Origin of the sequence: Klebsiella pasteurii, from assembly GCF_018139045.1 — a bacterium.
GTDB lineage: Bacteria > Pseudomonadota > Gammaproteobacteria > Enterobacterales > Enterobacteriaceae > Klebsiella > Klebsiella grimontii.
This window is the reverse complement of sequence record NZ_CP073236.1, coordinates 5051402-5282087: the sequence shown is the minus strand read 5'-3', so window position 1 is coordinate 5282087 and position 230686 is coordinate 5051402. Positions and strand designations below refer to the sequence as shown.

206 protein-coding genes, 3 tRNA genes, 2 rRNA genes and 4 pseudogenes (2 of these 215 cut by a window edge) are annotated in these 230686 nt (G+C 54.9%); 94 read left to right on the top strand and 121 right to left on the bottom strand.

What is annotated here, in order from left to right; all coding sequences use genetic code 11:
- From KCG39_RS24710 to KCG39_RS24680, 7 genes are all read right to left on the bottom strand, one after another.
- On the bottom strand, positions 1-238 hold the 5' portion of the coding sequence (locus KCG39_RS24710; protein WP_004129731.1) for an acyl carrier protein. Its footprint begins 44 nt before the window's first position; only the first 238 of its 282 coding nucleotides appear in the window; its start codon is at positions 236-238; its stop codon lies off the left edge, out of view.
- Between the two features lie 19 nt (positions 239-257).
- Positions 258-806, bottom strand: coding sequence for a hotdog family protein (locus tag KCG39_RS24705; protein ID WP_032742060.1), 549 nt, complete (start codon positions 804-806; stop codon positions 258-260).
- A gap of 3 nt (positions 807-809) precedes the next feature.
- Positions 810-1565, bottom strand: a complete 756-nt coding sequence (locus tag KCG39_RS24700; protein ID WP_211811494.1) for a 3-oxoacyl-ACP reductase family protein — start codon at positions 1563-1565, stop codon at positions 810-812.
- 18 nt (positions 1566-1583) lie between these two features.
- Positions 1584-1952: a holo-ACP synthase gene (gene acpS, locus KCG39_RS24695; RefSeq protein ID WP_004129722.1), complete on the bottom strand. Its 369-nt coding sequence runs from the start codon at positions 1950-1952 to the stop codon at positions 1584-1586.
- An 18-nt stretch (positions 1953-1970) separates the two neighbouring features.
- Positions 1971-3617, bottom strand: a complete 1647-nt coding sequence (locus KCG39_RS24690) for a ShlB/FhaC/HecB family hemolysin secretion/activation protein (protein WP_211811493.1) — start codon at positions 3615-3617, stop codon at positions 1971-1973.
- A gap of 64 nt (positions 3618-3681) precedes the next feature.
- Entirely contained in the window at positions 3682-6339 is a 2658-nt protein-coding gene (locus KCG39_RS24685) for a two-partner secretion domain-containing protein (protein ID WP_211811492.1), read from the bottom strand.
- A 1223-nt stretch (positions 6340-7562) separates the two neighbouring features.
- The gene (locus KCG39_RS24680) at positions 7563-8054 is read right to left on the bottom strand and encodes a YajQ family cyclic di-GMP-binding protein (RefSeq protein WP_004129715.1); all 492 of its coding nucleotides are present in this window, start codon (positions 8052-8054) and stop codon (positions 7563-7565) included.
- A gap of 142 nt (positions 8055-8196) precedes the next feature.
- On the opposite strand from KCG39_RS24680, the gene panE reads away from it, so the two are divergent.
- Both panE and yajL read left to right on the top strand, forming a co-directional pair.
- Positions 8197-9108, top strand: coding sequence for a 2-dehydropantoate 2-reductase (gene panE / locus KCG39_RS24675; protein WP_004129706.1), 912 nt, complete (start codon positions 8197-8199; stop codon positions 9106-9108).
- Positions 9071-9661 (top strand): protein deglycase YajL, encoded by a 591-nt coding sequence (yajL, locus tag KCG39_RS24670; RefSeq protein WP_004129704.1) that lies wholly within the window; start codon positions 9071-9073, stop codon positions 9659-9661. Before panE ends, yajL begins: the two co-directional genes overlap by 38 nt.
- A gap of 58 nt (positions 9662-9719) precedes the next feature.
- Here yajL and thiI read toward each other — a convergent pair whose 3' ends face one another.
- Positions 9720-11168, bottom strand: coding sequence for a tRNA uracil 4-sulfurtransferase ThiI (gene thiI / locus KCG39_RS24665; RefSeq protein ID WP_032742058.1), 1449 nt, complete (start codon positions 11166-11168; stop codon positions 9720-9722).
- Between the two features lie 198 nt (positions 11169-11366).
- Between thiI and xseB the strand changes: the two genes are divergently transcribed.
- Genes xseB through KCG39_RS24645 form a run of 4 tightly spaced genes read left to right on the top strand, consistent with a single transcriptional unit; the run spans position 11367 to position 15425 of the window.
- Entirely contained in the window at positions 11367-11609 is a 243-nt protein-coding gene (xseB, locus tag KCG39_RS24660; RefSeq protein ID WP_004129702.1) for an exodeoxyribonuclease VII small subunit, read from the top strand.
- A complete protein-coding gene (gene ispA, locus KCG39_RS24655; RefSeq protein WP_004129701.1) occupies positions 11610-12509 on the top strand; it encodes a (2E,6E)-farnesyl diphosphate synthase in 900 nt (299 codons plus the stop codon).
- A gap of 18 nt (positions 12510-12527) precedes the next feature.
- A complete protein-coding gene (gene dxs, locus KCG39_RS24650) occupies positions 12528-14390 on the top strand; it encodes a 1-deoxy-D-xylulose-5-phosphate synthase (protein WP_004129698.1) in 1863 nt (620 codons plus the stop codon).
- Between the two features lie 60 nt (positions 14391-14450).
- Entirely contained in the window at positions 14451-15425 is a 975-nt protein-coding gene (locus KCG39_RS24645) for an aldo/keto reductase (protein WP_211811491.1), read from the top strand.
- A 141-nt stretch (positions 15426-15566) separates the two neighbouring features.
- Here the strand turns inward: KCG39_RS24645 and pgpA are convergent, their stop codons facing one another.
- The 6 genes from pgpA to nrdR all read right to left on the bottom strand — a co-directional run bounded on the left by pgpA (position 15567) and on the right by nrdR (position 19673).
- Complete coding sequence (gene pgpA / locus KCG39_RS24640) at positions 15567-16034, bottom strand: phosphatidylglycerophosphatase A (protein ID WP_235894164.1); 468 nt, start codon at positions 16032-16034, stop codon at positions 15567-15569.
- Positions 16035-16059: 25 nt separating this feature from the next.
- Positions 16060-17037 (bottom strand): thiamine-phosphate kinase, encoded by a 978-nt coding sequence (gene thiL / locus KCG39_RS24635; protein WP_049114421.1) that lies wholly within the window; start codon positions 17035-17037, stop codon positions 16060-16062.
- Positions 17038-17112: 75 nt separating this feature from the next.
- Complete coding sequence (gene nusB, locus KCG39_RS24630; protein WP_004099457.1) at positions 17113-17532, bottom strand: transcription antitermination factor NusB; 420 nt, start codon at positions 17530-17532, stop codon at positions 17113-17115.
- 19 nt (positions 17533-17551) lie between these two features.
- Positions 17552-18022 carry a 6,7-dimethyl-8-ribityllumazine synthase gene (gene ribH / locus KCG39_RS24625; RefSeq protein ID WP_004129690.1) on the bottom strand — a complete coding sequence of 157 codons (471 nt, stop codon included), beginning with the start codon at positions 18020-18022 and terminating at the stop codon, positions 17552-17554.
- Positions 18023-18115: 93 nt separating this feature from the next.
- A complete protein-coding gene (ribD, locus tag KCG39_RS24620) occupies positions 18116-19219 on the bottom strand; it encodes a bifunctional diaminohydroxyphosphoribosylaminopyrimidine deaminase/5-amino-6-(5-phosphoribosylamino)uracil reductase RibD (protein ID WP_049114422.1) in 1104 nt (367 codons plus the stop codon).
- A gap of 4 nt (positions 19220-19223) precedes the next feature.
- Positions 19224-19673 (bottom strand): transcriptional regulator NrdR, encoded by a 450-nt coding sequence (nrdR, locus tag KCG39_RS24615; RefSeq protein ID WP_004099449.1) that lies wholly within the window; start codon positions 19671-19673, stop codon positions 19224-19226.
- Positions 19674-19820: 147 nt separating this feature from the next.
- Between nrdR and KCG39_RS24610 the strand changes: the two genes are divergently transcribed.
- Together KCG39_RS24610 and KCG39_RS24605 are read left to right on the top strand one after the other, a co-directional pair.
- Positions 19821-20363: a SadB/YajI family lipoprotein gene (locus tag KCG39_RS24610; RefSeq protein WP_049114423.1), complete on the top strand. Its 543-nt coding sequence runs from the start codon at positions 19821-19823 to the stop codon at positions 20361-20363.
- A gap of 295 nt (positions 20364-20658) precedes the next feature.
- Positions 20659-21543 (top strand): nucleoside-specific channel-forming protein Tsx, encoded by an 885-nt coding sequence (locus KCG39_RS24605; protein ID WP_004129680.1) that lies wholly within the window; start codon positions 20659-20661, stop codon positions 21541-21543.
- A gap of 47 nt (positions 21544-21590) precedes the next feature.
- On the opposite strand, the gene KCG39_RS24600 is transcribed toward KCG39_RS24605, so the two are convergent.
- From KCG39_RS24600 to queA, 8 genes are all read right to left on the bottom strand, one after another.
- Entirely contained in the window at positions 21591-22280 is a 690-nt protein-coding gene (locus KCG39_RS24600; protein ID WP_004129678.1) for a helix-turn-helix transcriptional regulator, read from the bottom strand.
- 14 nt (positions 22281-22294) lie between these two features.
- Positions 22295-22660, bottom strand: coding sequence for a VOC family protein (locus tag KCG39_RS24595; RefSeq protein ID WP_087828316.1), 366 nt, complete (start codon positions 22658-22660; stop codon positions 22295-22297).
- A gap of 64 nt (positions 22661-22724) precedes the next feature.
- On the bottom strand, positions 22725-24116 hold the full coding sequence (locus KCG39_RS24590; protein WP_004129673.1) for a M24 family metallopeptidase: 1392 nt from the start codon (positions 24114-24116) through the stop codon (positions 22725-22727).
- 115 nt (positions 24117-24231) lie between these two features.
- Complete coding sequence (gene secF / locus KCG39_RS24585) at positions 24232-25203, bottom strand: protein translocase subunit SecF (protein WP_004129671.1); 972 nt, start codon at positions 25201-25203, stop codon at positions 24232-24234.
- Positions 25204-25213: 10 nt separating this feature from the next.
- Positions 25214-27061: a protein translocase subunit SecD gene (secD, locus tag KCG39_RS24580; RefSeq protein ID WP_071532289.1), complete on the bottom strand. Its 1848-nt coding sequence runs from the start codon at positions 27059-27061 to the stop codon at positions 25214-25216.
- A 27-nt stretch (positions 27062-27088) separates the two neighbouring features.
- Complete coding sequence (yajC, locus tag KCG39_RS24575) at positions 27089-27421, bottom strand: preprotein translocase subunit YajC (RefSeq protein WP_004099423.1); 333 nt, start codon at positions 27419-27421, stop codon at positions 27089-27091.
- Between the two features lie 22 nt (positions 27422-27443).
- Positions 27444-28571 (bottom strand): tRNA guanosine(34) transglycosylase Tgt, encoded by a 1128-nt coding sequence (tgt, locus tag KCG39_RS24570; protein WP_087828315.1) that lies wholly within the window; start codon positions 28569-28571, stop codon positions 27444-27446.
- Between the two features lie 53 nt (positions 28572-28624).
- Positions 28625-29695: a tRNA preQ1(34) S-adenosylmethionine ribosyltransferase-isomerase QueA gene (gene queA, locus KCG39_RS24565; RefSeq protein WP_087828314.1), complete on the bottom strand. Its 1071-nt coding sequence runs from the start codon at positions 29693-29695 to the stop codon at positions 28625-28627.
- A 91-nt stretch (positions 29696-29786) separates the two neighbouring features.
- Here queA and acpH point away from each other — a divergent pair, with 91 nt between their 5' ends.
- Together acpH and KCG39_RS24555 are read left to right on the top strand one after the other, a co-directional pair.
- Complete coding sequence (gene acpH / locus KCG39_RS24560; RefSeq protein ID WP_004129663.1) at positions 29787-30368, top strand: ACP phosphodiesterase; 582 nt, start codon at positions 29787-29789, stop codon at positions 30366-30368.
- Between the two features lie 170 nt (positions 30369-30538).
- Complete coding sequence (locus KCG39_RS24555; protein ID WP_004099418.1) at positions 30539-31141, top strand: peroxiredoxin; 603 nt, start codon at positions 30539-30541, stop codon at positions 31139-31141.
- A 47-nt stretch (positions 31142-31188) separates the two neighbouring features.
- On the opposite strand, the gene KCG39_RS24550 is transcribed toward KCG39_RS24555, so the two are convergent.
- The 5 genes from KCG39_RS24550 to KCG39_RS24530 all read right to left on the bottom strand — a co-directional run bounded on the left by KCG39_RS24550 (position 31189) and on the right by KCG39_RS24530 (position 39365).
- A complete protein-coding gene (locus tag KCG39_RS24550) occupies positions 31189-32583 on the bottom strand; it encodes a DUF3999 domain-containing protein (protein WP_087828313.1) in 1395 nt (464 codons plus the stop codon).
- Positions 32580-35231, bottom strand: coding sequence for a DUF2339 domain-containing protein (locus tag KCG39_RS24545; protein WP_211811490.1), 2652 nt, complete (start codon positions 35229-35231; stop codon positions 32580-32582). Before KCG39_RS24545 ends, KCG39_RS24550 begins: the two co-directional genes overlap by 4 nt.
- 136 nt (positions 35232-35367) lie before the next feature.
- Positions 35368-37236 (bottom strand): amidohydrolase, encoded by a 1869-nt coding sequence (locus KCG39_RS24540; RefSeq protein ID WP_211811489.1) that lies wholly within the window; start codon positions 37234-37236, stop codon positions 35368-35370.
- A 24-nt stretch (positions 37237-37260) separates the two neighbouring features.
- Positions 37261-37806 carry an antibiotic biosynthesis monooxygenase gene (locus KCG39_RS24535; protein WP_004129650.1) on the bottom strand — a complete coding sequence of 182 codons (546 nt, stop codon included), beginning with the start codon at positions 37804-37806 and terminating at the stop codon, positions 37261-37263.
- A gap of 917 nt (positions 37807-38723) precedes the next feature.
- Entirely contained in the window at positions 38724-39365 is a 642-nt protein-coding gene (locus KCG39_RS24530) for a hydrolase (protein WP_004848179.1), read from the bottom strand.
- A gap of 291 nt (positions 39366-39656) precedes the next feature.
- On the opposite strand from KCG39_RS24530, the gene KCG39_RS24525 reads away from it, so the two are divergent.
- Positions 39657-40559, top strand: coding sequence for a LysR family transcriptional regulator (locus KCG39_RS24525; protein ID WP_004129645.1), 903 nt, complete (start codon positions 39657-39659; stop codon positions 40557-40559).
- Here KCG39_RS24525 and malZ read toward each other — a convergent pair.
- The 5 genes from malZ to phoB all read right to left on the bottom strand — a co-directional run bounded on the left by malZ (position 40556) and on the right by phoB (position 47758).
- Positions 40556-42373, bottom strand: a complete 1818-nt coding sequence (malZ, locus tag KCG39_RS24520; RefSeq protein ID WP_142446278.1) for a maltodextrin glucosidase — start codon at positions 42371-42373, stop codon at positions 40556-40558. The two genes, KCG39_RS24525 and malZ, sit on opposite strands and share 4 nt — an antisense overlap.
- Before the next feature lie 152 nt (positions 42374-42525).
- Positions 42526-43896: a proline-specific permease ProY gene (proY, locus tag KCG39_RS24515; RefSeq protein WP_004129641.1), complete on the bottom strand. Its 1371-nt coding sequence runs from the start codon at positions 43894-43896 to the stop codon at positions 42526-42528.
- Positions 43897-44019: 123 nt separating this feature from the next.
- Positions 44020-45339 (bottom strand): branched-chain amino acid transporter carrier protein BrnQ, encoded by a 1320-nt coding sequence (gene brnQ / locus KCG39_RS24510; RefSeq protein WP_004129638.1) that lies wholly within the window; start codon positions 45337-45339, stop codon positions 44020-44022.
- A 418-nt stretch (positions 45340-45757) separates the two neighbouring features.
- On the bottom strand, positions 45758-47047 hold the full coding sequence (phoR, locus tag KCG39_RS24505) for a phosphate regulon sensor histidine kinase PhoR (RefSeq protein ID WP_004129636.1): 1290 nt from the start codon (positions 47045-47047) through the stop codon (positions 45758-45760).
- A gap of 21 nt (positions 47048-47068) precedes the next feature.
- Positions 47069-47758 carry a phosphate response regulator transcription factor PhoB gene (gene phoB / locus KCG39_RS24500; protein WP_004099401.1) on the bottom strand — a complete coding sequence of 230 codons (690 nt, stop codon included), beginning with the start codon at positions 47756-47758 and terminating at the stop codon, positions 47069-47071.
- 307 nt (positions 47759-48065) lie between these two features.
- On the opposite strand from phoB, the gene sbcD reads away from it, so the two are divergent.
- The 3 genes from sbcD (at position 48066) to KCG39_RS24485 (ending at position 53051) form a co-directional block, all read left to right on the top strand.
- Complete coding sequence (sbcD, locus tag KCG39_RS24495) at positions 48066-49268, top strand: exonuclease subunit SbcD (RefSeq protein WP_049112671.1); 1203 nt, start codon at positions 48066-48068, stop codon at positions 49266-49268.
- Positions 49265-52399: an exonuclease subunit SbcC gene (gene sbcC / locus KCG39_RS24490; RefSeq protein ID WP_112165854.1), complete on the top strand. Its 3135-nt coding sequence runs from the start codon at positions 49265-49267 to the stop codon at positions 52397-52399. Before sbcD ends, sbcC begins: the two co-directional genes overlap by 4 nt.
- Before the next feature lie 289 nt (positions 52400-52688).
- A complete protein-coding gene (locus tag KCG39_RS24485) occupies positions 52689-53051 on the top strand; it encodes a hypothetical protein (protein WP_004129631.1) in 363 nt (120 codons plus the stop codon).
- Between the two features lie 47 nt (positions 53052-53098).
- Here the strand turns inward: KCG39_RS24485 and mak are convergent, their stop codons facing one another.
- Positions 53099-54004, bottom strand: coding sequence for a fructokinase (gene mak, locus KCG39_RS24480; RefSeq protein WP_049113301.1), 906 nt, complete (start codon positions 54002-54004; stop codon positions 53099-53101).
- Positions 54005-54094: 90 nt separating this feature from the next.
- On the opposite strand from mak, the gene rdgC reads away from it, so the two are divergent.
- Positions 54095-55006, top strand: coding sequence for a recombination-associated protein RdgC (gene rdgC / locus KCG39_RS24475; protein ID WP_142467928.1), 912 nt, complete (start codon positions 54095-54097; stop codon positions 55004-55006).
- Between the two features lie 45 nt (positions 55007-55051).
- Here the strand turns inward: rdgC and ppnP are convergent, their stop codons facing one another.
- The 4 genes from ppnP to aroL all read right to left on the bottom strand — a co-directional run bounded on the left by ppnP (position 55052) and on the right by aroL (position 57144).
- Entirely contained in the window at positions 55052-55336 is a 285-nt protein-coding gene (gene ppnP, locus KCG39_RS24470) for a pyrimidine/purine nucleoside phosphorylase (protein WP_004129626.1), read from the bottom strand.
- A gap of 87 nt (positions 55337-55423) precedes the next feature.
- Positions 55424-56104: an AroM family protein gene (locus KCG39_RS24465; RefSeq protein ID WP_185910492.1), complete on the bottom strand. Its 681-nt coding sequence runs from the start codon at positions 56102-56104 to the stop codon at positions 55424-55426.
- A gap of 250 nt (positions 56105-56354) precedes the next feature.
- Positions 56355-56546 (bottom strand): YaiA family protein, encoded by a 192-nt coding sequence (locus KCG39_RS24460; RefSeq protein WP_004129622.1) that lies wholly within the window; start codon positions 56544-56546, stop codon positions 56355-56357.
- 70 nt (positions 56547-56616) lie between these two features.
- Positions 56617-57144 (bottom strand): shikimate kinase AroL, encoded by a 528-nt coding sequence (gene aroL, locus KCG39_RS24455; protein ID WP_004129620.1) that lies wholly within the window; start codon positions 57142-57144, stop codon positions 56617-56619.
- Between the two features lie 334 nt (positions 57145-57478).
- On the opposite strand from aroL, the gene KCG39_RS24450 reads away from it, so the two are divergent.
- Positions 57479-58177, top strand: a complete 699-nt coding sequence (locus KCG39_RS24450) for a DUF2076 domain-containing protein (RefSeq protein WP_049113305.1) — start codon at positions 57479-57481, stop codon at positions 58175-58177.
- On the opposite strand, the gene KCG39_RS24445 is transcribed toward KCG39_RS24450, so the two are convergent.
- The gene (locus tag KCG39_RS24445; protein WP_049113307.1) at positions 58174-58632 is read right to left on the bottom strand and encodes a YaiI/YqxD family protein; all 459 of its coding nucleotides are present in this window, start codon (positions 58630-58632) and stop codon (positions 58174-58176) included. The genes KCG39_RS24450 and KCG39_RS24445 overlap by 4 nt on opposite strands.
- Positions 58633-58748: 116 nt before the next feature.
- Here KCG39_RS24445 and proC point away from each other — a divergent pair, with 116 nt between their 5' ends.
- Positions 58749-59558, top strand: coding sequence for a pyrroline-5-carboxylate reductase (proC, locus tag KCG39_RS24440; RefSeq protein WP_004129614.1), 810 nt, complete (start codon positions 58749-58751; stop codon positions 59556-59558).
- 53 nt (positions 59559-59611) lie between these two features.
- Here proC and psiF read toward each other — a convergent pair whose 3' ends face one another.
- From psiF to KCG39_RS24400, 8 genes are all read right to left on the bottom strand, one after another.
- A complete protein-coding gene (gene psiF / locus KCG39_RS24435) occupies positions 59612-59932 on the bottom strand; it encodes a phosphate starvation-inducible protein PsiF (RefSeq protein ID WP_004129612.1) in 321 nt (106 codons plus the stop codon).
- Between the two features lie 90 nt (positions 59933-60022).
- A complete protein-coding gene (phoA, locus tag KCG39_RS24430) occupies positions 60023-61453 on the bottom strand; it encodes an alkaline phosphatase (RefSeq protein ID WP_032742056.1) in 1431 nt (476 codons plus the stop codon).
- Between the two features lie 88 nt (positions 61454-61541).
- The gene (iraP, locus tag KCG39_RS24425; RefSeq protein WP_004129608.1) at positions 61542-61802 is read right to left on the bottom strand and encodes an anti-adapter protein IraP; all 261 of its coding nucleotides are present in this window, start codon (positions 61800-61802) and stop codon (positions 61542-61544) included.
- 224 nt (positions 61803-62026) lie between these two features.
- Complete coding sequence (gene idnR / locus KCG39_RS24420; protein WP_142467929.1) at positions 62027-63019, bottom strand: DNA-binding transcriptional regulator IdnR; 993 nt, start codon at positions 63017-63019, stop codon at positions 62027-62029.
- 66 nt (positions 63020-63085) lie between these two features.
- Positions 63086-64372 carry an MFS transporter gene (locus tag KCG39_RS24415; RefSeq protein ID WP_004129603.1) on the bottom strand — a complete coding sequence of 429 codons (1287 nt, stop codon included), beginning with the start codon at positions 64370-64372 and terminating at the stop codon, positions 63086-63088.
- A 94-nt stretch (positions 64373-64466) separates the two neighbouring features.
- Positions 64467-65231 carry a gluconate 5-dehydrogenase gene (gene idnO, locus KCG39_RS24410; RefSeq protein ID WP_049113309.1) on the bottom strand — a complete coding sequence of 255 codons (765 nt, stop codon included), beginning with the start codon at positions 65229-65231 and terminating at the stop codon, positions 64467-64469.
- Positions 65232-65409: 178 nt separating this feature from the next.
- Positions 65410-66609, bottom strand: coding sequence for a multidrug efflux MFS transporter (locus tag KCG39_RS24405; protein WP_142467930.1), 1200 nt, complete (start codon positions 66607-66609; stop codon positions 65410-65412).
- Between the two features lie 169 nt (positions 66610-66778).
- Positions 66779-67462, bottom strand: coding sequence for an extensin-like domain-containing protein (locus tag KCG39_RS24400; RefSeq protein WP_004129584.1), 684 nt, complete (start codon positions 67460-67462; stop codon positions 66779-66781).
- A gap of 101 nt (positions 67463-67563) precedes the next feature.
- On the opposite strand from KCG39_RS24400, the gene ddlA reads away from it, so the two are divergent.
- Complete coding sequence (gene ddlA, locus KCG39_RS24395; protein WP_087828328.1) at positions 67564-68661, top strand: D-alanine--D-alanine ligase; 1098 nt, start codon at positions 67564-67566, stop codon at positions 68659-68661.
- Positions 68662-68883: 222 nt separating this feature from the next.
- Here ddlA and KCG39_RS24390 read toward each other — a convergent pair whose 3' ends face one another.
- On the bottom strand, positions 68884-69087 hold the full coding sequence (locus KCG39_RS24390) for a DUF2754 family protein (RefSeq protein ID WP_004129579.1): 204 nt from the start codon (positions 69085-69087) through the stop codon (positions 68884-68886).
- Positions 69088-69342: 255 nt separating this feature from the next.
- On the opposite strand from KCG39_RS24390, the gene KCG39_RS24385 reads away from it, so the two are divergent.
- Complete coding sequence (locus KCG39_RS24385) at positions 69343-69645, top strand: DUF2755 family protein (protein ID WP_004129576.1); 303 nt, start codon at positions 69343-69345, stop codon at positions 69643-69645.
- Here KCG39_RS24385 and KCG39_RS24380 read toward each other — a convergent pair.
- The 3 genes from KCG39_RS24380 to KCG39_RS24370 form a co-directional block, all read right to left on the bottom strand.
- Entirely contained in the window at positions 69642-70748 is a 1107-nt protein-coding gene (locus tag KCG39_RS24380; RefSeq protein WP_142467931.1) for a DUF1615 domain-containing protein, read from the bottom strand. The genes KCG39_RS24385 and KCG39_RS24380 overlap by 4 nt on opposite strands.
- Positions 70749-70766: 18 nt before the next feature.
- On the bottom strand, positions 70767-71987 hold the full coding sequence (gene sbmA / locus KCG39_RS24375) for a peptide antibiotic transporter SbmA (RefSeq protein ID WP_049115907.1): 1221 nt from the start codon (positions 71985-71987) through the stop codon (positions 70767-70769).
- Positions 71988-72104: 117 nt separating this feature from the next.
- Positions 72105-72617: a cysteine hydrolase family protein gene (locus KCG39_RS24370; RefSeq protein WP_185910494.1), complete on the bottom strand. Its 513-nt coding sequence runs from the start codon at positions 72615-72617 to the stop codon at positions 72105-72107.
- A 221-nt stretch (positions 72618-72838) separates the two neighbouring features.
- Between KCG39_RS24370 and ampH the strand changes: the two genes are divergently transcribed.
- A complete protein-coding gene (gene ampH, locus KCG39_RS24365) occupies positions 72839-73999 on the top strand; it encodes a D-alanyl-D-alanine-carboxypeptidase/endopeptidase AmpH (protein WP_032742055.1) in 1161 nt (386 codons plus the stop codon).
- A gap of 106 nt (positions 74000-74105) precedes the next feature.
- Entirely contained in the window at positions 74106-75080 is a 975-nt protein-coding gene (hemB, locus tag KCG39_RS24360) for a porphobilinogen synthase (protein WP_004129564.1), read from the top strand.
- 111 nt (positions 75081-75191) lie between these two features.
- Here the strand turns inward: hemB and KCG39_RS24355 are convergent, their stop codons facing one another.
- Positions 75192-75683: an REP-associated tyrosine transposase gene (locus tag KCG39_RS24355; protein WP_004129560.1), complete on the bottom strand. Its 492-nt coding sequence runs from the start codon at positions 75681-75683 to the stop codon at positions 75192-75194.
- A 243-nt stretch (positions 75684-75926) separates the two neighbouring features.
- On the opposite strand from KCG39_RS24355, the gene olsF reads away from it, so the two are divergent.
- Positions 75927-77645 carry a bifunctional ornithine lipid synthase OlsF gene (olsF, locus tag KCG39_RS24350; RefSeq protein ID WP_049112617.1) on the top strand — a complete coding sequence of 573 codons (1719 nt, stop codon included), beginning with the start codon at positions 75927-75929 and terminating at the stop codon, positions 77643-77645.
- A 163-nt stretch (positions 77646-77808) separates the two neighbouring features.
- Here the strand turns inward: olsF and tauD are convergent, their stop codons facing one another.
- The 4 genes from tauD to tauA are packed head-to-tail and all read right to left on the bottom strand — an operon-like array spanning position 77809 to position 81223.
- Positions 77809-78660 (bottom strand): taurine dioxygenase, encoded by an 852-nt coding sequence (gene tauD / locus KCG39_RS24345; protein WP_112165864.1) that lies wholly within the window; start codon positions 78658-78660, stop codon positions 77809-77811.
- Positions 78657-79484, bottom strand: coding sequence for a taurine ABC transporter permease TauC (gene tauC / locus KCG39_RS24340; protein WP_004129553.1), 828 nt, complete (start codon positions 79482-79484; stop codon positions 78657-78659). The genes tauD and tauC overlap by 4 nt, the downstream gene beginning before the upstream one ends.
- Positions 79481-80248: a taurine ABC transporter ATP-binding subunit gene (gene tauB / locus KCG39_RS24335; RefSeq protein ID WP_142467942.1), complete on the bottom strand. Its 768-nt coding sequence runs from the start codon at positions 80246-80248 to the stop codon at positions 79481-79483. The genes tauC and tauB overlap by 4 nt, the downstream gene beginning before the upstream one ends.
- Positions 80249-80260: 12 nt before the next feature.
- Positions 80261-81223, bottom strand: coding sequence for a taurine ABC transporter substrate-binding protein (gene tauA, locus KCG39_RS24330; protein WP_142467934.1), 963 nt, complete (start codon positions 81221-81223; stop codon positions 80261-80263).
- 341 nt (positions 81224-81564) lie between these two features.
- Here tauA and KCG39_RS24325 point away from each other — a divergent pair, with 341 nt between their 5' ends.
- The 6 genes from KCG39_RS24325 (at position 81565) to fbpC (ending at position 89359) form a co-directional block, all read left to right on the top strand.
- Positions 81565-82194, top strand: coding sequence for a response regulator transcription factor (locus tag KCG39_RS24325; RefSeq protein WP_142446283.1), 630 nt, complete (start codon positions 81565-81567; stop codon positions 82192-82194).
- Positions 82194-83735 (top strand): MASE1 domain-containing sensor histidine kinase, encoded by a 1542-nt coding sequence (locus KCG39_RS24320; protein ID WP_004129537.1) that lies wholly within the window; start codon positions 82194-82196, stop codon positions 83733-83735. The genes KCG39_RS24325 and KCG39_RS24320 overlap by 1 nt, the downstream gene beginning before the upstream one ends.
- Before the next feature lie 84 nt (positions 83736-83819).
- Positions 83820-85121, top strand: a complete 1302-nt coding sequence (gene uhpC / locus KCG39_RS24315; protein ID WP_004129536.1) for an MFS transporter family glucose-6-phosphate receptor UhpC — start codon at positions 83820-83822, stop codon at positions 85119-85121.
- Positions 85121-86152, top strand: a complete 1032-nt coding sequence (locus KCG39_RS24310) for an ABC transporter substrate-binding protein (RefSeq protein WP_004133724.1) — start codon at positions 85121-85123, stop codon at positions 86150-86152. The genes uhpC and KCG39_RS24310 overlap by 1 nt, the downstream gene beginning before the upstream one ends.
- Positions 86153-86222: 70 nt before the next feature.
- On the top strand, positions 86223-88301 hold the full coding sequence (locus tag KCG39_RS24305; RefSeq protein ID WP_139529569.1) for an ABC transporter permease: 2079 nt from the start codon (positions 86223-86225) through the stop codon (positions 88299-88301).
- 11 nt (positions 88302-88312) lie between these two features.
- Positions 88313-89359 (top strand): ferric ABC transporter ATP-binding protein, encoded by a 1047-nt coding sequence (gene fbpC, locus KCG39_RS24300; protein WP_049112661.1) that lies wholly within the window; start codon positions 88313-88315, stop codon positions 89357-89359.
- An 89-nt stretch (positions 89360-89448) separates the two neighbouring features.
- Here the strand turns inward: fbpC and mmuM are convergent, their stop codons facing one another.
- Together mmuM and mmuP are read right to left on the bottom strand one after the other, a co-directional pair.
- Positions 89449-90381 (bottom strand): homocysteine S-methyltransferase, encoded by a 933-nt coding sequence (gene mmuM, locus KCG39_RS24295; RefSeq protein ID WP_004129514.1) that lies wholly within the window; start codon positions 90379-90381, stop codon positions 89449-89451.
- Positions 90368-91774, bottom strand: coding sequence for an S-methylmethionine permease (gene mmuP, locus KCG39_RS24290; RefSeq protein WP_004129511.1), 1407 nt, complete (start codon positions 91772-91774; stop codon positions 90368-90370). The genes mmuM and mmuP overlap by 14 nt, the downstream gene beginning before the upstream one ends.
- A gap of 290 nt (positions 91775-92064) precedes the next feature.
- On the opposite strand from mmuP, the gene eat reads away from it, so the two are divergent.
- Genes eat through eutC form a run of 3 tightly spaced genes read left to right on the top strand, consistent with a single transcriptional unit; the run spans position 92065 to position 95617 of the window.
- Positions 92065-93444 carry an ethanolamine permease gene (eat, locus tag KCG39_RS24285; protein ID WP_004129501.1) on the top strand — a complete coding sequence of 460 codons (1380 nt, stop codon included), beginning with the start codon at positions 92065-92067 and terminating at the stop codon, positions 93442-93444.
- Positions 93445-93455: 11 nt separating this feature from the next.
- The gene (locus tag KCG39_RS24280; protein ID WP_087828302.1) at positions 93456-94844 is read left to right on the top strand and encodes an ethanolamine ammonia-lyase subunit EutB; all 1389 of its coding nucleotides are present in this window, start codon (positions 93456-93458) and stop codon (positions 94842-94844) included.
- Positions 94841-95617, top strand: a complete 777-nt coding sequence (eutC, locus tag KCG39_RS24275) for an ethanolamine ammonia-lyase subunit EutC (RefSeq protein WP_004099335.1) — start codon at positions 94841-94843, stop codon at positions 95615-95617. The genes KCG39_RS24280 and eutC overlap by 4 nt, the downstream gene beginning before the upstream one ends.
- A gap of 308 nt (positions 95618-95925) precedes the next feature.
- Here eutC and KCG39_RS24270 read toward each other — a convergent pair.
- A pseudogene (locus KCG39_RS24270) lies at positions 95926-96021 on the bottom strand (hypothetical protein); the annotation flags it as partial.
- On the opposite strand from KCG39_RS24270, the gene KCG39_RS24265 reads away from it, so the two are divergent.
- The 5 genes from KCG39_RS24265 (at position 96014) to KCG39_RS24245 (ending at position 100679) form a co-directional block, all read left to right on the top strand.
- A complete protein-coding gene (locus KCG39_RS24265) occupies positions 96014-97120 on the top strand; it encodes an ABC transporter substrate-binding protein (protein ID WP_024359092.1) in 1107 nt (368 codons plus the stop codon). The pseudogene KCG39_RS24270 and the gene KCG39_RS24265 sit on opposite strands and share 8 nt — an antisense overlap.
- A gap of 153 nt (positions 97121-97273) precedes the next feature.
- The gene (locus tag KCG39_RS24260) at positions 97274-98173 is read left to right on the top strand and encodes a branched-chain amino acid ABC transporter permease (RefSeq protein WP_004129493.1); all 900 of its coding nucleotides are present in this window, start codon (positions 97274-97276) and stop codon (positions 98171-98173) included.
- Positions 98173-99222: a branched-chain amino acid ABC transporter permease gene (locus KCG39_RS24255; protein ID WP_004129491.1), complete on the top strand. Its 1050-nt coding sequence runs from the start codon at positions 98173-98175 to the stop codon at positions 99220-99222. Before KCG39_RS24260 ends, KCG39_RS24255 begins: the two co-directional genes overlap by 1 nt.
- On the top strand, positions 99209-99991 hold the full coding sequence (locus tag KCG39_RS24250; RefSeq protein ID WP_004129487.1) for an ABC transporter ATP-binding protein: 783 nt from the start codon (positions 99209-99211) through the stop codon (positions 99989-99991). Before KCG39_RS24255 ends, KCG39_RS24250 begins: the two co-directional genes overlap by 14 nt.
- Positions 99984-100679 (top strand): ABC transporter ATP-binding protein, encoded by a 696-nt coding sequence (locus KCG39_RS24245; RefSeq protein ID WP_004129484.1) that lies wholly within the window; start codon positions 99984-99986, stop codon positions 100677-100679. Before KCG39_RS24250 ends, KCG39_RS24245 begins: the two co-directional genes overlap by 8 nt.
- A gap of 107 nt (positions 100680-100786) precedes the next feature.
- Here KCG39_RS24245 and KCG39_RS24240 read toward each other — a convergent pair whose 3' ends face one another.
- Entirely contained in the window at positions 100787-100969 is a 183-nt protein-coding gene (locus KCG39_RS24240) for a hypothetical protein (protein WP_004129481.1), read from the bottom strand.
- 436 nt (positions 100970-101405) lie between these two features.
- On the opposite strand from KCG39_RS24240, the gene KCG39_RS24235 reads away from it, so the two are divergent.
- From KCG39_RS24235 to KCG39_RS24220, 4 genes are read left to right on the top strand one after another with little or no spacing between them, the layout of a single operon-like run.
- On the top strand, positions 101406-102215 hold the full coding sequence (locus tag KCG39_RS24235; RefSeq protein ID WP_004099328.1) for an ABC transporter substrate-binding protein: 810 nt from the start codon (positions 101406-101408) through the stop codon (positions 102213-102215).
- A 14-nt stretch (positions 102216-102229) separates the two neighbouring features.
- Positions 102230-103048 carry an amino acid ABC transporter ATP-binding protein gene (locus KCG39_RS24230; protein WP_211811487.1) on the top strand — a complete coding sequence of 273 codons (819 nt, stop codon included), beginning with the start codon at positions 102230-102232 and terminating at the stop codon, positions 103046-103048.
- Positions 103045-103797 (top strand): amino acid ABC transporter permease, encoded by a 753-nt coding sequence (locus tag KCG39_RS24225; RefSeq protein ID WP_004129476.1) that lies wholly within the window; start codon positions 103045-103047, stop codon positions 103795-103797. Before KCG39_RS24230 ends, KCG39_RS24225 begins: the two co-directional genes overlap by 4 nt.
- Entirely contained in the window at positions 103787-104470 is a 684-nt protein-coding gene (locus KCG39_RS24220) for an amino acid ABC transporter permease (protein ID WP_049112641.1), read from the top strand. The genes KCG39_RS24225 and KCG39_RS24220 overlap by 11 nt, the downstream gene beginning before the upstream one ends.
- Positions 104471-104497: 27 nt before the next feature.
- Here the strand turns inward: KCG39_RS24220 and KCG39_RS24215 are convergent, their stop codons facing one another.
- The 6 genes from KCG39_RS24215 to ecpR form a co-directional block, all read right to left on the bottom strand.
- A complete protein-coding gene (locus KCG39_RS24215) occupies positions 104498-105202 on the bottom strand; it encodes a fimbria/pilus periplasmic chaperone (RefSeq protein WP_004129473.1) in 705 nt (234 codons plus the stop codon).
- Entirely contained in the window at positions 105171-106784 is a 1614-nt protein-coding gene (ecpD, locus tag KCG39_RS24210; RefSeq protein WP_224326426.1) for a fimbrial adhesin EcpD, read from the bottom strand. The genes KCG39_RS24215 and ecpD overlap by 32 nt, the downstream gene beginning before the upstream one ends.
- A 19-nt stretch (positions 106785-106803) precedes the next feature.
- Entirely contained in the window at positions 106804-109329 is a 2526-nt protein-coding gene (locus KCG39_RS24205) for a fimbrial biogenesis outer membrane usher protein (protein ID WP_142467936.1), read from the bottom strand.
- 25 nt (positions 109330-109354) lie between these two features.
- Entirely contained in the window at positions 109355-110023 is a 669-nt protein-coding gene (locus tag KCG39_RS24200; RefSeq protein ID WP_004133761.1) for an EcpB family pilus assembly chaperone, read from the bottom strand.
- 61 nt (positions 110024-110084) lie between these two features.
- Positions 110085-110672: a common pilus major fimbrillin subunit EcpA gene (gene ecpA / locus KCG39_RS24195; RefSeq protein ID WP_004129459.1), complete on the bottom strand. Its 588-nt coding sequence runs from the start codon at positions 110670-110672 to the stop codon at positions 110085-110087.
- Positions 110673-110824: 152 nt separating this feature from the next.
- Positions 110825-111367, bottom strand: a complete 543-nt coding sequence (gene ecpR, locus KCG39_RS24190) for an ECP biosynthesis operon DNA-binding transcriptional regulator EcpR (protein ID WP_004129457.1) — start codon at positions 111365-111367, stop codon at positions 110825-110827.
- A gap of 926 nt (positions 111368-112293) precedes the next feature.
- On the opposite strand from ecpR, the gene phnC reads away from it, so the two are divergent.
- From phnC to phnE (KCG39_RS24170), 4 genes are all read left to right on the top strand, one after another.
- A complete protein-coding gene (gene phnC / locus KCG39_RS24185; protein WP_004129455.1) occupies positions 112294-113136 on the top strand; it encodes a phosphonate ABC transporter ATP-binding protein in 843 nt (280 codons plus the stop codon).
- A 23-nt stretch (positions 113137-113159) separates the two neighbouring features.
- Entirely contained in the window at positions 113160-114101 is a 942-nt protein-coding gene (gene phnD, locus KCG39_RS24180; protein ID WP_029669800.1) for a phosphonate ABC transporter substrate-binding protein, read from the top strand.
- A gap of 69 nt (positions 114102-114170) precedes the next feature.
- Positions 114171-115043 carry a phosphonate ABC transporter, permease protein PhnE gene (phnE, locus tag KCG39_RS24175; RefSeq protein WP_004132516.1) on the top strand — a complete coding sequence of 291 codons (873 nt, stop codon included), beginning with the start codon at positions 114171-114173 and terminating at the stop codon, positions 115041-115043.
- Positions 115040-115921 (top strand): phosphonate ABC transporter, permease protein PhnE, encoded by an 882-nt coding sequence (gene phnE / locus KCG39_RS24170; RefSeq protein ID WP_087828299.1) that lies wholly within the window; start codon positions 115040-115042, stop codon positions 115919-115921. Before phnE (KCG39_RS24175) ends, phnE (KCG39_RS24170) begins: the two co-directional genes overlap by 4 nt.
- 98 nt (positions 115922-116019) lie before the next feature.
- Here phnE (KCG39_RS24170) and KCG39_RS24165 read toward each other — a convergent pair whose 3' ends face one another.
- The 3 genes from KCG39_RS24165 to KCG39_RS24155 form a co-directional block, all read right to left on the bottom strand.
- Positions 116020-116682 carry an HAD family hydrolase gene (locus KCG39_RS24165; RefSeq protein ID WP_087828298.1) on the bottom strand — a complete coding sequence of 221 codons (663 nt, stop codon included), beginning with the start codon at positions 116680-116682 and terminating at the stop codon, positions 116020-116022.
- A 94-nt stretch (positions 116683-116776) separates the two neighbouring features.
- Positions 116777-117646 carry a DMT family transporter gene (locus KCG39_RS24160; protein ID WP_123828424.1) on the bottom strand — a complete coding sequence of 290 codons (870 nt, stop codon included), beginning with the start codon at positions 117644-117646 and terminating at the stop codon, positions 116777-116779.
- Between the two features lie 409 nt (positions 117647-118055).
- A complete protein-coding gene (locus KCG39_RS24155; protein ID WP_211811486.1) occupies positions 118056-118865 on the bottom strand; it encodes a sulfite exporter TauE/SafE family protein in 810 nt (269 codons plus the stop codon).
- Positions 118866-118965: 100 nt separating this feature from the next.
- Here KCG39_RS24155 and KCG39_RS24150 point away from each other — a divergent pair, with 100 nt between their 5' ends.
- The gene (locus KCG39_RS24150) at positions 118966-119763 is read left to right on the top strand and encodes an AraC family transcriptional regulator (protein WP_004129436.1); all 798 of its coding nucleotides are present in this window, start codon (positions 118966-118968) and stop codon (positions 119761-119763) included.
- Between the two features lie 7 nt (positions 119764-119770).
- Here the strand turns inward: KCG39_RS24150 and KCG39_RS24145 are convergent, their stop codons facing one another.
- From KCG39_RS24145 to KCG39_RS24135, 3 genes are read right to left on the bottom strand one after another with little or no spacing between them, the layout of a single operon-like run.
- Complete coding sequence (locus KCG39_RS24145; protein ID WP_142467938.1) at positions 119771-121558, bottom strand: aryl-sulfate sulfotransferase; 1788 nt, start codon at positions 121556-121558, stop codon at positions 119771-119773.
- 23 nt (positions 121559-121581) lie between these two features.
- Positions 121582-122325 carry an ABC transporter ATP-binding protein gene (locus KCG39_RS24140; protein ID WP_004129433.1) on the bottom strand — a complete coding sequence of 248 codons (744 nt, stop codon included), beginning with the start codon at positions 122323-122325 and terminating at the stop codon, positions 121582-121584.
- On the bottom strand, positions 122322-123890 hold the full coding sequence (locus tag KCG39_RS24135) for an ABC transporter permease (protein ID WP_004129431.1): 1569 nt from the start codon (positions 123888-123890) through the stop codon (positions 122322-122324). The genes KCG39_RS24140 and KCG39_RS24135 overlap by 4 nt, the downstream gene beginning before the upstream one ends.
- Before the next feature lie 222 nt (positions 123891-124112).
- On the opposite strand from KCG39_RS24135, the gene KCG39_RS24130 reads away from it, so the two are divergent.
- Positions 124113-125180, top strand: a complete 1068-nt coding sequence (locus KCG39_RS24130) for an ABC transporter substrate-binding protein (protein ID WP_004129429.1) — start codon at positions 124113-124115, stop codon at positions 125178-125180.
- Here KCG39_RS24130 and KCG39_RS24125 read toward each other — a convergent pair.
- A complete protein-coding gene (locus KCG39_RS24125; RefSeq protein WP_004129427.1) occupies positions 125177-126121 on the bottom strand; it encodes a LysR family transcriptional regulator in 945 nt (314 codons plus the stop codon). The two genes, KCG39_RS24130 and KCG39_RS24125, sit on opposite strands and share 4 nt — an antisense overlap.
- A 329-nt stretch (positions 126122-126450) precedes the next feature.
- On the opposite strand from KCG39_RS24125, the gene KCG39_RS24120 reads away from it, so the two are divergent.
- Positions 126451-127014 (top strand): C40 family peptidase, encoded by a 564-nt coding sequence (locus tag KCG39_RS24120; protein ID WP_004129425.1) that lies wholly within the window; start codon positions 126451-126453, stop codon positions 127012-127014.
- A 53-nt stretch (positions 127015-127067) separates the two neighbouring features.
- Here the strand turns inward: KCG39_RS24120 and phoE are convergent, their stop codons facing one another.
- Positions 127068-128120, bottom strand: a complete 1053-nt coding sequence (gene phoE, locus KCG39_RS24115) for a phosphoporin PhoE (protein ID WP_004129421.1) — start codon at positions 128118-128120, stop codon at positions 127068-127070.
- A gap of 290 nt (positions 128121-128410) precedes the next feature.
- Between phoE and proB the strand changes: the two genes are divergently transcribed.
- The 6 genes from proB to KCG39_RS24085 all read left to right on the top strand — a co-directional run bounded on the left by proB (position 128411) and on the right by KCG39_RS24085 (position 135779).
- Positions 128411-129514, top strand: coding sequence for a glutamate 5-kinase (gene proB, locus KCG39_RS24110; RefSeq protein WP_004099297.1), 1104 nt, complete (start codon positions 128411-128413; stop codon positions 129512-129514).
- Positions 129515-129524: 10 nt separating this feature from the next.
- Positions 129525-130778: a glutamate-5-semialdehyde dehydrogenase gene (gene proA / locus KCG39_RS24105; RefSeq protein WP_004129420.1), complete on the top strand. Its 1254-nt coding sequence runs from the start codon at positions 129525-129527 to the stop codon at positions 130776-130778.
- Positions 130779-130890: 112 nt separating this feature from the next.
- Positions 130891-130966, top strand: a tRNA-Thr gene (locus tag KCG39_RS24100).
- A 163-nt stretch (positions 130967-131129) separates the two neighbouring features.
- Positions 131130-132302 (top strand): tyrosine-type recombinase/integrase, encoded by a 1173-nt coding sequence (locus KCG39_RS24095; protein WP_049163773.1) that lies wholly within the window; start codon positions 131130-131132, stop codon positions 132300-132302.
- A 1-nt stretch (position 132303) separates the two neighbouring features.
- Positions 132304-133230, top strand: a complete 927-nt coding sequence (locus tag KCG39_RS24090) for a HamA C-terminal domain-containing protein (protein ID WP_049163771.1) — start codon at positions 132304-132306, stop codon at positions 133228-133230.
- A gap of 2 nt (positions 133231-133232) precedes the next feature.
- Complete coding sequence (locus tag KCG39_RS24085) at positions 133233-135779, top strand: DEAD/DEAH box helicase (protein WP_211811485.1); 2547 nt, start codon at positions 133233-133235, stop codon at positions 135777-135779.
- A gap of 544 nt (positions 135780-136323) precedes the next feature.
- Here KCG39_RS24085 and KCG39_RS24080 read toward each other — a convergent pair.
- From KCG39_RS24080 to KCG39_RS24070, 3 genes are read right to left on the bottom strand one after another with little or no spacing between them, the layout of a single operon-like run.
- Positions 136324-136890 (bottom strand): phage polarity suppression protein, encoded by a 567-nt coding sequence (locus tag KCG39_RS24080; RefSeq protein ID WP_211811484.1) that lies wholly within the window; start codon positions 136888-136890, stop codon positions 136324-136326.
- Positions 136891-136907: 17 nt separating this feature from the next.
- Complete coding sequence (locus tag KCG39_RS24075) at positions 136908-137153, bottom strand: ogr/Delta-like zinc finger family protein (RefSeq protein ID WP_004185270.1); 246 nt, start codon at positions 137151-137153, stop codon at positions 136908-136910.
- A complete protein-coding gene (locus KCG39_RS24070; protein WP_211811483.1) occupies positions 137150-137887 on the bottom strand; it encodes a glycoprotein 3 in 738 nt (245 codons plus the stop codon). Before KCG39_RS24070 ends, KCG39_RS24075 begins: the two co-directional genes overlap by 4 nt.
- A 549-nt stretch (positions 137888-138436) precedes the next feature.
- Here KCG39_RS24070 and KCG39_RS24065 point away from each other — a divergent pair.
- From KCG39_RS24065 to KCG39_RS24045, 6 genes and pseudogenes are all read left to right on the top strand, one after another.
- Positions 138437-138703 carry a helix-turn-helix transcriptional regulator gene (locus tag KCG39_RS24065; RefSeq protein ID WP_064160085.1) on the top strand — a complete coding sequence of 89 codons (267 nt, stop codon included), beginning with the start codon at positions 138437-138439 and terminating at the stop codon, positions 138701-138703.
- Positions 138700-139029: pseudogene (locus KCG39_RS27945) on the top strand (ash family protein); the annotation flags it as partial. The gene KCG39_RS24065 and the pseudogene KCG39_RS27945, both read left to right, overlap by 4 nt.
- Before the next feature lie 24 nt (positions 139030-139053).
- Positions 139054-139248, top strand: coding sequence for a host cell division inhibitor Icd-like protein (locus KCG39_RS27940; protein WP_266098452.1), 195 nt, complete (start codon positions 139054-139056; stop codon positions 139246-139248).
- Complete coding sequence (locus KCG39_RS24055; protein ID WP_004185275.1) at positions 139245-139472, top strand: hypothetical protein; 228 nt, start codon at positions 139245-139247, stop codon at positions 139470-139472. Before KCG39_RS27940 ends, KCG39_RS24055 begins: the two co-directional genes overlap by 4 nt.
- Positions 139469-139789, top strand: a complete 321-nt coding sequence (locus KCG39_RS24050; RefSeq protein WP_004098169.1) for a DUF5375 domain-containing protein — start codon at positions 139469-139471, stop codon at positions 139787-139789. Before KCG39_RS24055 ends, KCG39_RS24050 begins: the two co-directional genes overlap by 4 nt.
- A 13-nt stretch (positions 139790-139802) precedes the next feature.
- Positions 139803-142145: a primase-like DNA-binding domain-containing protein gene (locus KCG39_RS24045; protein WP_064175825.1), complete on the top strand. Its 2343-nt coding sequence runs from the start codon at positions 139803-139805 to the stop codon at positions 142143-142145.
- A gap of 335 nt (positions 142146-142480) precedes the next feature.
- Here KCG39_RS24045 and KCG39_RS24040 read toward each other — a convergent pair whose 3' ends face one another.
- The gene (locus KCG39_RS24040; RefSeq protein ID WP_142245001.1) at positions 142481-142852 is read right to left on the bottom strand and encodes a hypothetical protein; all 372 of its coding nucleotides are present in this window, start codon (positions 142850-142852) and stop codon (positions 142481-142483) included.
- Positions 142853-142860: 8 nt separating this feature from the next.
- Complete coding sequence (locus KCG39_RS24035; protein WP_158662247.1) at positions 142861-143118, bottom strand: DUF1883 domain-containing protein; 258 nt, start codon at positions 143116-143118, stop codon at positions 142861-142863.
- Between the two features lie 940 nt (positions 143119-144058).
- Here KCG39_RS24035 and KCG39_RS24030 point away from each other — a divergent pair.
- The 4 genes from KCG39_RS24030 to KCG39_RS24015 all read left to right on the top strand — a co-directional run bounded on the left by KCG39_RS24030 (position 144059) and on the right by KCG39_RS24015 (position 147534).
- Complete coding sequence (locus KCG39_RS24030; protein ID WP_224326421.1) at positions 144059-144253, top strand: helix-turn-helix domain-containing protein; 195 nt, start codon at positions 144059-144061, stop codon at positions 144251-144253.
- 232 nt (positions 144254-144485) lie between these two features.
- Positions 144486-144863 (top strand): AraC family transcriptional regulator, encoded by a 378-nt coding sequence (locus tag KCG39_RS24025; protein WP_004129346.1) that lies wholly within the window; start codon positions 144486-144488, stop codon positions 144861-144863.
- 258 nt (positions 144864-145121) lie between these two features.
- Complete coding sequence (gene cysI, locus KCG39_RS24020) at positions 145122-146816, top strand: assimilatory sulfite reductase (NADPH) hemoprotein subunit (RefSeq protein WP_142446294.1); 1695 nt, start codon at positions 145122-145124, stop codon at positions 146814-146816.
- 1 nt (position 146817) lies between these two features.
- Positions 146818-147534, top strand: a complete 717-nt coding sequence (locus tag KCG39_RS24015) for a glutamine amidotransferase (protein ID WP_128349302.1) — start codon at positions 146818-146820, stop codon at positions 147532-147534.
- Between the two features lie 853 nt (positions 147535-148387).
- Here KCG39_RS24015 and KCG39_RS24010 read toward each other — a convergent pair.
- The 7 genes and pseudogenes from KCG39_RS24010 to KCG39_RS23980 form a co-directional block, all read right to left on the bottom strand.
- Positions 148388-149221 (bottom strand): PRD domain-containing protein, encoded by an 834-nt coding sequence (locus KCG39_RS24010; protein ID WP_004129338.1) that lies wholly within the window; start codon positions 149219-149221, stop codon positions 148388-148390.
- 24 nt (positions 149222-149245) lie between these two features.
- On the bottom strand, positions 149246-150706 hold the full coding sequence (locus tag KCG39_RS24005; RefSeq protein WP_004129335.1) for a glycoside hydrolase family 1 protein: 1461 nt from the start codon (positions 150704-150706) through the stop codon (positions 149246-149248).
- Positions 150707-150711: 5 nt separating this feature from the next.
- Positions 150712-152580, bottom strand: a complete 1869-nt coding sequence (locus KCG39_RS24000) for a beta-glucoside-specific PTS transporter subunit IIABC (protein ID WP_142446295.1) — start codon at positions 152578-152580, stop codon at positions 150712-150714.
- 344 nt (positions 152581-152924) lie between these two features.
- On the bottom strand, positions 152925-154490 hold the full coding sequence (locus KCG39_RS23995) for a carbohydrate porin (protein WP_142446296.1): 1566 nt from the start codon (positions 154488-154490) through the stop codon (positions 152925-152927).
- A gap of 1096 nt (positions 154491-155586) precedes the next feature.
- Positions 155587-158676 (bottom strand): efflux RND transporter permease subunit, encoded by a 3090-nt coding sequence (locus KCG39_RS23990; RefSeq protein ID WP_142446297.1) that lies wholly within the window; start codon positions 158674-158676, stop codon positions 155587-155589.
- Positions 158673-159782: an efflux RND transporter periplasmic adaptor subunit gene (locus tag KCG39_RS23985; RefSeq protein WP_142446298.1), complete on the bottom strand. Its 1110-nt coding sequence runs from the start codon at positions 159780-159782 to the stop codon at positions 158673-158675. The genes KCG39_RS23990 and KCG39_RS23985 overlap by 4 nt, the downstream gene beginning before the upstream one ends.
- 74 nt (positions 159783-159856) lie before the next feature.
- Positions 159857-160476: pseudogene (locus KCG39_RS23980) on the bottom strand (TetR/AcrR family transcriptional regulator).
- Positions 160477-160823: 347 nt separating this feature from the next.
- Between KCG39_RS23980 and KCG39_RS23975 the strand changes: the two are divergent.
- Positions 160824-161051 carry a Rossmann-fold NAD(P)-binding domain-containing protein gene (locus tag KCG39_RS23975; RefSeq protein ID WP_049115071.1) on the top strand — a complete coding sequence of 76 codons (228 nt, stop codon included), beginning with the start codon at positions 160824-160826 and terminating at the stop codon, positions 161049-161051.
- A 215-nt stretch (positions 161052-161266) separates the two neighbouring features.
- Here KCG39_RS23975 and KCG39_RS23970 read toward each other — a convergent pair whose 3' ends face one another.
- The 4 genes from KCG39_RS23970 to KCG39_RS23955 all read right to left on the bottom strand — a co-directional run bounded on the left by KCG39_RS23970 (position 161267) and on the right by KCG39_RS23955 (position 165873).
- Positions 161267-162556 carry an anaerobic C4-dicarboxylate transporter family protein gene (locus tag KCG39_RS23970; RefSeq protein ID WP_004129313.1) on the bottom strand — a complete coding sequence of 430 codons (1290 nt, stop codon included), beginning with the start codon at positions 162554-162556 and terminating at the stop codon, positions 161267-161269.
- 112 nt (positions 162557-162668) lie between these two features.
- Positions 162669-163517, bottom strand: a complete 849-nt coding sequence (locus tag KCG39_RS23965) for a fumarylacetoacetate hydrolase family protein (protein WP_004129310.1) — start codon at positions 163515-163517, stop codon at positions 162669-162671.
- A 143-nt stretch (positions 163518-163660) separates the two neighbouring features.
- Complete coding sequence (locus tag KCG39_RS23960) at positions 163661-164590, bottom strand: dihydrodipicolinate synthase family protein (RefSeq protein WP_004129307.1); 930 nt, start codon at positions 164588-164590, stop codon at positions 163661-163663.
- A 251-nt stretch (positions 164591-164841) separates the two neighbouring features.
- Positions 164842-165873, bottom strand: a complete 1032-nt coding sequence (locus KCG39_RS23955) for a LacI family DNA-binding transcriptional regulator (protein WP_004129304.1) — start codon at positions 165871-165873, stop codon at positions 164842-164844.
- Between the two features lie 437 nt (positions 165874-166310).
- On the opposite strand from KCG39_RS23955, the gene KCG39_RS23950 reads away from it, so the two are divergent.
- Together KCG39_RS23950 and KCG39_RS23945 are read left to right on the top strand one after the other, a co-directional pair.
- A complete protein-coding gene (locus tag KCG39_RS23950; RefSeq protein ID WP_123828435.1) occupies positions 166311-167708 on the top strand; it encodes an MFS transporter in 1398 nt (465 codons plus the stop codon).
- Between the two features lie 122 nt (positions 167709-167830).
- A complete protein-coding gene (locus KCG39_RS23945) occupies positions 167831-169171 on the top strand; it encodes a carbohydrate porin (RefSeq protein ID WP_139529274.1) in 1341 nt (446 codons plus the stop codon).
- 137 nt (positions 169172-169308) lie between these two features.
- Here KCG39_RS23945 and gcvA read toward each other — a convergent pair whose 3' ends face one another.
- Positions 169309-170217 carry a transcriptional regulator GcvA gene (gcvA, locus tag KCG39_RS23940; RefSeq protein ID WP_087828276.1) on the bottom strand — a complete coding sequence of 303 codons (909 nt, stop codon included), beginning with the start codon at positions 170215-170217 and terminating at the stop codon, positions 169309-169311.
- 119 nt (positions 170218-170336) lie between these two features.
- Between gcvA and KCG39_RS23935 the strand changes: the two genes are divergently transcribed.
- A complete protein-coding gene (locus KCG39_RS23935; protein ID WP_142446299.1) occupies positions 170337-171224 on the top strand; it encodes a DMT family transporter in 888 nt (295 codons plus the stop codon).
- A gap of 217 nt (positions 171225-171441) precedes the next feature.
- Here KCG39_RS23935 and KCG39_RS27825 read toward each other — a convergent pair whose 3' ends face one another.
- The 4 genes and pseudogenes from KCG39_RS27825 to KCG39_RS23920 form a co-directional block, all read right to left on the bottom strand.
- Complete coding sequence (locus KCG39_RS27825) at positions 171442-172188, bottom strand: SAM-dependent methyltransferase (RefSeq protein WP_117085590.1); 747 nt, start codon at positions 172186-172188, stop codon at positions 171442-171444.
- Positions 172189-172596: 408 nt separating this feature from the next.
- Positions 172597-172974: pseudogene (locus tag KCG39_RS27820) on the bottom strand (class I SAM-dependent methyltransferase); the annotation flags it as partial.
- 113 nt (positions 172975-173087) lie between these two features.
- The gene (locus KCG39_RS23925; RefSeq protein ID WP_142446300.1) at positions 173088-173639 is read right to left on the bottom strand and encodes a GNAT family N-acetyltransferase; all 552 of its coding nucleotides are present in this window, start codon (positions 173637-173639) and stop codon (positions 173088-173090) included.
- Positions 173640-173649: 10 nt separating this feature from the next.
- A complete protein-coding gene (locus KCG39_RS23920) occupies positions 173650-173907 on the bottom strand; it encodes a YjhX family toxin (protein ID WP_004129235.1) in 258 nt (85 codons plus the stop codon).
- 583 nt (positions 173908-174490) lie between these two features.
- Here KCG39_RS23920 and uxuA point away from each other — a divergent pair.
- From uxuA to foxA, 5 genes are all read left to right on the top strand, one after another.
- On the top strand, positions 174491-175675 hold the full coding sequence (uxuA, locus tag KCG39_RS23915; RefSeq protein ID WP_004129234.1) for a mannonate dehydratase: 1185 nt from the start codon (positions 174491-174493) through the stop codon (positions 175673-175675).
- Between the two features lie 76 nt (positions 175676-175751).
- Complete coding sequence (locus KCG39_RS23910; RefSeq protein WP_112165899.1) at positions 175752-177227, top strand: fructuronate reductase; 1476 nt, start codon at positions 175752-175754, stop codon at positions 177225-177227.
- Between the two features lie 137 nt (positions 177228-177364).
- Positions 177365-178141: a Uxu operon transcriptional regulator gene (uxuR, locus tag KCG39_RS23905; RefSeq protein WP_004129229.1), complete on the top strand. Its 777-nt coding sequence runs from the start codon at positions 177365-177367 to the stop codon at positions 178139-178141.
- A gap of 154 nt (positions 178142-178295) precedes the next feature.
- Positions 178296-179288: a helix-turn-helix transcriptional regulator gene (locus KCG39_RS23900; RefSeq protein ID WP_087828271.1), complete on the top strand. Its 993-nt coding sequence runs from the start codon at positions 178296-178298 to the stop codon at positions 179286-179288.
- Between the two features lie 121 nt (positions 179289-179409).
- The gene (gene foxA, locus KCG39_RS23895) at positions 179410-181518 is read left to right on the top strand and encodes a ferrioxamine B receptor FoxA (RefSeq protein ID WP_087828270.1); all 2109 of its coding nucleotides are present in this window, start codon (positions 179410-179412) and stop codon (positions 181516-181518) included.
- A gap of 40 nt (positions 181519-181558) precedes the next feature.
- On the opposite strand, the gene KCG39_RS23890 is transcribed toward foxA, so the two are convergent.
- Positions 181559-181768, bottom strand: coding sequence for a hypothetical protein (locus KCG39_RS23890; RefSeq protein ID WP_232391403.1), 210 nt, complete (start codon positions 181766-181768; stop codon positions 181559-181561).
- Positions 181769-182065: 297 nt separating this feature from the next.
- On the opposite strand from KCG39_RS23890, the gene gabD reads away from it, so the two are divergent.
- The 13 genes from gabD (at position 182066) to KCG39_RS23825 (ending at position 197430) form a co-directional block, all read left to right on the top strand.
- Positions 182066-183514 carry an NADP-dependent succinate-semialdehyde dehydrogenase gene (gabD, locus tag KCG39_RS23885; RefSeq protein WP_004129222.1) on the top strand — a complete coding sequence of 483 codons (1449 nt, stop codon included), beginning with the start codon at positions 182066-182068 and terminating at the stop codon, positions 183512-183514.
- 338 nt (positions 183515-183852) lie between these two features.
- Complete coding sequence (locus KCG39_RS23880) at positions 183853-185256, top strand: undecaprenyl-phosphate glucose phosphotransferase (protein ID WP_004129221.1); 1404 nt, start codon at positions 183853-183855, stop codon at positions 185254-185256.
- Positions 185246-186532 (top strand): outer membrane beta-barrel protein, encoded by a 1287-nt coding sequence (locus KCG39_RS23875; RefSeq protein ID WP_049115084.1) that lies wholly within the window; start codon positions 185246-185248, stop codon positions 186530-186532. Before KCG39_RS23880 ends, KCG39_RS23875 begins: the two co-directional genes overlap by 11 nt.
- Positions 186529-187083 (top strand): polysaccharide biosynthesis/export family protein, encoded by a 555-nt coding sequence (locus KCG39_RS23870; protein ID WP_004129216.1) that lies wholly within the window; start codon positions 186529-186531, stop codon positions 187081-187083. The genes KCG39_RS23875 and KCG39_RS23870 overlap by 4 nt, the downstream gene beginning before the upstream one ends.
- 1 nt (position 187084) lies before the next feature.
- Complete coding sequence (locus KCG39_RS23865; RefSeq protein WP_142446301.1) at positions 187085-189172, top strand: GumC family protein; 2088 nt, start codon at positions 187085-187087, stop codon at positions 189170-189172.
- Positions 189173-189177: 5 nt separating this feature from the next.
- Positions 189178-190395, top strand: coding sequence for a polysaccharide biosynthesis protein (locus tag KCG39_RS23860; RefSeq protein ID WP_004129214.1), 1218 nt, complete (start codon positions 189178-189180; stop codon positions 190393-190395).
- Positions 190386-191768, top strand: coding sequence for a capsular biosynthesis protein (locus KCG39_RS23855; RefSeq protein WP_087828268.1), 1383 nt, complete (start codon positions 190386-190388; stop codon positions 191766-191768). Before KCG39_RS23860 ends, KCG39_RS23855 begins: the two co-directional genes overlap by 10 nt.
- The gene (locus KCG39_RS23850) at positions 191761-192786 is read left to right on the top strand and encodes a glycosyltransferase family 2 protein (protein WP_142446302.1); all 1026 of its coding nucleotides are present in this window, start codon (positions 191761-191763) and stop codon (positions 192784-192786) included. The genes KCG39_RS23855 and KCG39_RS23850 overlap by 8 nt, the downstream gene beginning before the upstream one ends.
- A complete protein-coding gene (locus KCG39_RS23845) occupies positions 192767-193981 on the top strand; it encodes a glycosyltransferase family 4 protein (protein WP_142446303.1) in 1215 nt (404 codons plus the stop codon). Before KCG39_RS23850 ends, KCG39_RS23845 begins: the two co-directional genes overlap by 20 nt.
- Complete coding sequence (locus KCG39_RS23840) at positions 193978-195093, top strand: glycosyltransferase family 4 protein (RefSeq protein ID WP_004129209.1); 1116 nt, start codon at positions 193978-193980, stop codon at positions 195091-195093. Before KCG39_RS23845 ends, KCG39_RS23840 begins: the two co-directional genes overlap by 4 nt.
- Entirely contained in the window at positions 195090-195500 is a 411-nt protein-coding gene (locus KCG39_RS23835) for a hypothetical protein (protein WP_004129207.1), read from the top strand. The genes KCG39_RS23840 and KCG39_RS23835 overlap by 4 nt, the downstream gene beginning before the upstream one ends.
- A 2-nt stretch (positions 195501-195502) precedes the next feature.
- Positions 195503-196921 (top strand): DUF4832 domain-containing protein, encoded by a 1419-nt coding sequence (locus KCG39_RS23830; RefSeq protein WP_112165907.1) that lies wholly within the window; start codon positions 195503-195505, stop codon positions 196919-196921.
- A gap of 2 nt (positions 196922-196923) precedes the next feature.
- Positions 196924-197430, top strand: a complete 507-nt coding sequence (locus KCG39_RS23825; RefSeq protein ID WP_049114460.1) for a serine acetyltransferase — start codon at positions 196924-196926, stop codon at positions 197428-197430.
- 77 nt (positions 197431-197507) lie between these two features.
- Here the strand turns inward: KCG39_RS23825 and crl are convergent, their stop codons facing one another.
- From crl to gpt, 3 genes are all read right to left on the bottom strand, one after another.
- Positions 197508-197906, bottom strand: coding sequence for a sigma factor-binding protein Crl (gene crl, locus KCG39_RS23820; RefSeq protein ID WP_004099188.1), 399 nt, complete (start codon positions 197904-197906; stop codon positions 197508-197510).
- Between the two features lie 57 nt (positions 197907-197963).
- Entirely contained in the window at positions 197964-199208 is a 1245-nt protein-coding gene (gene frsA / locus KCG39_RS23815; RefSeq protein ID WP_004129202.1) for an esterase FrsA, read from the bottom strand.
- 106 nt (positions 199209-199314) lie between these two features.
- Positions 199315-199773 (bottom strand): xanthine phosphoribosyltransferase, encoded by a 459-nt coding sequence (gene gpt, locus KCG39_RS23810; protein ID WP_004129200.1) that lies wholly within the window; start codon positions 199771-199773, stop codon positions 199315-199317.
- 258 nt (positions 199774-200031) lie between these two features.
- Here gpt and pepD point away from each other — a divergent pair, with 258 nt between their 5' ends.
- On the top strand, positions 200032-201489 hold the full coding sequence (gene pepD / locus KCG39_RS23805) for a cytosol nonspecific dipeptidase (protein WP_087828263.1): 1458 nt from the start codon (positions 200032-200034) through the stop codon (positions 201487-201489).
- A 56-nt stretch (positions 201490-201545) separates the two neighbouring features.
- Here the strand turns inward: pepD and prfH are convergent, their stop codons facing one another.
- From prfH to dinB, 4 genes are all read right to left on the bottom strand, one after another.
- Positions 201546-202145, bottom strand: coding sequence for a peptide chain release factor H (gene prfH / locus KCG39_RS23800; protein ID WP_123828443.1), 600 nt, complete (start codon positions 202143-202145; stop codon positions 201546-201548).
- Positions 202142-203281, bottom strand: a complete 1140-nt coding sequence (locus KCG39_RS23795; RefSeq protein WP_142467954.1) for an RNA ligase RtcB family protein — start codon at positions 203279-203281, stop codon at positions 202142-202144. Before KCG39_RS23795 ends, prfH begins: the two co-directional genes overlap by 4 nt.
- A 173-nt stretch (positions 203282-203454) precedes the next feature.
- Entirely contained in the window at positions 203455-203907 is a 453-nt protein-coding gene (locus KCG39_RS23790) for a GNAT family N-acetyltransferase (RefSeq protein ID WP_406601391.1), read from the bottom strand.
- A gap of 5 nt (positions 203908-203912) precedes the next feature.
- Positions 203913-204968, bottom strand: a complete 1056-nt coding sequence (gene dinB, locus KCG39_RS23785) for a DNA polymerase IV (protein ID WP_211811481.1) — start codon at positions 204966-204968, stop codon at positions 203913-203915.
- Positions 204969-205127: 159 nt separating this feature from the next.
- On the opposite strand from dinB, the gene KCG39_RS23780 reads away from it, so the two are divergent.
- Positions 205128-205985, top strand: a complete 858-nt coding sequence (locus KCG39_RS23780; RefSeq protein ID WP_142467955.1) for a glycerophosphodiester phosphodiesterase family protein — start codon at positions 205128-205130, stop codon at positions 205983-205985.
- Between the two features lie 33 nt (positions 205986-206018).
- Here the strand turns inward: KCG39_RS23780 and nqrM are convergent, their stop codons facing one another.
- The 7 genes from nqrM to KCG39_RS23745 are packed head-to-tail and all read right to left on the bottom strand — an operon-like array spanning position 206019 to position 212078.
- Positions 206019-206234 carry a (Na+)-NQR maturation NqrM gene (gene nqrM / locus KCG39_RS23775; protein ID WP_049114465.1) on the bottom strand — a complete coding sequence of 72 codons (216 nt, stop codon included), beginning with the start codon at positions 206232-206234 and terminating at the stop codon, positions 206019-206021.
- A gap of 2 nt (positions 206235-206236) precedes the next feature.
- Positions 206237-207460 (bottom strand): NADH:ubiquinone reductase (Na(+)-transporting) subunit F, encoded by a 1224-nt coding sequence (nqrF, locus tag KCG39_RS23770; RefSeq protein WP_004129183.1) that lies wholly within the window; start codon positions 207458-207460, stop codon positions 206237-206239.
- An 11-nt stretch (positions 207461-207471) separates the two neighbouring features.
- Positions 207472-208068, bottom strand: coding sequence for an NADH:ubiquinone reductase (Na(+)-transporting) subunit E (gene nqrE / locus KCG39_RS23765; RefSeq protein ID WP_004129181.1), 597 nt, complete (start codon positions 208066-208068; stop codon positions 207472-207474).
- A gap of 6 nt (positions 208069-208074) precedes the next feature.
- On the bottom strand, positions 208075-208713 hold the full coding sequence (locus KCG39_RS23760; protein WP_004099162.1) for an NADH:ubiquinone reductase (Na(+)-transporting) subunit D: 639 nt from the start codon (positions 208711-208713) through the stop codon (positions 208075-208077).
- The gene (locus KCG39_RS23755; protein ID WP_004129178.1) at positions 208706-209500 is read right to left on the bottom strand and encodes a Na(+)-translocating NADH-quinone reductase subunit C; all 795 of its coding nucleotides are present in this window, start codon (positions 209498-209500) and stop codon (positions 208706-208708) included. Before KCG39_RS23755 ends, KCG39_RS23760 begins: the two co-directional genes overlap by 8 nt.
- Positions 209493-210731 carry an NADH:ubiquinone reductase (Na(+)-transporting) subunit B gene (locus KCG39_RS23750; protein WP_004129175.1) on the bottom strand — a complete coding sequence of 413 codons (1239 nt, stop codon included), beginning with the start codon at positions 210729-210731 and terminating at the stop codon, positions 209493-209495. The genes KCG39_RS23755 and KCG39_RS23750 overlap by 8 nt, the downstream gene beginning before the upstream one ends.
- Before the next feature lie 3 nt (positions 210732-210734).
- Positions 210735-212078 (bottom strand): Na(+)-translocating NADH-quinone reductase subunit A, encoded by a 1344-nt coding sequence (locus KCG39_RS23745; protein ID WP_004129173.1) that lies wholly within the window; start codon positions 212076-212078, stop codon positions 210735-210737.
- 413 nt (positions 212079-212491) lie between these two features.
- On the opposite strand from KCG39_RS23745, the gene dpaA reads away from it, so the two are divergent.
- Positions 212492-213232 carry a peptidoglycan meso-diaminopimelic acid protein amidase gene (gene dpaA / locus KCG39_RS23740; protein WP_004129169.1) on the top strand — a complete coding sequence of 247 codons (741 nt, stop codon included), beginning with the start codon at positions 212492-212494 and terminating at the stop codon, positions 213230-213232.
- Here dpaA and KCG39_RS23735 read toward each other — a convergent pair.
- Complete coding sequence (locus tag KCG39_RS23735; RefSeq protein ID WP_004129167.1) at positions 213203-213970, bottom strand: class II glutamine amidotransferase; 768 nt, start codon at positions 213968-213970, stop codon at positions 213203-213205. The genes dpaA and KCG39_RS23735 overlap by 30 nt on opposite strands.
- A gap of 209 nt (positions 213971-214179) precedes the next feature.
- Positions 214180-214761: a D-sedoheptulose 7-phosphate isomerase gene (lpcA, locus tag KCG39_RS23730; protein WP_004099149.1), complete on the bottom strand. Its 582-nt coding sequence runs from the start codon at positions 214759-214761 to the stop codon at positions 214180-214182.
- Positions 214762-214999: 238 nt separating this feature from the next.
- On the opposite strand from lpcA, the gene fadE reads away from it, so the two are divergent.
- A complete protein-coding gene (gene fadE / locus KCG39_RS23725; RefSeq protein ID WP_004129165.1) occupies positions 215000-217444 on the top strand; it encodes an acyl-CoA dehydrogenase FadE in 2445 nt (814 codons plus the stop codon).
- Between the two features lie 183 nt (positions 217445-217627).
- The gene (locus KCG39_RS23720) at positions 217628-218398 is read left to right on the top strand and encodes an amidohydrolase (RefSeq protein ID WP_087828258.1); all 771 of its coding nucleotides are present in this window, start codon (positions 217628-217630) and stop codon (positions 218396-218398) included.
- A gap of 245 nt (positions 218399-218643) precedes the next feature.
- Here the strand turns inward: KCG39_RS23720 and KCG39_RS23715 are convergent.
- Both KCG39_RS23715 and dnaQ read right to left on the bottom strand, forming a co-directional pair.
- A tRNA-Asp gene (locus tag KCG39_RS23715) sits at positions 218644-218720 on the bottom strand.
- A 132-nt stretch (positions 218721-218852) separates the two neighbouring features.
- Positions 218853-219584 carry a DNA polymerase III subunit epsilon gene (gene dnaQ / locus KCG39_RS23710; protein WP_004133854.1) on the bottom strand — a complete coding sequence of 244 codons (732 nt, stop codon included), beginning with the start codon at positions 219582-219584 and terminating at the stop codon, positions 218853-218855.
- Positions 219585-219649: 65 nt separating this feature from the next.
- Between dnaQ and rnhA the strand changes: the two genes are divergently transcribed.
- A complete protein-coding gene (gene rnhA, locus KCG39_RS23705) occupies positions 219650-220117 on the top strand; it encodes a ribonuclease HI (protein WP_004129160.1) in 468 nt (155 codons plus the stop codon).
- Here the strand turns inward: rnhA and KCG39_RS23700 are convergent.
- Positions 220114-220836 carry a class I SAM-dependent methyltransferase gene (locus KCG39_RS23700; protein ID WP_004129158.1) on the bottom strand — a complete coding sequence of 241 codons (723 nt, stop codon included), beginning with the start codon at positions 220834-220836 and terminating at the stop codon, positions 220114-220116. The genes rnhA and KCG39_RS23700 overlap by 4 nt on opposite strands.
- Before the next feature lie 32 nt (positions 220837-220868).
- On the opposite strand from KCG39_RS23700, the gene gloB reads away from it, so the two are divergent.
- Positions 220869-221624: a hydroxyacylglutathione hydrolase gene (gene gloB, locus KCG39_RS23695; RefSeq protein ID WP_142467956.1), complete on the top strand. Its 756-nt coding sequence runs from the start codon at positions 220869-220871 to the stop codon at positions 221622-221624.
- 71 nt (positions 221625-221695) lie between these two features.
- Entirely contained in the window at positions 221696-223063 is a 1368-nt protein-coding gene (gene mltD / locus KCG39_RS23690; protein ID WP_142467957.1) for a murein transglycosylase D, read from the top strand.
- 57 nt (positions 223064-223120) lie between these two features.
- Here mltD and KCG39_RS23685 read toward each other — a convergent pair whose 3' ends face one another.
- The 3 genes from KCG39_RS23685 to KCG39_RS23675 form a co-directional block, all read right to left on the bottom strand.
- Entirely contained in the window at positions 223121-223891 is a 771-nt protein-coding gene (locus KCG39_RS23685; protein ID WP_004129155.1) for a class I SAM-dependent methyltransferase, read from the bottom strand.
- Positions 223892-223977: 86 nt separating this feature from the next.
- Positions 223978-224775 (bottom strand): endonuclease/exonuclease/phosphatase family protein, encoded by a 798-nt coding sequence (locus KCG39_RS23680; RefSeq protein ID WP_024359141.1) that lies wholly within the window; start codon positions 224773-224775, stop codon positions 223978-223980.
- 103 nt (positions 224776-224878) lie between these two features.
- A complete protein-coding gene (locus KCG39_RS23675) occupies positions 224879-226069 on the bottom strand; it encodes an MFS transporter (RefSeq protein WP_004129154.1) in 1191 nt (396 codons plus the stop codon).
- A 104-nt stretch (positions 226070-226173) separates the two neighbouring features.
- On the opposite strand from KCG39_RS23675, the gene yafC reads away from it, so the two are divergent.
- On the top strand, positions 226174-227076 hold the full coding sequence (gene yafC / locus KCG39_RS23670; RefSeq protein WP_004129153.1) for a DNA-binding transcriptional regulator YafC: 903 nt from the start codon (positions 226174-226176) through the stop codon (positions 227074-227076).
- 30 nt (positions 227077-227106) lie between these two features.
- Here yafC and dkgB read toward each other — a convergent pair whose 3' ends face one another.
- The 4 genes from dkgB to KCG39_RS23650 all read right to left on the bottom strand — a co-directional run.
- Complete coding sequence (dkgB, locus tag KCG39_RS23665) at positions 227107-227910, bottom strand: 2,5-didehydrogluconate reductase DkgB (protein WP_142446309.1); 804 nt, start codon at positions 227908-227910, stop codon at positions 227107-227109.
- Positions 227911-228073: 163 nt separating this feature from the next.
- A tRNA-Asp gene (locus tag KCG39_RS23660) sits at positions 228074-228150 on the bottom strand.
- 55 nt (positions 228151-228205) lie between these two features.
- Positions 228206-228321, bottom strand: a 5S ribosomal RNA gene (rrf, locus tag KCG39_RS23655).
- Positions 228322-228522: 201 nt separating this feature from the next.
- Positions 228523-230686 (bottom strand): 23S ribosomal RNA (locus tag KCG39_RS23650) (it continues 743 nt past the right edge of the window).

The window sequence follows — 230686 nt, the reverse complement described above, 5'->3', positions numbered from 1 at the left end:
TACTTCTCATATATGAAGGATCATCGCCCTCCTGTACTTGAATGTTAAAAGCTTTATCAAGCATGACGATAACCTCCGTCGCATCTACAGAGTCAAGCTTCAATCCATTGCCAAACAGTGGAGTATCGTCATCAATTTGATGCTCCTCACGTTGAATATTAAGCCGATGAATAAGCTCCGCTTTTATAGTCACAAGTATTGATTTTCTTTGGTCGATCTTCTCATTAATGTCAGTCATAATATTCCCTTACGATAAATTATAACACTTCCCGAAAATTGATAATGGTGCCCTGGCTAATAATTTTCTTTCCTACATTGGCAATTACCGAATAATGCTTAAAGCCATTATTATCAGAAAACGCGAGTTTACTTACTACTTCAATAGTATCCCCAGGATAAGCTGAGGCTTTAAACTTCAAATTTTGCGCAGCCAGTACTCCACGTACCTGCGCCCGACGCATATGTATAACTTCAAGTAGATCAGGTTGATCTATCCATGTATGGATATCACGCAGAGTTCGGAATTCTCTCCCAGTGCGTAGCTGATAAATATCGCAAATATCACATAAAAAAGATAAATATTCACTAGCCTGTCCAAATATCTCTGAAATAATAGCACCTGGCATGATAGGATCTTCAGGAAAATGGCCAAGAAGATACGGTTCATTATAGGTGACATGCTTTGTCACTTTAACATATCCATTCTCGCCATACTTAAAATCATCTATTCTATCCACCATTAGCAATGGCTGGCGCCACCCACCCATAGCCAGAAAGACTTTCGTCGGGATCTTAAATTTGGACATATATCACCGCATAACCATGCCACCATCGATGACGATGGTTTGTCCGACAATATAACTGGAAGCAGAAGAGCTCAAATAAACGATAGTATTTGCAACTTCTTCACATTTACCAAGGCGCTTAAGCGGAATTGAATTAGTGACTTCACGCACTACCGTACGAGACACTTTTTTAACCATTTTTGATTCAATCATTCCCGGCGCAACGGCATTTACTCGTACCCCCCGCGGCGCAAGCTCAGCAGCCAGCGTCCGTGTGAAACTTAAAATGGCACCTTTGGAGGCGCTATAATTAACCTGACCAATACTCGGAACAAGAGCAGCAATAGATGCAACGTTAATAATCGTAGGATTATTGGCCGAACGTAACAAAAGCAAGACCTCTTTAGTCAAGCGAAAGAGCCCCTGAAGATTCATATTAATAACTGAGCTAAAATCATCAAAACTCATAGCAGCAAAGAGGCTATCTTTCACTATTCCTGCATTGTTCACTAAGACATCCAGTTTCCCCTTATCTCTGGATAATTGTGCACATATGGCCGATACATCCTCCTGATTTGATAGATCTCCCTGCAGAAGATGCAGTTTTGTTCCTGCAGGATGATGTTTTTGAAGCTCAATTAGCTGTGCCTTATTTGTACAGTAAAGAGCATAAACGACGCATCCTTGCTCAAGAAACTTGCCGCAAATGGCGTGACCGATATCACCGCTGGCTCCAGTGACTAATACGGTTTTATCAACGAGGTCATTATAATTATACATTTATATTGATTACCTTAATTAACAAAGAATGGTCACCGCGATTGCATGAGTACGGCAATGAGAAATACTTAAAGAGATATTAAGAACTCCTTGTTCATTGAGGATTTCCTTAAGTCTACCGGATATCAAAAATTCAGGCTTTCCATATTCATCATGCGTGACCTCAATATCATGAAAGCGGATTTTATTGCTAAACCCATAACCCACTGCTTTTACAATTGATTCTTTTGCCGCCCAGAATCCCGAAGCACGCTCATAATCGGGGTTGTGCGGATTAATTTTATTAATCTCAGCATGAGTAAACACTCGCTGTAAAAAGCATGAACTGCTATTCATTAAGGCTTTAGTAATTCTTTCCACTTCAACAATATCCGTGCCAACACGCATGATTTATCGCTACAATAGTTATAGTTGATAATTAAAGTTGAACTTAACCTTATACTTATCCACATTTAAATTTTCGGGGTAGACAAAAGGACTCGATAATGATAAATCGTACTCCAAACCATAAACAACTCCTTTTAAACCTGTTATTCCGCCCATTATTTTTTTACTCTCAATCTCTTGTACCGGGACCTTACCGATGATTTGGCCATAATCCAGACCAAAATAGGGAGTTATGTTTCTATAACCAGTAATAATATTGAGCGTATTCTGTATATAGAATCCTTTATTACCATAGATTCCTCCGCTATCATCAAATCCACGAACACTCCATCGGTCGCCTATAGTAAGCTGATCCTGTAGAGTAAGATTATCCGGTGTATACTGTACAACGAGATTAAGTTCATAATAAGCGTTAACCGGTACTGAAGTGAGCCATTTCATATAATTCACATTCAGATTCATGATCTGACTCTGGCGACTCACATCTCCGTTACGCATATCTGGCGTTTCTGTACTTCCTAATGCTTTGATAAAACGTTGCCAGCTTAAACTAGAATCTAATACGGCCCCGGTAAAATTTTTCTTATAGTTTACTCCGAATTTCAAATTACTCATATCGCGCTTTTGTAAAACTAATTCCTCTCCCCCTAATGTATAATCATACTTGCGTCTGATGAGTTCTGCACTGGTGTAAAGCTTTGAGCTCGAATCACGATGCAGCATCCTTGTTCCCTTGAGACTAAAGTACTTGGTCTCACCAACATAGTCAAAATCATAGTAATTAATATCAATACTCTGTTTTGATTTACTTCTACTATAAAAAAGGCTTAATTCAGAGTATCCAAAAGGAATACTATAGTAGGAACTAACATTTTTATACCCACCTGTCTGACTACTCGTACCGGCCAAATAAAAAAGATCGCTAGATTTCGTTAGATTATAAAGATAACCAGTTGTCCCTAAGAGTTGGGTGCCAGTACTTTTGTCACCAAAGTTATTATATGTTGTTCTTAAATTCCATCTTTTAGTACGCTGAGGTTTGATTTCTACTTCACTGGTGCCATTGTTAACGCCAGGTATGATATTTATCTTTACATCAACCCAAGGCGTCCTCTGTATATTTTCTAAACCCTGCTCAATATCTCTGATATTCAGAATATCACCTTCTTTAAAGGGCAACCCCCATGTACTTATATCATTATCAGCTATGATAACCTTTGATATTTTCCCGGGAATAACTCTTAACTTTAGTTTTTTAGTTAAAAGATCCTGAGAAGGTATTTCGACTCGGGTTGTTATATAACCAGAATTAATAAAGTGATCTTGCAAAACCACAGCTGCTTTTTGTAACCCATTGACCCCCAAACACATACCGGCGACTCTTTTTTTTATTTTATGTATCCAGAGATCGTCAAGGAAATCATTTTCGAGAACAAGCTCATCAATATTATAGCAAGGCATCTCTGGTGGAAAGTCACTATCCACCGCTGTTTTCTCTATGGCTTGCGAAAAAACATCTTTTTTTTCAATCTTCCGCTCTTTGATTGATGTATTATCATTACTCTGCTGTTCTTTTATCATACGCCCTAACGGCATATCTGCAAATGTCTTTGAGCTGAAGATCATTAATATCAGAGCCGTACTGAAAATATATCGAATATCCATTTCGTATCCTAACAGATAAAAGCAGCAATCCCTTGCTGCCTTTACCTTATATTTAGCGTTCTATTTATTTACCAACTACAGTGCCAAATATATTTGTTATATTTGCATCTGTCTGAATCCCCTGAGCCCCTCCAAAGACGGCCCAAAAACCAGTATTAATAACTTTTTTGGCATTGATTACTGCTTTTCCTTCGGTATACATATTCAAATAATTGTAGATATTATTTGCGACATTCAAATTCAATTGCGATGTAGCAACCAGGTTACCCATATTAGAGATATTATTCGCATCGACCCTGGTAGTATACCCAGTGATATTACCATTTGCATTGTTAGTCAAATCAGTATTGGTAGTAATCGTCAATAGCTTACCAGAAACGATATCTTTATTGTTAGCAACATTGTATCCACTAACGTTCAGATTACCATCAGCATTAATGGTATGAGAATTTCTTAAATAGCCGGTAGTTTTTACAGTCACATCCCTCTTCCCACTAATCCAGCCATTATTGAAATAATCACCATTAACATTTATGAAAATATCTCTATCCGAGGAAATAATACCAGTTGCAGTATTTTTAGCGATAGATCCATTACCGTCTAAAGACAGAGAGTCAACATTGATATTCATGTCGCCTGAACTGTAAATAGTTGAATAACTCGCAGCAACATGTTTGGCAGCGATGTTCATTTTGCCGGAATTAGCAACCACCTGCCCTTTGTTGTTTGTCAGGGTACCGGAAAGGTTAATATTTGCATCTCCCGACTGAGAGACAATACGCCCAGAGGTATTGTTGACGTTTTTTGCGCTAATATTCAGGTTGTTACCAGCTATTACGCCGCCTTCCTGGTTCATGAAACCTAAATATTGTCCTGCGTAAGGACCGAACATATTACTAGCGCTCACATTAATATCGCCCTCCGCCTTTAACGTCAAATTTTCATCGGAGACCATCATTGAATACTTGCTGTCCAGATATGAACCTGATTCAACGTTGATATTTTTGGCGAGAATCAATGAGCTGTCATTAATAATTTTTTTAGCTTTAACAGATACGTCACCCTCGGTAGAAGTTAACACAGCAAGACGGCTATCAAATTTGTCGCTAAGCTCGATATTAATACCTTTTACACCAGTGATACCTGTTTGGCTGGTCCGCAGTTCACGTCCTTCGATTGAGATATTCTGACTACTTTCCATTTTTCCCTGGTAGTTATCGATATCTCGAGCCGTCTTTAATTTAATATCACCTGCTGAGGTGATTGTTCCAGCATTATTAAAAATATAATCTGCGGTGATCTCTGTTGCGCGTCCAGAAATTATTCCTTTGGCTTCTACACCGGCCGGATCGAGTGATTTATTATTATTATTTTTAACGGCTTTAGTAGTTTTTATTTTTACATCGGCTACGCTGGACCGAATCAATCCAGTTATATTTTCAATGTTACCAGCACTATCAATCTCTACGTTTCCGTAGGAATCAATAACACCAGAGTTATTGTTCATAGAGCTATTCTTCAGACTGATATAATTGCCATGCATTTGGCCATTACTATTGCTGAGCTCTCCGCTCTCGATAAGTACAATGGCAGCTTCGATACCAGCATTTTTGCTTATCCCAGAATTGTTTAGTTTATTATTATTGGTATTAACCGCTAACATTCCTCCTGACGCTATCTTACCATTGGCATTATCCAGTGCACCGCTTAGAATGTTGATGTCTGATGCAGCTGAAATATTACCCCCGTTGGTATTATTGATGCTGTTTTTAGCAGTCTCAATTGTAATACTTCTACCACTGTTAATTTTACCGCTTATATTATCCAGAGCACCATTAGTATTTACAGCTATGTCGCCACTAGATTGGATTATAGCGCTGTTATTTATTAGCCTACCGTTGCTAGTGATATTAAGACCACTGGCACCGCCGGCTATAGTCCCTTCATTACGTACCCCAACGCCGCCTTCAGTGCTAATCAAATTAATACGGTTGGCATACATACCACCGAGTTTAGAGACATCCACGCCATAGGAAGCTGCTTTATCGATGGCCTCCACTGCGCCGGTGATAGAACCATCGACATCAATAACGTTATTGCCTGCGATGACTGATAGCTCATCAACCCTCAGACTACCATTCACTTTGACGCTACGGGCTAAAATTTCTGTAGGTGATTCGCTCTGGAAGTTACCAATGGCAATATTGCCGCCCTTCACGGTATAACCTGTTAATGCACCATCTTTTACATTTGGCTTACCGGTCGTCAGCGTCCCTTTTTCCGCATTGATAAAACCGCCCCCTTGGGTTGTAATCCCATTTGGGTTAGCAATAATCAGATGAGCTGAGTCGCCTGCCACTTCCATCATCCCGTTAATGGTACTTGCATTTTTTGAAGTTACTTCGTTCAAAATAACTTTCGCGGTTCCACCCGCGAGATTAGCATTACCCTCAATCTGCCCCGCCAGTGTCGTTTGCACGGCGCTGGCGGAGTTATTGAAAATAACCCCTTCTTTGCCCACGTTCAGTGATTCATAAACGTTATGTGAAAGACCTTTGCTATTTGCTTCTTTAGTATTCACAACAGGAACACCGTTTGCTAACGTGACGTTCCCATTAATAATTGAGATATCAGCATGGGCTATTACCGGCAAAAGCAGTAATATAGAAGCAGCAAGAGGATTTAATTTTAGCATTCTCTTTTTATTCGCGTAATGTTTCATATAAACCTTTTCAGATAGTATTGATAGAGCACGGCCTAATGGAATTACACAATGTGCAGTATCGTCATTCACATCAGGCCATTTTTAGTACACTAATTTGCGTACCGATCCTTGAGTGTAAATCACATTCAATTCATCAACATCTTGTATAAAGTAGCCAATATGATTTATGAAATATATGAAGCATAAACTTTAATGTTTTTTAAGCAAAACGTATTGCGGATTATAATTTGAAATTACGAAATTCATCCTCTACAGAGGTTGTTACCCGTTTAAGCTTATACCTGTACTGCACCTTATCGTTAAGGCCGCTTATATTATCCTTATCGGCCACAGCGATTTCATACAACACTTTACTGACTTCGCTATACTTTCCCCGAATAGTTTTATAAATAAAAGTGAATTATCACCCATTATATTAACTTCCAGAATTTCATGACTAAGATCAAAAATGAATATTTCCTGAAAAATAATCCTCAGGGTTTTACCATCCTCGACTCTGTGATGACTCTTTTCTCCTGCAAATCAAAGGAATAACACCGTCTAAAAACACTCACCAACTCTTTGATTTTGTTGGGTTTAAATATCAACCTCAGATAAAATCACCATTCACCCAGGTACTATTCGCTAGAAAACTCATTTCACAAGATTAATAGAGTGAGAAATCTTGTAAGCATCCAGATGTTAGTATTACTCTGCTGAAATCACTTTGCCCCCCTATACAATGTGTTGTTGAACATTAAATTATAATAATAAAAACCAGGAAAATAATAATCACGATGAATAAAAAAGCTTCATATTTCCCGATCGTACAAATTTTACATAGCGGAAAAATAGTGAGTATCCAATAATCCAACCGACTTTTTAATCGATAAAAACGCTAATAAGTAAATGAATAGGCTACTGAGGAGTTAGCATGGCAGAACATGAATTATAAATTTGAATGCAAGTTTAAAGACATAACCTTGCTGCCTATCGCCAGCATTATGCAACTGGCGTACTCTGTACCGCTTGCCAATCATACTCGATACGCGGGTTTGATACCTGAGAACAGGGCCCAGTTGAAGGCTGAGAGGGGACTGATTAATTGAAGTGAATATTATTGTGTAGTTGAACTCATTTATTTCACATTTAAAAGTCATGATTAAGAATGTGAGTGAAAATGAGCTGCGGCTTATCCGGTCTCATGAGCCGGATAAGCGCAAACTATCTGAACATGCTGACTAATCGCGGAAATTCTTGAACTGAAACGGCTGACCTAAATCACCGCCGCGCACCAGCGCCATAACCGCCTGCAGGTCGTCGCGAGACTTACCGGTGACGCGAATCTCTTCGCCCTGGATCTGCGCCTGTACTTTCAACTTGCTGTCTTTAATCAGCTTGACGATTTTTTTCTGCGTCGCGCTTTCAATGCCCTGCTTCAGCTTCGCATCGACAAACCAGGTTTTACCGCTGTGCACGAACTCATCCGGCACCTCAATAGAACTGCCTTCGATTCCGCGTTTCAGCAGCTTAGCGCGCAGAATATCCAGCAGTTGGTTAATCTGGAAATCAGACTCGCTGAGGACCTTGATGGTCTCGTTTTTTTCGTTCAGCTCAAAGCTCGCTTCGACGTTACGAAAATCAAAACGCGATTCAACTTCACGGGTCGCGTTCTCTACGGCGTTTCGAACTTCCTGAAGATCGACTTCAGAGACAATATCGAAAGATGGCATCTTTTCCTCTCCTTCCGTTTCTTTTGCGTTGCATAATACCCGCAACGCGACATAACTCAACTTGTTATCCCGAAAGGATAACTGATAACGCTATACTTTAGCCATGAGCACCTGATGCAGCACTCACAGGTGAGGAGGAATAATGAAAGTAACCGTACTCGGATGCGGTGCACTGGGACAGTTATGGCTAACTGCGCTGTTCAAACACGGACATGAAGTCCAGGGCTGGTTACGCGTCCCACAGCCATTCTGTAGTGTCAATGTGATTGAAACCGACGGCAGCGTGTTTAATGAATCTTTTACCGCTAACGATCCTGATTTTCTCGCCAGCAGCGACCTGCTGCTGGTCACCCTCAAAGCCTGGCAGGTCTCTAACGCGGTAAAAAACCTGAGCGCCATTCTGCCGTCGTCAGTACCTGTTCTGCTCATGCACAACGGTATGGGTACCGTTGACGAGCTTAAGACCCTCAAGCAGCCGCTGCTGCTGGCTTCGACAACGCAGGCGGCCCGCCGCGACGGCAACGTGATCGTCCACGTCGCCAACGGCACCAGCCATATTGGCCCGGCGAAAGCCTATCCTGAGGATTATAGCTATCTCGCCGATGTACTGCAGGGCGTGCTGCCCGACGTCGCCTGGCATAACAATATCTACCCCGCGACCTGGAGCAAGCTGGCGGTAAACTGTGTCATTAACCCGCTGACGGCGTTAAAAAACTGTCAGAACGGCGATTTACGCGAATACCCGCAGGAGGTCGCCGCGATTTGTTATGAAGTTGCGGCGGTGATGGATCGCGAGGGGATGCATACCTCACCGGAAAACCTGCTATTCTATGTACATCAGGTTATTGAAAGTACGGCAGAAAATACCTCCTCTATGCTGCAGGATATTCTCGCCCAGCGCCATACGGAAATCGACTATATCACCGGTTATCTGTTAAAACGCGCCCGAGCCCACGGTATCGCCGTACCTGAGAATACCCGCCTGTTTGAACTGGTAAAGCGTAAGGAGAATGAATATGAGCGCGTCGGCACTGATTTGCCTCGCCCCTGGTAGCGAAGAGACCGAAGCGGTCACCACCATTGATTTACTCGTTCGCGGCGGGATAAAGGTCACCACCGCCAGCGTCGCCGGCGATGGCAGCCTGACTATCGTCTGCTCACGCGGCGTTAAGCTGCTGGCCGATGCGCCGCTGGTGGAAGTGGCCGACGGCGATTTCGATATCCTTGTTCTGCCCGGCGGCATTAAAGGCGCGGAGTACTTTCGCGACAGCCCGCTGCTGGTAGAAACAGTACGCCAGTTTCATCTTTCCGGGCGCATCGTAGCGGCTATTTGCGCCGCGGCGGCGACCGTGCTGGTACCGCATAACCTCTTCCCCATTGGCAATATGACCGGGTTTCCGGCCCTGAAAGAGCAAATCCCCGCCGAGCAGTGGCAGGATAAGCGCGTCGTCTGGGATGCTCGCGTTAAGCTGCTCACCAGTCAGGGGCCGGGAACCTCTATTGATTTCGCCCTCAAGATGATCGATCTGCTGGTTGGACGCGAAAAAGCGCATGAAGTCGCCTCCCAACTGGTGATGGCGGCCGGTATTTATAACTACTACGAATAAACGCAAAACGGCAACCCTGGGTTGCCGTTTTTGATGATTGCGCCTTGCTACTGAGAAACTAGGGGCGATAAACCTTCACATTTTCAAAGCCCTGCTCGCGCAGATACAGCGCCTGCAGGCGGCTCATCACCCCGCGTTCGCACCACAGCAGCCAGGTTTTACTCTGGTCGAGATCGCCAAATTTGGTGCTCAGCTTATAGAAAGGAAGCGAAACGACGTCCACGCCCTCCACCTTCAGCGGCTTATCGTCCTGCTCGTCGATAGAACGGATATCGAGGATCACATCGTTAGGGCCAAAACCGCTAACGGTTTCCACTTCCACCACGTCCTGCTCGGTCTGCTGAGCGATATCGCGGATATCAATATTGCTCGCTTCCGCCACCACTTTATCAAGAATGCTGAAATCGAAGTGCTCTTCTTCCGCCTCGATCTTCGCCTTCACCGCTTTCACGGTCGGGCTCTTCGAGATAACGCCGCAGTATTCCGGCATGGTGCGGGCAAAATCTTCGGTGCCTATTTCACGCGCGAGGTCAATAATGTGCTCTTTATCGTGCGAAATCAGCGGACGCAGAATCAGCGTATCCGAGACGTTGTCGATCAGGCGCAGGTTGGTTAGCGTCTGGCTGGAGACCTGTCCCAGCGCTTCGCCGGTAACCAGCGCCTGCACGCCGTAGCGTTCGGCGACTTTTGACGCCGCGCGCACCATCATGCGCTTAAGCACCACGCCCATCTGACCGTCGTCGACTTTCTCAAGGATCTCGCCCACCACCGGCTCGAAGTTAATCGCCACGAAGCGCACGCGGTGCGAGCTGCCGAAGCGGTTCCACAGATAGTGCGCAACCTGACGCACGCCGATTTCATGGGCAGCGCCGCCGAGGTTAAAGAAGCAGTAATGCACGCGGCAGCCGCGGCGCATCAGCATATAGCTGGAGACGCCGGAGTCGAAACCGCCGGAAATCAGCGACAGCACGTCTTCCTGGGTGCCGATAGGGAAACCACCGATACCTTCGTAGCGCCCTTTCACCAGCAGCAGACGATCGTTTTCGATCTCGAGGTTAACCGTCACATCGGGGTCGGTCAGCTTTACGCGCGCCGTTTCAATATGCTGGTTCAAGCCGCCGCCGACGTAGCGCTCCACTTCGATTGAGGTAAACTCATGCTTACCGCGACGCTTAACGCGCACGCAGAATGTTTTACCTTCCAGCGCTTCACGCCACAGCGGCAGCGTCTGCTCGAAAATATCGTGCAGGGAAGTATAAGGAACGTCTTCGACTTCCAGAATATGGTGGATACCCGGGATACGGGTCAGGGCGTCACGAATGGCCGGACGCTGATTTTCATCCTTCGCCCGGACCTCGATATGATCCCAGTGACGAACGACGGCAAGCGTCTCATCGTAGTTTTTGAGAACGTTACGAATGTTCCCGGTTAAAATTTTAATGAAGCGCAATCGCACAGATTGGCTTTTGATGGTGATTTCCGGGAACAATTTAATGATAAACTTCATGGCGACACTATTCGTTGGCAAGCCCGACGGGGCTTTAAGCATAAAAAGTTGTACAGGCGCAACCGGCGTCTGCATCCAGGGCGCGGAGTATACCACTATTGGGCGCTTTTCACCTGGCATTGCGCGTTATTTGATTAACCGCGCGACTTCGTTACCATATTGATAGCCATCGAGACATTACAAGAGTCTATATTCACTATGCCAAAGAAAAATGAGGCCCCGGCCAGCTTCGAAACCGCCCTGGGCGAGCTGGAGCAAATAGTTAATCGTCTGGAAAGCGGCGCGCTGCCGTTAGAAGAAGCGCTCGGCGAATTTGAGCGCGGGATCCAGCTGGCGCGCCAGGGGCAGGCAAAGCTGCAGCAGGCCGAGCAGCGCGTACAAATTCTACTGGCGGATAGCGAAGACGCGCCGCTTACTCCTTTCACGCCGGACGCTGAATAAATGGACTTCCCGCAACAGCTACAGGCGTGCGTTGAGCAGGCTAACGAAGCGCTGCGCCGTTTTATCGCCCCGCAGCCTTTTCAGAACACTCCGCTGGTTGAAGCCATGCAGTATGGCGCATTATTAGGCGGCAAACGCCTGCGCCCGTTCCTGGTTTACGCCACCGGCGACATGTTTGGCGTCAGCCGCGCTACGCTGGACGCCCCTGCCGCCGCCGTTGAATGCATTCATGCCTATTCGCTGATGCACGACGACCTCCCGGCGATGGACGATGACGATTTACGCCGCGGCCAGCCGACCTGCCATATTAAATTCGGCGAAGCGAACGCAATTCTTGCCGGAGACGCTCTACAAACGCTGGCGTTTTCTATACTAAGCGATGCGCCCATGGCTGAAGTGCCGGATCGCGATCGCCTGGCGATGATTTCCGAACTGGCGCAGGCCAGCGGCATCGCTGGCATGTGCGGCGGTCAGGCGCTGGATCTGGAAGCGGAAGGCCATCAGGTTGACCTGGCGTCGCTGGAGCGTATTCATCGCCATAAAACCGGCGCATTAATTCGCGCCGCGGTACGAATGGGCGCGCTGAGCGCAGGTGAAGCCGGGCGTAAGGCGCTACCCGCTCTCGATCGATACGCCGAAAATATCGGTCTCGCCTTTCAGGTCCAGGATGACATTCTCGACGTGGTAGGGGATACTGCCACCCTTGGCAAACGTCAGGGAGCCGACCAGCAGCTGGGCAAAAGTACCTACCCCGCCCTTCTGGGACTTGAGCAAGCCCGGAAAAAGGCCCATGACCTGATTACCGATGCCCGCCGGTCGTTAACTGAGCTGGCCGCGCAATCTCTGGATACCACGGCACTGGAAGCGCTCGCGAATTACATAATTCAGCGTGATAAATAAACAATAAATGAGTCTCTGATGAGTTTTGATATTGCCAAATACCCGACCCTGGCGCTGGTGGATTCCACCCAGGAGTTGCGTTTGTTGCCGAAAGATAGCCTGCCGAAACTGTGCGACGAACTGCGGCGTTACCTGCTGGACAGCGTCAGCCGTTCCAGTGGGCACTTTGCCTCCGGCCTCGGCACGGTAGAACTGACCGTGGCGCTGCACTACGTCTATAACACCCCTTTCGATCGCCTAATCTGGGACGTCGGCCACCAGGCTTACCCGCATAAAATTCTGACCGGACGCCGCGATCGGATCGGCACCATCCGCCAGAAAGGCGGGCTGCACCCCTTCCCGTGGCGCGGAGAAAGCGAGTATGACGTCCTGAGCGTCGGCCACTCGTCTACTTCCATCTCCGCCGGCATCGGGATAGCCATCGCCGCTGCCAAAGAAGATAAGCAGCGCCGCGCGGTCTGCGTGATTGGCGATGGAGCGATAACCGCGGGAATGGCGTTTGAAGCAATGAACCACGCTGGCGATATTAAACCCGACCTGCTGGTGGTGCTCAACGACAATGAAATGTCGATCTCCGAGAACGTCGGCGCGCTAAACAATCATCTGGCTCAGCTGCTTTCCGGCAAGCTCTACTCCACGCTGCGCGAAGGCGGTAAAAAGGTCTTCTCCGGCGTTCCGCCGATTAAAGAGCTGCTCAAACGCACCGAGGAACATATCAAAGGGATGGTCGTCCCGGGGACGCTGTTTGAAGAGCTGGGCTTTAACTATATTGGGCCGGTGGACGGTCATGACGTTATCGGTCTGGTTAATACACTGAAGAATATGCGCGACCTGAAAGGGCCGCAGTTCCTGCATATTATGACTAAAAAAGGTCGCGGCTATGAGCCCGCCGAAAAAGACCCGATCACCTTCCACGCGGTGCCGAAATTCGATCACACCAGCGGCGTGTTGCCGAAAAGCAGCGGCGGCCTGCCCTCTTACTCGAAAATCTTTGGCGACTGGCTGTGCGAAACCGCCGCGAAAGATGACAAGCTGATGGCCGTTACGCCAGCGATGCGCGAAGGCTCGGGGATGGTCGAGTTCTCAAAAAAATATCCCGACCAGTATTTCGACGTGGCTATTGCCGAGCAGCACGCGGTGACCTTTGCCGCCGGTCTGGCAATTGGCGGCTATAAGCCGGTGGTGGCGATTTACTCCACCTTCCTGCAGCGCGCCTATGACCAGGTGATTCACGATGTCGCCATCCAGAAGCTGCCGGTGCTGTTCGCTATCGACCGCGCGGGTATTGTCGGCGCAGATGGGCAAACTCACCAGGGCGCGTTTGATATCTCCTTCCTGCGCTGCATCCCGGATATGGTTATCATGACCCCGAGCGATGAGAACGAGTGCCGCCAGATGCTGTATACCGGTTATCACTACAACGACGGCCCGAGCGCGGTGCGCTATCCGCGCGGCTCCGGTACCGGCGCGGCGTTTGAACCGCTGGCTTCGCTGCCTATCGGTAAAGGCGTGGTGAAACGCGAAGGCGAAAAAATCGCGATTCTGAACTTCGGCACGCTGCTGCCGCAGGCGGCAAAAGTCGCGGAAAAGCTTAACGCCACCCTGGTGGATATGCGCTTTGCCAAACCGCTGGATGAAGCGCTGGTGCTACAGCTGGCCGCAGAACACGAGGTACTGGTCACCCTGGAAGAGAACGCCATTATGGGCGGTGCCGGCAGCGGCGTAAACGAGCTGCTGATGTCGCGCCGCCGCGCGGTTCCAGTGCTGAATCTCGGCCTGCCTGATTTCTTCATCCCGCAGGGAACCCAGGAAGAAGCGCATGCCGACCTCGGCCTGGACGCCGCCGGCATCGAAGCCAAAATCCACGCCTGGCTGGCATAATTGCCGTCACCGCTCCTGCTATGCTTAAAGGATACCCTTTACCCGTAGCAGGAGCGCACTATGCACTACATCCCTCTTGGCGATACCGATCTCCGCGTTTCCCGACTCTGTCTCGGCTGCATGACCTTTGGCGAACCGGACCGCGGTAACCATGCATGGACCTTACCGGAAGAGAGTAGCCGTCCGCTGATAAAATACGCTCTCGAAGGCGGCATTAACTTCTTCGACACCTCTAATAATTACTCTGACGGCAGCAGCGAAGAGATCCTCGGGCGCGCGCTGCGCGAATACGCTCGACGCGATTCCGTTATCGTCGCCACCAAGGTTTACCATCAGGTGGGCGATCTGCCGCAGGGGCTGTCGCGCGCGCAGATCCTGCGTTCCATCGACGACAGCCTGCGTCGCCTCGGCATGGAGTATGTCGATCTGCTGCAAATCCATCGTTGGGATTACACCACGCCCATTGAAGAAACCCTCGAAGCGCTAAACGACGTCGTCAAGGCGGGTAAAGCCCGCTATATCGGTGCATCGTCGATGCATGCCCGCCAGTTTGCCCAAGCGCTGGCGTTGCAGACGCAGAATAATTGGGTCCGCTTCGTCACCATGCAGGATCACTACAATCTGATTTATCGTGAAGAAGAAAAAGAGATGCTGGCGCTGTGCAGTCGTGAAGGCGTCGCGGTGATGCCGTGGAGCCCACTGGCGCGTGGCCGCCTGACGCGTCCGTGGGGGGAAACTACCGCCCGTCTGGTATCAGATGAAGTCGGTAAATCGCTCTACAACGCCATGGATGAGAATGATGAACAGATTGCGACAAACCTGGCTGAAGTCGCGGAAGAACTTGATGCCAACCGCGCCCAGGTCGCGCTGGCCTGGCTATTGAGTAAACCGGGCGTTGCCGCGCCGATTATCGGCGCCTCAAGGCAGGAGCAGCTGGATGAGCTGCTGCATGCGGTCGATTTAACGCTGAAGCCGGAGCAGATTGAAAAGCTGGAGACGCCGTATAAACCGCACCCGATCGTCGGGTTCAAGTAACGCACGGTTCCCTACCTGATTCCCGGCTCGCGCTGCGCTTAGCCGGGCTACAGGTTCACCAGCATCTGCGGACGACGAGTTCACCACCGCCTCCGGGAAACGCCTGCCTGCTCGATTTCCCAGGGGCGGGCCGGATTTTATTTAGAAAAGACCGATCGGCCAGTGGTGGCCAATCACGTACAGCACCCCGGCGGAAATCACCCCGGCGACGATATCGTCGACCATGATCCCCATCCCGCCGTGAATATTAAGGTCGAACCAGCGGATAGGCCACGGCTTCCACATATCAAAGATGCGAAAAATCACAAAGCCAGCGGCGACCCACTGCCAGTCCATCGTCGGTAAAGCCATCAGGGTAATCCACATCCCAACGAACTCATCCCAGACGATGCTGCCGTGATCGTGGGTGCCCATATCTTTCGCCGTACGGTGGCAAATATAGACGCCAATGCAGATGCTCATCATCACCGCCAGCGAATAGAGCTGCCAGGGGAGTAACGTCAGCAGATACCAGAAGGGGATCGACGCCAGCGACCCCATTGTGCCGGGAACTACCGGGCTAAGGCCGCTGCCGAAGCCCGTTGCCAGCAGATGCCAGGGATTGCTCATCTTCAGGCGGCTTTTCGCCGCATCTCTACTCCGCGCCAAAATGATCGTATCCCTTAAAATCGAACGTAACGGGCTTACCTTCCCGCATGAACTGCAGACCTTCCGATTGCGGAAGTATCTGTCCAATACAGGTAAAGCGCGCGCCGAGATTGGCAAGGGCCACGTCCAGCGCCCCGCGATTGAGTTCAGGCACGGTAAAGCACAGCTCATAATCTTCACCGCCGGAGAGCGCCCAGCGCAGCGCCTGTTCCGTCTCAACCTGGCGCAGCATCGCATCCGAGAACGGCATCGCATCGAGATCGACGCGCGCGCCGCAGCCGCTGGCGTCAAGAATATGCCCCAGGTCGGAAATCAGGCCGTCGGAGAGATCGATGGCGGAATTCGCTAAATCGCGCAGCGCCTGCCCCTGCAGAACCCGCGGTAGCGGACGCAGATGACGCGCCAGGAGATAATCCGCGTCGGAGTCATCTTCAACCTGCAGCCGATCCTGCAAAATCGCCAGACCCGCGGCGCTATCGCCGGGCGTGCCGGTGACGTAAATCCAGTCTCCCGGCTTCGCCCCGGAACGCTTCAGGCCGCGTCCCGTCGGCACAAAGCCGTGGATACCCAGCGTCATCGACAGCGGTCCGCGTGTGGTATCGCCGCCAATGAGCTGCATATCATAATAGTTGAGCTGCACAAACAGGCTGTCGCTAAAGGCTTCAAGCCAGGCTTCGTCCGCTTCCGGCAAGGTCAGGGCCAGGGTTAACCACGCCGGTTCAGCGCCCATTGCCGCCAGGTCGCTCAGGTTGACCGCCAGCGCTTTATAAGCGAGGTCGGCAGGGTCGATATCGGGTAAAAAATGGTTTCCCGCCACCAGGGTGTCGGTGCTGATTGCCAGCGTTTTTTTCTCGGGGATGTTCAGGAGCGCGCAGTCGTCGCCAATGCCGGTTTCAACATCAAGACGAGCGCTTTTTACGCGATCAAAATAACGGGCAATCAGGGAAAATTCGCCGCATGCCATACGTTATGCCTCAGAAAAAGAAAAGAATAAGGCCGGTTTGCAAGAGTGAGACTCTACAAAAACCGGCCCTGGAGTTTACTTTTTGTTGGGACGAATTACCGGGGCAGCTTTGTCCAGCACGCCGTTGACAAACTTATGGCTATCTTCAGCGCCAAAGGTTTTCGCCAGTTCGATGGCTTCGTTAATCGCAACTTTGTACGGTACATCGCTACGCTTTGACAGCTCAAACAGTGCGATACGCAACACCGCTTTTTCCACCTGACCCAGCTCGTCCAGCAGACGAGAAAGATACGGCTTCATCAGGCCGTCGAGATACGCGCTGTTAGTCGCCACTCCGGACAGCAGTTCGCGGAAATACAGAACGTCTACATCTTTCACATCCTGTTCCGCCAGGAACTGGTATTCGACATCAGCGATGTCGTTTTTGGACAACTGCCAGGAGTAAAGCGCCTGGACAGCACACTCACGGGCGCGGCGACGAGCAGCAGGTTTCACGGAATTCCCCTTACAAAAATCAGGCCTTGATGGCTTTCAATACGTTAATCATTTCCAGCGCGGTCAGCGCTGCTTCAGCGCCTTTGTTACCGGCTTTGGTGCCAGCGCGTTCGATGGCTTGTTCAATACTTTCTGTGGTCAGAACACCGAAGGCTACCGGGATTCCGCTGTCCTGAGCGACGTGCGCCAGGCCATTGCTTGCACCGCCAGCCACATATTCAAAGTGCGCAGTGCCGCCACGGATAACGGTACCCAGCGCGATCACCGCGTCATACTTACCGGTTTTCGCCAGTGCGTCAGCCGCCAGCGGCAGCTCATACGCGCCTGGAACCCAAACAACGGTAATGTTTTCATCTTTGACCTGGCCAATACGCTTCAGGGCGTCAATCGCGCCATCCAGCAGGCTGTCGTTGATAAAGTTGTTGAAACGCGCAATGGTGATGGCGACGCGAGCGTCCGGGGTAGCAACGTTAGCTTCAATAATGTTCATACTCTTCCTTCGGGTTCAGTTCATTTGGCCCCGCAAGGGGGGCGGATTCTATCATAATAATCGGCGCACTGCTTTCCCTTTTGTCCGGGGAAATCAAGCGTTCACTAAATGCAGGCAAATATCCGGGCCTACATGACGTATCTCATTGAATTTGAAATGGGGTGCTTGCTCAAGTTTCTCAAGCCCCGGCAGTACACATAATCCGCGCGCATCGCTGCCTAACAGTTTAGGCGCAATATAGACGATAAGCTCGTCCACCAGCCCGGCCTCGAGCAGCGCGCCGGCAAGGGTGGGGCCTGCTTCCACCCAAATCGTATTCATTTGCTGTTTGCCCAGCAGCATCATCAGTACAACCAGATCCAAGCGACCGTTATGCTCCGGCACCAGCAGCGTGCGTACGCTCTCCGGCCACTGGCGTTCATCTTCTCGGGTACGGGCAAATAGCGTTTCACCTGCCTGCTCCACGATGCGATGCTGCGGGGTGACGCGATTCCGACTATCGATAACGATGCGTAGAGGCTGACGCAGGTTTTCCTGCGGGTACAGCGCCTGAGTGTCGGCGTTGAGCTCGTCCCAGCGTACGGTTAGCGCCGGGTCATCCGCCAGCACCGTCGCGCTACTGGTCAGGATGGCGTGGCTTTGCGCGCGCAGGCGCTGCACATCGCGCCGCGCCTGCGGCGAGGTGATCCACTGGCTCTCCCCGCTGGCCATCGCCGTACGCCCATCCAGCGATGCGCCCATTTTTAACTGGATATAAGGAAAGCCGGTGCGCATGCGTTTAAGAAAGCCTTTATTCAGCGCTTCGGCTTCATTCATCATCAGCCCATGGCTGACGTCTACCCCTTCCTGCTGTAAACGGTACAAACCACGCCCCGCGACCTGCGGGTTCGGGTCCTGCATCGCCGCTACCACACGGCTTACTCCCGCGGCAATCAGCGCTTCGCAGCACGGCGGCGTACGACCGTGATGGCTACAGGGTTCCAGCGTGACGTACGCCGTCGCGCCTTGCGCTTTTTCGCCCGCCATGCGCAGCGCGTGCACTTCCGCGTGCGGTTCGCCGGCGCGATAGTGAAAACCTTCGCCGACGATCTCGCCATCTTTAACGATCACGCAGCCGACATTCGGATTGGGGTGAGTGGTGAAGCGTCCGCGCGCGGCCAGCTTCAGCGCTCGCGCCATGTACATTTCGTCCTGCATGGGCTCAGTCCTGTAAGCGGGCGATCTCTTCGCCGAACTCTTTGATATCTTCGAAGCTGCGGTAGACGGAAGCAAAGCGGATGTAGGCGACTTTATCGAGCTTTTTCAGCTGCTCCATCACCAGGTTGCCGATCATTTTACTCGGCACTTCGCGCTCGCCGGTCCCGCGCAGATGGGTTTTTATGTGGTTAAGCGCCATCTCGACGTCGTCCGAGCTGACCGGACGCTTCTCCAGCGCTTTCAGCATTCCGCTGCGCAGTTTGTCCTCATTAAAAGGCTCGCGCACGTCGTTACTTTTTACGACCCGCGGCATCACCAGTTCCGCCACTTCAAACGTCGTAAAGCGTTCATTACAGACCAGACACTGACGACGACGACGCACGGAAGAGCCCTCGCCCACCAGACGAGAGTCGATAACTTTGGTATCTACGGCGAAACAGAAAGGGCAATGCATGGCGCGTCCTGACATGTAGTTAAACTAACGGGTAGTTTACCGCGAAGTGACCCGACAACAAAGAAAGAGCTTTTGAGACAAAGGATCTATAGTGCGATTATCCGAACGATCTACCATTAAGCATCCTCTGTTAACGGAATCCCAACTATGACAAGACGTTATTTAAAACTGGCCATTGTGGGTAGCATTTTCACCCTCAGCGCCTGCGCGCAGCAAAGCGAAATCCGCCAGATGAACCAGAGCGTGAGCACGCTGAGCAAAGAGATGACCCAACTCAATCAGCAGACGGTCAAAATCACCCAGCAAAACGTGCTGAATGCGAAATCGAGCAGCGGCGTTTATCTGCTGCCGGCCGCGAAAACGCCGGCCCGCCTGAAAAGCCAGATCGGTACCCTGCGCATGTCTCTGCTCAATATCACTCAGGATGGCGACGGTACCCGCCTGACGCTGCGCATCCAGGGTGAATCAAACGATCCGCTGCCGGCCTTTAGCGCGACGGTGGCCTCGGGGCAGATCAGCGGCACCACTGAGAGCTATCAGGAAGTTAACGTGCAAAATCAGCTAATTAGCGCCCCGGCAAGCGTTCTGGCGCCGAGCGATGTCGATATTCCGCTGCGCCTGAATGGCGTAACGCCCGAGCAGGTTGGCTTTGTCCGCATCCACGATATCCAGCCCGCAAACCTGCCGTAACTCCCTTCTGCCGGGTGTCGCGAACATCCGGCTTCCCCTCTCGCGCCAATCCACTTACAGATTTTCCATTCAGTTCACTAAAAATTGACAGGATTTATGAATTTCAGTGGCATTCCGTCAAGAAATGCATAAAATCGTGAACGCAATCGATTACGTTAATGTTCGTTATGTGAAACAACACATATTTTTGTGAGCAATGATTCCTATAATAGACGCCACAGAAATACGAAATATTTAGAAACGCTTCGGCGCTTCTTTTAACGCCTTCAGGCTTAATTTAAACAGTGGCATCATTATGAAAAAAACATTACTGGCCGCCGGCGCAGCTCTGGCGCTCTCCGCATCTTTCTCTGCCAGCGCGGCAGAAAACGACAAACCGCAATATCTGTCTGATTGGTGGCACCAGAGTGTGAACGTGGTGGGTAGCTACCACACTCGTTTTGGGCCACAGATCCGTAACGATACTTATCTGGAATATGAAGCGTTCGCCAAGAAAGACTGGTTTGATTTCTATGGCTATATGGATGCGCCGGTCTTCTTCGGCGGTAACACCAACGCGAAAGGCATCTGGAACCACGGTTCGCCGCTGTTTATGGAAATTGAGCCGCGCTTCTCTATCGACAAACTGACCGGTACCGACCTCAGCTTCGGCCCGTTTAAAGAGTGGTATTTCGCCAACAACTACATCTACGACATGGGCCGCAACAAGTCCGGTCGTCAGAGCACCTGGTATATGGGTCTGGGTACCGATATCGATACCGGCCTGCCGATGAGCCTGTCGCTGAACGTCTATGCGAAATACCAGTGGCAAAACTATGGCGCGTCTAACGAGAACGAGTGGGACGGCTACCGCTTCAAAGTAAAATACTTTGTGCCGCTGACCGACCTGTGGGGCGGTTCACTGAGCTATATCGGCTTCACCAACTTTGACTGGGGCTCCGATCTGGGCGATGACAACTCTTATGATTTGAACGGTAAGCATTCACGCACCAGCAACTCCATTGCTTCCAGCCATATCCTGGCGCTGAACTACGATCACTGGCACTACTCCGTCGTGGCGCGTTACTTCCACAACGGCGGCCAGTGGGCTGACGACGCGAAGCTGAACTTCGGCGACGGCGACTTTAACGTTCGCTCGACCGGCTGGGGTGGTTACTTCGTGGTTGGTTACAACTTCTAATCGGCGCGAATTTTCCCCGGCGAATACGCCGGGGAAAGTATAAAAAGCTAGCGCTCTTCGCATCTCACCTTACGTAAAAAATCACTCAATGAGCGATCGGCTCGTTCGCTAAAATGACGCCCGGTTGCGGAAATTTCCAGGCAGCGGTCGAGGCGAAAACAGCGATAATCTTCCCGCAGCTCACACCAGGTCACCAGCAGCCAGCGCTCGCCCCAGAAAAATAGCCCCAGCGGCAGCACTTCACGCTGCGATACCTTTCCCGCTTCATCGCGATAGTGCAGCGCCAGCGCCTGCTGGGCGGAAACTGCCCGATGCACTAAATCAAATTGATCTTTGCTATAGCCCTGAGCGCCAAAGTCGGGAGCAAACAGCCTCGACTGCTCCGCCTTGCGCCGGCTCTCGGCAGGCAAAATGGCCAGCACTTTTTCCTGCGCCGATTCCAGCGCCAGGGATAGCGACGCGCCGCCCCAGGTTTGCAGCAGCCGAATAGCGGCTACCAGCGCTTCCGATTCCTGGGTTGTCAGCATCAGCGGCGGTAGGTCGTAGCCCGCCAGCAGCCGGTAGCCGCTTCCGGCCTCCCCCTCAACCGGGACGCCGGAGAGCGAAAGATCGCGAATGTCGCGGTAGATCGTGCGCTCCGATACGCCAAGCCGCTCGGCCAGCAGTCCGGCGGTCGTTAATCTCCTACCGCGCAGGATCTGAACGATTTGAAAAAGGCGGTCGGCGCGTCGGCTCATTTCTGTTGTCTCATTTACGCAGGTTGGTGAAGGCCAATCCGATTACCCTCGCTATCAATAAAAAGGGCAATCGTGCCGATATCGTCCGCCAGCTCAAGGGGGCCAAACACGCAGCTTCCGCCCGCCGAGTTGACGCGATCGAGCGTGGCCGCCAGATTGTCAGTATGCAGATAGATAATACATCCCTGATCGGAGGGCTTAACGCCATCGAACTTTGCCAGCGCGCCGCCGGGAGCCGGGTCCTCATACGGAAAAACGGCCATTTCGATGCAATCCATTTTTTCCCGACGCAGCGTCACCTGCATCACCGGCTCGTAAAACGCCACGGCACGATCCATCTCCACCACCGGGATCTCAAACCAGTTAATTACGTTGTTCATACATCCTCCTGTCCATTGTTTGGGTTCAGGAGGAGTGTATGACAGGCCTACTGACAGCATTGTGTCAGTAGGGTGCGCACACCAGCGCGCGCTCGCGGCTCAGCAGCCACGGGCGCAGATACCCCACGGTACTGGAAAAAGGCAACACCTCTTCAGGCAGCACAATGCCAAGCTGCTCGCCGATGTACAAGCGGCGGGCGACAATACGCTGCCAGAGCTGAGGGTAGCGCTGCGCCAGCGCCTGACGCAAAGGGCCATCGGCAAGCGCCACGGTATCTTCAATGCTTGCGCCGCCGTAGCCCGCGCGGGAAGGAATGATGTCGATCTGCAATATCATCCCGCTTTGCAGGGTGGCGGCTGAATTGGGGCCAATGGGCGAACAGAGCCACTCTTCATCCGCGACCAGATGCCCGGGATTGAGGTGCCAGTGATATTCCGCCTTCGGCAACACCTGTTCTATCAGCGCATACATATCGCCGCCGCGCATGCCAATGCGCAGATTTTCCAGCCAGTTAACCACCGCCTTAAAGTAGGGCTTCGCCACCACCTCAAGATAATCGGCGACTTCCGGCGCCAGCTCGCGCTCATCGGCCACCACGTAAGCGGCGCGGCTGCTCAGGCCACCTTTGAAGCTGGTGGTCAGCGAGAATTTATCTCCGCGCTGAATGACCTTATCGCCCGGATAGAGATTCGCCCAGGCAAAGCGATCGCCGGTGGCGGCAATCATCACCACGCTATTAGGCTGCCCTTCCGCCGCCAGCAGCGCGCCGATTTGCTTTTCCGTTTTACCCGGCGCAATGGCGTTAAGCGCGGTCAAAATCGCGGTAGAAGCCAGATTAGCGCCGTACTCATAATGCGCCAGCTCGTTGGCATTATTAGTGATTCGCGCCCCCTCTGCCGGATCGATAAAAATACCGGTGGCATTGCTTAATTTCGCCTGCGGCCCGGCGGTCTGGCGAAGAGCGTCAACGATAAATGCCGGCAGATCGAACATCTGCGAGCGGTCATCAGCCGCGCCGGTAAAGAGCTTCCAGCCCGCCAGGCCGATACTTTTTCCCGCGGCGACGCCGGCCTCCTGGAGCAACTGAGCCAGGGTTTTGCGGGTATCCATCGGCTGATTAGGCAGCGAAAACCACGGAGCGTGAATGACCCGGTTTTCCAGCCGGGCATAGCCTGCGAGCTTGAGATTCTCGTTGCCCAGCACCAGCACCGCCTCGCCGTCCCGATGCAGCACCAGCAGCGCCTCTTCGAAACGGGGAATAAAGCCGGTGAGATACTCAAAATTGCCGCCGTGCTCTTTATCGGCATAGACGATAAGCGTGTCTAAGCCGCGCTGCAGCATCTTCGCCAGTACTTTGGCTTTGCGCTGCCGCAGCGTGTCGTCATCGAGGGTAACGGAAGGCACATCGCGCCAGAGAGGGGGTTGAGGAACGGTGGAAAGAGTTACGACAGCCATCGGCATTTCTCCATGTCATTTAACGCTGATACCGGAGAGTAACCAAAATCCGAGCGGCTGTAATAAAAAAATCCCGGCCTTGCGACCGGGATTCGTTTATCAACACGCCAATGCCTTACGGCAGAATTGACGGCTGATCCGCCCCTTCTTTCTCGACTTTCTGCTGCAGCATGTGCTCACGCTTCATGCCCAGCTTCAGCGCCAGCGCGGACGCGACGTAGATAGAAGAAGCCGTACCGATGGAGACACCGATCAGCATGGTCAACGAGAAGCCTTCCAGAATCGGCCCGCCGAAGAGATACAGCATCAGGATAACCATCAAGGTCGTCCCGGAGGTGATCAAGGTACGGTGCAGCGTCTGCGTCAACGACACGTTAAAGATTTCGTACGGCGTACCGCGGCGAATCTTACGGAAGTTTTCACGAATACGGTCAGATACCACGATACTGTCGTTCAGCGAGTAGCCGATCACCGACATCAACGAGGCCACGATGGTCAGGTCAATCTCGATATGCAGTAACGACAGCACGCCCATGGTGATCACCACGTCGTGCGCCAGCGCGATAACCACCCCAGCCGCCAGACGCCACTCAAAGCGGAAACCGACGTAGATCAGGATACACACCAGCGCGGCGATCAGCGCCAGCGCGCCGGTCTGCGCAAGATCGGCGCCAACGCTCGGACCCACAAACTCAATACGCTTGACCGTCGCGTTCTGGCTGGTTGATTCGTTAATGACGGTAACGACCTTGCTGCCCAGCTCCTGGCTGCCGTTGGCGTCATGCACCGGCGGCATACGCACCATGATGTCGCGGCTGCTACCGAAGTTTTGCAACTGCGGCTCTTCAAAGCCCGCCTTCTGCAGCGACTGGCGCACCTGGTCCATATCGACAGGTTTTTCGAGGGTAATCTCAATCACCGTACCCCCGGTGAAATCCAGACCCCAGTTAAACCCGCGCACGCCAATAATAGCGATGGACAAAATCAGCAGAAAACCTGAAATGCCGAAAGCCCAGTAGTCCCAGCGCATAAAGTCCCAGACTTTACGGCCGTGGTTCAATTGTTCAACAGTATATTCCTGTGCCACAACGCACTCCTCAGATAGACAGCTTTTTAACGCGCTTGCCGCCGTACAGCAGGTTCACGATGGCACGGGTGCCGACGATAGCGGTAAACATTGAGGTCGCAATACCGATACCGGTGGTAATCGCAAACCCTTTAATGGCACCGGTACCGACCGCGTACAGGATAATGACTTTGATAAGCGTCGTAATGTTGGCATCAAAGATGGAGCTGAACGCGCCGCGATAACCTTCGTCAATCGCCTGCTGCACGGAACGCCCGTTGCTCAGCTCTTCTTTAATACGTTCGTTAATCAGAACGTTCGCATCGACCGCCACCGCAAGGGTTAAGACGATCCCCGCAATCCCCGGCATGGTCAGCGTCGCCCCCGGAATCAGGGACATAATGCCGACAATCAGCACCAGGTTAGCCACCAGCGCAGAGGTCGCAATCAGGCCGAACTTCTTGTAGAAGAAGATCATAAACAGGATGGAGACCACCAGACCGGCCAGACACGCTTCCAGGCCCTGCTTGATGTTCTGCATACCGAGGGTTGGACCGATGGTCCGTTCTTCAACAATCTGAATCGGCGCAATCAGCGCGCCTGCGCGCAGCAGCAGAGAAAGCTGACGCGCTTCGGTCGGGTTGCTGATGCCGGTAATACGGAAGCTGTTACCCAGACGAGACTGGATGTTGGCGATGTTAATCACCTCTTCCTCTTTCGCCAGAATCGCACGACCATTGGCATCTTTCTTACCGCTGTCTTTGTACTCCACAAACAGGGTCGCCATCGGTTTACCGATGTTGTCCTTGGTGAAGTTAGACATGATGTTGCCGCCAGCGCTATCCAGGGAGATGTTAACCTGCGCCTGGTTGTACTCATCCATGCTCGACGTCGAGTCGGTGATGTGGTCACCGGTGAGGATGACGCGCTTGTACAGCACAACCGGCTGGCCTTCGCGGGTATATTTCACTTCCGAGTCGCCCGGAACGCGACCGGAGGCCGCCGCGGCGCTATCAACGTTGGTGTTAACCAGACGGAATTCCAGGGTCGCGGTCGCGCCGAGAATCTCTTTCGCACGCGCGGTGTCCTGGATACCCGGCAGTTCAACCACAATACGGTCGGCGCCCTGACGCTGAACCAGAGGTTCGGCAACGCCCAGCTGGTTTACACGGTTACGCAGGATATTGATGTTCTGCTGAACGGCATATTCGCGAGCTTCTTTCAGACGGTCGTCGGTCATCACGGCTTTCAGGCCAGTGCTGCCCTGAGTGGAGATAACCAGATCGCGGTGACGAGGGCTAAGGTAGGAGATAGCCTGGTCGCGCGCGGCGCTGTCGCGGAAAGCGATGCTCAGGCCGTAGTTGTCTTCTTTACGCACGGTCGCGTAAGGAATGCCTTTATCACGCAGTTCGCTGCGCAGGCTGTCGATATTTTGTTCCTGCAGTTTGCCCAGCGCGGTATCCATGTCGACTTCCATCAGGAAGTGCACGCCGCCGCGCAGATCAAGACCCAGCTTCATCGGCTCGGCATAAAGGGCCGCCAGCCAGCGCGGGGTTGCCGGAGCAAGGTTAAGCGCCACGACGTATTTGTCACCCAGCACGCCCATCAGCGCTTCGCGCGCGCGCAGCTGGATATCAGTGGTGTCGAAGCGCGCAAGAATTGCGCCCTCTTCCAGTGCCACAGACTTCGCGGTAATTTTTTCTTCTTGTAGTGTTTTCTGGACCTGGATCAGCGTTTGCTCACTGGCGGCGACGCCGCGCGCGCCAGTGATTTGAACAGCCGGATCCTCACCATACAGGTTGGGAAGCGCATACACTAAGCCGACGACAATAACGACGACCAGCATGACGTACTTCCACAAAGGATAACGGTTTAACACGGCAGTTCCCTTAGGGAAAATGGGTAATTACAGCGCCTTCATGGTGCCTTTCGGCAGAACGGCAGCTACGAAGTCACGTTTGATAACCACTTCAGTGGTATCGTTCAGCGCGATAGCGATGTAACCGCTTTCCGCGACTTTAGTGACGCGCCCAACCAGGCCGCCGTTGGTCAGTACTTCATCGCCTTTGGCAATGGAGTTCATCAGGTTTTTATGTTCCTTGGTGCGTTTCTGCTGTGGGCGCAGGATCATGAAGTAAAAAATCAGACCAAACACCACCAGCATCAGGATCAGAGACATCGGGCTACCCTGCGCCGCGCCACCGGTTGCTGCTACCGCATCAGAAATAAAAAAGCTCATTGAAATTCCCTCATTATTAAAATTAGTCAACGTTCAAAGGTGGAACGGTTCGACCCTGACGTTGGTAAAAATCGGTCACGAAGCTCTCTAATTTACCCTCTTCAATAGCCTTGCGTAAACCAGCCATTAAGCGCTGATAGTAACGAAGGTTATGAATGGTATTGAGGCGCGCGCCCAATATTTCGTTGCAACGGTCCAGATGATGCAAGTAAGCGCGTGAATAGTTGCGACAGGTGTAGCAATCACATTCTGCATCCAGCGGCGAAGTATCGCTCTTGTGCTTCGCGTTGCGGATTTTCACCACGCCGTCGGTGACGAACAGGTGGCCATTGCGCGCATTGCGCGTCGGCATGACGCAGTCGAACATATCGATCCCGCGGCGCACCCCTTCGACCAGATCTTCCGGCTTACCGACGCCCATCAGGTATCGCGGCTTGTCGGCCGGGATCTGCGGGCAGACGTGCTCCAGTATACGGTGCATATCTTCTTTCGGCTCGCCGACAGCCAAACCGCCGACAGCGTAGCCATCAAAGCCAATCTCTACCAGACCTTTAACAGAGATATCACGTAAATCTTCGTAAACGCTGCCCTGAATAATGCCAAACAGCGCATTTTTATTGCCCAGACCGTCAAAACGGTCGCGGCTGCGCTTCGCCCAGCGCAGGGACATTTCCATCGAACGCTTAGCGTAATCCCAGTCCGCCGGGTATGGCGTGCATTCATCGAAGATCATCACGATATCGGAACCGAGATCGTACTGAATCTCCATCGATTTTTCCGGATCGAGGAAAATCGGATCGCCGTTGATCGGATTGCGGAAATGCACGCCCTGTTCGGTGATCTTGCGAATATCGCCGAGGCTGAAGACCTGGAAGCCGCCGGAATCAGTGAGGATCGGCCCTTTCCACTGCATAAAGTCGTGCAGGTCGCCGTGCAGCTTCATAATTTCCTGGCCCGGACGCAGCCACAGGTGGAAGGTATTGCCGAGGATGATTTGCGCGCCGGTCGCTTCAACTTCCTCCGGCGTCATTCCTTTTACGGTACCGTAGGTGCCGACCGGCATAAACGCTGGCGTTTCAACGACGCCGCGCTCAAACAAAAGACGGCCGCGACGCGCGCGACCATCGGTAGTATCTAACTCAAATTTCATTATCACTCCTGCGTCAGAAAAACAGTCTGACGTTAAACACGCGCATCGCGGACTTATTCCCCGACACGTTCAAAAATAGCCTGCGGATTGTACGTGATAAACATCGCGTCCCCGTAGCTAAAAAAGCGATATTTTTGTTCTACCGCAGCCTTATAGGCGTTCATGGTGTGCTGATAGCCGGCAAACGCGGAGACCAGCATAATCAGCGTGGATTCAGGCAGATGGAAGTTGGTCACCAGCGCATCAATGACTTTGTACTGATAGCCCGGATAGATAAAAATCTGCGTATCGCCGAAGAAGGGCTCAATCAGATCGTTTTTCGCCGCCTGCGCCGCGCTTTCCAGCGAACGCACCGAGGTCGTCCCGACCGCAATCACCCGGTTCCCGCGCGCTTTTGCCGCCAGCACCGCATCGACCACCTCCTGCGGCACTTCCGCATATTCAGAGTGCATAATGTGGTCTTCAATGCTGTCTACGCGCACTGGCTGGAAGGTCCCCGCTCCGACGTGTAGCGTAACAAACGCCATCTCAACGCCTTTTTCGCGCAGCTTCGCCAGCAGCGGCTCGTCAAAGTGCAGGCCGGCGGTGGGCGCAGCCACGGCGCCCGGTTTTTCGCTATATACGGTCTGATACAGCTCGCGGTCGGCCTCTTCGTCCGGACGCTCAATGTACGGCGGAAGCGGCATATGGCCGATAGCGTTGAGAATATCCAGTACGCTGCGCGCGTCGTCGAAAGCCACTTCAAACAGCGCGTCGTGGCGTGCAACCATCGTCGCTTTAATGCTCTCATCGTCGCCAAGCAGCAGCTCAGTGCCGGGTTTCGGCGCTTTAGACGCGCGAATATGTGCCAGAATACGTTTATCATCGAGCATACGCTCGACCAGCACCTCAATCTTGCCGCCGCTGGCTTTACGGCCAAACAGGCGGGCCGGGATCACGCGGGTATTATTAAAAACCAGCAGGTCGCCTGGGTTGAGCTTGTCGAGTAAATCGGTGAAAGTACCGTGCGTCAGCGCGCCCGTCGGCCCGTCTAATGACAGCAAGCGGCAGCTGCTGCGCTCGGGCATGGGATAGTGGGCAATCAGGGATTCGGGTAACTCAAAGGAGAAATCGGCGACGCGCATGGCATATACTCATGACTTAAAAACAGGCGGCTTAGTCTAGTGCTCACACCTCTTCGCTGCAACAACTAGCCGTATCCGGATAACGAATCGCATGAATTTTCTCGCACACCTGCACCTTGCCCATCTCGCTGACAGCTCCCTTTCCGGTAATTTACTGGCCGATTTCGTTCGCGGCGACCCCGCCGGCGAATGGCCGGCTGACGTCGTAGAGGGCATCTTTATGCACCGGCGGATCGATGTACTGACGGATAACCTGCCCGAAGTCGCCGAAGCCAAAGGGTGGTTTCGCCCCGAAACGCGCCGGGTCGCGCCCATCACCCTGGACGTGATGTGGGACCATTTCTTGTCACGCCACTGGGCGCAGCTGTCGCCCGAACTGCCGCTGCCGGAGTTTGTCCGCTACGCCCACGCCCAGGTCACGTTTATTTTGCCCGATTCTCCGCCGCGTTTTGTCAATCTCAACGAATACCTTTGGTCTGAGCGCTGGCTTGAACGCTATCGGGATATGGAGTTTATTCAGCGCGTGCTGAACGGGATGGCCAGCCGCCGTCCGCGGCTGGATGCCCTGCGCGATTCCTGGCAGGATCTGGATACCCACTACGACCGGCTGGAGGAGCAGTTCTGGCGCTTCTACCCGCAGATGATGGCGCAGGCGAAAAAACGCGAACTGTAAAAGATTGCGCTTTTTTCAGAAAACGCTATTCTGAAAAGCGCTTTTAAATAACGATTGATAGACAAAACCTATCTCATCGATTGTCAGCGTCACGTTGAGTTCCTCCGCACCGCTCCCTATACTTGCCCGCGTTGCGTTCCAATTAACCTTAGTATTAACAGGAGAATCATATGGTTCTGGTTACTCGTCAGGCTCCGGACTTCACCGCGGCAGCTGTTTTAGGTAACGGCGAAATCGTTGAGAAATTCAACTTCAAACAGCACACCAGCGGTAAAGCCACCGTTCTGTTCTTCTGGCCGATGGACTTCACCTTCGTTTGCCCGTCTGAACTGATCGCTTTTGACAAGCGCTACGAAGAATTCCAGAAACGCGGCGTAGAAGTGGTTGGCGTTTCTTTTGACTCCGAGTTCGTCCACAACGCATGGCGTAACACCCCAGTAGACCAGGGCGGCATCGGCCCGGTTAAATACGCGATGGTTGCTGACATCAAACGCGAAATCCAGAAAGCGTACGGTATCGAGCATCCGGACGAAGGCGTTGCCCTGCGCGGTTCCTTCCTGATCGACGCTAACGGCGTTGTTCGTCACCAGGTGGTTAACGATCTGCCGCTGGGCCGTAACATCGACGAAATGCTGCGTATGGTTGACGCGCTGCAGTTCCACGAAGAGCACGGCGAAGTTTGCCCGGCGCAGTGGGAAAAAGGAAAAGAAGGGATGGCCGCTTCTCCGGAAGGCGTGGCTAAATACCTGACCGAGAACGTTTCCAGCCTGTAATCGGCGTACGTTCGGCAAAAGGCTCGCAGACGCGAGCCTTTTTTGTTTTATACGGAGCCGCTTTTTTTCACTTCACGCCAGATGCGCCACGCCATCAACGCCAGCACAACGACGCCAAATATCAGCGCACCCCATACCAGCAGCGTTTTCCAGCTGCTTTGCTGCTCGGCAGCAGACGTCGCCGTTAACCGCGCTTCGCCGCCCAGCATGACGTCTTCTTGCGCGACCGCCAGAGGGAGATCATTCACAGACTGTGTCTTACGCAGCGACGGCGGGATCAGCATGTCCAGGGCGACATCTGCCTTTTGCGCCGCCCGGTTTCCCCAGGCCAGCATATAAGGCCCTTTTCCTTGGGTATTAAAGACCAGCTGGTATTTATCGCGCGCGCCGCTTATCGCCGGCAGCGACGCCGATAAGCGGGCATTAATCGTCTTCATGCGAACCGCTTCAACCGTTTGACCTGACAGAGGAATATCGTCCGAACGCTTGCCGTCCAGCTGATACAGCACGGTTTTCGTCAGCGGCTGCCAGGGCTCATTTTCGCCGCTACGCCAGGCAAGCTCGACCGGTAGAACCCCTTCGCCTGCCAGCGATATTCTGAGCGAAGTCAGCGGCTGAGGCCGGGCCCAGCGCCAAACGGCCTCCTCATCTGAAACCCTGTCCGCCTGAGCATCAAGCTCAATGCGCGTAGACTCCGGTTCTCTGCGTTCCGCCAGAGCCGTCACGCTATTTAACGCCGGCGCCTTGCTTTGTGCATCGAGGATCAGCAGCAGGTAACGATTCCCGTCCGCGGAGAGCGTCAGGTCAGCGCTAATGGTGTCCATTTTCAAACGATCGCTATCGCGCGTCAGATCCATAAGAGGCGCATCCTCCTGAACAGAGCGCCAGTACTTCAAATCGCGGCTGGAATACAGCGACGCTTTCCCCTGCCAGTTAGCCGCCAACGATTCCCAGTTCAGCCGCAGTTGAGCCAGCGCGAAAGCGTCCGTCTTATCCGCCGGCAGCGTCAGTAAATAGCTCTGCCCGAGCGCCTTCGCATCATCGGTTTCCAGGTGAATTTCGATCCCCGTTGTTGAACGCAGGACCAGCGACTCTCCGCCGCGTCGCCCCTCTTCACGCGGCGGAACCGGCGACATCTGCAGAGGGAAAAGCCGTAGCGTCATCGCTTCAGGCGTAACGGGTTGCGCCTTCTGCACCTGCAGCGCGAACGGTACCGTATCTCCCTGATGGTTAAATACCCGCACATCGCGCAAATCAGGCCATGCCGTCCCCTGATAGAGCAACGGGGAAAGCTCGACGCGATACCAGGGCGACGCGCCGCTGGTTTCCAGCATCACCCCCTGCATATAATCCAGTGGTTTTTCTCGCGCTTCATTGCCGCTGACAGCCGCGCCCGTCACACCCAGCAGCACGCCGCATAACACCGCTTTCATCCATTTCATTTTTCTTCTCCTGCTTTGGGCGGTAACGGGGAAAAATACCCGACGATCAACACCAAAATCGCCACGCCGATAAACGCAACAGCCCGCGCCAGCCCGCCGCCGCCTGCGCTATCCACCAGCATGAGTTTCACAATGACAACGCCTAACAACGCCGCGCCGCATAGCCATTCGCGGCGGGAAAGTCGCCGCGTCGCGCGCAGCATGATCGTCAGCGCTGCCAGCGTCCAGACCAGCGCGAAAGTGGTCTGAATTAAACGCGAATGCCACAGCGGCTCGATACTCCAGGCCACCTCGCCGTACCAGGCCAGGGCGCGCAGCAGCAGACCATTCAGCCACCAGAAGCCGAGCGCCAGCAAAGCAACGACGGGCCAGGGGCGGCATACCGATAGCTGCAGCGGAAAATAACGCCGCGAAACGCGGTAAAATATCGTCAGCCCAAGCAGCGCAAAAGCGGCGCCCTCTTCCAACGGGTTAATCAGCGGCAAATAGGTCTGACCGTAGACTGTGCCATCCTGCACATTCGTCAGCATTAACAGGCATCCCAGCGCCACCGCCACCGGTATCATCGCCTGAGAAGCATACAGCGCAGGCCATACCCGGAATGGCCACACTTGCCGATGAACGGCTTCCGAGACGAGGAAAATCAGCATCCCGCCCGCCGCCATCATTAATCCGCTCGCCCAGGCCGACATGCCCCACGGCAAATCCTGGGTAAACCAAAACAGCTCCATTGCCAGCGCCAGAAAAATCATCCACAACAGCGACAGGTGGGCAAGCTTACTCAGGCGCGGCGGCAGTGAATGCCCATCACGCCAGAGCAGGGCCGCCGCCGCGGGTAGCGCCGCGCACCAGGCCAGATTTTTCCAGCCAGCAGCGAAAATCTGCTGCTGGGACAGCTGGTAAAACAGCACCATCAGCATCATTGGCCACAGCAGCCATTTGCTCGCATCCAGCTCTTGCCAGGCTAAGCGCGCGGCGGCTGCGCGCCAGCACCACACCGACGCCGCCAGCGCCGCCAGCACGCCAAAGACAATCTGCGTGTCTTTACTCACCGCCAGCTGCGATGCGCCCACAAGCGCCACCATCCAGAACAACAGGCCGCCGATAAGCAGCCCCCAACTGCCCTGCACCTGGACGGTTCGCCACAGCCAGGCGGCAACCAGCCAGCTAAGGCTGAGTACGGCGAAAATCAGCAGCAAAGAGAGCGGCGTGGCGCCATTCGCCTGCGCCCATAGCGCGCTGCCAACCGCCAGTACAAGTAACGCCGTACCGCTGTAGCTCATGCGCCGCTGCTGCTGTTGCACGCCCAGCCAGAGGATGCCAAGACCTTCCAGCGACCAGGCCATCGCAGTCCAGCGAGCCGACAGCGCCAGCGGGATGGCCAGCGTGGTAAAGGCGCCGCCGAGCGCCAGCGCCGCCAGCACCAGCGGCTTCCCTAAAGAGGGGTAGCGACGCAGCGCCAGCCAGGCAAGGGCCAGATAGAAACCGCCGTAGCCCAGCGCGCTAAGCGCCGGGCCGTATTCCATATGCCGGGTAATGGCGTACTGCATACCAAAACCGACCAGCGGCGGCGCAAACAGCAGCACGCCGTCAATAATCTGACGACCTTTTTCCTGCGCCCTCAGCGACAGCGCCACGCTCAACACGCCAAAAATAAGCGTATTGGCAATTAAAAACAGCTGACAGCTCAGGTAAAACGCTGGCCGATACTCATTCAGCCCCCACAGGCCGCCAACGCCAAAGGTAAACAGCAGGCCAAGCAGATTAAGCTCGCGCCAGTGCTGGCGGATGCTAATGGCAAGAATGCCGACCGACAGCAGAAGATAGAAGGAGAACAACGCCACATGGCTGCCGCCGCCGGTAGAGAGCAGCAGCGGCGCAAGATAACCGCCAAGGCTCGCCAGCATGGCCAGGCTGAGCGCTTTTTGCACAATCGCCAACCCAACGCTCGCCGCGCAGATCGCCACCAACAGCGCAAACGCCAGGGTCATCGGCAGCATCTGCCACAGGCGAAAGGCGCCAAAAACGGTGAGATAGAGCGCGCCCGTTGCCCCACCCTGCAAGATCAGGGCGTACACCGGTTGCTTATGCCGCAATCGCCATCCGACAGCCAGCAGGACGACCGCGAACAGCGCCGCCGCGACCAGACGTAATTCGAGGGGGAACAGAGCGTGTTCCACGGTATAGCGCAGCAGAAAGGAGAGGCCAAGAAACAGCAGCAGGATCCCGAGCTTCGCCAGCGGATTGCCCTGCATAAACCAGCCTGCCAGTGACGATATTATTCCGCCAAAGGCGGAAGATGGCTTGCTTTCGGGGAGAGAGGCCGCCTTTTGCTCTGGCTGCGGTTGTGGCGTTGGCTGCGCGCGCCACGGATCGATGGCTTCAGCCACGGGCTCCGGTCGAGGCTCACTGAGCTTCACCGTCATCGCGTCAGCAGCGATAGCGGCTTCTGGCGTTGTCGGCGCGAAGGCGGTGGTCTCTGCCGCAGGCGCGACGCCGCATCGCTCAAGCTCCTCAACCCGACGTTGCAAAGCCGCCAGCTCAAAACGGACCGCCGCGCTGCGCCTGAGAGCGACAATCGCGACGAGCGGCCCAACCACCAGCCCGCAGAATAAAATCACGGCGCCAAAGATCAGTAGATCGTCCATGTTCCCACCTTCACTGTTTGAAGAGGGAGCAGAATGACACACATTGTCTTATCAGCGCTATCCGAGAAAATGAAAAAGGCCAATGAGGGCGTTGATGCTCTCATTGGCCTATCGGTACTGATAAGCGCCCGTCGCGCTAAAAAGCAAAGCAGGAGCAGCCGAGCACGCCCCAGAACGCCTGCTCATCGGCAACCTGTATCGACGATTTGCGCGCAATATCATGCTGATGCCCGTGTACGCCGCAGCTGCCGCAGCACTGGTGCATCTGCACGATTGCACCGATTTTCGCGGCCGTCGGCGGCGCGGAACGGTAATGACCCGGAACCTTCACCACCGGCGACCACTCGGGCAGCACCGGAATGGGCGGCGGCGCCAGCGGCGAGAAGTGTCCGGCGGCGTACACCACCTTGCCGTCAACCACCGTCAGCACCGACTCGATCCCCTTGATTTCCTCTTCCGCGACGCTGAAATAGTCTTTGGAGAGCACCACCAGGTCGGCAAGCTGGCCTTGTTCAATCCGCCCTTTCTTACCCTGTTCGCTGGAAAACCACGCGCTTCCCGCCGTCCACAGCTCCAGCGCCACGTCGCGCGGCAGGCGGTTGCTGTCGTCATACATCGCCATCCCGCCGACGGTACGGCCGGAAACCAGCCAGTAGAGCGCGGTCCACGGATTGTAGCTCGCCACGCGGGTAGCATCCGTCCCCAGCCCCACCGGAACCTCCAGCTCGAGCATTTTCGCCACCGGCGGCGTATGTTTGACCGCATCTTTACCGTAGCGGTCGACAAAATATTCGCCCTGGAAAGCCATACGGTGCTGCACGGCAATGCCGCCGCCCAGCGCTTTAACGCGTTCGATATTGCGCTCGGTGATGGTTTCCGCATGATCGAAGAACCAGTGCAGACCGTTGAACGGAATATCGCGATTCACCTTCTCGAAGACGTCGAGCATCCGGCTGATGGATTCATCATAGGTGGCATGCAGGCGGAACGGCCAGCGATGTTCAACCAGGTGGCGCACCACCCGCTCCAGCTCATCTTCCATCCCTTCCGGCAGATCCGGACGCGGCTGGAGGAAGTCTTCGAAATCCGCCGCCGAGAAAACCAGCATCTCCCCGGCGCCGTTGGCGCGGTAAAAATCGGTGCCCTGTCCCGGCTTGAGCATATCGGTCCAGCGCTCAAAATCTTCCAGCTCCTGCTTAGGCCGCTGGGTAAACAGGTTATAGGCAATCCGCACGGTCATCTGCTCTTTGGCGTGCAGCTGTTCAATAATTTCATAATCTTCCGGGTAGTTCTGGAAACCGCCCCCGGCATCAATGGCGCTGGTCAGCCCCAGACGATTCAGCTCGCGCATAAACTGTCGCGTTGAGTTGACCTGAAGTTCCAGCGGCAGCTTCGGCCCTTTGGCCAGCGTCGAGTAGAGGATCATGGCGTTGGGTTTGGCGATCAGCATGCCGGTAGGATTACCGTTGCCGTCGCGAACGATCTCGCCGCCCGCCGGATCCGGCGTCTCTTTGGTGTAGCCCACCGCCTTCAGGGCCGCGCGGTTAAGCAATGCGCGATCGTACAGATGCAGGACAAACACCGGGGTATCCGGCGCCGCATCATTAAGCTCCTCCAGCGTCGGCATCCGCCGTTCAGCGAACTGGAATTCGCTCCAGCCGCCGACGACCCGCACCCACTGCGGCGACGGCGTGCGATCGGCCTGATCTTTTAGCATCCGTAGCGCGTCCGCCAGCGAGGGAACCCCCTCCCAGCGAAGCTCCAGATTGTAGTTCAGACCGCCGCGGATCAAGTGCAGATGGGAGTCGTTCAGGCCGGGGATCACCGTATGGCCTTTAAGATCGATAATTTGCGTCCCTTCAGCGGCAAAGCTCATGATCCGATCGTGGCTACCGGCGGCGAGAATTTTACCGTCAGCGATCGCCACCGCATCGGCCAGAGGGTGTTGACGATCGAGAGTATGAACCCGACCGTGGGTCAGGATCAGTGTGGCAGTTTGCGACATAACGCACTCCTTCAGGAGGCTGGCTCAGTTTTTCTTTAACCAGCCAGCAAACAGACGGGTCACGATGGGCATCCAGAACCAGACCACCAGCGCGACCACACAGGCATCATTGATCAGATGCAGCAACAGGCTTCCCTTCAGCGAGGGCAACAGTATTCCGGTTATCGACGGCACCAGGTTAGTACTGGGGAAAATCACCAGCAGGGTGATTAAAAATTGCTTCCAGCGTCGCGGCTGGCGCACGTTCGCCGCGGGCGGCGTAAACCAGAAGGCCGGTTCAGTCCGGACTTCGGTACGATCGCCTTCGCTTAGCAGCGGCGCAATTTCCGCCACCAGCTGGCGGCGGGTCTCCGACTGGGTCCAGGCATAAAGATGCTCAATGGTGTCGAAGCGAATAATCACGCTCCATAAATTCTGCCCGGGGGCCGGACGAATGACGTTTGCGCCAAGATGGCCGGGAAACTCTGCCGCAATCGGCATAATTTTGCCCAGCCACGCTTCATACCGCTGGCCATGCTCCGGGTCGAGCACATGGCTGATCACCAGGGTCACCGATTTCTGTTGCGCCATTAAGAGTTCCTTGCTTCAGGGAATGGCGGGTTGTCCGCCGCCATTAGCTATACATGACCATACACAAAATCATTCACGCTGCGTCGAGGCGGCAAGGTTGTTCGTCCCCGGGAGCTGACATGAGTCAGTGACCGGGGCGGGCAAACCAAGCCCACAAAGAGGCAGCTGAAGGATGATGCCAATACACAAAATCATTCACGCTGCGTCGAGGCGGCAAGGTTGTTCGTCCCCGGGAGCTGACATGAGTCAGTGACCGGGGCGGGCAAACCAAGCCCACAAAGAGGCAGCTGAAGGATGATGCCAATACACAAAATCATTCACGCTGCGTCGAGGCGGCAAGGTTGTTCGTCCCCGGGAGCTGACATGAGTCAGTGACCGGCGCGGGCAAACGAAGCCAACAAAGAGGCAGCTTGAAGGATGATGCCAATACACAAAATCATTCACGCTGCGTCGAGGCGGCGAGGTTGTTCGTCCCCGGGAGCTGACATGAGTCAGTGACCGGGGCGGGCAAACCAAGCCCACAAAGAGGCAGCTGAAGGATGATGCCAATACACAAAATCATTCACGCTGCGTCGAGGCGGCGAGGTTGTTCGTCCCCGGGAGCTGACATGAGTCAGTGACCGGCGCGGGCAAACCAAGCCCACAAAGAGGCAGCTGAAGGATGATGCCAATACACAAAATCATTCACGCTGCGTCGAGGCGGCAAGGTTGTTCGTCCCCGGGAGCTGACATGAGTCAGTGACCGGCGCGTGCAAACGAAGCCAACAAAGAGGCAGCTGAAGGATGATGCCAATACACAAAATCATTCACGCTGCGTCGAGGCGGCAAGGTTGTTCGTCCCCGGGAGCTGACATGAGTCAGTGACCGGGGCGGGCAAACGAAGCCAACAAAGAGGCAGCTTGAAGGATGAAGTGTATTTAAGCTTTACGCTCTGGGGCGCCGTGCACCATGGTATAAGCGTAATCCACGCCCATCCCGTAGGCGCCGCTGTGCTCGCGCACCAGATCCATTACCGCGTCATAGGTCTCTTTACGCGACCAGTCGCGCTGGTACTCAAGCAGCACCTGCTGCCAGGTCACCGGCACCGCGCCGGCCTGCACCATACGGTCAATTGAGCGCTCGTGGGCATCAACCGAGGTGCCGCCGGAGGTATCGGTCACCACGTAAACTTCATAGCCTGCGTCCAGCGCCATCAGCGCCGGGAAGGTCAGGCAAACTTCCGTCCACAGCGCGGAAATAATCAATTTTTTACGCCCGGTCGCCTTTACCGCTTCAACAAAAGCCGCATCTTCCCAGGAGTTCATCGAGGTACGTTCAATGGGTTTCACATCAGGATGCACGGCCAGCAGTTCCGGCCAGATATAACCGCTGAAGCTTTTAGTTTCTACGGAAGTATAAATCACCGGAACATTAAAAATTTTGCCCGCTTTGGCTAAAGCCACCGTATTATTTTTGAGAGTCTGACGGTCAATATTGGCCACGCCAAAAGACATTTGCGGCTGGTGGTCAATAAAAATAAGCGCTGAGTTTGAGGGATCGATCAGTTCACGAATAGACATAACATATCCTGTTAATCAATGAGTTAAAAAGATACTACCGTTTCCGTTGTGCTGTCTGGATCCTGACTGATAAAGCATGATGAGTATAGTCAGTAATTTCTAACGAGTTATTAAAGATTTTTTTCTGATTTATTTCCAAAGCGAAAAGTTATGGTTATTCAATTAACCATTACAAGATGCGCGAAATTATGTTTATCAAATTTTTACGGTTAACCGTTCTAAATTATTCACTGGAATTGAACAGGACGCTCCGGTAAAACGGGGGCACTCTTTTTTACCGGAAGCTGACGCATGCGCCTGAACCTTGATGTCCTGTTGATTCTCGACGCGCTGGACAAACATGGCTCTTTTGCCACCGCCGCAGAATCGCTATTTAAAACCCCTGCCGCGCTGAGCTACATGATTCAAAAGCTGGAAAACGATCTGAATATCACCCTGCTGGATCGCTCCGGACATCGGGCTAAATTTACCGATACCGGCAGAATGATGTTGGAGAAAGGCCGATTGCTGCTAAATGCCGCCAAAGATCTGGAAAAGCAGGCGGTGCAGCTCAGCGCCGGTTGGGAGCGGGATCTGGCTATCGCCCTGGATGACTCTTTCCCGTTCAGCGCGCTGCTGCCGCTGATCGACGCGTTCTATGCCCAGCACCCGCAAACCCGCCTTAACTTTACCCACCATACCCTTGCGGGCTCGTGGGAAGAGCTCACTCACAACGGCGCGGATATTATTCTCGGGGCGATCAATGAACCACCGACCTCCGCCGAATGGTCGTGGAAAATGCTCGGCGCCATGGACAATATCTTCGTCATCGCGCCGGGGCATCCGCTGGCGGAAACCACCCAACCGCTGACCAACAAGCAGCTCAGCCTGCATCGCGCGGTGGTCATCAGCGACAGCGCCCGCTACTGCCATCCGCTCAACAGTAACCTGCTCGACGAACAGCCGCAAATTCGCGTGGATGATTTCGCCAGTAAAGTCGAACTCTTGCGCGCCGGGCTGGGCTGCGGCTTTTTACCGCGCCATATTGCCCGGCCGTGGCTGGAAAAAGGCGAGCTAGTCGAAAAGGCCGTTATCTCCTGCCGTGAGAAAGATATCACCTATATGGCCTGGCGAAGCGGCAACGACGGGCTGGCCCAGCGCTGGTGGCGCGAGGCCATTTTGCAAAGTGAAAGCCTGGGCCAGCTCTACGACTAGCGGCTAAACCAGACGCTGGCGGAGATCGCCGGTAGCGTCAGCACGCCGTCGTGTAGCTCCCCGGCGCCCTCTTTCAACTGCCAGCCGTTGACGTCGAGTAGCGGCGAATCCTCTACCACTACCTCGCAGGCTTCGCCGCGGTTGATCGCCACCAGCACGCGCTGCTGCTTATAGACGCGCACGAACACCACCACGTTATCTTCGGCATAAATCGCCTGGCAGCCGCCGTAGCGCAGCGCCTGATTGGCCTTACGCAGCTTGCACATCCGCTTGTACAGGTCGAGCAGATTGCCATCCTGCAACGCCGGATCCCACGGGAACGGTTTGCGGCAAAACGGATCGTTATTGCCGTCCACGCCCACTTCGTCGCCGTAGTAAATGCACGGCACGCCCGGCCAGCTAAATAGCCACACCACCGCCAGCGGCAGGCGTGCGACATCTTTACCCAGCAGAGACTTAAAGCGGGCGGTATCGTGGCTATCGAGCTGGTTAAACATCCTCAGCTGCTGCTGGTGCGACAACCCGGCCCGATAGTTGTCCATCCACGCCATGCAGGTCTGCGCATCAATTTTCTGCGGATCGTAGGAGATATCGGTGTTCGCGAGGAAGCCCCATAGCGGGAAGGTGAAGCCGCGGTAGTTCATCGCCGAGTCTTCAACGTCAGCCTGTAGCCACTGGCGCGCGTCGCCGAAATGCTCGCCGAACACGAAAGCGTCCGACCGCTCCAGCTTCGCCGCCTGGGTAATGCCGGCGATATGGCGCAGGTTATTGCGCGCCCCGCCCCCTTCGCCCAGCATGTGTACCACGTCCAGGCGCCAGCCGTCCATGCTCCATGGCGCTTTCAGCCAATGGCGCACCACGCTATCTTCCCCGCCGTAGATTTCATCGATCAGCGTCGACGAACGGTAGTCCAGCTTCGGCAGGCTGGCGTATCCCAGCCAGTCGTGGGCAACGCCCTCGGGGGAAAAATTATACCAGTCGCGCCACGGCGAATCGGCGTTATGGCAGGCGCCGCCGCTACCGCGCTGGTGGCGGTCGAACCAGGCATGCGAATCGCCGCTATGGTTGAACACGCCATCGAGGATCAGACGCATCCCCTCTTTTTGCGTGTTGTGACGCAGGCGTAGCAGCGCCGCATCGCCGCCAAACTGCGGATCAACGCGGCGGTAATCCTCGGTATCATATTTATGCACGCTGGGAGCGACAAACACCGGGTTGAGATACAGCGCCGTGACGCCAAGCTGCTTCAGATACGGCAGCTTCTCGCTGATACCATCGAGATCGCCGCCGTAAAAGGTGGAGCCGCCCGCCTCGGCGGTTAACGGTTCATCCCACGCTTTACGCACAATATCGTGACCGGCGGCGTGGTGGTAGTAAGTTACATCCTGTTCCGCTTCGCGGGACTGGCTGCGGGCAAAACGGTCAGGGAAAATTTGATAAAACACCTGATCGGCCACCCACTGCGGCCCGCTGTCTGGCAAATCGACCGCAAACTGCTCCAGCCTCGCCGGCGGAAAGCGGTTGAATCCCTGCGGCGTGAACCACAGCTGACGATCGGCCCACAGCAGCTTGAAGCTGTAGCGCCGACGCGGCTGCCCATTGACGAGGTTGATTTCCCCGCGCCACGCCACCACGCCCGGATACGGCGCCTGCCGCAGGCGGTGCATCGGCAGCGACAGCTCTTCGTTATCCTCTTCCGCGCGTAGGGTCACCCGCGGCGGCAGATCGTCGCCGCTCAACCATAGCGTAATCATCAGTCGTTCCTGCTGTTCCTTGATAAACGGAGCAACCGGGAGGTGCCATGCCTTCAACATTGTTATTCCTCTCTTTGCAGAATGGGCACACCTTGCCACAGCGTACTGGCGTATGACTCATCATCGGCAGAATTATTGGGGGAGGATGGCGGGGGTGGAGGGATCGCTTGCCGGATAGCCTGTGCGTATCCGGCAAGAAGAGAAGCAAATGACTACGCTTTCGCCAGCTTTCGCTCGCGGCGGGTTTTAAACTGCCAGCCAATCAGCAGCAGAAGTATCCACGCAAAGCCAACGTACAGCGAGATGCGGGTATCGGGGTGGTAGCCAATCAGACCGATAATAAAGACCAGGAACAGCAGGCCAATCACCGTGGTCGTTACCCCTCCGGGTACCTTGAACTTAAGCGCCTTCGCCTCTTCCGGCGGCAGACGGCGACGGAAAGCGATCTGCGACAACAGGATCATAATCCACACCCAGACGGTGGCGAAAGTGGCCAGCGAGGCGATCACCAGGAAAACGTTCTCCGGCATAATATAGTTAAGATAGACCGCGAACAGCAGCGCGATGGTCATCACCATCACTGTCACCCACGGCACCCCGCGACGTGAGGTTTTAGCAAACATTTTCGGCGCGCTGCCCTGCTCCGCCATGCCGTGCAGCATACGCCCTACGCCAAAGACATCGGAGTTAATCGCCGATAGCGAAGCGGTCAGCACCACAAAGTTCAGGATGCTGGCGGCAAAAGTGATGCCGAGATGCTGGAAGGTTAAGACGAACGGGCTGCCGTTGGTCCCGACCTGGTTCCACGGATAGATAGACATAATTACAAACAGCGTACCCACGTAAAACACCAGAATACGCATCGGCACCGAGTTAATGGCGCGCGGTATGGATTTCTCCGGATCTTTCGCTTCGCCGGCGGTAATACCGATAATCTCAATGCCGCCGTAGGCGAACATCACCATCTGCAGCGACATCACCATCCCCAGCCAGCCGTTGCTGAAGAAGCCGCCGTTGCTCCACAGGTTGTGGATGCCGGTCGGCTGCCCGCCGTTGCCAATACCCCAGATAATGATGCCGAAACCAGCGAGGATCATGATGATAATGGTGGCGACTTTGAAGAAGGAGAACCAGAATTCCAGCTCGCCGAAGACCTTCACGCTCATCAGGTTGACGGCGCAGATAATCAGCACCACGCTGAGCACCCAAATCCAGTGCGGTACCGCCGGGAACCAGACGCCCATATAGATGCCGAAGGCCGTGACGTCGGCGATGGCGACAATCAGAATTTCAAAACAGTAGGTCCAGCCAGTGATATAGCCCGCCAGCGGGCCAAGGTAATCCTGCGCGTAGCGCGAGAACGAACTGGCGGCCGGATTATGCACCGACATCTCGCCCAGCGCGCGCATAATAATGTAGGCCGCGACGCCGCCGATAATATAAGCCAACAGAACGCTCGGACCCGCCATTTTAATCGCGTCAGCCGAACCATAGAAAAGGCCGGTACCGATTGCCGACCCCAACGCCATAAAGCGAATATGCCGGGTACTTAGCCCGCGCTTAAGCTTGTTACTACTTTCCATCGTGTTCCATGCCGTTTTTCTCCTCTGGCCTTCGCGTGGGCAAAGCACCAGGGAGGGTGACAAAAAAAACAAAAAACCACGGGACCTGAAGTCCCGTGGTTAAACACCTGTGTAAAGCGTCGGTTAGTGCGCGCTGGAAGTCACCTGACGTCCTGCTGCGCGATCCCAGATAACGGCCAGAATCACCATCACGGCGGTTGGCATCAGCCAGGCCAGACCCTGCTCCGCCAGCGGCAGACGCGCGGTCCAGGACGGCATAATATCTGCAAACGCCGACGCTTTAATGCCGTCAATGATACCAAACATCAGGCTGATAAACATTGCCGGGGCGATAACGCGGGACGAATTATGCCACCAACCGCGGGTAAAGCTTAATACAACCAGTGCGATACACGGCGGATAGATAGCCGTCAGCACCGGAATCGAAATCTGAATCAGGTGGCTCAGACCGAGGTTGGAGACCGCCATCGAAAACAGGCCGAGGATAAAGACCAGCGTACGATAGGAGAACGGCAGGTACTGGGCGAAGAACTCCGCGCAGGCGCAGGTCAGGCCCACCGCCGTCACCAGACAGGCGATAAAGATCAGCGCCGCCAGCATAAAGCTTCCCGCGCCGCCGAAAGTATGCTGAACGTAAGCATGGAGAATCGCCGCGCCGTTAGCGGATTGCTCAACCAGCGTGCCGCTATCTGAACCTAAACGGAACAGCGCCAGGTACAGCAGCGTCAAGCCCACGCCGGCCATCAGGCCAGCCCACACGGTGTAGCGGGTCAGCAGGCGGGCTTCGGTCACGCCGCGGGAACGCGCGGCGTTGACAATCACGATGCCAAAGACCATCGCGCCCAGGGTATCCATAGTCAGATAGCCGTTGACGAAACCGTTAGAGAACGGCGCGGTGCGGTAGGCTTCCATCGCGTGGCTCAGCGGACCGGCAGGCCAGACGATCGCCGCAACGGCGAGAATAATCAGGGCGATAATTTTCAGCGGCGCGAGGAAATTCCCCACGGTGTCCAGCAGCTTGCCCGGATAGAGCGAAACGAGGATCACCAGCGCAAAATAGATAACGCTATAAATCAGCAGCGGCAGCGGACCGTCGCCGGTCAGCGGCGCAATCCCCACTTCAAAAGAGACGGTGGCGGTGCGCGGAGTCGCGAACAGCGGCCCAACGGCAAGATAGCAGACCACCGCCAGCAGAATACCGGCGACTTTACCAATCGGCGTGCTCAGGCTCTCTACGCCGCCGCCGACCTTAGCCAACGCCACGACCGTTAGCACCGGCAGACCCACGGCGGTAATCAGAAAGCCAATAGCCGCGGTCCAGACGTGCTCGCCGGCCTGTAAGCCAACCATCGGAGGAAAGATAATATTGCCTGCGCCGACGAACAGCGCGAAGGTCATAAAGCCCAACGCAATGATGTCGCGAGATTTTAACTGATGGGTCATAAATTCATTACAGCCTGTGGATGTGGTGTTGTAAAAACGGATTGATACCGCGCCTTTCCCCTGGGGATGATACAGCGGCCATTGTCAGTAAACTTAGCGGGATATGCTCCCAAAGCGGCGTGGAAAAGAATTGTTTTTTGTATTACCACGCAAAAACAGTCTGTCTGCGACCGTAGGGGGGCAATTTAAACGCTTATAACGTTTTAAAGCAAGGAGGGATCGCAAAAGCAGATGATTATGCTAACTCTATTTTAATGAATAGCATCATTAGCCAGAATGATAGAAAACATCTGGCTTATCATGCGAACAAAAAAGCAGCTAACGCTCGTTAATTATGCAGCTGTGATGGCGCTGCAAACGAAAATGACCAGCCGAAGCTGGTCATTGGCAAGGAATGCTGACACTCACCCGTCCGGGTTTAATTTTTGGCAATTAAACGTTCCGGTAATAAGAAGCTAAAGCGGGTGCCTTTGCCGACCGCGCTCTCGATCTCAAGGCGGCTATCGTGATGGCTGACGGCATGTTTAACAATCGCCAGTCCGAGACCGCTGCCGCCAGTTTGCCGCGAGCGCGCTTTATCCACCCGGTAGAAACGTTCGGTCAGCCGCGGAATATGCTCCGGCGCGATCCCCGGCCCGTTATCCTCGACGCTAAACAACGCGCCGTGCGGCGCCCGCTGCCAGGTTACGGTAATCACCGTTCCCGCTGGCGTATGGTTGACCGCGTTATACACCAGGTTGGAAATCGCGCTGCGCAGCTGTTCTTCATTGCCCAGCACTTTAAGCGAGTCATCGACCGAAAAATGCAGCTCATGCTTCTGCTGGCTTAGCGTTTGCGCCTCGCGCTCGACGACCCGCAGCATCATCGGCACGTCGATTTTATCGTTCATCGCCAGTACTGGCGCGGCTTCAATGCGCGACAGCGTCAGCAACTGCTTCACCAGGCCTTCCATACGCTGGGTTTGTTCGCGCATGGTGTGTAACGCTTTTTCGCGCGTTCCACCTTCCAGCACCTGCTCCTGCATCATCTCCAGATACCCCTGCAACACCGTCAGCGGCGTGCGCAGTTCATGGCTAACGTTGGCGAAAAAGTTACGCCGCGCCCCTTCCAGCTGGTGCATCTGCGTGACATCGCGCGCCACCATCAGCAGCTGTTTGTCGCTATAGGGCATCATACGAATTTCCAGATGGCGGCCATTATTCAGCACCAGATTGAGCGGCCTGGAGAAGTCGCGGTATTTCATGTAATTAGCAAATTCAGGATAGCGCAGAAGGTTGAGGATATTCTGCCCGTTATCGTCGGGCCAGCGCAGATTAAGGATCTGCTGGGCCAGGCCGTTACACCAGAACATCGCGCCTTCTTCGGTGGTCAGCACCACCGCGTCCGGCAGAGACTCCGCCCCGCTGCGAAAGCGTTTAATCAGGCTTCCCAGCTCACGGCGGCGCTTTTTATTACGCATTTGCATCTGGTGCAGACCGTACAGCAGGGGTTCCCAACTGCCGCTACCCGGCGGCGGCGTCATGCTGCGGTCGACCCACAGCCACCACGACAGGCGCATCAGATTCCAGAAATGCCAGATAAGAAGGCCGGTCACTGCCGCCAATAAAAACCACGGCAGATGACCTACAAACGCCCCGAGGATCAGGGCCGGGATACAACATAAGAAAAGCTCAAGCGCCAGCCTTTTCCATGACAGCCGTTCCAGCACGGTTCACACTCCTGTCAGCATTCAGAAACGGGCGGAGAAACGATATCCCGTACCGCGAACCGTTTGTACCATCCGGTCATGGCCGCTATGTTCCAGCGCTTTGCGCAGACGGCGTATATGCACGTCTACCGTTCTGTCTTCTACATAAACGTTGGTGCCCCAGACATGATTCAGCAGCTGTTCGCGGCTATAGACCCGCTCCGGATGCGTCATGAAGAAGTGTAATAATTTAAATTCCGTCGGCCCCATATCCAGCGGATTTTCGCCGGTCATCACGCGATGTGAAGAAGGGTCGAGGCTCAGGCCCTGCATTTCAATCACCTCTTCCACCGCCATCGGCGAGATTCGCCGCATCACGGCTTTAATGCGCGCCACCAGCTCTTTCGGGGAAAATGGCTTGGTAATGTAATCATCCGCACCGGTTTCCAGGCCGCGGACGCGATCTTCTTCTTCGCCGCGGGCGGTCAGCATCACCACCGGAATATCACGGGTCATCGCTTCACGCTTGAGCTGTTTAATAAACTGCAGACCCGACCCACCCGGCAGCATCCAGTCAAGGAGGATTAAATCAGGCCAGGGTTCATTGAGCTGATTGACCGCGCTGTCAAAATCTTCCGCCTCGACGGGCTGAAAGCCGTTTTGCTCCAGAACAAAGCAAACCATTTCGCGGATTGGAGCTTCATCTTCAACGACCAGAATTCTTCTCGCCATTATTTACCCTGTATTTTTTAGCCATCAGTATAGAAGTGCGCGGCCATTATGCGTCAGATTTATGACAGATTTATGAAAAAAATGACCGCCAGATGAACGCGGATTTCGAATTGTGACACGGACTTAACTCACCGAAGAACAGCATTATCCCCTCAATAATTCACGTGGCTTAATGGCGGCAAGGGCGTCAGTCCCCACAACCCCTGGTAACCAGGTGGCTGGGGTGAGCGCACGTAGCCAACACATAAGCAACTTGACGTATGACGGGTATATAATGCCGCTTACGCTTTTTCGCTATGGAACAACTATGCGCATCCTTCACACCTCTGACTGGCATCTCGGGCAAAATTTTTACAGCAAAAGTCGCGCCGCCGAACATCAGGCGTTTCTCGACTGGCTGCTGGCCAGCGCGCAGGAGCATGATGTTGACGCCATTATTGTCGCGGGCGATATTTTTGATACCGGCTCGCCGCCGAGCTACGCGCGCGAGCTGTATAACCGCTTTGTCGTTCAGCTGCAGCAGACCGGCTGTCGGCTGGTGGTGCTGGCGGGAAACCACGACTCGGTCGCTACCCTCAACGAGTCGCGCGACATTCTTGCGTTCCTTAAAACCACGGTGGTGGCCAATGCCGGCCACGCGCCCTTTATTCTGCCGTTACGCGACGGTACCCCGGGGGCGGTTTTTTGCCCGGTACCGTTCCTGCGTCCTCGTGAGCTGGTGACCAGCCAGGCCGGGCACTCCAGCGGCGAGAAGCAACAGCAGTTACTCAATGCCATCAGCGACTACTACCAACAGCAATACCAGCAGGCCTGCGAACTGCGCGGCAACCAGGCGCTGCCGATTATCGCCAGCGGCCATTTAACCACCGTCGGCGCCAGCAAAAGCGACGCGGTCCGCGAAATTTATATCGGTACCCTCGACGCCTTCCCGGCGAACCGCTTTCCGCCTGCCGACTATATCGCGCTCGGCCATATTCACCGGGCGCAGGTGGTCGGCGGCTGCGAGCATATTCGCTACAGTGGCTCCCCAATTGCGCTGAGCTTTGACGAGACCGGGAAAAGCAAAAGCGTCAATCTGGTGACCTTTAGCGCTGGCCGCCTGGCGGACGTCACGCCGCTGATCGTGCCCATCACCCAGCCTCTGGCGGTCTTAAAGGGCGATTTCGCCAGCGTTAGCGCTCAGCTGAACCAATGGCAGAATAACGGCCAGCGGCCCGCCGTATGGCTGGATATCGAAATCACCAGCGATGAATATATGCATGATATACAAAGGAAAATCCAGGCCCAGACCGAAACACTGCCGGTAGAAGTGTTGCTGGTGCGCCGCAGCCGCAGCCAGCGCGATCGCATTCTGGCGGGCGTTCAGCGGGTCACCCTCAGCGAGCTGCAGGTCGAGGAGGTCTTCGCCCGCCGTCTGGCGCTGGAAACGCTGGAAGAGGCGCAGCAGCAGCGCCTGGAACAGCTCTTTAATGAAACGCTGCATAGTCTCAACGGTGAGGATCGCCTGTGAAAATTCTCAGCTTACGCCTGAAAAACCTCAACTCACTCAAAGGCGAATGGAAAATTGATTTCTCCGCTGAGCCATTTGCCAGCAACGGATTGTTCGCGATTACCGGGCCAACCGGCGCCGGCAAGACCACCCTGCTGGACGCTATCTGCCTCGCGCTTTATCACGAAACGCCGCGCCTGAGCAGCGTGTCGCAATCGCAAAACGATCTGATGACCCGCGACACCGCCGAATGTCTGGCGGAAGTGGAGTTCGAGGTCAAAGGCATCGCCTACCGCGCCTTCTGGAGTCAGAACCGGGCGCGAAACCAGCCGGACGGCAATTTACAGGTTCCGCGCGTCGAGCTGGCGCGCTGCGAGGACGGTAAAATCCTCGCCGATAAGGTCAAAGATAAGCTGGAACTGACCGCCTCGCTCACCGGTCTGGACTATGGCCGCTTCACCCGCTCAATGCTACTGTCGCAGGGGCAGTTCGCCGCCTTCCTCAACGCCAAACCGAAGGAGCGCGCCGAGCTGCTGGAAGAGCTCACCGGGACCGAAATTTACGGACAGATTTCCGCCCAGGTCTTTGAAAAACATAAGCAGGCCCGCGTCGATCTGGAAAAAATCCAGGCGCAGGCCTCCGGCGTCCTGCTGCTGAGCGAGGAGCAACAGCAGGCGCTTCAGCAAAGTTTGCAAGCGCTTACTGCTGAAGAAAAACAGCAGGTTAGCGAACAAACCCGGTTGCAAAATGCCCGTCAGTGGCAAATACGCCGTGAAGAACTGACGGCAGAAGATCTGCAGGCTCAAACCGCGCTACGCGAAGCGCAATCTGCGCTGGAGCAGGTCCAGCCGCAGCTTAGCGCGCTGTTAAATTCCCAGCCGGCGGAGCGTTTGCGCCCGCAGTGGACGCGTCAGCAGGAGCAAACCGCCGCGCTGGCGCAAACCCGCAGCCAGAGAGAGGAAGTAAATACTCGCTTACATGAACGATTGCGGCTGCGGGCGGGTATTCGCCTCGCCGCCCGGCAGCAGTCTGAGCAACTTCACAGCCGTCAACAAGCGTTGTCCGCATGGCTTAAAGAGCATGACCGCTTTCAGCTCTGGGGCAACGCGCTGGCGGGCTGGCGGGCCGCTTTCCAGCAGCAGGCTCGCGATACGCAGCAGCAATCCGTGGTCCAACAGCGCCTGGCGGAAACCCACCGCAGGCTGGGCGAACTGCCGGCCGCCGGGCTGACGCTGGATGCCGAACAGGTTAGCGCCGGACTCGCGCAGCACGCTGCGGCCCGCGCTCTGCGTCAGCAGCTCGCTGCGCTGCATGGTCAGCTGCAGCCGCTGGCCCAACGGTTATCGCAGCTTGATGCCGCCGGGCAGGCCAGTAAGCAGGAGCAGGAACGGCTGGAAGCCACCCTGGCTCAGCGCCGTCAGGCCTATAAAGAAAAGAATCAGCAGTTCAGCGATGTGAAAGCCCTTTGCGAAATGGAAGCCCGCATTGCCGGGCTTGAGGCGGAGCGAGCCCGCCTGCAGCCTGGCTCACCCTGCCCGCTCTGCGGTTCCGCGCAGCATCCGGCCGTCGCCGAATATCAGGCGCTGGTTCCCGGCGTAAACCAGGCGCGGCGCGATGCGCTGGAGCGCGAAGTTAAGCAGCTGGCGGAGGCCGGAGCGCAGGCGCGCGGCGAGCTTGACGCTCTGATCAAGCAGCAGCAAAAAGAGGTCGCTGAGAAAGCATCGCTTCTGCAGCAGGAGCAAGCGCTTACATCACGCTGGCATGAGACCATCACCGGATTAAATATCGACCTGACGCCAAAGGATGACATTCCGGGCTGGCTAAACGCGCAACAGGAGCATGAACAGCGGCTGTATCAGCATCAGCAGCGTCTGGCCTGGCAGGCTCAGCAGCAGGAGTGCCAGCAGCAGCTCCAGCAGCTACAGCGGGAACAAGCGCAGCGCAGCGCCGCGCTGGCGACGGAGCTGAGCGCATTTGCGCTGGACTTACCGGCTGTCGGGCAGGCCGCTGGCTGGCTGGCGCAGCGGGAAGAAGAGACCCGCGGCTGGCAGGCCAAACAGAATGAACTGCTCGCCCTTCAGGAACAGATCCAACAGCTGGCTCCGCTACTGGAGGCTTTGCCGGAAACGGAATTAGCGGCGGAACCCGCGCCGCTGGACGGCTGGCGTCAGGTACATGACGACTGCCTCGCACTCCAGAGCCAGTGGCAAACCCTGGGGCAGCAGGAAAGCCAGCAGCAGGCACAGCTGAAAGAGAGCGAAGCGCAGTTCAGCGCAGCGCTGGCCGCCAGCCCGTTCGCCGATCGGCAGGCGTTTCTCGCCGCCCTGCTCGATGAAGATACGCACCAGGGCCTTGAACGCCTGAAGCAGACGTTGGAAAGCGCGCTCCAGCAGAATCAGGCGCTGGCGCTGCGAGCCCGCGAGGCGCTGGTGAACCACAGCCAGCAGCCGCCGACGGACATGGACATCGACCAGCCGCCTGAACAGCTACAAGAAAAGCTTCAGCAACTGACCGCGCTGCTGCGGGAAAACAGCGCCCGCCAGGGAGAGATTCGCCAGCAGCTGAAGCAGAATGCCGAAAACCAGCAGCGTCAGCAGTCGTTACGCCAGCAGATGGAACACGCGGCCCGGGAAGTGGAAGACTGGGGGTGGCTGAACTCGCTTATCGGCTCCAGAGAGGGCGACAAATTCCGTAAGTTTGCGCAAGGGCTGACGCTGGATAACCTGGTATGGCTGGCCAACCATCAGCTTAACCGCCTGCACGGCCGCTATCTGCTGCAACGCAAAGCCAGCGACGCGCTGGAGCTGGAGGTGGTCGATACCTGGCAAGCAGACGCGGTGCGCGATACCCGGACGCTTTCCGGCGGCGAGAGCTTCCTCGTGAGCCTCGCGCTGGCGCTGGCGCTCTCCGATCTGGTGAGCCATAAGACGCGGATAGACTCGCTATTCCTCGATGAGGGTTTCGGCACGCTGGACAGCGAAACCCTGGATACCGCGCTGGATGCGCTGGACGCGCTTAACGCCAGCGGCAAGATTATCGGCGTCATCAGCCACGTTGAGGCGATGAAAGAGCGCATTCCTGTGCAAATTAAAGTTAAAAAAATCAACGGGCTGGGCTATAGCCGCCTCGATAAAGCTTTCGCCGTTGAGTAATTCCCTCCCTCCGCTCCTTACCTGAAGATCTCTCCCCGCCGGGAGAGATCGCCGCCTCCTGAGAAATGACGTGCTTCCAGCTGCCCGGCGCAGTAATCATTGCCAAACAATTCACGAATAATCTTGATTATGCACGAAAGTGCATGATAGTTTATCTGTTAACCTATAAACGGCCATTTTCATTTATTTTCGTGCAAACTCATGCATCGAAAATTGTCTATGACGGAACGTACAACGGGAAGGAAGCCTTCAATAGCATTCCCATTCACGCATCAAGAAGGTCTTAAATATGCAAAGTTTACTTATTTTGATCGCCGGCCCGGTACGCAGCGGCACCGACAATCGCGCGGAACTTATCGAGGCTAATCTGCACAATATGGCCCAGGTTGCGCTACGCGTTTACCAGAAAGGGCATATTCCCGTGGTCGGCGAATGGCTGGCGTTACCCGTTGCTAAAGCGGCGGGCTCCAAAGAAATTGGCGATGCGATTAGCGAAGAGTATCTCTACCCCGTCGCTCACCGTTTAATTAGCCGCTGCGATGCAATTTTGCGCATACCGGGCGAATCCCGGGGAGCGGACCTGGATATTGAGGAGGGTAAAAAAAGGGGATTGTCGATTTACTACGGCCTGGAGGAGATCCCGGAGCGGTAATCAACCGCTACCCGCTGCGCCGTTCAGGCCGCGCAGCGGGTTGATGATTACAGCGGCCACAGCCAGGCGGCGCCGCGTACGCCGCTGGAATCGCCGTGGGCCGCTTTGCGAATCGGCGTCTCGCATTCGCCGCCAAAGACCCACGGTTTTAGCAGATTCGGCACCGTCTGATACAGCCGGTCAACGTTGCTCATTCCGCCGCCAAGCACAATAACGTCCGGGTCGAGGATGTTGATCACGTGCGCCAACGACTTCGCCAGCCGCGTCTCATAGCGGCTCAGCGCCAGTTCCGCCAGCGGATCCCGTTCGCCGACGCGCTGCATAATCTCGCTGCCTTTCAGCGGATGCCCGCTCAACCGACGGTAATCGGTAGCAAAGCCGGTGCCGGAGATAAAGGTTTCAATGCAGCCCTGCTTGCCGCAGTAGCACGGCACTTCAGCGCGATAGCGCAGTTCGTCTTCATCCATCCACGGCAGCGGATTATGCCCCCACTCGCCCGCCGTACCGTTGCCGCCTATGTGGGCGCGTCCGTTAAGCGCCACCCCAGAACCGCAGCCGGTGCCAATAATCACCGCAAACACCGTTTGCGCCCCGGCCGCCGCGCCGTCTACCGCTTCCGACACCGCGAGGCAGTTGGCATCGTTGGCCAGACGCACTTCCCGTTGTAGACGCTGGCTCAGGTCTTTATCAAACGGCTGACCGTTGAGCCAGGTTGAATTAGCGTTTTTGACCACGCCGGTATAGGGCGAAATCGACCCGGGGATGCCGATGCCAACCGTGCCGCTCTGCCCGGTGGCCTGCTCGGCCATCTCGACCAGCGAGGCAATTGTCTCTATCGTCTGGCAATAATCGCCCCCTGGCGTAGGCAGGCGATGACGAAATAGCTGCTCTCCCTGGTCGCTCAGCGCGATGACTTCCGTTTTGGTCCCGCCTAAATCAATGCCAATGCGCACCGTGAATTCCTCCCCCGATTAACAATGCAAGCATAGCGACAATTCGCTATCATGCCCGCTGGATTTAACGACTAAGCCGTGGAAATTATCATGCTGTGGTTCAAAAATTTAATGGTTTATCGTCTCAGCCGCGACATTTCCCTGCGCGCCGAGGAGATGGAAAAACAGCTGGCCGAGCTGACCTTTACCCCTTGCGGCAGCCAGGATATGGCCAAAACCGGTTGGGTACCGCCGATGGGATCGCACAGCGACGCGTTGACGCATACGTCAAACGGCCAGATCGTTATCTGCGCGCGTAAAGAAGAGAAGATCCTGCCGTCTCCGGTGATCAAACAGGCGCTGGAAGCAAAGATTTTCAAGCTGGAAGCCGAGCAGGGCCGCAAGCTGAAAAAGACCGAAAAAGATTCGCTGAAAGATGAGGTTCTGCACTCTCTGCTGCCGCGCGCCTTCAGCCGCTTCAGCCAGACTATGATGTGGATCGATACCGTCAACGGACTGATCATGGTGGACTGCGCGAGCGCCAAAAAAGCGGAAGATACCCTGGCGCTACTGCGTAAAACCCTCGGCTCGCTGCCTGTGGTCCCGCTGGCGCTGGAAACCCCGATCGAACTGACGCTAACCGAGTGGGTGCGCTCCGGTACCGTTGCCCAGGGCTTCCAGCTACTGGACGAAGCCGAGCTAAAAGCGATGCTGGAAGACGGCGGCGTGATCCGCGCGAAAAAACAGGATCTGGTCAGCGACGAGATCGCCGTGCACATTGAAGCCGGTAAGGTCGTGACCAAGCTGGCGCTCGACTGGCAGCAGCGCATTCAGTTCTTAATGTGCGATGATGGTTCGATTAAACGCCTGAAGTTCTGCGACGAACTGCGGGACCAGAATGAAGATATCGATCGGGAAGATTTCGCTCAGCGTTTTGATGCGGACTTTATTCTGATGAGCGGCGAACTGGCCGCGCTGATACAGAATCTGGTGGAAGGGTTAGGCGGCGAAGCGCAGCGCTAATCTGGCGGTGAATTCCTTCCTGCCAGCGCAGGAAGGAAGCTGACTTTACAGGTAGCGGCAAAGATAAGACGTCGGCTCAGCCACCTGCAAATGAAACTCGCTATTCCCCGGAACGTTGAATACTTCCCCGGCGGCGTAGACTTTCCACTCGGTTTCCCCCGGCAGAAGTACGTTCAGCGCGCCGCTGACTACGCTCATCTCTTCTGGCTGCGCGGTGCCAAAGGTATATTCCCCTTCCGCCATCACGCCCACGCTCGCACGGCCGGTGCTGCTGCTGGTGAAGCCGATAGATTTTACTTTTCCGTCAAAGTATTCATTGCTTTGAAGCATAAACTCGCCCTTATGATCTTGTGTTGAAGGCACAATATAGGGGGCGCTCCTTGCACCTGTCACGTAAAATTAACGCGATATATCAGGTTAAACTAATAGTTCTGCCGCCAGTCGCGAAACCAGCACATTTGACAACAGAACCGGGATATCCAGCGCCTTTTGTAATATGTCTCGATGCTGCTGGTGGTAGCAAAGACAATCCAGCATCAGTACGTCTGCGCCTTGCTCAATCAGCTCCCTGCCGGCGGCCAGTAAATTATCTTTACTACCGCTGACCGGGTTGGAGATGGCATACAGCGGGGTGTTTTCTAACACCTGCCATTTATCCCGCTGCAGCGGCAAAATCTCTTCGACCGGAACAATGACCCCTACCTGATGACCGTCAACAATCGAGGCAACCAGCGGCGGGATAATTCTTTGCGGCTCAAGCAGGATCGCATTATTCGCCGTAAATCCGCGAAAGGGATGGGTACTCATGAGTAATATCAGGTCGTAATCTTGTTTATCGAGCACCGCAATGACGCTACGTAAATCACGTTCAACCTTCTGCCGCGAGACCTGGGCGATTTCATTGTCGTTAAGCAAGGTCAATAGCATCTCATCGCCGGGCTCAATGCCATAGTCCCGCATTACCTCTTCGCGCGCCATTTTGCCTAACAGGCTAACGTGGTCGATCTGTTCTTCCCTGATATGTTCAGTTAAAAGCGGCAACATCTCCGCCACCGGTACTACCCCAATGGTCAAAATTGCCATCGATGCACTACTCATATCATGTACCTTTTCACAACCGCTGTTTCAAAACAGGCTTCTCTTGACGACTTCTGCCCCCTGGTGACCAAAGCAACCGTCGAGAAGCGTAGCAGATTACGGCTATTTTGGAATGTAAAGATTCCAAAAGCGTCAAAACACACCAGAAAATCAGTGACTTAGGTAATCATTAGTACGGTTAATAAATTAAAAATGTGATGCATGTCCGGTAGCGACCTTTTCAGAGCCAATCCCGGACATGAATGGGAAATTAAGATTTGTCAGGATCTTCGTAGCGCCGTTTGGCGTCCAGCGCTTCCTGTTCAGTAGGGTGTTCACTGATGAGGGAGTTTGGCGTCGGATGGTCAGCGCGCAGTTCATACCAGGTGACCGTTTGGCCCTGCGGGCCTTTTTCAACGGCGACAACACGCGCTTCCCTTGGATATGGAGGTCTGGTCGGCATAGCGTTTCCTTTTTTACCTTAAGAGCTTTAAAGTATAGGCGCTGCCGATCCGTTTTCCCCAGGTAAAGTCTTAACTGGTATAGCTCGCACCGCATACGGTCGTCATAATCTGTTCCACGACCTCATCCGGCGACGCGGTGGCGTTAATAATATGATGCGCGGCCGCGCGATATAGCGCTTCTCTCTGCGCCAGCACTTCACCCACTTCTTCGCGGATGGGCTTTCCGGTCAGCGTCGGGCGCTGTTCAGCCTTCGGATAGGCTTCAAGACGGTCTATCAGCGCGGAAACCGAAGCCTCAAGATAGATCACTACGCCATTCTCCCGCATAAACTGACGGTTATATTCGCTGAGTATAATGCCACCGCCGGTGGCGATGATGGTTGCGGGTTGCGCGACTCTTTCTAACGCCTGCGTTTCCAGAGCACGAAAGCGTTCCCAGCCTTCCTGCTGGACGATCGCCGCTACCGTGCGCTGCTCATGCTCCTGCAGCTCATGGTCCGTGTCGGCGAACTTAAAGTTGCGAACTTTCGCCAGCGCATGACCGACGGTCGTTTTACCGCAGCCGCGAGGCCCGACAAGAAATATTAGCTGTGTCATTACCGAAGACCCCTTGGTTCCGCGTACTGCGGATAAATGAAAGCGAAAAGAAAAACAATGGTACCGCAAACTTACCTGACGCCAACCGTAAAATAAACGTTACACACCATCTACAAACCCTTTCACCTTAGTATTAGAAAGGACTTTAAATGTAAACTTATCATTGCATCTAGTGTTATGCCAGCTTTACTTTTGTACAGAAGTTATTTTTTGTTCGCAGTCTGGCGTAAACAGTAACACATTTCTGCACAGCTTTACGCTGCCGCATATTTACAAGACGAGTCCTTCGGAGCGAATCTGAAGCTAATCAATCAGTATGACAGAGGTATGTAGTATGCAATCTGAAGAGCAACGCCTTATTGATGGACTGTTTTCCCGGTTAAAAGAGGCCGAGAGCCGCAGCGCATCGCGCGATGCCAGCGCTGAGGAGCGGATTGCCGGGCACATCAAAGAGCAGCCGTTCGCCCCTTACTATATGGCGCAGACAATTTTAATTCAGGAAGCGGCTATCAAACAGCTTAACGACCGTATTCAGGCGCTGGAAAGCCAGGTCACCCAGCTTCAGGCTGCGAAGCCAAGCAGCGGCGGGTTTCTCTCCGGCCTGTTTGGCGGCGGGCAGTCTCGCGGCTCCGATCCGATTCCTGGCGCAGAGCAGTATGGCCGACAGCAGGCCGGCGCCCAGCCTCAGTACGCCCCACAGGCGCAACAGCAGAACTACGCGCCTCAGGCCTCGCGCAGCGGCAGCGGCTTTATGGCCGGCGCGCTGCAAACGGCGGCAGGCGTCGCGGGCGGCGTAGTGTTGGGCAATATGTTGACCAATATGTTTAGCGGCTCGCATCCGCAGGAGATCGTCAATATTATCGAAGATAAACCGCAGCCGGATCTCAGCCAGGCGCAGGACAGCAGCGTCGCTGACGATACCTTCCGCCAGGATGACGGGCAGTTCCTTGCCGACAACAACGACTATGACTCCGACTTTGACGCCGGTTTTGGCAACGATGATTTTGGCAGCGACGACGACAGCTGGGTTTAACCCTGCGGGCGTTTGACCTCTAGCAGCCATTTCTCCAGCGCGGCGGCAAACTGCTGACGATCGCGCTGGGATAAGCTATCCGGGCCGCCGGTCTGCACACCGCTGGCCCGCATCGTTTCCATAAAATCGCGCATCGTCAGGCGCTCGCGAATAGTCGCCTCGCTGTAGCGTTCTCCGCGCGGATTCAGCGCCGCGCCGCCTTTCTCCAGCACTTCCGCCGCCAGCGGAATATCGGCGGTAATCACCAGATCTCCTGGCTCGCATAAACGAACGATTTCGTTATCCGCCACGTCAAATCCCTGCGCCACGCGCAGCGTGCGGATAAAGCGCGACGGTGGGACGCGCAGCGGCTGGTTAGCGACCAGCGTCAGCGAGATTTGCGTGCGCTCTGCGGCGCGGAACAAAATATCTTTAATGACGTTCGGACACGCGTCCGCATCAACCCAAATAGCCATTGCGGCTCCTGTCGACCAAAAAGAGATACCGTATTGTCACCTGCTTTTGCCTTCCGCGAAAGCAACAAGATGATAAGCTATGTAGCTAACGATAAAACAAGCAAAGGGGATTGGTGATGGAGAAGAAAATCGGCTTTATCGGCTGCGGCAATATGGGCAAGGCCATTCTGGGCGGCCTAATCGCCAGCGGACAGGTTCAGCCGGGTCAAATCTGGGTCTACACCCCGTCGCCGGACAAAGTGGCGGCCCTGCACGACCAGTACGGCATTAATGCGGCGCAAAGCGCGCAGGAAGTGGCCCAGGTGGCGGATATCGTTTTTGGCGCCGTGAAGCCGGGCGTGATGGTTAAAGTCCTCAGCGACATCGCCTCCAGCCTGAATAAAGACTCTCTGGTGGTCTCTATCGCCGCGGGCGTGACGCTCGATCAGCTGGCGCGCGCCCTGGGCCACGATCGCAAAATAGTCCGCGCGATGCCCAACACGCCTTCGCTGGTCAACGCGGGGATGACGTCGGTCACGCCGAACGCGCTGGTGAGCGCCGAAGAAACCGCAGAAATCCTGACCATCTTCCGCTGCTTTGGCCAGGCGGAAATCATTGCGGAGCCCATGATTCACCCTGTGGTTGGCGTCAGCGGCTCCGCGCCGGCCTACGTTTTTATGTTTATCGAAGCCATGGCGGATGCCGCCGTGCTTGGCGGAATGCCGCGCGCTCAGGCTTATAAATTCGCGGCCCAGGCGGTGATGGGTTCCGCTAAAATGGTGCTCGAGAGCGGAGAGCATCCGGGCGCGCTGAAGGATATGGTGTGCTCGCCGGGCGGCACCACGATCGAAGCCGTGCGCGTGCTGGAAGAGAAAGGCTTCCGCTCGTCCGTCATCGAAGCGATGGTGAAATGCATGGAGAAATCAGAGAAGCTCAGCCGTTCCTGATTGGAATAGCGAATAACGCATAGCGGGTGAGGTTTCCCTCACCCGCTTATTTTTTACACCTGTTTTTTCAGGCAGGCGCTCATAAATTTGCTGCGATCGTCTCCTTTCAGAGACTGCTGGGTCGCCTGAGCGTTACACTCGCGCATTTTCTGCTGCTGAGGCGTTAGCCCCTTACCGTCCTGCGTGGCGCCATCTTTCTTCAGGCAGCTACTCATAAACGTTTTACGCTCATCCCCTTTCAGCGACTTCGACGACGCTTCTTTATTACACACGCTCATCTTTTGCTGCTGGGGGGTTAACTCTTTTTCCGCGGCACTCACCGCTGTCATAAATACCAGGCCAAAAAGTAGGGTCACAAGTAATGTTATTTTCATCGCACCATCCTCTATGAGTGGATCTCTGTAAGTCTGGTCGCTGATGGAGAAAAAACCAGCCGGTAACGAAAATTCGTCACCGGCTTCAGGTTATTTCAGATTAAGTGCGGCCTTCATGGTATAGAACAGGTCGGTCTGATCGGTTAGCCCCACCACGTTGGCCGCGTGCGGGCCGTAGGCGGCAATACGCAGCTGGGTGCCGGTATGCTCCATCGACGTTTCTTCAGAGTTGCCGTAGCTCATGACCATCACCGCGCCGTCTTTGGTATTCAGCGCCTGCGTCAGGCCTGGGGCTTTGGTGTCTGCCGGGATAATCTGGCTGGCGTGAGCGTGGTCGGCGGTGACGATAACCAGGGTATTGCCCTCTTTTTTGGCAAACTCCAGCGCCTTCTGTACCGCTTCATCCAGATCGACGGTTTCGCCAATCTGACCGCACGGATTCGCCGCGTGATCCTGTTTATCGATAGAAGCACCTTCCACCTGCAGGAAGAAGCCCTTCTCGCTGCTGCTCAGCAGATCGATGGCTTTCTCGGTCATCTGCGCCAGCGTCGGCACCGAAGCGTCACGTTTCGGGTTCGGCGTACAGGTCACTGCCGGCTTATCGATATTGCCGTGATAAGACGCCTTTGGGCCTTCCCAACGCACCGGCATATTCCCTTCAGCGAAGAGACCGAGCAGCGGTTTGTCCTGATTGGCCTGGCTAATGGCGGCCAGCGAGCTGGTGTCGGTGACGATCTGGTAGCCGCGGGCTACCGCTTGATCGCGCAGCGTTTTGCCCTGCCATTCGCCGGCCGTCGCGGTTTCAGCGAAGGTTTTCGCTCCGCCGCCCAGCGTCACGTCCGGACGGGCGTTCAGCAACTGCTCGGTAATGGAACCCTTACCGCCTTTTTCCAGCGCGTTGCTGGCGCATTTTTCACTGGTTACGCTCGGACCGTAGCATTTACGCGAAGTGACGTGCGCTACCAGCGCAGCCGGCGTGGCGTCCTGCAGTTCCGCCGTCGAGACGTTACCGGTAGCTAAACCGGCCGCTTTCGCCAGTTCAAGGATGGTCTGATGATCTTTTTCATGGATATCCACACCTAGCGCGCCGTTGTAGCTTTTCACGCCGGTAGTCCAGGCCGTAGCGGAAGCGGCGGAGTCGGTGACATAATCCGGCTTGCCGGTTTTCTTATCCAGTGAATAGTGGGTGTACTGGCCGGTCAGCGGCAGCGCGTCAATGCCTTTAAAGAAACCGCCAGCCCCTTCTGCATAATTTCGCGCAGCGGTAATTTCTGAATCGCCCATTCCATCGCCAATCAGCAAAATAATATTTTTAGCCGGTTTATTGATTAACGAAGCGCGCAGCGCCTCGGTCTGGTCGCCGGTTAAACGACGCGCGCCGCCCGGCGTGGTGATATCGCCCTGCGCGGCACGATTTTCCAGAACCGGTGCGGTTGTTGTTTCCGCGTGAATAATCGGGGAGCCCAGCAGAGGTATCAGGGCAATAAACAAGGCGCTTAATTTCACTTTTATCGTCTCCATGTAAAAAATACTTTAAAAAACAAAACGAGGGAGACTGTATAAAAGCGATGTGACAGTAAAATGACAGCATCCATACCTTGTCACAAAACTAACTACGAGGATGCCGTAACAGCTTCTTTATATATTGCTGCAATAGCTGGGTATCGCGGTCGTCGACCAGCGGGCCGGGGCTGGCCTCGTCGATGGCCTGCTCAATATCGCTGATTAGCGCCTGCTGGGCACCCTGCTCCATATGGCGTAGCAGAGCGGTCACCACCACTTCCAGGGCCTCCACCTGTGCCGTCAGTTCCTTCGATTCTTCTTCCTTTTGGGCGAGTTTAACCAGCAGCTCAGCAATGAGATTCTTCACAGCGCTTTATCCTTATGCGAGGTCCGTAGTCTGCTATTTATGTCATAGATTAGCCGTCGGTTTCCACCATTATTTTTTAAAAAGGATCGACACGTCAATGAATAACAAGCGAAACGTTTTGCTCATTGCCAATCCCCCAGGAATTTACTCACGAGGGATTAATAAGCGTCATAACCAAAATTAACAAATAAGAATAAAATGGAATATCGCTATTCTATCGATAACTATAACGTATCGCCATAATATATCTGGTAGGCCAGATTAACGCTGTCCGGTGCGTCTTTACCGGCCAGGCGCGCAATAAGTATTTCGCTCGAGGTTTTACCGATGTCATAACGTGGGGTAATGACGCTGGCTATTTTTTGTAACCGCGCCCGGCCAATTTCGAGGCCGTGAAAACCGGCAATGGCAATCTCCTGCGGGACGGCTTTCCCCTGCGCCTGGCACTCGAGCAGTACGCCCACCGCCAGGTCGTCGTTGGTACAAAAAATGGCGTCGATATCCGGGCGCGACTGCTGCATCTGCAGAAACATCTGCCGACCAAGCGCAACCGAGGAGATCGTCTTCGGCGCCATGTGATACGCCTTCAGACCGTGCTCCGCCAGCGCCAGTTCAGTGCCGTGAAAACGGCTTAAATCGCGGGGATCGTCCATGGAGCCAAAAAAGGCGATCGCCCGTTTTCCGCTCTCAAGAAAAGCGTGGGTCATGTCCCACGCCGCCTTTTCGTTATCGAAGCCCACCTGGATATCCAGTTGCTGACCGCCAAAGTCCATCAGTTCAGCGACGGGAATACCGCTGGCGCGCACGTACTGCACCATGCGATCGCTGTGCTGCTTGCCGGTCAAAATCAGCCCGTCGATGTTATAAGAGAGCAGGTTGAGCACCTCGCGCTCTTCGCGCTGCGGGTCATATTCATAGTTGGCAATCAGGGTCTGGTACTGATGCGCGGAAGTCACCGACTCAATGCCGGCCAGCACATCGGCAAAAATCTGGTTGCGAAAGGAAGGAATAAGCACGCCAATCGTTTTGCTGCGGGCGTTAAGCAGGATTTCCGGTGCCCGGTTAGGGATATAGTTGTTTTCTTCCATAACCTTTGAAATCAGCTCGCGGCTGCGCTCAGAAACCTGGCCGGGGTCGCGTAAATAACGGCTGACCGTCATTTTATTCAACCCCGCCAGATTAGCGATATCCTGCAATGTCATCCGGTTGTTTTTCATCAGGTTCTCTACGACAAACGACTTATGTGCTCGCAGAGAACCTTACCACAGCAGCGGCGGTTTATGTTAGCCGACAACCCTTTTTGCCACCGCCGGGGAAGAAGATTGCGGGTTAGCACGCACGTTGAACATCAGCACAACGGACGACAACAGCGCGACGGCCATAAAGGTATAGGATACCCCCGGCCCGCCGGTGATACCGTTCAGATACCCCACCAGCCACGCGCCAAGGAAAGCGCCGAGTGCGCCGAAGCTATTAATTAGCCCCATCGATACGCCGGAAACGTTGCGCGGCAGCAGTTCAGGAATAAGCGCGAAGAACGGCCCGTAGGGCGCATACATGCAGGCCGCAGCAATAACCAGCAGCGCGTAGGATAACCAGAACGCCTGGTTGCCCACCATCCACGAGCCAAAGAAGGCGATAGCGGCAATCAGCAACAGCGGCCAGATAAACAATTTACGATTCTGGAACTTATCCGACAGCCAGGAGACCGTCAGCATCAGGATAATCGCCGCCAGGTACGGCGCCGCCGCCAGCCAGCCCACCGCCACGATATCCATCTGCGCGGCGTTTTTCAGAATCGACGGCATCCACATCATGAAGCCGTATACGCCGATGCTCCACAGCGCATGCACGGCGCAGAGCATAATCACATTGCGCGAGCGCAGCGCTTCACCGTAGTTGCGCACCGGCTTGATATGACTCTGCTCGCTGTCCATCACCTTCTGCAGGGTCTCTTTTTCCTGCGCGTTCAGCCAGGAAACCTCGGACGGTTTATCGCGCACCAGTATCCACCAGCATATCGCCCACAGTACCGCCGGAATGCCTTCAATGATGAACATTTCGCGCCAGCCCCACGCCTGAATCAGATAGCCGGAAACGATAGACATCCACAGCACCGTCACCGGGTTCCCGAGGATCAGAAAAGTATTGGCGCGTGAACGCTCGGTTTTAGTAAACCAGTTGCTGATATAAATCAGCATCGCCGGCATCACCGCCGCCTCAACCACACCAAGCGTAAAGCGAATCGCCATCAGCATCGGAATATTGCTGACGAACCCGGTAGCCGCCGCGCAGAATCCCCATAAAATAAGACTAAAGAAAATCATTTTTCGCACGCTGCGTTTTACCGCATATATCGCGCCGGGAACCTGAAAAAAGAAATAACCGAGAAAAAATAATGCGCCAATCAGCGACGCCGTTCCTTTCGTAATACCTAAATCACTTTCGATTCCCGCCGCAGCGGCAAAACCATAATTCGCGCGATCAAGGTAGGCCAGACTATAGGTAATAAATATAATCGGCATTAAATACCACCAGCGACGCGCGGGTAATTTCGCGAGCATATGCATAAGCAATCCTCAGATATTAATATCTTCACACGGGTTAAATACGCCGTCCTTCAGGCAGTACGGGCACGCTGCTGCCTGAAGGAGGCGAAGTGATTCAGACAGCGGCGAGCATTCCGCCGTCCACAAACAGCAAATGACCGTTAACAAAGTTTGCCGCCGACGAAGCCAGATACACCGCGGCGCCAATCAGCTCTTCCGGTTTTCCCCAGCGCGCCGCCGGCGTGCGCTGATACAGCCAGGCGGAAAACGCCTCATCGTTGACCAGGGCGGTCGTCATCTCGGTGGCAAAATATCCCGGCGCGATACCGTTAACCTGAATATTATATTCGGCCAGCTCAACGCACATACCGCGGGTAAGCATTTTAACCGCCCCTTTTGAGGCCGCATAAGGCGTAATTGTTTTACGTCCCAGCTCGCTCTGCATCGAACAAATATTAATTATTTTTCCCGCGCGGCGGCTCATCATATATTTCGCCACCTGCTGCGATACCAGAAAAACGCCTTTCTGGTTGACCTCAATAACGTTGTCCCACTCCTCCTCCGGAAATTCGGTAAAAGGGAAACGCCGCTGGATCCCGGCATTATTAATTAAAATATCAATGGCGCCGACCTCCTCTTCGATGCGGGCTATCGCCTGCTCGACCTGCGCCGCCTGGGTGACGTCAAAGGCGACCCCTACCGCGCGAAAGCCCTGCGCCACCAGCACCTGCGCCGCCTGGTCCGCTCTTTCCTGCGTCCGGTCGTTAATGATTATCTCCGCGCCGTACTCGGCGAGGCCGCCGGCCAACAGATGGCCTATCCCCTGAGCGGAGCCGGTGATCAGAGCGCGTTTCCCTGACAAATCGAATAAATTTCGCATATAACCTCTTTTTCAATAACTGTTACGCGTAACTGTATACGCGTAACAGTTAAGAATAGAAGAGGATGAGAAGGGAAAATGATCGTTTTGTGATCGGTGATACATTTGAAGATTAAGGAATACAAAGGCCGGCATTGACGCTGTGATGCAAATACCGGCCAGGCAGAAGAAGAAGGGATTACGCCGCGGTACGGCGGCTGCGGCGCAGCATGATGGCCAGCTGCCAGATATTGATCAGCACAATAATCGCCGTGGCGATAAACACCCAGCGGAAACCGGCCATGGCCGAGACCGACGCGCCGATCAGCGGCCCGGCTACGTTGCCGAGATACATAAATGACTGATTATAACCGAAAATACGCCCGGTGACGCTGTCGCTGCAGTACTTGAGCAGAAGCGTTTGCGCCGCCGGCAGCATCGCCCCATCGGCAAAACCGAGCAGAAAGCGCAGGACGCCAAGCTGGAATGGGGTCGTAACGAACGACATGGCAAAGAACATCACTACCGCGCAGCACAACGTCGCCAGCAGAATTCGCGAGGTGCCGATTCTGTCGCCCAGTTTCCCCAGACGGGGCGCCGAAATCAGCGCCGACACGCCCGGCACGGCGGCGATCATCCCCGCGAGAAAGGCGATATTATTGCTATCCGGCGCCATCGACTTGATAAACAGGGCCAGAATCGGGCCGATTGATCCGTTGCAAAGCTGAATCACCAGGGTGGTGAAAAACAGGCTGATCACCAGCCCCGGATAGGGCAGCGAGGCAAACACCGCCTTACCGCTCAGCCGCTCCGCCTTGCTGACCTGCGGACGGGCGCCCTCTTTAATCAGAAATAGCGTCACCAGGAAGCTTACGGTCAGCAAAATCGCGGTGATGATAAATACGGCGCGCAAACCGACGTGATCGGCCAGGAAACCGCCGAGCAGCGGCCCGCCAATCACGCCGCTGATCTGCGCCGTCGATAGCGTGCTCAGCGCCCAGCCGCTACGCTCGCGCGGAACCTGAGACGCCACCAGCGCCATGGCGTTGGGAATATAGCCGGAAGTCAGTCCCATCACCGCGCGCAGGATAAACAGCTGCCAGACGTTGGTGGCGAACGCCTGAAGTAAAATGGCGATGGCCATGCCCAGCGAGGCGCGCAGCAGCATCAGCTTGCGCCCTTTGCGGTCGGCGAGGCTCCCCCACATCGGCGAGACAATCGCCGACACCAGAAAAGTGACGCTAAAGGTCAGCCCCGACCACATGGATAACGCTTCATGCGAGGTCACGCCCAGTTGGGAAACGTACAGCGGCAAAAAGGGGAGAATTTGGCTGATAGCCAGTCCGGTAAAAAAACAGCCAAACCAGACGGAGATAAGATTAACCTTCCAGGATTCCATAACTACGCGTATTCATTAGTTTTTCGACAATTATTATCTAGCTTAGCAATTTCCCTCATCCGACGTACTACCAGAGGTGCGCTGGCAGAGAGTTTGGTGTTTTATGACATGTGATTTCGTTATGACGAACAATTTCGTGGTGAAAAGCGCGTAAGACAGCGAGATATGCTCAGAAACAGAATCCCTGGCCGCGCATGCCGAGGTGAAAATGGTTGGCGTGAGCCGCGTTGTAGTCCGGCCCTAAAGCGTTACCGTAATAGCCGCAGCCGCCGGTCAGTAACGCCTGCAGCCAGGGGTGATACTGCGCATCGGGCCACCCTTTCAGCACGCTGATGCGGCGGCCATCGGCCAAACGAAAGCCGCTGATATCCAGCGCCTCCGCGGTAGCGTGTTCGCTGCGCCGCGCGTTCTGGCGATGGTAAATATTGCGGCAGGCATAGCTGCCAAAATGGTCAACCTGGCGGAGTTCCTGCCCCAGCATCCGGTGGGTCAGCGGTTTCGCCTGCTGTTGTAGATACAGCGCGCTGCTCAACGCCAGCGGGCAGCTGGCGAGGAAGCTGCTGCTGAGCTTTACCGCGCCAAAATCGCGTACCCGAACCACGTTTTGCAGCGGGCACTCTCCCCCGCTATCGGCCACCGGCTGGCTGGTGATGAGATTTCGCTGATTCGCTTCTTTCAGCAGGCCGGCGCACTGCGCGGGGGTCAGTCGCCGCAGCTTATAGTGGGTGATGAACCCCGGCGGATCCTCCAGGCGCAGCGGCGCCAGCGGGTTATAGTGCGCCGGAAGATAACGATAGCCGTAATATCCGGCCGCCAGCAGCGCCAACAGAACGATAAGCCCTTTTCCTTTCACGCGCTGCCTCCCAATGCTTTACCCGGTGAATATTATGGCAGCCAGGCGGCTGTTTCACATGCTATGTTATGCCCTTTGATGTAATCATGATGGAAGTTGAAATGGCTAAGATGAGGGTTGGGATCGTTTTCGGCGGTAAGTCGGCAGAACATGAAGTATCGCTACAGTCAGCGAAAAATATCGTGGAAGCGATCGATAAAACGCGCTTCGACGTCGTTTTACTGGGGATTGATAAGCAGGGGCAATGGCATATCAACGACGCCAGCAACTATCTGCTCAATCCGCAGGACCCCGCCCATATTGCCCTGCGCCCGTCCGATATTACGCTGGCGCAAATTCCCGGACGCGAAGCGCAGCAGCTGATTAACGCCGATAGCGGCCAGCCGCTGGCGGCCATTGACGTGATCTTCCCAATTGTTCACGGCACCCTTGGGGAAGATGGTTCTCTGCAGGGCATGCTGCGGATGGCCAACCTGCCCTTCGTCGGTTCCGACGTCCTCGGCTCAGCCGCCTGCATGGACAAAGACGTCACCAAACGTCTGCTGCGCGATGCCGGGCTGTCGATTGCGCCTTTTATTACCCTGACCCGCGCCAACCGTCATCAGGTGAGTTTTGCCGACGTGCAGGCGAAGCTAGGCCTGCCGCTATTTGTTAAACCGGCGAACCAGGGTTCCTCGGTAGGCGTCAGCAAGGTCAACAACGAAGAGCAGTATCAGCAGGCGGTCGCACTGGCCTTCGAATTTGACCATAAAGTGGTGGTTGAGCAGGGGATTAAAGGGCGCGAGATCGAGTGTGCGGTGCTGGGCAATGATAATCCGCAGGCCAGCACCTGTGGCGAAATCGTCCTCAACAGCGAATTTTACGCCTACGATACCAAGTACATTGACGATCAGGGGGCGAAGGTGGTGGTTCCAGCGGCCATTGACAGCGAAGTCAACGATAAAATTCGCCAGATCGCCGTTCGCGCCTACCAGACCCTCGGCTGCAGCGGCATGGCGCGCGTCGATGTCTTCCTGACCGCCGATAACGACGTGGTGATTAATGAAATCAACACCCTGCCGGGCTTCACCAATATCAGTATGTACCCGAAGCTGTGGCAGGCCAGCGGTCTGGACTACACCAGCCTGATTAGCCGCTTGATTGAACTGGCGCTGGAGCGTCACGCCGCCGATCGCGCGCTGAAAACATCGATGAATTAATCCCGGTAACGGGTTCACCGTCGTCTGCCGGCGGTAGCCCGGGTAAGGCGTTTACACCGCGATCCGGGGAGTGTGCGGGGTTGATGTATCAGCTCGCCACACTCCACGGCTCGCGCTGCGCTTAGCCGGGCTACGGGTTCACCAGGGCCTGCGGTCGGGTAGCCCGGACAGGCGCGCCAGCGCCGCCGCCGGGAAAGCACATCTCACGCGGCCTCTCTCACTTTACACTTCCTCTGCCGGGCGGCGGCGAATAATAAACCCGGCGATCCAGAAGCTAATCACCCACGTCACCAGCCCAACCGCGTAAGAACGCCAGCCTTCGGTTTCATAGCCGAGCAGCCCGACCACGCCATTCATAATAAAAATTAACCCCAGCGCAACCGCGTAGTAGTGCCAATCGCGGCGAATTTTTTCAGTGAGCTTCATAACCACTCCGACAACAAAAAAAGCATCTTCGCATAGCCGCCACCACGGGTCTGTAGCTGCGTTGAGAATTGTCGCACATTGCGATATCGGTCTAAATTTCACAAATTTGTAGCAAACTCACAACCCGATGAAATCAGGAATATTCCTGGACGGAAATTACCAGCAATCTGATACTGAGATATCTCCTTCGTTGCCAGAATAAACCTCTATGTAGCCGTGGAAAAAACGGCAGGCAGGTGAAGTATGGAGGTCAATATGGCAGAGTTCACCTTTGCAAAGACCGTCAACGGCGGCAAAAAGAGGGGCTCTATCACCAGCAGCAACATCGCTTACGCTCTGTTTGTGCTGTTTTGCTTCTGGGCCGGTGCGCAAATGCTGAGTATGCTGATCCACGCGCCGGGAGTGTTTGAGCATCTGATTCAAATGCAGGACAGCAGCCGCCCGCGGGTCGAGATTAGCCTGACGGTCGGTACCCTGTTCGGGCTAATTCCCTTTCTGGCAGGCTGCGTATTAATTGGTATACCAGGGCTGATTTTCCGCTGGCGCAGCCGCCGCTAACGGCGCGCCATACAGCTGGCCCGCCGGTCATCAACGCGTTTAGCAAACCAGGCGGTCGTCAGATTACGGGTGATTTTCGGGCTCTCAAGCTGAATGCCCGGCAGCACTTCCCGCGGTAGCGTTTTACCGGCTTTTTTATCGGCAATACGAAACACCTGCTTATAAAGATCGCTCTCTTCAAACGCCAGGGTATCGCCCTTCTTTAACTGACGATGGATATCGTCATCGCTCATCGCCAGCTGCGAGGATAACCGGCGCACCGCCAGTTCGGTGGTTCCGGCCTCGTCGCTATCGTAGCGAATCAAATCGCCATCCAGCGCCAGCTTCACGCCCGTCGCTTTAGCGACGGCGTTCTGGAACGCGGCGTTGCGGCTGGCGTACCATCCGGCGTTGAAATCAGCAAAACGGTACAGCGGCACGCTGTAGTTCGCCGGATAGTTCAACAGATGGTAAGTGCCAAACCACAGGCCGCCGCGCAGGCTGAACACCTCCTGGCGCACGGTACCGTCGATTTTCCACGGATAGCCGTCGGTATGCTGCTCGGCGAAGGCGATGCTGACCTGCATCGGGCCGCCGGTATGCACCGGGTTCAGAGAGCCGAATAGCTTCTGCCCCATCGGCACCATACCGATAAAATCATCGAAAATCGCGCTCAGCTGCTTTTCGGTTTTCACGCTATCGAGGCGTTCGCTATAGCTTTTGCCGTTAGGCGATTTGATTTTCAGCGCGGTATGCACCAGAAAAACCGGGATGTGCATTTTCTCCGCCCGGCGGTCTATCTCCTGCCAGGCGATTTTATTCAGCCCCGGCACCGCCGGGTCGGCCTGATAGTTGGACTCCTGCTGCGCCACCGCCAGCACCGAACAGACGTTCTCTTCCGTCGGTGCCAGCTTCTGGCTGGCAAACGTTTTGGCGATGGCCTGCGCCCAGGCCTCGTGATCTTTCACGCTGGCGGGCATTTTCTGCCGCACCACCGCGGCAACATCAATCGCCTTTTCCCCCTTTTTCAACTCCGGCTCCGGCTTGCTGGAACAGGCGCTGAGAACCATCCCGGCCACTAGCGTCAGGGTGAGCGAAACGAAACGAGATGATGCTACGGCCATATTTCTTCCTTGCGATGGTTAACTTAATGTTTGGGTCATTTCCAGCAGCTCTTTGCCATCCAGTTCGCGTTCAAAGCTGCGCAGACGTTTATAGATGGACATCAGCTCAACCAGCGTAGTCCAGGAGCTAATCAGATACTGGAACGAACCGCGTACCTGGCCAAAGACGTTGGTTATCTGGGTCATCAGGCCCAGCGTAATCGTACCGGCAACAATCGACGGAAACAGCAGGAACAAACCGAAAACGTTATCCACCTGCAGATAAAGAATACGGGCGATATTGAAATACATGTAGTGGAAATAGAGGCGGAAATAGTTGCGGCGCACGGCGCCAAAGAGCTCACGCACCGTCGGCGGCGTCGCGCGGTTGGCGTCATCCTCGCCGTACACCAGCTCTTTACGATAGGCGGCCTCGACGCGCTGGTTTTTAAACTCCAGCCCGGGCAGCTTGATCCCCACCACCGCCAGCAGGCCGGTGCCCATTAACGACCAGACGATAGCGGCAATCACCAGACCGTAAGGCAGGTGGCCGACAATCGGTAAATCCGGGACGTGCGCGGAGAGCGTCACCAGCACCGGCAGGAAGGCGATAAGCGTCATCACCGCGTTAAGGAAGCTGACGCCCATGCTCTCCAGGGTGGAAGCAAAGCGCATAGTATCTTCCTGCACACGCTGCGCGGCGCCTTCGATATGGCGCAGATGCTGCCAGTGCGCCATATAGTGTTCGTTCATGGCGGTACGCCAGCGGAAAACGTAGTGACTGACGAAGAAGTTGTTCATCACCCCGATAATCACCGCGATAAGCGCGATACCGAGAAAGATGCCAATCTCCTGATAAAACTGGTTAATGCTGACCTTATGTGGCGTCGCCAGCGCGGCCTGAATAAGATCGTAGAACGGGGCGTACCAGGCGTTGATCGCCACCCCGACCTCCACCAGAAACCAGGTGACGAAAATAATCAGCGAGGTACCGAGGATCGACCAGTATTGCCAACGGTGGGGGCTGTAGATAAACCAAAAAAGGGCGAAAACGCCCACGCAGAATATGTAGAACGCGTAGAACACCAGGTAATTGAGCGACCAAAAGCGCGCCGCGCTAATCGCCACATCCTGGGATGCGCCGGTGACCCGCAGCAGCCAGTCGCCGCCGCCCGCCTGCCAAAAGATCACCGCCAGCAGCGACCAGATAAAGGCAGAAATAAAAAACGGCCCCGGTTTGGGGAAAAAGGATTTAAACATCATGCTCTCCTGCTAACTTCTTTCTCGTTTTGCTGTGCTGTGTACCACAAAAACGCCCGCCGCAAAGTCGTCGCAGCGAAGCAAAGTGGGCGGATGATGAGACCGGATATCAGCGGCTTAGTTCGCCGACCATCCGTTCAGAATTGTTTCTGTCGATTTCACCTGTAAAGGATTGCCCGGAACGGTCAGCGTACGCCACACCTCGTTGTAGTGAGCGATCAGGGTGACGGCCTGCGCCGCCGGGCGGTTGGCGGTAGTATGGGCATCTTCAGCGACGGTAATCGCATAGCCCCGGCTGGCGCCGTTTTTGATGGTGGTATCTACGCAGTAGTCGGTGGCGCAGCCGCAAATGACAAATTGCGTGATGTGATGCTCGCGCAGCACCGCTTCCAGGCGGGTGCGGTAAAAGGCATCGCAGGCGGTCTTGGTCACAAACAGTGCGCCAGCGGGTTGATGCAGTTCGGGCAGCAACGCAAAACCTTCGCTCCCCTCCTCCAGACCACCCTCTTCGCAGTGCTGGATGAAGATAACGGTATCCGCGGCATCTATCAGGCGGTTAATTTGCGCCGCGCAGCGCTCGCGATCAATACGCGGCGTCGCGAAAACGCCGTTTTGCATATCCACTACCATCACTACCCGTTTCGCCGCCATCGTCTCTTGCCACCCATCTTAAGCCAAAACGATCATCATACGCGCCCGCAGGCGAAAGCCGCTATCCGAAAGCTTAAAAAAGGTTTTTTTACGCCAGGTTACGTTTTTCCGCACAGAATGGCGTTATTAGCGCTTTGCTCGGCGGCGCTTCGTAGTATAAATACGCTCTATATTTTTCTTCACCATGATGGATGCCCCCGTTGAAACGTAGTCTGCTCATTTTTGCTGCGCTGTGCGCGGCGTCGTTGACATCGGCCCAGGCCGCGCAGCCGAGCGTCGACCCGGAATTCGCTGCGGATGTTGTCGACCGTTACGCTAACCATATCTATTACGGCAGCGGCGCGATCGGTATGGCGCTGGTGGTTATCGATGGTAACCAGCGCGTATTCCGCAGCTTCGGCGAAACGCGCCCGGGCAATAATGAGCACCCGCAGCTCGATTCAGTGATTCGCATCGCCTCCCTGAGCAAGCTGATGACCAGCGAAATGTTGGTCAAACTTCTCGACCAGGGCGTGGTGAAGCTCAACGATCCGCTGAGCAAATACGCCCCGCCGGGCGCGCGAGTGCCGACATACCAGGGAGCACCCATCACGCTGGTGAATCTGGCGACGCACACCAGCGCCCTGCCGCGCGAACAGCCCGGCGGCGCGGCGCATCGTCCGGTGTTCGTCTGGCCGACGCGCCAGCAGCGCTGGAACTGGCTCTCCACGGCAACGTTAAAAACCGCGCCGGGTTCGCAGGCCGCCTATTCCAATCTGGCGTTCGATTTACTGGCCGATGCGCTCTCTACCGCCGCAGGCAAGCCCTGGCCGCAGCTGTTTGAAGAGCAGATCACCCGCCCGCTGGGGATGAAAGACACCACCTTTACGCCTTCTCCCGATCAGTGCCGGCGCCTGATGATCCCGGAGAAAGGGGCCAGCCCGTGCAACAATACCCTGGCGGCCATCGGCAGCGGCGGCGTTTACTCCACGCCTGGCGATATGATGCGCTGGATGCAGCAGTTCCTCTCTTCCGATTTCTTCACCCGCGGGCAGCAGGCGGACCGGATGCAGACGCTGATTTATCAACGCAGCCAGCTGACGAAGGTGATCGGGATGGACGTGCCGGGCAAAGCCGATGCGCTGGGCCTCGGCTGGGTCTACATGAAGCCGAAGAACGGCCAGCCGGGCATTATTCAGAAAACCGGCGGCGGCGGCGGTTTTATCACCTACATGGCGATGAACCCGCAGGCTAACGTCGGCGCCTTCGTGGTGGTGACCCGCTCTTCATTGACGCGTTTCAACAACATGAGCGATGGGATCAACGAGCTGGTCAGCGAATTAAGCGGCGACCGTCCCGGGATTGAAACCGCCAGCCAGTAGCCTTGTGGGATGTTTTGCCGACGATAGATAAGGATCGTTTTGGCGAAACATCCCGCCGCCAATTGAGGTAAACTCGCTTTTTTCATTTCACAAAATCAGGCAAACCATGACAGATTTAATTACTCGCCCACGCCGCCTGCGCAAGTCCGCTTCGCTACGCGCCATGTTTGAAGAGACAACACTGAGTTTGAACGACCTGGTGTTGCCGATCTTTGTTGAAGAAGAAATCGACGATTACAAAGCCATCGAAGCCATGCCCGGCGTGATGCGTATTCCGGAAAGACACCTGGCGCGCGAAATCGAGCGCATTGCCAACGCCGGTATCCGTTCGGTGATGACCTTCGGGATTTCCCATCATACCGATGCCGTTGGCAGCGATACCTGGAATGAAAACGGCCTGGTGGCGCGCATGTCCCGTATCTGTAAAGAGACGGTGCCGGAGATGATCGTGATGTCCGACACCTGCTTCTGCGAATACACCTCCCACGGCCACTGCGGCGTGCTGTGCGACCACGGCGTCGATAACGATTTAACCCTTGCCAACCTCGGTAAGCAGGCGGTGGTCGCCGCTGCCGCTGGCGCGGATTTTATCGCCCCTTCCGCGGCGATGGATGGCCAGGTGCAGGCCATTCGCCAGGCGCTGGACGCCGCCGGATTTACCGATACGGCGATTATGTCCTACTCCACCAAGTTCGCTTCATCGTTCTACGGCCCGTTCCGCGAAGCCGCGGGTACCGCGCTGAAAGGCGATCGTAAAACCTATCAGATGAGCCCGATGAACCGCCGCGAAGCGATTCGCGAATCGCTGCTGGACGAAGCACAGGGCGCCGATTGCCTGATGGTCAAACCGGCCGGTCCGTATCTCGATATCCTGCGCGATCTGCGCGAGCGCACCGACCTGCCGCTCGGCGCGTACCAGGTGAGCGGTGAATACGCGATGATTAAATTCGCCGCCCAGGCCGGCGCTATTGATGAAGAGAAAGTGGTGCTGGAAAGCCTCGGCGCGATCAAACGCGCCGGCGCGGATCTGATCTTCAGCTACTTCGCTCTCGATCTGGCCGAAAAGAAAATCCTGCGTTAATTCGGCTCTTACCGTTCCCCGGTCGCGGCTATACGACCGGGCTACAGGCTCACAGCTATCTGTGGGTTGGTAGCCCGGACAGGCGCAGCGCGCCGCCTCCGGGAAATCATTTTAACAACGCTCGCCGCACAATAATTCCTTCACCTCCCCACCCCAATCAACAGGATACAAACTACGGCTTACATCGCGATGAAAGGTTGAATAGGGCCAATCCCGTACCTGCCTTACCCACCCGTGCTTAACCGGATTGATATAAATATAATCAACATGGCTTCGGTAATCCTTCTGGTTGCGAATGGCGTGTTCCCAATATCTCGGTTGCCACACGTCATGCGCGCCTGTTAAACCTGAAAAATGCTTTTTAATTGCTCTCCAGCGCGATGGAAAATCGCTGTCGTTGTCAGGTAAGGTCCAGACGCAATGAAGGTGTTCGGGGAGCACCACCCAAGCATCAATATGAAAAGGTTTCTGTTTGTGGACTATTGCCACCGCCTGTCGTAACGCATCAATATGCTGAACCAGAAATCGACTCTCTCTGTCGCGTAAATTGACGGTAAAAAACCAGCTCCCACCCTTGAGGTAATAACGACGATAATCGACCATCGGATGCTCCCTGCCGAAGATATTTGCCTGTTCCCCAGGTTAAAAGAGGGAGAGACCGAAAGGCAAGAAACCGGAGATCAATCTGGAAAAGCGTTCGCAACTTTTCACCTGTGGCCTTCCCGGAGGCGGCGCTACGCGCCTGTCCGGGCTACCCACTCCCGCCAATCCCAAATCTTCACTCAACTGTAATCTGAGCGACATCTGCGCCTTCTACTGTCTGGGCAGGACGGAGGAGGTGCCGCTATGTTTAGTCTCGACAATGTTATCGATGACCTGTGGCCTCAGGCAAAGCCAGCCCCCTGGCAGAAAAAGGTGCTGAAAAAGCTCCTGCATGAGGAAGAGTTTCAGCAGTTTGCCGCGCGTCATCATCACCTGAAAGGACTGGATACGGTCGAACAGGTGCTCGAACATCTTAATATCCGCTGTGCTATCCCGGCGCACGATCTCGAACAAATCCCCGAATATGGCCCGCTGGTCATTATCGCCAACCACCCCACCGGTACGCTTGACGGCCTGGCCCTGCTCTACGCGGTGTCCCGCGTGCGCCGCGACGTTAAAGTGGTCACCAACCGCATGCTGACCCACCTTGAACCGCTGAGCTCGCTGTTTATTCCGGTCGATAATATCAATGGCCGAACCGCCAAAGCGGCGCTGCAGCAGATGGACCAGCAGCTGCAAAACGGCGGCGTGCTGATTTTCTTCCCGGCGGGTGAAGTTTCACGCCTCACCCGGCGCGGCATTCGCGATAAAAAATGGCACTCTGGGTTTATTAAGCTGGCGGCGAAATATCGCGCCCCGCTGCTGCCGGCGTGGATCCGCGCGCGCAACAGCGCGCTGTTTTACGCCAGCACGCTGATTTCCGATAGCCTGCCGCTGCTGCTGCTGATGCAACAAATGTTTCGTCGCCGCAACGGCAGCCTGCCGGTTAATTTCGGCCAACAGATTGCCTGGTCAAGCTGGTTCGATCCCCAGCGCTCTACGCGCGAGCTGACCGAGCGCTGCTATCACCATCTGGAACTGCTTGGAAAAGGCATGCCGGGCGTATTTACAAGCGAAAGCGCTATTGCCCGTCCCGAAGACCGCGCCCTGCTCAAGCGCGAACTGGGTCGGGCGGAAACCCTGGGGCGCACGGCGGATGGCAAAGTGATTTATCTCTGGCAGCGCCGCGACCAGGAAGATGCGCCGATACTGCGCGAACTGGGTCGCCTGCGGGAAATCGCCTTTCGCGCGGTGGGGGAAGGCAGCGGCAAACGACGCGACGTTGACGGCTATGACGACGACTATCTGCATCTGATTCTGTGGGATGAGGAAGATCTTGAGATCGTCGGCGCTTACCGTTTTATGCCAACCGCAATGCAGCTGGCAAAGCGCGGACTGACAGGTATCTACAGCTATAGCCTGTTTCATTACGACGCGCGGATGGACGATATTCTGCAACACGGCATTGAGCTGGGGCGCAGCTTTATCCAGCCGCGCTACTGGGGCCGCCGCGGGCTGGACTACCTGTGGTCCGGCATCGGCGCGTATCTGGCGCGCTATCCGCACTATCGCTATCTGTTCGGCCCGGTGTCGATTTCCGGCGGGCTGCCGCCGTCGGCGCGCGATCTGCTGGTCGCGTTCTATCGACTGTGGTTCCCGGCGACGCATCCGCTGGCGGAGTCGCGCCGCCCTTATCCGGCCTCGCTGCCCGATGTGCTGGCGCAGTTTGGCGGAGAAGATTACAACGACGACCTGGCGCGGCTGAAGTCTCTGCTCGGCAACCTCGGCTGCGCGATCCCGCCGCTGTATAAGCAGTATTCGGAAGTCTGCGAGCCGGGCGGCGTACAGTTTATCGATTTTGGCAGCGACCCGGATTTCAACAACTGCGTGGATGGGCTAGTGTTGGTGGACTTGACCTATCTGAAGGCCAACCGCTATCAGCGCTATATTGGGGTACATCTGGACGCGCAAAAATCGGCATAAAAGCCTTTCCCGGCTTGCGGCGCATTGCGTCTTAGCCGGGCTACGGGTTTACAGCTTTCTGCGGACCGGTAGCCCGGACAAGGCGCGTTAAGCGCCGCCTCCGGGAAGCCACGTGCAATACCGCTTCCTATGTTCTCCACGGCGCGCGGCCGGGCTACAAGCATTACCCCGCCCGGTAATAGGGTTTATCCCCGAGAATCGTCGCCCGGTGCATAATGCGCCGCTGCGGCAGGTAATCGGCGTTGGCGTAGTGCTGGGTGACGCGGTTATCCCAAATCGCCACATCGTTCGGCTGCCAGCGCCAGCGTACCTGGAAGTCCGGTTTGGTGACGTGGGCAAACAGGAAGCTCAGCAGCGCCTCGCTCTCTTTCTCCGTCACGTCGACGATGCGGGTCGTAAAGCCCTCATTGACAAACAGCGCCTGCTTCCCGGTCACCGGATGGGTGCGCACCACCGGATGCAGCAGCGGTGGATTTTTCGCCACCGCCTCTAGCCAGCGCTGATGCTCCTCTTCGTTTTTGCGATACTTATACTCCTGAAACGATTTGCGAAAATCATGCTCCGCGCGCAGGCCGCTTAACAGCTGGCGCAAGGGCGCGGAGAGCGCCTCATACGCGGCAATGCCGCTGGTCCACAGGGTATCGCCGCCGGTTGAAGGCAGCTCTTTTGCCGCGAGTATCGCCCCGGCGGGCGGCGTTTCAATAAAGGTAACATCGGTGTGCCAGTTATCGTTATCCGGCGGGTTATCGTCGTGGGTATCGAGCACGATAATCTCATCCACGCCGGGCGCGTGCGGATAGACCGGATGAATATGCAGGTCGCCAAAGCGCAGGGCGAGATCGCGCTGCTGCTCGGGAGTGATGTTCTGCTCGCGCAGGAACACCACCTGATGGCGCAGCACCGCGTGATACAGCTGTTCAAACTGGTTGTCGCTCAGCGGGCGGGTGATGTCGACGCCGGATACCTGCGCGCCAATATACGGCCCCAGCGGGGTGATACTTAAACGTTCGCTCATTGTACTTCTCCATGCCAGGGGGTCAGGCGACGCTGCAGCGCGCGCAGCCCCAGTTCCAGTAAAAAGGCGATGATGGCAATCACCGCGATGCCGGCCAGCACCACGTCGGTGGCGAGGAATTCACCGGCGGACTGCACCATAAAACCTAACCCGCGGGTAGCGGCAATCAGCTCCGCGGCCACCAGCGTCGACCAGCCCACGCCAAGCCCGATGCGCAGTCCGGTGAGGATCTCCGGCAGCGCGCCGGGCAGGATCACCAGCCACAGTACCTGCGCTTTACTGGCGCCTAAAGCTTGCGCGGCGCGAATACGCACCTGCTGGGCGCTCTTCACGCCCGCCAGCGCCGACATCGCCACCGGCGCGAATATCGCCAGGTAGATCAGCAGGATCTTGGAGGTCTCGCCGATACCGAACCAGATCACCATCAGCGGTAAATAGGCCAGCGGCGGCACCGGGCGATAAAGCTCGATCAGCGGGTCGAGGATCCCGCGTACCGTGGGGCTCAGCCCCATGGCGATCCCTACCGGTACGCCGAGCAGCACCGCTGCCAGCAGCGCGATAACGATACGCGTCAGGCTCGCCGCCAGATGCTGCCAGAGGGTGGCGTCCATAAAGCCCTGCGGACCGGCAATAGCGATCAGTTTCTGCAATACCTGTCCCGGCGGCGGCAGAAACAGCGGGCTAATCAGCTGCAGGGCGGCAACGGCCCACCAGATAGCCAGCAGTACCGCCAGGGTCGCCACGCTCAGACTGAGCTGACGCGAGAGCGGCCAGCGCCACTTCAGTCCCCGCTGACGCGGTTTGTCATTAATGACCACGCTCATGAGAAAGCCTCCCGTTGTTCAAACACCCGGCTGAGGACGTATTCACGCTGTTCGATAAACCGCGCGTCCGATTTAATGCTGCGGCAGGATTCCCCGGCGACGAAGCGGCGGCCAAAATCGAGCGGCAGCCGTTCGAGCACGCGCCCCGGCCCCGGCGAGAGCAGTACCAGTTCGGTGGCCATAAACACCGCCTCTTCGATATCGTGGGTGATCAGCAGTACCTTCTTACCGGTCTCATGCCACAGGCTAAGCAACAGGGTTTGCATCTGCTCGCGGGTAAAGGCATCCAGCGCGCCAAAGGGCTCGTCGAGCAGCAGCACCTGCGGATTTGCCGCCAGCGCGCGGGCAATGCCTACCCGCTGACGCTGGCCGCCGGAGAGCTGCCAGATAAAGCGTTTCTCCGCCCCTTCAAGGCCCACTTTTTTCAGCATCCGCGCGGCGGTTGCCCGGCGCTGCGTTTTGTCGACCCCGGCCAGCTGCAGCCCGAGCGCGACGTTATCCTGCACGTTGCGCCACGGCAGCAGCCCTTCGTGCTGAAACACCACGCCGCGATCGGCGCCCGGCCCTTCAACCCGCCGGCCTTCGAGGGTGATGCTGCCGTGCTGATAAGGCACGAATCCGGCAATCAGGTTCAGCAGCGTGGTTTTACCGCAGCCGGAGGGCCCCAGGACCACCAGCAGTTCGCCGCTGTCCAGCGTCAGGTTGATATCCGCCAGCGCCGGTTTACCGCCGTAATCGGCGGAAAGATGCGAGATTTGCAGCATCATGACCTCCTTTTACTTCACAAAACGGTCGGTGACATACTGGCTGTAGTCGCTGCCGGCGGCGGGCACTTTGCCCTGCTCTTTAAGGAACTTCGCGGTATCGATGATGGCTTTATTCACCGGCCCGTTCAGCTCCTGCGCCTGCTGGGCGGCGGTCAGGTAGGTATTGCCTTTCACCAGCCCCGGCACGTCGGCTTCCGGTACGCCGCTTAAGCGCGCCAGCTTGCTGATGTTTTCCGGCTGCTTCAGCCATTCGTCCGGGTTAGCGATATAGGGCTGCTGCGCGTCAATGGCGCTTTTCGCGAAGGCTTTGACGATGTCAGGATGCTTTTCGGCAAAGTCTTTGCGTACTACCCACACGTCCAGCGTCGGCGCGCCCCACTTGCCCACCTGCGACGAGTCGGTGAGAACCGTGCCATCTTTTTCCAGCGCGTTAACCGCTGGCGCCCAGACGTAGGCACCGTCAATGTCACCGCGCTGCCAGGCGGCGATAATCGCCGGCGGCTGCAGGTTAAGGATCTGTACCTGGCCCGGTTTAATCCCCCAGTGTTTCAGCGCCGACAGCAGGCTGTAGTGGGTGGTGGAGATAAAAGGAACGGCGATGCGTTTGCCGATCAGGTCCTGCGGTTTGGTGATGCTCTTCTTCACCACCAGCGCTTCGGAGTTACCGAGCTTTGAAGCCAGCAGAAACACCTCAATCGGCACCTGCTGGGTGGCGGCGACCGCCAGCGGGCTGGAACCGAGGTTGCCGATCTGGACGTCACCGGAAGCCAGCGCCCGCACGATGCTCGCGCCGCTGTCAAACTTGCGCCAGTCGACGGTCGCCCCGCTGGCTTTAGCGAAGGTGTTGTCCGCCTGGGCGACTTTCGCCGGCTCAGCGGAGGTCTGATACGCCACGGTAACGTTGACCGCCTGGGCCTGAAATGCCGCCAGCGCCAGCGCGGCAATGAGTGTGATACGCGATGATAGTGCCATAGTGTCTGCTTCCCATAGTTGTTATGGGTGCAGTATTTCCGGCGCGATGCGTTTGATGAAGTAATTAAAAATTCTTGCTAAGAACAAAGCGTTTTTAGAAAAAAATCGGCAATGCTTATACACAAAATCATTCATGCTGCATCGAGGCGGCAAGGTTGTTCGTCCCCGGGAGCTGACATAAGTCAGTGACCGGGGCGGGCAAACCAAGCCAACAAAGAGGCAGCTTGAAGGATGAAGTGTATTGCGATTTTGTTACATTCATTGCATAACTGCGCCTGATTGATTGCCAGCGCAGCGGCGGCAGGCATCATAGAACCATGATGCGCTAAGAGAGAAGAAACATGATTCGAGTGGTGCTGGTCGATGACCATGTGGTGGTGCGTTCAGGCTTCGCGCAGTTACTCAGCCTCGAAGAAGATCTCGAGGTGGCTGGCCAGTTCAGCAGCGCGGCGCAAGCCTGGTCGGCATTATTGCGCGACGACGTCGACGTGGCGGTCATGGATATCGCCATGCCGGATGAGAACGGCCTGAGCCTGCTGAAGCGCCTGCGCGCGCAAAAGCCGCAATTCCGCGCCATTATTCTCAGTATTTACGACACCCCCACCTTCGTACAGAGCGCGCTTGATGCCGGCGCCAGCGGCTATCTGACCAAACGCTGCGGCCCGGAAGAGTTGGTCCAGGCGGTGCGTTCCGTCGGTATGGGCGGACACTACCTGTGCGCCGATGCGCTGCGGGCGCTGCGTGGCGGAGAACAACCGGCGCAGGTGCTGGAAGTGCTGACCCCGCGTGAACGCGAAGTGTTTGATTTGCTGGTTAAAGGCGACAGCGTCAAGGAGATCGCCTTTAAGCTCGAGCTCAGCCACAAGACGGTACACGTCCATCGTGCCAACGTGCTGGGAAAACTGCAGTGTCACAGCACCATTGATCTGGTCCATTTCGCCCTCGACCACCAGCTGCTGGCGGGTCATTAATGTCGCGCAGCCTTCGTCACGGGGTGATTTCGCTGTTCATCGTGCTGGCCTGGGGAAGCGGCTGGCTAATGCTGTGGACGCTCGGGTTTTACCTGACCCAGAACGGCCAGCAGGCGGCGCTGTTCCTGCCGCACGGCGTCTATCTGGCGCTGCTGATCCTGCTTTCTCGCCGCTACTGGCCCGCGCTGGCGCTGCCTCCGGTGCTGATGCTGCTCTGGCTGCACGGCGAACAACTGCTGAACGGCTATCTTCTGCTGGCCGCGCCGTTGATCGGCCTGCTTCCCGCCGGCATCGCCCAACAGTTCTGGCACCGCTTTCCCCTTTACTGGCAGCGGCTGACGCTGCTGCTGGCGACGGTTACCGCCAGCGCATTGCTCAACACCGCCCTGCTGTCGCCGTTTGTGAAAAGCCCGGCGATGATGCTCGGCCTGGCCTCGTTTACCGGCGGGGTGCTGCTGACGCCGTTTGTCTATCTGATCTTTGAATTCCTGCGCCAGCAGCACCGCTACCATCTGCTGGGGCTGGATACCAACAATCCGCCGCTGCGCACCTCACTCATCATCTGGTGCAGCCTGTTCTTTATCATCGGTATCGGCACACAAATGGTGCTGTCGCCGGAAATCGAGCGCCTGCTGCTGATTGTGGTATTTCTGCCTAACGTGGTGATGGCGTGGAAGTTCGGCTGGCAGGGCGGCGTCCTCTCCGGCCTGCTGGGCAGCATGATGATTACTATCGCCCGCCAGGTTGGCGTTGGATTCAGCAATCTGGTGGAGCTGGAGATTTTTCTGGCCACCCAGGCGCTGCTCGGCATCGGGCTGGGCATTGCCATCAGCCGCCAGCAGCACCTGGCGCAAAACCTGCACCACTACCGCCAGCGGCTGGAAGCGGAGCTGGCGGCGCGGCGGGCGCTGGCCGAAAAGCTGATCCATACCGAAGAGGATACGCGCAAAAACCTGGCGCGCGAGCTACACGACGAAATCGGCCAGAACATCACCGCCATTCAGATCCAGTCGCAGCTGGTGAAGCGGGCACGCGATCCGGCGCAAACCCAGGCCGCCGCCAGCCAGATTAACGATCTCGCCCGACGCATCCACCACTCCACCCGCCAGCTGCTGCGCCAGCTACGCCCTCCGGCCCTCGATGAGCTGTCGTTTAAAGAGGCGCTGCACCATCTGCTCAATGAGTTTGCCTTTGCCGAGCGCGGTATCCGCTGCCGCTTTGACTACCGGCTCACCGCCACGCCGGAGAGCGAAACGGTGCGCTTCACCCTCTATCGGCTGCTTCAGGAGCTGCTTAACAACGTCTGTAAGCACGCCGACGCCAGCGAGGTCGCCATTGCCCTGTTTCAGCAGGGCGCGCTGCTGCGCCTGGAGGTAAAAGACAACGGCATCGGCCTTCGCGCCGACCAAATGGCCGGCTTCGGCATTCAGGGCATGCGCGAACGGGTCAGCGCCCTCGGCGGAGAACTGACGCTGGAGTCGCAGCGCGGCACACGCGTAATTGTTAACTTGCCCACAAATTTGCAACAAACAGCCGGCTAACCAGGAAAAAGTCTTAGTCACTCCGGACTTTCTCTCATCCTCTTTCGATTTCACTTTCATATAGTCAGCAAAACGGAGACGGCTATGCACGCACGCTCAGCAACCGACATTAATCACCATTACCGAACGCTGCGTCCGCAGCTGCTGATGTACATGGTCATCGGGTATGCGGCGTTTTACCTGACGCGCAAAAGCGTCAACTACGTTCTGCCGGCGCTGCAAACGGATCTGGGGCTGGATAAAGGCGATATCGGCCTTCTGGGGTCGCTGTTTTATCTGACCTACGGCCTGTCAAAGTTTGCCGCCGGACTGTGGCACGACAGCCACGGACAGCGCTGGTTTATGGGCGCGGGCCTGTTCGCCACCGGTCTGCTGAACGTGGTGTTCGCCTTCGGCGAGTCGCTGACGCTGCTGCTGGCGGTCTGGACGCTGAACGGATTTTTTCAGGGCTGGGGCTGGCCTCCCTGCGCCCGCCTGCTAACCCACTGGTACTCGCGCAACGAACGCGGTTTCTGGTGGGGCTGCTGGAATATGTCGATCAATATCGGCGGAGCGATTATCCCGCTGATTAGCGCCTTTGCCGCCCACTGGTGGGGCTGGCAGGCGGCGATGCTGGCACCGGGGATGATCAGCATGGCATCAGGCATCTGGTTAACGCTACAGCTGAAAGGAACGCCCCGCGAAGAGGGATTGCCGTCGGTGGGCGCCTGGCGTAACGACCCGCTGGAGCTACGCCAGGAGCGGCAAAGCCCGCCGATGGGGCTGTGGCAAATGCTGCGCACCACGATGCTGAAGAATCCGATGATCTGGCTGCTGGGCGTCTCTTATGTGCTGGTCTACCTGATCCGCATCGCGCTCAACGACTGGGGCAACATCTGGCTGACGGAGAGCCACGGCGTCAATCTGCTCAGCGCCAACGCCACGGTGATGCTGTTTGAAGCGGGCGGTCTGCTCGGGGCGCTGTTCGCCGGATGGGGCTCGGATCTGCTGTTCAGCGGCCAGCGGGCGCCGATGATTTTACTGTTCACGCTGGGGCTGATGGTCTCCGTCGCCGCGCTCTGGCTGGCGCCGGTGCACCACTACGCGCTGCTGGCGGTTTGTTTCTTTACGGTGGGCTTCTTCGTTTTCGGCCCGCAAATGCTGATTGGCCTCGCGGCAGTGGAGTGCGGACACAAAGCGGCGGCGGGCTCCATCAGCGGATTTCTCGGCCTGTTCGCCTATCTGGGGGCAGCGCTGGCGGGCTGGCCTCTGTCGCTGGTCATTGAACGCTACGGCTGGTCGGGGATGTTCAGTTTACTCTCCGTCGCCGCGGTACTGATGGGTTTATTACTGATGCCGCTGCTGATGGCGAGCATTACTACCTCTGCTGCTCAAAGGATAAAATAATGAAAAAAACGCTGGTCACAACCCTGATTGCTTCCGGCATTGCGCTGGCGACGTTAAGCGGCGCGGCGCACGCCAAAGGTCGTCTGGTGGTCTATTGCAGCGCCACCAACGAAATGTGTGAGGCGGAAACCAAAGCCTTCGGCGAAAAATACGACGTAAAAACCTCGTTTATTCGCAATGGCTCCGGCAGCACGCTGGCGAAGGTTGACGCCGAGAAGAAAAACCCGCAGGCGGATGTCTGGTACGGCGGCACGCTCGATCCGCAGTCCCAGGCCGGCGAAATGGGCCTGCTGCAGCCCTATAAATCGCCGAATCTTACGCAGGTCATGGAGCAGTTCCGCGATCCGGCGAAGCTGAAAGGCAACTACTCCTCGGCGGTATACGTCGGCATTCTCGGCTTCGGCGTTAACACCCAGCGCCTGAAAGAGAAAAACCTGCCGGTGCCGAAATGCTGGAAGGATCTAACCAAACCGGAATACAAAGGCGAAATCCAGATCGCCGACCCGCAGAGCTCCGGTACCGCCTACACCGCGCTGGCGACCTTCGCCCAGCTGTGGGGGGACGATCAGGCTTTCGATTATCTTAAACAGCTCAACGCTAACGTCTCCCAGTACACGAAATCCGGGATCGCCCCGGCGCGCAACGCCGCCCGCGGCGAAACGGCCATCGGCATCGGCTTCCTGCACGACTATTCGCTGGAAAAAGAACAGGGCGCGCCGCTGGAGCTGATCTCGCCGTGCGAAGGCACCGGCTACGAAATTGGCGGCGTGAGCATTCTGAAGGGCGCGCGCAACCTCGACAACGCCAAGCTGTTCGTCGACTGGGTGCTGTCGAAAGAGGCCCAGGAGCTGGCGTGGAAGAAAGGTAAGTCTTATCAGATCCTGACCAACACCACCGCCGAAACCTCGCCGAACTCGCTGAAGCTCGACGACCTGAAGCTTATCAACTACGACATGGATAAATACGGCTCAACGGACGTGCGTAAAGCGCTCATCAATAAATGGGTTAGCGAAGTGAAGATGGGTAAATAAGCCCACATTTTGCGGTTAATGCCCGGTGGCGCTCACGCTTACCGGGCCTACATACAACACCGGAAAACTTATGTCACACACACTTGCACTCCATCCCGTGAAAAAGCGGGATGCGATATTCCTTTGGGTTTTATTCGGCTGGCTGGCGTTCGCCCTGCTGCCGAGCTGGAGCCTGGATTACGGTCTGCTGGAGTCCACGCGCGATGAAATTCTCGCGGCCTACGGCTGGTCACAGTTCAATATCAGCTGGCTGTGGTATCTGCTGCCGAGCCTGCTGCTGATTCGTCCATGGCAGGAAGCCAGACGAGAACAGCGCAGCCGCCACTATCTTGATGCCGGCTGGGCATTTTTATGTATGGCGTTTATTGTCGTCAGCGCCACCGTGGAAGGCCGCGGGTTAGGCTACGCCACCCTCGTGCTGTTTGTCGCGCTGGGGGCCATCATGACCCTGGCGCTCACCCGCCTGGAATGGCTGGGCGGCGACCGCTTTGTGATTGGTTCGCTGGTCACCATCGTGGCGTTAATCGGCGTCTTTATCGTCTGGCCGAGCATCGCCATTTTTATCCCGATGTTCACCAACGACGCCGGCGAGTTTGCCCCGCTGGCGTTTATGGCCGTGCTGTCGCAGGCGCATATTGTCCAGGTGATCCTCAACTCCATCGCCCTGTCGATTGCGGTAGGCATCGGCTGCACTTTCTTTGGTCTGGTGCTGGCGATTTACACCACCCGCATCGCGAAGCGCAGCGCGATTATCGGCCGCATTTTCTCGATTCTGCCAATCGTCACCCCGCCCTTTGTCGTCGGCCTCGGCGTTACCCTGATGATGGGCCGTTCCGGCTACGTCACCGAACTGATGGTCGACTGGTTCGGCTTAACCAACACCAACTGGCTGTACGGATTTACCGGCATCTGGCTGGCGCAGGTGCTGGCGTTCACCCCGATGGCGTTTATGATCCTCGACGGCGCGATTAAGACCATTCATCCGTCGCTGGAGGAGGCGTCGTACACCCTGCGCGCCAGCCGCTGGCAGACCTTCAATGGCGTCTTCGTCCCGCTGCTGAAACCAGCGCTGGCGAACGCGTTTTTAATCGTCATCGTTCAGTCGCTGGCCGACTTCAGCAACCCGCTGGTGCTCGGCGGCAACTTCGACGTGCTGGCGACGCAAATCTACTTCTATATCACCGGTTCGCAGCTCGATTATCAGGCCGCCAGTACCCTCGGCGCATTCCTGCTGCTGTTCTCGCTGCTGGTGTTCTGCATTCAGTATATGTGGATCGGCAAGCGCTCTTACGTCACGGTTTCCGGCAAGTCCTATCGCGGCGACGTGCAGCCGCTGCCGGTGACCCTGGTGTGGAGCGTGATCGCCATTCTGGCGGTGTGGATCGCCTTTAACGCCCTGCTCTACGGCAGCATTTTCTACGGCAGCTTTACCGTTAACTGGGGCGTGGACTACACCCTGACGCTGGATAACTTCATCAAGCTGTTCGGCCAGGGGATGAGCGACGGTGCGTGGCCTTCGCTGCTTGATACCCTGCTGTATGCCGGGATCGCCGCGCCGATCACCGCCGCCTTCGGCCTGCTGATCGCCTGGATCGTGGTGCGTCAGCAGTTTAAAGGCAAAAAGACCATCGAGTTCACCACCATGCTGTGCTTCGCGGTGCCGGGCACCGTGGCGGGCGTCTCCTATATTCTCGCCTTTAACAGCGCGCCGGTGTACCTCACCGGAACGGCGGCGATAGTGATTATCTCGATGGTGATGCGTAACGTGCCGGTGGGCATTCGGGCAGGCATTGCCGGTTTAGGCCAGATCGACAAATCGCTCGACGAAGCCTCGCTCAGCCTGCGCGCGGGTTCTCTGCGCACCATCACGCACATTCTGCTACCGCTGCTGCGCCCGGCGATCCTCTCGGCGCTGATCTACAGCTTTGTGCGCGCCATTACCACCGTCAGCGCCATTGTGTTCCTCGTGACGCCGGACACCCGCGTCGCTACCGCCTATATCCTCAACCGGGTGGAAGACGGCGAATACGGCGTGGCGATCGCCTACGGATCGATTCTGATCGTAGTGATGCTGGCGATTATTTTCCTCTTTGACTGGCTGATCGGGGAAGCGCGTATCTCCCGTTCAAAAGCCAAAAACCAGGCGTAATGGAGCGCTCTATGAGTCAGAAAAATTTTGTTGAGCTGCGCAACGTCACCAAGCGATTCGGCAGCAACATGGTTATCGACAATATCAATCTCACCATCCCACAGGGGCAAATGGTGACGCTGCTCGGCCCTTCCGGCTGCGGCAAGACCACCATCCTGCGCCTGGTCGCCGGGCTGGAAAAACCGAGCGAAGGGCAGATTTACATCGACGGTGAAGACGTCACCCATCGCTCCATTCAGCAGCGCGATATCTGTATGGTGTTTCAGTCATATGCCCTGTTCCCGCATATGTCGCTGGGGGACAACGTCGGCTACGGTCTGAAAATGCTCGGCGTGCCGCGCGGCGACGTCAAAGCACGGGTGAAAGAGGCGCTGGCGATGGTCGATCTGGAAGGATTCGAAGACCGCTATGTCGATCAGATCTCCGGCGGCCAGCAGCAGCGCGTAGCGCTGGCGCGCGCCCTGATCCTCAAGCCGAAGGTGCTGCTGTTTGATGAGCCGTTAAGTAACCTCGACGCCAACCTGCGGCGCAGCATGCGCGACAAGATCCGCGAACTGCAAAAGCAGTTTGATATTACCTCGCTGTACGTGACCCACGATCAAAGTGAAGCCTTTGCGGTTTCCGATACCGTGCTGGTGATGAATAAGGGGCATATCATGCAGATCGGCTCGCCGCAGGATCTTTACCGCCAACCCGCGTCGCGCTTTATGGCGAGCTTTATGGGCGACGCCAACCTGTTCCCGGCCGCCTTCAGCGAGGGTTTCGTCGATATTTATGGCTATCGGCTGCCGAGGCCGCCGCATTTTGCCGCCCACGGCGAGGGCAGCGTCGGCGTCCGCCCGGAGGCGATCACCCTGAGCGATCGCGGCGAGGAGAGCCAGCGCTGCACGATCCGCCACGTGGCCTATATGGGGCCGCAGTATGAGGTGACGGTAGAGTGGCACGGGCAGGAGATCTTATTGCAGGTTAACGCCACCCGTCTGCAGCCGGACGTCGGCGAGCACTATTATCTCGAAATCCATCCGTACGGGATGTTTGTGTTAGCGGATGCTGGGTGATTGATGCCGGGTAGCGCTTACGCTTACCCGGCCTACGGTTCGTGCACGTTGTAGGCCGGGTAAGGCATCAGCCGCTACCCGGCGCAAACTCAACGCCGTGCGTTCAGTTCGGCAATATCCTTCGGCGTCGTGCGGCAGCAGCCGCCAATCAGTTTCGCCCCCGCCGCCAGCCACTGAGGTAAATATCCCGCCAGCGTTTCACAGGCTTCGCCGTGGTGATGCCAGGTCTTGGACTCCGGGTCATAGTGCTCCCCGGAATTAGGATAAACCACCAGCGGCAGCGCCGTCAGGCTATGCAGATGCGCCAGCGCGGCGGTGGTGCTCTCCAGCGCGATACAATTAATGCCCAGCGCCACCACCTGCGGATAGTTTGCCAGCACCCCAATCACTTCCCGCAGCGGCGTGCCGTCGCTGAGATGCTGCGCATCGCGCAGGGTAAACGAGAACCACGCCCGCGCGCGCGGATAGGCGGTCAGCAGCTCTGCCAGCGCCTTAATCTCGGCGAAGTTGGGCAAGGTTTCACAGGCCAGCAGATCGGCCCCGGCGTCGAGCAGCGCTTCAACGCGCGGACGATGAAACGCCTGAAATTCTTCATGGCTGCGGAGATAATCGCCGCGATACTCCGAGCCGTCCGCCAGGTAGGCGCCGTACGGCCCGACCGAACCGGCAACCAGCAGCGCGCCCGCCTGCGGGTTTTCCGCCAGATACGCCTCCCGCGCCTTGCGGGCAAGCTCGACGCTTTTGCCGATCAGCGCTTTCGACTGCGCTTCATCCAGCCCGCGGGCGGCAAAGCCCGCCGGCGTCGCCTGATAGCTGGCGGTGATCGCCACCTGCGCGCCGGCGCGGAAATAGTCGAGATGAACTTCGCGGATAAGCTCCGGATTGTCGACCAGTACTTTCGCCGACCACAGGCTGTCGGCAAGATTACAGCCGCGCCCTTCCAGCTCTGTCGCCATCGCGCCGTCCAGCAGGATAAAGGGCCTTGCGTCAAGGAGGGCGGTTAACGGATTATTCTGCGACATGTTGAGGCTCCTGGGTGAGTTTCCGTGAACGAGTCAGATAATACGCACCATAACACAGGGCCACGAACGGGATCCCGCACCACAGCGCAATCCTCTGACTCGGGTCAAACGCCAGACCCACGCAGGCCACCAGACAAAGCACAAATCCCAGCGCCGGCACTAGCGGATACCACGGCGCGCGGTAGTGCAGTTCGCTTAGCGCCTTCCCCTGCTGCAGATGGCGGCGGCGGAACATAAAGTGCGAGGCGCAGATGCTCAGCCATACCGCCACGACCGCAAAGCCGGAAATCGCCGACAGCGCGACAAATACCGTATCCGGGGCCACGACGCTGGAGAACAGCGCCAGCACGCCGCCGAGCATGCTCACCGAAATCGCCGTCAGCGGCACGCCGTTTTTGGTCAATTTGGTAAAACAGGCCGGCAGCGTGTTTTCATTGGAGAGCGACCACAGCATCCGCCCGGAGGCGTAGAGGCCGGAGTTGGCCGCTGACAGAATCGCCGTCAGGATCACAAAGTTAAAGATATCCGCCGCGTAGGGGATCCCCACCTTTTCGAACACCAGCACAAACGGGCTTTTCTCTACCCCCGCCTGCTGCATCGGGATCAGCGCCGCCAGCACGAAGACGGTGCCGATAAAAAAGATAATCAGCCGGGCGATGGTGGTGCGAATGGCCACCGGAATCACTTTATGCGGATTTTCCGTTTCCCCGGCCGCAATGCCGATAAGCTCGGTGCCGGAGAAGGCGAAGTTGACCGCCACCATGGTCATCAGGATCGGCAGACCGCCGTGCGGGAACCAGCCTTCGGCGGTGATATTGCGCAGCCCCGGCGCCGGCGAGCCATCCTGCATCGGAATAATGCCGAAGATCGCCGCCCCGCCGAGAATAATAAAAGCAATAATGGTGATCACTTTCACCAGCGAGAACCAGAATTCACCTTCGGCAAAGAAGCGGGTAGAGATAACGTTGAGGGCGAAAATAACCGCGCAGAACACAACGCACCAGACCCATACCGGCACCTGCGGAAACCAGTACTGCATGCAGAACCCGGCAGCGGTGAAGCTGGAGCCAAGCGCCACGGTCCAGGTCAGCCAGTAAAGCCAGGCGACGGTATATCCCGTCGCCGGGCCAAGATAGCGCGCGGCGTAGACGTGAAACGCCCCGGTTTCCGGCATCGCCACCGAGAGTTCGCCCAGACACTGCATCACCAGCCAGACCACCAGCGCGCCAATCAGATAGGCCAGCAGCGTACCCGCCGCTCCGGTGGTGGAGATGATATAGCCGGTATTAAAGAATAACCCTGTGCCAATAACGCCACCCAGCGACAGCATGATCAGGTGGCGGGTCTTCATGGTGCGCTTAAGCTGCCCACCTTGTTGTTGTGTTGTTTGCATTTGACCTCATGGGCGTATAGACATCTAAACATCCAAGTAAGAGATTCCTTATACCGCGACCACTGCTAAATTGCAAAGCGACCTGGCGCGATGGCGTAAAAAAGATGCTGGCGCCATCGTGCACCAGCAACGCCACATTTGCGGGCAACTGCACCACGGCGGCTCTCCCGCCGGTTGCGGTCTGCCCCTTTTTTGATCCTCGTTGGCGTAAACCGCCGCGTTTATCGGTGGTATGCCCTGGCATTCTCTTTGCAACCCTCCCGATATCTTTATCTGGCGAGGCAACGAACATGACAGAGCAAACCACAACGCTAAAAAGAACGCTCGGCAGTTTCCGCTTATGGGGGATCGCCGTTGGGCTGGTTATTTCCGGAGAGTATTTTGGCTGGAGCTACGGCTGGTCCCAGGCCGGGACGCTGGGCTTTATGATCGTCGCGCTGGCCATCGCTGCGATGTACTGCGCCTTTATTTTTAGCTTTACCGAGCTGACCACCGCCATTCCGCATGCGGGCGGTCCATTTGCCTACGCCTACCGCGCCTTTGGCCCGACCGGCGGGTTTATCGCCGGCTTCGCGACCCTGATTGAATTCGTCTTCGCCCCGCCCGCCATCGCCATGGCCATCGGCGCCTACCTTAACGTGCAGTTTCCGGCGCTCGACCCCAAATGGGTGGCCTGCGGCGCCTACATCATCTTTATGACACTGAATATTCTCGGCGTGGGCATTGCCGCCACCTTTGAGCTGGTGGTGACGTTATTAGCGATTTTCGAACTGCTGGTGTTTATGGGCGTTGTCGCGCCGGGTTTCTCCTGGAGCCACTTTACCGCTAACGGCTGGGCGGGCGCGGAGAGCTTCAGCGGCCTGGCGCTGCCGGGCATGTTTGCCGCCATCCCGTTTGCTATCTGGTTTTTTCTGGCGATTGAAGGCGCATCGATGGCCGCCGAAGAGGCTAAAGATCCGCAGCGCACCATTCCCCGGGCGCTGGGCGGCGGCATCCTGACTCTGACCGTGCTGGCGATCGGCGTGATGATCTTTGCCGGCGGCGTGGGCGACTGGCGAACCCTGGCCAATATTAACGATCCGCTGCCGCAGGCGATGAAAATGGTGGTCGGCAACAGCAGCGGCTGGCTGCATATGCTGGTGTGGCTGGGGCTCTTCGGCCTGGTGGCCTCGTTCCACGGGATTATCATGGGCTACTCGCGGCAGATTTACTCGCTGGCGCGCGCGGGCTATCTCCCCGCCAGCCTGGCGACGCTGAACCGCCGCACCCGCACGCCGCATCTGGCGATCCTCGCCGGGGGCGTGGTGGGCATCGCCGCCATTTTCTCCGATTCGCTGATCACCATTAGCGGGATGCCGCTGACCGCCTGTATCGTCACGATGTCGGTATTTGGCGCTATTGTTATGTATATCACCTCGATGGCGGCGCTGTTTAAACTGCGCCGCAGCGAGCCGAAGCTGATTCGACCGTTCCGCGCGCCGCTCTATCCGTGGGCGCCGGCCTTCGCCCTGGCCATGGCGGTACTCTGCCTGGTGGCGATGGTCTGGTACAACACGCTGCTGGCGCTGATTTTCGCCGCCATGATGCTCGGCGGCTACCTGTGGTTTCGCAAGACCGCAGCGGCCCGCCAGCGCGCGGCGGTGGATCCGCAGCTGCGTACGGTCTCCTGAGGAGGCGACACATGTATAAAACCACGCTATCGGGCCAGGTATGGCGCTTTGATAGTCTGAAAACCTTGATGGCGAAGGCCTCCCCAGCGCGTTCCGGCGACGCGCTGGCGGGCGTTATCGCCGGCTCCGCCGAAGAGCGGATGGCGGCCAAAATGGCGCTGGCGGAGGTTCCGCTCACCGAGATTCTCGATAATCCGCTGATTCCCTACGAGCAGGATGAGGTGACCCGCCTGATCCTCGATACCCACGACAGTCGGGGCTTCGCGGCGATTCGCCATCTGACGGTCGGCGATTTTCGCGACTGGCTGCTCGATGACGCCACCGACGAGGCAGCGCTGCGCGAGGTCGCAAGGGCTATCACCCCGGAGATGGCAGCTGCGGTCAGCAAGCTGATGCGTAACCAGGATCTGATCCTCGCCGCCAGCAAATGCCGGGTGGTGACCCGTTTTCGCAACACTATCGGCCTGCCGGGGCGCCTGAGCGTGCGCCTGCAGCCCAATCACCCGACCGATGATATGAAAGGCATCGCCGCCAGCATGCTCGACGGCCTGCTGTACGGCGCCGGGGACGCGGTGATCGGCATTAACCCGGCCAGCGACAGCCTGCCAGTGCTGGCGCAGCTAAACCATATGCTTGACGATATTATTCAGCGCTTCGCCATCCCCACTCAGTCGTGCATTTTGACCCACGTCACCAACACCCTGCAGCTGATTGAGCGCGGCGCGCCGGTGGATCTGGTGTTCCAGTCGGTGGCTGGTACCGAAGCCGCCAACAGCGGTTTCGGCATTAATCTGGCGCTGCTGCAGGAAGCGCGGGAAGCGGCGCTTAGCCTGAACCGCGGCACACTGGGCAACAACGTGATGTATTTTGAAACCGGCCAGGGCAGCTGCCTTTCCGCCAACGCCCATCACGGCGTTGATCAGCAGACCTGCGAAGCCCGAGCCTACGCCGTCGCCCGCCATTTTGAGCCGCTGCTGGTCAATACGGTGGTGGGCTTTATCGGCCCGGAGTATCTGTACGATGGTAAGCAGATTATCCGCGCCGGGCTGGAAGATCACTTCTGCGGCAAGCTGATGGGGCTGCCCATCGGCTGCGACGTTTGCTACACCAATCACGCCGAAGCGGATCAGGACGATATGGATACCCTGCTGACGCTGCTCTGCGCGGCCGGGCTGACCTTTTTGATCGGCGTTCCGGGGGCTGACGATATTATGCTCAACTACCAAAGCACCTCGTTCCACGATGCCCTTTACGCCCGCCGACTGCTGGGCTTGCAGCATGCGCCTGAGTTCGCCGACTGGCTGACGAAGATGCAGATTATTGACCGCCACGGCGCGCTGCGTCTGACCGATGCCCGCCATCCGCTGCTTTCCGTCCTGCCGCAAGGAGAACCGGTATGAATCCTCCCGACGCCTGGAACCCGCTGCGTGAATTTACCGATGCGCGGATTGCGCTGGGGCGCAGCGGCGCCAGCCTGCCGACCCGCGAAGTGCTGAATTTCGGCCTCGCCCACGCCCGGGCGCGCGATGCGATTCACCAGCCTTTCGCCAGCGACCAGTTAGTCCAGCCGCTGGCGGAACTGGGGCTGTCGACGCTGACCGTGCGCAGCGCCGCCAGCGATCGCCATGTCTATCTGAATCGCCCGGATCTCGGGCGACAGCTGAACGAAGAGAGCCGCGCCGACCTCGCCGCCAGCGGCGCGCGCCCCGCCGACCTGCTGCTGGTGATTGGCGACGGGCTGTCGTCGTACGCCGTGCAGCGCCAGGCGGTACCGCTGATTCGCGCCCTGCTGCCCTATCTGAAAACCCTCGGCCTGAGCCTGGCCCCGGTGGTGCTGGCGCACCAGTCGCGGGTTGCGCTGGGCGATGATATAGGCGAAACGCTGAAGGCCAGAGCGGTGGCGATATTGATTGGCGAACGGCCCGGGCTCTCCTCGCCGGACAGCCTCGGGGTGTATTTAACCTGGCAGCCGCATCGCCAGCGGCTGGAGTCGGAGCGCAACTGTATTTCTAATATCCGTCCGGAAGGGCTGAGCTTTGATGCCGCCGCTTTTAAGCTGGCCTGGCTACTGGAGCAGGCCTTTTTGCGGCGGCTTACCGGAGTGCGCCTGAAAGATGAAAGCGATAATCCGGCGCTGCATGGAAAAATAAAACCGTTGAGCCAGTTAAAATAATAATTCACGCGGGCAGCAGAATAGATTTTTAATATTATCGAGCGCACCTGGATATTATATTCGGGCGCGCGCTGAAATTGCGGGTTTTCCAGGCCGGGTAAGGCATCAGCCGCCACCTGGCAAAATGCGCTCACCGTACTAAAAACAGTATTTTCATCAGCCTTATGCCCTTTCCTGCAGGTAATAAGAATATTGCATGAGTAAAAACGAAACGGACGTTGTAAGGTAATTCTGCGCATTAAATATATCTCGTTATCTATTCAACATAACAGCCAATAATTCGCCGGATATCCTGGTGAATTATGTCACAATGTTATGCAGTCATTGATGGTTAAAGATAAATAATCGACCGACGGTGAGGTAGCAATGAACAAGTTTTCCGGGAAAGCGTCTTTAATGGCCACGCTGGTTGCCGCGTGGGTCGGTGCCAGCAGCGCGCAGGCGGCTGAAATTAAAATCGGCGTGGTATTGCCACTGAGCGGCGCGCTGAGCGGCTACGGTCAGCCGTCGCAAAAAGGGCTGGATATTATCCAGAGCATTACGCCGACGTTAAAAAACGGCGACACCGTGAAGCTTATCGTGATTGACGATAAGAGCGACAAGGTCGAAGCCGCTAACGCCATGCAGCGCCTGGTCTCCAGCGATAAAGTCGACGCGGTGATCGGCGAAGTCACCTCCTCCAATACCCTGGCGATGACCAAAATCGCCGACGACAGCAAAACGCCGCTGGTCTCCTCAACCGCCACCAACGACCGCGTCACCCGCAACCATCCTTACGTCAGCCGGGTCTGCTTCTCCGACAGCTTCCAGGGCGTGGTCGGCGCTAACCTCGCCTCGCGCGATCTGAAGGCCAAAACCGCCGCCATCGTTTTCGACAGCAGCAACGACTACTCCGTCGGTCTGGCGAAGGCCTTCCGCACGCAGTTCCTGAAAAACGGCGGCACCATACCTATCGAAGTTCAGGCCCCCGGCGGCAGCAAAGACTTTAAGGCCCAGCTGGCCAGCGTGAAGGCGAAGAACGTCGACATGATTTATATGCCGATTTACTACACCGAAGGGGCGCTCATCGCCGTACAGGCTAAACAGCTGGGGCTGAGCAAACCGGTGGTCGGCGGCGACGGACTGGCGGCGGATCAGGTCTTTTTTGACGTCGGTAAAGACGCGGTCAACGGCTATATGACCACCGACTACTACTCACCTAACGCCAAAGAGCAAACGCCAGCGGGCGAGGTGTTTATTAAAGCCTGGGAAGCCAAATACCAGCAGCCGACCCACACCTGGGGCGCGATGGCGGCGGACGCCTATAACGTCATTATCAACGCCATGAACCAGTGCAGCGACCCGCACGACCGGGTTTGCGTTAACGAAAAAATTCGCGCCACTAAGGACTTCCAGGGCGTAACCGGCACGCTGACGTTACAAAACGGCGACGCTATCCGCAGCGCGGTCATCAACGAAGTGAAGGATGGCAAGCTGGCGTTTCGTACCGTGGTTAATCCTTAACCCCGTCATACTTCAAGTTGCATGTGCGCTGGCTGTGTTACTCGGCTCATCCATGAGCCTCGCCCCTACGGGGCCAGCGCAAGCGCTGTTCAAAACGGTTAACCGTTTTGTCCTGCAACTCGAATTATTTAGGGAAAATAAGAGAGATATCAGATGGATGGTGCCATTTTTCTCCAGCAAGTGGTCAATGGAATGAGCCTTGGGGGCATGTACGCCCTGATTGCCATCGGTTATACGATGGTTTATGGGGTGCTGCGCCTGATCAACTTCGCCCATGCGGACGTGATGATGGTCGGGGCGTTTACCACCCTGTTTTTGTTTTCTTCCATTGGGCTACCCTTCGGGGTAGCCGTTTTCCTGACCCTCGCGCTGTGCGGCCTGTTCGGGATGCTGATCGACCGGGTGGCCTATCGCCCGCTGCGCCAGGCCTCCAAAATCTCAATGCTGATCACCGCCATCGGCGTCAGCTTTTTCCTCGAAAACCTGTTCAACGTGCTGTTTGGCGGCAGCTCGCGTTTCTTTTCCGCACCGGACTTTTTCAACAACACCCGCGCCTTTGGCGACGTGATTATCACCAACGTGGCGTGGATCGTGCCGCTGATCACCGTCCTGCTGCTGCTGGCGATCCTCTGGCTGCTGTACCGTACCCGCTACGGGATGGCGATACGCGCGGTGGCCTTCGACGTCAATACCGTGCGCCTGATGGGCATCGACGCCAACCGCATTATCTCGTTGGTGTTCGCCCTCGGCAGCAGCCTCGCGGCGCTGGGCGGGGTTTTCTACTCCATCAGCTACCCCACCATCGATCCGCTGATGGGGGTGCTGATTGGCCTGAAGGCGTTCGCCGCCGCGGTACTCGGCGGGATCGGCAGCGTCACCGGCGCGGTGCTCGGCGGCTTTATTCTCGGCTTTACCGAAGTGGTGGCGGTCGCCCTCTTTCCCGAGCTGGGCGGCTACAAAGACGCTTTTGCCTTTATGTTCTTGATTCTGGTCCTCTTGTTCCGCCCGGTTGGCATTATGGGCGATGAACGTCTGGAAAGGAGCCGTTTCTGATGCTCAACGCTACGACTACCGCCGGGGCGCAGCTGCGCAACCTGGTCATTATTGTTCTCTGCATCGCGCTGCTGGCCGGGATCAACGTCGTCTTCAACGACTACATTATTCGCGTCATCAGTACCATTTTTGTCTTTATGATCCTCGCGGTCAGCTACAACCTGATCAACGGCGTGACCGGGCAGCTGTCGCTGGAGCCCAACGGCTTTGTGGCGGTCGGCGCTTACGTCACCGCCCTGCTGATCCTCTCCAGCGACAGTAAGCTGGATATGTTTGAGATGGCCGCGCCCAGCCCGTGGATCCTCGTGCTGCACGCCGGTTTCCTGCCCGCCTTGCTGATCAGCGGCCTGTGCGCGGCAGCGCTGGCGGTGTGCCTGGCCCTGCCGGTCTTCCGCGTGCGCGGCGACTACCTGGCGATTGTGACCCTCGGCTTCGGCTTTATCATTAAAATCCTCGCTATCAACAACCCGCAGATCACCAACGGCGCGATTGGCCTCAACGACATCCCGCAACAGCCGCATCTGCTGTTCTGGTGCGGGCTGTTCGCCCTGCTGGCGACCGGGATGATTCTGCAGCTGGTGTGGTCGAAGTACGGGCGAATGATGAAAGCGGTGCGCGACGACGAAGACGCAGCCATCGCCATGGGGGTGAACACGTTTCGCATTAAAACCTGCGCCTTCGCCACCAGCGCCTTCTTCGAAGGGATCGGCGGCGGCCTGCTGGCCTCGCTGTTGACCACCATTTCGCCGGGCCTGTTCGACTTTATGCTCACCTTTCAGCTGCTGATTATTATCGTGCTCGGCGGCCTGGGCAGCACCACCGGCGCGTTGCTCGGTACCGTGCTGGTGGTCGGCAGCGGCGAGTGGCTGCGCTTTCTCGACCAGCCGCTCCAGTTCTTCGGTCACGATCTCGGCGCGTATCCGGGCCTGCGGATGGTGGTTTTCTCGCTGCTGCTGCTGATCATCATGCTGTTCGCTCGCGAAGGTCTGCTGGGCAAAAAAGAGATTTGGCAAGTGGGAAAAAGAGGTCGCGGCTATGGCGCAAAATAAGGTCATTTTAGAGGTACAGGACGTGACCATGCAGTTCGGCGGCCTGCGGGCCATCGACAGCGTCAGTTTCCACGTCGACGAGGCGGAAATTTTTGGTCTGATTGGCCCGAACGGCGCGGGTAAAACCACCATGTTTAACGTGATTACCGCCAACTATAAACCGACCAGCGGCAGCGTGACCCTGGCGGGAAAATCGCTAAAAGGGCTGAAGCCGAACCGGGTGGTCAACGCCGGGATCGCCCGCACCTTTCAGAACATCCGCCTGTTTAACTCAATGACGGTATTAGAAAACGTGATGGTCGGCCTCGACAGCGCCAGCCGCTACTCGTTGCTGGAAGCAGCGCTGCATATTGGCCGCTATTTTCCCGCCGAGCGGGCGGCAAAGGCCAAAGCGATGGCGATTCTGGACGACATCGGTATCGCCCATTTCGCCGACGTGCAGGCCACCAACCTCAGCTACGGCAACCAACGTAAGGTGGAGATCGCCCGCGCGCTGGCGACGTCGCCAAAATTACTGCTGCTCGACGAACCCGCCGCCGGAATGAACCCGAAAGAAACGGAAGATCTGGCGGATCTGATCTTCCGTATGCGTGACGACTACCAGCTCAGCGTGCTGTTGATTGAGCACGACATGCCGTTCGTCAACAAGCTGTGCGAGCGGGTGATGGTGCTGGAGTACGGCAAACCGCTGTTTAGCGGCCTGATGTCCGAAGCCATTCAGGATCCGGACGTCATTTCCGCCTACCTGGGGGACGTTCGTTATGCTTAGCGCGCGCGAGTTAAAAGTATTTTACGGCGTGATTCAGGGGCTGAAAGGGGTGGATATTGATATTCACGACCGGGAGATCGTGACCTTAATCGGCAGCAACGGCGCGGGAAAAACCTCCACCCTCAACGGGATCGTCAACCTGGTGCGCTCTACCGGGCGGGTCAATTTTCTCAACGAGGATATTTCCCGCAGCCAGACGCACCAGATTGTGCGTAAGGGGTTGGCGCTGGTGCCCGAGGGGCGACGCATCTTCACCAATCTGACCATCGAAGAAAACCTGCGCATGGGGGCCTACAACAATCTCGCCGGCTTTCCCCGCCTGCGCGATCGCATGTACAGTCTGTTTCCCCGGCTGAAAGAACGGCGTACCCAGATGGCGGGGACCATGAGCGGCGGCGAGCAGCAGATGCTGGCCATCGCCAGAGCGTTGATGAGCGAGCCGGTACTGCTGATGCTCGATGAACCAAGCCTCGGGCTGGCGCCGAAAATTGTCGGTGAGCTGTTCGCGACGATTAAGCAGCTCCGGGAGGAGAATATTACCGTGCTGCTGGTGGAGCAAAACGCCACAGCGGCGTTGACCATCGCCGATCGCGCCTATGTGCTGGAAAATGGGAAGATTATGCTCTCTGGTCCGGCGGCGGAGGTGCTGGCGAATCCGGAGATTAAGCGGATGTATCTTGGAGGATAAAGCTGTTCAGGGCTGCGGCATCGCTTCCTGCGTCGCCGCAACCGCAAACAGCCTCGCGCTACACAAAGCACACCTCGTTCCAGTAGGCTTCACGCGTCCTGCGCCGCTCAGTATGTTTTATCATGGCGAAACCACCTTGTTTCTACGTTGCCAAGTTCAATTCCATAGAGACTGGCGACCGGTAATATTGCCTCCATAATGCGTTGGGTATCCTGCTGCCCGGCTTCTCCGCCAGATCCAGATAAAGAAGCCAGCCAGCCCGTTATGCGTTGCCACAGCGCCACTTTCATTTTTCTCCTCCGTCGGGAAGCATTTTTGCCTGGGTCTATTTCAACCACAGTTGACGACGGACGGGAAATATCAATTCCGGATTTGTAATTCTGTGGGATGCATATTGCGGCCTTTCCCGGATTGCGACGCAAACGTCTTATCCGGGCTACACGACCCCAGACGACTGAGGCCCCGTAGCCCAGCCAAGCGCAGCGCAGGCTGGGAAGGACCCGCAGCGTTTGCCGGAGCCTGATTTGTAATTCTGTGCGCAAGGGTTCCGTTCACTCTCAATCCGCAGAAAATGCCTCACCGTTACCCGTGAACGGGTAAACAATATCCACAATTTTGTTAAGTTCTTTTTCGTTATAGATAAGAACTTTTTCTTCTTTGCCGCCGACGGGCGATTTGTGGGAGCGTGATAAACACAAAACAAAACAGGGATTCAGGGGAATAACCATGCGCATTGCAAAAACAAAAATCGCGCTGGCGCTGGGCATGCTGGTGCTCGCCGCGCAGGCTCAGGCCGATCAATTAGCCGATATCAAAGCCGCCGGCGTGGTCAAAGTCGCCACCTTCGACGCCAACCCGCCGTTCGGCTCGGTAGACCCGAAAACGCATAAAATCGTCGGCTACGACGTGGACTTCGCCGAAGCGCTGGCGAAATCTCTCGGCGTTAAGCTGGAGCTGGTCGCCACCAACCCGGCCAACCGTATTCCGCTGCTGCAGTCCGGTAAGGCCGACCTGATCGTCGCCGATATCACCATCACCCCGGAGCGCGCCCAGGTGATTGATTTCTCAACGCCTTACTTCGTGACCGGCCAGCAGTTCCTCGTCCCGGCGAAGTCCCCGGATAAGCTTGATGATTACAGCAAAGCGCGCATCGGCGCGGTAAAAGGCACCACCGGCGAACAGGCGCTGCATCAGCGTTTCCCGCAATCGCGCGTACTCTCCTATGACGACATTCCGCTGGCGCTGACCGCCCTGCGCAACGGCAACGTGCAGGCCATTACTCAGGACAGCACCATCCTCGCTGGACTGCTGGCGGAAGCGCCGGACAAGGCCAACTTCAAAATCATCCCCGATCTGCTGAGCAAAGAAGAGATTGGCGTCGGCGTGAAGAAAGGCGAACCGGCCCTGCTGAAAGCGGTAAATGACGAGCTGGTTAAGCTGGAAAAATCCGGTGAAGCGGCAAAAATTTACGACGTCTGGTTTGGCCCGAGCACCAAAACCCCGCAGCCGCGCGCCTTTACTATCGAAGCTAAATAAGCAGAAAAAAGATTATGTTATCGGCTCTATTTTCACGCTCCGCGGCATCGTCCGCGGATTTTTCGCATCTGCAGCGCGCCAGCATTGAGTTCCGCGATGTCGCCAAAAGCTACGGCGATCATCGGGTGCTGAACGGCGTAAATTTACAGGTTGAACCCGGCGAAGTGGTGGCGATCCTCGGTCCTTCGGGCTCGGGTAAATCAACCCTGATCCGCCTGATCAACCAGCTGGAGTCCCTCAGCGGCGGCGAGATTTTGATCGACGGCAAACCGACGCGCCAGCTTACCGGCAGCGCCCTGCGCCAACTGCGCAGCCGGGTCGGCTTCGTCTTTCAGCAGTTTAATCTCTACGCCCACCTGACGGCGCAGGAGAATATCACCCTCGCGCTGGAACGCGTCCACGGCTGGGGCAAAAGCGCCGCCCGCGAGCGCTCGCTGGCGCTGCTCAGCCAGGTTGGCCTCGCGGATAAAGCCGGGCAGATGCCGGCCCAGCTCTCCGGCGGCCAGCAGCAGCGGGTGGCAATCGCCCGCGCCCTCGCCTCCTCGCCGCAGATTATTCTATTTGATGAACCTACGTCGGCGCTGGACCCAGAGATGATCGGCGAAGTGCTGCAGGTGATGAAAACCCTGGCCCACAGCGGGATCACCATGGTGGTAGTGACCCACGAAATGCAGTTCGCCCGCGAAATTGCCGATCGGGTGGTGTTTATCGACGGCGGCGATATTCTCGAAGTCGCGCCGCCGGCCGAGTTTTTCGCCCGACCGCAGCACGCCCGCACCCGCCGTTTCCTGAAGAAGGTGCTCGACCCGCTGCACCAGGAGAGTGAGGCGTGATCCCGCATCTTGACTGGCATGGCGTGCTGAGCGGACAGCCGCTGCAATGGATAATCTCCGGCTTTCTCACCACCGTCTGGGTCAGCGTCGCCGGGATGATTCTGGCGACCGTGCTGGCTATCCTGCTGCTGGCGCTGCGTCTCGGGGGCGGCCGGCCCGGACGCTGGCTGGTGGCGGCCTGGGTATCGCTGTTCCGCAATACGCCGCTGCTGGTGCAACTGCTGTTCTGGTATTTTGCCGCCTGGAATCTGCTGCCGCTGGGGGCGCGCGATTTTATTAACGACGACCACAGCTGGTCGATTCTGCCGGGCAACGTCTGGTGGCTAACGCCGGAGTTTCTCTGCTCCATGTGGGGGCTTGGGGTCTTTACTTCGGCGTTTCTGATCGAAGAGATCGCTTCCGGGCTGCGCGCCGTTAGCCACGGTCAGCGGGAAGCGGCGCTGTCGCAGGGGTTTACCCCCTGGCAGGAGTTGCGCCACATTCTGCTGCCGCAGGGGCTGGCAAACGCCTGGCAGCCGATTATCGGCCAGTATTTGAATCTGATGAAGCTCTCTTCGCTGGCGAGCGGCATCGGCTTTGCCGAACTCACCTATCAGGTGCGGCAAATTGAGAGTTACAACGCGCATGCGCTGGAGGCCTTTGCCATCGGCACCGCGCTGTATCTGGCGCTTGGCGTGGTGATGGGCGTGGCGCTGACGCGTCTCGGCCCGGGAAAAAATCAGCAAAGGAGAGCCGGGTATGAACGCTAATCTGGCGGTGATTGTCGATAACCTCGACTATCTGCTGTGGGGACGACTGGCGGACGGTATTCCCGGCGGCGTGGTGTTAACGCTGCTGATGGCTATCGGCGCCGCCGCGCTGGCGCTGCCCGGCGGGGTGCTGTTGGCGGGTATCGCCTGGCGCTACGGCGGCATCGTGCGGCGATTATTATTTCTGTGGGCGGAGATTATTCGCGGCATCCCGCTGATTTTCGTGATTTTCTGGCTGTGGTATCTGCTGCCCATGCTCACCGGCAGCGATCTACCGGGCGCTGTCACCGTCACGGTGGCGCTGGCGTGGTTTACCGCCGCGTCGGTGATGCATTCGGTGCTGGCGGGCCTGCAATCGCTGCCCCGCGGGCAGTACGAAGCGGCGCTGACCCAGGGTTTTGCCCCCGGACAGACGCTGTGCCTGATTTTGCTGCCGCAGGCTCTGCGCAACGTTCAGCCGTCGCTGGTTGGGATATTTATCGGCCTGCTTAAAGACACCTCGCTGGCCTTTATCGTCAACGTACCGGAACTGACCACCGTCGCCGGACAGGTGAATAACCGGGTGCAGATTTACCCGCTGGCGATTTTTGTCTTTACCGGCGCTGTTTATTATTTGCTGTGCTGCGGCCTGAGCCTGCTGGCGAATCGCCGGTATGCCGGGCGCGCGGCTTAGCGACGAAGTGCGAAAAAAGCTGCCCGGTTACTTCACCGGGCAGTCTTTGGTCATTTTAATAAATTTATCGTTATAGATGATGTAGTGGTTCCCCGGTTGGCGCAGCGTGGCCTGGCGGACAACGTCCCCCGGCCGTAAATACCATGCGTCTCCTTCCTCTTCCGTCGTATCACAGCCGGGCTTAATCAGCAGCTTAAACCAGGTATTCCCGGTATTGCTGACGGTACCCGCCGCACGATCGTAGGCCCATTTAAACTGTACCTGGCGCGGGCGTACTACCAGGATTGTGTCCACTACCACCACTGGATCCATACTCACTTCCGTCCCGCTTTGATTACGCATCACGTAATTGCGGGTGGGTATTTCACGAAAGGAGACCCGGTAATAGCGCTCACGGTTATCTTTCGGGCCGTGGTAGTAAAACTTAAAATATTCGCTCTCCCCCGCCTGAAGGGTCAGCTGGCGCGGGGCAAACAGCAGCTCGCCGTCCGCCGGACGGGAGCGCACCTCTTTGCCGCCGGGACGGTCAATAGCGACAATAGAGACCCGATACAAGCGGGCGCTTTTATTGTTATTAATGACCCGTTTAGACGCGAAATTATCTTCCGCCGCCAGCGAGAAAGTTAAATTACCGACCGAGATGGCCTGTGCCGCGGTCGCCAATCCGAGCGACAGCAGACAGATAAGCATCCGCAGCAAATTAGTTAATGTTACGCCACGTCGCCTGAACATGAATTTCTCCTGAAGCACTCACTTCACCAAACCAGCCGTTATCTTCCACCGTGCGCAACGATATCGGGTTATCCATCGGAATGGAAAACTTCACCGTCGTTTTGTCCATCTGTCCCACGTCGCCGGAAATATCCGTCCACGGCGTGGTTAACCACAGGGCATCGGTCATATCGCGCCAGGTATCATCACATCCGGCGTCATACGTTTTGATAGCCCCTGTCTGGGTGGTAAACGCCAGCGTCGCCGGGAACGGCACTCTCGACGTACCGTCCGGTGAAGTGAAAATACAGTATGAACGTCCGCCGATCGCCTGCGTTGGCCCGGTCACTTTAATGAGCACTTCATCGGCGGCGGTTTTGCCGCTGGTGGTGACAATATAGCCAAAGTCCAGCGACGGCTCGCCGGTGCCCACGTAGCCCTCGCGCGTCGGCGTTGCGATATACTCATCGGAAATAATGCTAATGCTGAAGTCGCGCGGTTTAATAATCAGCGTGTTGGACGTGGAAAACTCATACCAGCCTGACTCCGGCGAGGTGGTGTTATAGAAACGGAAATTAAACAGGTCTTTGGTATTCACATCGCTAATGCCCAGCGTGACCATCTGCTTAAAGAAGTTACTGGAGAAAAATACATAAACCGAGTCAGATGATTTCATCTCATTAAACGTGTAGTACTGAGAGATGCCGCTCACCGGTTTCCATGAATTCCCATTCAGGCTGAACTGCATATCGTAGCTTCCGACCGCGGAGGCCAGCGCCGAGTTGCTGATCGCCGGAAAAATATGAATTGAGGTATTACTCAGGCCATTATGCTGCAAATTGTAGTTCACCATTTTGCAGCTCAGACCGGAACGGGGGCCAATCGTCTGCGTACGGCAGTCGGCGTTGCCTTCGCCCAGCGTCGGAACCCCGTCGCTGTTGATAAACACTTCCGCCAGCGCATGGGTGTTAATCAGCTTCAGGTTTGCCGCTTTGGTATGGGTGACTTTACGTACATACCAGCTACCTGAAGCCTGATCTTTGCAACGCGCGCCGCTGGTAGCGTCATAGTTAACAGAAGTTTGACAGGAGTTAATGGTCATTGAGAAGCTGCTGCCCACCGACATCTGCTGCAGATACTGGTAGAAAGCATCGGACATCATGCCATGCATCCACTTTTGCCCGCCGCTGGTTACCGTCGCGCCATAGAAACCGCTGGCGTCGGTAGTTTGCGGCTGAATCAGGCTGGTGGCCATATCGCAGCCCGCATACCAGTTGATACAGCGCAGCCCCTGTAACGGATGAGATGTGGGGGAGTTATCAAACCACATATCAAACTTCCAGTTGGCAATCAGACCGGTATTATAGCCGTTATCGATGTATCCCAGACTCTGCTGATAAATAGTGCCCGAGCCGTTATATTTCAGCCCCGTCCAGCGGTTGGCCCCGGTCATTCGCGGGTCCAGCGCCCCACCGGGGGTGACGAAGAAGTTATCATCCGAGTTGTTTTCGACAAACACAAACTGCATGGCCGCCGCATCCGGCCAGGTGGTTTTGGTGACCGCTGCGTTGACCCGCGTCACGCTCAGCGCTGCCGTGAACATCACTAAACATGCCAGCCATTTAGCTTTCATTACCTTCTCCTGTCTGCTGCGTGCGGGCATAAGTGGAGAGGCCGCTACAGACCACATCGCCCACCCACACCGCGCCGCGCGCCTGGCTCAGCTCCAGCGCCACTTCGCAGCTCTGGTTTTTACCGTAACTGAAATCGATGGTGGGATATTTTTTATCCACGTCCATCACAAACTCACCGTTCTCATCGGTGCGGGTACGACCGATATGGTTATTAATGCGCGCGTTGGCCAGCAGCGTGCCGTCTTCCGCGCGGATACGCCCGGAGACCGTCACCATCTGCTTCACTTCCGGCTCAATCACCGCCACGTTGCCCGGATAAAGGGTCAGCTGGCTCTTACGCCCGGTCACGATGTCGTAGCTGTCGAGCGAGTTTTTACTGTTCTGCAGCTCCACTTCATAGCGGCTGTACGGCGACAGCGGCAGGTAATTACGGTTGCCGGAGAGCTGAACAATACGGCCGTTCACCTTAGCGCTCAGCTTGCCGTCATCCTCAAGGCCGGTTTTGAAAATCACCCCGGCGTTGCCGTCGGTGCGGCCGCTGGCGGCGATATTTTTCCCCTGCCAGCCCACGCTGCCGTTGGCGGTCAGGTTGGTGTTCACATAGCCATCCACGCCGCTGTTCACATTCAGCGTGCCGGTGGAGTAGCGGGTATCAAATTGAGCATACGCGCCGCCGCTGAGGGTTTTATCATCACCTGTGTCGCCGGAAATCGCCCGCGAAACGTTGGCGCCGATGGTACGGATGGTGCCTTCATCAAACTGTTTACGCGCCGACAGGTTGGCCATGGTGTAGCCATTCTGGTGCGTCATCCCGGCGCTGAACCAGTTGCCGAGCGGCAACGAGAAATCGAGCGCAATATATTTCCCGGTGCTGGCGCTGCTGTCGCCGTTATTAAAGCGCTGTAGGCCCGCGCGCAGGCCCAGCGATCCCCATGAGCCGGTGTAAAGCGTCTGGTAGTAATCCGCCGTGTAGTAGTGGCTGTTATAGCGGCGGTCGTCGTTATAGCTGATGCTGAAGGTACCCAGCTTTGACCAGAGTGAATTGAGGTTCAGCGTGCCGCCGATAGCCCGGTTGTCGGCATTACTGCGCCGTATCCGGTCGCCAATCTGCGTTTTTTCCTGGTTGACCCACACCGAACTAAAGCCGCCGGGCAGCGTGGCGCTGATACTGCCGATGCTGCTCCAGGAGCTGTCGCTGGCCAGCATATTCTGCAGGTTCACGTTAATGGACTCGGTGATCGGCAGGGTCAGGCGCGTCTCGGCGACGGCGTTGTTATCGTAACCGTAGCCGGTCGCCGCCCAGCTTAAGGTGCTGAGCGACCCGGAGGCCGATGCGCCCGCCAGCCAGCTGTCTTTTGCCGGCAGCGTCTTTTTACCGCTTTCGGACCAGCGGTCCATATGGAAGCTACCGCCCCAGAACTGCCAGGCCAGCGGCGCGCCGGCGCCGCGTCCGCGGCTGAACAATTTATTGACCCGCTGGGTACGCTTGCTGACCACCCGGCCGTTCACAATCACTTCAACATCGACATCATAAATCCCATAAGGCAGGCCGCGGGTGTCCACTTCGTGGTTACCCATGGCAAAGTTCTGCACGCTCATCAGGCGCCCGTCGCGGGTCAGATGGACCTCCCCGGCGGCGGGTAAAAAGGCGACCACCGGCGTGGCCGACTGGCTGTTATCAAATACCGTCGAACTGGCCTGGTTGCCCCAGGAAGCGCCGTAAATTTTCCCTGCCGAAACGGCGGTCATTGGGCCAAGGGACTGTAGATTCCAGGTATCCAGCATCCCGCCCGCAAAACGGTGACCGGCAAAGTCGCGCTCATACATCGCTTTATAGACTTCGCTGTCCTGATTGCCGGAGCCAATACCGTACAGCGAGCCGTCGAGCACCACGTGGTGCTCGCGCAGCGCGGTGACGTTGTTCAACGACAGATAGCTGGAGGTATTATTGCCGCCGTTACGCATCTGGTTGTTATAGACCCCGAGGTTATAGTTCATCGTGCTGCTGAGGGTATTGACGCTGGACTGACCGATATCTTCGCTGCGCGAGCGGAGTACCGTACCCAGCGCCTCTTTTTTCACCACCAGCTGCAGCAGCAGCTGGCGCAGGCTGAGCTGTAGCTGCGCATCATCTGTGAGGCTAATGTTGAGTTCTTTGCTGAAAGCTTCATTGGCCAGCGCGGTGAGCTGTTTGCGGGTCTGATCGCTGACGGTGGCGTTATTATCGTTTTCTTCCAGCTGAATTTGCCGTACGCGCAACACGCCGTTATCCAGCCAGATAAAGGCATTGCCGATCCGCTGATCGTCCTGGGTGCCGGTGCTGCCTTCAAGGTGAATAAACAGAGGAATGCTCATTCCGTCCTGCAGCGCCTGGCTGAAGGCCTGGGGGATAATCACGCCGCCGATTTGCTGTACTTTGTCGGAGGCGGCAGTGACGCTAAATGGAACCAGCAAAATGACCATGCCGGAGGCAAAGAGTGTTTTTAATCCTGGAGCGATCCCTGGTTGAGCCATGATGTTGATCCGTCATAAGAAATGTCTATTTCACGGGAACAAACTGCTCGCCCTGCCAGAGCGCAACCCGTCCTTTTTTGTCCGCAACGTTCACGCGCGTGAAGCGACGCTCTTTACCCGGCATCAGGAAGTAATTTTCCTTGCACTCTTTACCGTCAGCCGGCTTCAGACACGGGCCGTAGGCAAGAATGCGCAACGTCGCATTACCGGTATTGACCAGCGTGCCGTTGGCGTACTGATAGCGAAAGTTTGCTTTCCTTGGCGCCACCACCAGGATAGTGCCGATGCGTGCCGAGGCGGTGGCGACCGCGCTGCGGGTCGAGCCATTGCGCTGGGCATCGCTGAGCGCCTGATCGAACCAGACGATGCGGTAATAGCGCTCTTTATCATCCGCCGGGCCTTTGTAGAAAAAGCGGATCACGTCGCTGGCCTTCGCGGGCAGCAGCAGACTAGCCGGGGTCAGTAAAATCTCGTCCTGCTTATCCATCGGGATCACCTTACCGCCATCCAGCGGCGAAGAGAGGCGTTCCATATGGATGTTGATTAAGCGACCGCTGTCGGTCGTGTTCTTGATCTCTTTACTCAGCGTGCTGCTTTCGCTGTTCATAAATGAAGAGATATCGCCCACATCCAGCGCCAGGGCTGGCGTCATTGTGCTGAGCAACAGGCTGATGGCCAGAATGTGTTTTTTCATATGAATTCAGTCCGTGAAATAAGGCAGGGGGACGGTCCCCCTGCCTTGTGCTACGAGAGGATCAGCTGGTCCAGGTCGCGTCGAACTGTACGCTGACGTCACCGCTCCAGATACCTTCCGGCAGGGCGCTGTAGTCAGTGACAGCCGTAGAACCATTGGTGGTGCCGCTGATGATGGAGAACGTGAAACCGTCCTGCGCGGTGGTGCGGCCAGCGGTGTTATAGCCGTTAGACAGCGCGCTGAGGTTGCCGCCCAGGGTGCCCGCAGCGGTGTCGATCATGGTGGTGTCAGCCGTTTTTTCGACCGCAACGCCGTTGTAGTCAACGCCCACGCTCAGGGTTGAACCAGAGGTATCCAACTGAGTCAGAGTGTTCGTGATCAGACGAGAAGTCAGTTTGAATGAGGTCGCGGTGGTGTCACCTTCGATAGCCACATCAAACAGGCCTTTCTGTGAGTTAAAGCCTTTAATCCCTTCGGCATACTGGAAAGCCAGGCTGCCCAGCGGAGTCACCACCAGCTTGCTGGTAGTGTCTTTTTTGGCGGTTGCGGACCAGGTAGCGACTGCCTGAGCAGTAACGTCAGCTGCCTGAGCGACACCCATACCGGCAAACGCGGTTACCAGAGCAATTGCAAGAACCTTTTTTTTCATAGCTTTTTCATCCTGAGTTTATTAAGGGACCTGATGTCCCACGTCTGTGTGCATTTCCCGCCATAATTCAGGCCGCATAATATTTATTGCGGCACAAATTATTTTGGGGTTACGACCTGGTGCACAATTTTAAAAATTACGTCCATTACTAATTACAGCGCGAGCTTATATATCTTTGAATACAGTTTTGCCTCGGCATTTCGCCGATGGGTATAAACCGTTTTCACACTACAATTTTCAATTTTGGCGATAGATTTTGGATGCATTCCCTGCGCCGTCATACGAATTATCTGCATTTCCCTGTTGGTAATTTTGTCTTTCTTTATATCTTTGCGTAGAAAACGACCATTAATAACGTATGCCAGCTCCTGACGAATATCTTTCGCTAAGTCGACATAAACCACGCCCCGAATAGAGCCATTATAATACCAATAATTGGCCAATGCTTCCGAGCGCCTTGCGGCAATTAATACGATCTGTTTTCCTTTCATTTCAGCCAGCCACTCATTATCGCGGCGGATAAAATAGTTCAGCGAACTGGCGCTAAGATTAATAAATACAAATTCCCGGCGTACCTTTTCAAGTGACAGGTAAATTAAGTTATCGATATCAATAATTAGCTCAGCGAGTCCTTTAAGAAAATAACTGTCATGCGCTGGCCAGATGCACTGATCCAAAGAATATTTATAATCCATATAAAGTTAAACCCCATAGTCCTGGAAATCTTGAACGTATCACAACACTGCTGATAGCCCAGGCCTGCAAAGTCTAAGTCAGCAAATTCCCTCTTTAATATATCTAACCTAAAACTCAAAATAGTATTGCTTGAGACAAAGAACGCTAAATGACTTGCTTGTTTCTTGTGTTATCAAATTTAGGATTTTTCTCCATGTGTGTCAATAAGTGCTCAGAGTGCTAATTACCGAACAGGTCAATTTAAGCCAAAACAATAAAAATAAGAATATTGAGTTAAACACAAAAAGCATTTATTTTCATATGGTTATTAGCATTGCGTACGGGGATTCTTAAGTGAATATTATATGTTCCAGGATCTTAGCCATTACTGGTTAAGACTATTCTTAACGAGGGTTTCATTCGGAAATGCAAAAAAGTCGAACAAATTCAAAAAATAAGAACATAATACCAATAAACAACACAAAATCAGTGGTTAATTCCATTAACTAGCGTAAATAATGAAATTACACTCCGCACAAAAGGCCTGGTCGCCGACTAAAAATTTATCGAGGCCAATCGTAATCAAGCACGAAAAGATTAACTATTCGGTAAAACCGACTCAGCAAGAAGCCAGGCACGAACATCCTGAATGATGCCTTTGCGCCCGAGGCGGTAAATTTCCCCTGCAAATATCGCATACACCGCATTATATTTATCAGAGGAAATACGTATCATTATTAATCTCATTGCCAAAGCGTATTAAAGGTAGCAGACCCTGACCGGATTCCCGCTTGTGGATACAAAAGTGTGACCGCTGTCGGGCTTTTTCGCCACCCGCTACCTCAATTCTTGCGTCCGTTCACTATTTGTTCGTCTTACTGTCATCCGACAGTCATATAAAACACCATTAATAGTGCCCAGTTGACTGACGAACCTGGACGCATTTATGAACAGTTCTCTGGCTGCGGTTGCAGAAACCGATTTTCAACCGTTTACGCCCCCCTATACCGACCGGCAGCGCAAGGTCCTGAGCGTACGTAACCTGAGCAAATCCTGGAACGCGCAGCAAACCGTTCTGGATAGCATCAGTTTCGATCTTCATGCGGGCGAACTGGTTGGCGTGATTGGCCGTTCCGGCGCCGGTAAATCGACGCTTCTGCACCTGCTGAACGGCACCCATAGCGCCAGCGGCGGCGAGATCCTGAGCTTCCCGGAAGTGGGGACGCCGCAGGACGTATCAAAGCTGTCAGGCCGCGCGTTAAACGCCTGGCGCAGCCAGTGCGGCATGATCTTTCAGGATTTCTGCCTGGTCCCACGCCTCGACGTTTTGACCAACGTGCTGCTGGGGCGCCTGAGCCAGACCTCAACCCTGAAATCCTTATTCAAAGTCTTCCCCGACGCTGACCGCGCCCGCGCGATCTCTCTGCTGGAGTGGATGAATATGCTACCGCAAGCGCTACAGCGGGCGGAAAACCTCTCCGGCGGCCAGATGCAGCGCGTGGCCATTTGCCGGGCATTAATGCAAAACCCCGGTATTTTACTGGCCGATGAACCAGTCGCGTCTCTTGACCCGAAAAATACGCAGCGAATTATGAATGTCCTGCGCGAAATTAGCGAACAGGGCATCAGCGTGATGGTAAACCTGCATTCGGTGGAGCTGGTGCGTGAATATTGCACGCGGGTTATCGGCGTGGCCAAGGGCAAGATTATTTTTGACGACCATCCCGCGCAGCTGAATCAGGAAATTCTGCACCAGCTGTACGGCGATGAAATTAGCCAATTGCATTAAATTTCACTCACACGGGCAAAATAATGAAAAAGTACATCACTGGCGCAGTTCGTTTATCCGCAGCGGTTGCAGGCATTATGATGGCGTGGCAGGCAGGCGCTGCTGAACAGCCGAAGGAATTAAATCTGGGCATCCTTGGCGGCCAAAACGCAACGCAGCAAATTGGTGATAACCAGTGCGTTAAACAGTTCCTCGATAAAGAACTGAACGTCGATACGAAGTTGCGTAATTCTTCCGACTACTCCGGTGTAATTCAGGGATTGCTGGGCGGAAAAGTTGACGTCGTATTAAGCATGTCGCCGTCATCATACGCTTCGGTTTATATTAACAATCCTAAGGCCGTCGATATTGTCGGGATTGCCGTAGATGATAAAGACCAGTCCCGCGGCTATCACTCGGTGGTGATTGTCAAAGCCGACAGTCCGTATAAAAAGTTAGAAGATCTGAAGGGCAAAGCCTTTGGCTTCGCCGACCCGGACTCCACTTCCGGCTTTTTAATTCCGAACCACGCTTTTAAACAGCAGTTCGGCGGCACCTCGGATAACAAATACAATAACTTCTTCTCCAGCGTGACCTTCTCCGGCGGCCACGAGCAGGACATTCTGGGGGTGCTGAACGGCCAGTTTGCCGGCGCGGTGACCTGGACCTCCATGGTCGGCGACTATAACAGCGGCTACAGCGTCGGCGCCTTTAACCGCCTGATTCGCATGGATCACCCGGATTTGATGAAGCAAATTCGCATTATCTGGCAATCGCCGCTGATCCCGAACGGTCCGATCCTCGTCAGCAATGCCCTGCCGGCGGACTTTAAGGCCAAAGTCGTTACCGCGATTAAAAAGCTCGATACTGACGATCACGCCTGCTTTATCAAGGCGATGGGCGGTACTCAGCACATCGGCCCGGGAAGCGTGGCTGATTTTCAGCAGATCATCGATATGAAACGCGAACTGGTTAGCGCGCGTTAATCCCGCCCCTGACGCCGTCGCCCGCTGGCTATCGCGGGCAGCGGCGACTCGTTGAAGACACCACGACGCATGAATAACACCCATACCGAATTCGAACGCTATTACCAGCAGGTCCGCTCGCGGCAAAAGCGCGATACCTTGAGCGGATCCCTGCTGCTGTTGGCGCTCTATTTTGCCGCCGGCAGCATGGCCGAGTTTAATCTCTTTACTATCTGGCACTCGCTGCCCAACTTTTTCGATTACATGTTTGAGACGCTGCCGACGCTGCGCGTCGCCGACCTGTTTGCCGATTCGCATACCAAAGGTTCGCTGGCTTACTGGGGCTATCGTCTGCCGATACAGCTGCCGCTGATCTGGGAGACGCTGCAGCTGGCGCTGGCGTCCACGCTGGTGGCGGTGGCGATAGCCACCCTGCTGGGGTTCGTTGCCGCCAGCAACGCCTGGTCCCCTGCCCCGCTGCGGGTTGCCGTCCGCGTGCTGGTGGCTTTTCTGCGCACCATGCCGGAGCTGGCGTGGGCGGTCATTTTCGTGATGGCTTTTGGTATCGGGGCGATACCGGGCTTTCTGGCATTGATGCTGCACACTATCGGCAGCCTGACCAAGCTGTTCTATGAAGCGGTGGAGAGCGCCCAGGATAAACCGGTGCGCGGTCTGGCCGCCTGCGGCGCGTCGCATCTGCAGCGTATTCGCTTCGCCCTGTGGCCGCAGGTGAAACCCATTTTTCTCTCCTACGGCTTTATGCGGCTCGAAATTAACTTCCGCTCTTCGACGATCCTCGGGCTGGTAGGCGCGGGCGGCATCGGCCAGGAGCTGATGACCAACATCAAACTGGATCGTTACGATCAGGTCAGCATCACGCTGCTGCTGATTATTATCGTGGTATCGCTGCTGGATATGCTGTCCGGCCGCCTGCGGCAGTGGGTTCTGGAGGGGAAAAAATGAGTCAGTGGCAAAAACAACCGGATATCGCCGCCAGCCGCCGCCAGCATCGGCATTTATATCAGGCCCAGGGGCGCTATCTGCGCTATGTCGGCCTGCTGGCGCTGGCCAGCGTGCTTTATTATGTCTGGTTCTTTATGCAGTTCGGCATCAGCGGCGGGCAGCTCGCCGCCGGGCTGCAGCAGATGGGTCGCTACCTACTGCGGATGTTCGTCTGGCACGACTTTTTCAACTGGCCGTTTCGCTATTACTTCACGCAAATCGCCATTACCCTGGCGATTGTTTTCGCCGGGACGCTTACCGCGACGGTTATCGCCCTACTGCTCTCTTTTCTCGCGGCGCGCAACATTATGCGCGGCGTTGTTCCGGGGATCATCGCCCTGCTGATGCGCCGGTTGTTCGACGTGCTGCGCGGCATCGATATGGCTATCTGGGGGCTGATTTTCGTCCGCGCCGTAGGGCTCGGGCCGCTGGCCGGGGTGCTGGCGATTATCATGCAGGATACCGGGCTGCTGGGCCGTCTGTATGCCGAGGGGCATGAGGCGGTTGACCGTTCGCCGGGACGCGGCCTGACGGCGGTGGGGGCGAACGGTTTGCAGAAGCATCGCTTCAGCATTTTTACCCAGTCTTTTCCGACATTTCTGGCGCTCAGCCTGTATCAGATTGAATCGAATACCCGTTCCGCTGCAGTACTCGGTTTTGTCGGCGCGGGGGGCATCGGCCTGATTTATGCGGAAAATATGCGCTTGTGGAACTGGGACGTGGTGATGTTTATTACCCTGCTGCTGGTGGCGGTGGTGATGGCGATGGATACGCTGTCCGCCTGGCTGCGCCGCCGCTATATCGGCGGCAGCGCGGTGCCGCTGTTTAAAGCTGATTAGTTTTTTCCCGGAAACGGTACTGCGCACTTGTCCGGGCTACCCAGCCGGCACGAAAAAGTAGCCCGGTTAAGGCGTTTACGCCGCCGCCCGGGGGAAAATCACAGCCGCCACGTCAGCACCGGCCACCGGTGCTGCGCGTTCGCCGCCGCCAGCTGCGGGCACGGATTGACCAGCCGTACGCGATCGGCATGCAGGCACAGCGGCAGGTCGTTGATTGAATCGGTGTAGAAGGTTATCTCGCCCGAATAGTCGGGATGGGCCGCCAGCCACTGCTGAAGGCGCACGACTTTCCCCTGCTGATAGCTCGGCGTACCGGCAATCACGCCGCTATAGCCACCGTCGGACATTACGACGTCAATTCCCAGCGCCTGCTCGATGCCCAGCTCCGCCGCAACCGCCTGTACCAGCAGGCTGACCGACGCCGAGATCACCAGCATCTGCTCGCCCTTCGCCTGTAAAGTCCGAATCAAATCCCACGCCTGCGGATACACGCGCGGCATAACCTCTTCGCGTACGCAGCGCGCCAGCAGCGCGTCTACGTCCTGCTTTGGTACGCCAATCAGCGGTGCCTGAATCAGGGCGACATAATCGGCGATATTCATTTCGCCGCGGTCGTAGTCCTCCATCAGTCGCGCTTCCCGCGCCAGGTAATCAAGATCGTTTACCCAGCCCTCACGCACCATAAAGCGGCTCCACAGCGTACTGCTGTCTCCCTTAATTAACGTATTATCCAGATCGAAAATGGTCAGCGTTTTACCCATCGTTTATTTTCCCTTATCGGCCACGGCGTCTCGCGAGAGCATGCGCAAGAAAAATGACAGCAGAATGACCCGGGCGAAATACCTGGGTCATTGGCTATGCGGCGCTAACTTTCGGCGCGCGAAACACCAGCATAATTCCGCCAAGGATCGCCGCCATACCGACGACCGCCGCCCAGGGGAGTCGGTTCCCCAGCATCAGATAGTCCAGCAGCGCGGTAATCACCGGCACCAGATAAAACAGACTGGTGACGTTAACGATATTCCCGGCGCTCAGCAAACGATAGAGCAGCAGCTGAGCCACGACCGAAATCAGCAGGCCAAGGAACAGCACCGGGATGATAAAGCCTGCGCTAAAGTGAACATAAAAACCGCTCACCGGCGCCATAAATAAGCACAAAAGCAGGCTAACCAGATACTGTAGCGGCAGAACGTCAACCGGCGCCTGGCGGCTACGCTTTTGCAAAATGGCGCCAAAGGTCATCAGCAGCAGCGCGGCAAGGGCAAAAATAATGCCGCTGACCGCCATCTGCGAAGCCGCCAGGCTCCGCCATACCAGCAGAACCAGCCCCGCCAGCGCCAGCAGCAGGCCCAGCAGCCGAATGCCCTGCAGCCGCCGCTCAACGACGCAGAGGGTGAGAATCGGCTGAATGCCCATGATGGTGGCAATCAGCCCCGGCGTCACGCCGTGGGCCATCGCTTCAAAGTAGCAGACGGAATAGCCGCCAATCAGCATCAGTCCGCTGATGATGACCTGCAATCGCGTCCCGCGCGCCGGTAGCCAGCGTTTGCGCAAAATAGCGAGCGGCAGCAGCGCCAGCAGGGCTATCAGAAAACGGAAAACCAGCAGCGCCATCGGCGATGCGTTGTCCAGCCCCCAGCGGGTAAAAATCGCGGCGCTGCCCCACAGCAGGACAAAGGTTGCCGTTGTCGCCTGCGAGGCGAGCAAAGCGTATCGAGAATGCATAAATGTGTTCCAGATCCTGAATGTGTTGCGGTTGGTACGCGTTATCAACGAGTACCATAAAGTTCGGAGGTCAGACCCCGGTTACCACGGATTCAGGAGGCGGAGGGCAGGCGCAGGAATACAGGCGACGACGCGATGATACCATCCGGCCCGCCGATAAATCAGCGCAGGAGAGGAAATGTCCAGAGATGGCGCTATGCGTCACGGGGGTCACCTGTTAGTTAACGTGCATAAACATTAGCATGGTTAACGAAAAATTTACAAGACAGCGCGTGACTCGGGGAATGCGCCGGGATTCACGCATCAGTGCGGGTTTTCCCGGGTCGCGCTACGCTTACCCGGGCTACGCCTCCACGGCATTGTGCTGAGCGGTCGCCCGGGCAGATACGCGGCGAGGTAGCTTCCCTCCTCATCCCCACAAGCTCATGACCAGCAGCACCGCTATCAGCAATAGCGGATAAATTCGCACATGCCAGCGATCCGGTAAACGCGCCAGCCAGCGGGAGGCGATTTTTAATCCCAGCCAGCTTCCCGCCACCAGCTGCGCCGCCGCCGACAGCCAGATATTGCCGACAAACCCAGCCGGCAGCGCCACCGGCGACAGCCACGCCATCAACAGCCAAGTGAGCGTCGCCGTTGCCGCCAGCGGCAGGGTCAGGACGTTGGCCATCGCCGCGGCTTCAGACATCAGCACGCCGCGACGGCGCATTAAAGGAACCGTCATCACGCTTCCTCCGACGCCGAGAAAAGAGGCGATCAGGCCAATGACGCCCCCTACCGTCAGCTCATGGGGCGCCGTCGGCACCACCCGGCTGGACGGCGGAGTCATAAATCCGGCGCGAAAGTAGCAATCGATAATGGTCGCCAGTAGGTAGATAACGAACAGCCAGCGGATCCACTCCCCGTTCACCTGAAGCGCCAGCATCGCGCCCGCCGTTCCGCCCACGGCAATGCCGGTAAGCATCGCCCATAAGCGGCGCCAGCGGAGGATACCGGCACGCGCGTGCCGCCAGGTCGCCAGCAGCGCGGAACAGAGCATAACCAGCGCCGAGGTGGCGACGGCGATCTGCATCGCCTGTTGCACGACGGCGCTTTGCGCTCCCCACCCGTTGGTCGCCAGTAAATAGAGCAGCGGGACAGTAACGAAACCGCCGCCGAAGCCAAAGAGCCAGGTCGTGATGCCGGAAAGTATGCCGCACAGAAAAAGCCAGTCGCTCATTGGAAAGCCTCCACAAAAGGAGGTAACGATATAGAATAAGGCGATGGCCGGCTTACGCTTTAAAGCCAATCTATTACGAATTTCAGCCAGGGCTACACTTATGCGCAACGTTGCGATTGATGACGTCGACCATCTTCCTCGCCCGGTACTGGCGCTGGGCAGCGACTATCCGCCCAACACCCTTCTGGAGCGGCATAGCCACCGCCGGGCGCAGTTTCTGTACGCCATGAACGGATTAATGAAGGTCGAAACGGACGACGGCCAGTGGCTGGTACCGCCGTTCAGCGGGGTCTGGATCCCGGCGACGAAACCGCATCGCGTCTGGATGCCCGGCGTCAGCACCCACAGCCTGTATATTGACGCGCGGGACGCCCCGCGGGAAAACGAGCGCTGCGAAGTCTTACAGGTTTCTCCGCTGGCCCATCAGCTGCTGCTGGCCGCCTGTCGGCTACCGCTGCTGTATGAAGAGAGCGGGCGCGATGCCGCTCTGATTACGCTGCTGCTCCATGAACTGCGCGCCGCCGCGCCGCTGCCGATGTTTACGCCGCTTCCGCAGAACAGCCGCCTCGCGGCGTTATGCGGCGATTTTCAGCGCCAGCCGAGTATCCGCAGTACGCCGCAGCAGTGGGCGCAAAAGCTGAGTAAGAGCGTACGCACGTTTAATCGTCTGTTTCGTCGCGAGACCGGGATGGCGTTTTGCGACTGGCGCCAGCAGGCCTGCCTGATGTACGCCATGACGGCGCTGCGTGAGGGACGTTCGATTACCGAAGTTGCGCTAAGTCTGGGCTATGAGTATCCGGCTGCCTTTACCGCGATGTTCCGCAAAGCGATGGGCTATTCGCCGCTGGCGTTTATCCGTCAGATAAACGGCGGACCGGCACACGCCAGTCCGCCGTAGTCGCGGATTACCCGACTGCGCGATTCAGCCAGTCAAACAGCGTGTCCACCGAGAGCTGCGCAGGCGCACGCGATGCCGGCTGTCCCGGTTTAATCAGCAGCAGCGTCGGCAGACCGCGCACGCCGAGGTCGCTCGCCAGCGCCTGATGCCGATCGGCATCCAGGTAGCGCGTATCCAGTTGAGCAATTCGCGAGCTGAGTTTCTCATGCGCCAGCAGCTGCCAGAGCTTGCGGCAGTGCACGCAGCGTTCCGCGCCAACGAACAGCAGCACCGGCCGTTCACTCTCCAGCTCGCTCGCCGCGCTTATCGGCGTGAACGCGCTTTCCGCGACGCGGAACAGCTTCGGACTGCGGCGCAGGGTATCGTTATCGGTTGCCACGCACAGCGCATCGGCACTTTTACTGTACGGCTTCACGCCCGCCACCCGCACCACGCTCTGCGCCGGACCGGCCCCCGCCGCCCCAGGCTGGCGCAGGGTACGCACATCCACCGCCGCAATCGGCGCCTCCTGCGGCTGCGCCAGCTGCGGGATCCAGCCATAGGGAATGCGGTAGGCGCGATAGACCATATTGTTGTTCAGGGTCTTGCCCCAGAACGGCGAAATATATTCCCAGACAATTTCGTGGTCGCGGGTCACTTCGAAAATGCGCCCGTTCGATCCTTCGTTAATCAGGGTATTGCCGTTTTCCAGGCGCTGCATATTGCTGATATAGGGGCTGTAAAAGCGGTACGAATCGGTCGGCTGCGGCAGATCTGCTTCATAGGGCGAGTAGCGCCATTCGATATCGAGGGTCAGCGGATTGATCTCCAGGATCCGGGAGTAATCGCGCCAGGCGTTTTTCACGCCGTCCGCCGATGCCGGATTCGGCGCGCCGTATCCGGCCCAGCCGCCGTTATCGAAAATCAGGATATTACCCGCGCCCGGTAGCCCCTGCGGGATCATATGCGCATGGTGCTGGCCGATGATCCAGCCGATGTGCTTCAGCTCCGGCTTGCTGTAGTCCGGGCCCAGCTGCCAGACGATCTTGCCGCTCTGTTTGTCGATAATGGCGATAATGTTGGATTCGCGGGCGTCCCAGATAATATTGTCGGGGTGAAAACGCGCATCGCCGGCGTCATACCACTTATTCGGCCCCAGAGCCGACATCGAATTGATATGCATCCAGTCGCCCATACCGCCGCCGCTGGCGCGCATATTCGGGTTGTTGTACAGCGCGGTACGCGCCGCGTCGTCGAAACCCAGCTCGTGGAAATGGTCGCTGCAGCGCCACTCCCACACCACGTTGCCCTGCCAGTCAACTTCAATTATGGTGTCATCCAGCAGCAGCTTGTCGGAGATCGCTTCATTGATCAAATTGGTGTGGGCGAGGATCAGGGTATTGCCGCCATCCACCTGCGGCTCCAGCCCCGGCGCGTAGTAGCCCACCGGGTTACCCGCGCGCTGATAGTCGTGATGCGCGCGCGCCATCCAGCGCGTTTCATTGCCCGGATCGCTCACCTGCTCGTAGCGATCGAATTTCCAGGTGACGTTGCCTTCCCAGTCCACCTGGATCAGGTCGAGCATATCCTGCATACCGTAGCGCGGGTCGCGCTCGCCGCTGTGGCCGAGGATCGCGCCGCCGGGCAGGATTTTATTGGGAAACCCGTGCAGTTCAGGCCATTCGCGCACCACGCGGCCGTTCATATCCACCAGCACCGCGCCGTGTTCGGTGGCCTGGAAAAGGGTGTAGCCGCTCCAGGCGCGCGACGGATCGTAGAGGGTGGCGCCGGTCGGGTAGACGGAAGGATATCCCATATATTGCTCCTTAAATAAAAGAATCAGGCAGAGGTAATCAGGTTGCGAATCTGGCGGCAGGCGGCGCTAAACGAAGCATCATCGCGCTGGCGCGGATGGGGCAGCGCCAGGCTCACCACTTCCCGTATCCGCCCCGGACGCGGCGAGAGCACAACGACCCGGTCGGCCAGAGCGACGGCCTCTTCCACATCGTGCGTCACCAGCAGCGTGGTGGTTCCCGCGCGCTGGTGAATCTGTAAAAGTTCCTGCTGCAGAGTGTGGCGCGTCAGGGCATCCAGCGCGCCGAAAGGCTCATCGAGCATCAGGATCTGCGGACGGGCCACCAGGCCGCGGGCAATGGCCACCCGCTGGGCCATCCCGCCGGAGAGCTGCGCGGGCAACGCGTTGGCGAATTCGCTGAGCTGCACGCGTTCCAGCATTTCCAGCGCCCGCTGGCGCTTCGCCGCCCGGCTGAGCTTTTCATCCGCCAGGCCGAGCATCACGTTGTCGAGCACGTTAAGCCACGGAAACAGGCGCGGCTCCTGAAATACGATGCCGCGCTCTTTGCCCACGCCGGTGACCCGCTCGCCGTTAATGCGAATTTCGCCCTGGGTCGCTGACTCAAGGCCTACCAGCATCCGCAGCAGCGTCGATTTGCCGCAGCCGCTGCTGCCCACCAGCGCCACCAGTTCACCGGCGGCGATATCCAGGCTGAAATTCTGTAGCGCCGTCACCTGTTGCCAGGATTTACGCACGTGACGAAAAGAGACCAGAGTCGAAGAGGTCATAGCTGCTCCTGTTGACGCCAGCGGGTGGCGCGCATTTCCAGTAAACGTCCGGCTTTATCCAGCGCCGCGCCGGTAATACCGACCAGCACCATGCCGCAAAGAATGGTGGGCATATCCAGCAGCTGCTGGGCATTGATCATCAGACTGCCGATGCCGACGCCGGAGGACATGAAATATTCCGCGCCGATATTGCCAAGCCAGGCGTAAATCAGCGCCAGCCGCAGACCGGCGAAGATCCCCGGCGCCGCGCCGGGAAGAATGACCCTGCGCAGGCGCGCTACTTCACCTAACCGCAGCACTCTGGCAACCTCATCGAGCTGCGGGTTGCGCTGCAGCACGGCCTGCAGGGTGCTGAAGAACATCGGAAAGAACGACGCCAGCGCGATAAAAACGATTTTGCCGCCGTTATCGTTGCCCACCCACGCGGTCAGCAGCGGCAGCCAGGCAAACAGGGCGATATGACGCAGCACGTTGAGCGTAGGCGTGAAAATTTGCCCGGCGCGCGGGCGCAGCGCCAGCAGCAGTCCGCAGAGCAGGCCCCCCGCAATCCCCAGCGCGCCGCCGACAAAGGCTCGCCCGAGGCTTGCCAGCATCGCCGCGGTCAGCTCCCCGCTCAGGGCGCCCTGCATAAAACGCGCCGCCACCGCCAGCGGTGAAGAGAACAGCGCGCCATCGATCCAGCCCCATGAACTTGCCAGCTGCCACAGCGCCAGCAGGACCAACGGCAGCTGCAGCGCCCGCCAGCTGGCCTGCGGTTTCCACGCCAGGCGTCCGGCGGCTGGCTGCGGCCAGAACACCAGCCGGGCACAGGCGCGGTTCGCCGCCCACTCCATCAGCATGCCGCTCAGGCCAACCACCGCAATGGTGACGAAGACGATATCCAGTTGAAACAGCTGGCGGCCCCAGACCATCAGGTAGCCAATGCCTTCCGAAGAAGCCAGCAGTTCAACGACGATAAGCGATACCCAAGCCTGGGACAGCGCCAGACGCAGGCCGGTAAACCAGCCCGGCAGGCTTGCCGGGATCACCAGCCAGCGCAGCCGCTGCCAGCGGGAAAAGTTCATCACCCTTGCGGCTTCGCTCAGGGTCAGCGGCACGCCGGCCACCGCCTGCTGCGTATTAATGGTCATCGGCACCACGGTGGTTTTGACGATAACCGCCAGCTTGAGGCCGTTATCAATGCCGAACAGCACCATAAACAGCGGGATCCAGCCGAGCGTCGGGATTTGCGCCAGGGCGTAGAACAGCGGCTCCACGCGCTGCGCGGCGGCCGGGACCAGGCCGAACAGCGCGCCAAGCAGCGTGCCGGCAGTGGCCCCCAACAGCAGGCCAAGCGCCAGATGCTGAAGGCTGAATCCCCACTGCGCCAGCAGGTCGCCGCTCAGCAGCGATAGCGCGGTATCGGCAACCACCGACGGCGCGGGCAAAATTTGCTCCGGCATCCATCCTTCGCGAGCGGCGACGTACCACAGCAGCAGCAGCAACGCTGGCAGTAGCCACGGCCAGCCGTTAAGCCTGAAGCCCGGCCTGGCTGGGGCATCGGTTCTTAAGATCATCTGCGACATATCGGTCCACTTTTCGGCAAGTTATGTCGCTATCAAAACGTGACTTCCCCTTCGCCGCCATTGCGTAAGGCGAATAATCCCGATGCATCGAATGCATTTGAGCCTGCCGGCCGCGCGGCGTCTGATTTAGCTTTTTTTCACCCAAGCTTGGCGAATAAAAGCATTTAACACGCGGCCCGTGGGCTCTTTAGGGTGAGAAAAAACTCAAGGGAGCAATACGTTATGATGAAAGCATTTTTTAGCCGCACCTTGCTGGCGCTGGCGGCGGTTATCGGCCTGGCTGCAAGCGTCCAGGCCGAAGCGCTGCGCACCATTCGCATCGGCGTGCCGGACCAGAGCGCAGGCAGTAAACCCTTTATTGAGGGTCCGGTCGGCATGGCGTTTATCCGCCACCAGCTGGAAGAAACGTTTAAACCGCAGGGCGTAGAAGTGCAGTGGCAGTTTTTCAAAGGCGCTGGCCCGGCGGTAAATGAAGCGTTAGCCAACCGCCAGCTGGATTTTGTCTACCTCGGCGATCTGGCGGCGATTATCGGTAAAGCCAACGGACTGCCGACGCGCCTGCTGCTGGGCAGCCGCGGCTCGGAATCTTACCTTGCGGTGACCAAAGCCTCGGGGATTAAAACGCTGGCCGATCTGCAAGGCAAACGGGTGGCGGTATATCGCGGCACGGCGGACCAGCTGGCCTTTGACCGCGCGCTGCAAACCGTCGGCCTCAATGAGCGTAGCCTGCAGGTAATCAACCTCGACTGGAACGCCGGCAAAGCGGCGCTGGCGGCCGGTCGCGTCGATGCGGTGTGGGGCGGCGTTTCGCTGCTGGCGCTGCGTGGCGATAAGATTGATGTGGTCGTCAAAAGCGGCGATTCCGGCCGTCAGAACACGACTCAGGCGGGATTCCTCGGCACGCAGACGTTTATTGACGCCTGGCCGCAGGCGACCCAGCAGATGATTAACGTACTGGTGAAGAACGCCGCGGAAATCAGCGACCCGGCTAATCGCGACGCCTGGTCCGCCGAGATGGCGCAGCAGAGCCAGATCCCGCAGGCGCTGTTTCTCGAAGAGCTGCAGCCGCAGGATCTGAACTTTACCACCTCGCCGCGTATCGACCCGTTCCTGACCGACAGCTTTAGCCGCAGCGTCGAACAGGCGAAATCGGGACGCCTGATCCGCAGCGCTTTTGACGTCAGCCAGTGGGTGGACGGCCAGTTTGTCGAGCAGGCGCTGAAATCCCTGCGGCTGGAAAATCGCTGGCCGCAGTATGATGCCAAAGGCCTGGCGAAAAACGCCGGTTAACCGCTCTCCTCCTGCGCCAGCAGCTGCAGCTGATGCTGACGATCGGTATGAAGGATAATCTCAATTAGCTTCTCCACCAGCGGCGGCTGCGCCGCGTGAACCGGAGAGATAATGGCAAACCGGGTCTGCATCAGCCGCCACTCCTCAGGCAGATCGCTGAGCTCCAGCTTAACCAACCGATGGCTGTGCTGGCACAGCGCGAAGCCGTCCTCGCTGGCGAAGCTAATCGCGTTGGTCTGCGCGAGGGTGGCAAGCAGCGCGTAGATATGGTCACACTGAATCGCCGGGGTAAAATCCTGCTGCTGGCTAAGGGTCGCCAGCACCTTGCGCACGCCCGGCGGCAAATAGGGCGCCGCAAAGGGGTAGCGCAGCATCGCCTGGATAGAGACCGGCCCCTGTTTGGCCAGCGGATGGTCGGCATGGCAGACGAAAAAGCAGCGCTGCGGGCTGAGCGGCTGCACGCGCAGCTGCGGGTCGAGCTCGGCCTGCCAGCTGTCGGCGACCACAAAAGGGTAAAGCTGGGAGTTCAGCGCCTGATGCAGCGCCAGCCAGTTATCGATTTGAAAGCGCACCCTCGCCTGCGGTAAAAGGCGATGAAACCCGCCGACGGCGGCCGGAATCAGCCTCGCGGCAGGGGCCGGGCCGCAGCCAAAAGCGACCTCGCCGTTTTGCGCATCGTCCGCTTCGCGCAGCTGGCTGCTGAGCTCCACGTTCAGCTCCTGAAAGCGGCGGGCGTAGGGCAGCAGCTTTTGCCCGTGCAGGGTGAGCGTCGGTAGCTTGCTCTGGCGATCGAATAACGGATGGCCGACGCTCTGCTCCAGCGCCTGAATGCTGCGGCTGAAGGCCGACTGCGACAGGCACACCGCCTCCGCCGCGCGATTAAAACTGCCGTATTCAACTAGCGCCACAAAGTTGCGCAGTTGGCGAAAATCCAGATGCATTGGCCGCCCCACTCTCTCTTTTTGGCTACAAAAGTACTGGAGCGCAGCCAGGCGGCGCAATGGCGGAATGATGAGGATTTTTCACCCAGCACGGAAGCAGAAGGAACGTCCAGCATCCGTATATTTGTGAAATATTGTTTCAAGGAGAAAAAAATTATTAATATGGCGGGTTCGGTTTTGCCATAAATAATCAGCGTTAATTCTCACGCCGCGAACCGGCCTATATTATTTACGTAAGGTTTCGTAAATTTTGCGTTTGGTCATTCTGAGGCCGTAGCGAATCGGCTATAAAATATCACGGCCCGTTTTCAGTGACGAAAAACAATGATATGAAGCCCAGACTCTCTCACGCGCTATTATTTGTTCCTTTTTTGCTTTTGGCAGGATGTTCATCCTCATCGAAACCGCATAAAACCGCCGCCCAGAGTAGCCACTCGACCATTGACGGAGGTTCTGACGATCTGATCCCGGTGATCGCCGCGCTGCACGATCAGATGCATACCTGGGAGGGAACGCCCTACGAATGGGGCGGGACGGAGCAAAGCGGCGTCGACTGCTCCGGGTTTGTCTGGCGTACGCTCAAAGATCGCTTTAACCTGCCGATGGAGCGCATCACCACTCGCGAACTGCTGCACATGGGTGAGCGCGTGAGTCCGCGCCAGCTACGGCCGGGGGATTTGGTTTTCTTCCGAATTAAAGGCGGCATGCACGTCGGCTTCTATGATACCGACCATAATTTCCTTCACGCTTCCACCAGCCAGGGCGTGATGCGCTCTTCGCTGGATAATCCGTACTGGCAATCGGTATTCTACCAGGCGCGCCGTCTGCCGAAGGAATATAACGCGCAGATCACGATGAATAACGATAATCTGCACCTGGCGAAAAACCGTTAATCACAAATAATAAAGCCGCCCTGTTACCACGGCGGCTTTATTGTCGATCAGTCTTAGAACTGGTAGGTCATACCGACAGCGACGATATCGTCATCGTTGATCCCGAGCTTATTATCGCTCTTCAGCTGGTTGATTTTATAATCAACAAAGGCGTTCATGTTTTTGTTGAAGTAATAGGTCACGCCAACATCAATGTAGTTGACCAGGTCTTCGCTTCCCACGCCCTCAATATCCTTGCCTTTTGACAGCACGTAGCCCAGGGACGGACGCAGGCCGAAGTCGAACTGGTACTGCGCCACGGCTTCAAAGTTCTGCGCTTTATTGGCAAAACCGCCGCTGATTGGCGTCATTTTGCGGGTTTCGGAGTACATGGTCGCCAGGTAGATATTATTGGCGTCATATTTCAGGCCGGTCGCCCAGGCTTCCGCTTTTTTACCCGTACCGCGGGCCAGCAGGTTCTGATCGTTCGTACGATCGGAGCTGGTGTAGGCCGCGCTGACGGCGAAATCGCTGCCGCCGAAGTCATAGCTTAACGCGGTGCCAAAGCCGTCGCCGTTCTGTTTTTTGGCTTCACGGCCTTCGTTTTTGCCCTGGTACTGCAGGGTCAGATCCAGGCCATCCACCACGCCGAAGAAGTCGGTATTGCGGTAGGTTGCCAGGCCGCTGGCGCGTTTGGTCATAAAGTTATCGGTCTGCGCGGAAGAGTCGCCGCCGAATTCCGGGAACATATCGGTCCAGGCTTCGACGTCGTACAGCGCGCCGAGGTTACGGCCGTAGTCAAATGAACCGTAGTTTTTAACTTTCACCCCGGCGAACGCCAGGCGCGTTTTCTGCGAAGAGTCGCTTTCGGTTTTGTTGCCGGAGAACTCTGATTCCCAGCGGCCGTAGCCGGTCAGATCGTCGTTAATCTGCGTTTCGCCTTTGATGCCGAAACGAACGTAGGTCTGGTCGCCATCTTTGCTGTCATAGTCGCTCATATAGTGCATCGCTTTGACTTTGCCGTAGACGTCCAGTTTATTGCCGTTTTTATTATAAACTTCTGCCGCCTGGGTAGCCGAAGAAGCAATAAGACCCATCATCATTAATGCCAGTGAGCTCTTTTTCATTATCTAGTCCTGGTGATTTATTTATACGCGCTAATCAATTCCGGGCGGAAGCCCTGTCAAAAACTGCAGGTTTTTTAACGCTCTAATATTAAAAATTTATGACAACATGGAACTTTTGATAAAAAAGCGTATTTAATTATTTCCGTCATGAATGTGTCACGTTTCCCCGCCAGAATGCCCGATCCGCGCAATGAAGTGGTTCGTCCACCACGCCAGGTGTTGGCAAGCGGGCTGACTCCTGTTACAACATCAATTCGATATCGAAACTCCTTTTTGAACGGCAGAGAATCATGAGTGATAGCCAGACGCTGGTGGTAAAACTGGGCACCAGTGTTTTAACGGGCGGATCCCGCCGCCTGAACCGCGCCCATATCGTTGAATTAGTGCGCCAGTGCGCACAGCTGCACGCGATGGGCCACCGAATTGTGATAGTGACCTCCGGGGCGATCGCCGCCGGACGTGAACACCTCGGCTACCCGGAATTGCCCGCGACCATCGCGTCCAAACAGCTGCTGGCGGCGGTTGGCCAGAGCCGTCTTATCCAGCTGTGGGAACAGCTGTTTTCTATTTATGGCATTCACGTCGGCCAGATGCTGCTGACCCGCGCCGATATGGAAGACCGCGAGCGTTTCCTTAATGCCCGCGATACCCTGCGCGCGCTGCTGGATAACAACATCGTGCCGGTAATTAATGAAAATGACGCCGTGGCCACCGCCGAGATTAAAGTCGGCGATAACGATAATCTTTCGGCGCTGGCGGCGATTCTCGCGGGCGCCGATAAACTGCTGCTGCTGACCGATCAGCAGGGCCTGTTCACCGCCGACCCGCGCAACAACCCGCAGGCCGAGCTGATTAAAGACGTGTACGGTATCGATGACGCCCTGCGCGCGATTGCGGGCGACAGCGTATCGGGTTTAGGTACCGGCGGTATGGGCACCAAGCTGCAGGCCGCCGATGTCGCCTGCCGCGCGGGCATCGACACGATCATCGCCGCCGGTAGCCGTCCGGGCGTGATTGGCGACGTGATGGAGGGGGTTTCCGTTGGCACCCGCTTCCACGCCCAGGAGTCGCCGTTGGAAAACCGCAAGCGCTGGATTTTCGGCGCGCCGCCGGCGGGCGAAATTACCGTGGACGCCGGTGCGACACAGGCCATTCTCGAACGCGGCAGCTCCCTGCTGCCGAAAGGGATTAAAACCATCACCGGCAACTTCTCGCGCGGCGAAGTGATTCGCATTCGCAGCCTTGAAGGCCGCGATATCGCCCACGGCGTCAGCCGTTATAACAGCGATGCGCTGCGCCGCATCGCCGGGCAGCACTCGCAGCAGATCGATGCCATTCTGGGCTATGAATACGGCCCGGTCGCCGTCCACCGTGACGACATGATTATCCGTTAAGGAGCTGAAAATGCTGGAACAAATGGGCATTGCTGCCAAAGCGGCCTCGTATAAACTCGCGCAGCTTTCCAGCCGCGAAAAGAACCAGGTGCTGGAAAAGATTGCCGACTATCTTGAAGCGCAGACCGACGCGATTCTGCGGGCTAACGCTGAGGATCTGGCGGAAGCGCGCGCCAACGGTTTGAGCGAAGCGCTGCTCGATCGCCTGGCGCTCAATCCGGCTCGCCTGACCGGGATTGCTAACGATGTTCGTCAGGTCTGCAGCCTGGCTGATCCGGTCGGTCAGGTGATCGACGGCGGCCTGCTGGACAGCGGCCTGCGTATCGAGCGTCGCCGCGTGCCGCTGGGCGTAGTGGGCGTGATTTACGAAGCCCGTCCAAACGTGACCGTCGACGTCGCCTCTTTGTGCCTGAAAACCGGCAACGCGGCGATTCTGCGCGGCGGCAAAGAGACCTGGCGCACCAACGCCGCCACGGTGAAAGTGATTCAGCAGGCGCTGCAGGAGTGCGGCTTACCGGCGGCCACCGTGCAGGCGATTGAGAGTCCGGATCGCGCGCTGGTCGGCGAGATGCTGAAGATGGATAAGTATATCGATATGCTAATCCCGCGCGGCGGCGCAGGTTTGCACAAGCTATGCCGCGAGCAGTCGACGATCCCGGTGATCACCGGCGGTATCGGCGTTTGCCATATTTATATCGACCACTCCGCTGACGTTGCCGAAGCGCTGAAAGTGATCGTTAACGCCAAAGTGCAGCGCCCGAGCGCCTGTAATTCGGTCGAAACGCTGCTGGTACATCAGGATATCGCCGAACGCTTCCTGCCCGCGCTGAGCAAGCAGATGGCGGAAAGCGGCGTCAGCCTGCACGCCGATGCGGCCTCCCTGCCCGCGCTGCAAAACGGCCCGGCCAGCGTAGAGCCGGTGAAAGCGGAGCAGTATGACAACGAGTACCTGTCGCTGGATCTGAACGTGAAGGTGGTGGCCGATCAGGATGAAGCGGTGGCGCATATTCGCGAGCACGGCACCCAGCATTCCGACGCCATTCTGACGCGTACCCTGGGCAACGCGAACCGCTTTATCAACGAGGTGGACTCCTCGGCGGTGTACGTCAACGCTTCTACCCGCTTTACCGACGGCGGCCAGTTCGGCCTCGGCGCGGAAGTGGCGGTCAGCACCCAGAAGCTGCACGCGCGCGGCCCGATGGGGCTGGAAGCCCTGACGACCTATAAGTGGATTGGTTTCGGCGACGATACCATTCGTGCTTAATGCTCATTGGGTGATGCAAAAGTAGCCGTTTGATTCGCAAGGGCATTGACGCATCACCCACTTAGTTTTAACCTTCTATCCCGTGCTTACGCTCGTCAGCACGTCTTGCAGGGCCGATATAGCTCAGTTGGTAGAGCAGCGCATTCGTAATGCGAAGGTCGTAGGTTCGACTCCTATTATCGGCACCATCTCAACTTCCCCAAACGTCCGTATTCATCCATAACTACTATGATTTATAAAGATTTTACTGATTTTTAGTCCGTCATTGTCCGTAACCATCCAGTAGAATCCGATACTGAATGTGTATAGGATTGTGTATATGTTCCTGTTCGGTCTTGGATTCCTATACACATGCCTTTAAACGATATGCAGATTCGCCGCGCTAAGCCTGAAGCTAAAGCCTATACACTTGGAGATGGGCAAGGCTTGTCATTGCTTATAGAGCCTAATGGAAGCAAAAGCTGGCGGTTCCGCTATCGCTATGCCGGTAAGCCCAAAATGATCTCGCTTGGCGTGTACCCGACGATCACACTTGCAGATGCCCGTTCCCGTCGTGACGAAGCGCGGAAACTGGTCGCGGAAGGAAAGAACCCTAGTGAGGTTCGAAAAGAGCAGAAGATTGCTTTGCAAACGGAATCCGAAAGTGCGTTTGAAAAGATAGCCACAGAGTGGCATCAGATGAAGTCCGCAAAATGGTCGGCAGGATATGCATCAGATATCATGGAAGCGTTTCAGAACGACATTTTCCCGTATGTAGGGGCAAGACCCATTGGTGAAATAAAACCGCTAGAACTGCTTAATGTGCTGCGTAAAATTGAAAAACGCGGGGCGTTAGAGAAGATGCGCAAAGTGCGACAGCGTTGCTCAGAAGTTTTTCGTTATGCCATAGCTACTGGGAGGGCTGAATTTAATCCTGCTGCAGATCTCTCTAGCGCCCTCGAAGTACATCAATCCACTCATTTCCCGTTCCTAAAAGCTGATGAGATACCCGGTTTTCTTCGTGCTTTAGATAGTTACACTGGTAGTCGGCTTGTCCTGATTGCCACGAAATTACTCATGATCACGGGTGTTAGAACCATCGAATTACGTGCGTCCTTATGGTCAGAATTTGATCTAGGTAACGCTATCTGGGAAATTCCTGCTGAAAGGATGAAAATGCGCAGGTCACATCTTGTGCCATTGTCGACTCAGGCGTTAGATTTACTCAATGAGCTCAAGCTCATGACAGGGAACTATCGTTATGTTTTTCCGGGGCGGAATGATCCGAACAAACCTATGAGTGAAGCGAGTATAAATCAGGTCATCAAACGCATTGGTTATGGTGGAAAAGTTACTGGGCATGGTTTTAGACATACACTGTCAACAATACTGCATGAAAAAGGATATGACAGCGTGTGGATAGAAACTCAATTAGCACATGTAGATAAAAATACTATACGTGGTACTTATAACCATGCGCAATATATCGATAATCGCAAATGCATGTTGCAAGCTTATGCGAACTTTATTTTAGGAAAAATATAATATGGGTAAGTTTGATAATCTAAATGATTATGTCGCAGTAAGGCAAAAAGATTTTGAAAGTTGCATAAATGTTGTAGAGCATGAACTTCATATTGACTGTGTATCAACTAATCTAAGATTTCATCATATCAAATTTAATGGAAATGGAATTCCTATGGTGAAAGCGTTAGCTTGTAAGTTGTATGAATATATTATTGATTATTGCCTTTCTGCTCGTGAGCGTTCTGATACTCTTACGCCGCAACAATCAATGATATTATCGAAACAAGCCAGAGACTTGTTTCGGCACCCTAAAATCACTGATAACTCACCAGACAAGACAGGTGAAGCAGGTGAGACTTTACTATTTTTTTTAATGGAAGCTGTACTTGGTGCCCCTCAACTAGTTGCTAAGATGGAGCTCAAAACGAATTCTAATGATGAAGTTAAGGGGTCTGACGGTATACATGTAAGATGGAATGAACAGGATAAACTTGTCGATTTATATTTTGGAGAGGCTAAGATATATAAGAGAGTTTCAAGTGCGTTAGATGAAGCTTTAAAAAGCATCTCATCATTTCACGAGAGTGAAATGTATAAACATGAGTTTAATATAGTTACTAAATTTTTCAAATATGCAAATAATGAAATTAAAAATGCAATAAGCGATCTTATTATTTCAGGGGAGCCTGGACCAAATATCAGGCTTAATCACGCCTGCCTCATCGGTTACAATTGGCATAAATTCAAAAAATTAAAAGCTACTGATGAACAGTCTTTAGAACAGCATTTTCTAAAAGAATTTAAAAATGACTTCCCAAGGCTAAAAAAATTGTTAGAGGATAAGTTTAACTCTTTTCCTCAGAAACATCTTAAGTTTGATGTTTTCTTTATCCCCTTTCCTTCAGTTACTGATTTTCGAAATGAATTTAATGCGGCTTTGGACTAAATATGAAACAGATTAACGAATTATACCTTAGATTGATCAAGGCTAGCGTGGTTAAGTTACTTGGTGTTGTCAGTGATGAATATATCATCACCAACGAAGAGATATACAAACTACTCTCATATGCTTCTATTTTATCATTGTCTGATAATGTTCTAGATAGATCAAAATCATACGAGATTGTTAGTCGTGTATTCGAAGTCGCAACTGATTTTAACCCTAAATTGATTAATGCTGCAGATCTCATTTTGTCTCGAATAGGGAATTTCCCCGGAAGATTGTTAATGAGAAATAGATTCAATAGAGGGGAGGAACCAGATTTATCACTGCCATTTTCTTTAGAAAGAATAGCGAGAGAGGTAGAGAATTCATTTGATGATAAAAAACTAACAGATTTTCAATATAATCTTTTCGCATCACTGGAAAAATACTCATCGCTAAGCGTATCAGCACCAACATCGGCTGGTAAATCATTTGTTTTAACCTTAAATGCAATAAGGTGTATTAAGAATCACTCTAAAGAATGTATAGTTTATATAGTTCCGACCAGAGCACTTATAAGTGAAGTGTCTATGAGGATTCGAAGTGAATGCTTAAATGCAGGGTTATCCAGAACAATAATACGAACGTCCCCGGCATTAGTGGATAGAGATAAGGTTGTTGAAGGGATAGTTTATGTATTAACTCAAGAGAGATTTATTAGTTTACTTACCGAGTCAGTAAGCCATCCTGATTTTGTTGTTAATTTGCTTTTAATAGACGAAGCACATGAAATACAAAAAGGAAAAAGAGGAATCTTGCTGCAGAATGCGATAGAAGTATCGCTCGATTTATATCCTAATGCGAACATTATGTTCTCTAGTCCCTTAATAAAAAACCCTGAGTACTTTTTATCTGTATTCAAACGAGAATATAGAAGTAAGCATTTTGTTGAAAGGATGTCACCTGTTGCACAAAATGTTTTATTGGTTAACCCGGTTAATAGGAAGGTAAAAACAATTTGTGTTTCTAACTTGCTAGAGGGAATGCATGTAGATATTGGTGAATTTGAAATTAATTTCTCCTTTCGTGGTGGAAAGGTTCAACAGAAATCATCTTTTGCAAAATTTATTTCTGATAGTGGTGGGGCCGTGATTGTTTTCGAAAATGATCCTTCTGCGGCTGAAGATGTTGCTCTATCTTTGACAGAAAAACTGACTATTGAAAACGCTCTTCCTGATTACTCCGAATTTATTGGTTTTATTAAGGAGGAAATGCATAGTGATTATTCTTTGGCGCATTGCATGGAGCGAAGAGTTGCTTTCCATTATGGGAATATGCCATCCATAATTAGAAACGGGATAGAATATTTTTTCAAACGTGGAGATATTCAATATATTGTTTGCACGAGCACCTTGTTGCAAGGGGTTAACCTTCCAGCAAAACATATTATATTAGATAACCCTCATAGTGGTTCCAATTCCATGTCTCGCGCTGACTTTTTAAATTTATCTGGTAGAGCTGGTAGATTGCTTCATGAATTTCATGGGAATGTTTGGTGTTTGAGACCTAATGATTGGGATGCGAAAGTTTTCGAAGGAGAGAATCTTCAGGTTATAAATACTGCTATGTCTGATGTTATGTTGGATGGTGGTGGGATTATTTGCAACGCTATAGACGGGTTGCTCATTGACCCAATTGAAAAGGATCTTGCTGATGTTGCCTTTGCAAAGCTATTTCACGAAATCAGACGTGATGATTTACAATCTGAGTATTTCCTCAGGAGTGATAAGAGTGAGGATTATCATGAGATCTTAGAATATAACTTTAATAAAATCTCTATGATGAGAATTAATGTTCCCGACGAACTGCTTAGAATGAATATTGGGATTAGACCTGATTATATACAAAGGCTGTATGATTTATTTAAAGAGTCTGCAAATTTAGATGATTACTCGCTATACTCACCTTTCAAAAAAGGTGGTAAGCAAAGAATTGATGTGGCTATTGAGATTATAAGAGATATATTCTCGTGGAATATTAGCCATCAACACTCTTTATGGATAAGCATGCTGGCTCATAAATGGATGACAGGTAATTCATTGAGCAGCCTCATTTCTTACGAAGTTGACAGAGCGTTTTCTCCCGAAGATAGAAAGAAAAGCGAAAAAGATACTTCTTTTAAAAGGAAAAAAGTTTCATCGACTATTCGTGGTGTTCTCAAAGGGCTAGAGACTCAAGTCAGATATAATTTAGTACGATATATTAAGGTTTATCAGGATGTTTTAAGGTTCGTCATGGAAGAGCGCAATGAAGGTACAAAAGCAGTCCTAGTGGAAAACATTAGTGCCTATCTAGAATTTGGTTCTTGCAATCCGATTGATTTAAATCTTATGTCATTAGGACTTTCACGTAGCACAGCATTGTTAGTCAGAAAGAAAGTAAAACTTCCCCCGGAAGGTACCCCTGAGGATTACCTGTCTTTCCTTAGAAAGGTAATTTTTGATAAGAAATCAATACCGTCATATTGTATGAGGGAAATAAAGGAAGTATTGGGAGAGATAAAAAATTAAATATCCCCCACTAGCGCGCAATGCTCTCCCCGCCTCGTCTGCGCGCTTCGTGGGTCTGTTTTTATGCAGGTGCATTCAGGCTCAAACTGCAACAGGCCCGAATGCATCAGATGAATGCATGGACTGGAGGTGGGAGCTTTAAGGGGCAACAGTATCAACGCCGAAATAACCGATTTCCCTCATCCTCCGGGCGGCCTTTTCCTGCACTTCACCTGACCGCCTCAGAGGCTCGCCACGCCCCCGAACAGCACTGCACCATCCACCGACACTCCCACGAGCCTGCGCAGCGCAGTGACGCGCTCAGGCCGCGAAATTAAATATCATTAAATAAATACTTTACCGCTGGCGCGCATTGCTTTCCCCGCCTCGCCTGCCCGCTTCGTGGGTCGGTTTTCATGCAGGTGCATGGGCAGGCTCAGGCCGCGCCGGGACAGGGCTGCGAAGGGAGTGACGGGTCGGGAAAGCGCATGCAAAACCATGCATCCTGTGGATGCATGGCTTAATTCGGGAAAAATAGCGGTATTTTCGGGGATTTTTTGCGGAGCTACCTGCCGGCCAGTTCCGTGCGCCGGCGGGCATAAATCTGACTCTGTGCGGGGGTGTATTTTTCCTGATTATCCACCCGCGAAGCCGCGTCAGGCCTGAATCCGATGGCCGTTAAAATATCGCTGTCTTCTGCCGAATAATTAATTTCTTCACCGGTACTCAGCCACACGGACAGCGCTTCCCTCAGGTAATGCGCCGAGCGGTCGAGCGCATGGCCGGTCAGGAGTGCGGGCTGCTGGCTGAGTCCCATCAGCTCCGGGGCAAGCGTGGCGGCCAGCGCTGTCCCGTGCGCCTGCATAAAGTCATTCAGCCGGTTGCGGATACTGATGCGCTGCACCGCTTCATGGGCGCGGATATAGCGCCCGGCGGCCTGATTAATTTCCCATTTTTTGACATCCATAATGTCGCGCAGTTCCTGCATAATTGCCGGGATACGGTCATCCCCGGCCAGCATCTGCTCGCGGTATTCCTGCTCTGCGGCCGCCAGTTCGGCTTTACGGTTCAGCCAGGCGGTTTCGTTCTTCTGACAGGCTTCAAAAGCCTGCTGTAGCGTAAGGGTGGTCATGGGCAGTTCTCCCCTGATTAATGACGGTATGGCGAGCTGTAGCAGCCCTGCACTTTACGGGGTGCCGGGGGTGTGACCGGCTCCGCGACAGGCGGCGCTTTCTCCGCCGGAGGACGTATAACCTCGTCGATGGCTTCAGTGGTGCGGAACGTCGCCGAGCACTCAATATTGGTGCACTGGTGATAGCGCTGTTTGACGTTCTCCGACAGATAGCGGGAGGTGCGGGCATGCGCCGACTTTTTGCAGAACGGACAGTGCATCATGGCAGCAGCCCCCGCGCTTTCAGGTCAGCCTCGCGCTGACGGATTTTCTCCTGCCAGACCTTACGCTCGCCTGGCGTGCTGGCGGCGTCGTGGTCCATATGCGGGAGGGTGACGGCCGGGAAGCCGGTCAGGGAGAGCACCGGTTCATCCGCTGGCGTGACGGAGAAGTCGCTCACTTTCCTGGTCAGGAAGGTCACCACCTGATGCATGACCTCTTTCTCCGGCTCGGTGTAGCCCTGATGGCCGATGGTGTTGGCGAGCGGGTTTGCCATCACATCCGCTTTCAGCACCATCGCCCGGACCAGTGGCCCGAGGGTGTCGTTCAGCGCGCGGTCGAGCTCTTCCTTCGCATATTCAGACAGTACGGCATGATGCGCCTGGCGGAATGCACGCGCGGTGCTGTTGCAGGTGGCTTTCAGCTGGTCACGTTCAAAGGCCAGCACTTCGGTCAGGTTGTCACATTCCTGTGCAAGCTCCCGGCGGGCCACGCGCTCGATATGACCGCTTTTCAGCTCATCGGTCAGCATGGCACCCCCGGCACGGAAAGCGGCGCGCCAGGTGCGGGTGTCGCTGCCGTTATCCTGCTCCAGCGCTGCTTTCTGCTTCTCCGCGCGGGTAATGGCTGTCAGGGTGTCCTCCATCCGGCGGGCCTGTTCAAGATGGGCCTCTCGGGCCTCGGCCAGTCGCTCCAGCGCCGGTTTCAGGTAATCAGGGATAAAGGGGGTGTCGGTCATGGCAGGTTTCCTCGTGATTTCAACATGAGGTGATTCTGCCGGGGCACACACAACAACACGACCTGTTGCGGTTGTGGCAGTGCTGGCACAAACAGGACGTCAAAACCCGGCTTGCCAGAGAAAGGTCTCAGGAAAAGCATACTCACCGTTTGTTTTTTTACATATAACTGTTCACTACTGTTCACCATAAGAAAAAATATAAGTAATACAGTAAGTTAATCGGTGAACAGTTGAGGGTGGAAGTGTTCACCGACTGTTCACTACTGTTCACCTTTCTGTTTTGACGGAGCTTTGTTCGCTTAGTCTTTTTTGCGATTAAAAAATAAATATATATAAATAAAAGTAATCATCGGTTTGCCATCAATTGCCAACGATTGCCAACAGTTGCCAACAGTTGCCAGTGTTTTCCACTTTCAAAAAATCAATATGTTGTGTGGTCGGACACAACAAAAAGACTTGTTGCCCTCGGGGAAAATATTCACAAAATAGAGCGCTACCTGAAGCCGGACGGACACGACCGGCACTGTATGGACTTTATGAGGTAGCCCGATGCACACCGCTTTTTCTTCCCCGTCTTCTGCCCCTGTCGCGCCGCTGATGCCGGTCTCTGACGCCGTTCCGGAGCGCTTTATCCGCCTGCCCGAAGTGATGCATCTGTGCGGGCTGTCCCGCTCCACGATTTACGACCTCATCAGCCGGGAGGCTTTCCCGAAGCAAATCTCCCTCGGAGGGAAAAACGTGGCGTGGGCGCAGTCGGAAATCACCGGGTGGATGGCTGACCGTATCGCCGAACGCAACCGGGGCTATGACGCATGATGATGCCCGTTCCGCAAAAAGCCCCTTTTTCTGGCTTGCTTCCCTTCGCCGTTTCCAGGTATAGTTTTCTCGCTGTCGCAAAATCGACAGCCGGGCGTGAGAACCCGAGTTACTCAGTGGCGACACCGGACGCGCCATGCGTCTTTTTTTGTGTCTATGCCTATGTGCACCTGTTGTTTACGCATCGGTTCTTAAGCCGTTGCTGTATCTGCGTAATGGTGGCTCAGGCGGGGCAGCCTTCGGGCTGGCCGGTACCCATTGAGGCCGGTTTCTCACCCCCGTCTGGGCTACCACCCGAGCGTGAGAACTCCGGTGGTGGCGTTAACCGCTACTCAATGGAGGTTGCCCCTATGGCTACGACCCTCACTCCGTCACACCCGCAGTTTGTCTTTGTGTTTGCCGCCGTTCGCCGCGCAGACCGTCAGCCCCGTATCTGTATGCTCCGCGCCGTCGCCGGGGATGAACAGGCCGCACGCCTTTCACTCGTTCGCGATTACGTCCTCTCGTTTGCCGGGCGTCTGCCGGTGGTGGAGGTGCGCGCATGAGACACTCCACGATTACTGCCCGTGACCTCGAATGCCTTGAACATATGCGCAATGTCGGCCAGCTCGTCAGCGACCTGATGCAGGTGCAGGACTGTACCTCCCTGCGTCGTGACCCGACTCAGCAGTTACAGCTCACCTCCGTGATTTACCTGATGACCGCCCAGCTCGACGGCGTGGTCGAACGCTGCAACCACCGCTGGTTCACCGGGGAGGGCAACGTATGAAAACGCCTCTGCCACCCGTATTGCGTGCCGCCCTGTATCGCCGTGCCGTGGCCTGTGCCTGGCTGACCCTGTGCGAACGCCAGCACCGCTATCCTCACCTCACCCTCGACGCGCTGGAAAGCGCCATCGCCGCCGAGCTGGAGGGCTTCTATCTGCGCCAGCACGGCGAGGAAAAAGGCCGTCTGATTGCCTGTGCGCTGCTGGAAGATTTGATGGAGGCCGGGCCGCTGAAAGCCGCCCCGTCGCTGTCCTTCCTCGGACTCGCCGTGATGGATGAGCTCTGCGCCCGCCATATCACATCGCCTGTACTGCACTGAGGGAGAAAAAACCATGAAAATGAACGTAACGGACACCGTAAAACAGGCGTGCGGCCACTGGCCGCGCATTCTCCCGGCGCTGGGCATGAAAGTGATAAAAAACCGGCCTCAGGCGTGCCCGATTTGTGGCGGTGATGCCCGTAGCGACCGCTTTCGCTTTGATGACCAGGAAGGGCGCGGCACATGGTACTGCAACCGGTGCGGCGCCGGTGACGGCCTGAAACTGGTTGAGAAGGTGTTCGGCATATCGGCACCTGAGGCCGCCCGGAAGGTGAACGCCGTCACCGGCCACCTGCCGCCGGTAGCCCCGGAGGTGATTGCAGCCGCAGACGCCGGAACGGAGGCCGACCGTAAAGCAGCGGCCGCGCTGGCCGTCAGACTGCTGGAGAAAACGCGCCCGGCCACCGGCAACGCCTACCTGACCCGCAAGGGCTTTGCCGGTCGTGAGTGTCTGACGCTGACCACGTCGCACAAAACCGGCGGCGTGGCCTACCGCGCCGGTGATGTGGTGGTGCCGCTGTATGACGGGACTGGCGCGCTGGTTAACCTCCAGCTTATTAATGCTGAGGGGCTCAAGCGCACCCTGAAGGGAGGACAGGTCAAAGGAGCATGTCACCTTATCGACGGGCAGAAACAGGCCGGTAAACGCCTGTGGATAGCAGAGGGTTATGCAACGGCCCTTAGCGTGCATCACCTGACCGGGGAAACCGTCATGGTGGCGCTGTCGTCCGTGAACCTTCTTTCTCTGGCGAGCCTGGCCCGCAGCAAGCACCCGGCCTGTCAGATTATCCTCGCCGCCGACCGTGACCTGAACGGCACCGGCCAGACTAAAGCCGCTGCGGCCGCAGCAGCCTGTGAGGGCGTTGTCGCCCTGCCGCCGGTGTTCGGTGACTGGAATGATGCGATGATGCTGAAGGGGGAAGACGCCACGCGGAAAGCCATTTATGCCGCCATCCGGCCAGCGGCACAAAGCCCGTTTGACACCATGAGCGAGGCGGAATTTACCGCCATGAGCGCCAGCGATAAGGCAATGCGGGTGCATGAGCATTACGGCGAAGCGCTGGCCGTGGATGCCAACGGCCAGCTTCTGTCCCGCTATGAAAACGGCATCTGGAAGGTGATAACGCCGTCTGATTTTGCCCGCGATGTGGCCGGACTGTTCCAGCGCCTGCGCGCCCCGTTCTCATCGGGAAGAATTGCGTCGGTGGTGGAAACCCTGAAACTGATTATTCCGCAGCAGGATGCACCGGCACGCCGTCTGATTGGTTTTCGCAACGGGGTACTCGATACCCAAAGCGGCCTGTTCAGCCCGCACAGCAAATCGCACTGGCTGCGCACCCTGTGCGACGTGGATTTTACCCCGCCGGTGGAGGGCGAAACGCTGGAGACCCATGCGCCGAACTTCTGGCGCTGGCTCGACCGGGCGGCCAGTGGCAACCCGACAAAACGTAACGTGATTCTGGCCGCGCTGTTTATGGTGCTGGCGAACCGCTACGACTGGCAGCTCTTTCTCGAAGTCACCGGCCCCGGCGGCAGCGGGAAAAGTATCCTGGCCGAAATCGCCACGATGCTGGCCGGAGAGGATAACGCCACATCAGCCGACATCGACACGCTGGAAGACCCGCGCAAGCGTGCCTCCCTGATTGGCTTCTCGCTGATACGTCTGCCTGACCAGGAGAAATGGAGCGGAGACGGTGCCGGGCTCAAGGCCATCACCGGCGGCGATGCGGTCTCCGTTGACCCGAAATACCAGAATCCGTACTCGACGCATATTCCGGCGGTGATTCTGGCGGTCAACAATAACCCGATGCGCTTCACCGACCGCAGCGGCGGCGTGTCACGTCGCCGGGTGATTATCCACTTCCCGGAGCAGATAGCCCCGGAGGAGCGCGACCCGCAGCTCAGGGATAAAATCGCCCGCGAGCTGGCCGTCATCGTGCGCCAGTTGATGCAGCAGTTCAGCGACCCGATGAGCGCCCGCGCACTGCTCCAGTCGCAGCAGAACTCCGACGAGGCGCTCAGCATCAAGCGTGATGCTGACCCGACGTTTGATTTTTGCGGCTATCTGGAGGCGCTACCGGAGCCGGACGGAATGTATATGGGGAACGCCAACATTATCCCGCGCCAGCCGCGCCTGTATCTGTATCACGCCTATCTGGTATACATGGAGGCCCACGGCTACAGGAACGCGCTCAGCCTGACCATGTTCGGCAAGGGGCTCTCAGCCATGCTGAAAGAGTACGGTCTGAATTATGAGAAGCGCCGCACAAATCAGGGCATGCAGACCAATCTCGCGCTCAGGGAGGAAAGCAACGCCGACTGGCTGCCGAAGTGCGACGAACCTACCGCAACATAACCAACCCGGACCGGCATTGCCGGTCTTTTTTTACCTGCACACCGACCCGAGTGAACAGTAAAGCGTTCACTGCTCACCGAGTATTCACCAGATAACACAATGAAAATAAACAATAAAAACACCGAATGAACAGTGTGAACAGTTTTTCCAGAAAAAAACTTTTTTACCCTTAAACGTTATCAGACCGCCCAGTGCCAAAATTCGACATTACCAATAACTCGATATGTTAATCAGTCGGGTAAGTCAATTATCAGCATTCGTGAGCAGGTCAACATTAGAGTCCCAATATTTTAGTACTTATATCGGGTATTGAAATAACATCCATTATTAGTATCTTATGATTTTTTCTGCTCTCCTCCTGGAGGAGGTAATCTTTTACGTATAACATTCACGCATGCTGAAACAGAACTTTCCGTTCTTTTCCATAAAATCAACAATATAACCCCAATGACAAATCCAACAATAACTATTAGCACATAGACGATCATAACTACCGTTGATTTTATTTCTGTAACAAGCAATGAGCAAAAAATTGCTAATGCGAAAGAGAGTAAAGCGATTGCAATCGTAAGATAAATAGAATCTGGTGAACCACGCTCTATAGTCAGCAATTCTTCTTCAGATATCTCATATATAGTGAGCGTATCAATTTTTGCACGGAGTATGGCGACAGTAAACCCATCTTCTTTCTCTGGTGTCTGCGTCATAATTATTCCTATAGAACCCTAACTGATGCATTAACTGTGCCAGGATATCCTCCCAAATCAATAACCAAATTCCAGTGTCCAGAACGTGGAGCAGTTAACCTTGCGGGAGACTTAGTTGTATATCCACCATAGTACTGATGTTGCATGCCTTTTTTATACTTTGTAAAATTAATATCATCCATCAGACGTACATTTGCTTGTTTATCTAATGTAACTTCAACAACATTACCGCTAGTTAAATTAAGGTTGTAGTGCAAAAAATTCATAAAAAAAACCTCTTTATAAAAAAAGGGCATAGCGAAGAAAATAAATTGTGCACACTGCGACTTAAGTAGTAAACAGCTTGATGTAGGATTCGTAAGTGAGTTGCCAAAAAAAACACTTGGCAGTTCCTTATCAATAATAACCGGTTTATAATAGTCGGTTATCGGAATATTTTGGAATTATCAATATGCTCTCATTTGAGTATAGAGGCCCTGAGTAACTTTACAGTTCTTATACATGATAAAGTTAGTAAATCCACTTCACGCTCACAGCAGACAAAACGCTTGTATCTATAATTTGTGGAAGTGAACAGTAAAGTGTTCACTGTTCACCGAGTATTCACGCGCTAATACCTTGAAAATAAATAACAAAAACATGCAGTGAACAGTGTGAACAGTTTTCACCAAAAAAACTTTTTACTTCCCCCTCATCACCATCGTATGCCGTGATGGTCGCCGGAAACAGACCGGAGATGCGCTAAGGTGAAGAGTTGACTGTTCACTCTTCACCAACTAATCACCATCTATCACTATGATATTAAAAAGAAAAATAAGGAGGTGAACAGTGTGAACAGTTAAATGCAAAAAAACTTTTTCTTACTGAGAATTGAGCTCAAAAAAAGAACGCCATCGACGATGTGTATAGGGATGTGTATAGTTTTATTTATCGAACTTAAATTTTACTTATATATCAATACCTTGATTCAATTTATTGATTCCTATTATCGCACTCTCTAATAAATCAATAACTTAGGTTAAAATACCCAAGAAATTGTATCTTCTAAAATCACATCCAAACGCCTGTGTGTTGTACTGGCTTTGGTATCGTACAACATATGGGCAGGTAGTTACCAGGCTCAACCCTGTACAGATTTTCCTTTGAAGCCAGAAGACGCCGCCAGCGTCTCTAATCCTCATACCAAAACCCTTAGCAAAGTTCCGCGTGACCCTGGCCTGCCAGCACATCGCCGGCGGCGTATGCCTGACGCAGACCGCGGAACGAGTCGGCTATCAATCCCAAGCCGCGTTTAATCGCGCATTTCAACGCATCACAGGAGTCCCCCCGGCCGTTACAGCCAACAGTGCCGGGACAACGCCACCGTTCAGCAATTTCACGGCCAGAATTATCAGCAGATGAACGAAATCGTTTAGCTCACCCCTGCCGCAGCATGGCTGATTGCGATCGGCCATGCTTCATGCCGTGCCCTGCTGTGCGAGCGGAAATGACGCCGACAAACCGCCTGCGCTGAAATATCGATTATCACGGCACTCATAATACTGTTATCCATAAAAACCACTATATTGTATATTTCGTTCCGTTTAAAATCGTCTACGATAAAAAAGATATAGTCAAAAAAGAAGTAGTATCTATGCATCACCAGGTTCAACTCTCCGACAGCATAATATCCAATAGCCAGGCATTGGTGAATTTCGCCATACAGTACATTTATCAAAATATAAATAATAACATTTCAGTTTATGATATCTCTGAATATCTGCAGGTTTCCCGGCAATATGTGCATCGCATTTTTAAAAAACAAACCGGAGTGACTGTCAACAAATTCATCAGCAATAAAAAAATTGAATATGCAATAATGGATATCATCCTCGGGATTGAGGATACCGACTCGGCCTACCTTAAATATAATTTCAAAAGTAAACATGCGTTTGTCGACCAGATCCAGCACTATATCCACACCACGCCTGCCTTGTATAGCCTACCAGCGCTCGCAGCGTATAAAAAATAAATCACTGCGCGCGCTGGTAGCCTCAATATCACTGCCTCCCTGATGCCCCCCCGTGGGGCGCTCAGCAATTAGCAAAACAATCACTAACGTATAACGGTAAAATGACTCAGGACGAATAATTATTAATTAGAACCAGCGGTTATAACAACTGTTATATCGATTAACAAACTAACTGTTCATGTTGGTTAAGGATCTGCTGTGATGTAATCCACTGGTATTTTTGGGTGAATTAACCTGCACATATTTGAGAACACTATAATGAGCAATGATAAATTTTCAGATAATGAACGATTAAAACAGCAGAGCCAACTTCTGCGCGGCACGATTAAAGAAGATCTGCATAACGAATTAACCGGCGGATTTCTCGGCGATAACTTTCAGCTGATCCGCTTTCACGGCATGTACCAGCAGGACGATCGCGATATTCGCCAGGAAAGAACGGCGCAAATGCTAGAACCCCTGCATACGGTGATGCTGCGGGTGCGTTTACCTGGCGGGATCATCAGCCCGCAGCAGTGGCTGGGGATCGACGAGTTTGCGTCGCAGCATACGCTTTACGGCAGCATCCGCATCACCAACCGCCAGGCGCTGCAGCTGCACGGCGTGCTAAAGCGTAATATCAAGCCGGTTCATCGGCTATTGCATCAGTTGGGTCTCGATTCGCGGGCGACGGCGGGCGACGTCAACCGTAACGTACTGTGTACTTCAAATCCGGTGGAGTCCGGGCTTCATCATCAGGCTTACGAGTGGGCTAAAAAGATATCGGAGCATCTGTTGCCGAAAACAAACGCCTATGCCGAAGTTTGGCTGGACGGTGAAAAGATCGCGCAGCCGGAAGAAGAGACCATTCTGGGCAACAGCTATCTGCCGCGCAAATTCAAAACCGCGGTGGTCATTCCACCGCAAAACGACGTCGATTTGCACGCCAACGATCTTAACTTTATCGCTATCGGCGAGAATGGACAGCTGACGGGCTTCAATGTGCTTGTAGGCGGCGGCCTGGCGATGACCCACGGCGACCAGAGCACCTATCCGCGCCTGGCGACAGAGCTGGGGTATATTCCTTTGAACGCTACGCTGGCGGTTGCCACCGCCGTTGTCGCCACCCAAAGAGACCGTGGAAACCGCGCAAATCGACGCAACGCTAAAACTAAATATACTATCGATCGACTCGGCATTGAGGTATTTAAAGCGGAAGTCGAGCTGCGAGCAGGCATGGCATTCCAACCGCTGCGGCCTTACGCTTTCAGCAGTCGCGGCGATCGTATCGGCTGGGTAGAAGGGATCGACGGTAAGCACCATCTCACCCTGTTTATCCCCAGCGGCAGGTTGATTGATAAGCCCGGCAAGCCTCTCAAGTCGGGCCTGGCCGCCATCGCCGCCGTCCACGACGGTGACTTTCGCTTAACCCCCAATCAAAATATCATTATCGCCGGCGTCAGCGAGCGCAACCGAGCTCAGATTGACGCACTGGCACAGCGCTATTCCTTGATTGATGACACGGTATCGCCGCAGCGAAAAAGCGCGATGGCCTGCGTCTCCTATCCCACCTGTCCGCTGGCAATGGCCGAGGCCGAACGCGTGCTGCCGGACATAGTCGATCGCCTTGACGCTATCTTAATGCGTAACGGGATTGCCGATCGGGACGTGATATTTCGCGTCACCGGCTGCCCGAACGGCTGTGGCCGGGCGATGCTGGCCGAAATCGGCCTCGTCGGCCGCGCCGTGGGCCGCTATGACGTATACCTCGGCGGCAACCGCGAGGGAACGCGTATTCCTCGCCTCTATAAAGAGAACCAGCCGCTTGAAGAGATTATCCGCGACCTTGACGCGTTGCTGAGCGCCTGGGCGCAGGCGGCTAACCATGATGTGGCGTTCGGCGACTTTGCGGTACAGACGGGGATTATTCGCCCGGTACTGAACTCCAGCATCGACTTTTATCAGCAGGACTAAGATGGCCAGGCCGTTGGCGATTATTCAAATGGGCGATCCGCCGGCGATAATCCGCGAGGAGGCTGGCGAGCAAAGCCAATGGTTCGTTCAGGCGCTCGCCTTATCCCGCGGGGAGTACCGGGTTATTCACCCGGATCGCCAGGAGCCCCTGCCCGCTATCGACACAATCTGCGGCGCCATCATCAGCGGCTCCTGGGCGATGGTCACCGACCGGTTAGCGTGGAGCGAGGAGACTGCGCAATGGATACGACGCGCCCACGCCCTGAACCTGCCACTACTGGGCGTGTGCTATGGCCACCTGCTAATTTCCCACGCGCTGGGAGGCCTGGTTGCGGATAACCCGCTGGGGAGCGAACACGGGCTTCAGCTGATCCAGATCGCCGAAAACAGTACGGCCCCGCTGCTAACGACATTTCCCGGTCGCTTCGCGGCCTGGCTTTCTCACCGGCAAACCGTGCTACGGCCGCCGGATGGTGCCAGCGTGATGGCTTTTTCCGCCCGTGACGCCTGCCAGATTCTGCGCTATAGCGACACGGCGTATTCGGTGCAGTTCCACCCGGAATTTACCTGGGATATTATGGCCGCTTGCCTCAAACAGCGCGGAGAAGAGTTGGAAATGGCCGAGATGCCCGGCGAACCAGTCTGGCCACAAGAGCTGCTCAGGCGCTTCTATTATCTCTGGTGCAAGGATAATGCCCCCCGCTTATGCCAGTCATAATCGTGAGAAAGCTGTTTAATCGCTACATCAGGCGCAGGGTCGCCCACCTCCCCTACCAGTATTCGCTGATAGCCGGGCAACCAGGAAAAAATATTGAATAGCAGGTCTCTGCCTGGTTGTCTTCAGTCAGACCTGTCATTCGCATGGCCGTTTTCCGGTCCATACAATTTTGCAATATATTTCGAAAAATCAGCATAATATATTACCTAATCATCCACCTAATGCGAAATAATACATTCATCCAGAACGTCAGATTTATCGTTTTATTCGCAGCACAGGCGGCCAGTAATTTATACAGCGAGCGTCACTAGACTGGATGGAAGTGCAACTCAGCAGCCTCTTCTATTATTCATCCGCGTTCGATGGGATATCACACAAAAAATTCAGCTGGACCAGCATGGGCTGATTAACTATGAAAGTAAAAATTGCAACGCCAACGGGCAGAGTGTCCTGGAGCATGTCTGCCGTTGAATAAGTAATGGCGCATTCAGGCATCAATGCACCGGTGCAACCGTCAAGCTTCTGGCAAATAGCTTTGGTGACGGAATTCCCGGACCATTCCGTGTGATACTCTTCACAGTACCTAATTAGTAGAGTTTTAAAGCAGACTTGATGAGGTGAATTGCATGTATGATTTTGATTCAACTAGCTGGCTGGTTGGACATGGAATGAGCGTGGATCTTCGCGTCGTAAGTCATAAAGTCGAATGTGCAGCAAGGCATTACTAATATCGCGGTATGTTAATCAATGTGTAGCAGAGCAGTTCTACAGTGAAGAGCATAACAATTTTAACACCGCGATATCAATGACTTACCACACTCACCTTCCCAATAGATAAATTCAGCCAACAATACTAAATTGAATATTTACTTAGCTTACTGATATGTATCCCTAACCAGGTAAGCTCGTCGTTTGGAATAAATATAGCGTAATTATTTTTTATATAATCACGAATTGCTTCTGCAACAACCATAGCTCTTGGATGGAAGCGAATTAATTCATTATAGAAATCATCAGTTTCTTCTAATTCAATGTTATTACTTAAGACTCTTTCAGCGAAGTACCTTAAATGTGTAATAAATCTGGCGTAGTGAATTGAATTGATATCAATGTTTTTATTAAGTTTATAGCGAACAATTTCGGCAACTCTATTCACTAATTCAACTTGCTTATGCGCATTAGTCTCATCACATTGGGAACTTGCATTAATAATGTGAAAAGCAATATGTACAGCCTCATCTTCAGGAAGATTTACAGAAAATTTAGCAGATACCATATCTCTTGCTAACTCACCTATATTATATTCTTTCTGATAATACCTTTTTATCTCCCAAGTGAGTTTATTCGCAATGTTAACATTTGCCTTACAGCGTTCAACCGCGAAATGCAAGTGCTCTGCCAATGTAAATAGCAACACTGTATTAAGCTTTTCATTGTAATGCGCTTGAGCTAACTTGACTATTTCATGCGTAATTTCAAAAAAAACTGCGGGAATTGTGTCAGTCAAGGACAAGTAATGCTGCGCTTTAAGCGTATTTAAAGGGATAAATACCTGTTCAACATTTTTCAAGTCGACCATTGTGCCCGGCTTGGAATTAAAACCAATGCCTTTGCCAAAAAGTATAATCTCTTTTCCATCATTAACAGCAAGAAGCATACTGTTATTTAAGGACTTTTTAATTTTCATCACAATTCCCGCGATAACAAATGATTAACCTAAATCAGTTCCGTTGGTCGCAATGACCTTACGATACCAGTAGAAGGAATCTTTGCGTAATCTATTCAATGAACCATGCCCCTCGTCATCTTGATCTACATATATAAAACCATAGCGTTTGGTCATTTGCGATGTTCCAGCACTGATGATATCAATCGTGCCCCAACTTGTATATCCTATCAAATCAACACCTTCTTTAACAGCTTCAATCATCTGTTCGAAATGCGCACGAAAATAATTAATGCGGTAATCGTCATGAATTTTCCCATCAACTACTGTATCTTTCGCACCGAATCCATTTTCAACAATAAATAACGGAATTTGGTATCGATCATAGAGTTCCAGCAACGATATTTTGAGCCCAACGGGATCTATTTGCCAACCCCATTCAGATGCAGGCAAATGTGGGTTTTTTACACCCATGATAGTATTTCCTGCAGTGCGTTCTGCATCGGGCTGGACTGATTCAGTAATGGACATATAATAGCTGAATGAAAGGAAGTCTACAGTATAGCGTCGTAGCGTATCCAAATCATCCGGCTGCATTTTTATCTTTATGTTACGTAATTCGAGATCCCGCTTAATTAGCGGTGGATATTCTCCCTTAATTTGAACATCCGAATAAAAATAATTTTCTAAATTCTTTTTGAGAGTAGCCTCTACGTCATCAGGATGACAAGTCAGAGGATAGGTAGTTAACTTGGTAAGCATGCATCCCACCTGGCTACCAGGTATTTTTTCGTGGCAGTCCTTTGTTGCTAACGCCGAAGCAACAAACTGATGATGCAATGCCTGATAAATATCCTGTGTACTTTCTCCTGGTAAGCTTTTTTCTTCACGAACACCTGCAGTCGTAAAGGGGTGCCGATGAATGCTATCAATTTCATTGAATGTTAACCAGTAACGGACCAGATTCTTGTAACGGTCAAAGCACACATTTGAATAGCGCAGAAACGCATCAACAACATTTCGGTGGACCCAGCCATTATATTTCTCACTCAATACTAATGGCATTTCATAGTGTGATAGCGTAACGAGTGGTTCGATGCCAAGTCTGCGCATCTCAGTGAACATATTTTCATAAAACTGTAAACCACTTTCATTTGGTTGATCATCTTCACCTGTAGGGAAGATTCTTGACCAGGCTATTGATACCCTGAGTACTTTTATCCCCATTTCGGCAAAAAGAGATAAATCCTCTTTATAGCGATGATAAAAATCGATACCTCTGCGTTTAGGATAATTTTTATCGTTCTCACCTTTAAGCGCATCGCTAACGTTTTCATCAGATACGGACATATGGCCGGCATAATCGCTTGTGCTCAAATGAGCCTTATAGGCGACTGCATCTGCAACAGAAGGGCCTTTTCCGTCAACGTTCCATGCTCCCTCTGCCTGATTCGCTGCAATGGCCGCACCCCATAAAAAATTCTCGGGAAGAATAGATTTTGACATAATGATTAAGCCTCTTTTAATGAAAGAATATTTAACTGATGTGTTGCTTCGGTTTGCTCGGTTGACGGTTTCATCTTAAAACGTTCGCTATTTGTAACAACCATTACTACGACTGGGTCGTAACCCGATTTAATGATTTTATCAATCTCAAATTCGATTAATAGCTCACCAGCCTTAACCCGTTGGCCATCGGTAATTTGCGGGTGAAAGCCTGCTCCGTTCATTTGTATTGTATCAATTCCGATATGAAAGATGACCTCAACTCCATGGTCAGTTATCATGCTTGCTGCATGGCCACTTTCGAACACATGCTCTATAACGCCATCGGCAGGTGCATATAGAGCTCCGACAGATGGAATGATAGCGATACCATCGCCCATGATTTTTGCAGAAAATACATCGTCGTTTACATCCGTTAACGGGATGATTTTCCCTTCAACCGGACTGGTGAAGAAAAATTCATTCACTGATTTTGAAGTAGCGATGGCCGCTGGATCCTCAAAACTAGATTTTTCCTCATCAGAGGGCAGAGTCGCCGTCTTTTCTTTCCAAAAGAATAATGTTGATAAAAACGCCATGCTGAAAGAAATCAGAGCACCTATGATTGCATACATCAAGCTAGTTGGATTATCCGGGGAAGCAAATATTGAGATGCTGGCAAGGCTCGGAGCTACTATTGCGTAAGCTGAGACCATCGTAAATCCCATGAAAGCCCCACCGATCATTGCACCTATCATCACCGAAATAAGCACAGGCCTATGGAGTAAAGTAATACCATACAGTGCAGGTTCAGTAATACCAAAGAGGGCTGAGATTCCGGAGGAAAGTGCAGTACCTTTAAACATTTTATTTTTACTTTTAAGAGAAACCGCAAAGCAGGCTCCTGCTTCAGCTATATTGTGTGCCAGGGAAGCTGGATTATATAAAGATTCTTTACCGGTTTGGCCCATCGACATTATGGCATAAGGAAGAAAAGGTTTATGCATTCCTGCAGCCACAATAAATGGTAACCCGCCAGCCAGTAATCCTGTGGCGATGAACCCAAATTTTCCATGCATCCAAAGAATCAGTTGGGTTAATAAAGAGCCCATTTCAAAACCTAAAGGCCCAAGGATAAGTAGTGTTACAGGAACTGTTGTGACCAGCGATAACATTGGTGATAAAAAACCGCGTAACGCATTAGGTGTGTAACGATTAAAAAGAGATTCAGTTTGTGCATAGAAAATCACACAAAGTATTGCCGGAAATACCTGTGCCGCATAGGAGACATTCGTAATATCAAACGTCATTAACGATGCCCCTTGTTTTGCCAATGTAGTAAACGTGGGCAACAACAAGACTGACACAGCTGTTAATGCGACTAACGAATTCACTTTAAGCTTATTCGCAGTAGTGATTGCTATAAGTAAGGGTAAAAAATAGATCGGTGCGGTTCCAATGCAATCCAAGATTTTATAAGTAGAACTGTCCTTCGTGAGCCATCCGGCCATGTCCATGATGATCAGAAGAGATTTCAGCACACCACCACCTGCAATAGCAGGAATGAGCGGCTGGAAAATACTGATAACAAAATCAATCAGCCAGGCACTCCACTTTTTTTTGATAACAGGTTTCTGTTTCTCGGCAGAGTTATTACCCATCAATGATTTAATAGCATCAAACACTTTTACAACGTCTTTGCCAATGACAATCTGACACTGCACATTTGTCACGACCCCCATTATCCCAGGCATTTTTTTGAGTTCAGATACCTCCACTTTAGAGTTATCATACAAGCTTAGTCGTAATCTGGTTGAGCAATGTTCGAGGTGTTCGATGTTTCCTACTCCACCGACTAATTCAAGAATTGTACGCCCAGTATTTAGATGATCCATAAGTTGCCCCATGAGCAAAAAAAAAGACCCGAAACTCTTGCCCCGAAAAAGGGGGGGAGAGTTTCAGGTCTTGCCTGCATTACCAGTGACACGCCTGTACTACATATCTATTGACAGTATACTCTATACATAGTTACAGACAACAAATTTAAACCATGTTTTATGAAAATGTGACAGCTATAACATAATGCCCCTTGTAGATACTTACTGCATAAAAATGCCGGCAGTTGCACTCCCTTCGTTTAATAACATTTAGTAAGAACAACTTGATTATCTATACCCTAAAAAAAACGACAACTCATTACTTAATTGATTTTATGATGATAATTTAGTTTTCAACATAGTTACCACCACACCTCAGCCTGAGCGCCAATCGAAAATTGGTCTTTCTTATTATCATTGAATTTAAAATTGGAGAGTTCAGTCTGATTTGCTCTGATGTAAGTTGTATAGAAACGAATTTCCGGCCTTGAGGTTAAGATTGACGTATCAATTTTGAGTGCATGATATAACGTTGTTTTGTAACCGGACTCACTAAATGTTTGTCCTTGTGATTTGTTGTCTTGTCTAAACCATCCAAGCTCAACACCGCTTTGATTGAATTTACCCCAGATATAAGCAGGTCGTATGACACTTCGGTAGCTTTGAAAATCAGTATGGGCGCCGGTATCATAGCTGAATATATCATGGCCATTTGAATAAACCAGAGCGTGTGCCATTATAGTGTCCTCGGAGGGATAAAACTCTCCTTGGGAAATAATTCTGAATGCCTTTCCATTCGTGTGATTCCCATAATAATAGTCACCATTTCCATATGTTGGATTTGCTCCTGAAATTTTTGCAAATGAACTGGCAATAGAATTATCGGCAACCTGTAGTGTTAATTCTCCATACCCACCAGTTTTAAATTTCTGCCTTAAAATCGCAGCCGCCAGCCATGCATCTTTTACTTGATAATACTGACCATCAGACTCTCCTGACTTAACAACGTCTGACTTATTCGCCATATTATAGCGACCATTGAGTTCCAGTGTTGCCTTATCCCATAATGGAATTTCGCGATAACGAATATCCAGAGCGTTAGTATTGAGTTGTAGTGAATTTCCTGATGTTTTGTAATCAAGCGCGCGTGCGTTCAGATCCTGGCGCACAACAGCAACGTTGAATTTTCCTGGGCCAATTTTCCAGTTTTCTATACCGAGCCCTGCGCCACTTTCAGTTCTGATACTTTTCCAGTCAAGCATCTGTATCTCATATTTAGGCAGATAGTGCTTACCTACCCAGAAATCGGCTTCTGGAGCAAAACTCAGGAAACCCTTAGTTGTGAGATAGATATCAGAAAACTGTAAGTTACTCTCTGAATTTTTATCAAACACAGCATTGCTGTATTGCTCACCGACATTACCATCCAGCATAACAACTGCGTGTGCGGTTTTTCCATCCAAATCATAGACTTTTTGTTTTAGTTGTAAATCAAACCAGGATGTATATTCATTGCCAAACCTGCCAAGTGAACCAATCGCATACTCCTTTGGAGAACCATGGTTTGCAGTTCCCCAACCGGACCGGAAGTAACCATTATAAGAAAAACCAATATCATTTTTTACAAAGTTACTTATATCTTTCAACGTCAAATCATTACTCACCGCATCTTTTTGTATGGTCTTTTTTTCGGAGGTAGTAATGTCTACATTTTTGACTAATACCTGATTCTCTGCATACATTGGTTTAGTAAACCCAGTATCATTGAGCTTGTATTTTTTTAACTCAGCCCTGGTATCATATAGTTCTTTGGTATTTTCTTGCAATTTTTTTTCAAGTATAGCAATGCGTTCTTCCATTGTTAGGCTTTGAGCATGTGAGTTGCTGCATATTACGGATATAAAAATAAAAAAAACTCTTTTTTTCATTATAAAACCCTCTTTAGTTACACTCGCGCATAAACTAAATACTTTGTTTAGAGATGTTTTAAGTGCTCATAGATATTAGTGGCACCAGGTACCTATTTATATCGCTTTGGTTTAACAAGCAAAATGTCTTCATCAGAATTTTGATATAGTGTATAGCTATAAAAGATTAAGTCCTTTTTCACCGGCGCACTGAAATTTATTTTATGAACACATAATTTTCTCCTCTCAAAATAAAACATATTTACCCCACCCAGACATATCTCAGCAATTTTTAAAACTAACGAGCAGACGTTCCCTGCTCAATAATTAATTGAGAGACCAATGAAATGTATAATGAAGATTAAACTTTTATTTTCGTTTCATGAATAAAGCCCAAAAAAACCAAAAAAAAAGACCCGAGGACATTTTCGAATCTAAATGAATTCGAAAGTGCACTCAGGTCTTGCCTGCTCTTGCAGTTACACGCCTGTACATCAATTCACATATTAATACATATTTAATATGAATTTGACAACGGGAAATTTTGAGTCGTTTGAAAATTGTGATCTACTTAACAATTGCTCGCTTTCCCTCTAGCATTCATCCATCACAGATAGCTTATTTTCACCTTCTATTTTAAGGGGAGGCCGGCTCTATTGACCTCCCAGGGATAGATGACTACCTCAGAGAAACCTTCTAGATTATGTTCTTAAATCATAATACAACCAATATTTTCCTGGATTCAGTCCCAACAAATAATAAAAAGCCCCATCATTCTGTTTATAGGTTGAATCAGCTTGCCTTACATATAAACAACTGTTTCTTTTATTTGTGTAGTGCATTCACATCACTCCTATTAAACTCTATTTCCCCAACATCTATCACTCCATACTGAAACGACGCCCTTAAAATTCAAAAAATAAGAATACCTTGTTTTATCATAATTTTCGCAAGTAAATATTGCCTGGTATAATGGACCGCTATTAGAATCAGTATGGATTTATATTTAGACAGAATCGTCTGCCGGGGTGGGGTCAGTCCAATCCTCATCATTCGGGTCGATATTTTCAGGGCCGCCGGAACGTCGTCTGGCGACCTCTTCTGTAGTGCGTCACGGTCAAACTGCAGCCTGCGGTTCCGCAGGTTTCTGCGTATCAGGACGTATTTTGAACCAGATGGCATACATGGCGGGCAGGAACACCAGCGTGATAATGGTGCCGCCAAAGGTCCCGCCAATCAGCGTGTAGGCCAGCGTCCCCCAGAACACCGAGTGCGTCAGCGGGATAAACGCCAGTATGGCAGCCATCGCCGTCAACAATACCGGCCGGGCACGCTGCACCGTCGCCTCTACCACCGCATGGAAGGGCGCCAGCCCCTCCTGCTCGTTGTGATGGATCTGGCCTATCAGGATCAGGGTGTTGCGCATCAGAATGCCGGACAGCGCAATCAGCCCGACGAGGGTATTGATGCCAAAAGGCTGGTTGAAGAGCAGCAGCGTTGGCACCACCCCAATCAGCCCCAGCGGCGCGGTCAGGAAGACCATCACCATCGCCGCCATCGACCGCACCTGGAGGATGATAATCAACAGCGTCATGGCAATCATGATAGGGAACAGCGGCACCATCGCTTTGGTGGCTTTCCCGGACTCTTCAATCGAACCCGCCTGCTCGATGCGGTATCCGGCCGGCAGCGTATCGATGACCGGCTGCAGCGCCTTCGTGATGGCGGCAGAAACATCCGGCGGCTGCAGATTTTCGGCTATATCTCCCCTGACAGTTATGGTCGGAATACGATCGCGACGGCGCATAACCGGCTCTTCCATTTGCACCTCAACCTCCCCAATCTGAGACAGCGGAATGCGCTGCCCGGCAGCCCCCACCAGGGTAAAGCCGGCTATTTTTGCCGGGTCAAGCCGGATATCCCCCGCCGCGCGTCCCATGACCTGTACCGAACGGATATCTTCCCGTACTGAGGTGATTGGAATGCCTGAAAGCAGAAACTGAAGCTGCTGCGCGGCCGCATTCGAGGTCAGCCCCACCGCCTGCAGGCGATCCTGATTGAGCGTGAAGTGCAGCGCCGGTACCCGCGGCCCCCAGTCGGTGTTGACGGTTCTCATCATCGGACTGGCCTGCATCACTTTTTCCACCTTATCTGCGATTTCGCGCAGCGTGGTAGGATCAGGCCCCATGACGCGATAAGCCACCGGATAGGGTGAATACGGGCCAAACACCAACTGGGTCACGCGCACGCGCGCCTCGGGCGTCAGTCCACCGGCCACCGCTTCACGCAATCTGAACTTAAGCGCCTCGCGGGCTTCCGGGTTGTCCGTCAGCACGACTATTTTCGCAAATGACGGGTCAGGCAGCTCGGGGGCCATGGCCAGAAAGAAACGCGGCGCCCCCTGCCCGATGTAGGAGGTGACGATTTTTGCCTCTTTCTGTTTTCTCAGCCAGGCTTCGATTTTCGCCGCGGTGGCATTGGTCTGCTCAATAGCGGTGCCATAGGGCATCTGCACTTCAACCAGTACCTCAGGACGGTCGGAGGTGGGGAAAAATTGTTTTTTCACCAGCCCTAAGCCGAGTATCGCAACCGTAAAGACGGCTATCACAGTACCCGCCACGATCCACTTGCGCGCGATAACCCAGCCCAGCAATCGGCGAAAACGATTGTAATGACGGGTGTTGTAAATCGCTGCGTGTCCCCCCTCTACCTTTTTGATATCGGGCAGCATCTTCACGCCCAGATAAGGCGTGAACACCACCGCGACAATCCAGGAGGCAATAAGGGCGATACCGACGATCCAGAACATATTGCTGGTATATTCGCCGGCGGTGGACTGGGCAAAACCGTTAGGCATGAAACCAACGGCGGTGACCAGCGTACCGGCGAGCATCGGGGCGGCGGTGTGGCTCCAGGCATAGGCGGAGGCTTTTATGCGGTCGTAGCCCTCTTCCATTTTCACCACCATCATTTCGATGGCGATGATGGCATCATCGACCAGCAGCCCGAGCGCCAGGATCAGCGAGCCCAGGGTGATACGGTCAAAGTTTTTGCCGGAAGCCTCCATCACAACGAAGACAATCGCCAGCGTTAACGGTACGGCAGCGGCGACCACGACGCCCACACGCCACCCCATGCTGACGAAACAGACCACCATCACCACCAGCAGCGCGACAAAGAACTTGATCATAAACTCGTCAACGGCGGAGCTGATGTTGACCGATTGGTCGGTGACCTTGGTCAGAGTCATGCCGAGCGGCATACCCGCATTAATTTTGGCGGTTTCCGCATCCAGCGCCTTCCCCAGATCCAGTCCGTTCCAGCCGTCCCGCATCACGATGCCCAACAGCAGCGCCGTTTCCCCCTGATTGCGGATCAGGAAGGTCGCCGGATCTTCGTAGCCCCGCTCAACGGTCGCCACGTCCGATAGTTGCAGTGTCCGGCCCTGAACAACAATGGGGGTTTCGCGGATTTTCTCCAGTTTGTCAAAAGCGCCATCCAGGCGGATAAAGACCTGCGGTCCTTTGGTGTCAATCGAGCCAGCGGGCGTCAGTACGTTCTGGCTGTTGAGGACGGAGAAAATATCCTGAGGGGAAACGCCCAGCGTGGCCAGCCGGTCATGCGAGAACGAAACAAAGATGCGTTCGGCCTGTTCACCGATAATATTGACCTTCTTCACCCCCGGCACGTGCAGAAGACGCTGACGCAGCGATTCCGCATCGCGAACCAGTAGCCGCTGCGGCTCTCCTTTCGCCTTCAGCGCAAAGAGCGCGAAGGTGACGTCGGAGAATTCGTCATTGAACATCGGTCCGATAACGCCTGCCGGCAGGTTTTTGGCCTCATCGCCGAGCTTCTTGCGCGCCTGATAGAACTCTTCCTGCACCTGTGAAGGCGGCGTGCTGTCTTGCAGTGAAAGCATGGTATAAGCCAGACCGGGTCGGGTGTAGGTTTCACTACGGTCATACCACTTGAGCTCCTGCATTCGCTTTTCAAGCGGTTCAGCAACCTGATCCTGCATCTCCTGCGCGGTAGCGCCCGGCCAGGCAGAAATAATCGTCATCTGCTTGACGGTAAACGGCGGGTCTTCCGCGCGCCCCAGTTCGAAAAATGACAGAACCCCGGCCACGGTAATCAGAATAATGAGGAACAGGGTGATGGAACGCTCGCGAACAGCCAGCGCTGAAAGATTGAATTTGCCGTCGCTCATGGCCGACTCCCGGCGACGCGGGCATCGTTCTGTACAGCCATGCGTACAGCCTCACCGTCATGCAACAGATGCGCCCCGAGGGCGACCACCTTCTCGCCAGGCTGGAGGTTACCGGATACCTGCGCCACATCATCTCTCAATCCCAGCACCTGAACGGACCGCCACGACACTTTGGCTGGCTGACCTGAAATCTGCCAGACGCCCGGCCCTTTACCCGGATCGTAGAGCGAGGCTAATGGTACCTGCATCACCTGGTTCGGTAATTTACCGTCTGCAATGTGCAGCGTTACGGTGGATCCCAGCGGCGCATTCGCCAGCGCCCCTTCAAGCACATATCTCGCCTCGAAGGTGCGGGTTACCGGATCGGCCGCATCGGAAAGGAGACGCAGTTTCGCCGGGACCGTCTGTTTACCGGTGCCGTACAACATGGCCTCGGCCTCGCTTGCAGGAGCCGGACGTAACGTCTCGGGTAACTGCACGCTGGCCTCACGCTGGCCCGCTCTGGCCAGACGAACCACCGGCTGACCAGCGCTAACCACCTGACCGGGTTCAGCCAGAGTCTCCATGACCACGCCGTCTGCGTCGGCCAGCAGCACCGCGTAGCCCGTCGCGTTTTGCGCCACATTCGCCTGGGCCTGAGCCGCATTGAGTTCAGCTTTGGCCGTATCGGCGGCCGCTTTTATCTGGTCGTAGGCCGATACCGACACCGCCCCTGTCGAGACCAGACCGCGGTAACGCACCTCATCCGCCGCAGCTTGTTTTGCTCGGGCCCGTGCGGCCGCGACCGCCTGTTGCTGAGCCTGTGCCTGCAGGCCGAGGTCCGCGGGATCCAGACGCATCATCGGCTGGCCGCGCTTGACGTTCTGGCCGGTATCGACCAGACGTTCAAGAATTTTGCCCTGCACTCTGAAACCGAGATCGCTTTGAACCCGGGCGACAACAACGCCGGTAAATGCGCGGGAGGCATCCATCGCACTCACTACGGTCGCAGACCTGACCAGAGGAGGCTGAGTGCGGGGATCGTCTGTGCCGGAAACGTCACCGCAGGCCGCGAGGGCAAACGGCAGCAGGCAAACGGCAAAAGGGGCGGATTTGAGCCTGAGCATGGGGTTCCTTAATCATTTTGACAGGACAGTTGAACCATACTCTTTCATGTGACCAATTAAGTCAACGGTCACATTCAGGTTGCTAAACTTTTGAGTATTAATGAGGACGGCAGTATGGCCGCAGTGGGTGCGGTATCGAGGTTAAATTACAGCTGTAAAGGGCAAATATAAGGCTGCATGACCAGACAGATGGCATCCGCAGTCTCATCCAGCGGGGTTTTGCGTTCAAACTCCCCTGCCTGCCAGCCTTCCTGAATGACGTGCTGTATCAGCTGACGCAGCTGCTGCTGATAGACGGCGGCGGAAGGTCAGCGCTCCCGGGAGGCAACGGCAGCAATGTCATAAAGCTTGCAATCGTGAAAGAACAGATCGTTACCGGCTTCGATCAGCGCGTTTAATAAACGCCTCAGCTTTTCGGAGGCGGTAGGCGCATCGGCAATCGCGTCATAGACGACCACAGAGATTCTCGCCAGCCTGTTAGCACAACACAAATGGCTTCTCCAATCGCCTGTTTTGAATCGAAAAATTTGTATATATAGGTTTTTGAAAAACCAAACGTTTTCGCCAGATCTGACACGGTGGTCTTCTCGTAGCCGAAATACCCGAAGTGCTCCGTAGCGGCTTCCACAACCCGATCGCGGACGCAATGATCCGACGGCCCCCGCGAGGAGTATGCATTTGTGAATTTTGTCATTTTTCCAGCTTAGCCCAGAAGGCCTCGATTGAAAACCTGTGACCGATTTGTAATATAGTCACAAAGAAATGTTGACTCAAGGCACATCATGTTTCTCCTGGGTAGGCTTGTCCTGGCCGTAACGGCCGGCTTACTGGCGGGCTGTGCCGTCGGGCCGGATTATCATCGTCCCGATGTACTGCTTTTAAAGCAATATCATTCTCAGCCTGCCGTCCAGCAAAGAAGTGCCTCGCGGATGGCCCAGGCCCACGCCGGACTTGGGGCGGCCGACCTGCTTCGCCGGAGACCGGATATTATCGTGGCAGAGCGTCATCTCGCCGCCTTTCATGCGCGTACCGGGAGTAGGGATGAAAAGAACAGGCGTTCTGGGCGTTGATGCGTTAAGCGAAAAACTGACCGCAGGATTCTTTCAGGCGGAAACGGGCGCCCAGGTGTTTCTGTTCCCGGCAAACAGCGAACGAGCTCAAAGGCTGGCAAGAGAATTTCCCTGCTGGACCCTGGACAATCACCAGGCCGTCCTTGATGAAGCGGATGAAAAATTTAGCGCCTGTTTGCCTCGCCAGGCCCGCTCTTAGTGGCTGCCGACGAATCGGATTTTGATTCACCAACCGGAGGCCCTGCCTGAGCGGTGATTTCTATTTGGTTTTTCAATCACTCTGACCAGCACGGGAATAATCACTCCCTGAAAACGGCTCATCTGCCCCCTCAAATAAACGTGACAATTTTCGCCATGTTTTAGAGATAATCACCGGCCTGCTCCCCAACCTATCGCAGGCCGGATTGGCGTGATTCACCGAATCAAAAAAGCCAGCCCCGCGGCGAAGAGAATAGAAAGCAGCACCGATGCCAGGCCAGGCAGCAGAAAAGGATGATCGATAATATGTCGGCCCAGTTTGGTGGAGCCGGTATCGTCCAGCTCTACCGCTGCCAGTAACGTCGGGTAATTTGGCAAAATAAAAAGAGAAGCCGTAGCCGGAAAGCAGGCGACCAGGATACCGGGAGCAACGCCCATACTCAGCGCGGCAGGGAATAAAATTTTTGTTGAAGCCGCCTGCGAATACAAGAAACATGAGGCCGCCATAATAATGAGCGCCAACACAATGGGCGAATCCAATAAGTGTGACGAGACCGCGCTTTGCAGCCACTGTTGATTGCTGTCCATAAAGGTGGAACCCAGCCAGGCGACGCCAAGGATACAGATGCAGGAGGTCATCCCGGTTTTAAACACCGAGCCGGATGGGACTTTGTGTACGTTAACCCGGCAGCACACCACAATCAGCAGCGCAACGCCCATCATCACCCCAACCCGTGCCTGCCCGCTGCTCATGACCGGATGGGCAATCAGCCCTAACTTTGGACTGGTGACAATCGCATAGGCCAGAACCGCAACCAGCCCAACGATAAAGATCAGCACCGAACGGCCGGCGTAGGGCGGGATAGCCCGCTCAGTCCGTGCCTTAACCTGCACCGGATTGTCATAGAGCCGATCCTGCTGGCGGATTCTGTCCCAGAACAGGTAAAAAACGGAGGTAACCAGCAGCGCAAGAAAGGTGGACGGTATTGATACCGCGATGAGCTCAATATAGCCCCAGCCGTCATGCCCTTTTTCCAGTATCCCCGAGAAAAAAATCACCGCAGCGGAAATGGGCGACGCCACAATCCCCAGCAAAGACGCGCTGACGGAGAGAGCAAGCGCGCGGGTGGGTTTTATATTGTTCTCTTTCGCCACGCCGACAATAACCGGCATACAGGCAAAGGAGACCTGCCCGGTGCTGGCCATCATAGTTAATAGCCAGGTGGAAAGCGGCGCGGTGATGACTAACAGTCGCGGATAGCGGCGCAGCAGCCGCTCGGTGAGGTCAACAAGATATTCAATACCGCCGGCCTCCTGCATGGCGGCAATCGCCACGATCACCACCATGATAAACACGATAACCAGCATCGGCATATCGCCCGGCGTCGCGCCGAGCGCGCTGAGCACAATTACGCCAGCGCCGCCGGCAAACCCTACGCCGATCCCCCCAACCCGCATGCCGATGTACAGAAACAGCAGCACCACCAGAAACTGGACCAATATCATATATTGCCTCCACGGCTCCCTGTCCGGCATTAACCCTTCGCAAGATGACATGGCCGCCGGGCAAACGCGCGCTCACCATATCTTTGGATGTCACCTGCCGGTGAACGACAATTTATCGCGATACAGCGGCGTCGCTGCACACGGTGTGAATCAGACATCCGATCTGCTCAATCTCAACTTCCACCCTGTCCCCGGGCTGCATAAAGAGCGGCGGCGTACGTTTTTTTCCGATACCGCCGGGGGTGCCGGTCAGGATCACGTCTCCCGGAGAGAGCGCGCTGAAGGTGCTGATATAGGCAATAAGCCCGGCGATTGAATGCAACATGCTGCCCGTATTATCCTGCTGCACCGTCTGACCATTGAGACGGGTGGTAATATTCAGATTTTGCGGGTCGGGGATATCATCCGCCGTCACCAGCCAGGGGCCGAAGCCGCCCGTTGCAGGCCAGTTTTTCCCGCCGGTAAAGCAGGCATGCTGCCAGTCGCGCACGGAGCCATCCATATAGCAGCTGTAGCCGGCAACATACTGCAGCGCCTCCTGCTCTGGGATATTGCGCCCTCCACGGCCGATCACCAGCGCCATTTCGCCTTCATAGTCAAACTCATTGCTGCATTCCGGCTTGAGGAGCGGCGCCAGATGCCCGGTCTGCGAATCCGCAAAGCGGATGAATAGCACAGGATTCGCGGACTTCTCGTTCCCCGCAACGTTTTTATCGCGATAATTCACCCCAGCGCAGATGATTTTTTTCGGTTCAGTAATGACCGGCAGGAAAGCAATCTCGTTGAAGGAATAATGCGTTTTTTTCGCGGACGGCGGCAGAGCATCAAGCAGATGAAGGTGGGGCAAAAATTCAAGCAGGCTGCCATATTGAGGGAACAGCGCCTGCAGATCGATGACGCCATCGGCGGTCGCCAGACCATATTTATTTTTATCATTAACGCGAAAGCTTAATAGTTTCATAAATCACCTTGGGAATAGACAGAGGTGAAAGCCCCGACGTGATGATGAAGAGAAGGAAATGATACCGGGGCGAAGTAACCGATTATCCGCAATACAGTAAGGCCTATTTCTGCATTGCGGATTCACAACTGACTCAGAATGAATTAACGAACGCGGCCCAGCTCAGCGGCGCGCATGGCGTCGTGGATCTCTTTTTCAGCCCCATTTTCGAGCGGCAGCAGCGGAGAGCGAACGGTGGCATGTTCAAGGATCCCTCGCGCAACCAACGCATGCTTAAGGGCCACGGTGCCTTCCATGTGAGAACCGCGGTGGTAGACGCTTTTGGTCACCGGCAGCAGACGATCGTGCAGCTGACGCGCTTTAACGTAATCGCCCGCTTTACCCGCCTTAATCATTTCAATTAACGGCTCAGGCGCGATATTACCGTAGCCGACCAGGAAGCCATCCACATCAAACGCGGTATGCAGCAGGTATTCATCGTGGCAGCTTAAGATTTGCAGATCAGGACGTTCGCGACGGATCACCGGAATCTCAGTATCCCAGCGGCGCATATTACGTACGCCATTTTTCATGGCAAATACGCCAGGCTGCGCGGAGATATCCAGCAGGGTCTTCAGGTTGTAGGTGGCTTTAGTGACATCCGGATACTGGAAAAGAATCAGCGGCAGGCCGCTTTCTTCATACACCACGCGGTAGCGATCCTGGGGGGCGCCATCCTGATAGCCAAAACGCAGCCAACCGTGAGAAGGATAGAGCAAACCTGCGGATGCCCCGGCGGCAACGGCGCGCTTCGCCTCCAGCGCAGCCACTTCGGTCCCTTCCCCGGTGATACCGGCAATGATAGGAAGCTTATCATCTACCGACTTCACAAATGCGCGGATCACATTCGCCTGCTCTTCCTGGGTCAGAAAAGTCCCTTCCCCCGCGTGTCCCAGAACCACCAGACCTTTCACGCCGTCGATGCTGCCGAGCCAGTTACCAAGGCGCTGAATGGCATCATAGTCTACGCGTCCATCGCGAGTGAATGGTGTAACCGGAGCCGGAGTCAAACCTCTCAGATCGATGTTAATCATAAATATCCCCTTGATGAGTAAGCATTTGTTTACGGTTAAGCGATTATTTGAAACGGAAGTGAAATCGTTTCTGCAATCGTTTTCACGTGATTGACATTGAACCTCAAAAATAAAACCGTCAACGCCACGTTGGTTAAAAATGCAACGCAGATCACAAACTAAACAGCAATCTGCATCCGGGATGAGATCCGTTATACAAAATTCAACCCTCCCCGCTTTCTCCAGGAAAGCCGGGAAGGATCGCTGGCGGATTATTTACGTGGAGACGAGGTAGACTTACGGGGAATAAGGGAAGGCGTGGTAATCCGCATATTATTATTTATCTCTGGATTCAATAACATATCAACCGCATTGCTGGCGATATGCTCCAGCGGCGTTCTGACCGAAGTCAGCGCCACGGGCAGTCTGCTCACCAGCGGAATATCGTTGTATCCCACCAGCGAGAGATCTTCGCCAATCACCAGGCCCTGCTGGTGCGCGGCCGCGAGGACGCCAATCGCCAGTTCGTCATTGACGGCAAACAGCGCGCTTGGGCGGTGAGGCTGGCTGAGAATTTTCATTCCCTGCTGCTCTCCCGAGGCGATGTTAAAATCTGAATGACAGCACCAGTCCGCTTCGATCCGGAGCCCGGCTTCCTGCATTGCCCGCTCAAAGCCCTTACGCCGGTTGCGCGCGTTGGAGGCAAAATCAGGGCCGCCAATCAGGCCAATATCGCGGTGACCTAAATCAATCAGGTGCCGGGTTGCCAGATAGCCGCCAAGCTCATCGTCGCCCACCGATGAGGGGCTAAAACCGTCGGTACGCAGCGCCAGTACGTGGGGAACGTCTCGTTCACGCAAGGCTTGCGGCAACGGATCGTCCAGCCGGCAGGTGGACATGATCAGCCCATCCACGCGGCGATCCAGCAGCGACTCAACGGCGTTTTTCTCCTGCTCCTTGCTATCACCGCAGGTCGCTACAATCGCGAAATAACCCCGTCTGGCTGCGGCCCTGGCTATCTCTTCGAAAAGCATGGCGGTGACGGCATCGGTTAGCCTGGGAACCAGGACGCCAAGCGTCCCGGTATCGCCGCGCCGCAGGCTGGAAGCAACATAGTCCCGACGGTAGCCCAGCTCTCGGGCAACCTGGCGAATTTTATCTGCCGAGGCGCTGCGCGAGGTGGGTAATCTTTCATCGAGTACCCGTGAAACGGTCGAGACGCTAACGCCCGCGGCGCGAGCAACATCCCGCATTGTCGCCAGCTTTTTTTCCGGCAAATCGTTCAGTTCACTTTCTTGATCCATCTGCTGCTCCAACTCATCAATGCGGGTAAAAATCCGTGTTGCCCGTTCAACGGATACCATCGTGCAAACCGTGGGGTTAAAGGATCTTACGTCAAACCTCGTCCGGACAAAAGGAATGGTGCTTCACTTTGCCGGGTTCATTCGGCTGGTCGTTAATTCACATTTCTTATCCATTTTGCTTTGCATTCGCCGCTTCGCCTTTTTGCGCGTGAGTTTTTTCAGATTGTGAACTGCTCGACATTTATACAACAGGCGTAATTGACTTAGCGACGAATCCAGCAAAGGATTAGCTGCAAGTGAAATCGATTGCAGTAACGTTATCATAAACACATCAGGACAGCATTATATGCAGCACGTCGATGAATAAGGGTTCGTTGCCCTGTTGTTATTCAGAATTTTACGTGTATGCCCCAGACAACGTTTAACAGGGTAATACTATGTCAACTCAGGCCATTGCTTCAGATTACGCCGTTGCCAGCGGAACGGCGTCAACCCCGGACGCGCTGCTGGCAAGACTGGAACGTCTGCCCATCACCCGGCGGCTGAAGGCGATCCGCGTTATCGTCGGCTTATCGACGTTTTTCGATGCCTATACCATTATTGCAATCGCATTTGCTCTCCCCCAGCTTACTCAGGAGTGGGGCCTCACGCCGACGTTTGTCGGTCTTATTATTGCGGCCAGCTACGTGGGCCAGCTGTGCGGCGCCCTGTTTTTCGGCTCGCTGGCGGAAAAAATAGGCCGTATCGGCGTATTGCGTATCACCATCATCATGTTCGTACTCATGGATGCGGCGTGCCTTTTTGCCTGGAACGGCTGGTCAATTCTTGTTATTCGCTTTTTACAGGGGGTGGGTATCGGTGCGGAAGTTCCCGTTGCCAGCGCCTATATCAATGAATTTGTCGGAGCAAAGAAGCGCGGGCGTTTCTTTTTGTTGTATGAGGTGATTTTCCCTATCGGCATGATGTTTGCCGGATTGGTGGGGTATTTTCTTGTGCCTATCTATGGATGGAAGGTCATGTTTTTAATTGGCTTAGTTCCCTCAGCGCTGACCGTTCCACTGCGCTGGCTGATGCCTGAATCACCGCGCTGGCTGGCTTCAAAAGGTCGGCTGAAGGAAGCGGACAACGTCGTATCGACGCTGGAATCTGAAGTCATCAGGCGTGGAATGACGTTGCCCGAACCTGAAATAAAAGCCCCCGTGGTGCAAAAAGCGGCTCCGGAAGGGGTTAAGGCCCTCTTCGGCGGTATTTATAAATCCCGCACCTTTATGCTGTGGGGGCTGTGGCTGACGGTTTACAGCGTCAACAATGGAATGATCACCTGGTTCCCGACTCTGTACAAAACCTGGTTTAATCTCTCCCTCGATACCAGTCTGGCCTACGGCTGGATCACCTCCTCCTGCGGCGTCGTCGCTTCGGTGATCTGCGCCTTGCTGATCGACCGCGTCGGGCGCAAGCGCTGGTACACATGGGCCTTTTTACTGGCCGTCGTTCCGCTGATTACGCTTTCTGTTCTGGGCGCAAAATCCGCCGTTGAAATTCTGATTCTGGGCAGCATGACCTACGCCATTCTTCAGACCATCGCCTTCTCGCTTTATCTGTACGCGGCTGAGCTTTATCCCACCCGGCTGCGCGCTATTGGCACCGCGTACTCCAGCGCATGGCTCCGCGCGGGGTCATCCATTGGCCCATTAATGGTCGGGTTTATCGTCAGCGGCTTCGGGATCCGTTTTGTGTTTGTCACGTTCGCGGTCATCGCACTGATTGGCGGCTTGATTACGTGGATTTTTGCCATTGAAACCAAAGGGAAATCATTAGAAGAGCTGTCGCCATAGACGGCCTGTGGCTCCGGCAATCGCGGAGCCACCTCTGACAGGAGGCCGGCTAGTCGGCTGATTCAGCTGCGCCTTATCGGGAATACTTCATAGACCTGGCTCATCAACGGGCGGTGAAAAACATGAACACACTCATTAAAAGCGGCACGATGCTGCTGGCATTTCTCTACCCTTTACTGGCTCTGGCCAACGATACACTTTTTTCTCCAACAGCAAAAAACATGACCGGAGAGTGGGGAGGCATGCGGACGGACCTGCGCCGTCATGGTTATGATTTTACGCTGGAATATAGCGCGATGACGGCCACGAATGTTTCCGGCGGTTACGATCGCGATAAAACCCTGCGCTACAGCGACCAGTATATTCTCGGCATAGATATGGATCTGGAAAAGATTTTAGGTATTCGCGACGGTGAATTTAAAGCGTCGGTGAATAATCGTAACGGGCGAGATCTGACTCAGGATCGCCTTCAGGATCCGCGCGCGCCGGTAATAGGCTCCGGTGTTCAGAGCAACTATGGCCGGGGTCAAACATGGCACGCGACGCAGTTTTGGTTCAAAAAAACCGGGTGGGAGAAGAAGCTGGATATCAAGGTGGGCCTGATGCCGCCAGGAGAGGATTTTGATAACAACGGCTGCTTTTTTCAAAACCTGTCGCTGTGCGGTTCTTTAGCCGGACACGGCAGCGGCGTCTGGTATAACACCCCTATAGGCCAGTGGGGTGGCCGCATCAAATACAGCCCTACCCCAGCCCTTTACGTCCAGGCCGGGGCGTTTCAGTACAATCCTAACTACGCCACCCGCCACGGAAGTTTCGAGCTCGATGGAACCGGGCATCTGGGGTACATGTACCTTTTTGAACTGGGATACTCACCCACCCTCGGCGCGGCAAAACTCCCCGGCATCTGGAAACTCGGGGGATGGTACAACACGGCGGAGGCCAACGATGTGCTGGATGATGACAATGGCGACCCCTATGTTATCACGCACCAGGCCGCCCGGCGACACGACGGCCGCTACGGAGGTTATCTCTATATCGTCCAGCAGCTGACCTACTCGAGCAGCCAGCGCCAACGTGGCCTTAGCCTTTTCGGGCATCTGGCAATGAATGATAAAGATACGGCGACAATGGACTATCAGATGCAGGCAGGCGCCATTTATAAAGGCCCTTTCGCCAGCCGTCCGCAGGACTTTATCAGCTTCGGCGTCAGTAAAATGCACGCCAATGACAGAGTCGCCCGTCGGGCTCAGCTCCTGAACCAGATGCGGGGGATCGATGATTATGATAACCCACTGTATGTTCCGGTTCGCAGAGCCGAGTATGCCGCAGAGCTGCATTATAGCTTCCGCGTTACGCCCTGGCTGACCGTGCGCCCTAACCTGCAGCTGCTGGCCCACCCGGGAGGAAGCGAGGAGATTAAAAACGCGTGGGTGATCGGCAATCAGGTGACCGTTAAATTCTGATAAAACAGGCGGCCGCCGTCAGGACTGCTGTATTCGACCAGCAACGTGTCTTCCGCGGGGAGAAGAATATCTCCCCATTTATCCCCCACGTCATAGGGGATTCTGAGAGAGTACGAACAGAGCTGAAGTCAGCTTCTTTATTTAGCCCTCTTGTCTATCGCGGGAAATTCATTGGCCGCGGTAGCGGTTATCCAGTCCCGGAAACGCCGGCATATCTTCTGCAAAACCGCGGACTCGTCGTACACCAGATAGTACGCAATCGGCGTATCAACCGGTATTTTTAGCGGGTTAATCAGCAAACCACTCTTCAGTTCTTCACAAATAAGAGAACTGCGCACGAGCGCGATACCTTTACCCGCGATTGCGGCCTCAATCACGCCGTTGGAATCGATGAAAACGGGCCCCGTGTCTGTCTTCAGATCGCTGATACCCAGAGCACGAAACCAGAGAGCCCAGTCCAGCCGGTGTTCATCGTGCAGCAGCATATATTCAGCCATATCGCCCGGTGATGAGAGCTCGTCCTCTGATGCGATTAACCGGGGGCTACAGACCGGGAGGAGTTTATCGTTTATCAGGCACTCAGACTCCAGCCCGGGATAGTCACCTGCCCCGTGTCGGATGGCGAAATCAATCCCTTCAGACAGTAAATCAACCTGCCTGTTGGTGGTACTGATTTGCACTTCCACGCCCGCGTTGGCTTTTTCAAATGCAGGCAGCCGTGGCAGCAGCCATTGGATGGCAAAACCACTTGTACAACTGACCGTCACTTTGTTTGCCTTTCCTTCATTCATTAAGCGCTGTGTTGCTTCTGCTATCTGATTGAAAGCTGGCCTTATTGACCGCAGATAGATGCGTCCTTCGGTTGTCAGTTCGAGACGGCGAGGACTACGGATGAACAACCGGCTGTTTGTCATGCTTTCCAGCTTAGCAATCTGTTGGCTGACCGCGCTGGATGTCACGCATAACTCATCGGCAGCCGCTTTCATACTCATCAGCCTTGCCGCAGACTCAAAACACATAAGCGCATGTAAAGGTGGCATTTTCATCGGCTACACGACTTCATGAATTAGAAAAGCTTAAGTATAAACAAAAATCTTGTTTGTCAGTACGCCCGCCCTGTTTCACAGTTGCGTTGTGACTTCTCATTCAAATAAAAGGAACCGCTATGCGCATTGCTGATTATCTTCGTTTATTGTTGCTCGCCGCTATATGGGGCGCGAGTTTTCTCTTTATGCGTATAGCCGTACCGCAGTTTGGCGCTATTAATACGGCTTTTTTGCGCGTCTTTTTTGGTTTCACAGGCCTCGCGGTTATTTTATTTATCTTTAAATCTTCTTTTGACTTTAAAGATAAATTTAAGTCCTCAGTGATTCTTGGCGTCATTAATTCTGGATTACCCTTCCTGATGTATTGCCTGGCGGCCAAATGGTTACCGGCTGGGTATTCAGCCATTCTGAATGCAACAACGCCGTTGATGGGGGCGGTGGTTGGGTTTGCATTTTTTGCAGAGAAATTAACCTTCAGAAAATGGGCTGGCATGCTCCTGGGCATTGTCGGAATCATCGCGATCGCCACAATTGGTAAACCCCTGTCAGCGGAGAAACAAATTGCCGGCATTATTGCCTGCCTCATCGCGACCAGTTGCTATGCGATCGCCGGTTTTCTGACGCGTAGCTGGATTTCAAATAAAGGTGGACTCGATCCTAAAATCGTCGCCTTCGGCAGCCAGATAGGGGCGTCCTTTTTTTTGCTACCCTTTTTTATATGGAGCACCCATAGTGGACCGACCGTTAACTGGTTACAGCAAGAGGCATGGATAAGCGTCATTGCCGCGGGAGCGATCTGTACCGCATTTGCCTACATACTCTATTTTCGGCTGATTGCCGATATTGGACCGCTACGTTCATTAACAGTGACATTCTTAATTCCTCCGTTTGGTGTGCTATGGGGATATATGGTACTGAACGAAGCCATTAACAATGGTTTTGTTATCGGGGCGCTCATTATAGGTATTGCAGTCTGGATGGTTATGAGTCCGGAAAAAAATAATTAGTGACGAAGTACGCAGAGTCAAACTGAGGTGCTTTTAGTTCCAGAAATCCCCAAGAAATTTTTCTGAAAATTTAATTAACATTACCAGTTCGCCGCTAACAGACTTCTGTCCGAGCTAAAGCCTAAACTGAGGAGATAATACCTTAAGGGTGCCCTTTCCTGCGGTTCTGAATCCCCCTGACCCCGGCATAGCTTTCCTGCTATGCCGGGTCTTTCAACTACCGCTTGATTAACGCAAACACGCCCCAGCCAAAGTATTCACGCGTATAAGTCGCATGGCGTTTTGGCGCCATCGTCAGCTCCGCCCTGACTTCTGACGCAAAGTCATCATCGGGGTTTTCCTCTAACCAACGGCGCATGGTGAGCCATTTCGCCGCTTCGTAGCGGTCCCAACCTTCCTGGTCCGCCAGTACCATTTCGACGAGGTCATAGCCAAGCGCATCGTAAGAGGAGACCAGATCGGCAAGCGTCAGAAAGTCGGCGAGCGAAGAGGCGCCACAGGCCTGTGCTATCTCTTCCGTTGCCGGTACCTGCCGCCAGTACGGTTCGCCGATCAGCAGCATACCGCCGGGCTTGAGGCTTTTGCTCAGCAGCGCGATAGTCCCGGCGACGCCGCCGCCGATCCAGGTCGCGCCCACGCAGGCGGCGATGTCGCATTTTTCCTCGGCCACATAACCGGCGGCGTCCTGGTGAATAAACATCACGCGGTCAGCAACGCCGAGCTCTTCTGCCCGCAGCTTAGCCTGCTGGCTGAACAGCGCGCTCATGTCGACGCCGATGCCGCGAATGCCGTGATCGCGCGCCCAGGTACAGAGCATCTCCCCCGATCCGCTGCCGAGGTCGAGTATGCGGGTTCCGGCCTTCATCCGCAGCACGCGGCCAAGGGCGGCATATTTTTCCGGCGTAAACGGGTTATGGATGCGGTGAGCGCTTTCACTAATGGTGAAAATACGTGGGATATCCAATGGTTGAATTCCTTTTATGGGTGTTGCGGAAAGAGAACCGGGAACGTTTTTTTCGGCCAGCAGCGCGTACAGCTTACCGGCAAAGGTTTCGCTGACCGGCCATTCCGCCTCATCCGGACGGGTAATGGTGGTCAAACCCGCCGTACGCAGCAGATCGAGATAAGCATCATCACGCCATGCGGTCATCTGACTACCGAAACGCGTCACCTTGCCGCTCTCTTCAATCGCCATGAACAGCGTGGAGCTGGTTTGCTCCGCCGGATCCCAGGCGTGCTCGGTCAGAAGCAGGTGCGGAATATCCAGAAACAGCCCCTGCGGACAGCGCTGCCAGCCGGGCTCGGCCATTCCCTGACGTTTAACTTCCGCATAGGTATGAACCTCGATGAGCAGCTTTCCCCACGGAACCAGCCACTGCGCGCAGCGGTTGACCAGCGAGCGAGCCTCAGCTGCGCTGAACACGTTCAGTTCACCGAAGGTCATCATGATGAAATCAAACTGTGTTTCCGGCGCGTAGTCGCGAACGTCCTGCTGGTGATAGACAATATCAAGCCCGGCCGCCTGCGCCTGCTGCCGGGCCCAGGCGATCGACGCTGGTGAAAAATCCACGCCCGTACAGCAGAAGCCGCGCTCGGCCAGCAGGCGCGTGTAAAGACCCGGCCCGCAGCCGAGGTCGAGAATGCGGGCGCCGGCGGGCAGCTGTCCGGCAATCCACGCCACCTGTTGTTCTATAACCGCCTGCCTGCGGCTGGCCCAGTCGTGCTCCTGCGACAGATGGTTCTCCAGCATACGCTGGCTAAACGCCGGTTCATCCCAGGGGATTTTGCGCTCCTGGGATGACAACGTGATATGCCTGGAACCTGTAATAATCGTGCCAATAGTCATCATCATCTCCTTATTGATTACTCGCGCCAGTGCTCGGGTTTCATTAACGCCCGGGCGCACTGTATCTGGCCCGTTCGCCCCAGCGGCTGAGACGAAAGCCGCTGTAGCATCCAGCAGGCTTTATGCGCCTCGGGAATCGGATAAGGCGCCGGATAGCCTTTATCTCCCGCGCATGGCTCAAACCCGTGCCTGGGGTAGTAAGTGGCGTGGCCCAGAACAAATACCGTCTGGCTTCCTATGGCTTTCAACTGCTCAATGCCGTGCCGGATAAGCGCTCCGCCAACGCCCGCGCCCTGGTATTCCGGCACCACCGCCAGGGGAGCAAGGATGTGCATCATCGGCGAGTCCGGCTCCCCTTTGAACATCGCCCGGGTGAATAAAATATGCCCAACCGCCTTTCCGTTATGCCTGGCCAGCAGCGATAACGTCGGGCAGGCGCTCTCATCGTTGAGCAAAGAGGCCACCAGCCTGGCCTCTTTGCTGTAGCCGAAAGCCCGGGTTTCGACATTGAGAATGTCATCGGTATCGCCTTCAGAGGCGACATGAAAAGTGAAGCTGTGGTTTGTCATCAGAGGCTCCTTAGCGATTGTCCAGCTGTGCGCGGACGTTGTTCAGCCCGGTGGTATTGATGCGGTAGGGCTGTCCGTTGACGGACTTAATCAGCTTTTTGGTTTTGAGTTTTTTGAAAACGGCGAGCGTGCAGTCGCTGAGCAGGAGCCCTTCGCGGCTGTAGCATTCAACAGAGGTGACGCGGCCTGATGTATCGCGAACGTGCGCGATCCGGCCACCTTTAGCGAGAACGTGTAAGGTACGTTGTTCCTGACGGGATAGATTCATACTGAAGAAACCTGTTAATCATCATGCGTAAAAACGAGCCAACACCCGCAGGTGTTCGCGTAAGGTTTAAGCGCAGCGATAACCAGTCCGGCCTGAAAAGGTCGGGAAGCTGATTATCTGATGATGACATTCTCCAGCATCAAAGCCTCGGTGAGAGTTGAAAAGGTATTTACCAGCGAAATAATAACACGCAGTTTTTATATGGAAATCGTTATAGTCAAAAAGTGTGATCTGCAGCGAGCCCGTACGCTTCCTGGCGCTTATGGTCGACATGTTGACGCCATTGGTTAACCATTTATACAGGCATGACGCGCGGGGCCCTATACCTTTCTGAGCTTCAGCAGGATCTATAGGCGCTACTCAACGGGTCTGAAATGACGTCGGGCCCTTCACCTATGCCATTAGCGAATCTCCATCACATTTTGGTTTACCAATTCACCTTACACGGTTGACTTGTTCGACCAATTGGAGGAACTTATACGCCATATCGTCTGGTTTCTCCTCCGTTACGATGGTTGACCGGAACCGACGCTCCCATCAAAGCAGCGGCCTGAAGCAGGTCAACAACGTGAAGAGGTTAAGCATGGAACAGACATGGCGCTGGTATGGCCCTAACGATCCAGTCACTTTAGCTGACGTCCGTCAGGCAGGCGCGACCGGGGTGGTTACCGCCCTGCACCATATTCCGAACGGCGAAGTGTGGACGGTTGACGAGATCCTCAAGCGTAAAGCCATCGTGGAAGAAGCCGGCCTGGTATGGTCGGTGGTCGAAAGCGTACCGATTCACGAAGAGATCAAAACCCATACCGGCAACTACGCGCAGTGGATCGCTAACTATCAGCAGAGCCTGCGCAATCTGGCCCAGTGTGGTATTCGCACCGTGTGCTACAACTTTATGCCGGTCCTCGACTGGACCCGTACCGACCTTGAGTACGTCCTGCCGGATGGCTCCAAAGCCCTGCGCTTCGATCAGATTGAATTCGCCGCCTTTGAGCTGCATATCCTCAAGCGTCCGGGCGCGGAAGCGGACTACACCGCCGAAGAAGTCGCCCAGGCGAATCAGCGTTTCGCCGCCATGAGCGATGAAGATAAAGCGCGCCTGACCCGCAACATCATCGCCGGTCTGCCGGGTGCGGAAGAGGGTTATACCCTCGACCAGTTCCGCCAGCACCTTGCGACCTATAAAGATATCGATAAAGCCGCGTTGCGCGAGAATTTCGCCGTCTTCCTGAAGGCGATTATCCCCGTCGCCGAAGAGGTTGGCGTACGTATGGCGGTACACCCGGACGATCCGCCGCGCCCGATTCTCGGCCTGCCGCGCATCGTCTCGACCATTGAAGATATGCAGTGGATGGTTGATACGGTGAACAGCATGGCGAACGGCTTTACCATGTGCACCGGCTCCTACGGGGTCCGCGCCGACAACGATCTGGTTGATATGATTAAGCAGTTTGGCCCGCGCATTTACTTCACCCACCTGCGATCTACGCTGCGCGAAGAGAACCCGAAAACCTTCCACGAAGCCGCGCATCTGCATGGCGACGTGGACATGTACGAAGTGGTGAAGGCGATTGTTGAAGAAGAGCACCGCCGTAAAGCGGAAGGCAAAGAGGATCTTATCCCGATGCGTCCTGACCACGGCCACCAGATGCTCGACGACCTGAAAAAGAAAACCAACCCCGGCTATTCCGCGATTGGGCGCCTGAAAGGGCTGGCTGAGGTCCGCGGCGTTGAGCTGGCGATTCAGCGCGCTTTTTTTAGCCGCTAATTCCTGACTGGTGGGGCCGACAGCGCCCCGCCTTTATCCCTTCGGTCGCCTGTTGCGGCCCATCCTGGAGTTTGCTATGACTGCCACCCTTGCCGACAGCAACCTGCCGGTTACACGCCCTGCGTGGGATCGTTCTCGCCTGGAATCCCGCATCGTACACCTGGGCTGCGGCGCGTTTCACCGCGCGCATCAAGCGCTTTACACCCATCATCTGCTGGAAACCAGCGACAGCGACTGGGGCATCTGCGAAGTCAACTTGATGCCGGGCAACGACCGTGTCCTGATTGAGAATCTGAAAAATCAGCATCTGCTTTATACCGTGGCGGAGAAAGGCGCTGACAGCACCGCGCTGAAAATTATCGGCTCGATGAAAGAGGCGCTGCATCCGGAAATCGACGGCTGCGAGGGCATACTGCGTGCCATGACGCGCCCGCACACGGCTATCGTCTCCCTGACGGTAACGGAAAAAGGTTACTGCACCGATGCGGCCAGCGGCCAGCTCGATCTCAACAACCCGCTGATTCAACACGACCTCGCCCATCCGGCGACGCCGAAATCCGCCATAGGCTATATCGTCGAAGCGCTGCGCCTGCGCCGCGAGCAGGGGCTTGCGGCCTTTACGGTGATGTCCTGCGATAACGTCCGCGAGAATGGCCACGTGGCGAAAGTGGCGGTGCTTGGCCTGGCCCAGGCGCGCGACCCGCAGCTGGCGGCGTGGATTGAAGCCCATGCCACCTTTCCGTGCACCATGGTTGACCGCATCGTGCCCGCAGCGACGCCCGAAACCCTACAGGAGATTGCCGACCAGCTTGGCGTCTACGATCCGTGCGCTATCGCCTGCGAACCGTTCCGCCAGTGGGTGATTGAAGATAGTTTCGTCAACGGCCGCCCGGAGTGGGACAAAGTCGGCGCCCAGTTCGTTGAAGACGTGGTGCCGTTTGAAATGATGAAGCTACGGATGCTCAACGGCAGCCACTCTTTCCTCGCCTATCTTGGCTACCTCGGCGGCTATGAAACCATTGCCGAGACCATGACCAACCCGGCATACCGCGAAGCGGCTTTCGCCCTGATGATGCAGGAGCAGGCTCCGACGCTGTCGATGCCGGAAGGCACCGATCTTCAGGCCTACGCCACGCTGCTGATTGCCCGCTTCAGCAACCCGTCTCTGCGCCATCGTACCTGGCAGATCGCCATGGACGGTAGCCAGAAGTTGCCGCAGCGCCTGCTTGACCCAATCCGTCTGCATCTGCAAAACGGCAGCAGCTGGCGTCACCTGGCGCTCGGCGTGGCGGGCTGGATGCGCTACACCCAGGCGATCGACGAACAGGGGCAGCCGATTGATGTCGTCGACCCGCTGCTGGCGGATATCCAATCGATCAACCAGCGTTATCAGGGCGCGGAACGCGTCGCGGCGCTGCTGGCGCTAAGCGGAATTTTTGCCCACGATCTGCCGGACAACAGCGATTTCGTGGCGGCGGTGGCGCAGGCGTACCAGCAGCTGTGCGAACGCGGCGCCCGCGCGTGCGTGGCGACGCTCGGCGCCGGCCTGTAATCACCTCTCCCTGTCACGGGTCAACTGAACAACAGCGTGGTTGACCCGTTTTCCCTCTCTCAGCGCAGAGAGATGCCAACCCGGCGGCCAGATGCTATAGTCAGCCACCGGGCTATCGCATCTCACAACATAACATCATGAAATCACAAACTTCTCAGCACAGACCCTACCAGGAAGTCGGCGCGTTGATCCGCGATCTGATCGTCAAGACGCCCTATCGCCCCGGCGATCGCTTACCGCCGGAGCGCGAGATCGCCGAGATGCTGGACGTCACCCGTACCGTAGTTCGTGAAGCGCTGATCATGCTGGAAATTAAAGGGCTGGTCGAAGTGCGCCGCGGCGCCGGGATCTACGTGCTCGATAACGCCGCCGGAGAAGGCGCGGCGGAGAGCGCGGACATGAACCACTGCAATGACGCCGGTCCGTTTGAACTGCTGCAGGCCCGCCAGCTGCTGGAAAGCAATATCGCCGAGTTTGCCGCCCTGCAGGCGACCCGGGAAGATATCATCAAAATGCGCCAGGCCTTACAGCTGGAAGAGCGCGAACTGGCCAGCAGCGCGCCGGGCGGCTCCGAAAGCGGCGATATGCAGTTTCACCTCGCCATCGCCGAAGCGACTCATAACAGTATGCTGGTAGAGCTGTTCCGCCAGTCATGGCAGTGGCGGGAGAATAATCCCATGTGGATCCAGCTGCACCGCCATCTCGGCGATACTCACTACCGCCAGGAGTGGCTGGTGGATCATAAACGGATCCTCGCCGCCTTAATCAAAAAAGACGCCCGGGCGGCCAAGCTCGCCATGTGGCAACATCTGGAAAACGTTAAACGGCGCCTGCTGGAGTTCTCCAACGTCGACGATATTTACTTCGACGGCTACCTTTTTGACTCCTGGCCGCTGGACAACGCGGACGCCTGACCTCTTCTACAAGCGCGCGGACATCGCCCATCCACGCGCCCCTTGCCGCGACGCCGCAATCATTGATAATGATTCTCATTTTATTGTCGCTCTGCCCGCGTAATGGTAAAGTTACCCTATCTGATGACGCCCCCTCTCCGGTGCCGACAACCGCATGAACAAGACAACGACGCACAACGAACCCGCCCGCCGGGCGCCGAGAAAAACGTTCTCCGTCAGCGAGTTTATGGCGTTTGGTGAACGATACGGTATCGACTACCGCTTCCCGCTGCTGCGGCAAACGCCGGAGCCCTCGTACGCCAGCCCTGTGCTGCGGGGAGAAGTGGAAGAGATGACGCTGCCCTGCGGAATGTGCGTCACCCATTCTGATGTTCACGTGTTGCAGCCCTATGAGACCACCTCCCGCCACAGCAGCCCGCTCTATATGCTGGTGGTGCTGGAAGGCTGTGTCGCCCTGACCCTCAACGGGGAGCAGCACCTCGTCCGTTCCGGGATGGCGTTCACTTCGCGTCTTAGCGAACAGCAGACAATGCGCGCCCGCCACGATGCCGACAGTCGACTACGTACGCTCTCCCTCGGACTCTACCCGGACGGCGCGTGGCGCGACGGCCTGCTCGATTCATTGATGCGCGAATGGGAAAGATGCCAGACGCCAACGCTGATCTGGCAGATACCGGGTTTTCTGCTGAGCGGGCTAGAGTACGCGCAGCAGAGTTCGCCTGGCCGCGTTTCCCGCCAGCTGATGCTGGAGGGGCTGATTCTTCAGCTGTTTGGTCACGGGCTGAGCGTATGCCAGGACGAAAGCACGAAGCATATCGCCCCGGCGGGCGGCGAACGGCAGCGGCTGGAAAGGGTTCGCCGCCTGCTGGAACAGGCGCCGGAAAACGACTACACCCTGAACGAGCTGGCCCAGCGGGCGGCGATGAGCTCCAGCAGCTTACGCAGTAAGTTTCGCCAGGCATACGGCTGCTCGGTCTTCGACTACCTGCGCGACTGCCGCCTGGCACGGGCAAGAGGCTATCTGCTTGAGGGCTATAGCGTACAGCAGGCGGCCTGGATGTCGGGCTATCAGCACGCCACCAACTTCTCGACCGCTTTTCGTCGGCGCTACGGCATCTCGCCCTGCGATGTGCAAAAGGCGGGCTAATCCATTTTTCCTCTTTTTGCGAAAAATAGTCAGCGGCTTTGGCAGCGCGCATACGTATCCTGGCATTGCGCATAGTTATAGAGAGCATCAAAAAGGTAATAATTCTTATTAACAATTAGAAATGCCTTTGGAGATGTTCATGTTTGCGAAAACTCGCCTGGCGCTACTGGTAGGATGGGTGACCGGCGGCGTCGCTTTCCCGCTGCTGGCCCAGGAAACAACTAAGAATGAAACCATCGTGGTCACTTCGCAGATGCAGAGCGGCGCGACCAAAATTGCCACACCGGATATTGAGACGCCGCAGTCGGTGTCGATTATCACGCGCGAGCAGTTTGAAGAACAGGGCGCAATCAGCGTCCGCCAGGCCGTGAGCTATACCCCCGGGGTTTACAGCAACCAGATTGGCGCCTCCAACCGCTTTGACTATATCGTCCTGCGCGGCTTCTCCGACGGCAGCCTGGATAACGTCTATCTTGACGGCCTGAAAATGATGGGCGATACCAACTCCCATAGCTCGCTGGTGGTCGATCCGTGGTTCCTCGAAAATATCGAAGTGGTGCGCGGCCCGGCCTCAGTGCTGTACGGCCGCTCTTCGCCCGGCGGCATCGTCGCCCTCACCTCGCGTAAACCTTCATTCGATCCCGGCGGTGAAATCAAGCTGTTTGCCGGGAATAACAACCAGCGCGGGGCGGCGTTTGACGTCACCGGGGCGCTGGACGATAACGATCGCGTGGCGGCGCGCTTAAGCGGCATGACCCGCTATGCGGACTCACAGTTTGATACCTTAAAAGAGCAGCGCTATGCGATTATGCCCAGCCTGACCTGGCGCATCACCGACCAGACGCGGCTTGATTTAATGGCCTATTTGCATCGCGACCCGGAAGGCGGCAGCCACTCTGGCCTCCCTTATGAAGGCACCGTGGTACCGCACTACGGTAAAAAAATCGCTAACACCTTCTTTGAGGGCGAAGATGATTACGATAAGTATGACCGCCGCGAAAACATGGTCGGCTACAACTTCGAGCATATGTTTGATAACGGCTGGTCGGTGCGGCAGAAGCTGCGCTACCTGCACACCAAAGTCGAGCTGAATCAGGTCTATGCCGCGGGCTGGCTGAACGAAAGCGAGCTGAACCGCGGCTATTCCGGCTCGGACGAAAAGATGAACGCCATCACCCTTGATAACCAGCTCGACGGCAGCGTCGATACCTGGGCCGTCAACCATCGCCTGTTGCTGGGGATCGACTATCAGGACCGCAGTAACAACACCACAGGCTACTATGGCGCATTCCCGGCCATCGACGCCTTTAATCCGGTCTATGGCGCGAAGCCGGATTACATCACCATGTACAGCCGCGAGAAGCACAAGCTACGCCAGACCGGCTACTATCTGCAGGATCAGATGTCCTGGGAGCGCTGGCGCTTCACCCTCGGCGGGCGCTACGACCAGGTCAGCGTGTCGAATATCGATAAGCTCAATCAAACGCGCAGCGATCTGGATAAGAACAACTTCAGCACCCGCGCCGCGCTGCTGTATCTGTTCGATAACGGGTTTGCCCCGTACATCAGCTACTCCACCGCCTTTACGCCCACCAGCTTCGCCGACGAAAACGGCAACGTGCTGGATCCGATGAAAGGCAAGCAGTGGGAAGCCGGGCTGAAGTATGAGCCGGAAGGAATGAATAGCCAGTTCAGCGCCTCGGTATTCCGCATCAATCAGACCAATATCGCCACCAAAGAAGAGCCGACCGATCCGTATCGTTCGATTGGTGAAATTGAGTCGAAAGGGGTGGAGCTGGAAGCGATTAGCCAGCTAACAGACAGCTTCCGCCTGCAGGCCGCCTATACCTACACCGACATTCGCTATAAGAAAAGCAGCCCTGAAGAGCAAGGCAAGCGTGCCGTTTACGCGCCGCGCAATCAGGCCAGCGCCTGGCTGAGCTATGATGTGAAAAGCGGCCCGCTGGATGGTCTGACGCTGGGTTCCGGTATGCGCTACGTCAATGGCATTACCAGCGACCGCCTGAATACGCACACTCTACCGTCCTATACGCTGGTGGATATGGCGATTGGCTATGACCTGTCGAAGGTGGGAATTAAAGGCCTCAGCGCCCAGCTGAACGTCAATAACCTGACCGACAAGAGCTACATTGCCGCCTGTAACTCGCTCTCCTACTGCTACTTTGGCGCGGAGCGCAGCATCGTCGGCAGCGTCTCCTGGAAGTTCTGATAACGTTAAAAGCCCGGAGTTTTTGGCTCCGGGCAGCCGGTTAATCTTCCGCTTTATGGGCCCACGCGGGCATGGCGGTTAAATAACGCATCGCCCGCTTGCGTGATTCCACGGGCCCGACCTTCTGCCAGGAATCGAGGAACTCAGCCAGGCCGGAGACGGCATCTTCCCATGACTTAAGCTTCCCCTCGCTATCGCAGCACCAGGCGCAATAATCGTCGCTTGCGCTTTTCGCACCTTCGGCGGACATCGGCATTCCACAGGCCTGACAAAACCTTTCTTGCTGTGACATAGAGCGCTCCTTTCTTGCCAGTTGAGCATAAAAAATACCGCATTTTTTGCACAATAACGTACCGCCAGTTCAAATAACCGTAAATTAATGATGGTTATTGCAGCCGTAGAACCCCCGGCTTCCTGAACGCGTTCGACTACACTAAGCAGGGACAGATGTTTGACGCCGCTGGGTCTGCCGGGAGTATCAATCGATGGCAGCCCCCGCCGAGCCGGACGCATTCACTGCTAAAACAGATTAAGACAGGACGCAACCATGCAACTTAACGACCCTACCCTTTTTCGCCAGCAGGCAATGATTAATGGACGTTGGCGCGACGCCAGCAGCAAAGAGACCCTTGTGGTCACGAACCCCGCCAACGGCCAGCAGCTGGGCAGCGTGCCCAAAATGGGCGCCGGGGAAACCCATGAGGCTATCGATGCCGCCGCCCGCGCGCTGCCCGCATGGCGCGCCCTTACCGCCAAAGAACGCTCCAGCATCCTGCGCCGCTGGTTTGAGCTGATGATGGAACATCAGGACGATTTGGCGCGCCTGATGACGCTGGAACAGGGGAAACCGCTGGCGGAAGCAAAAGGTGAAATCAGCTACGCCGCCTCCTTTATCGAGTGGTTCGCGGAAGAGGGCAAACGCATCTACGGCGACACCATTCCCGGCCATCAGGCTGATAAGCGGCTGCTGGTGATTAAGCAGCCGATCGGCGTGACCGCCGCTATCACCCCGTGGAATTTCCCCTCGGCGATGATCACCCGCAAGGCGGGCCCGGCGCTGGCCGCTGGCTGCACGATGGTGCTCAAGCCCGCCAGCCAGACCCCGTTCTCCGCGCTGGCGCTGGCGGAGCTCGCCAACCGCGCCGGGATCCCCGAAGGGGTATTTAACGTCGTTACCGGTTCGGCCAGCGAGGTCGGCGGTGAGCTCACCGGCAACCCGTTAGTGCGCAAACTCTCCTTTACCGGCTCGACGGAAATTGGCCGCCAGCTGATGGAACAGTGCGCGAAAGATATCAAGAAGGTCTCGCTGGAGCTCGGCGGCAACGCGCCGTTTATCGTTTTTGACGACGCCGATCTGGATAAGGCCGTCGAAGGCGCGTTGGCCTCCAAGTTTCGTAATGCCGGACAGACCTGCGTCTGCGCCAATCGCCTGTACGTCCAGGATGGGGTTTACGATCGCTTCGCCGAAAAGCTTCAGCAGGCGGTCAGTAAGCTGCAAATTGGCGATGGTCTACAGCCGAATGTCACTATCGGGCCGCTGATTGACGAGAAAGCGATCGCTAAAGTGCAGGAGCATATCGCCGATGCGCTGGGCAAAGGCGCGCGGGTAGTAACCGGCGGGAAAGTCCATGAGCTGGGCGGTAATTTCTTTCAGCCAACGATTCTGGTGGATGTCCCCGGCGACGCCAAAGTGGCGAAAGAAGAGACCTTTGGCCCCCTCGCCCCGCTATTCCGCTTTAAAGATGAAGCGGATGTCATCGCTCAGGCCAACGACACCGAGTTCGGCCTCGCGGCCTATTTCTACGCCCGCGATCTGAGCCGCGTTTTTCGCGTCGGCGAGGCGCTGGAGTACGGCATTATCGGGATTAACACCGGCCTTATCTCTACCGAGGTCGCCCCGTTCGGCGGCGTGAAATCTTCCGGTCTCGGCCGCGAAGGTTCGAAGTATGGCATTGAGGATTACTTAGAAATCAAATATATGTGTATTGGTCTTTAGCCGATAAACGCGCCAGTCTCCGCTGGCGCGGATTTTTTAACGCTCGAGTACGGATCGGCAGGGAAATGTTGCCATGACGGCCGTTAGTTTGCCACCCGGGTCTCCCCCTATTTAACCGTAATCGTCCTTCTTTATGCTTAAGATCATGATAAAAGTATTATTGCCCGGAAGGAAAAGTTATCTCCCCTCAGTCCGGGGCATGTTCGACATAAGATTAATCGTAGGCTACAATAATCAACGCCAAGCTAAAGCTTAATTTTTGAATAGATTCATAGACATAAATGCAGCTCTAGAGAAGGACAGGACATCATTTTATTGACTATAAAACGAGCAAAAAGATGACGGATAGCACCATTAAAATTTACAACGCCCGCTATAGTAAGCTGATGAAGTTACTGGATTTTTTTGCCGTCAACCTGTTCATTTTCGCTTATTTAAAATACTTTTTCGTCGAACCCTCAACGGCCTCTCTGTTCCTGGGAATCATATATTCGCTGATTTTTATCCGGGCTAATGAACACTTTCAGTTATATTCCGGTCAGTTCAAGGGACAATATTTAAAAAAATTAACTAAATTGTTTTTCAGCGTCAGTATAAGCGGCTTGTTATCATTTTTATTATTCGTAAGCGCCGAACTATTGTTGAACAATCACGCCAGCACAAACGCGGTGCGCTTAGCTGAAATTATTGTGCTGTGTTCGATGGCCATATTTATTAGCATGTTTCTTATTCGCGTTATCACCAGCCGCTATTTTTTCAAATCCAGACTCAAGGTAGCTATTTTAGGCATAACGCCAGCCGGGCTGGCCATCGAGCAGGCGCTGTTTAAGGAGTATACCCACGACGGGATTGATATAACCTTCTTTGAGGATCGCGCCGTTCAGCGCGACAGTCGCCTGCTAAGCATTGAGAAAAAAGGCAACTCACGAGACCTGCTGGCGCTGGCGAAAGCCGGAGAAATCGATGAAGTCTATATTGCCCTGCCGATGGTCGCCCAGCAGCGTATTCGCCAGTTCTTGAATGAATTTTCCGACACCACCGTGGACGTATTCCTGGTGCCGGACCTCTTTTCCTACAGCTCACATATTTCTCAGCTGCGGATGTTCGGCAATATTCAGACAATCAGCATTTTTACATCGCCTTTCGAAGGTGAAGGCGCGGTACTCAAGCGTATTGAAGATATCGTGCTTGGCGCTTTTTTTACCCTGGTCAGCCTGCCGGTCATGCTGGCGGTGGCGATCGGCATTAAGCTAACTTCGCCGGGCCCGGTGCTGTTTAAACAAAACCGTTACGGCCTGAACGGTAAACAGATCCCCGTCTGGAAGTTCAGAACCATGCGCGTGATGGAAAACAGCGCGGTAGTGACCCAGGCGACGCGTAACGATCCGCGCATTACCCGCTTCGGCGCCTTTTTACGAAAAACCTCGCTTGATGAACTGCCGCAGTTTTTTAACGTGCTGCAGGGAACCATGTCGATTGTGGGTCCACGCCCTCACGCGGTCGCGCATAATGAGCAGTATCGCGTGCTGGTGGAAAATTACATGATCCGCCATAAAGTGAAGCCCGGCATTACCGGGCTGGCGCAAATACACGGTTTTCGCGGCGAAACCGACACGATTGATAAAATGGAAAAACGCATTCAGTACGATCTGGAATATATTCAGTCGTGGTCGCTGCTGCTGGACATCAAGATTGTGTTTTTAACGTTTTTCCGCGGATTTGTGGGGAAGAATGCGTTCTGAACTCACTTTTCTCGCAGGTTTGCTGGCGATGCCTTACGCATGGGCTGACCTGCAGGCAAAACCCCATACCGGTGTGGCTGGCATCGATTTCGAGAGCCAGGTGGGTTATGACGTCGGTTACAATGACAACGTGACCTGGCAACGCTACGGCGGGAATGAAATCGGCTCAGCTTATCAAGGTGTTAAGCCGATTTTTAAAGCCATCGGCGAGCGCTACGAGGACCGCTATTTACTGATGTACTCCGGCGATTACCGCCGCTACGCCAGCGATAGCGCAGATAACCGCGACAACCATTTTTTTATGTTTAACGGCAAGTGGCGCTTCGGCAGCATGCACGGGCTGTCGTTGGATCTCGATGAAACGTTCGGCCATGAAGAGCGCGGCCGCGATACCACCGAGGGTTTTCTCCCCGAGCAGTTTAAAGAATTTGGCATTAATCAGCCTATCGCCACGCGCTTCTTTAACAGCGAATTGCGTTATAGCTACGGCGCCCCGGAAGGGCGCGGCAAAGCAGAAGTTGCGCTAATGCATAAGCAGCTGCGCTTTCGCAATCTCGACAGCATTGAGGACGCCAGCGCCGACTTTCATTACTACATGCACGATCAGGAGTGGCATGAAAACAGCCTGGTCGCCGAACTTTTTGATCAAAAAGCCAAAACGCTGCGCTATCGCTACAGTTTTATTACCAACCAGCGTCGCTATGAGCTCAACCCGTTAAAAGACAGTAATGAATATTATCTGCTGGTCGGCATGAAAAATCGCCTTTCCGGCAAGACCGAGATCAACGGCAACGTCGCCTGGCTATATAAAGATTTCATCCATAACCCCGACTCACAGGGGTTCAACGGCCTGAACTGGGATATTAACGCCGACTGGAAACCGCTTGAACAGATAAAGCTCAACTTACACAGTTCACAACGAATAAAAGATCCCACCGACTCCGGCGGCTATATTCTGGTATCAAATTTCGGTGTGGGATATGAGCACCATTGGCTGGTCGACAGATTCTCCACTCTGGTTGATTACTCTTATATTACAGAGGATTACAAACACCAGACCAACGGACGCAAAGATCAATCAAATCTCGTGTCGCTCACCTTCAACTACGACTACCGTCCATCCGTTAATTTTCAGCTGAAGCTGCAATGGAACACGATGCATTCTAATAAAGAAAAAGATGCCTTTTATATTGGCCCGGATTATGACCATGAGGTCGAGCGCACGCTGGGCTACAACGACTCGGCCGTTATTTTTATGACGCAGGTACAAATATGATCCTTAACTATGGAAAACGGGTGATGGTTTCTCTTCTGGCGCTATGGCTGGCGGGCTGTTCAGCGCCGCCGCAGACGATCCGAACGCCGCCGGATGCCGTTTATCATCTGGACCAGGGGGATGAGATCAATATCGCGGTTTCCGGCGAGCAGGATCTCACTATGCGCGTAAAAATCGATAATAGCGGCAGCGTTGATTATCCTTATATAGGCTCCCTGATGCTGAAAGGAAAAACGCCGGAACAGGTCGGCAACGAAATTGCCGATAAGCTGCGCGGTAACTATCTACAGGCGCCCATGGTGACCGTGAGCATTGCCGAATACCGTAAAATTTATCTGTTAGGCGAAGTCAAAAAACCGGACGGTTACGCCTGGGAACCGGGCTTAACCGCTGAAAAAGCCATTGCGCTGGCCGGTGGATTTACCGATCGCGCCGATCGCCATGACATCCGCATTCGTCAGTTTCGCAGCGGTAAACTGCTGGAAAACGTCGCCGCCGACTCCTCCGTACAGGCTGGAGATACCATCATCATTGGCATGAGTTTCTTCTGATATGGCTATTTCATTAGTTGAAAATGGAAAAAAGAAAGAAGGCTTTATCGACTTCACGCCTTACTTCAACAAAATTAAGCACAAGCTGATCTGGTGCCTGGTGGTGGTCGTGGTGGCGGCAGCGGCGTCGTGGATCCTGACGCGCTTTATGTCATCCAGCTATACCGCAACCGCGACGGTGCTGTTTAAAGCGCAGTCGCAGGACGTCACTCCCCTGCCGCGGCTGGAAAACTACGATTCCACCCGCAGCGATTACTATGAAACCAAATACGCGCTGATGGGCTCCCGCGTGGTACTGGAAGCCGCGGTAAAAGCGCTAAAGCTGGATCAGGACCCGGAATTTAACGGCGGGGATAAGCTTGATGAGGCCGCGCGCGTCAATAATGCCGTGCGCGCCCTGCAAAAAAACCTGACCATCTCCGGCGTGCGCACCACGCAGTTGGTTTCCGTTTCGATGGAGGCAAAATCGCCGCAAAAAGCCGCCGATATCGCCAACGGCGTGGCGCAGGCGTTTATCGATTACAGCCTGGCGCAGAAGCAGAAAATCCTGCTCCAGGCCCAGGGCTGGAACGAAAAAATGATGGACGATCTGCGCAATAAGCTCGATCGCCAGAAAGCCGACATCGATGATTTTCTTAAAAAGAATGGCCTGCTGACCTTCCGCAGCATGGATGGCTACGAGACCGAGCAGTTGGGCATCGTGATTAACCATCTTGCCGACGCCACCCAGCGCCGTCTGAAAGCGCAAACGGTATGGGACAAAGTGCGCCGTCAGCAGGGGAAACCGCCGGAAGCGATCATCTCACTGCCGGAAATTTCCGGCCATCCGCAGATTCAGGATTTGCGCATCGCGCTAATCCAGACCCGGCGTAACCTATCGGAAGCGGCGAAACACTATGGCCCTAAGCATCCGAAATATCTTCAGGCTCAGGCCCAACTGCAGGTCGTGAACGGGCAGATAGGCCAGGTGTTGGGGGAACTGCTTAACGGCTTACGCCAGCAGTATCAGATTGCGCTGGACGATGAGCAGCACTATCAGAAGATGCTCAACGACCAGAAAGCCGGCTTTCAGGCGCTGGGCGCCAAGCGCGACAAATACAACACCATGATGACCGCGCTGAACAAAACTGAAGAGCTGTATAAATCGCTGTATCAGCGGGCGAATGAGCAGAAGCTCTCCGAGAGCTTTTCGGTTCCTGATGAAGTGATCTACGATGCCGCCGTGCCGCCAAATCTTCCCTCTAAACCGCAGCGCGGTCTGCTTATCGTGATGGCTACCCTGATGGCGCTCGCACTGTACATCATGTACCTGATAGTCAGCACCGCGCTCGATAAAACGGTGAACAGCATCAGCGAACTCAAAGCCAAAACGGGCCTTGATGGCAGCGGTGAGTTTCCGCTATTACCTCAGGTGAACAGCGCGCAGCTGACGTTCCAGAACCTGCTGTATGCCGATATGCTCCACAGCCTGCGCCTGGCGCTGCTCGGCCAGAATAATCATAGCGGGACGATACTGGTGACCTCGGCACAGGCCCATGCCGGCAGCAGCCTGATTGCCGAAATGCTGGCGTGGTCCGCCGCTAAGTCAGGCAAAACCTTACTTATCGATATAGATTATCTCGCAAGCGCAGGGCTCTCCGCGCGCTATCCTCAGCATAAAACAGGGTTCAGCGTGTGTCTTGATGACCGCTGCGCCACGTCGCAGGCGGTCGTCTCTCTGGCCGACAATCTTGATTTTATGCCGCGCGGCGAACTGAACGACTCGACGCTGCTGCTGTTCACCTCGCAACAGCTCCCGGCGCTGCTGACCACGCTGCGGCAGACCTACGATTATCTGATCATTGATGCGCCATCGCTCGGGCTGGCCCAGGACGCCCTGCTGCTGGCGCCGCACGTCGATATCAGCCTGCTGGTGGTCAACGCTGGCGAGCAGGCGTCGCGCATCCGCGATGCGCAAAATCGTCTGCAAGCCGCCGCGCCAACCCCTGTCGCCACCATGCTTAACCGGGTGCAAGAAGAGAACCTGGAGACGCAGGAGGGCAAACGCCTGCCCGAGCGCGGCATGGGCGAACTGATTTCACCGAAGTAGCGATTATGAACTTAATTAAGAGTATTTCTTCAATCGCCAGCTCCTCGGTCCTCTCGCAGGCGATCGGCGCCTTCTCTGTATGGCTGATTTCCCATCGCTACGGCATGGCGGAAGTCGGGCACTACGCGATGATCTACAGCAACGTGCTGATTGGCGCTCAGGTTTGCACTTTTGCGTCGCAGCTGCTGATCCCGCGCCAGGAAGAGCATGAACTGGGGCAGAACGTGGTATTTTGCCTGCTGCAAAGCCTGCTCCTGGCGCTCCCCTGGGCAGTGGTCACGGGACTGATGTTCCATCTCAATATTGTGTTTCTCTATCTGCTCACCTTCGGCTATGCACTGGTTTTGATCGCCGAGAACCTCTCGCTGCGCGGCGGTAACTATCCGTTCCTCACCTTTCAGCGCATCGCCGTATCGCTGGTGGTGGCAATAGCCCTGCTGGCGATGCCGAATACCACGCTGTTCTATATTGCCTGGATGGTGGGCATTTTGCTGCTGCTCAGCCTCTGCCTGCTGCGCTTGTTTCGCTTCAGCACCCTGACACCGGCACACTTTTCACCGCGGGCGAACGGTCTTTTCGCGCGCCAGCACTGGCAGCATCTCAGCCGCGTCGGTAGTGCGGAAGTGCTGGCGATGGCCAGCAACAATCTGCCGACAATGTTGATTAACGTCTGGTTTTCACCGCTGGTCGCGGGTTATTTCTCGGTGGTGAGCCGCTTCTGCTTATCACCGGTGATGATTGTCGGTAACGCGGTGCGCAATTCCATCTTTTCAAAATGGTCGATGGATTTTCGTAACAACACCTTTAACTATGCGGAATACAAAAAAATTCGCCTGCTGCTGATGGCCGCGGCGCTGATCTGTATCCTTGGGATCTGGATTTTCTATCCACTGGTCATGCGCCTGGGTTTCAGCCAGGAGTGGCTCAATTCGATCCCGACCTCACGCTATATGCTGCCTTATCTGTTCGCCGCCCTGGCCGTCAGTCCGCTGACCGTTATCGAGCTTATCTTTGGTTCTAAACGCTATTTTTTACGCATTCAGATAGAGCAGTTGCTGATCATTATCGTCGCTTTTATCGCTCTACCTGAATTGGGCCAAAGCTATGAAATTGCCCTGCTGACTTTCTCTGTTCTTACCAGCATTCGCTATCTGTTCATTCTGTTGAAAATGAATAAGCGGGCGCTGCAGCTCTCCCGGCAGGAGCAGAAAATATGCAGCTAAACACCGGTCGCTATCTGGAAATATTCGCGCTGACGACCATCGTCTTCTGCGGCACGGTGCAGTATTTCACCGGCGTTGTCGCCGTATTATGGCTTCCGTTTTTCATGGTGCTGGTCATGGTGGTTTTGTTGATGATGCAAAGCCGGCAGCAGCCTTTGGCGCTCAGCTCGCGCGAGAAGGTGGTGCTAGCGCTGTATCTGACCTTTATTATCCTCAGCCTCTGCGCCACCGTTTTACAATCCGGTATCGTCACCGCCATCGTCGGTTTTAAAAACGAACTGGCCTTGTCGCTGGTGATGTTTTGCATGCTGCTTGGTATGTTTCGCGAGTCGCAGCTGCATCGCCTGACTCAGCTTTTTTACTGGCTGTTCTACGTCCAGTTTCCGCTGGCTATCTATCAGGTGCTGGTGGTGGTGCCAAAACGCGTCGCCCTGCGCGGTGAGGATGAAAAATGGGATTCGGTGGTCGGCACGTTTGGCGGCGACCCGATGGGCGGCGGCAATACCGCGGCCATGGGGATGTTCTGCCTGCTGATTATGCTGTTGAAGGTGTCCGAATTTAAGCACGGTATTTGCTCGTTCAAGTCGATGGCGGCGCATATCGTGCTGGCCTTTTTCCTCTGCGTGGTCGGCGAGGTAAAATTCGTGATTCTGCTGTCGCCGTTCTTACTGGCGCTGCTGTGGATCATGCCCGCTTACGTCAGCGGCATCAGCAAAGTCACCCTGCGCTCGTTGATGATAATCGCCGCCGGAATGGTGGTGTTAATTTTTGCCGCTATCACCATTCTCGCCTCCAACTACTCGTCGGCCTTCGGCGGGGATCCGACCAAAAGCGCGCTCTCGGTATTTATCGATTCTCTCGGTTATATTTTTGATACTAACTACATTATGGAAAGCGGCGAGCTCGGCCGGTTTACTACTATTTTCTTCTGGCTTAAGCATAACGAACTTTTTGGCCCCGGCGGAATGCTATTTGGCTACGGCCTGAACGCGACCAACAGCGGCAGTACGGTCTCTCCAGGCTATATCGGCGCCTGGTATCATCTGATACTCGACTCCACCGCGCTAAGCATGATGCTGTGGGAAGTGGGTATTATCGGCGTGATCTTATTTATCGCCATGATTGCTTCTATTCTTATCGGCATGCGGCCCAAAGAGACCTTTTCCCGCTACGATCTTAAACATGAAGATTTACAGCTGCTCAGCTCCGCGCCTGCGTTTTACGTCTTTGCCATCGGCTGTTTACTCAGCCTTCCCTACAGTCAGATCCTGATGATCATTCCCATGCTACAGTTTTTATTATGGCTGGCCCTCGGGGCGCTCATTGTCATTCATCGTTCCGTTCGTCTGAACTCCGGTACCCAATATGAATAAAACGCCATCAATTACCGTCAGCATTAAAACCCTCAACGAAGCGCAGGGGATTGAAAAAACGATCGACAGCGTCCGCAAGCAATTGCAGCCTTATCCGCATCAAATTATCGTCGCCGATAGCCTCTCCACCGACAATACACGGGAGCTGGCCATCGCCAAAGATGCGATGGTGGTCTGCCTTGATAATGCGAAAGATCGCTGCTGCGGCGTAGGCCACCAGCTGGGCTGGTTATTCAGCGAAGGGGACTATCTGCTGCTGCTGGACGGCGATATGGAGCTGGAGCCAGGTTTTCTCGACACCGCCGTCGCCTTTCTCGAAGAACATCCCGAATACGCTGGCGTGGCGGGCAGCGTCGAGATGGATGATGCCGCTAACTATGAGTTTAAATCGCGCAAGCAGCGCCTGCATCTTATTTACCCGCAGGGGGATACCGACCACCTTGGCGGCGGCGGACTCTATCGCCGCTCGGCAATCGAGAAAATTGGCTATCTGACTAACCTTAATCTCCATGGCTATGAAGAAGCCGAATTGGGGATCCGCTTGCAGGCCGCGGGCTATAAACTCCACCGCCTCGCTGCGCCCTATTTTAGCCATGCTTCCTATACCATGCCGACATTTAAAATGTTGACCTATCGCTGGAAGAACGGTTTTTTATGGGCGCCCGGTGAGCTATTACGCAACTGCTGGGGGAAAAAGCATTTCCCTGCCGCGCTTAAGATTGTTCGCAACGAATTGATATTCACGCTGTATATCCTGGTATTGATTATTTGCCTGCTGTCGTTAAATCCCGGTTTGATTATTATCGCCCTGCTTCCACTGCTGGCGTTTATCGCCCTGAAGGCGATTAAAAATAAGTCGCTGCGGGACGGTGTACAGAGCGTTATCAACTTATCGTTATTTTCCGCAGGTATGGTGCGAGGCCTCATGAACTCCGTTCGCGATCCGATGAAACAACCCGCCGTGACCGTCTCCAACCAAAAACATATCCAGACAGAACATGAAAATATTATTCGTTAACAAATTCTTTTTTATTAAGGGCGGAGCGGAAACCGTATTTTTCCAGGAGCGAGACGCCATGCTGCAAGCGGGCTATCAGGTTGTCGACTTCAGCATGCAGCATGCAGAAAATAAACCCTCGCCCTGGGAAAGCTTCTTCGTACACAACGTGGACTACCATCAAAACCACGGGCTGACAGGCAAGCTCAAAGCGGGTATCGACTTTATCTACAATGCGGAGGCCTGCAACAAGCTCAATACGTTGCTGCTGGCGCAACGCCCGGATATTGTGCACTTTCATAATATTTACCACCAGCTGACGCCGGCGCTAATCGGCGTCGCCAAACGCTTTGGCTGTAAAACGGTGTTGACTGCGCACGATTATAAAATCGTTTGTCCATCGTACACCATGCTGCGCGATGGCCACGTCTGCGATGACTGTCTTACCGGTTCGGTGAGCAACGCCTTCCGCCATCGTTGCCAGCAGGGCGACACCTTTAAAAGCCTGCTGCTGTCGCTTGAGGCCTACTGGCAAAAGTTCGCGCAAAATTATGCCATGCTCGATTGCATCATCGCTCCCAGCGAATTTATGCGTCAGACGCTGCTGCGTAAATTACCCCGGTCGCGGATCGAGACGATCGTCAACGGTATTGATGCCAGCGCCACGATCCCGGGCGATACGGCGGGGGATTATTTCCTCTATATCGGCCGCTTGAGCCGTGAGAAAGGCGTCGCTACCCTGGCGCTGGCGCAGCAAAAAATGCAGCAGCCCATGCCGCTGAAAATCGTCGGCGATGGCCCTCTCGGCAACGACCTGCGCGCCCGCTTTAGCGGTCCGGAATTTCTCGGCTATATGCGCCACGGAGAAGCGCTCAACGCGTTGATTCGCGGCGCGCGGGCGGTGATCGTCCCTTCCGAATATTATGAAAACTGCTCGATGTCGGTACTGGAGGCGATGGCGTTCGGTCGCCCCGTCGTCGGCGGCAATATCGGCGGCATTCCTGAGCAAATCCGCGATGGCATTGATGGTTATCTGGTGGAACCCGGGGATGCCGACGCGCTGGCGCGCATCATGGATAACCTGGCAGCCAATCCGCAGCAGGCGCGGGAAATGGGCATCAACGCGCGCCAGCGTTTAGAGGATAAATACGATCTCGCCCAGCATATGCAGGTTCTGCAGGAACTCTATCAGCAGCTCGTGGGGGAAGCGAAATGAAGCTCAAAGTGACGGTGCTTGGCACCCGCGGTATTCCGAATGTACAGGGCGGCGTTGAGACCCATTGCCAGAATCTCTATCCGGAAATCTATCAACAGAATCACGCCGATATCTGCGTCATTGCCCGCTCACCGTACGTTGACTACCGCCGTAGCGAATATAAAGGCGTGCGGTTAAAAAGCCTGTGGGCGCCTAAAAGCCGCAAGTTCGAAGCCATTATTCACTCAACGCTGGCCGCCTTCAGCACCCTGTTTGACGGCTCAAATGTGGTTCACGTTCATGCGGTCGGCCCTGGACTGGTGGTCCCGCTGCTGCGCCTGCTCGGCAAGCGCGTCGTTTTTACCCACCACGGCCCGGACTACGATCGCCAGAAGTGGGGCAAAATGGCGAAAGAGATGCTGCGTCTTGGTGAGAAATGGGCGGTGAAATATGCCAATGAGGTTATTGTTATCTCGGAAGTGATTAATACGCTCATTAAGACCAAACACGGCCGTACCAACGCTAACGTGATCTATAACGGCGTGCGCCAACCGCCGCTTCCCGCCGAAGAAACGCGACAGGCCACGCTGAATCAGTATTCGCTGAAAGCCGGGCAATACATTGTCGCCGTCGCCCGTTTTGTCGAAGAAAAAGGGCTGCACGATCTGCTTGCCGCCTACAAAGCCTCGAACTGTTCGCTGCCGCTGGTGCTGATTGGCGATGCCGACCATCCTGATGAGTACAGCGAGCGGCTGAAGAAGCAGGCTGCCGCTACCCCGGGAACGATCATGACCGGTTTTATTAGCGGCGATCCGCTGCATACCCTGTTCTCACAGGCCGGGCTTTTTGTTCTACCGTCTTACCATGAAGGGCTGCCTATTGCCCTGCTGGAGGCCATGTCCTGGTCCTTACCGGTTATCGTCAGCGATATCCCCGCCAACCTGGAGATCGACCTGCCTGCGGAAGTTTATTTTCCGACGGGCAATGTCGCCGCGCTGGCGCAAAAGCTCCAGTCCTGGCGCGGTGATGAAGCCGCGGATTACAGCCAGTTAATGGCCAAATACCGCTGGCCGGACATTGCAGCGAAAACGTCTCAGGTCTATCAGCGATTAACGAATAAGAGTCAACCGTGACAAAATCAACATCCGACCTGGTCATCGAGCGCTTTTATTCCGCGCTTGACCCGGAAACAGAAGCCTCGTTAACGCCGGAGCAAAAGCGCGGTATTGAACAGGCGCTGGTGAGAGCGAGCCTGGCTTCCCGCCATCGCATCGATTTTCGCCACAGTTTTCCTTTTCTGCATCGCCGCTATTTCGTGGTCTTTTTATGCGGTCGCGATCTGCGCAAAATCCCGCGGGAAAGTACGCTGCTCGGGCGTCTATTTTCCACTCTGGCGATTACGTTTGCCGTGCTGTTCGCGATTCTTGCGGTGCTACTGGCGCTCTATATGCTGAAATCCGCGCTGGGAATCGATGTGTTTAAGAACTTCCACGTCGGTATCTGGACATGGTTTGTGAACCTCCACGACAAAGTGAATTAACGATGAGCTCTTTTTCACCGCGCCGCGCCGCGCTCTTTTTGGCGCTACTGCTGGCCGGAATCATTCCGTCTGCAGCGGTACTGGCTGAACGCACGATTATCACCCCACCGGCCTTTACCGGTCTGTTAACAAACCCAGGGATCGGCGTGGCCAGTTTCCACGATGGTTATGGCCAGAAACCCTCTCTGCAAGAGTATCCGGACACCGGGTTTGAATACGATCGCTTTTACTGGAGCGATCTGGAGCCCGAGGAAGGCGTCTATAATTTTGCGCCGATCGATCATGCCTTCAGCGTTGCCGCCCAGCATCAGCCGGCGATGAACGTCGGATTGCGTTTTATGGCGCTCGATGAACCGCAATCGGGCTCGAAAATCCCCGCCTGGCTTATTGAAAAAGGCATTCAGGGACAATGGGTCGAAAACGGTAAAACCTTTGTGCCGGACCTCAGCGATCCAACCTTTATCGCCTATGCGCAAAAACTGCTGAATGCCCTCGGCGCGCATTATGACGGTAATCCGGAGCTCGCATTTGTCGATATCGGTATGGTGGGTTCGTGGGGAGAATGGCACAACTCCAATTTCCCTGACGTGGCGCCATTGCGCGAGAAATACACCTCTGAGCAGCTCAATCGCTACGTTGATATGCACTTCAGCAGTTTCCCTAAAACGCCCAAAATCATGTTGATCAGCGGCGGCGACTCGCTGGCCTGGGCCAGCCAAAAAGGCGCCGGATGGCGCGCGGATTGCTGGGGAGACTGGCATAACTTTTCCACATCCTGGAGCCACATGCGCGATGACTATCCTCAACGTCTGGCCGCCGCGCAGGCGGCGTGGGGCGGTTTTAATGACGGCTGGCAGCACGCCCCCGTGAGCCTCGAGATTTGCGGCTATATGGCAGAGTGGGAAAGCGTGCAGCATTACACTCGTGAAGAGGTCCAGGCAAGCTTCGACTGGGCATTAGCGCAACACGCCAGTACCCTGAATCTGAAATCGCGGCCGGTGCCGGCGGCGTATCGCGATATCGTTGATAATGCGTTACTACGCATCGGCTATCGCTACCGGGTGAGCCAGCTGGAATTTGATACGCCCGTACGTAGCGGCATGCCGCTTACGCTGAATGTCACCTGGCGTAACGACGGCGTCGCCCCGGCCTATCTCCCCTGGCTTGTGCAATGGCGGATAGTCAATGCGGCGGGCGATACCATTACGCAAATCAAAACGGCGGATGACGTTCGCCAGTGGTTGCCTGGAGCTCATCAAAGCCGCGCTACGCTAGCGCTGCCTACTGGGCTCCCTGACGGTCAATATCGCCTGCAAACGGCCCTGACCAATCAGCAGGGGCAACCGCGTATTCAACTCGCTAACGAAGGTCAAACCGGTGATGGATGGTATTCACTGGCTTCGTTTAACCTTAAGGAATAACCATGTTTGAGGCTATCAGACAGGTCGGCCGGGAGATCAAATCCTGCGGCGGCATCAAAGCGAAAATCGCGGTTCTGCTTTATCGTCTGGCGACGCTCTATCGCAGCCGTAATCCTCTGTGGAAGATCTGCGGGATCCCCTTCGTTATTCTCAATATCGTGATTAACGAGTGTTTATTTTGCATTGAGCTGCCGTGGCGAGCGCACATTGGCTATGGGCTGAAGCTGTATCATCCGCACTGCATCGTGATAAACCGGGGAACGGTCATTGGCCAGAACTGCACCCTGCGCCAGGGCGTCACCATTGGCAGCGTGACCGATAGTCAGGGCCGGGAAGGCGCTAGCCCGCGAATTGGCGATAACGTGGAATTTGGCGCCCACGCCGTGGTGATTGGCGCGGTCACGCTAGGGGACAATGTCAAAGTCGGCGCGGGCACGGTGGTGACCAAAGATCTGGCCGCAGGCATGATTGCCGTCGGTCAGCCATACCGGGTACTAAACGGCGATTAGCGTAGGTTTGTCTGGGGACAAAACCCACGCTGATAGAAAAGCGGGTTTTAAAGCGGGATGGCAAAAATGGCCGGAACTTAGGCCCTCAGCTTAACCGGCTCGCTAAAATCATCGGCGGGCTCCAGCTTAAGGTTAAACGTTGCCAATAGTGCTTCGGCTCGTTGGTGAAAATCGCGTAGCGTCTTTTCGAGCTTTTCAGTGACTTCAGGATCATCAATCGCGACCGGACGCCAGTCGCCTTCTTTATCGAACAATCCAAACTGATAGCTATAGGTGAAGCGCGAAGCCTGCGCTTCCATCTCCATCCACCATCCCCAGAACTCGCGTTTTTCAGGCGCTGGTTTTACGTTGACGCAAACTGCCAGGCAATCGAAAAAGAAGCGGTTGTCTTCACATTGCTCCTCACGGATGTAAGGGCCAAGCGCCGTGAATTTCTTAATCAGCTTACTCTTCAGGTGTCCACTCGGTAACGTCATTGCGATCTCCTTTAGTGATGCTATGACGTTACCAAATCAATAGAATTTAGCAATATATTAACTAAATCTATGGCTAATCCAGCGGGCGATCTGCCGCAGAGCGTGATCGAAATTACGGTAGACCGGATTGAACGGGATCTCCAACAGCTTGCCGTCGGAGGAGGATGAAGTGATTAAACGCGACTCCTCTTCCGGACTGAACGGATCGTCCTTCCAGAAACCGGAGAGCATCGGCGTAGGGCAGCGACGCCCCAGCAGGCCCTGAACCTTGAGGGAATAGCGGTTAAGCTCAACCCGCAGCGCGTCGTCGGAAGCGTCATGCATCCCCAGCCGCGAAGCCAGAACATCAAGATACATCTCCGGCACCCGCCCCTGATGCAGCGGGTCCACTAACAGGCCGTGTACCACCGGCCCCAGGCAGGCCACCGCCTTCAGGCGCTGGGACTCAAGATAGCCCAGCCGGACGGCGATGTTCGCGCCGAAGCGGAAGCCAAAGGCGGCCACGCGGGTATGATCGACCCAGGGCACATTAGCCAGATGCTGCAGCACATACTGGTGCAGCAGACTGGTATCCTGGGTCAGCTTGCATTTTGAGGAAAAACCGATGGAAGGCATATCCACGGTCAGCATAGCGATACCCAACGGCGCAAAATAGTTTTCATACAGGTTGTAATAATCGGTCTGTAGCGCGTCAAGCCCGCCGCACATCAGCACCGTCGGGAACGGCCCATCGCCTGGCGGCATATGCAGGAAACCGGTGATCGGCGCAGCGCCAGGGATGGAGAACTCCAGCTCTCGCAGCTTGCCGGGCAAGCGCTGGGCGGCTTCTTCATAAGCCCGGTAAGCCAGCACCTGCGCCTGTTCCGCCAGCTCATCGCCCTTGATGTGCGGATAGGCAGCAATGCTGTAAAGGTTTGCCGCATGGAGCCAGTGACGACCGCTTACCAGAAGATTCTCTTCCTGACCGGCCTTCTGCTGCCAGTCCATCGCCTGTTTGGCCCATTCAAAGATCCAGTTGCCGCCGCGATAGCCGACGACCGTATCGTAAAGCTCTGGATCGGTTCGCTCGGCATCGCTCATGACGATGCGCGCCTGCACATCGAGGATTTCCTGCGGCGTCACGCCACGCCAGATCCACATCAGACGGTTAATCAATCGATACCAGTGATCAACGTGATTACCGCTGAGCGCAGACTGGATCGGTTGCTGCGCTCCGGTATTAAACCGACGCACCAGCGTGGAGGTTTCCGGATGTTTGAATCGGGGTTTAAACAGCGTTTCGCTAAGGTTAGCCTGGGACATGTGCAGCCTCCATCATGTTGCCACTGAAGCTATTGTAACCTGCGCAAGGGTAAAAAAAACCACGCCCGGCAAAACCGGGCGTGGTAATTAGCATTTATGCGGGAAATTAACGGCCTGCGATAGGCGGTACGAACACCACGCCCATATCCCACGGCTGTTCAATCCAGGTATCCTGGGGAATATCAACGACATAATCATCAACCAGTGGGCGACCTGCCGGTTTTGCGAAGATAGTGACAAAATGTGCTTTCGGATACATTTCGCGGATGGCTACGGCGGTACCGCCGGTGTCGACGAGGTCATCGATCACGATAAAGCCTTCGCCATCGCCTTCCGCACGTTTCAGCACAGTCAGTTCACGCTGATTATCGTGGTCATAGCTTGAGATGCAAACGGTATCAACATGACGAATACCCAGTTCACGCGCCAGTAGTGCTCCCGGTACCAGACCGCCGCGGCTAACGGCAATAATGCCTTTCCACTGTTCAACCGGCAGCAGGCGAGTTGCCAGCTTGCGGGCGTGAATCTGCAACATGTCCCAGGTGACGACGTATTTTTCGCTCATGTGAAGTGTCCCAGCCTGTGTAATACGGCTTAAATAATGTTCGAGGGGGAAAATGGTTGCGCGAGATTATAGAGATCTGACGCGCTAAAAACCAGCGTTAAGCGGCCACCGCGACTCTTTTTACGTGGTTTACACTACCAGAGTACACGGAAAGTGGTATTCTCAACCCCATCGCGCAAGCCCGGGCTTGTAGTGTATTTGATTGCTAACCCCTCGATCTGCAAACGACTTTTGCAGGTGATTGTAAGGAGACTTATCGTGTCTGAACTGTCTCAATTATCCCCTCAGCCGCTGTGGGATATTTTTGCCAAAATCTGCTCTATTCCTCACCCCTCCTATCACGAAGAACAGCTCGCTGAGCACATTATGGGCTGGGCAAAAGAAAAAGGCTTACACGCGGAACGCGACCAGGTTGGCAACATTCTGATTCGTAAAGGCGCGACTGCCGGTATGGAAAACCGTAAACCGGTGGTGCTGCAGGCGCACCTTGATATGGTGCCGCAGAAAAACAACGATACCGTTCACGACTTCGCTAAGGACCCGATTCAGCCGTACATCGACGGCGAGTGGGTCAAAGCGCGCGGCACCACCCTGGGCGCCGACAACGGTATCGGCATGGCTTCCGCGCTGGCGGTGCTGGCTGACGATAACGTCGTTCACGGCCCGCTGGAAGTGCTGCTGACCATGACGGAAGAAGCCGGTATGGACGGCGCGTTTGGCCTGCAGGCCAACTGGCTGCAGGCGGACATCCTGATCAACACCGACTCCGAAGAAGAAGGTGAGATTTACATGGGCTGCGCCGGTGGGATCGACTTCACCTCTGACCTCGCGCTGACCCGTGAAACCGTTCCGGCCGGTTTCCAGAGCTTTAAGTTGACCCTTAAAGGACTCAAAGGCGGCCACTCCGGCGGCGAGATCCACGTCGGTTTAGGTAATGCCAACAAGCTGCTGGCACGCTTCCTCGCAGGCCATGCTGAAGAGCTGGATCTGCGCCTGGTCGATTTCAACGGCGGCACCCTGCGCAACGCTATCCCCCGTGAGGCGTTCGCCACAGTCGCCGTGGCCGCGAACAAAGCGGATACGTTGAAAGCGCTGGCTAATGAGTACCTGACGATCCTGAAAAACGAGCTGGCGGCCAAAGAGAAAAATCTAACAGTACTGCTGGAATCGGCTGCGAACGACCAGCCTGCGCTAACGTCCCAATCTCGTGATACCTTTGTACGCCTGCTTAACGCCACGCCGAACGGCGTCATCCGCAACTCTGATGTGGCAAAAGGCGTGGTAGAAACCTCGCTGAACGTCGGTGTGGTGACCATGACCAGCGATAACGTGCAGATTCACTGCCTGATTCGCTCCCTGATCGACAGCGGTAAAGATTATGTCGTCAGCATGCTGGATTCTCTGGGCAAGCTGGCCGGCGCGAAAACCGAAGCGAAAGGCGCCTATCCAGGCTGGCAGCCGGACGCCAGCTCGCCGGTGATGCATCTGGTGCGTGAAACCTATCAGCGTCTGTTCAACAAGACGCCGAACATCCAGATTATCCACGCGGGCCTGGAGTGCGGTCTGTTCAAAAAACCGTATCCGGACCTGGACATGGTTTCTATCGGGCCAACCATTACCGGCCCCCACTCCCCGGACGAGCAGGTTCACATTGAAAGCGTTGGCCAGTACTGGACGCTGCTGACCGAGCTGCTGAAATCCATTCCGGCGAAGTAAGACAGCACAGGCCCACTCCCCAGAGAGTGGGCCTTTTCTTTATAACGACTCGCTCATTAACGCCCGCTAAACGTCCGCAGCGGATTACCGCGTTCAATTTGATGATGGAACATTCGCCGTTCAGACTTCAACACCGCGCCGTCATTCTGCCGCTGCTGTTCCAGCTTCCACGCAATCAGCAGGCGCGCCAGCCTTTTATTGGCATGCTGACTCCGTTCCGACTGCACCTTGACGCTAATCCCGCTTGCCAGGTGCGTGGCGCGTACCGCTGAGTCGGTCTTATTGACGTGCTGCCCGCCGGGTCCGGAAGCGCGCAGCGTTTCAAAGCGGATCTCTTCGGACTGCTTTTGTTCATCGCAAGAAAAACGCCCTACGCCGACATACCAGTTTTTACGTCCGTGATGCGGCCTGAATGGGCTGGGAAAAATCCATTGCAGCGTGCCGCACCAGCGTTCACTTAAGGCAAACGCATTGTCGCCATCAAGAGAAAGCAGAGCGGAGCGGAGCGTGCCAGAATGCCGACCTGGCTCGCTTTCCAGCAGAGTAATGGAAACCCTCTGCTCTGCCGCTTCTTTTATGAGTCGATCCAACGAGAGTTTCACCGCCAGGCAGCACTCATCCGGCCCCTGAGCGGAAGAGAGTTGTAATAACATCATGCGCCTTTCCCTCCGCTGGTTTTGAGCGTCAGCAGCGGACGCAGGCGGGCGATCGGTTCAACCAGTCCGGCCTGCACCAGACAGTTAAATACGCTTTCCACAGATTTGTACGCCTGCGGCGCCTCCTCGTAGATCAGCTGACGATCGCGACAGATCACCCGGCTTCCCAGTTCAGTACGGGCCAGCTGTGCCGCACTGTATTTACCAGATAAGCGCCCTTTGCAATCAGTACGCATCCATTTACGCCCGGCGCCGTGAGCGAGCGAATTCAGCGTTTCTTCGCTGACCACGGGGTGAACCAGCCAGCTGTGGTCGCCGCGAGAGCCCGGAATAATCACCAGGCTGCGGTCGTCCGGCGTCGCCCCTTTGCGATGCAGCCAACCCTGCCGTCCGTTAACAGAACGGGCCTCGACAAAGTTATGCGCGACGTCCAGCACATTCTGTCCGTCAGCTCGTACCTGTTGCAGAATGCGGGTAGCGATCAGCTGCCGATTCACGCGGGCAAAAGCCAGCGCATCTTGATGTTCCGCCAGGTAATCCTGAGCCGCAGCACTGTCTTCCGCCAGACCATCGTGAGAAAAAGCCGTGATATGGCGTTGCAGGATAGACTGTCCCAGGCCGCGCGACCCGCTGTGCACCAGCAGCAGCAGATGCTGAGCATCCAGACCGGCCTGCTGAAGACGCTGGCGATCGATGACCCGATCCACCTGCTGCAGTTCAGCGAAGTGGTTACCGCCGCCAATAGAGCCCAGCGCGCTGCGCCAGGGATGGGTTAGCAGATTCTCCGCCAGATGTTCATCCAGCCAGCGTTCTTCCGCTGCGTCATCCATGGCTGACAGCTTCTTCTCAAACCTATCCGCATTATATTTTCGCGCGAGGATATCCGTTTGCCATAGCGCCATGCCGCAGCCGATATCGTTACCCACCAGTGCCGGGTAGAGATGACCGAGCGAAAAGAAGGCCGCGCCGATTGGGTAGCCGCGCCCGGGATGTAAATCAGGCATCCCTACCACGCGCTGCATGTGAGGTAACTTTGCCGTCGTGTGTAATTGCTGGATCGCTAAATCTTCGATCCACAGATCGTCTGAACTAATATAAGAAATACCTTCAGACGTATAATGAACATTATTGCCCATATACCAATCCATATAAAAAATAAATAAAGGATGTGGCAGACGTTACCAGGGCAAAAAGAGAGTTATTCCTGGGAAGGCCTGCAAAGTATGTTCTGGAAATCTGTATTCATGGTGAACCTCCTTTGCAGTCAATAAATAAGTGAAAGTGCGCGTATAGTAATCAGGCGTTATATCTATTGCAAGCCGATTTGCCGCCGCATCAAATAATTAAGAAATCGTTCACCGCGCGCCGTCACTTCCTGTGGCTGAATAACCGTGAAGCCGTGACGCGCAAAAAAGGGCTTTGCCGTAATACTGGCCTCTACCGTGTAAACGCGCTCAGGAAGCTGCCTCAATAGCGTATTGAGCAGCGCGCTGGCGACGCCCTGGCGGCTATGGTCGGGAGAGACAAACAGTAAATCGATATAGTCATCCACGGCGGTAATAAACCCGACCGGCGAGGCATCATTTATTGCCACCAGTACGCATGATGCCGCTAGTTTTTGCCGCCAGTGGGCTTCATCAACCTGAGCCCAGGCGGCAATCTGCCGGGGAGAATAATCGGCGCTGGCCGTCTCTTTAATCGCCCGTAAAAAAATCACGCATAGCGCGGCAAAATCATGCTCTTCATACGGTCTTATTTTCAGCATTGTTATAACCCCAGAACCAATTGTCGCTCCAGTTGCGGATCGAGCAGCGTCACGTGCAGCCCCACCAGCCTGACTCCCCGACCTCCGCGCCGCTCGTTCCAGGCTTTATGGGCAGTGGTGATCAAATCATCTTTATTCAATCGGGGCCAGACATGCTCCTGGGTGGTGAGCTGGAAATCATTAAACTTGAGCTTGACCCCCTGCCGGGCGATCAGCAAATCCGGTTTAACCTTCACCAGGCGCCGTTCCAGCTCCGGATAGAGGTTCTCAATAATCGACTCACACTCCGCCCATTCATGGATATCCTCTATCAGGGTTCGCTCAACGCCCACCGATTTGCGCTGGCGCTCGCTGCTGATTTCTCGTTCATCAATCCCCTGGCTGCGCTCCCATAGTATCCGCCCGAATTTACCAAAGCGTTTGAGCAACATTGCCAGATCGCTGTTTTGTACATCTTCACAGGTCCTCAGCCCCATGCTTTCCAGCTTCGCGGCGGAAACCTTGCCGACGCCCGGGATCTTCGCTAGCGGCAACGTTTTGACAAACTCCGCGACCTGATGCGGCGCAATCACAAACTGGCCGTTGGGTTTATTCAGGTCCGAGGCGATTTTTGCGAGAAATTTTACCGGCGCAATGCCTGCGGAGGCGGTCAAATTTAGCTCACGATGGATGGTCTCGCGGATCTCCTGCGCCATCAGCGTCGCTGACCCCTGACAATGAACGCTGTCGCTAACGTCGAGATATGCTTCGTCCAGCGATAAAGGCTCGATTAGCGAGGTATAGCGGGAAAAAATCTCCCGGATATGGTTCGACGCCTCTTTATATGCATCAAAGCGGCCGGGAAGCAGCGTCAGGTGAGGACAAAGCTTGAGCGCTGTGGCGGTGGGCATGGCGCTACGCACGCCGAATTTACGCGCCGGATAGTTGGCCGTACTGATCACACCGCGCTGCACCCGGCTACCGCCAATGGCGATAGGGATGTCGCGCAGTGCCGGGTTGTCCCGCATCTCCACCGCCGCGAAGAAGCAGTCCATATCAACGTGGATGATCTTACGCATAGCCAAACCTTAGACTGTACATGCGTACAGTATAGCAAAAGTCGGCGAAATTTAATCTTTTTAAAACCCTCGCCATAAAAAACATGCTACAACATAAAAATGCAACAAATATGATTTATTTTTCATATAGTTACATTAATGAATAAGGTGAATGCAATCATGAAATCAATACTTACTGCGCTTGGTTTGCTTATTGCCAGCAGCGCCTGCGCTGCGCCGCAGCTCATTGCTCATCGGGGAGGCACCGGCGATGCGCCGGAAAACACCCTTCCTGCGATAAAACTGGCGCTGGAGAATAAGGCCGAGGCGATTTGGATAACGGTACAATTAAGCCAGGATGGCGTTCCGGTCTTATATCGCCCAAGCGATTTATCCGCCCTGACTGACCATACCGGGAAGATCTCAAGCTTTAGCGCTGCCGAACTGGCCCGCATGGACGCGGGATGGAAATGGGGCGGTGAAACTCACCCCTGGCGCGGTAAAAATGCAACCATTCCAACGCTGCAATCAGTGCTGGAGCAATGGCCACAGACCTTCTTTTACATCGATATTAAATCGCCTGATGCCGACCCGGCAATTATGGCTTCGCGTCTTAGTGAAGTATTGCAAACGACCCATAGCCTCTCGCGCGTGCGGGTTTATTCCACCGAAGACCGCTATATCGCGGCGCTACCAGAATCTATTCCCCATTTCGTCAGCCGGGGCGAAACGCGAACGAAACTGGCTAAGATTTCCCTTAGCCACCAGTGCCAGCCAACCACACAGCCGGGCGATGACTACTGGTACGGTCTGGAGCTGAAACGCAAGGTAGAAATCGTGGAGAAGTTCACCCTCGGCGAAGGCGTGTCGCCTGCAACCCTCACCTGGGATAAAGAAGCAATGGACTGTTTCCGCTCTCAGGGCAAAGCCCATGTTGTCTTCTTCGGCATTAATAGTGCCGATGATTTTCGTAAGGCAAGCGAACTGGGCGCCGATGGCGTGATGGTAGACTCGCCGGCGAAAGCGAAAACCTGGTAAATCGTAAATGGCCGCGATAAGGCGGCCTGCTGTTTAAATGATGCGATCCCGTTTGCGCTGCGCTTCGCGAGCCATGCGTTTTTTACGCGCATCGCAGGGCTCAGGACAGTCGCAGACCTTTTCCATACCCAGCGATGAGATCCCGCCGCAGCTGCCCTGAAGCGTTTTGCGCTTGACCAGATAACCAAGCGACATTCCCAGGATAACCAGCGCGAAAATCACGAAGGTCGCGACAAATACTGTCAGCATCATCAGCCTCCAAAGTCGTCCAGCATGATGTTTTCATCCTCAACGCCGAGATCTTTAAGCATTTTGATGACCGCGGCGTTCATCACCGGCGGACCGCACATGTAAAACTCACAATCTTCCGGCGCCGGGTGATCGCGCAGATAGTTTTCATACAGGACGTTATGAATAAAGCCAGTATGGCCGGTCCAGTTATCTTCCGGCTGCGGATCGGAGAGCGCCACGTGGAAGGTGAAGTTCGGGTTTTCCCGCGCAAGCTGTTCAAACTCATCATCATAGAACATTTCTCGCAGAGACCGCGCACCGTACCAGAAGCTGATTTTACGTGTACTGTGTAGCCGCTTAAGCTGGTCGAAAATATGCGAGCGCATCGGTGCCATCCCTGCCCCGCCGCCGATAAACACCATCTCCGCCTGCGTTTCTTTGGCAAAGAACTCCCCAAACGGCCCGGAGATCGTCACTTTATCACCAGGCTTCAGCGACCAGATATACGAGGACATAATCCCCGGCGGCGCATCAGGCACCTGCGGCGGCGGCGTGGCAATACGCACGTTGAGCATGATGATACCCTTCTCTTCCGGATAGTTAGCCATGGAGTAGGCGCGCAACGTTGGTTCTTTCACGTCGGAGACATAGCGGAAAAGGTTAAATTTATCCCAGTCGCCGCGATACTCGTCCGGAACGTCAAAATCGGCATAGGCAACCTTGTGTGAGGGGCATTCGATCTGAATATATCCACCGGCGCGGAACGGAACCGCGTCACCGTCCGGCACGCGCAGCTTCAGCTCCTTGATAAAAGTGGCTTTGTTATCATTCGAGATAACTTCACACTCCCACTTCTTAACGCCAAAAATCTCCTCCGGCAGCTCAATTTTCATGTTCTGCTTCACCGCGACCTGGCAGGCCAGACGGCAGCCCTCTCTCGCCTCACGCTTGGTGATATGAGAGAGTTCGGTAGGCAGAATATCACCGCCGCCCTCTTTCACCGTCACCCGGCACTGGCCACAGGAGCCGCCGCCGCCGCAGGCCGACGAAACGAAGATTCCGTTGCTGGAGAGCGTATTCAGCAGCTTGTCACCGGCCGGAGTACGAATTTGTTTATCCGCTTCGTTATTGATTTCAATGACCACGTCGCCCGCATTCACTAATTTCGAACGCGCGACAAGTATCAGCCCCGATAGCACCAGGACGATCAGCGTGAACATCACTACGCCAAGAATTATTTCCATACTTTCCGCCCTTATAGCTGCACACCGGAGAATGACATAAAGCCCAGCGCCATCAGACCCGTGGTAATAAAGGTGATCCCTAACCCGCGCAGACCCGCGGGCACGTTTGCGTATTTCATTTTTTCACGGATACCCGCCAACGCCACAATTGCCAGCAGCCAGCCGATGCCGGAACCTAAGCCGTAAACGATCGACTCGCTTAAGTTATAGTCACGCTGCACCATGAAGGAGACACCGCCAAAAATCGCACAGTTGACGGCAATGAGCGGCAGGAAGATCCCCAGCGCGTTATAGAGCGTCGGGAAGTACTTATCGAGGATCATCTCCAGGATCTGAACCAGCGCGGCAATAACGCCAATGAAGGTAATAAAGTTCAGAAAGCTCAGATCAACGCCTTCCACCAGCGCGCCGTCGCGCAGCACCAGGTTATACACCAGGTTATTGATCGGCACCGCCAGCCCAAGTACGACCGTTACCGCAACGCCGAGTCCGAAAGCGGTCGAGACCTTTTTCGATACCGCGAGGAAAGTACACATCCCAAGAAAGAAGGCCAGCGCCATATTTTCAACAAATACGGCGCGGACAAAAAGGCTAATATAATGAGCCATAATCGGTTACTCCTTTTCCTGTTGTTCAGGCTTCCAGCTGCGCACCGCCCAAATCAACAAACCGATAATGAAGAACGCACTGGGCGCCAGAAGAAACAGACCATTTGGCTGGTACCAGCCGCCGTTCTGCACCGTTTCCAGCACGGTAATACCGAATAGCTTACCACTGCCGATCAGCTCTCTCAGGAAACCGACAATGATTAGGATCGCCCCGTATCCCAGACCGTTGCCAATACCGTCCATAAAGCTCGCCAACGGCGGCGACTTCATGGCATAGGCTTCGGCGCGCCCCATCACGATACAGTTAGTGATGATCAAACCGACAAAAACCGAAAGCTGTTTCGAAATCTCATAGGCAAACGCGCGTAGCACCTGATCGACGACGATAACCAACGAAGCGATAATCGCCATCTGTACAATGATGCGCACGCTATTCGGAATGTGGTGGCGAATCATGGAGATAAACATGCTGGAGAATGCCGTAACCAGCGTCACCGCGATGGTCATTACAAAAGCGGTCTCCAGCTTGGTGGTCACCGCCAGCGCGGAGCAGACGCCCAGAACCTGCAGAGTGATAGGGTTATTAGCGATAAGCGGCCCCACCAGCACGCGCTTCATTTCTTTCATGTCGCCCAAATCAGCCATTATTCAGCTCCCCTTCTCGCACCTTTTGCAGGAATGGGCCAAAGCCGAGTTTGCCCATCCAGAAATCAAAGCTATGTTGCACGCCGTTTGACGTCAGCGTTGCACCCGACAGGCCATCAACGGCGTGCAGGTCGCCAGGACGCGCGCCGCCTTTGACGATTCTCAGCGCAGGCATCCCTTTATCATCAAGCACTTGTTTACCAACGAACTGCTGGCGCCAGTTGGGGTTTTCAATTTCCCCGCCCAGCCCCGGCGTCTCACCGTGTTCGTAATAGGTGATCCCTTTGACCGTGCGGCCATCGGTTTCCAGCGCAACAAAAGCGTACATCACCGACCACAGGCCGTTACCGTAAATCGGCAGTACGACTTCCTGAATCTGCTGCTTTTCATCGCGCACCAGGTAAATTTCGGCAATATTACTGCGGCGTTTGATACCGGCAGGATCCTGACTCGCCTCCAGCTGTAAGCTCTGCTGAGGGTCTTTCAGGGCCTGGGCTTGATTAAACTTGCCCGGATCTTTATCCAGCAGCTCACCGCTGGCTAAATCGACTAAACGCGGAGAGATATGGGCCTTAAAAATGTCAGCCACTTCATCTGCGCTCATTCCCTGCTTCATCAGACCGGCAACCGCCAGGATATTGCGCTGTTTATCGAGAGCGCGCTGCTCCTGCTGGCGCGATTTTAGCCCCACGGCAGAACCGGCGACCACAATTGAGCAGACCAGACAAAGCACCAGCACCACCAGCAGCGTTTTGCCGATGCTATCGTTACTTTTATTCTCAGCCACGCGATTTCCTCCGCTTAATATTGGCCCGCACCACCAGGTAATCAAACAGCGGCGCGAAGAGGTTGGCGAAGAGGATCGCCAGCATCATCCCTTCCGGATAGGCCGGGTTGACCACGCGAATCAGGACGCACATCACACCGATCAGCAGGCCGTAGCTCCATTTACCTTTATCCGTAAACGACGCGGACACCGGGTCCGTCGCCATAAACATCATGCCGAAGGCAAAACCGCCGAGCACCAGATGCCAGTACCATGGCATGGCAAACATCGGGTTGGTATCAGAGCCTATAAAGTTAAACAGCGTCGCGGTGGCCACCATACCGATGAAAACCCCTGCGACAATGCGCCACGAGGCCACGCGACCAAAAATGATGATGGCGCCGCCGATGAGAATCATTAGCGTCGAGACTTCGCCAATCGACCCCGGTATATTGCCGAGGAAGGCGTCCATCCAGCTTACCGGCTGACCGGTAGAGACGTTAACCAGCGATTCACCGCCGCCGCTTGCCCACTGAGATAACGGCGTCGCGCCGGAGAAACCATCCGCCGCAGTCCACACCAGGTCGCCGGAAATTTGCGCCGGCCAGGCAAAGAATAAAAACGCGCGCCCCGCCAGCGCCGGGTTGAGAAAGTTACGCCCGGTTCCGCCAAAAATCTCCTTGGCCATGACGACGCCAAAGGTGATCCCGAACGCGGCCTGCCATAGCGGCAGCGATGGAGGCACAATCAGCGCGAACAGAATTGACGTCACGAAGAAGCCTTCGTTTATTTCGTGCTTGCGCACGATAGCAAACAAGACTTCCCAGAACCCGCCGACAAGAAACACGGTGATGTAGATAGGCAGGAAAAATACCGCCCCCAGGGTCATCATACTGAGCCAACCGGCGTCAGCGGTGAAGTTCACCCCCAACCACTGCGCGATGCTGTAGTGCCAGTTCCCGGCGATAACCTGCTGCAGCTGCTCAGCACCGTATAATTTATGCAGTGCCGGAATAGTCTGCAGGCCAACGTTATACATACCCCAAAACATCGCTGGGAAAACGGCAAACCACACCAGAATCATCATCCGCTTGAGATCGATGGCGTCTCTGACGTGCGCCGCGCCGCGCGTGACCTGCCCGGGGGTGTAGAACAGCGTCGCCGTCGCTTCAAACAGCGGATAGTATTTTTCCAGCTTGCCGCCGTGCGTAAAGTGCGGCTCAATTTTGTCAAACAGTTTCTTTAAGCCCATCACTTATCCTTCCTGCTCTATCTGGGTTAACACGCTGCGCAATGCCGGGCCATATTCGTACTTGCCGGGACATACGTAGGTGCAAAGCGCCAGGTCTTCTTCATCCAGTTCCAGGCAGCCCAGTGCCTGCGCGCTGTCAGTATCCCCCGCCAGCAAATCACGCAGCAGCATGGTGGGCAGAATATCCAGCGGCATCACTCGCTCATAGTTGCCAATCGGCACCATAGCCCGCTCACCGCCGTTGGTATCCGTCGAGAAATTAAATAGCTTACGCTTCATGAAATGGCCGAGCGTGGTGCGGGTAATGGAAAATTTATCTTTCCCGGGCATTACCCAGCCGAACAGCTCTTTCTCACGCCCTTCTTTTACGACGCTTATCTGTAAATGAAAGCGGCCAAGAAAAGCATGGGGCCCTTGAGCATGCGTTCCGCTGAGGACTGAACCAGAAATAACGCGGTTTTCATCATCCAGAAGTTCATCTGCCAGCAGTTCATCAAGGCTGGCGCCAGAGCAGGTCTTTAATAAACGAGGCTCTTTCACCTGCGGGCCGCCGAGCGCAACGATGCGTTCGCTAGACAACTCCCCTTCAAGGAACAATTTGCCAACGGCGATAACGTCCTGATAGTTAAGATGCCAGACCTGCTTTTTCAGGCTAACCGGCTCGAGAAAATGGATGTGGGTCCCGACCAGCCCGGCCGGATGCGGCCCGGCAAACTGGTTGAAGGTCACCTGGCCTACGGGATGCCCGCCAAGCTTGCCACCGCTGGCCTGGCAGACGTGGACCTTACCGTCGGTCAACCGCGTCAACAGGGTTAAGCCCGCGTCAAAAGCCTCGCGCTGGGCCAGAATGATTGGCTGAGGGTCTGCCGCCAGTGGATTTGTATCTATGGCGGTGACAAATATGGCCGCTGGAACGCTGGCTGGCGCGGGTATTTTGCTGAAAGGGCGGGTGCGAAACGCCGTCCACATCCCTGACTCCATCAGTTGCTGCTGCACGGCCTCGCGCGTCAACGCGGCAAGATCGGCTAATTCATAGCGGGGAAAATGAACGGCATCATCGCCATCTACGTCAATAACGACCGATTGCAGTACCCGCCGTTCGCCGCGATGAATGGCGCTGATGGTTCCACTAGCAGGGGCAGTAAATCGCACGCCAGAATTTCTTTTATCTTCAAACAGAAGTTGACCTTTTTGTACCCGGTCTCCTTCACGCACCGCCATCGAAGGGCGCATACCGATGTACTCTTCACCCAACAGCGCAACGCGCTTGACCGCAGTCTTCGAAGAAATCTGCTGTGATGGCATGCCAGCTATGGGCAAATTCAGCCCTTTCGTGATTTTAATCATATCGTTAGCAGGTATCCGTTACGTAAACCCCGGCATCAGACCGAGGCCAGCATAATTAATGGAAAATAAGAGGAAGAAAGGAACATCGTAGTCCTGATAATTCACAAGACGGGAGAGAAGCATCCTTTCTTACCCTGAGTATTTAGCGGAGCAAGTGTAACATTTCGTGAGCAGCGCCTGTAGACAAACTGCCATTAAGTCGTTCTAAAATGCGAGCTATTACGCAAAGTTCTGACTGCGCTTTACCTGAATATTCGCTATAACGGAAAACTAAAACGTAAACGTGGCACATCGTGCTTGCGAAAAAATGCCGTGATGCTAATGTGAGCGCTCTAAAACCAGAAAACTCTGATTTCGGGTCTCTCTTGCCGTCCTGGCAATGTGGTTATTTGTTTTATCAAGGAACAAGTAGTATGCGCAAAATCGCATTATTTATTGCGATGCTTCTGTTGCCGTGCGTTTCATTCGCAGGGCTACTTAGCAGTAACAGCTCGACAACACCGATGAGCAAAGAGTATAAACAGCAGCTCATGGGTTCGCCGGTCTACATTGAGATCTTCAAAGAAGAGCGCATGCTCGATCTTTACGTCAAGATGGGCGAAACATACCAGCTTCTCGACAGCTACCGGATCTGTAACTACTCCGGCGGGCTCGGTCCAAAGCAGCGCCAGGGCGATTTCAAGAGCCCCGAAGGTTTCTATAACGTTTCCCGCAATCAGCTAAAACCCGACAGCCGTTTCTACAAAGCGATCAATATCGGTTTCCCGAACGCTTACGATCGCGCGCATGGATATGAAGGGAAGTATCTGATGATTCACGGTGCCTGCGTATCCGTTGGCTGTTACGCCATGACCGATACCGGTATTGATGAAATCTTCCAGTTCGTCACCGGCGCGTTAGTCTTCGGCCAACCCAACGTTCAGGTGAGTATTTATCCTTTCCGCATGACCGATGCCAACATGGCGCGTCACAAATATTCCTACTTCGCGGATTTCTGGCAGCAGCTTAAACCCGGGTACGACTACTTCCGGCAGACGCATAAGCCGCCGGTGGTTTCGGTAGCCGATGGCCGCTACGTGGTGAGCAAACCGCTCAGCCACGAAGTTGTGCAGCCGCAGCTCGCGTCAAACTACTCGGTCCCCGAGGCAAAATAACGCCCACTCGCCTGGCATAATTTTATTCCAGGTTTCGTTGCCGGTCAGCGGCTGAGTGGCGATAACGGAGACCACATCATTCGGTGTGGTCTCGCGTTGAAAATCAATTTCTACATCCTGATCCAGCAGCGTCGCTACGCCAAACGGTGCCCGTCGCGTAATCCAGTATAAATTCGTCGAGCAGAACGCCATCACGTAGCGTCCATCGGAGAGCAGCATGTTAAATACGCCTTTTTCACGCAGCTCTCCGGCAAGCGTGGCGATAAAGCTGAATACCTCCACCATATCGCCCGGCATTTCCGGATAGCGCTCGGTGATGCTGTGCAGCAGCCAGCAAAACGCTTTTTCGCTATCGGTTTCCCCAATGGGATGCAGGTTGCCCGTCACGAGATTCTCATACCCTTCCAGTTGACCATTATGGGCATAGGTCCAGTTGCGTCCCCATAGCTCCCGGGTAAAGGGGTGAGTATTTTCCAGCGCAACGATACCCCGGTTGGCCTGGCGAATATGGGCAATGACCGAGCAGGACTTGATAGGATATTCCTGCACCAGCTTGGCTATGGGCGACTGAAAGCTAGGCTGCGGATCTTTAAATGTGCGACAGCCCTTACCTTCATAAAAAGTAATGCCCCAGCCGTCTTTATGCGGCCCGGTTCCGCCACCGCGCTGCACCAGCCCGGTAAAGCTGAAACAAATATCAGTTGGCACATTCGCGCTCATCCCGAGCAGTTCGCACATAGATCACCTCATACAACTTACTGAAACATAAAAGGCGTTATTGGTGCAGTCAGTTTGGACACGGCCAGCGCGCAGAAACCGGAGCGTACTTCATGTACGTGAGGATGATTCGCTACGCTCCCCCTTCGGCCCGCCCTGAAGGGCGTTCAAAACTCGGTGAGTTTTGTCTGAGCACTGCCCGGGTTCAAAATGGCTAACAAACTAATCTTTTAAGCTTTAACCATCTCTTTTTCGATCAACATAATCAGAATATGAATCACTTTAATATGAATTTCCTGAATGCGGTCGGCGTAGCCAAAATGCGGTACGCGAATTTCGACATCCGCCGATCCCGCCATTTTACCGCCATCTTTTCCGGTCAGAGTAATCACTTTCATCCCTTGGGCGCGAGCGGCTTCGATCGCTTTGATTACGTTACCGGAGTTACCCGAAGTGGAGATCCCCAGTAATACGTCGCCTGCACGACCCACTGATTCTACGTAGCGAGAGAAAACATATTCATATCCGAAATCATTGCTGACGCAAGAGAGATGGCTCACGTCTGAAATCGCAATTGCCGGATAGCCTGGGCGGTTTTCACGATAGCGCCCGGTCAGTTCTTCCGCAAAATGCATCGCATCGCAGTGCGAACCGCCGTTACCGCAGGAAAGGACTTTGCCGCCAGCTTTAAAGCTATCCGCCAGCAGCACCGCAGCACGCTGAATCGCGTGAATGTTGGCTTCGTCCTGCAGAAAGTTAGCCAGCGTTTCAGCGGCTTCATTCAGTTCGTTACGAATAAGATCCTGGTACATGAGGATAATCCTTCAGTATTTGTGGGATAACCCAGGCAGTTTACCGGATAGCCGACGCAGCGAGAAGCAGCACGCGATGCAATCCCCTGTGCTTTTGATTTTATGTGCCGCATTTCCGTACAACAATGTGAGCAAGGTTGTAATTATTTTGTAAACACATTGCTAAAACAAATTACATCCACTACAACCATATCATCACAAGTGGTCAGACCTCCTACAAGACAGGGAGCATTTCTCTATGATGATTTTGAGTATTGTTGCAACCGTTGCTTTACTCGGTGCGCTCTTCTATCACCGAATCAATCTGCTGCTCAGCAGCGCAATTTTACTTGTCTGGACCGCCGCGCTCGGCGCTGCGGGGCTGTGGAATATCTGGCTGCTCATTCCGCTGGCGATCGTTTTACTGCCGTTCAACCTTGCGCCGATGCGTAAATCCATGATTTCAGTCCCGGCCTTCCGCGCTTTCCGTAAGGTCATGCCGCCGATGTCGCGCACCGAGAAAGAAGCGATTGACGCTGGCACAACCTGGTGGGAAGGCGATCTGTTTCGTGGCAACCCCGACTGGCAGAAACTGCACAACTATCCGCAGCCGCGCCTCACCGCTGAAGAACAAGCCTTTATTGACGGTCCGGTCGAAGAAGCCTGCCGTATGGCGAACGACTTCGAAATTACCCACGAGATGGCCGATCTGCCGCCGGAGCTGTGGGCCTATCTGAAAGAGCATCGCTTCTTCGCGATGATCATTAAGAAAGAGTACGGCGGACTGGAATTCTCCGCTTACGCGCAGGCTCGCGTCCTGCAAAAGCTGTCGGGCGTCTCCGGGATCCTGGCGATTACCGTCGGCGTACCGAACTCATTAGGCCCGGGCGAGCTGCTGCAGCATTACGGCACAGAAGAACAGAAAAACCACTATTTGCCGCGCCTGGCTCGCGGTCAGGAGATTCCTTGCTTCGCACTGACCAGCCCGGAAGCGGGTTCAGATGCCGGCGCCATTCCGGATACCGGCGTCGTCTGCATGGGCGAATGGCAGGGCCAGCAGGTGCTGGGAATGCGCCTGACCTGGAACAAACGCTATATCACCCTTGCGCCTATCGCCACCGTGCTGGGACTGGCGTTTAAACTCTCCGATCCAGATCGCCTGCTGGGTGGAGAAGAGGAACTGGGCATCACCTGCGCGCTCATCCCCACCAGTACCCCCGGTGTTGAAATTGGGCGTCGGCATTTCCCGCTGAACGTTCCGTTCCAGAACGGCCCGACCCAGGGGAAAGATATTTTCGTTCCTATCGATTACATTATTGGCGGCCCGTCGATGGCCGGCCAGGGCTGGCGGATGCTGGTTGAGTGTTTATCCGTGGGACGCGGCATCACCCTGCCATCAAACGCCACCGGCGGCCTGAAATCCGTCGCCATGGCTACCGGCGCCTATGCACACATTCGCCGTCAGTTCAAAATCTCTATCGGTAAAATGGAAGGGATCGAAGAACCGCTGGCGCGTATCGCAGGCAACGCCTACGTAATGGATGCCGCCGCCTCGCTGATTACCTACGGCATCATGCTTGGCGAAAAACCAGCGGTACTGTCGGCAATTGTGAAGTACCACTGTACTCACCGTGGTCAGCGCTCCATTATTGACGCAATGGATATTACCGGTGGTAAGGGCATTATGCTCGGCACCGGAAACTTCCTGGCGCGGGCCTATCAGGGCGCGCCGATCGCCATCACCGTTGAAGGGGCGAATATCCTGACCCGCAGCATGATGATCTTCGGTCAGGGAGCGATTCGCTGTCATCCGTACGTGCTGGATGAAATGGCGGCCGCGCAGAATAACGACGTTAATGCTTTCGATAAGCTGCTGTTTAAACACATCGGGCATGTGGGCAGCAATAAGGTACGCAGTTTCTGGCTGGGCCTGACCCGCGGTCTCACCAGCAGCACGCCGACTCGCGATGCCACTCGTCGTTACTATCAGCACATGAATCGCCTGAGCGCCAACCTGGCTCTGCTGTCCGATGTCTCAATGGCGGTACTGGGTGGTAGCCTGAAGCGTCGTGAAAGAATTTCTGCACGTCTGGGCGATGTACTGAGCCAGCTCTACCTGGCGTCGGCGGTCCTGAAACGCTATGACGATGAGGGGCGTAACGAAGCGGACTTACCACTGGTTCACTGGGGCGTGCAGGATGCGCTGTATCAGGCCGAACAGGCGATTGACGATCTGCTGGTCAACTTCCCGAATCGTCTGGTCGCCGGGGCGCTCCGCGTGGCTATCTTCCCGACCGGGCGTCACTACCTGGCGCCTTCAGACAAGCTGGATCATAAGGTAGCGAAAATCCTGCAGGTTCCGAGCGCGACGCGTTCCCGTATCGGCCGCGGTCAGTATCTGACGCCGAGCGAGCATAACCCGGTCGGCCTGCTGGAAGAGGCGCTGCTTGATGTTATGGCAGCAGACCCTATCCACCAGCGACTGTGCAAAGAACTGGGCAAGAATTTGTCGTTTACGCGTCTTGATGAACTGGCCGGTAATGCGCTGGCAAAAGGGTTAATCAATCAGGAAGAGGCGGACATCCTGGTCCGTGCGGAAACCAGCCGACTGCGCAGCATAAACGTCGACGATTTTGCCCCGGATGAACTGGCGACCCGCCCGGTAAAGCTGCCGGAGAAAGTGCGCAAGATCGAAGCGGCTTAAAAACGAAAAAATAAACACATCACGATCGAGGCGGGGATTTCCCCGCCTCTCTTTTTTCTGACAATTCAGCGGAAGGTATTTCCAGGGCTGTCATTCTTTTACAAAATATTCCCTGAGCCGTCCGTCGGCTGATATGGTGTTAAAGTCATTATAATTCCTCTCATCATACTGGAGTTCACCACCGTGCCCGGACTGAAAATTACCCTTTTACAACAACCGCTGGTGTGGATGGATGGTCCCGCCAACCTGCGCCATTTCGATCGTCAACTGGAAGGGATAACCGGGCGTGACCTCATTGTTTTACCCGAAATGTTTACCACCGGCTTCGCGATGGAGGCAGCAAAACAGTCGCTATCGCAAGAGGAAGTGGTTACCTGGATGGAAGCTAAAGCCGCGCAAACCAACGCGCTGATTGCCGGTAGCGCCGCGCTACAAACGGACCGCGGTCCGGTTAACCGTTTTTTGCTAGTTGAGCCCAACGGTCAAATCCATTTCTATGATAAACGACACCTGTTTCGCATGGCGGATGAACATCATCATTACGAGGCGGGTAACGAACGGGTTATTTTTGAATGGCGCGGCTGGAGAATTCTGCCGCTGGTGTGCTACGACCTGCGTTTCCCGGTGTGGTCGCGCAACCATAACGACTACGATTTAGCGCTGTACGTTGCCAACTGGCCCGCCCCACGCTCAATGCACTGGCAGTCGCTGCTTGTCGCCAGGGCTATCGAAAATCAGGCTTATGTAGCCGGGTGCAATCGCGTCGGCACCGATGGCAACGGGCACCATTATCGGGGCGATAGCCGGATAATTACCCCGCAGGGCGAGATTATCGCCACGGCTGAGCCGCATCAGGCGACCCGCCTGGACGCTGAGCTTTCGCTGACGTCGCTAAAAGAGTATCGCGAGAAGTTTCCGGCCTGGCAGGACGCGGACCCCTTCACGCTCAACTAAGGCAAGCAAACCCGGGGAGCCTGGGCTCCCTTTCTTATGCCGCAAACGCGCGTTGGGCCGGCAATAAAGCCAAATAAAGTTTACCTGTCACCCATCAATGCGGTTTGCGCAAGGCATGCAGGCTGCGCCGTGAGTCCGGCATATTGTCGAGGGAATGGAAGCGTGTCTGAAGGCCTGGCTCAGGAAACGGCACGGGCCAGAACGACGAAAGCCTGAATCATTGCTGATTCAGGCTTCCTGAATAGTGGCGGAACGGACGGGACTCGAACCCGCGACCCCCTGCGTGACAGGCAGGTATTCTAACCGACTGAACTACCGCTCCACTTACTGTTCCCTTGGGAACGAGGCGAATATTACGGATTCCCCTCTACCCCGTCAACGCTTTTTCTTCATTTTTGAATCGCTTGCTGCAAAAATCGCCCATCAGGCTATTTTTAGCGCGTTTACGGGCAAATCAGGCACGCCACAGGCAGCTTCCGCCTTTCTTTTGCACCAGATCGAGCCGCGATTCATGGTTCATCAGCTCTTCATCGGAGGCATAAACCACCCGTAATTTGCTGGCGGCGCGAACAACGCGTTGAATGCCCATTTCTCCGGCCTGCTGCTGACCTTCCCCTTCCATTGAGAAAGCCATCGTCGTCTGGCCGCCGGTCATCATCAAATAGACGTCGGCAAGAATCTGGGCATCGAGCAACGCGCCATGCAGCGTTCGCTTGCTGTTGTCTATTTCATAACGTGAACAGAGGGCATCAAGGCTGTTACGCTTGCCCGGGAACATTTTACGCGCCAGGGCCAGGCTGTCGGTCACCTTACAGAAGGTATCCGTCTTCGGAATTCCGCGATTCAGCTTCGCAAATTCATAATCCATAAAGCCGATATCAAACGATGCGTTATGGATGACCAGCTCCGCCCCGCGGATATAGTCGATGAACTCATCGACCACATCGCCAAACGCGGGCTTATCCATCAGGAATTCGTCCGCAATACCGTGAACGCCAAACGCTTCAGGATCCACCAGCCGGTCCGGCTTTAGATAAACGTGGAAGTTGTTTCCGGTCAGGCGGCGGTTGATCACCTCCACCGCACCGATTTCAATTATCTTGTGCCCTTCATAGTGCGCACCAATCTGATTCATACCGGTGGTTTCGGTATCGAGAACGATCTGTCGCGTAATTGCAGTGCTCATAGCGGTCATTTATGTCAGACTTACCGTTTTACGTATCGATTTCAATTACAGGAAGTCTACCAGAGATGCTCAAACAGGTAGAAATTTTCACCGATGGTTCTTGCCTGGGAAATCCAGGCCCCGGCGGCTACGGTGCGATTTTACGCTATCGCGGGAAAGAAAAAACTTTTAGCGAAGGCTTCAACCTTACGACGAACAACCGCATGGAGATGATGGCCGCCATCGTCGCCCTGGAAGCGCTGAAAGAACATTGTGAAGTGATCCTCAGTACCGACAGCCAGTACGTGCGTCAGGGGATTACGCAGTGGATCCACAACTGGAAAAAACGCGGCTGGAAGACGGCGGACAAGAAACCGGTAAAAAATGTCGATCTCTGGCAGCGCCTGGACGCCGCGCTGGGTCAACACAAGATCAAATGGGAATGGGTTAAAGGCCACGCCGGGCATCCGGAAAACGAACGCTGCGACGAACTGGCGCGCGCGGCGGCATCTAACCCAACCCGGGACGACATCGGTTATCAGGCGGAAAGCTAATTCTGCCCCTTGCGCCACTGACGCGTGGCGCCTACCGCCTGCGGTATCCGTTTTTTTGCTTTGCCCGATTTCATCGGGTTTAGCGTCAACGGGATAGTGCGTTTACGGGCAATAATCAGCTGCAGACATCCCAACGCCGGGAGATGCGTACTGAGCATTTTCCCCCCGTGGCGCGACCAGGGAAGGACCTGATAGCCGCCATAGTGCATAACTTCAAAATTAAGCACCCCCAGCCAGTCCATCTGACGCGTTAAGGTGAACATGCGGCTGTTATAGGGGGGCTTATTGCGTAACACTGGCACCAGCTTACGTAACCCCATCAGGCTCATGGGATTAAAACTGGTTAAAATTATCCAGCCATCGTCGATCAGCACTCTATCCGCTTCCCGTAGCAGTCGATGCGGATCGCTGCACCACGGTAAGGTATGCGCCAGCAGGCAGGCATCAACCGACTTCTCGGCAAAAGGCAAATGCAGCGGATCGGCCTTTACCTGCACAGGATTTCCTTGTAAAGAGACATTCACCTGATGGGAAATCGCGCAGGATTCGGTATTGATTTCCGCGCTCAGATTGCCAATCTTAAGTAAATGAAAGCCATATAATTTAGCGAGCCAGGGCTTCATCTGCCGTTCCAGCGATTCGCGGTAGTATTCGCCCCACGGCATGCTGGACCAGTGCTCTGGCGCTGTAACTGTTTGAGGTATCCTTGCCGGCTTCATCGCAACCTTCCGCTACGCATTAGAGGTAATTTATGAATCTTATCAGTATTCCCGCATTTCAGGACAACTACATCTGGGTTCTTAGTGAAGATAGCGGGCGCTGCCTGATAGTCGACCCGGGCGAAGCCGCTCCAGTGCTCGCCGCCATTGAACAAAACCGCTGGCAGCCGGAAGCTATCCTGTTGACGCATCATCACCACGACCACGTTGGCGGCGTAAAACAACTGCGGGAAAAATTTCCGGCTATAGCGGTTTACGGACCGGCAGAAACCCAGGATAAAGGTACAACCCGCATCGTCAAGGATGGAGAAAGCATCTCTGTTTTGGGCCATGAATTTTCTATTTTTGCCACGCCAGGTCACACTTTAGGACACATCTGTTTCTTCAGCGCACCTTATCTATTTTGTGGCGATACAATGTTTTCCGGCGGCTGCGGTAGACTGTTCGAAGGGACTGCAGAGCAGATGTATCAATCATTTAAGAAGATTAACGCCCTCCCTGATGAAACATTAATATGTTGCGCACATGAGTACACTTTAGCAAATATGAAGTTTGCAATGAGCATCCTTCCCCATGATAGGGATATAAATGATTACTATCACAAAGTTAATGAGTTACGTGCAAAAAACCAAAAAACACTCCCCGTAATTCTGAAAAATGAGCGGCGTATAAATTTATTTCTGCGTACAGATGATGCTGATTTAATTAAAGAAATTAGCAAAGAAACAAATTTGCAACACTCTGCTCAGCGATTTGCATGGTTAAGGTCAAAGAAAGACGACTTCTGATATTTAATTCTTGTCTTCAGCCGACTTCACCGTTATCCTTGCTCGTCTTTTAAGCAACTATTGACACACACATGAAGGCACGAGCGATTTTACTCGCCTCTGTCCTGCTGGTGGGGTGCCAGGCGTCTAAGAACGATGGCACCGTACAACAGCACGCACAGAGCCTTTCTGCAGCGAGTCAAGGGGAAGCAAGCAAGTTCACAAGTCGAGCGCGCTGGTTAGATGATGGAACCTTCTACGCGCAAGACCAGGATCTGTGGACTTCGATAGGCGACGAGCTAAAGATGGGAATTCCGGAAAACATCCGGATTCGCGAACAAAAACAGAAGTACTTAAGAAATAAGAGCTATCTCCACGATGTAACTTTACGGGCAGAGCCGTATATGTACTGGATAGCCGGGCAAGTTAAAAAACGTAACATGCCAATGGAGCTGGTATTACTACCCATAGTGGAGAGCGCTTTTGACCCGCATGCAACGTCTGGCGCCAATGCCGCAGGCATTTGGCAGATCATTCCGAGCACAGGGCGCAATTATGGTTTGAAACAGACCCGCAGTTACGATGCGCGTCGTGATATCGTTGCCTCAACCACGGCAGCGTTAAACATGATGCAACGTCTGAACAAAATGTTCGACGGCGACTGGTTGTTAACCGTCGCAGCATATAACAGTGGCGAAGGCCGGGTAATGAAGGCTATCAAAGCGAACAAATCACGGGGTAAACCCACCGATTTCTGGTCGCTGTCATTACCGCAGGAAACCAAAATATACGTACCAAAAATGCTGGCCCTGAGCGATATACTCAAGAACAGCAAGCGGTATGGCGTAAGGCTGCCGACGGCAGACGAAAGCCGTGCCCTGGCGCGTGTACGCCTCGACAGTCCGGTTGAGATTTCACAGTTGGCGGATATGGCAGGAATGCCCGTCAGCAAGTTGAAAACGTTCAATGCCGGCGTGAAGGGGTCGACTCTGGGTGCAAACGGCCCCAATTACGTACTGGTACCGCAGAAGCATGCGGCGCAGTTGCGTGAATCTTTGGCCTCAGGTGATATTGCCGCCGTGCAGCCGACGCTGCTGGCTGACAACAAGCCGTTGACCAGCCGCAGCTACCAGGTGCGCTCCGGTGACACCATCTCCGGCATTGCATCGCGTCTCGGCGTATCAACGAAAGATCTGCAGCAGTGGAACGGTCTTCGCGGTTCTAACCTGAAGGTCGGTCAGAATCTGGTGATTGGCGCAGGCAGCAGCGCGGAACGTCTGGCGAACAATAGCGATAGCATTACCTATCGCGTACGTAAAGGCGACTCTCTGTCGAGCATTGCGAAACGTCATGGCGTGAACATCCGCGATGTGATGCGCTGGAACAGCGATACCGGCAACCTGAAACCTGGCGATCAGCTGACACTGTTTGTGAAAAACAGCGACAGACCAGAATCCTGATGATTCAGCAGGCATTAAAAAAGGCACCCATGCGGTGCCTTTTGTTTTATCTCTGCGTTAGATGGCCTTATGGGCCTCAAACATAATCGTATCGCTGGTGAAAGAACCATCCTGCTGCAAGGCAAAATAGGCTTTGACCTCCGCCGATGCGCTCTCCTGGTATAAACGAATCGCTTCCGTCAGCGCCGCTGGCGTCCGCATCCGCGCGACCCAGGAGCTGAACTCCAGAGGCAGGCGATCGGTCAGCAGATGATTTATCACCAAACCGGCCTCACTCGCCATTGTCAGCCATTCGCCGCTGGAGTAGTTGCGAACATGGGAGGTATCGCGCAGCGCCTCAACCGTCTGCAGCCAGACGTCGCGAACAGGGTGACCGGGAGACATCACATCCATAATAATCATCACTCCGCCCGGTTTCAGCACCCGCTTCACTTCACGCAATGCCTGGCCAACATCATGCCAATGATGCGCAGAATAACGGCTGATCGCGACATCAAAGCTGGCATCAGCGAAAGGCAAAGATTCGGCATAGCCCTGCTGCGTGGCAATATTAGTAAAACCTTTATCCCTTGCGGCCTGAGCCACCACCTCCAGCATCTGGCTGGATAAATCATATGCCGTTACCTGGGCAACCTGCCCTGCCGCCGCAAAGCTGGCGTGTCCGGCACCGCATCCCATATCCAGCACGTGGGCCTGAGGGAAGTCCGCCAGCCGTTCGGCCAGTCGCTGCAGATCGCGCCCTGAAGCGTGTACGGCACTGCTCAGGTAGGCGCTGGCCTGTGAGCCAAACTGTTTTTCAACGTTGTCATGATGAGAGCGTGTTGTCATTGCATTGTCCTTCGGTTTTTTTTGAGTAATAAAGGCAGCACCATGCATACGCAGGCCTGCCCCATGGCAGGCCTGATGTACCTTAATTAATCAGGCTTGCCGGGACTGAATTCGACTAGTAGAGGGTTGTGATCGGAGGCGCGGGTCACCAGCACGGAAGCATCGTGCACGCTTAACCCCCGATAAAACACAAAATCAAGCGGACGACCAAAAGTGCGGCGGCGCTGATCGTCAGAGAAGCGGACTTCGCGCAGCGACATTTCACGCGCAAAGCGATACAAAGCGTTCATTCGCGGACGGCTCCAGGCGTTAAAGTCGCCCGCCATTATCACCGGCCCGCTGTGATGGGCGATCTGGTCGCCAATCGGCAGCAACTGTTTGCTGTAGACATCAACGCCAAGACTAAAATTGACCGCGTGGATATTCACCACCATCAGCAGACGGGAATCCGGTAACGGGTAAACGGTGACCAACGCTGACTTTGCCAGCCGCAGGATAGGCTCTCGTTCGCGCAGAGGGCAGCAGTAAATGGGATGCGCGGAAGCTAACGTCATGACCCCGGAAGGATGTTGCGGGAGCACCAGAGCAGGAACCTGGTCCGCGGCCAGATAGTTGGACGTGGCGAATTTCACTAACTCAGGCGTGGTTTGCGCTTCCTGCAATAACACCAGGTGAGCATCTTTACCGAAATTATTAAGCACGGATTTCCACTCGGCGCGCTGTTGTTTGAAGATGTTCCACACCAGAACGCGGATTTTCTCATCCGAGCTTAACGGTACCCCGGCCGGAAATGCCGGAGTCATACCAGCAAACGACCCCGGAGGTAAGATTCTCTCCGCGGGTTGTCCGGCGACATAGCGCATGGCATAGGTATTCTTTCGCAATTTAGGCATCAAACCTCGATAACAGGAAACCAGCCCGACTGCAGCTGGTTCTTCTGTTATAGGGATTTTTGTATACACTTTCAATGCAATTTGCCAGAAACCTTTATCCTTCTACGGAAAGAGCCTTAGCACGGCGCCGAGGCCTATCGAGCCGCCCGCTGAGAACCACCAGTAACAGCGCGACCAGAACAATCAGCGCGCCAATCCACGGCGTCTGAGTCAGACCATAATGCTCTACCGTCTGACCGCCAATCACCGATCCTAAGGCAATCCCAATATTGAAGGCGGCAATATTCAGGCCGGAAGCAACGTCAACCGCGCCAGGGGTATACTGCTCCGCTTTCTGCACCACGTACACCTGCAGGCCCGGAACGTTACCAAAAGCAAAGATGCCCATCACCAATACCGTCGCCAGCGCCGCATACTGCAAACTGGCCGTAAATTGAAAGATCAGAAGTAAAGCAACTAACGCGGCAAAAATCAGCTTCAGCGCAGGCACGGCGCCGTGTTTATCCGCCAGCTTTCCGCCCCATACGTTGCCCACCGCCACAGAAACACCGTAACCCAGGAGGATCCAGCTAACGGCCGCCGGGCTAAATCCGGCAAGATCCTGCATCATCGGCGCCAGGAAGGTAAAAGCGGTAAATACGCCGCCATATCCCAAAGCAGTAATGGCGTAGATAATCAGTAAACGAGGATGGGTCAGAACCTGCAGCTGGGCGCGCAATCCCGCGCTGATGCGTCCAGGAATATTATTCGGCACCAGAATAAGGCTGCTCATTAACGCGATGACGCCAAGGATCGACACGGCGAGGAACGTCTCACGCCAGCCAAAGTGTTGGCCGATAAAGGTACCTAAAGGCACGCCGGTCACTAGCGCAACGGTCAGACCGCCAAACATAATCGCAATCGCCGAAGCCGCTTTCTCTTTCGGTACCAGGCTGGTCGCAATTGTCGAGCCGATCGAAAAGAATACCCCATGCGCCAGCCCCGTCAGCAGGCGCGCCAGAACCAGAGTTTCATAACCTGGCGCCTGCCAGGCCAGCAGGTTACCGGCGGTAAACAGCGCCATTAACGCCAGCAGCAGTTGCTTACGCGGCATCCGCCCGGTCAGCGCGGTGAGCACCGGGGCGCCGATCGCCACGCCAAGTGCATAGATAGAAACCAGCAGCCCCGCAGAGGGAAGCGAAATAGCAAGTTGTTCTGCAATGGTGGGCACCAGGCCCACGATGACAAATTCGGTCGTGCCAATAGCAAAGGCACCGATAGTTAAGGCAAGTAGCGCCAGCGGCATAATGTACTCCGTATCAACATGATTAAGATGACACGTAGTATGAAGAGGTGTTTTAATAACAAAAATAGCCAAAGTATCAATAGAATTTTGCCACAGGTGCAATAATGAGAGCTACCTCAGAAGAAATCGCCATTTTTGTCGCCGTGGTTGAGAGCGGCAGCTTTAGTCGCGCAGCCGAACAACTAGGTCAGGCTAATTCCGCCGTCAGCCGGGCGGTGAAAAAGCTCGAATCAAAGCTCGGCGTGAGCCTGCTTAATCGTACGACCCGTCAGCTAAGCCTGACCGAAGAGGGGGAGCGTTATTTCCGTCGCATGCAGGTTGTGCTTCAGGAAATGGCCGCAGCCGAGAATGAGCTTCTGGAGAGCCGCACGACGCCAAGAGGCCTGTTACGTGTTGATGCCGCAACGCCGGTGATACTGCATTTCCTGATGCCTTTGATAAGACCTTTTCGCGAGCGCTACCCGGAGATGAACCTTACGCTGGTCTCGTCAGAAACCTTTATCAATCTGATCGAGCGGAAAGTCGATGTCGCGATCCGCGCCGGCACGCTGACCGACTCCAGCCTGCGCGCCAGGCCATTGTTTAATAGCTACCGCAAAATTATTGCTTCACCGGACTATCTTGCTCGCCATGGAACGCCGCAAAGCGTCGCTGAGCTAAAACATCATCAGTGTCTGGGCTTTAGCGAACCCGTTTCATTGAATACATGGCCAATCTCCTGCTGCGATGGTCAGCTGCTTGAAATCGAAAGCGAGATATCTTCCAATAGCGGAGAAACGCTTAAGCAGCTATGCCTGGCCGGTAACGGAATCGCCTGTCTGTCGGACTATATGGTGGATAAGGAGCTTGCTGAAGGGGCGTTTGTCGAGCTGCTGGCTGACAAACGGTTGCCGATTGAAATGCCGTTTAGTGCGGTTTACTACAGCGACAGGGCCGTAAGCACGCGGATCAGAGCCTTTATCGACTTTCTTAGCGAACATGTAAAACAGCTCCCGAAGGAGCTGTAACAGGGTTGTAGAGTAACGATGGGGATTAAATTAGTCCCATTCAGGCGCCAGACCGTCCGGACTAACCAGACGATCGTTGCAGTCCAGCGCGGCGATCGTCTGGCGATCGTCTTCATCCAGCTGCAGATCCTGAGCTTTAAGATTGCTTGCCAGATTTTCGCGCTTAGTCGAAGATGGGATTACCGCATAACCTTCGCCCATTGCCCAGGCCAGGATAACCTGTGCCGACGTAGCATCGTATTTTGCCGCGATACGTGCGATCGCTTCATCTTTCAGCGCCTTACCGTAGGCCAGCGTCATATAAGAGGTGATGTGGATGCCGTGTTCACGTGCCCAATCAACCACTTTACGGTTCTGCAGATACGGGGAAAGTTCAATCTGGTTGGTCGCGATGTTCTCCGCGCCAACGGCAGCAATTGCGCGCTCCATCAGCGGAATTGTGAAGTTAGAGATACCAATCTGCCGGGTTAGCCCCTGTTTTTTCGCTTCCAGCACCGCGGCCATAAACTCTTCAACCGCAACGGCATCGTTTGGCGACGGCCAGTGGATTAACGTCAGGTCGACATAGTCAGTACGCAGCTTCTGCAGACTCTCTTTCAGGCTGGCGATCAGCTTCTCTTTGTTGAGATTCTCAATCCAGATCTTGGTGGTGATGAACAGTTCATCGCGCGCAACGCCGCTTTCTGCAATCGCCTGGCCCACAGCAGCTTCATTATCATAGATTTGCGCGGTATCAATGGTGCGATAGCCCAGTTCAAGCGCCGTTTTTACAGATGCAATAACCACGTCATCTTTCAGACGGAAGGTCCCAAGACCAAATGCAGGGATTGTCATGACTTTCCTCTTTATTCATTCATATCAGTTAACGAGAACAATTATGACCAACGAGAAGATTGAGAAAAAGAGTGCTAAATGCAGAGGATTTTTGCTAAAAAAGCAATAATTAAACGACAGATAAAGAAAAAGCCCTGAGCAAATGCTCAGGGCTTTTAATAAGTGGCGGAACGGACGGGACTCGAACCCGCGACCCCCTGCGTGACAGGCAGGTATTCTAACCGACTGAACTACCGCTCCACCGAATACTTCTGTAACCACCGGATTAATGCACCGGCTTACTACTTAATTTGATGCCTGGCAGTTCCCTACTCTCACATGGGGAGACCCCACACTACCATCGGCGCTACGGCGTTTCACTTCTGAGTTCGGCATGGGGTCAGGTGGGACCACCGCGCTATCGCCGCCAGGCAAATTCTTTGTGCTCAGTACGCAATTCTTTATCGCATCTGCCGCGTTGCCCGCGCTCGTAAAGTCAGTCACATACTTCAGTATGCTCCTTCCTTTCCTTCGCTTGTCGCCTTGCTGCTGCGCAAATTATTGCGTACTCAACTCTGAATCAATGCTGAAATTGTTGTCTTCTCAAATCCGCCAAAACATCTTCGGCGTTGTAAGGTTAAGCCTCACGGTTCATTAGTACCGGTTAGCTCAACGCATCGCTGCGCTTACACACCCGGCCTATCAACGTCGTCGTCTTCAACGTTCCTTCAGGACCCTTAAAGGGTCAGGGAGAACTCATCTCGGGGCAAGTTTCGTACTTAGATGCTTTCAGCACTTATCTCTTCCGCATTTAGCTACCGGGCAATGCCATTGGCATGACAACCCGAACACCAGTGATGCGTCCACTCCGGTCCTCTCGTACTAGGAGCAGCCCCCCTCAATTCTCCAGCGCCCACGGCAGATAGGGACCGAACTGTCTCACGACGTTCTAAACCCAGCTCGCGTACCACTTTAAATGGCGAACAGCCATACCCTTGGGACCTACTTCAGCCCCAGGATGTGATGAGCCGACATCGAGGTGCCAAACACCGCCGTCGATATGAACTCTTGGGCGGTATCAGCCTGTTATCCCCGGAGTACCTTTTATCCGTTGAGCGATGGCCCTTCCATTCAGAACCACCGGATCACTATGACCTGCTTTCGCACCTGCTCGCGCCGTCACGCTCGCAGTCAAGCCAGCTTATGCCATTGCACTAACCTCCTGATGTCCGACCAGGATTAGCTGACCTTCGTGCTCCTCCGTTACTCTTTAGGAGGAGACCGCCCCAGTCAAACTACCCACCAGACACTGTCCGCAACCCGGATTACGGGCCCACGTTAGAACACCAGCCATTAAAGGGTGGTATTTCAAGGATGGCTCCATGCAGACTGGCGTCCACACTTCAAAGCCTCCCACCTATCCTACACATCAAGGACCAGTGTTCAGTGTCAAGCTATAGTAAAGGTTCACGGGGTCTTTCCGTCTTGCCGCGGGTACACTGCATCTTCACAGCGAGTTCAATTTCACTGAGTCTCGGGTGGAGACAGCCTGGCCATCATTACGCCATTCGTGCAGGTCGGAACTTACCCGACAAGGAATTTCGCTACCTTAGGACCGTTATAGTTACGGCCGCCGTTTACCGGGGCTTCGATCAAGAGCTTCTCCTTACGGATAACCCCATCAATTAACCTTCCGGCACCGGGCAGGCGTCACACCGTATACGTCCACTTTCGTGTTTGCACAGTGCTGTGTTTTTAATAAACAGTTGCAGCCAGCTGGTATCTTCGACTGATTTCAGCTCCATGAGTAAATCACTTCACCTACATATCAGCGTGCCTTCTCCCGAAGTTACGGCACCATTTTGCCTAGTTCCTTCACCCGAGTTCTCTCAAGCGCCTTGGTATTCTCTACCTGACCACCTGTGTCGGTTTGGGGTACGATTTGATGTTACCTGATGCTTAGAGGCTTTTCCTGGAAGCAGGGCATTTGTCACTTCAGCACCGTAGTGCCTCGTCATCACGCCTCAGTGTTAAAGTGAACCGGATTTACCTGGAACACACACCTACACGCTTAAACCGGGACAACCGTCGCCCGGCCAACATAGCCTTCTCCGTCCCCCCTTCGCAGTAACACCAAGTACAGGAATATTAACCTGTTTCCCATCGACTACGCCTTTCGGCCTCGCCTTAGGGGTCGACTCACCCTGCCCCGATTAACGTTGGACAGGAACCCTTGGTCTTCCGGCGTGCGGGTTTTTCACCCGCATTATCGTTACTTATGTCAGCATTCGCACTTCTGATACCTCCAGCAACCCTCACAGGCCACCTTCAACGGCTTACAGAACGCTCCCCTACCCAACAACGCATAAGCGTCGCTGCCGCAGCTTCGGTGCATGGTTTAGCCCCGTTACATCTTCCGCGCAGGCCGACTCGACCAGTGAGCTATTACGCTTTCTTTAAATGATGGCTGCTTCTAAGCCAACATCCTGGCTGTCTGGGCCTTCCCACATCGTTTCCCACTTAACCATGACTTTGGGACCTTAGCTGGCGGTCTGGGTTGTTTCCCTCTTCACGACGGACGTTAGCACCCGCCGTGTGTCTCCCGTGATAACATTCTTCGGTATTCGTAGTTTGCATCGGGTTGGTAAGTCGGGATGACCCCCTAGCCGAAACAGTGCTCTACCCCCGAAGATGAGTTCACGAGGCGCTACCTAAATAGCTTTCGGGGAGAACCAGCTATCTCCCGGTTTGATTGGCCTTTCACCCCCAGCCACAAGTCATCCGCTAATTTTTCAAC

Excerpts from the sequence above, each read along its gene's own strand:
- ppnP (WP_004129626.1), bottom strand. The coding sequence starts at position 55,336 with ATGCTTCAAAGCAATGAATACTTTGACGGAAAAGTAAAATCTATCGGC.
- KCG39_RS24235 (WP_004099328.1), top strand. The coding sequence starts at position 101,406 with ATGCGCATTGCAAAAACAAAAATCGCGCTGGCGCTGGGCATGCTGGTG.
- KCG39_RS24090 (WP_049163771.1), top strand. The coding sequence starts at position 132,304 with ATGGGTAAGTTTGATAATCTAAATGATTATGTCGCAGTAAGGCAAAAA.
- KCG39_RS24025 (WP_004129346.1), top strand. The coding sequence starts at position 144,486 with ATGCATCACCAGGTTCAACTCTCCGACAGCATAATATCCAATAGCCAG.
- ecpD (WP_224326426.1), bottom strand. The coding sequence starts at position 106,784 with ATGTTCACGGCAGCGCTGAGCGTGACGCGGGTCAACGCAGCGGTCACC.
- KCG39_RS24055 (WP_004185275.1), top strand. The coding sequence starts at position 139,245 with ATGAGACACTCCACGATTACTGCCCGTGACCTCGAATGCCTTGAACAT.
- KCG39_RS24355 (WP_004129560.1), bottom strand. The coding sequence starts at position 75,683 with ATGGTCGATTATCGTCGTTATTACCTCAAGGGTGGGAGCTGGTTTTTT.
- KCG39_RS24325 (WP_142446283.1), top strand. The coding sequence starts at position 81,565 with ATGATTCGAGTGGTGCTGGTCGATGACCATGTGGTGGTGCGTTCAGGC.
- KCG39_RS24265 (WP_024359092.1), top strand. The coding sequence starts at position 96,014 with ATGGCCACGCTGGTTGCCGCGTGGGTCGGTGCCAGCAGCGCGCAGGCG.
- KCG39_RS23860 (WP_004129214.1), top strand. The coding sequence starts at position 189,178 with ATGAACTTAATTAAGAGTATTTCTTCAATCGCCAGCTCCTCGGTCCTC.
- panE (WP_004129706.1), top strand. The coding sequence starts at position 8,197 with ATGAAAGTAACCGTACTCGGATGCGGTGCACTGGGACAGTTATGGCTA.
- KCG39_RS24600 (WP_004129678.1), bottom strand. The coding sequence starts at position 22,280 with ATGAGCCGACGCGCCGACCGCCTTTTTCAAATCGTTCAGATCCTGCGC.
- KCG39_RS24700 (WP_211811494.1), bottom strand. The coding sequence starts at position 1,565 with ATGTATAATTATAATGACCTCGTTGATAAAACCGTATTAGTCACTGGA.
- KCG39_RS23795 (WP_142467954.1), bottom strand. The coding sequence starts at position 203,281 with ATGGGCAATAATGTTCATTATACGTCTGAAGGTATTTCTTATATTAGT.
- thiI (WP_032742058.1), bottom strand. The coding sequence starts at position 11,168 with ATGAAGTTTATCATTAAATTGTTCCCGGAAATCACCATCAAAAGCCAA.
- sbcD (WP_049112671.1), top strand. The coding sequence starts at position 48,066 with ATGCGCATCCTTCACACCTCTGACTGGCATCTCGGGCAAAATTTTTAC.
- psiF (WP_004129612.1), bottom strand. The coding sequence starts at position 59,932 with ATGAAAATAACATTACTTGTGACCCTACTTTTTGGCCTGGTATTTATG.
- uxuR (WP_004129229.1), top strand. The coding sequence starts at position 177,365 with ATGAAATCACAAACTTCTCAGCACAGACCCTACCAGGAAGTCGGCGCG.
- KCG39_RS24155 (WP_211811486.1), bottom strand. The coding sequence starts at position 118,865 with ATGAGCGACTGGCTTTTTCTGTGCGGCATACTTTCCGGCATCACGACC.
- KCG39_RS24320 (WP_004129537.1), top strand. The coding sequence starts at position 82,194 with ATGTCGCGCAGCCTTCGTCACGGGGTGATTTCGCTGTTCATCGTGCTG.
- olsF (WP_049112617.1), top strand. The coding sequence starts at position 75,927 with ATGTTTAGTCTCGACAATGTTATCGATGACCTGTGGCCTCAGGCAAAG.
- KCG39_RS24525 (WP_004129645.1), top strand. The coding sequence starts at position 39,657 with ATGCGCCTGAACCTTGATGTCCTGTTGATTCTCGACGCGCTGGACAAA.
- phoE (WP_004129421.1), bottom strand. The coding sequence starts at position 128,120 with ATGAAAAAGAGCTCACTGGCATTAATGATGATGGGTCTTATTGCTTCT.
- KCG39_RS24075 (WP_004185270.1), bottom strand. The coding sequence starts at position 137,153 with ATGATGCACTGTCCGTTCTGCAAAAAGTCGGCGCATGCCCGCACCTCC.
- KCG39_RS23935 (WP_142446299.1), top strand. The coding sequence starts at position 170,337 with ATGCGCATTGCTGATTATCTTCGTTTATTGTTGCTCGCCGCTATATGG.
- ribH (WP_004129690.1), bottom strand. The coding sequence starts at position 18,022 with ATGAACATTATTGAAGCTAACGTTGCTACCCCGGACGCTCGCGTCGCC.
- tauC (WP_004129553.1), bottom strand. The coding sequence starts at position 79,484 with ATGAGCGTGGTCATTAATGACAAACCGCGTCAGCGGGGACTGAAGTGG.
- yafC (WP_004129153.1), top strand. The coding sequence starts at position 226,174 with ATGAGAGCTACCTCAGAAGAAATCGCCATTTTTGTCGCCGTGGTTGAG.
- KCG39_RS24705 (WP_032742060.1), bottom strand. The coding sequence starts at position 806 with ATGTCCAAATTTAAGATCCCGACGAAAGTCTTTCTGGCTATGGGTGGG.
- acpH (WP_004129663.1), top strand. The coding sequence starts at position 29,787 with ATGAATTTTCTCGCACACCTGCACCTTGCCCATCTCGCTGACAGCTCC.
- KCG39_RS24205 (WP_142467936.1), bottom strand. The coding sequence starts at position 109,329 with ATGGCTCAACCAGGGATCGCTCCAGGATTAAAAACACTCTTTGCCTCC.
- KCG39_RS24645 (WP_211811491.1), top strand. The coding sequence starts at position 14,451 with ATGCACTACATCCCTCTTGGCGATACCGATCTCCGCGTTTCCCGACTC.
- phoB (WP_004099401.1), bottom strand. The coding sequence starts at position 47,758 with ATGGCGAGAAGAATTCTGGTCGTTGAAGATGAAGCTCCAATCCGCGAA.
- proC (WP_004129614.1), top strand. The coding sequence starts at position 58,749 with ATGGAGAAGAAAATCGGCTTTATCGGCTGCGGCAATATGGGCAAGGCC.
- KCG39_RS24130 (WP_004129429.1), top strand. The coding sequence starts at position 124,113 with ATGATGAAAGCATTTTTTAGCCGCACCTTGCTGGCGCTGGCGGCGGTT.
- rnhA (WP_004129160.1), top strand. The coding sequence starts at position 219,650 with ATGCTCAAACAGGTAGAAATTTTCACCGATGGTTCTTGCCTGGGAAAT.
- xseB (WP_004129702.1), top strand. The coding sequence starts at position 11,367 with ATGCCAAAGAAAAATGAGGCCCCGGCCAGCTTCGAAACCGCCCTGGGC.
- KCG39_RS24200 (WP_004133761.1), bottom strand. The coding sequence starts at position 110,023 with ATGAAAAAACACATTCTGGCCATCAGCCTGTTGCTCAGCACAATGACG.
- mmuP (WP_004129511.1), bottom strand. The coding sequence starts at position 91,774 with ATGCAAACAACACAACAACAAGGTGGGCAGCTTAAGCGCACCATGAAG.
- KCG39_RS24555 (WP_004099418.1), top strand. The coding sequence starts at position 30,539 with ATGGTTCTGGTTACTCGTCAGGCTCCGGACTTCACCGCGGCAGCTGTT.
- KCG39_RS24255 (WP_004129491.1), top strand. The coding sequence starts at position 98,173 with ATGCTCAACGCTACGACTACCGCCGGGGCGCAGCTGCGCAACCTGGTC.
- KCG39_RS24310 (WP_004133724.1), top strand. The coding sequence starts at position 85,121 with ATGAAAAAAACGCTGGTCACAACCCTGATTGCTTCCGGCATTGCGCTG.
- KCG39_RS24085 (WP_211811485.1), top strand. The coding sequence starts at position 133,233 with ATGAAACAGATTAACGAATTATACCTTAGATTGATCAAGGCTAGCGTG.
- KCG39_RS24050 (WP_004098169.1), top strand. The coding sequence starts at position 139,469 with ATGAAAACGCCTCTGCCACCCGTATTGCGTGCCGCCCTGTATCGCCGT.
- KCG39_RS24465 (WP_185910492.1), bottom strand. The coding sequence starts at position 56,104 with ATGAGTAGTGCATCGATGGCAATTTTGACCATTGGGGTAGTACCGGTG.
- KCG39_RS24405 (WP_142467930.1), bottom strand. The coding sequence starts at position 66,609 with ATGGAATCCTGGAAGGTTAATCTTATCTCCGTCTGGTTTGGCTGTTTT.
- KCG39_RS24530 (WP_004848179.1), bottom strand. The coding sequence starts at position 39,365 with ATGTCTATTCGTGAACTGATCGATCCCTCAAACTCAGCGCTTATTTTT.
- tauD (WP_112165864.1), bottom strand. The coding sequence starts at position 78,660 with ATGAGCGAACGTTTAAGTATCACCCCGCTGGGGCCGTATATTGGCGCG.
- phnD (WP_029669800.1), top strand. The coding sequence starts at position 113,160 with ATGAAAAAGTACATCACTGGCGCAGTTCGTTTATCCGCAGCGGTTGCA.
- KCG39_RS24005 (WP_004129335.1), bottom strand. The coding sequence starts at position 150,706 with ATGTCAAAATCTATTCTTCCCGAGAATTTTTTATGGGGTGCGGCCATT.
- dpaA (WP_004129169.1), top strand. The coding sequence starts at position 212,492 with ATGCGCAAAATCGCATTATTTATTGCGATGCTTCTGTTGCCGTGCGTT.
- KCG39_RS24280 (WP_087828302.1), top strand. The coding sequence starts at position 93,456 with ATGTATAAAACCACGCTATCGGGCCAGGTATGGCGCTTTGATAGTCTG.
- KCG39_RS24035 (WP_158662247.1), bottom strand. The coding sequence starts at position 143,118 with ATGAATTTTTTGCACTACAACCTTAATTTAACTAGCGGTAATGTTGTT.
- KCG39_RS24015 (WP_128349302.1), top strand. The coding sequence starts at position 146,818 with ATGGCCAGGCCGTTGGCGATTATTCAAATGGGCGATCCGCCGGCGATA.
- KCG39_RS24305 (WP_139529569.1), top strand. The coding sequence starts at position 86,223 with ATGTCACACACACTTGCACTCCATCCCGTGAAAAAGCGGGATGCGATA.
- KCG39_RS23990 (WP_142446297.1), bottom strand. The coding sequence starts at position 158,676 with ATGAGCGACGGCAAATTCAATCTTTCAGCGCTGGCTGTTCGCGAGCGT.
- KCG39_RS23950 (WP_123828435.1), top strand. The coding sequence starts at position 166,311 with ATGTCAACTCAGGCCATTGCTTCAGATTACGCCGTTGCCAGCGGAACG.
- tauA (WP_142467934.1), bottom strand. The coding sequence starts at position 81,223 with ATGGCACTATCATCGCGTATCACACTCATTGCCGCGCTGGCGCTGGCG.
- ecpR (WP_004129457.1), bottom strand. The coding sequence starts at position 111,367 with ATGGATTATAAATATTCTTTGGATCAGTGCATCTGGCCAGCGCATGAC.
- tgt (WP_087828315.1), bottom strand. The coding sequence starts at position 28,571 with ATGAAATTTGAGTTAGATACTACCGATGGTCGCGCGCGTCGCGGCCGT.
- KCG39_RS23855 (WP_087828268.1), top strand. The coding sequence starts at position 190,386 with ATGCAGCTAAACACCGGTCGCTATCTGGAAATATTCGCGCTGACGACC.
- KCG39_RS23970 (WP_004129313.1), bottom strand. The coding sequence starts at position 162,556 with ATGATATTGGTCCAGTTTCTGGTGGTGCTGCTGTTTCTGTACATCGGC.
- foxA (WP_087828270.1), top strand. The coding sequence starts at position 179,410 with ATGCCTTTGGAGATGTTCATGTTTGCGAAAACTCGCCTGGCGCTACTG.
- KCG39_RS24070 (WP_211811483.1), bottom strand. The coding sequence starts at position 137,887 with ATGACCGACACCCCCTTTATCCCTGATTACCTGAAACCGGCGCTGGAG.
- KCG39_RS23960 (WP_004129307.1), bottom strand. The coding sequence starts at position 164,590 with ATGATTAACATCGATCTGAGAGGTTTGACTCCGGCTCCGGTTACACCA.
- KCG39_RS23985 (WP_142446298.1), bottom strand. The coding sequence starts at position 159,782 with ATGCTCAGGCTCAAATCCGCCCCTTTTGCCGTTTGCCTGCTGCCGTTT.
- aroL (WP_004129620.1), bottom strand. The coding sequence starts at position 57,144 with ATGACACAGCTAATATTTCTTGTCGGGCCTCGCGGCTGCGGTAAAACG.
- phnE (WP_087828299.1), top strand. The coding sequence starts at position 115,040 with ATGAGTCAGTGGCAAAAACAACCGGATATCGCCGCCAGCCGCCGCCAG.
- KCG39_RS23890 (WP_232391403.1), bottom strand. The coding sequence starts at position 181,768 with ATGTCCGCCGAAGGTGCGAAAAGCGCAAGCGACGATTATTGCGCCTGG.
- KCG39_RS24230 (WP_211811487.1), top strand. The coding sequence starts at position 102,230 with ATGTTATCGGCTCTATTTTCACGCTCCGCGGCATCGTCCGCGGATTTT.
- KCG39_RS24160 (WP_123828424.1), bottom strand. The coding sequence starts at position 117,646 with ATGCATTCTCGATACGCTTTGCTCGCCTCGCAGGCGACAACGGCAACC.
- phoA (WP_032742056.1), bottom strand. The coding sequence starts at position 61,453 with ATGGAGACGATAAAAGTGAAATTAAGCGCCTTGTTTATTGCCCTGATA.
- crl (WP_004099188.1), bottom strand. The coding sequence starts at position 197,906 with ATGACGTTACCGAGTGGACACCTGAAGAGTAAGCTGATTAAGAAATTC.
- KCG39_RS23870 (WP_004129216.1), top strand. The coding sequence starts at position 186,529 with ATGATCCTTAACTATGGAAAACGGGTGATGGTTTCTCTTCTGGCGCTA.
- malZ (WP_142446278.1), bottom strand. The coding sequence starts at position 42,373 with ATGTTGAAGGCATGGCACCTCCCGGTTGCTCCGTTTATCAAGGAACAG.
- KCG39_RS23685 (WP_004129155.1), bottom strand. The coding sequence starts at position 223,891 with ATGACAACACGCTCTCATCATGACAACGTTGAAAAACAGTTTGGCTCA.
- KCG39_RS24415 (WP_004129603.1), bottom strand. The coding sequence starts at position 64,372 with ATGCATATGCTCGCGAAATTACCCGCGCGTCGCTGGTGGTATTTAATG.
- KCG39_RS23745 (WP_004129173.1), bottom strand. The coding sequence starts at position 212,078 with ATGATTAAAATCACGAAAGGGCTGAATTTGCCCATAGCTGGCATGCCA.
- KCG39_RS24245 (WP_004129484.1), top strand. The coding sequence starts at position 99,984 with ATGCTTAGCGCGCGCGAGTTAAAAGTATTTTACGGCGTGATTCAGGGG.
- KCG39_RS23830 (WP_112165907.1), top strand. The coding sequence starts at position 195,503 with ATGAGCTCTTTTTCACCGCGCCGCGCCGCGCTCTTTTTGGCGCTACTG.
- KCG39_RS24370 (WP_185910494.1), bottom strand. The coding sequence starts at position 72,617 with ATGGTAGTGGATATGCAAAACGGCGTTTTCGCGACGCCGCGTATTGAT.
- KCG39_RS24240 (WP_004129481.1), bottom strand. The coding sequence starts at position 100,969 with ATGAAAGTGGCGCTGTGGCAACGCATAACGGGCTGGCTGGCTTCTTTA.
- KCG39_RS27940 (WP_266098452.1), top strand. The coding sequence starts at position 139,054 with ATGGCTACGACCCTCACTCCGTCACACCCGCAGTTTGTCTTTGTGTTT.
- dxs (WP_004129698.1), top strand. The coding sequence starts at position 12,528 with ATGAGTTTTGATATTGCCAAATACCCGACCCTGGCGCTGGTGGATTCC.
- KCG39_RS24690 (WP_211811493.1), bottom strand. The coding sequence starts at position 3,617 with ATGGATATTCGATATATTTTCAGTACGGCTCTGATATTAATGATCTTC.
- gabD (WP_004129222.1), top strand. The coding sequence starts at position 182,066 with ATGCAACTTAACGACCCTACCCTTTTTCGCCAGCAGGCAATGATTAAT.
- KCG39_RS24390 (WP_004129579.1), bottom strand. The coding sequence starts at position 69,087 with ATGAAGCTCACTGAAAAAATTCGCCGCGATTGGCACTACTACGCGGTT.
- idnR (WP_142467929.1), bottom strand. The coding sequence starts at position 63,019 with ATGAAAAACAACCGGATGACATTGCAGGATATCGCTAATCTGGCGGGG.
- KCG39_RS24010 (WP_004129338.1), bottom strand. The coding sequence starts at position 149,221 with ATGAAAATTAAAAAGTCCTTAAATAACAGTATGCTTCTTGCTGTTAAT.
- KCG39_RS24150 (WP_004129436.1), top strand. The coding sequence starts at position 118,966 with ATGCGCAACGTTGCGATTGATGACGTCGACCATCTTCCTCGCCCGGTA.
- KCG39_RS23910 (WP_112165899.1), top strand. The coding sequence starts at position 175,752 with ATGACTGCCACCCTTGCCGACAGCAACCTGCCGGTTACACGCCCTGCG.
- KCG39_RS24590 (WP_004129673.1), bottom strand. The coding sequence starts at position 24,116 with ATGGCTGTCGTAACTCTTTCCACCGTTCCTCAACCCCCTCTCTGGCGC.
- acpS (WP_004129722.1), bottom strand. The coding sequence starts at position 1,952 with ATGCGTGTTGGCACGGATATTGTTGAAGTGGAAAGAATTACTAAAGCC.
- KCG39_RS24540 (WP_211811489.1), bottom strand. The coding sequence starts at position 37,236 with ATGTCGCAAACTGCCACACTGATCCTGACCCACGGTCGGGTTCATACT.
- lpcA (WP_004099149.1), bottom strand. The coding sequence starts at position 214,761 with ATGTACCAGGATCTTATTCGTAACGAACTGAATGAAGCCGCTGAAACG.
- KCG39_RS24140 (WP_004129433.1), bottom strand. The coding sequence starts at position 122,325 with ATGACCTCTTCGACTCTGGTCTCTTTTCGTCACGTGCGTAAATCCTGG.
- hemB (WP_004129564.1), top strand. The coding sequence starts at position 74,106 with ATGACAGATTTAATTACTCGCCCACGCCGCCTGCGCAAGTCCGCTTCG.
- KCG39_RS23945 (WP_139529274.1), top strand. The coding sequence starts at position 167,831 with ATGAACACACTCATTAAAAGCGGCACGATGCTGCTGGCATTTCTCTAC.
- KCG39_RS24385 (WP_004129576.1), top strand. The coding sequence starts at position 69,343 with ATGGCAGAGTTCACCTTTGCAAAGACCGTCAACGGCGGCAAAAAGAGG.
- queA (WP_087828314.1), bottom strand. The coding sequence starts at position 29,695 with ATGCGCGTCGCCGATTTCTCCTTTGAGTTACCCGAATCCCTGATTGCC.
- KCG39_RS24450 (WP_049113305.1), top strand. The coding sequence starts at position 57,479 with ATGCAATCTGAAGAGCAACGCCTTATTGATGGACTGTTTTCCCGGTTA.
- dnaQ (WP_004133854.1), bottom strand. The coding sequence starts at position 219,584 with ATGAGCACTGCAATTACGCGACAGATCGTTCTCGATACCGAAACCACC.
- proB (WP_004099297.1), top strand. The coding sequence starts at position 128,411 with ATGAGTGATAGCCAGACGCTGGTGGTAAAACTGGGCACCAGTGTTTTA.
- KCG39_RS24065 (WP_064160085.1), top strand. The coding sequence starts at position 138,437 with ATGCACACCGCTTTTTCTTCCCCGTCTTCTGCCCCTGTCGCGCCGCTG.
- dkgB (WP_142446309.1), bottom strand. The coding sequence starts at position 227,910 with ATGACAATCCCTGCATTTGGTCTTGGGACCTTCCGTCTGAAAGATGAC.
- phnE (WP_004132516.1), top strand. The coding sequence starts at position 114,171 with ATGAATAACACCCATACCGAATTCGAACGCTATTACCAGCAGGTCCGC.
- KCG39_RS24550 (WP_087828313.1), bottom strand. The coding sequence starts at position 32,583 with ATGAAATGGATGAAAGCGGTGTTATGCGGCGTGCTGCTGGGTGTGACG.
- KCG39_RS24000 (WP_142446295.1), bottom strand. The coding sequence starts at position 152,580 with ATGGATCATCTAAATACTGGGCGTACAATTCTTGAATTAGTCGGTGGA.
- KCG39_RS24135 (WP_004129431.1), bottom strand. The coding sequence starts at position 123,890 with ATGTCGCAGATGATCTTAAGAACCGATGCCCCAGCCAGGCCGGGCTTC.
- sbmA (WP_049115907.1), bottom strand. The coding sequence starts at position 71,987 with ATGTTTAAATCCTTTTTCCCCAAACCGGGGCCGTTTTTTATTTCTGCC.
- KCG39_RS23900 (WP_087828271.1), top strand. The coding sequence starts at position 178,296 with ATGAACAAGACAACGACGCACAACGAACCCGCCCGCCGGGCGCCGAGA.
- KCG39_RS24260 (WP_004129493.1), top strand. The coding sequence starts at position 97,274 with ATGGATGGTGCCATTTTTCTCCAGCAAGTGGTCAATGGAATGAGCCTT.
- prfH (WP_123828443.1), bottom strand. The coding sequence starts at position 202,145 with ATGATGTTATTACAACTCTCTTCCGCTCAGGGGCCGGATGAGTGCTGC.
- fbpC (WP_049112661.1), top strand. The coding sequence starts at position 88,313 with ATGAGTCAGAAAAATTTTGTTGAGCTGCGCAACGTCACCAAGCGATTC.
- KCG39_RS24220 (WP_049112641.1), top strand. The coding sequence starts at position 103,787 with ATGAACGCTAATCTGGCGGTGATTGTCGATAACCTCGACTATCTGCTG.
- KCG39_RS24460 (WP_004129622.1), bottom strand. The coding sequence starts at position 56,546 with ATGCCGACCAGACCTCCATATCCAAGGGAAGCGCGTGTTGTCGCCGTT.
- KCG39_RS23880 (WP_004129221.1), top strand. The coding sequence starts at position 183,853 with ATGACGGATAGCACCATTAAAATTTACAACGCCCGCTATAGTAAGCTG.
- gcvA (WP_087828276.1), bottom strand. The coding sequence starts at position 170,217 with ATGAAAATGCCACCTTTACATGCGCTTATGTGTTTTGAGTCTGCGGCA.
- nqrM (WP_049114465.1), bottom strand. The coding sequence starts at position 206,234 with ATGCTGACAGTATTTGTCGCGACCTTCGTGATTTTCGCGCTGGTTATC.
- gpt (WP_004129200.1), bottom strand. The coding sequence starts at position 199,773 with ATGAGCGAAAAATACGTCGTCACCTGGGACATGTTGCAGATTCACGCC.
- KCG39_RS24165 (WP_087828298.1), bottom strand. The coding sequence starts at position 116,682 with ATGGGTAAAACGCTGACCATTTTCGATCTGGATAATACGTTAATTAAG.
- KCG39_RS24605 (WP_004129680.1), top strand. The coding sequence starts at position 20,659 with ATGAAAAAAACATTACTGGCCGCCGGCGCAGCTCTGGCGCTCTCCGCA.
- eat (WP_004129501.1), top strand. The coding sequence starts at position 92,065 with ATGACAGAGCAAACCACAACGCTAAAAAGAACGCTCGGCAGTTTCCGC.
- mmuM (WP_004129514.1), bottom strand. The coding sequence starts at position 90,381 with ATGTCGCAGAATAATCCGTTAACCGCCCTCCTTGACGCAAGGCCCTTT.
- dinB (WP_211811481.1), bottom strand. The coding sequence starts at position 204,968 with ATGCGTAAGATCATCCACGTTGATATGGACTGCTTCTTCGCGGCGGTG.
- mltD (WP_142467957.1), top strand. The coding sequence starts at position 221,696 with ATGAAGGCACGAGCGATTTTACTCGCCTCTGTCCTGCTGGTGGGGTGC.
- ribD (WP_049114422.1), bottom strand. The coding sequence starts at position 19,219 with ATGCAGGACGAAATGTACATGGCGCGAGCGCTGAAGCTGGCCGCGCGC.
- KCG39_RS24125 (WP_004129427.1), bottom strand. The coding sequence starts at position 126,121 with ATGCATCTGGATTTTCGCCAACTGCGCAACTTTGTGGCGCTAGTTGAA.
- uxuA (WP_004129234.1), top strand. The coding sequence starts at position 174,491 with ATGGAACAGACATGGCGCTGGTATGGCCCTAACGATCCAGTCACTTTA.
- proY (WP_004129641.1), bottom strand. The coding sequence starts at position 43,896 with ATGGAAAGTAGTAACAAGCTTAAGCGCGGGCTAAGTACCCGGCATATT.
- KCG39_RS23925 (WP_142446300.1), bottom strand. The coding sequence starts at position 173,639 with ATGACAAACCACAGCTTCACTTTTCATGTCGCCTCTGAAGGCGATACC.
- KCG39_RS23780 (WP_142467955.1), top strand. The coding sequence starts at position 205,128 with ATGAAATCAATACTTACTGCGCTTGGTTTGCTTATTGCCAGCAGCGCC.
- gloB (WP_142467956.1), top strand. The coding sequence starts at position 220,869 with ATGAATCTTATCAGTATTCCCGCATTTCAGGACAACTACATCTGGGTT.
- KCG39_RS24445 (WP_049113307.1), bottom strand. The coding sequence starts at position 58,632 with ATGGCTATTTGGGTTGATGCGGACGCGTGTCCGAACGTCATTAAAGAT.
- KCG39_RS23700 (WP_004129158.1), bottom strand. The coding sequence starts at position 220,836 with ATGAAGCCGGCAAGGATACCTCAAACAGTTACAGCGCCAGAGCACTGG.
- KCG39_RS23750 (WP_004129175.1), bottom strand. The coding sequence starts at position 210,731 with ATGGGCTTAAAGAAACTGTTTGACAAAATTGAGCCGCACTTTACGCAC.
- KCG39_RS23875 (WP_049115084.1), top strand. The coding sequence starts at position 185,246 with ATGCGTTCTGAACTCACTTTTCTCGCAGGTTTGCTGGCGATGCCTTAC.
- rdgC (WP_142467928.1), top strand. The coding sequence starts at position 54,095 with ATGCTGTGGTTCAAAAATTTAATGGTTTATCGTCTCAGCCGCGACATT.
- idnO (WP_049113309.1), bottom strand. The coding sequence starts at position 65,231 with ATGCGAAATTTATTCGATTTGTCAGGGAAACGCGCTCTGATCACCGGC.
- KCG39_RS23850 (WP_142446302.1), top strand. The coding sequence starts at position 191,761 with ATGAATAAAACGCCATCAATTACCGTCAGCATTAAAACCCTCAACGAA.
- KCG39_RS24145 (WP_142467938.1), bottom strand. The coding sequence starts at position 121,558 with ATGGGATATCCTTCCGTCTACCCGACCGGCGCCACCCTCTACGATCCG.
- KCG39_RS23995 (WP_142446296.1), bottom strand. The coding sequence starts at position 154,490 with ATGAAAAAAAGAGTTTTTTTTATTTTTATATCCGTAATATGCAGCAAC.
- proA (WP_004129420.1), top strand. The coding sequence starts at position 129,525 with ATGCTGGAACAAATGGGCATTGCTGCCAAAGCGGCCTCGTATAAACTC.
- nqrE (WP_004129181.1), bottom strand. The coding sequence starts at position 208,068 with ATGGCTCATTATATTAGCCTTTTTGTCCGCGCCGTATTTGTTGAAAAT.
- KCG39_RS23955 (WP_004129304.1), bottom strand. The coding sequence starts at position 165,873 with ATGGATCAAGAAAGTGAACTGAACGATTTGCCGGAAAAAAAGCTGGCG.
- phnC (WP_004129455.1), top strand. The coding sequence starts at position 112,294 with ATGAACAGTTCTCTGGCTGCGGTTGCAGAAACCGATTTTCAACCGTTT.
- KCG39_RS23920 (WP_004129235.1), bottom strand. The coding sequence starts at position 173,907 with ATGAATCTATCCCGTCAGGAACAACGTACCTTACACGTTCTCGCTAAA.
- ecpA (WP_004129459.1), bottom strand. The coding sequence starts at position 110,672 with ATGAAAAAAAAGGTTCTTGCAATTGCTCTGGTAACCGCGTTTGCCGGT.
- KCG39_RS23735 (WP_004129167.1), bottom strand. The coding sequence starts at position 213,970 with ATGTGCGAACTGCTCGGGATGAGCGCGAATGTGCCAACTGATATTTGT.
- brnQ (WP_004129638.1), bottom strand. The coding sequence starts at position 45,339 with ATGACCCATCAGTTAAAATCTCGCGACATCATTGCGTTGGGCTTTATG.
- KCG39_RS24610 (WP_049114423.1), top strand. The coding sequence starts at position 19,821 with ATGACAAGACGTTATTTAAAACTGGCCATTGTGGGTAGCATTTTCACC.
- frsA (WP_004129202.1), bottom strand. The coding sequence starts at position 199,208 with ATGTCCCAGGCTAACCTTAGCGAAACGCTGTTTAAACCCCGATTCAAA.
- nrdR (WP_004099449.1), bottom strand. The coding sequence starts at position 19,673 with ATGCATTGCCCTTTCTGTTTCGCCGTAGATACCAAAGTTATCGACTCT.
- ispA (WP_004129701.1), top strand. The coding sequence starts at position 11,610 with ATGGACTTCCCGCAACAGCTACAGGCGTGCGTTGAGCAGGCTAACGAA.
- KCG39_RS24685 (WP_211811492.1), bottom strand. The coding sequence starts at position 6,339 with ATGAAACATTACGCGAATAAAAAGAGAATGCTAAAATTAAATCCTCTT.
- fadE (WP_004129165.1), top strand. The coding sequence starts at position 215,000 with ATGATGATTTTGAGTATTGTTGCAACCGTTGCTTTACTCGGTGCGCTC.
- KCG39_RS24040 (WP_142245001.1), bottom strand. The coding sequence starts at position 142,852 with ATGACGCAGACACCAGAGAAAGAAGATGGGTTTACTGTCGCCATACTC.
- thiL (WP_049114421.1), bottom strand. The coding sequence starts at position 17,037 with ATGGCATGCGGCGAATTTTCCCTGATTGCCCGTTATTTTGATCGCGTA.
- yajL (WP_004129704.1), top strand. The coding sequence starts at position 9,071 with ATGAGCGCGTCGGCACTGATTTGCCTCGCCCCTGGTAGCGAAGAGACC.
- KCG39_RS23845 (WP_142446303.1), top strand. The coding sequence starts at position 192,767 with ATGAAAATATTATTCGTTAACAAATTCTTTTTTATTAAGGGCGGAGCG.
- KCG39_RS24380 (WP_142467931.1), bottom strand. The coding sequence starts at position 70,748 with ATGGCCGTAGCATCATCTCGTTTCGTTTCGCTCACCCTGACGCTAGTG.
- pgpA (WP_235894164.1), bottom strand. The coding sequence starts at position 16,034 with ATGAGCAATCCCTGGCATCTGCTGGCAACGGGCTTCGGCAGCGGCCTT.
- KCG39_RS23840 (WP_004129209.1), top strand. The coding sequence starts at position 193,978 with ATGAAGCTCAAAGTGACGGTGCTTGGCACCCGCGGTATTCCGAATGTA.
- KCG39_RS23760 (WP_004099162.1), bottom strand. The coding sequence starts at position 208,713 with ATGGCTGATTTGGGCGACATGAAAGAAATGAAGCGCGTGCTGGTGGGG.
- tauB (WP_142467942.1), bottom strand. The coding sequence starts at position 80,248 with ATGCTGCAAATCTCGCATCTTTCCGCCGATTACGGCGGTAAACCGGCG.
- KCG39_RS24120 (WP_004129425.1), top strand. The coding sequence starts at position 126,451 with ATGAAGCCCAGACTCTCTCACGCGCTATTATTTGTTCCTTTTTTGCTT.
- KCG39_RS23975 (WP_049115071.1), top strand. The coding sequence starts at position 160,824 with ATGAAAAGAACAGGCGTTCTGGGCGTTGATGCGTTAAGCGAAAAACTG.
- ddlA (WP_087828328.1), top strand. The coding sequence starts at position 67,564 with ATGGCTAAGATGAGGGTTGGGATCGTTTTCGGCGGTAAGTCGGCAGAA.
- KCG39_RS24045 (WP_064175825.1), top strand. The coding sequence starts at position 139,803 with ATGAAAATGAACGTAACGGACACCGTAAAACAGGCGTGCGGCCACTGG.
- uhpC (WP_004129536.1), top strand. The coding sequence starts at position 83,820 with ATGCACGCACGCTCAGCAACCGACATTAATCACCATTACCGAACGCTG.
- KCG39_RS24215 (WP_004129473.1), bottom strand. The coding sequence starts at position 105,202 with ATGTTCAGGCGACGTGGCGTAACATTAACTAATTTGCTGCGGATGCTT.
- KCG39_RS24250 (WP_004129487.1), top strand. The coding sequence starts at position 99,209 with ATGGCGCAAAATAAGGTCATTTTAGAGGTACAGGACGTGACCATGCAG.
- KCG39_RS23865 (WP_142446301.1), top strand. The coding sequence starts at position 187,085 with ATGGCTATTTCATTAGTTGAAAATGGAAAAAAGAAAGAAGGCTTTATC.
- cysI (WP_142446294.1), top strand. The coding sequence starts at position 145,122 with ATGAGCAATGATAAATTTTCAGATAATGAACGATTAAAACAGCAGAGC.
- KCG39_RS24545 (WP_211811490.1), bottom strand. The coding sequence starts at position 35,231 with ATGGACGATCTACTGATCTTTGGCGCCGTGATTTTATTCTGCGGGCTG.
- eutC (WP_004099335.1), top strand. The coding sequence starts at position 94,841 with ATGAATCCTCCCGACGCCTGGAACCCGCTGCGTGAATTTACCGATGCG.
- KCG39_RS23825 (WP_049114460.1), top strand. The coding sequence starts at position 196,924 with ATGTTTGAGGCTATCAGACAGGTCGGCCGGGAGATCAAATCCTGCGGC.
- KCG39_RS24535 (WP_004129650.1), bottom strand. The coding sequence starts at position 37,806 with ATGGCGCAACAGAAATCGGTGACCCTGGTGATCAGCCATGTGCTCGAC.
- nqrF (WP_004129183.1), bottom strand. The coding sequence starts at position 207,460 with ATGGAAATAATTCTTGGCGTAGTGATGTTCACGCTGATCGTCCTGGTG.
- KCG39_RS24080 (WP_211811484.1), bottom strand. The coding sequence starts at position 136,890 with ATGACCACCCTTACGCTACAGCAGGCTTTTGAAGCCTGTCAGAAGAAC.
- KCG39_RS24595 (WP_087828316.1), bottom strand. The coding sequence starts at position 22,660 with ATGAACAACGTAATTAACTGGTTTGAGATCCCGGTGGTGGAGATGGAT.
- KCG39_RS23675 (WP_004129154.1), bottom strand. The coding sequence starts at position 226,069 with ATGCCGCTGGCGCTACTTGCCTTAACTATCGGTGCCTTTGCTATTGGC.
- yajC (WP_004099423.1), bottom strand. The coding sequence starts at position 27,421 with ATGAGCTTTTTTATTTCTGATGCGGTAGCAGCAACCGGTGGCGCGGCG.
- KCG39_RS24095 (WP_049163773.1), top strand. The coding sequence starts at position 131,130 with ATGCCTTTAAACGATATGCAGATTCGCCGCGCTAAGCCTGAAGCTAAA.
- KCG39_RS24680 (WP_004129715.1), bottom strand. The coding sequence starts at position 8,054 with ATGCCATCTTTCGATATTGTCTCTGAAGTCGATCTTCAGGAAGTTCGA.
- KCG39_RS23965 (WP_004129310.1), bottom strand. The coding sequence starts at position 163,517 with ATGAAACTATTAAGCTTTCGCGTTAATGATAAAAATAAATATGGTCTG.
- KCG39_RS24485 (WP_004129631.1), top strand. The coding sequence starts at position 52,689 with ATGCAAAGTTTACTTATTTTGATCGCCGGCCCGGTACGCAGCGGCACC.